Origin of the sequence: Nocardia albiluteola (genome assembly GCF_018860155.1) — a bacterium.
GTDB lineage: Bacteria > Actinomycetota > Actinomycetes > Mycobacteriales > Mycobacteriaceae > Nocardia > Nocardia albiluteola.
Window position 1 is genome coordinate 229823 of sequence record NZ_JAHKNI010000009.1, and the last position, 201066, is coordinate 430888.

A 201066-nucleotide genomic window follows, 5' to 3' on the forward strand; every position below is an offset into this window, starting at 1 on the left:
GTGGATCTGAATGTCGGGTGCGGCCAACCCGTCACGCGAGGAGAAGAAAGCGCCGCCCTCGCCGACGTTCGAGGTCAGCGGTCCGTGACCGGTCAGCTGCCACTGCATCAGCCGGCCCGGGGTGGAGAAGTCGGTGAGATCGGAGGTCCGCTGCGTGCGCCAGATGTACGGCGTCACCGGATGATCGTGCAGGTTCTCTCCCACCCCGGGCAGGTCCACCACCGGTTCGATCCCGTGCTCGCGCAGGTGCGCGGCCGGGCCGATGCCCGAGAGCATCAGCAGCTGCGGCGAATTGATCGCACCGCCGGACAAAACGACTTCGGAGTCCGCGAGAGCGAGGTGCGTCGCACCCCGGTGCCGGTAGGACACACCCACCGCCCGCATACCGTCCAGCAACACCTTGGTGACGAAGGCATGGGTACGGATCGTCAGATTCGGTCGCGATATCGCCGGACGCAGGTAGCCGTCGGCGGTCGACCAGCGCCGTCCCTTGTGACACGTCATCTGGTAGCGGCCCGCGCCCTCCTGGTCGCTCCCGTTGAAGTCGTCATTGCGCGCCAGTCCGTGCGCGATCGCCGCGTCGATCCAGCCGTCGGTAAGTTCGTGGGTGAACCGGCGGTCCTCGACATGCAGCGGGCCACTGCCGCCGTGGAAGCGGTCACGGATCCGGGAATTCGATTCGGCACGCCGGAAGTACTGCAGCACATCCTCGTAGCCCCAGCCCTGCGCGCCGAAATCATCACGCCAGGAGTCGAAGTCGGCCCGGTTGCCGCGAATGTAGATCATCGCGTTCATCGACGAGCAGCCGCCCAGTGCCTTCATACGCGGCCAGAACGCCCGGCGTCCGGCCATGTGCTTCTGCGCGGTGGTCTCGTAGTTCCAGTCCCACTTGGTCTTGAACAGCGAGGCGAAAGCCGCTGGAATGTGGATCTCATCGGCGTCGTCGGCACCCCCCGCCTCGAGTAGCAGCACCGACACCGCCGGATCCTCCGACAGCCGGGTGGCCACCACCGCACCCGCGCTGCCTGCCCCGACGATCACATAGTCGAAGCGGTCCTTCTCGCTCACCATTGTCCCTCGCATTCCTGCAGTGATACCGGTCACCTCCACTTGGCTCCACCAAGAAAACCAGGCACCCACCAGCTCGCTGACCCGGCTTGTGCCGCGTTGGTGAGGTAGTTGTTGCCACCGGGAAACGCCAGGGCCTGGGCACGGAATTGCGACCACATCAGGACCACGCCCATCAGCCCGGTCGCCAATTCAGTGAGCACCAGAATCGGCCAGAACCTTCCGGTCAGCGGGACGTCGTCATGCTGGGCGTTGGGTTGCTCCGTGGCGCCACGCCTCGAGGCCATCCTGGTGCGCACCAATGGTGCGGGCTGGCGTAGGCGCTCGCACCATTGGTGCAGGTTCACTTACGTTCACCAGCCTGGATTCCTTGGCCCGGTGTCCCTGGTGCTGGTGCCGTTTGCTGCGTTGCTGGGGACCGGGGCGCGCTGGCCGCGGGGTTGGCCGGATCCGCGCAGTAGGGTCCGGGCGTCGTGCACGGAGACATGATCGTCGAGAAGTACTGGAAGGCCGAAAACGCGAGCATCGGCCCACCGGCAATGGTCAGGCCACCGATCCCGCCCACCGGCCCGAGCACGCCGGCGCCCACGATGCAGCCGATGATCCCGCCCGGTACCAGGCCGAGCAAGAGTGTCGCGGCCGCGGCGCTGGTGGCGCCGACGGCCGCACCGAGCAGGCATCCGGCGCCGCCGCCGACGATCGCGCCCAGCACAGCGCTGGCAACGCTGACGGCGGTCAAGCGCTGAGTCAGGGTTGCCAGCGCCTGGGAGTCGCGCGGGGTCAACGACTCGGCGACCGACTGCAGCCTGGAGGTTGGCACCACATCCGACGAGCGCACCGGGTCGGTCGCCGGTCTGCCGTTTTCCTGCATTGGGGTGAGGGTGGCGGTTCCACCGTCGACGTGCGCGCTGATGGGGTAGGCGAGGTCGTCGATCCGATAGGTCAGCGGTAGCATCGCCGCGACGGCGCCTGCAGTGTTTTCCAGGAGAAGGTGGCCCGCCTCATTCACCCACTTTCCGTTGGTGGCGATCACCGCGGATTCGCCCGACCTGCTCACCGCATAATGGACGGCGGTGTCGTCCGCTGGAGGTGCCGCATTCGATACCCCGGCGCTTGCTCCGAGAGCGGCGATAACGGGAACTGCGACCATTGTGACAGTCCTCAACCTCATTGATTTTCCTTTCACTGCGAGTGACCCTTTTCGCGGGTCACGGTCAAACTTTTGCGGGATGACCGAAATGGGACGGACGGTGCCAGGTGTCGGGCATCTCGCTCCGGATCTGCGAACAGCAGTACGCACAGGCCGGAGACCGCAAGCAGGGCTGCACCGATCAGGAACACGGCGTTGTAGCCTTTCGCCGATCCGTGCGCTGCCTGCACCAGTTGTCCCGTGACGAACGGTGCGACGACCCCGCCTGCCCCGAGAAATCCGAAGAGGACACCGAGCACCGCGCCACGCTGGGCGGCAGGTGAGATCTGCGCGACGGCGGCGCTCGATGCGGCGTAACTCGCCGCGTACAGGCTGAACGCCGGGAGCATGAGCACGAGTTGCAGCGGGCCCTCGAGGAATGTGAAGCCGACGAGGCAGGCTCCGGAGACGGCCACGGCCACACCGGCCACACCGGCGCGGGACCATCGAGTAGACGCCCCCCGCGCTATCAGGCGGCGGGAGATCATTCCCTGTCCGAACATTGCCAGTGCACCGAAACCAGCGACTCCGGCGATGAGGTTGCCGGTCGTGATGGTGCTGAGCCCCCGGATCGATTCGAGGTATTCCGGTAGCCACGTCGTCGAAAGGCTGGTGACGAAGTAGCAGGCGAATCCTGCCAGCGCGAAACACAGCCAAGTCCGGGCGAAGAACACTCGCCGGTACGGCACGGGTGGTTCGGTGACCTCGTGGTCTTCGCTGGACGTCGTGCTGGTCTGCACAGGACCCTCCGGCGGGCCGATAGGCTCATCCACCTGACCTTCCCGTCCGATACACAGCCACAGCACTGTCCACAGCAGACCGGCGATGCCCATTGCCCCGAAGCACCATCGCCATCCCCAGGCGACCTGAATGAAGGAGATGACCGGTGCGGCCACGACCAGCCCGACCGCCGAGGCCCCGATGACGATGGAGCTGGGGATATCGCGCATCTCGTCCGGGAACCACTTCAATACCGCGTGTAGCGCGACGGGAAGCGCCGGCCCCTCGGCTAAGCCGAGGGCGACTCGCGAGGCTACGAGCACCGAGAACGACGCAGCCCCGAGCATGGGGAACTGCACCACCGCCCACAGCACGGCCATCGTGAGCAGCACCCACCGGGTCTGAATGTGGTTGACGAGAATGCCTCCCAATACGGTCCCGATCCCGAACAGGAAGAAGAAGGAGCTGGCCGCGAGGCCGTACTGTGCGGACGTGAGCCCCAGATCCTTCTCGAGCGCATGGGCGGTGAGCCCGAGGGCCGCCTTGTCACCCCAGTTCACGACCATGAACAGGGCGAGCGCTGCGGTGATCAGCCACGCCCTGCCCGATGAGTACCGAGCAGGCGGTTCGGGGTCGCACTCAGCGCTGCGCACCGCCGCCTTTGCGTTGACTGACATGACGATGCTCCTCGACAGTGCTGGGCAGATATGTGAGTGCACGGATCGGCGCGCGGCGCGCGGATTCGGGGATTGAGAGATTGAAAGAGCAGATCAGCCGTGGTCGAGTCGGAGGACTCGTGCCGCCCGAGGGGGCCGACTCACCGTCAGAACGGCTGATCGCCGACAACGGTGACGCGCTCCATGACGCGTCGCTGCGGGTAGTAGTCGTTTATGGCGTAGTGCTGGGTGGCGCGGTTGTCCCAGATGGCCACCGAGCCCGGCTCCCAGCGGAAACGGACCTGGTACTCGGGCACCCGCGCCTGAAACATCAGGTAGTCCAGCAACGCATCCCCCTCGTCGCGGGGCAGCCCGTCGATCTGGGTGGTGAACGGCTCGTTGACATAGAGCGTCTTGCGCCCGGTCTCCGGGTGCGTTCGGACTACGGGGTGCGCCACCGGCGGGTGCAGTTCGGCCATTGCCTGGACCTGCTCCGGGGCCATCGCCAGCCCCCACGACTTGGTGAAGGTATGGATCGCCGTCAGCCCGTCGATCTGCTCTTTCACGGACTCGGGCAGGTTGTCATAGGCAGCGGCCATATCCGCCCACATCGTCTCGCCGCCGGTGGCCGGCACCTCGATCGCTCGCAGGACCGACAGCATCGAGGGATCCCGGCGAAACGAGGTGTCGCTGTGCCAGTTGTTCTCGAAGCCGATCGATTGGGGCCCCTTGGCCAGCCGCGAGATCTCCTGTACGTCTCCGTTGGGGAAGAAGTCGTTGACCTCGATACCGCCCCACCGCTTGGCCAACGCGATGTGCTCGGGCCCATCGAGCAGCTGATCGCGGAAAAACAGGACCTTCCATTCCAATAGTGCTCGATGCAACTCCGCGTGCAGCGCATCGTCGACCTTCCGAAGGTCGACGCCCTCGACGACGGCCCCGATCAACGGCGTCATCGGACGCAGTGAGAGCGACGTATAAGGCTCGGATTCCGGCGCGAAGTCCGACTGTTTGCGCAGTTCACGGGCGCCGACGTGGAGGCGAGGATAGCCACCCTCACCAACATTGGCGATGGACAGGGACATGCGTTCCGTGGTGGTCGGTTTCATAATGTAAGCGTGATGGATGTCACGAGCGGTGCGCGTGTGAATTATTCAAGTGTCTGACACGTGCAGGTGTGCGATAGCACAATGCAGCGATGAAACACTACGGCTCACTCGGCTCACTGCTGGAGGGCGATGGTGAACGTCCCACGGGCGTTTTGCGCATCCTGAACGTGGTCGGCGGCCGCGTCGACCTCCTCGCCCAGCGAAACGCCTGCCTGAGGGTGACCACGCAGCAGCTACCAGCGGAAGTTCGCGACTTTGAGGTCCCATACATCGGACGGCGCTACTTTCTGCTCGCGATCCGCAGCTTGCTCGAGGAACGCGCGCCCGACGACGACGACCTATGCGAGCTGCGCGAACGGGCGGCCCAGCGCGCCCGTGAGGGAGTACCCCTTCCATTGCTGCTGCACCTGTGGCAGAGCGGCTGCCAGGAGTTCTTCGCCGAGTGTCGAAGCGTCGCCACCAGCGGCGAGTCGGCGGAGCTCGGTTGGATCGGATCCATGACGCTGCGGCTGGAGGAGGTTCTCGTAGCCGAACTCGTGGAGGCTTATCAGGATGAGCAGGCTGTGCTACTGGCCGAACAGACGGGTGCGGCCCAGCTCGTCGCGCGCCTTCTGCTGCTCGGCCAGGATGCGAGAGCCGACGCCGAACGGCTCGACGTCATACTCGCCGAGCACTACGACGTTCTGGCGCTGAACTTCGGATTCACCCCCGACGAGCTCGCGTCCGAGGACAACAGTCGCGTCGTCGCGGGGCGTCGCAAGCTGCACCGGATGCTACGGGTGCTCAGTCCCGGTGGCGGGCCGTCGGTGCTTCCGCTCCTGGACCGCGCGGGCGGACACGTCCTGCTCCCGTGCGGCGCCACCACGGCGGCGAAAAGTACGCGCGAGCGCACGGCGTGGCTGATCACCGCCATGCAGTCCGCGGCAGGTGCGCCGGTGACCGCGGCGATCGTCGAGCACGCGAGCGTTGGAATGCTCCAAGCCGCGGCTGATGAGGCCGATGAGGTCCTGCGCCTCGCCCGCGCGTTGAACTGCTCTCCTGGCGTCTACTGCCTGGCAGATGTGTCTGTGGCATACCAGCTCAGCCGCCCCGGCCCCGGGGTCGAGCGATTGCTCGAATCGCTCGCGCCGGTGCGAAGCCACCCTGAGCTGATGCAGACGCTACAAACCTATCTCGCCTGCGACCTGGATCGACAGCGCACCGCGCGGATGCTCGCCGTGCACCCGAACACGATCAACAACCGGCTCAACCGCCTCGCGGAGATATCGCCCCATAGCCCGTTCACCGTCGACGGGATCACGGCGCTGCAGGCCGCGCTCACCGCACAGCGACTCGCCGAGGGATAGGCATGGGCCGATAGACCGGTTCCACCGGCGGCTGCTGTGGCCGATTCGCAACCTGAGCGGGGAGGTCATCGGCTTCGGCGCGCGGCGGCTGTACGACGACGACCAGATGACCGCCAAGTACATCAATTCGCCGGAAACGGTGCTGTACAAGAAGTCTCAGGTGCTGTTCGGCCTGGACATGGCCAAGCGGGAGATCGTCAAGAGCCATCAGGCGGTGGTCGTCGAGGGCTACACCGACGTGATGGCTTGCTGCAGATCCTCGCCCTGCACGACCATCACGCGCGCCGCTGGAAACCGAAAACCCTTCGCCTGCAACTATTCTCGCTGCCAGCCCGGATCACCCGCCACGCCCGCCGAGTCCACCTCCGGCTATCCCGCACAGCCCCAGCGGTCGGCCTCGCGCTCACCGCACTCGACCGTCTACACGCCACCTAGGCGAAACCTGACCCGACAATCAGACGAAAGGGACCCCCGGGCCAGTCGAACCCGGCAGCCAACCCACTGCACGGGCCAACCTCTCACACCGTTCCACGGCCGAACCGACCCCAGACGGGCCACCCGAGCACATCAGGCCAGCACGCCACGGTCACGAAATATCGAGGCTAATGGGCGCCGTCGGCGAAGCCGTCCGAAACCGCGCATGGCCGGTGCGATGCGGAGGTACGCTTAGCGGTCCGCCGCGATCGCTCGAACCTCCGACCCGAGCTCGATCGTGCGGCTGACGGTGCACAGCTTGTCGTGCGACGTGCGCACGGCACGGGGCAGGATGGTGCGGGCACGGTCACCGGCCTCGTCCTCGGGGAAGGCGACCCGGAAGCGAACCTCGAGGTTGGTCAAATGGGACCCTTGCTCGTCGCTGATCTTGTCGCCGCTGACCGCGATGGTGAACTCGGTCGGTTCGGCGTGGCGGGAGGTCGCGATGTCGACGTCGATCCCGGTGCAGCCGCCCAGGGCCGCGAGCAGCAGCTCGACCGGGGTGAAGTCGGTGTCGTCGCCGGATCCGAATACCAGCTGGCCGCCGCGCGCATTGGTGGCGCGGTAGCGCCCGGCCGCCGTCCGCTCGATGCTTACCGATCGCAGGGTGTCGTCAGTCATCCATCCAGTGGATCACCTCCGGCGCTCAGAGGGTGAATTGGTCGCCATACGCGGTGGTCCGAACCATGCCGTGCGGGGTCGAGACGCCCGCCGGCTCCACGGGTGCGGGGCCGGCGCACGCCCACTGGGCCAGCATGGTGACGCCGAGCGCGGCGGGGGTGAACGAGCGTCGCATGGCTGGATGCTGTGCGCCAGCGTGGCGCGCGGGCTATAGCGGCGGGGTAGCGAGGACCGGTGGCCGGCCGGGCAGCCAGTCCAGTGCTGCCTGACTGGCTATGAAGTGGCCTGATCGGGCCGCCTAGAATCGTGTCGTTCGACAATGAACGACCGATTCATCCCATCACTCAGGAGTTAGCCGTGACGACGCCCGAAACCGCCCCGACGACCGGTACCGCCCGCGTGAAGCGCGGTATGGCCGAGATGCTCAAGGGCGGGGTGATCATGGACGTGGTCACGCCCGATCAGGCCAAGATCGCCGAAGACGCCGGCGCGGTGGCCGTGATGGCCCTCGAGCGTGTGCCCGCCGATATCCGCGCCCAGGGCGGCGTGTCGCGGATGAGCGACCCGGACATGATCGACGGCATCATCAGCGCGGTCTCCATCCCGGTGATGGCCAAGGCGCGGATCGGTCACTTCGTCGAGGCGCAGATCCTGCAGAGCCTGGGCGTGGACTACATCGACGAGTCCGAGGTGCTGACCCCGGCCGACTACGCCCACCACATCGACAAGTGGAACTTCACGGTCCCGTTCGTGTGCGGCGCCACCAACCTGGGTGAGGCGCTGCGCCGCATCACCGAGGGTGCGGCCATGATCCGCTCCAAGGGTGAGGCCGGGACGGGCGACGTGTCCAACGCCACCACCCACATGCGCAAGATCCGCGACGAGATCCGCCGCCTGGGCTCGCTGCCCGAGGACGAGCTGTACGTCGCGGCCAAGGAGCTGCAGGCCCCGTACGAGCTGGTGCGCGAGATCGCCGAGACCGGCAAGCTGCCTGTGGTGCTGTTCACCGCCGGCGGCATCGCCACCCCCGCCGACGCCGCGATGATGATGCAGCTCGGCGCCGAGGGCGTCTTCGTCGGGTCGGGCATCTTCAAGTCCGGCAACCCGGCCCAGCGCGCCGCGGCCATCGTGAAGGCCACCACCTTCCACGACGACCCGGACGTGCTGGCGAAGGTCTCTCGCGGCCTGGGTGAGGCCATGGTCGGCATCAACGTGGAGGAGATCCCCGAGCCCCACCGCCTCGCCGAGCGCGGCTGGTAAGTCCCGGCGCATCGTCGAGCCCGGCCCGGATGGGCCGGGCTCGATTTCGTTGTGCCGCAGTGAGAATCGCGATTATCGGCTTCTGCGGGCGGCGGATGCCTTGGCGTTGTCGAGCAGTCTGCGGGTGGTGGCGGTGTTGGCGTGGTCGGGCCCCAGGACCCGGATGCGATCGTCCAGGGTGTGCTGGAGCAGGGTGACCGACTGCGCGTATCGGCCGATCGTGTGATACCAGACGCCGAGGTTGTGGCGGCTGATCATGGTGTCGGGGTGGTCGGGCCCGAGGACGCGTTCACGGGTGGCGAGGGTGCGTTCGGCGAGGGAAACGGCCCGGTCGTGCCGGCCCGCGCTCATCATCGCCATCGCCAGGTTGTTCTGCGAGGTCAGGGTGCTCGGATGGTCGGGGCCCAGGCTGCTTTCGCGCACTCGAAGGGTATGGGTGTGCAGGCTGACCGCCTGGTCGACCCGGCCCGCTGTCGAGTACGCCGTCGCCAGGTTGGCTGCGGTGGTCAGCGTTTCCTTGTGCTCGGGCCCCTGGATGCGCCGGCGGGCCTCCAGCGTGACTTCGAGGAGGGCGACAGCGGATTCGGCGCGGCTCTGGTTGATGTAGGCCACGCCCAGATGTTCGCGGGTGTGCAAGGTATCGGGGTTCTCGGTGCCCAGCACCTGTTCGCGGCGCGCCAGCGTGCGCTCCCACAGGGCGATCGCCGCGGCCTCCCGTCCGGTCCGGGAATAGCTGCGGCCCAGCAGATGTGCGGCGGTCAGGGTATCGGGATGGTCGGCGCCCAGGGTCCGCTCGCGGTGACCGTAGACCTTTTCGCGATGAACGGCGGCCTCGGTGTCGCGCCGGTATCCGCTGTAGAGCTCGGCGAGCGTCTCGCGGGTCCCGAGGGTGTCGATGTGGGCCGGGCCGAGCCTCTCCTCCTGCGCGCTCACGTTCGCCTCGAACAGCTCGATCGCCCTCGGATACCGACCGGCGCGCCGGTACGCGCCGGCGAGTTCGTCACGGGTGGTGATGGTTTCGTGTGCGGCCCGGCCGCGGGTGCGGGTGAGGTCGGCCAGATCGAGGTCCAGCACGACGATCGCGTCGTCGTGCCGCTCGGCCCGCTGGTACAGGCGGGCCAGGAGGCGGCGTGCCTTGTGGGTCTGGAGCTCGCTCGAGCCGACGGTTCTTTCGTACCCGTCCACCACGCGGGCGAGCAGCGCGGTCGCGTCGTCGAATCGGCCGTCGTTCAAATAGACCGTGACGAGCTGACGTTGCTCGTTCAGTGTGGGAATTGCGAGGGGGCCGAGGATTCGCTCGTGATCGGCCGCCAGGCGCTCCATTGTCGCGACCACGTCGTCCATCCCATCGGGACGCCGGTGGTACGTGTCCATCAACCACTTTCGTATCGCGACGGTGGTCGGATGGACGGGGCCGCGGATGCGTTCGTGGCCCTGCGCGCTGCGTTCCATGAGCACCAGGGCCTCGGCGGCCTGGTCGGTTTCGAGCAGTGCACGGGCCAGCCAGAACTGCAGGTTCACGGTGTTGTGATGATGCCGGCCGTGCGCGATCCGACTGGCCGACAAGGCTTCTCGCAGGATAGGGACTGCCCGCGCGTATTGCTTCGTGTAGACCAGGCACACCCCGATCTGCGCTCGCAGGCCGCGGCGATACTTGTCGGCGTAGCCGGGATCCTCGGGTTCCAGATCGGTGCGGTCGGCGTGCTGTTCCACATCGGCCAGCAGGCGTTCGTTCAGGACCAGCGCATCGCCGTGGCGCTCGGCCGCGACATATTCGCGCGCGAGCTCCCTCGCGGCGAGGATGGCGTAGCGATCCGGAGTCCCCTTGCCGTACAGGGGCGCCGCGGCCGGCTCGAGCAGGGTGCATGCTTCGGTGTGCTGCCCGGCGTACTCGTGGACCGCGGCGAGGTGTTCGCGGGCGGCCGCGGCGCCGGGATGGTCCCTGCCGAGAACTCGTTCACGATCGGCGATGATCCTTCGCAGCAGCGTGATCGCTGCCGCGGTTTGCCCCGTGCTCAGCATCGCGCGGGCCAGATCCTGACGGCGCGCCAGGGTTTCGGGATGGTCCTCGCCGTGGCCCCGCTCGGCCGCGTGCAGCGCGGACTCGTAGACCGACACCGCCGAATCATGCTGTCCCGCATTATGATGCGCGGTGGCGAGCGTGTGAACGGCCGCCACCGTGCGCGGATCGAGATCGCCGTGCAGCCGGGTCCGCTCCGCCAGCAGCTCGCGCCACAGGTCGATCGCGCGATCATCCTGCCCGGCCGCCAGATACGCGGCGGCCAGCTGTTCGCGAGCCTCGTTCGAGGCGGCGTTCCCCTCGTCGTGGTTGTCCGATTCGGTCGCGGCCTGCTCGAGCAGCGCCAGCCGGGATCGGTCGAGCCAGGCCGACGCGGCACGCCCCGCGGGCGACCCGGCGGCGACCTCCGGCTCGATCAGGGCGCGTGCGGCCGTGACGGCATGGTCCAGTTCCCCCGCCTCGGTCAGCCGATTCCGCAGCACCGCGGCCACGGACCGGTGCATGAGCACGGTGCCGTGATCCAGCGAGTAGCCCACCAGGCCGGCGCGCAGGCAGTCGTCGACGGCCATGTCCACGAATTCGGGGCCGGACTCGCCGGCCTCGGCCAGCCGGCGCAGCGTGGGCAGCGTGACTCCGCTCGGCGGCAGCACCGCCAGGCTCGACAGCACCCGATGCAGCATGCCCTCGGCATCGTCGAGCAGTGCCGCGTCCGCCCCCAGCGCCACCGCCGCGTCGAGGCCGCCTCCGCGCATCTCGTCGACACATTCCCGGAAGCCCAGACGGCGTTCGGGATACCGACGGCGCGAGCGGATGGCGGCCGCTGCGGCGGTGAGCGCGAGCGGCAGGTCGCCCAGGGATTCGGCGAGCAGATCCGCACCCTCGGGGTCGTCGATCTGGGCTCGGCGGCACAGGTAGTCGACCGATTCGGGGCGTGAGAACGGTCCCACCACAACGGTTTCCCCGAATTCGGCGGCGCCGGTGACTAGGATCCGGGCCCCACCCCGGGTTGGCAGATACGGCGTAAGCACCGCGGGATCCCCGAGGTTGTCGAAGACCAGCAGATTGGGTCCCGCGGCGTGCTCGAGGTAGTTCCGCAGCGATTCCGCCGCCGACTCACCGGATGCGGCGATCCCGAGCCGCTCCGCGACGACCGCCAGCTCCGCCTGCATCTCCGCCGCGGATTCCGCATTCACCCATGCGATGAGCCCGCGATCCGCCGCGATCGCGGCCCGCGCACAGGCCGCGGCAATCTGCGTCTTTCCCGTCCCCGCAGCGTGATCCGGAGAACTCAGCACCACCACGGGGACACGCTCCACCATGGAGAGAACGTCCCGGGCAATATCCCGTCCGGCGTATCCGAGCGCCTCGTCGGGAACCTCTCCGACAACAATCGCCCGCGTCGCCGATTCCGTGAACGTCACTCGCCGCCCCACCATCCGATAAACCCCGAACAAGCCCGGACAGTCTAGCCACACCGCCCGCGGATTGTCCCGCCGTTTCCAGCGATTCAGCGCGACCCGTGGACCAGGGCGGCCTTGGCGGCGCCGTATCCGGCGAGATCCACCTGACGCCGGGCATTGGACAGGCTGTTGACCACGCTGGTTCCCAGCGGTCCGGTCCGGTCGTACATGGTGGCGGTTGCTACTGAGATACCCTGTGCTGCAACCTGATCCAGCGCTCGCAGGCCGACCTCGGAACCCTCGGGCAGGCGCGAGAGCGTCACGGTGACATCGCAGTTGATGTATCCGACGCCCTCGGTGCCCCAATTGCAGACCATACTGGTCGCGTCGCCGAGGAATGCGGCGCGCTCGAACGGGGACATGGGCTCGTCATCCACCAGGAACTCGAGGTTGTGCCAGACGCACTTGCGCTCGCTGTTCTGGCCGGATGCGAAATCCTGGCTCCAGTCGTGGTCTCCGGACTTGAACAGCGGGGGTGCGCCGATGGGCCCCACCTGATCGGAGGTTGGCACAGGCAGGTCGTCGTCCGTGTGCCACACCTGCCCCGGCGGCTGCTCGCCGGTGGTCAGATACATCACGCTCGCCCGTGCCCGAATCTGATCGTGTTGCACGATGGCGGCGTCGGCGACGCGGATCCGGTTGCCGTCGCGCACGACGTGGCTGTTCACCGTGATCGGCTCGTTCAGCACCGGCCGGAACAGGTCCATCGTGAAACGCGCGGGAACGAACCCCGAATCGGGACAATGCGTTTCCAGCTCACGGGCGAGCAGGGCGCCGACCGACGTGCCCGACAACTGTCCCTGCGACCAGGGGCTTATCGACATATCGGTCGCGACGTAGTGTCCGTCGGCCCAGGTGAAGAACGTGAGCGACATGCCCGCCTCTTTCTGTCACGATCATCTGCATTAGAACACGTTCCGACGATCACCGGTGGGCCGGAGCGATGGACTTCAGCGCACGGTGGCTCGCCCGCGGCGGCTCCACGTGAGGGCCCCCAGGCACACCATGAGGGGCGCGAACAGCACGTAGCACCAGGCCGCGGGTGCGGCGATCGCCTGGAAATCGGCGACAAGGTTCCCCGATACCGTGTGCTCCTGCCGGGTCAGCGTGACGAGTGGCACGAAGTTGACGTCCTCGGAGTCGGTGATGTCGGGCAGTGTCAGCGCGAATACCAGCAGGGACAGATCCATCGCGGCGAGCAGCCCGATCGCGATGGTGCGCGCCCGCTGTGCGGCCTTGCGCAGTAACAAGACACCAATGATGGTGGCGATGATCAACGGCAGCAGTCCGATCACCTCGCCGCCGAAGATCGTGAACAGGAGCAGCCATCCGGGGGCCGCGAACCGCACCGCCATCGCGAGGATCGCGACGAAGACCTGGACCGACACCGGGATCGTTGCCGGGACCGGCCTGTCATGTCGAGACTTTGCCGTGGCGGCGCCGGGATGAGGCTCCGCGGTCGCGCTATTTGTCCAGGTCATGATGTTGATTCTGAGGCCGGACGCGGTGCTGCGGATCTGTAGAACTACTCGAGTGGGCAGAAAACGTCCGCGTTCGGTGGATTCCCTTGCGGCCGTTCATATCCGCAGGGCCGGCCGGTCGCGGTGGTCCCAGGCGACGAGAATGTCCGGGCTCTCGGGGTGGTTGCGGCGGTGCCGAAGCAGGGCTTCGACGGTGAAATCCTCGGCGTCGGTGCGCCGCAGGGCGCCCTCGGACAGGCGCAGCTCGACCGTGAGATCGAAGGACAGGCCGCGGCCCAGCAACATCGGCCCGGCGATCAGTACGACGGTGTCGTCCGTCGCGGAAATCGGTGTGGCGCGGGCGGATCGGTCGGTGTCCTCGTTCCAGAGGGCGGGCAACCAGCGGCCGTGTTCGCGCAGCGCCTGCAGCACTTCGCGATTCAGGCCCGAGTAGTCGAACCACGCGGTGCGGTAGGACATTTCGTCGCGGCCGTATTCGAGGCGCAGCGAGGCCGGGCGAACGTAGTCGTGCAGCGACACCACCCCGCACTGCCGTCCCTGCGCGCGGATCCGGTCGGCCACCCCCGCGGCGAAGGGGAGCGGTTCGGCGGCATCGGCGCCCTCGATCGCCACGACCGATCGGCCCGGCAGTGCGGTCGCGCGGTCGACGACAGCCGCGACGAGAGCATTCGCGGCGATGGGCGTGAAGCTGGGCACCGGTCCATCATGCCCGTCGCCGGGATCGCGCCGCCCGATGATCTTGCTCGTGGCCGCCGACCGAGAGCCGGACGCCGCGCCGGGTTCGCCATCGCATAGCCTGAGCGGGTCTAATTCCGGAAGGACGGTTCATGGCGACGATCGAAGAGGCGCTGGAGCTCGAGCGCCTGGAGCGGGACATCTTCCGCGGCGCGTCCACGAAGACCCAGCTGCCCAGGACGTTCGGGGGACAGGTTGCCGGGCAGGCGCTGGTGTCGGCGGTGCGCACCGTGGACCCGCGCTATCAGGTGCATTCGCTGCACGGCTACTTCCTGCGCCCGGGCAATCCCGCCCAGCACACCGTCTACGAGGTCGAGCGCATCCGCGACGGTCGCTCGTTCTGCACCCGGCGGGTGACCGGAATCCAGGACGGGCAGGCCATCTTCACGATGTCGGCCTCGTTCCACGTCGGCGACGAGGGCCCAGAGCACCAGGACTCGATGCCGAATGTGCTTCCGCCGGACAATCTTTTGGATGCCCAGACGACGATGAGCCCGGAGCGCCTGTGGGCGATGCGCGAGTGGGAGCATTGGGACATCCGGCCGCTGCCGCAGGATCAGATCGCCCCTCGCGACGGGCTGGCCTCGCAGCAGCAGGTGTGGTTCCGCTACCGCCACCCGCTGCCCGACGAGCCGGTCTTTCACATCTGCACCCTCGCCTACATGAGCGATATGACCCTGCTCGGCTCGTCGAAGGTCAACCACCCCGACGAGCCCACCCAGAACGCCTCCCTCGACCACGCCATGTGGTTCCTGCGCCCCTTCCGCGCCGACGACTGGCTCCTCTACGACCAGAATTCCCCCTCGGCGGGTTACGGGCGCGCCCTCACCGGCGGCCGGATATTCAACCGCGAGAGGCAGCTGGTCGCCGCCGTCGTCCAGGAGGGCCTCATCCGCACCCTGCGCGAGTCCTGAGGGCTGCGCACCTCCGGACGGCGGAGACTCGTCGGTCGACGCCGCGCCCGTTGCGTTCGCGCGGTGCGAGGCACGGCGGGACGGCCCCGCGGACTATCTGCGGCGGGACTCTTCCGAGCGCTGACGGCCGACCGTATCGCCAGTCGTGCGGGCCGCGGCTGCCTCGTCCGGCAGGGACAGATCCGCTCGGCGCAGCGGCACACCGAGTTCGTCTACGGCTGCGGCGAATCGGCCACAGGCGAGCGGCTGGGCCGATCGGCTACCGGGCCCAGCTTCCGGCGTGAAGCCAGGACCCGGCCCGGATCACGAAGTCTGCACCCGTAAATGGCAGACGACCGTGTCGGGTAGGCGGCGGAGCTGGCGCTCGAGTTCGTCGCTGCGGTGGCTCGGGAGCACCCGGTCCCAGCCGGTGGACGGGTCGACCTCGGCGATCAGCACCACCTTGCGGCGGTCGGGGAAGTTGTCCCGGACGTAGCGCGCGACCGGGGCGCCAACGGTGCAGTCGCCCGCGTCGATGATCTCGAGGTGCACGTCCGGGTGCCAGGCCTCCCAGGCCTTGGTGAAGGCGGTGGTGTTCTCGCCGGGCAGGCAGACGTGCAGCGCGACGATGTCGTGGCCGAGCGAGAGGGCGGCCGAGAGCGCCTCGCGGCTCAGCTCGGACACCTCCGAGACCGGCACCACTATCACGGTGCCGGTGGCCCGGGGCGGCGCGGGCAGGCAGCCGGTGCCGCGGCGGCCGTCGATCCGGTTGTACTCCTTGCGGATTCGCTCCATGATCAGCACCAGCAGCGGCAGGACCAGCACGATCAGCCAGGCGCCGGAGGTGAACTTCATCGCGGTGGTCACGATCGCCGCGACGCAGGTCAGCACCGCGCCGAAACCGTTGAGCGCCAACCGCCACCGCCAGCCGCGGACGTGATCGCCGCGCCAGTGCCGCACCATGCCGACCTGCGCGATGGTGAATCCGACGAACACCCCGATCGCGAACAACGGCACCAGCGCATTCATATCGCCGTTCGCCGCGATCAGCAGCACCGCGGCCGAAATGCCCAGGGCCAGCACGCCGTAGCGGTACACCTGCCGGGGAGTGGCGACCGCGAACCGGTGCGGCAGGCAGTTGTCGTCGGCGAGGATCTTGGTCAGCGTCGGCAGGCCGCCGTAGGAGGTGTTGGCGGCCAGGGCAAGAAGCACGACCGTCGCGAATTGCACCACGTAGTAGGCGATTCCGTGCCCCAGCGCCGCCGCGGTGAGCTGCGAGAGCACCGTCGTCCCGTCGACCGGGTGGATGGAGAACTTGCCGATCAGCGTCGCGAGTCCGAGCAGCATCACCCCGAGGAGCACCCCGAGGGCGACCTCGGCCCGCTGCGCGCCGCGCACCCGCGGCCGCTCGAAGCTGGGCACCGCGTTCGCGATCGCCTCCACACCGGTCAGGGCGGAGCATCCGCTGGAGAACGCCTTGAGCAGCAACAGGATTCCGATGGTGCGGCTCGCGCCGAGCGTGCTCGCCGCGCTGGTCACGCTCGCGGGTTCCGACCGCAGCAAACCGGCGGCGATGACCACCAGAATGCCGGCGACGAAGACCACGGTCGGCGCCATGAACGCCCGGGCACTCTCGCGGATTCCGGCCAGGTTCAAAGCGGTGATCCCGACGAGAACGGCCAGGCAGATCCACACCGTGTACGGCAGCAGCGCGGGGATCGCCGAGGTCAGTGCCGCGACTCCGGCGGCGATCGAGACCGCCACGTTGAGGATGTAGTCCACGATCAGCGAGGCCGCGGCGACCAGGCTGGTCCGGTGGCCCAGGTGGCTGCGGGCCACCGCGTACGCGCCGCCGCCGTTCGGGAAGGCGGCGATCACCTGGCGATACGAGGCGATCAGGACGGTCAGCAGCACCACGATGGCGATCGTCACCGGCAGGGTCATGCCCAGTCCGGCGCTACCGGCCGCGGCCAGCACCAGCACGATGGATTCGGGGCCGTAGGCCACCGAGGCCATCGCATCCAGCGACAGGCCTGCCAGGCCGGTCAGCACGGTGAGCCCGCGCCCGGTGGGTGTGGTCTGCACCCGCGCTCGGTCGGCGGGCTCGGTATCCGGCAACACATCAGTCACTTGCGCGAGTGTTCCCCGATGGAAGGGACTTGTAACAGCGCGCCTACAAGATTTTGACGGTCGCGTGACCAGTACCACAACGGGTCCCGGCCGGAATCGCGCCGTCACGGGCGGCTCGTATGCTCGACTCGTGAAACCGACGATCGGAGTGCTGGCGTTGCAGGGCGACGTGCGCGAGCACTTCCATGCCCTGGCGGACTGCGGCGCCGAGCCGGTCAACGTGCGCCGCGAGTCCGAACTCGCCGCCGTGGACGGCCTGGTGCTGCCGGGCGGCGAATCCACCGCGATCAGCAAGCTGCTCGACGTGTTCGGGCTGCTGAAACCGCTGCGGCAGCGGTTGCGGGAGGGCATGCCCGCCTACGGATCCTGCGCGGGCATGATCCTGCTCGCCGACGAGGTGCTCGACACCCGGCCCGACGCGCAGTCGCTGTCCGGCATCGATATGACCGTGCGGCGCAACGCCTTCGGGCGGCAGGTCGATTCGTTCGAAACCGATCTGGACTTCGCCGGCCTCGACGACGGGCCGGTGCGTGCGGTGTTCATCCGGGCGCCGTGGGTCGAGCGCGCGGGCGAGGGGGTGCAGGTGCTGGCGCGGGTGCCGTCCGGACCGGCCGAGGGGCGGATCGTCGCGGTGCGTCAGGGAAACGTGATGGCGACGTCGTTCCATCCGGAGGTGACCGGCGATCTGCGAGTACACCGGATGTTCGTGGACATCGTGCGCGAGAACGCAGCGGCCCGGGTCTCCTGAACAGCCGGTTCGACCCCCTGTGAGGGCGATCTCAACCGCGAAGTAATACAAGTGGGACCGGGCAGTAAACTGGCATAGTTAACTGCCCGAGGCGCAGTTGACTGCCCGGATCTCGAGCACACCGACGTGAAGGAAGTAGGGGAATGAGCGGCCACTCCAAATGGGCCACCACCAAGCACAAGAAGGCCGTGATCGATGCCAAGCGTGGCAAGATGTTTGCCAAGCTGATCAAGAACATCGAGGTCGCGGCGCGGACGGGTGGTGGGGACCCTGGAGGAAACCCGACTCTCTACGACGCCATCGACAAGGCGAAGAAGAACTCCGTCCCCAACGACAACATCGAGCGCGCCCGCAAGCGCGGCAGCGGTGAAGAGGTCGGCGGCGCCGACTGGCAGACGATCATGTACGAGGGCTACGGCCCCAATGGCGTTGCCGTGCTGATCGAATGCCTCACCGACAACCGCAACCGCGCCGCCGGCGAGGTCCGCGTCGCCATGACCCGCAACGGCGGCAACATGGCCGATCCGGGTTCGGTGTCGTACCTGTTCCACCGCAAGGGCATCGTCACGCTGGACAAGAACGGCCAGACCGAGGACGACGTGCTGATCGCGGTGCTGGACGCGGGTGCCGAGGAGGTCAACGACCTCGGTGAGTCCTTCGAGATCATCAGCGAGCCCGGCGATCTCATCGCGGTGCGCACCGCGCTGCAGGAGGCCGGCATCGAATACGACTCGGCCGAGTCCGGCTTCCAGCCGTCGATGTCGGTCGCGGTCGACGCCGAGGCCGCCCGCAAGGTGTTCAAGCTCGTCGACGCCCTCGAGGACAGCGACGACGTGCAGAACGTGTACACCAACGTGGACATCAGCGACGAGGTGCTCGCCGAGCTCGACGCCTGACCTCCCCGGCAGCATTCGAAGGCCGCCCCCGCGATTTCGCGGGGGCGGCCTTCGACGTTGCGGGACCCGGATCCGGCGCACGCCGTGGCGGCGCGGGTCAGGAGGTGTTCACGCGGTCCGCGCCCGGAGGCGGCGCCTGGAGACCGCCTCGAACTGTCCCGCGGCGAACACCAGGACCAGGGACCAGAGTCCGACGGCCGGCAGGGTGAGCGAGACGATCACGGCGATGCCGGCCCCGACCACCATCGACCAGCGCAGTATCAGCTCCGGTCGGGTGATCCGGTCGCCGTCGGAAAGCAGCCGCGCGCGGTACAGGATGAGCTCCTCGACCCGGTCGACCGCCATCGTGAAGATCACCGCGAGCAGGTAGATTCCGGCCGCGAGCGGGTCCCGGTGGGAATACACGTCCAGGACCGTCGCCACCGGCAGGGCCACGATGCCCACCAGCCAGAACATGTTGACCCGCAGCAGCAGTGGCGTATAGCCGGTGGCGCGCTCGAACAGGCTGTGGTGCTCGCGCCAGAACGCGCTGATGACCGCGAAGCTGATCGCGGCGGCGAGTAGGGCGTAGCTGTTGTCGGACAGGAACTTCGAGGTGGATTCCTTCGCGACATCGCGGGCGCTGTCGACCAGGGGCAGCGCGATCAGGGTGATGGCGATGGCCACCACGGCATCGCTGAAGAACATCAGCCGTTCGAGCCCGCGCTGGGTACGCGGTCTGGCCGTGCCGGTTTCGGTGGTGCGCTCGCTCATCGTGCAAAGACTACCGAGAACTGCCCTTCGAGGTCGTCACATGGCGGGGGCGCGACCGGCTTGTCACCTACTGTGTGCAGCATCGTCCTCGGGCAGGGCGCGCGGGTCGCGGTCGAAGACCCGGTGGAAAATGTCGTCGGCGTGGCTGCCGGGCTCCGGTGGACCTGGGACGAGGCGAAATGTGCGGGTGCCGTCGGCGAGGCGTTCGGCGCGCAGGAACAGTTCGCCGGGATGGGCGGCTTCGTGACGTAGGCAGGCGAATTCGGTGAGGTGGGTGACGAAGACGAGGGCTACGCCGGTGGTCTGGAACGCATCGAGCAGTGGGGCGGCGATGCGGGCGGCGTCGCGGGCGCCGGTGGAGGCGAACGACTCGTTGCACAGCAGCAGGGATCCGGGGGCCATCCGGTCGATCAGCATACTCATGCGGACCAGTTCCTCGACGAGCTTGCCGTGCGAGAGGGTCCGGTCCTCGTCGGCGGCGAAATGGGTGAACACGCCCTCGTGTACGGGCGCCTCGAAACTGTCTGCGGCGACAAACATTCCGGCCTGCATCATCAGCTGCGCCAGGCCCAGGGCGCGCAGCAGGGTGGACTTGCCGCCGTTGTTGGCGCCGGTGATCATGATCAGCGAGCGGTCCCGCGCATCGACATCGTTTCCGACGCCGGGACTTTCGCTCGACAGGGCCAATCCGATGTCGCGCAGGCCGGAGCAGCGCGGACCCGCGGCACTCGCGGGGTGGATCACCGGCAGGCACACCGGCGCCCCGATCGCGGCCATGCGGCGGTGCAGCGTCACGCAGCCCAGGTAGAACGCCAGCTGGGTACGCAACTGCGCGAAGAACTCCTGGACGCGGTCGGTGGCGTCGCTGACCACGTCGGCGATGATTGTCAGCGCCGGATTCGTCAGCTGCACAAGGGGACTCGACTCGGCCTCGGGATCGTCGATCGCCTCGAACGCGCGCGCAGAGCGGCGGTCGAGTCCGAACCAACGGCGTTGCGGGCGGATCGGCGCGTGCAGCCGCACCTCGGCGATCTTGTTTCCGGTGGCCAGCCCCGCGCTGAAGTGCAGGCCGTGCTCGAAATCCATGGCGGCCAGCTGCCGGGAGACCGAATCCAGATAGTCGTCGTCGAGCTCGCGCCCGACGATGGTGCACAGGTCGGCGAAACCGTTGGATTCGAACTTCCCGGTATGCCGCACACACGCGGTCCGCAGCATGCGCAGGCAGCCGATCAGCTCGTTGAGCGGTTCGAGAGCAAGCAGTAACTTGCCGTTGGGCCGATGCCGGGGACCGACCTTCCATCGCCGCACTTGCGTTGCCCGCGTGGCGATCTCGTACAACTCCCGCACCGCGCCGGGATGAGCACAGCAGTCCGCGAGCACCGCGTGGCGATAGCGGATCACCGCCGGATCCAGCACACTCGCGGGCAACACCGCCCGCACCGCATCGGCAATCGCGGGATCTGCATCGCCATGTTCATCCAGAGCCATTGCGGCGCAGAGCATTTCAACACCCAGATCGTCCAGCGTGTGCTGCTCGGCACGGGCGATCCGGACCGTGACCCCGGGCGGCTGCAGCAGTGCGACTTTCATCGGGAGATCCTCGTGTCGCGGGGGTGGTCGGTCTGTCGGTGATGCGCCGTGTGCGTGAGGGAGTGCCCCGGCCGGCTGGTGCGCACCGGGTGCGGAGTGCCGGTGTGCTCGGGCTGGTGTCGCGGTTCGAGTCTCATCGGGGAGATCCTCGTGTCGCCGTGGCCGTCGGTCTGTCGGTGATGCGCCGTGAGCTCGGAGGTGTGCGCTGGTCCGGTGATACCTATCCGGTCGTTGTGGCCGGTGTGCTCGGGCCGGTGCCGCGGTTCGAGTCTCATCGGGAGATCCTGGTGGTGATGTCGTGGTAGGTGAGGCCGTGGCGCGTGGCAAGTTCGATGGCGTATGCCTGGCCGTCGGCGGGCCTGCGTTCGATTCGGAAGGTGCGGCGGGCGTCGCCGTCCGGCCCTTCCGAGGCGGTGGCTGCGACCATGCTGACCGCGGCGGGGGAGCCCTGGGCCAGTTCGTCGAAGAAGGTGACCCACAGTGCCAGCGCGCCGCGGTCCATGATCCGGTCCAGGATGTCCGCGCCGATCCGGATGGCATCGGATGTGCTTGTGGAGCTGAAACTTTCGTTCATGACGATGACGCTCTCGGCCGTCGCGCGGTCGAGGACCTCGCGTATCCGGGTGAGTTCGCCGAGCAGCCGGCCGTCGGGGTCTCCGGGGTCCTCGGCGCGCTCGAAGTGGGTGAAGATGGCGTCCGGGAGCGGGAGGCGGGCATCGCGCGCGGGGACCGGGCAGCCGAGGGCGCCGAAATAGAGGAGCTGACCGAACATTCGGGCGAAGGTCGTCTTGCCGCCCTGATTCGGGCCGGTGACGACGAGGACCCGCTCCGGCCCGGATAGCCGGAAGTCGTTGCGGACGAGCGCTTCTCCCGGCTTCAGCCGCGCGGCGAGCGCTAGGTCGAAGGCGTCGTGGGCGTGGATGTCCTGCTCCGGGCCGAGGGCCCGCGGAAGGTGCAGTGGGTGTGCGATGCGCCGGGCGAAGGCGAGATAGACCAGATAGAACTGGATTTCGCGATCGAACCGCGCCACCACGGGATCGATGACATGCGGGTGGTCGCGGGAGAATTCGTCGAGCCGGGCGAAGGCGGCGGGGTGCAGCGCGGCCACGCGGTCCAGGATCTGCTCCTCGGCCTGGTTCATATCGGCCCACTGCGGCCGCGGCCGGGGCGGCGGTGGGGGCTGGGACCCGAAGCGCGCGAATAGATTCGCGATGGTGGCGCTGTAGTCCGGCGCGCCGTCGTCCGGGCCCACCTCGACGGTTCGTCCGACAACGCGGATGCTGTAGCGGATCTCGTCCAGGCCTCGCCGGACGTCGCGGACCCGCTCGGTCAGATCGGCGAATTCGGGCCCGGACACGTAGGCGCGCAGCAGGTCTCGCCAGCGGCGCAGCCCCCGCGAGGCGATCGGCAGCTCGACCAGCCCGGCGTCCAGGCGGGCGAGTGCCTCGAGATGTCCGAGGGCGGCATCGAGGCGCCAGCGCCCTCGCTGATGCGGATGCACCAGCTTTTCGGCCTGTGCGAGCTCGCGCCGGGTCCGCCGCATGCCCGTGGCGAATTCGTCGAGGACCGCGCGCACGGCCGGGGCATCCAGATCGGCGAAGACCTCCTGCCGATAGGCCACGATGTCGCGCTCGCGCACCGGCGCGAAAAACAATCCGGCCAGGTCGTAGTCGTCGCCGAAGCGCAGCACCGCGGCGAGCACCCGGTCGATGCCCAGGTCGGAACGGGCGGTGTCATCTACCGGAATCGGTGTGATGACAGCTGACGAATCGGGCCACACGATGCTGAATGCCTGCATCTCTGTCCCCCCGCTGGCGAATCCGTAACCGGCCGAACCGTGCCCGTAAGGCAGGCTAAATCCATTACTTACCGGCCGTCAAGTAATGAATCTGCGCCGTGTCGCCGGACACGGTTGCCGTTGTGCCGGGATCGCCCACCCGGTCGTCTCGGCATCGACGTCCCGTCGCCGAACGCAGCTCCGGCACGAACGCTCGTCTCGTTCGTGCCGGAAGTGGTGGCGCCTGAAGGGCTATGAAGTTCTCGGACGACGGGCGGCGTCAGCTGTTCGCAGGCACCGGCAGCCCGACCCGCGCGGTCACCCAGGCCAGCGACGAGTCGAACGCCGCCTCCGCGAACTGCCAGGTGTGCCCACCCTGTGTCGTGTGGATGGTGCACTCGATGCCGACCTTCTTGTTCTCCGCACAGAGCTTCTCGGCCGCGCCGACCTCGCTGTTGCCGCCGCCGCCCATGTCGTCCTGGCCGCCCTTGCCGATCTGATCCTCGCTCACCTTGGGCATTGTGAAGCCCTTGGGCAGCTTGGACCGGTCGAAGTGCGTCGCGGTCAGGTCGTCGTAGAGGCCGGCGATGCCGGTGTACTGGCCGTGCTTCTGCATCACGGTCATCGGATCGAACTGCTCCCACAGCGCTTCGTTGCCGCCGTACAGGCGCTTGACGGTCTGATCCTTGGTGCCCGAATCGGGGCCCACGTCGCCGGCGATGTCGACGAAGGTGTGGAACAGCTCGGGATGCATCACCGTCAGATCGACCGCGCAGGTGCCGCCCATCGACCAGCCCACGACCGCCCAGTGCGCGGGATCGGCGGAGACGTTGAAGGTCTTCTCCACGTACGGCACAACATCTTTGGTGAGATGGTCGGCGGCATTGCCGCGCGGGCCGTTGACGCACTCGGTGTCGTTGTTGAAGGAGCCGCCGGAGTCCGCGAACACCAGGATCGGGGCCTGACCGTTGTTGGCCGCGGTGAATTTATCGATCGCCGGCATGATCTCGCCGCTGCGCATCCAGTCGCCGGGGGTGTTGAACTCGCCGCCGATCATCAGCACCGCGGGCATGCTGGGCGGGGTCTTCCCCGCGAACCACGCCGGGGGCAGGTAGACGTATTCGGTGCGGTGCTTGAAGCCGCTCGCGGTGTCCGGGATGTCCATCGGCACGATGACGCCGGTCTTGGGGTTCGTATCGCGCATCCCGGCCAGATCGGCCATGTCCGTCTGGTGTGGCAGCGGTCCGGCGGTGAGCGCGCTCCAGGCGGACTGCACCGTCGGGTAGTAGCCGACCCACTGATTGATCACCACCGCGGTGCTGGCCACCGCGAACGGGATGGCGAGAATCGCGGCGACCCGCTGCCACCAGCGCGCGCGGGGCCAGCCGATCACCGCGACGGCGATCGAGCCGACCATCAGGCCCACGCTGATCCACAGCAGTAGTGGCGCCGGATCCGAGGCCAGGCCCTGGTTGTTGGTGTACCACCAGCCCGCGAGCGCCCCGGCCACTCCGAGCACGACGGCGATCGGCAGCCGGATGTACCACCAGCGCCGGGTCAGCCGGACGATAGCGATGATCAGCAATACCACCGCGATGATCTCGATCGTCAGCGGTAACCAGCCGTGCAACAGCGAGACGCCCTTGTGGAAGCCCCCGAACTGGTTGATGTGGGCCGTGGGCATCTTCGGCGCGGGGGGAGGGGCCACCGCGCCGGGTGTTTGTGTGGGCGTTGTCGTCACGTCCGTCTGCACTGGTAACACGGCTGTCATTGTTGACGGCCTACCTCGAGGTTTTCTGTGAGGCCCCTATGAGGGACCGGAAGATCAACTCACCGCCGCCAGCCGGTCGCGAAAGACCTCACACCGGCGCAGCACGTCCTCACGGTCCGCCTCCTCCGAAATCGACACGGCCACTTGGCGTTCGATCATCGCGGCCTGTTCGACCACGACCCGGCGGCGCGCGGGGTCGTCGGTGCGATCGAGGATCTGTGCCAGCGCGTCCAGCTCGCGGATCATCACCGCCGGCTGGCCGACTCCGGACTGGCGGATCTTCTCGAACGCGCGCTGCACCAGGCGCTCGTAGCTGACCTGCGCGGCGATGACGCGGATATAGCCGTCCCGGTCGCGGCGCACCGGATTCGGATCCCATTCGACGGCGATCTTGGACAGGCAGCCACCAAGCCAGTCGATGCAGGTCAGTGCCGTGAACGTGTCATTGACCGCGGGGGAGAGGGCGCGCAGGCCGATCTCCACGATCTGGTCGATGCCGAAGGACACGTCCTGCACCAGCGTGCGCATCGATCCGGTGACGTGCCCCCGCGCGAAGTCTTCGGCGATCCGCGGGGCGGCCTCGGCCGGCCACACCGTGGCCACCACCTGCCCCTCGGTGAGGAAATGGCCGGGCCGGTTCGGCAGATGGATGACCGCGTTCTCGGCAACGGCCAGTCGCATCAGCCGGTCGTAGCGGATGTACTGCAGGTATCCGCTGCTCGTGGTGCGCACCTCGCCGCCGGATTCCGCGATCAGCGCCAGCAGTTCGACGGTCGAGGGCCCGCAGGCGGGGGCCGTTTCGGCGGTGTCGAGGTTGGCCTCGACGGCCGTGTTGACCTCCCGGGCGATGTCGGCGATCACGTTCGGCAGCTGGATCTGCCCGGCGATGTGGTTGATGAAATAGATCAGGACGCCCAGATCGAGCACCATCGACGCGATCGACACCGTGGTGCTGATGTGCGGCACGAAGTCCTTGCCGATCACCACCAGGGCCGCTGCCGCGTAGACGAACGTCGCGACGAAGGTGCCCAGGGTGACCTGGGTGCCGCGGTCGCGGATGAAATTGCGCAGCATCCGCGGCCCGAACTGGGTCGAGGCCAGGGTCAGCGCCACGATCGTGATCGAGAAAACGACACCGACGACGGTGATGATGGCCGCTGCGATCGCGGTGAGCACCTGCCTCGCGGCATCGGGGGTGCCGCCGATCACCCAACTGGGGATGCGGAACGCGCCGCTGTACGCGGCGCGATCGAGGGCACAGGTGATCGCGAACAGGACCACGGCGCCGAGCACTTCGAGGGTCGGGACGAACCACAGATTGGTCCGCAGCTTCTCCCGCCGCCTGTCCGCTTCGAGATAGATACCACCACGCACGGCGAGCTCCTTATACTCCCGCCGACCAGCCTTCCCGGCACACCTTGATGGAAAATTTACACCCGATCGTTGCGGGAGCGAAGGGACCTGGGTCAGTGATAGACCTTCAGCCCGACCACGCCCGCGATGATCAACACTAGGCACAGGATACGGGCGACGGTGGTGGACTCGCCGAGCCAGATCATCCCGACCCCCGCCGTGCCGACCGCTCCGATGCCGACCCAGACCACGTATCCGGTGCCGACGGGGATCGTGCGCAGCGCTACCCCCAGCCCGGCCATGCTGAGCGCAAGGGTGACTACGAAAACAATGCTTGGCACCGCGCGGCTGAACCCGTGCGACTTCTCCAACGAGATCGCCCACGCGGTCTCCATGAACCCGGAAAGAATCAGCAGCAACCACGACATCACTGCACCGTAGGCGACGCGAGGCCGCGCACGACGCAGCAGCGCGACTTGTCACGAGGTATCGCGCCCCCGCCTCCCGCGCTCGTTCCCCGCAGCACGGGTTGACCGAATGTGACATCCGCTCAAATCAATTGATGGTCCTCCGCTTCTACGGAGTCGGTCGCTGACGCCCCGGCTGCGGAGGTGGGCGTGCACCTGATCGCGATCGATCGCCCCGGAGCCTGTCGCGCGCAGCACCCCGCCGCGCGCGGCATCGAGATCGGGCCGGTCGTGCAGCGACAGCGTGCTACCCAGCTCGGGTTCGAACGCTGCGTAGGGCGGTTCCGGGGCCTGGACCTGGGGCGTGAGCCCGACCGCTACAACCAGCCACGATGTTCGGCGGTGCGGATGGCCTCGGCGCGGGTTTTTGTGCCGGTCTTGCCGATGGCCGCGGACAGATGGTTGCGGACGGTGCCCTCGGACAGGTGCAGGCGCGCGGCGATGACGCCCGCGGTGGAGCCGTCCGCCGCGGCGGCCAGCACCTCGCGTTCCCGGGCGGTCAGGGGTGAGGTTCCGGCCGTAAGCGTCTCGGTGGCCAGCGCCGGATCCACTACGCGCAGGCCCAGATGCACCCGGCGCACCGCATCGGCCAACTCCCGGGCAGGGGTGTCCTTGACGACGAACCCGCTCGCGCCGGCATCGATGGCGCGGCGCAGATAGCCGGGACGGCCGAAGGTGGTGACCATCAAGATCCGCACCTGCGGATAGTTCGCATGCAGCAGCCCCGCCACCGAAATCCCATCGGCCCCGGGCATTTCCACATCCAGCAGCACCACATCCGGCGCGCTGCGCTCGACCGCCGCGAGCACCTCGTCACCCCGCCCGACCTCGGCGACCACCTCCAGATCCGACTCCAGCCCCAGCAGCGCGGCCAGCGCGCCCCGAACCAGCGCCTGATCGTCGGCGAGCAGCAGCCGGATCACCGCAGCCACCGCCTCACCGCAGCCACCGCCCGGACACCCGCGTGCCGCCCATCGACTCCTCGCCCTCCCGATCGCTACGCCCGCATCGTCGTCGACGACGATAACGCCCGGTGCCGTACGCAGCACACTATCGGGCCGAGGCCACTCGGTTCCGATGTGGCTCGGCACGACGCAGGCCGGGACCGCCGGGGCTGCGGGCCCGGCCCGCCGCGCGATCATGCGGGTCGGGCGGCGAACTCACACCTCCGGGAAGGTTGCGGTCACCCGGACGCCGCCGCCCGGTACCGCCGCCAGCGTCAGCGTGCCGCCCTCGGCGCGCACGCGTTCCCGCAATCCCGCCAGACCCGAACCGAATTCGGCGCCGGCGCCCATGCCGGTCCCGTCGTCGCGCACCTCGATGCGAGACGGGCTCACCAGCACCGTGCAATGGCTGGCCGCACTGTGGCGCACGATATTGGTGACCGACTCGCGCAGCACCCAGCCGAAGACCGGGCCGTATTCGCCAAGGTATTCGGCATCCGGCAGATCCGCCTTGATTCCCGCCGCGTGCAGGGCCGTTCGCGCATTGGCGAGTTCGCCGGCCAGGGTCACCTCACGCAGCCCGCCGACCGTCTCGCGGACACCGGCCAGTGCCTCCCGCGCCAGCCGTTCCACATCGGACATCTCGGTCTTCGCCCGCTCCGGGTCGAGATCGATGAGCCGCAGTGCCAGTTCGGTTTTGACGGTGATCACGGTCAACGAGTGGCCTAGGATGTCGTGCACGTCGCGGGCCACCCGGTTGCGGTCCTCGACGATGGCCAGCTGGGAGAGCTGACGCCGGGCCAGTTCGACGCCACGTCGCCGGCGCAGCCCGATCTCCCGGCCGCTCCAGATGACGATCGGGAGGACGACGGCCACGTAGAACTGCGCGCCCCCGGCGCCCCACTGTGGTCGCAGCAGCGGCACGATCACCATGATGAGCGAGAACGTGACGACGAAACGCGCGGATTCGCGCGACGGCAGCACGAAGACCGACATCGTCGCGACGTAGGCGAGGGTCAGGATGCCGATGCCACCCAGCAACGCCATCGTCGCCGCACTCAATACACCCAGCACGGCCAGCAGCAGCCACGCCCGCCGGTCCGTCGTGCGCCGCCCGACCCCGTCCTGCCAGCCGGGCTGCGGGAACAGGACGAACGATGCGGTGATCGCCGTCCCGAAGGCGATCAGGCAGACTCCCGCGGCGACCGCCCGCACCTCCTGCCCGTCGGCCCAACGCCGGCCGATCGGCGTGAACAACCCGAACAGCCACGCGGTGGCCATGAACCCGCCGAACCAGCCGCGCCGCACCGGCGGCACGTCCGCGGTCGGCCCGGCACTCGCGATGTGATCCATGCCACCGGACACCAGCCGCCGCACGCCGCCCCACCAGGATTTCATCGGCATCGACCGTCCCATTCCCGCTGCCTGGACATGCACAGACGCTAACGCCCGGTGCGGGATTCCGCACCGGGCTCGGCGGACGGCACGCCACGGTCAGCGGGCGGTATCACGCCGGAACATCAGCGCCGCGCCCCCGGTGAACACGGCCGCCCAGAACACCACGTTCACGACGGCGAGCGCGACAACGACGCCGCTGCTGTGCTCGAACGGCAGCCGGGCCAGGGTTGCCAGGCCACCGGTGGGGAAGATCCTCGACACCTGCAGCGCCCAGCCGTGCAGCGGGATGAACGCCCCGCCCGCGAAGCTGAGTGCCGCCAGGACCAAGCTCAGGATCTGCACCACACTGGCCGGGGGGAGCAGATACCCCATGAACAGTCCGAAGGCGGCGAAGATCAGCGACCCGATCCAGGCCATCGCGAAGCAGCCCACCCACGCGGCGGCCGGCAGTCGCGCGCCGACTGCCGCACCGACGGCGAATACCGCTGCGACGGAAAGAAATCCGAGAACCATCGCCAGCATCAGTTTGGTCGCGATATACAGGACCGGGCGCAGCGGGGTGAGCCGCAACTGCCGGCTCCACCCCGCGGCCCGCTCCAGCGCCACCGCGGCGCCGCCGCTGGTGGTGGCGAGCATCGCCCCGTAGAGCGCCATCGACACCATCGCATAGGCGGTGAAATTCCCGGAACCGTATGCCTGGCTACGCAATCCGGACCGGGTGCCATAGGACAGGAAGATCGCCGGCGGCAGCACCAGGGCCACTATCAGGGTGCGCTTGTTGCGTATCGCCTGGCGCAGCTCCAGGGCGAAGAACCCCCAGCTGAACCCGCCGCGGCGGGTTCGGCGGGCGGGCAGGGCATTGTCGAGGGCAGAAGTGCTCATATCAGTTGTCTCCGGTGAGGGCGAGGAAGGCATCCTCGAGGTTGTGGCCGGTGATCTCGAGGTCGACGGCCGGGGTGGCGGTGATCAGATAGCGGGCCACGGCGTCGGAATCCCTGGCGTGCACCAGGACCCGGTCGCCGCGCTGTTCCACCTCATCGACACCTGGCAGGGCCAGCAGCCGGGCCTGATCGGCGCCGGGCAGGGTGGCGCTGACGACGCGGCCCGCGGCGAGATTCTTGATCGCGGCCGCGGTCCCATCGGCCACCACTGTTCCGTTGCGCATCAGAATGATTCGGTCGGCGTAGGCGTCGGCCTCTTCGAGGTAGTGGGTGGCGAAGACAACCGTGCGTCCCCGGCCCGCGTCGCGGCGGATGGCGTTCCAGAAGGCGCGCCGCCCCTCCACATCCATGCCCGCGGTCGGCTCGTCGAGCACCAGCAGGTCCGGATTCGGCAGCAGTGCCAAGGCGAATCGAAGACGCTGCTGCTGGCCACCGGAACATTTGCCGATCAATCGGTCCGCGATCCCGTCGATACCCGCGCGGGCCAGCACCTCCGCGACCGGGCGCGGATCGGCGTGCAGGCTCGCGACCAGCCGCACGGTGTCCGTGACGGTCAGGTCCGGCAGCAGCCCGCCCATCTGCAGCACCGCCGAGATCCGGCCGCCCGCAATCGCTTCCGCCGGTGTCCCGCCGAAGACGCTGATCTGCCCGGCGTCCGGGCGCAGCAGGCCCAGCAGCATATCGATGGTGGTCGACTTCCCGGCACCGTTGGGCCCGAGGAAGGCGACGACCTCCCCCGGCGCGACGACCAGGTCGAGCCCGTCGACCGCGCGGACCGCCCCGCTGGAGGTGTGGAAGGTCTTCTCGAGGCCGCGAATCTCGATCGCCGGCACGGCGGCGACCCGGTTCGCCGAGCCGGAGGTCAGTGCTGATGTCATGGTTCAACTCTCGCGGGCGGCGCGGGTTACCACCTCCCCTGACCGTCACGACTCATCCATGACACCTGTCATGCTCCCCATCAGGAACGGCGACGACAGCACGGTGCCGATCACCATCGGCCGAATCAGCTTGTAGGCGATGGCGACTCCGCCGAGGCACTCGGTTTGAGCGTCATCCGGGGAATCTGCTGGCGCGATCGGAAGGGGGCGGCCAGCCACGTTGGAGGTGGGTTGGCGATTGGGCTGTACACAAGCCGTCACCGCCGCACGCTGGAGCCAGCATGCGGCATAATTCGTGGCAGATTCGTAGAGACAAGCCCCGTGATCGGCGAACCCACTGGTCACGGGGCTTGTTCTATTCTGAGCGGACGAAAGCGCGCGAATGTGACATTCGGTGAACCCACCCTCCTCCGTCGAGTGCACCTCGAGAGCACTGGGCGAACCGACCGAATGCCACGTTCGCTTCATTGATTCGAGCGCATGTGACATTCGGTCGGCGGAGGGCTCAGTCCTCCAGGCGGTCTCCGCTTGCCGGATCGAACAGGTGCACCGCCGCGGGATCGGTGATGTGCAGCGAGACCGTCTCCGCGAGGCGGGCCGGGGCGCGCTCGGCCGACCGCGAGACAAAGATGACGGGCTCGCCGTCCAGCCCGAGCACCGGGCCGCCGGGAACGCGGGTGTAGACGTAGGATTCGCTGCCGAGCTCCTCGACCAGCTCCACGCTGACCGTGAATCCGCTTGCGTCGCGGCGCAATTCGAGATGTTCGGGCCGGATGCCGAGGATGACGGTGTCCAGCCCCGCCGCCGCGATGCGGGTCATGCGCTCCCGGGGCAGCTCGACGGTGACGCCCGCGATGTCGACGCCGCCGGTGACCACGGGCGCGGTGCACAGGTTCATCGACGGCGAACCGATGAACCCGGCCACGAACGCGTTGGCGGGGCGGTCGTACAGCGTTGCGGGCGTACTGAACTGCTGCAGCTTGCCATCGCGCAGCACCGCCACCCGGTCGCCCATCGTCATCGCCTCCACCTGGTCGTGGGTGACGTACACGGTGGTGGTGCCCAGGCGGCGCTGCAGCGCGGCGATCTGGGTGCGGGTCTGCACGCGCAGCTTGGCGTCGAGATTACTCAGCGGCTCGTCCATGCAGAACACCCGCGGCTCGCGCACGATGGCCCGGCCCATCGCCACCCGCTGGCGCTGTCCGCCGGAGAGCTTGGCCGGCTTGCGGTCCAGATACGGTGTGAGCCCGAGCAGTTCGGCCGCGTCGGCGACGCGGCGCTTGCGCTCGTCCAACGACACCTTCATCATCTTCAGCGCGAAGCCCATGTTCTCGCCGACGGTCTTGTTCGGATACAGCGCATAGTTCTGGAACACCATGGCGATGTCGCGGTCCTTGGAGGGGACCCCGACCATGTCCTGGCCGTCGATGCGGATGCTGCCGCCGTCGATCTCCTCGAGACCGGCGAGCATGCGCAGGGCGGTGGACTTGCCGGAGCCGGACGGCCCGACCAGGACGATGAATTCGCCGTCGGCGATGTCGAGGTCGAGCGAGTCGACCGCGAGGGTGTCGGCACCGGCGTAGACACACGAGGCGCTGTCGTAATGGATGGTGGCCATGGGGTTACCTCACTCGAGCTCTTATTTGATGGCGCCGAAGGACAGTCCGCGCACCAGCTTGTTCTGCGCGAACCACCCGGCCAGGACGACGGGCAATGCGGCCAGGGTCGCCGCGGCGGACAGCTTGGCCCAGTACAGGCCCTCGCCGGTGATGAAGCCGACCAGGAACACCGGCATCGTCTGGGCCTGCACCGCGGTCAGGTTGACGGCGAAGAAGAATTCGTTCCAGGAGAAGATGACGCAGATCAGCGCCGTCGCGGCGATCCCGGGGGAGACCAGCGGCAGGATGACCTCACGCACCGCGGTCCACAGGCTCGCCCCGTCCATGCTCGCGGCCTCCAGGAGTTCGCCGGGTACCTCCAGGAAGAACGAGCGCATCATCCACACCGCGATCGGCAGATTCATTGCCGTGTAGAGGATGACGAGGGTCCAGATGTTGTCCAGCATCCCGATGTCCCCGACGATCACGTACAGCGGGATGATCGCCGCGACGATCGGCAGCATCTTGGTGCCGATGAACCACATCAGCGCGTCGCGGGTGCGCTTGATCGGGCGCAGCGACAGCGCGAACGCTGCCGGAATGCCCAGCGCGAGAACCAGAATCGTGGACGCGATGGTCGCGAACGCCGAATTCAGCAGGGGTGTGCCGATGCCGCCGGAGAATACCGACGAAAACTGTTGCAGCGTAGGGACGAAGAACAGCTTGGGGGTATTGGTGTAGGCGTCGGCCTCCTGTTTGAAGGCCGTGAGCACCATCCACAGCACCGGGAAGAACATCGCGATGCCGACCACCCAGGCCAGCACGCCCCAGCCGATTCCGGCTCGGTTCCGCTTGCGGCGCACCGGAACTCGTTGTGCCGCGGGTGGTGTGGTTGCGGGAGCGGTGGTGGTTGTCATGCCGCTTCCTCCTTGCCGGTGAACGAGGTGAACAGCAGTCGCAGCGCGAGCGTCGCGACGACGGTGGTACCGATGACGGTGACCACGCCCATGGCCGCGGCTTGGCCGATGTCGAAGCCGAGGAAGGCGCGCTGATAGATGTAGAACGGCAGGTTCGAGCTGGCGATGCCGGGCCCGCCCTGGGTCATCATGTACACCGAGTCGAAGGTGTTGACCAGGTAGATCGCCCCCAGGACCGAGCCGAGTTCGATGAAGCGGCGCAGATGCGGCAGCGTCAGCTCACGGAACACCTGGACCGAGTTGGCCCCGTCGACGCGGGCGGCCTCGGTGATGTCGCGCGGCATGGACTGCAGGCCCGCCAGGATCAGCAGCATCATGAACGGCGTCCACTGCCAGACCATGTCGGCCATCACCGCGGGCAGCGGGAATTTGCTCACCCAGTCGAGCTGGCCGACCCCGAATGGTTTCAACAAGAAGTTGACCAGGCCGAACACCGGATCCAGCATCGTGGTCTTCCAGATCAGCGCCGCGGCAACGGGAGTCACCAGGAAGGGCGTGATCAGCAGCGTGCGGACGACCCCGCGGCCGAGGAAGGCGCGGTCGAGCAGCAGTGCGAGCAGCAGCCCGAGGACGACCGAGATGACGACGGTGCCGACGATGAGAACGATGGTATTGAGCGTGACCGACCAGAACTGGCTGTCCCGGAACACATCCGCGTAGTTGCTCAACCCGACGAAGTGCCGGGAGCCGGGCCGGACGAGGTTCCAGGACTGCGTCGAGTAGTACAGCGTGAATACGAACGGGACCTGGGTGACCACGATCATGAAGATCAGGGCGGGCAGCAGCGGACCGCGCCGGCGCCAGCCCTCGGCGCGCGAGATCCGTTGGGCGCGGCGGACTATTTCCGACGGTGGGGCGGCGGCGGGGGCCGCGGTGGTGACGGACATGCTACTGATTCCCTCGGTACGACTTGCCGACTGTCTCGGCATACTGCTGGGATTGCTCGAGCGCGGTCTGCACGCTTTCGCGGCCCGCGATCGCGGCGCTGAGCTGCTGGCTCACCCGGGTGCCGAGATCCTGGAACTCGGGGATGGCCAGGAATTGGATGCCGGTGTACGGAACCGGTTGCAGCGTGGGATGTTCCGGATCCACCGTGGACATGGCCTGCAGCGTGACCGGGCCATATGCCTTGGACGCGGCGGCGTATCCGGGGATCTGATACGTCGAATTGCGGCTGCCGGGCGGCACGTGTGACCAGCCGAGCTTCTCACCGACGTGCTTGATGTACTCCTTGCTGGTCATCCAGGAGATGAATTTCCATGCGGCATCGGGATTGTGGCTGGTCTTGGGGATGCCCAGCGACCAGGTGTAGAGCCAGCCGGAATTCGGCTTCTGCTCGATCGGGGCCAGCGCATAGCCGATCTTGCCGACCACCTTGCTGGACGCGGGATCCTCGAGCACGCCGACCGCTGAGGTGGCGTCGTACCACATCGCCGTGTCGCCCTGCGAGAGCTGCGTCGCGCATTCGCTGAAACCGCTTGTCGCCGCACCGGGTTCGCCGTAATTGTGGACGAGGTTCACGTAGAAGTTCCAGGCCTTCTTCACCTCTGGGCTGGTGAGCTGGGCATGCCAGTTCTGGTCGAACCAGCGCCCGCCGAAGGTGTTGACCACCGTATCCAGCGGGGCCAGCGACTCGCCCCAGCCCGGATTGCCGCGCAGGCAGATGCCCGAGTGCCCGTGCGCGGGATCGTTGAGCTTCTGGGCGAACTGGGCCACCTGATCCCAGGTCGGCTGGTCGGGCATGGTGAGCCCGGCCTGCTGGAACAGGTCCTTGCGGTACATCAGGAACGAGGACTCGCCGTAGAACGGCACCGAGTACATGTCGCCCTTGTACGACAGCGAACTGCGCAGGGAGGAGATGAAGTCCTGCGGGTCGTAGCCGGGGCTGCGGGCCTGGTAGGGGGACAGATCGGTGAGCCAGCCGTCCGCGGCCCACTGCGGGGTCTCGTAGTTGCTGATCATCACCACGTCGAATTCGCCGCCGCCGGTCGCGACCGAGGAGGTGATCTTCGCGCGGGCCTCGTTCTCGGACAGCGAGACGAACTTGAGCTTGATACCGGGATTGGCGCGCTCGAATTCGCCCGAGAGCGAGATCGCGTCCTGCATCTGCGAATTCGAGACCATCGCGATGGTGACCGTTCTTCCGCCGCCGGAGGTGAACGAACCCGCGCCCGCGCAGCCGGTGAGCGTGAGCACACCTGTAACCGCCAGTGCTGCAAGGCTCTTCACGCGCCCGCGACGACGCAGGGGGCCGTTCTTGTTTCGGGGCTTGATTCCGCTGGGCCGGATCTTCATGGGGCCTCAGCCCTCCTTCTTTTCCAACAGCCATCGCGCGCAGTCGATGTCGGTGACCAGGATTGTGGCCAGCCCGCCGCGCAGTGCGCCCAGGACGGCCTGGCGTTTGGCGGCGCCGCCGGAGATCAGCAGCGTGGTCGGGCAGGCGCGGATCGCCTCGAGCGATACCGACACCGTGCGCGCGGCGAGATTTCCCGGCACATCGGTGCCGTCGGCGCGGAAGAAGCGGCCGCCGATCTCGCCGACCGCGCCCAGCCCGCGCAGCTCGTCGAGCAGGGCGGTATCGAGAAAGCTCCCCTCGAAAAGGGTTCCGGCGGTGGACGCCGCGCCGACCCCGAACATCATCACCTCGGCGGCGCGGCCCAGGGCCATCGCGCGACCGAGCACCGAATCCTGTTCCAGCGCGGTCACCGTCGCGGCGTCGGCGTAGAGGGGAGCGTGCAGCCGGACGGGGGTGGCCCGCAGCTGGGTGGCGCAGCGGCCGAGGGTGAACTCGACGCCGGTCTGATAGTCCGAGGCGGTGAGCGAGCCGTCGAGCTGGACGACGGTGGCGCAGCGGGCCGAATGCGGGCCGAGCGCGGTGGCGATCGCGATCGTTTCGGGGCCCCAGGTGAATCCGAGCGCGGACTCGGGCCGCAGCCGCCGCGCCAGCACCGACACCGCGGCCTCGGCGAGGGGGGCCAGGCCCGCGTCGGGTGACTGGCCCAGCACGACCACCTCGGTGAGCCCGAAGGCGGCCTCGAGCTCGCGCTCGACCTCGGTGTGCACGGCGGCGCTCAACTCCTCGGGGACCACGATCTCGATGCGGACCAGGCCCTGGGCCCGGGCGCGGGCGATCAGCCGCCCGGCGGTCGGGCGCGAAACCCCCAGGACGGCGGCGATTTCGGCCTGCGTGGCGCCCTCGAGGTGGTAGAGGCGCGCGGCGCGCAGGGCCAGCCGGACATCCTCCGGATTGCTGGGCCGGGGTTCGGGGGCCACGACGCTCCTCACCGTTGAGCGATCACCGCATCGGTATGCCGCGTGAACATTTGCTCACGGGGTGATCTGTTGCTCACGTACGGTACCATCGCGAGTGTGACGCACACAACACTTATGCGAGCCGGCTACGACCGGAGCGGACTGACCACCGGCATCGTGCACTTCGGTGTCGGCGGATTTCACCGCGCTCACCAGGCGATGTATGTCGACACGTTGCTCGGGGGCGGTGGTGCGCGGGACTGGGCCATCTGCGGTGTCGGTGTGCTGCCCGGCGACCGCCGCATGCGCGACGTGCTGACCGCGCAGGACGGGCTGTACACCCTCTCGGTCGTCGAGCCCGACGGCTCCTGGGACACCCGGGTGATCGGTTCGATCGTCGAATACCTGTATGCCCCCGACGATCCCGAGGCGGTGCTGGCCAAGCTCGCCGATCCGGCCACGCGCATCGTCTCGCTCACCATCACCGAGGGCGGCTACGGGATCTCCGCGGTCTCCGGCGAATTCGACGCCTCCGCCCCGGCCGTCGCCGCGGATCTCGCGCCGGGGGCGGTGCCGGGCACGGTCTTCGGGCTCGTGGTCGAGGGGCTGGCGCGGCGGCGCGCGGCCGGGATCGCACCCTTCACCGTGATGTCGTGCGACAACATCGAGGGCAACGGGCACGTCGCGCGCCGGGTGTTCGGGGCATTCGCCCGGCTGCGCGATCCCGCGCTGGGCGACTGGGTCGAGCAGCAGGTGCGATTCCCGAATTCGATGGTGGACCGCATCACCCCGGCGACGCCGCCCGACGCCGCGGCCGAGGTATTGCGGCGTACCGGCATCGAGGACGGCTGGCCGGTGGTCACCGAGCCGTTCACGCAGTGGGTGCTCGAGGATTCGTTCACGCTCGGGCGCCCACCCTACGAGCGGGCCGGGGTGCAGGTGGTCGCCGACGTGACCCCGTACGAGCTGATGAAGCTGCGCCTGCTCAACGCGAGCCATCAGGGCATCGCCTACTTCGGGCACCTGTGCGGGTATCGCCTGGTGCACGAGGCCGCGCAGGACCCGCTGTTCGACCGATTCCTGATGCGGTACATGGACCTGGAGGCCACCCCGACGCTGCGCCCGGTTCCGGGCGTCGATCTGGACCTATACAAGCGCACCCTCATCGAACGCTTCGCCAACCCCGCCATCGGCGACACCATCGCCCGCCTGTGTGCCGAATCCTCCGACCGGATCCCGAAATGGGTGCTGCCGGTGATCCGCGAGCGCCTGGCCGTAGACGGGGAGATCGAATGCGCTGCCGCGATCGTGGCCGGCTGGGCCCGGTACGCCGAGGGGGTCGACGAGCAGGGCGAGCCGATCGAGGTCGTGGACCGGCTGCGCGACGAGCTGATGCCGCTGGCCCGCCGACAGCGGGCCGAGCCCACGGCATTCCTGAGCGCGCGTGAGGTTTTCGGTGATCTGATCGAGGAGCCGCGTTTCGTCCGGGCGTACGTGTCCGCGTTGGAATCGCTGCACGCAAAGGGAGCGCGAGCGACGCTGGCCGATCTTGTCGGGAACGAGTAATAGACGGCGGCGGTGGCGGCGCGCCCGTCGTGATGTCAGGCCCGTCGCCGCGGGCGCCCGGGTGACGCCACGCCGGACGTGACGGACGCCACGTTCGGCGTGGCGAGAGTGGGTGTGGCACAGGGCCGGTGGAGTGCGCTGGCGGTCTCGCGGTACCGTAGGGAGGCTATGAAGCAAGCCGCTACATCATCTTCCGGAGCCTGGCTCGCGAGCGACGGCGCCACGGTGCCGTTCCGCGAGGCCGCGGTGGCATGGGCACTGGCCGCCCACGAGGTTTTGGCCGAAACCGCCACCGACTATGGGCATTTCGTGACCATTGACGAACTCGCCGAGCGCGTGCAGGAGATCTCGGGCGTGCACACCGACGCCCCGACCCGCACCTGGATGGACGCCATCCTGCGCAAGGTCGCCCGCCGCTGCCACGGCGCGGGGGAGCCGCCGCTGACGTCCCTGTGCGTGCGGGCCGACCACACGGTCGACCTCACCTACAAGTACGTCCTCGAACTCGCCGGACTGCCCACCCCGGAGGACATGGAGCTGCACGCCGCCTACGCGCGCTGGCAGTGCTACCAGGCCTACGGTGCGGAGATCCCCGCCGACGGCGGCGTGCCTCCGCTCACCCCGAAGGTCGCGGCCAAGCGCAACAAGTCGGCCGCGCGCCCCACGACCGTGGCGGCCCCGGAACCGGAGCCGGCCCCCGCGGTGTGCCCGCAGTGCTTCATCCAGCTCCCGGCCACGGGAATCTGCCAGTACTGCTGAACATCCGGTTCAGTGACACATGAGTAGTGCCGCCTGTCGCGACCCGCGTTGTTGCATGGCAGACCCCGCGTTGTTGCATGGCAACGGCGGCGTCCGCGGACCTGGCGTCCGCCCCACGCGCAGCTGATATTGCCTTTGCGGCGTGGCGCGCCGGCGGCAGAATGGCCTCGTGGCGAAACTGGAACTGGTGCGAGGCGATATTACCGAGCAGCACGTCGACGCGGTGGTGAACGCCGCGAATTCCTCGCTGCTGGGCGGCGGAGGCGTCGACGGTGCGATCCACCGCAAGGGCGGTCCGGCGATCCTCTCCGAGTGTCGCGACTTGCGCGCGTCGCGTTATGGGAGAGGCCTGCCGACCGGGCAGGCCGTCGCCACGACCGCGGGCAACCTGCCCGCTCGCTGGGTGATCCACACCGTGGGCCCGGTCTGGTCGGACACCGAGGACCGCTCGGCCCTGCTGGAGTCGTGTTATCGCGAATCCCTGCGGGTGGCAGACGAATTGGGTGCCCGCAGCGTCGCGTTCCCGGCGATCTCGACCGGAATCTTCGGCTGGCCGCTGGACGACGGCGCCCGCATCGCGGTCGAGACGGCGCGTGCGGCCGACACGGCCGTCGAGGAGATCTGCTTCGTCCTGTTCACCTCGGCCGCCTACGACGCTTTCGCCGCGCGCCTGAGCAGCTGACTCCACGCGGTTAGACATCCCAGGTCTGTAAGTTGTCAAGCGGCTTGGGTGTTTTGGCGGTGTGCCCAGGCGGTGTGTTCGTTGTAGGGGGTGTGGTGGCGCAGACAGCCGTGGAGAATGCCGACCAGCCGGTTGCCGAGGGCGCGCAGGGCTTGGTGGTGTAGGTCGCCGGCGGCGCGGCGCTGGTCGTAGAAGGTGCGGGCTCCGGGGCTGCGGCTGATGGCGCAGAAGGCCCATTGGTCGATGGCGTCGTAGAGGCGGCGGTTGCGGACGTGGCGGGCCAGCACGGCGCGTTTTCGCCCTGACGCGATGGTCAGGGGTGAAGTTCCGGCGTAGTTCTTGCGAGACTTGGCGGTGGTGTAGCGGTCGGGGTCGTCCCCGAACTCACCGAGCACCCGGGCGCCGAGGATGACACCGAGTCCTGGCAGGGAGAGGTAGATGTCGGCGTCCGGGTGTTTCTCAAAATGGGCTGCCAGCTCGGTTTCGAGTCCGGCGATGGCGGTGTTGATCTCGGTGATGATGCCGACCGTGGCGCGGGTGGTGGCGGCGAGCGCGGTGGTGGCCGCGGCGGCGGCGGTGAGGTGCCGCTCGCGCAGCGCGGTCTGGATCTGCGCGGCGCGTGTATCGATATTGCGTTGTCGGCCAGCGCGTTTGAGCGTGGCCCGCAGTGCCGACGAGCTCAACGTGGCCCCTTCGGCCGGGGACGGAGCGCGACCCAGGACGGCCAGGGCGTCGCGGTCGGCCAGATCGTCGAAGGCGGTCAGCGCGGCCGGGTAGTACTCGCGCAGCGCCGAGCGCAGGGTGTTGGTGTGGCGGTTGCGGGTCCAGATGAGGTTCTGGTGGGCGCGGGCGAGGATCTTGATCGCTTCGGCGCCGGGGCTGTCCCCGGCGATCGGCTGGTGGTTGTGCCGGTCGGTGCGCACCAGATCGGCGAGCAGCTTCGCGTCCCCGGCATCGGATTTCGCGCCGGACACGTGGTGGCGGTCGCGGTAGCGGGCGGCGGCGAGCGGGTTGATCGCATACACCCGGTAACCGGCCGCGACCAGCGCGTCGACCCACAGGCCCCGGTCGGTTTCGATCCCGATCACGACCTCGCCGGGATCCTGGGCGTGGCCGGCAACCAGGTCGTGGAAGGCGCTGATACCGGCCAATCCTTCCGGCAGCCGCCGCGCGGCCAACCGCGTGCCGGTTTCGGTCATGACATGGATATCGTGATGATCTTCGGCCCAGTCATCGCCGAGGAAGATCAATGAGTCACCCCGATTCGTGTCGCTGTGCGCAATGGTGTTCGAGCCCAAGGCAACCCGGCGGCGACCTAATGGATCAGTGCTCGACCGGCACGACACCCCAGTAGCGCTACAGGCGACCTCGCCAACCGGCCGGGGCACGATCTAACCCTAGGAATCGGACATCACTCCAGGCGGACAGAGTGCTCACCGGCCGGCGGCTCGGCGACCAGCCTCCCCGACCCCGATCGCTACCGGGCGGGAATGAACTGATCGACTCCCATTAGGTGTCCGGTTGCCGTTGACGGCGCGGCTGGTTCCGGCTATCCGAGATCATCGGGCAGCAGCCGAAAGTGCGTGTGTTCGTGCGTGGATCGTGACTCGCTGTTCGTGCGCTACGTTCTCCACGCCGAGCGCTGTACGGCGATGCGGGGCGGTCGGGCCTCGATCAGCCTGTGTCGGTGTCGAGTTCGCACCCCCTCATCCTCTAGACTTCGAACAACTGTTCGCTGACTCGAGGGGTGCTGCTGGTGCGGGTGATGGGTGTCGACCCCGGGCTCACGCGGTGTGGTCTGAGCATCGTCGAGGGCGGGCTCGGGCGGCAGGTCACGGCGCTGGACGTCGATGTGGTGCGCACCCCGCCGGAGATGGATCTCGCTCATAGGCTGCTCGCGGTCTCCGACGCGGCCGAGCACTGGATGGACGCGCACAAGCCCGAGGCTGTCGCGATCGAGCGGGTGTTCTCCCAGCACAACGTGCGCACCGCGATGGGCACCGCGCAGGCGGGCGGGGTCATCGCGCTCGCGGCCGCGCGCCGGTCGATCCCGGTGGCATTTCATACCCCGAGCCAGGTCAAGGCGGCGGTCACCGGCAACGGGTCCGCGGACAAGGCGCAGGTGACGGCGATGGTGACGCGGATCCTGGGTCTGCAGGTCGCGCCGAAGCCCGCCGATGCCGCCGATGCGCTCGCCCTGGCGATCTGTCATTGTTGGCGGGCGCCGATGCTGGATCGGATGGCCAAGGCCGAGGCGATGGCCGCCGAACAGCAGCGCAAATATGCCGAACGACTGGCCCAGCAACGAAAGGCGGTAACCCGGTGATCGCGTCGGTGCGCGGAGAGGTACTCGAGATCGGCCTCGACCACGCGGTACTCGAGGCCGCCGGGGTCGGCTACCGGCTCAACGCCACCCCCGCGACGCTGGCCGCCCTCACCCGCGGCGAGGAATCGCGGCTGTATACCGCGATGATCGTGCGCGAGGATTCGATGACGCTGTACGGCTTCGCCGACACCGAGGCGCGGGAGCTGTTCGGGTTGCTGCAGACCGTGTCCGGGGTCGGGCCGCGCCTGGCCATGGCGGTGCTGGCGGTGCTCGAGCCCGAAGCGCTGCGCAAGGCCCTCGCGGAGAGCAATGTCGCGGCGCTGACCCGGGTGCCCGGCATCGGCAAGCGCGGCGCCGAGCGCATGGTCGTCGAGCTGCGCGACAAGGTGGATCTCGTTCCGGTGCAGTCGGGTCCACCCGGATCGGGCCCGGCGGCCGTGGTCACCCCGGTCCGCGATCAGGTGGTCGACGCGCTGATAGGCCTCGGATTTGCGGCGAAACAGGCCGAGCCCGCGGTGGATTCGGTGCTGGCGGACCAGCCGGATCTGGATACGTCCAAGGCCCTGCGCGCGGCGCTGGGCATGCTCGGTAAGAACCGGTGATGCGCAGCATGCGGGCCAGGTTCACGAAGAAGTTCGTGCTCAGCTACGGGTGTGCAGAATACGTACCGACCCAGCCGGGGGGTGGGCTTGCGTGCACAGCGGTGGCTCGGTGCGTTCCGCGGCGGCCGGTGCGCTCGGTCAGTGAGGCGCGCTCGTGACCGAGGAGTTCGACGAGTCCGAATCACAGGTCACCGCAAGCTATCTCAGCTCCGATGGCGAGATCGAGGCGAGCCTGCGCCCGAAGTCGCTGGACGACTTCATCGGTCAGCCGCGGGTGCGCGAGCAGCTGGCGCTGGTGCTGCGCGGCGCCAAGCAGCGCGGCGGCACCCCCGACCACGTGCTGTTGTCCGGCCCGCCCGGCCTCGGCAAAACGAGTATGGCGATGATCATCGCCGCGGAACTCGGTACGGCGCTGCGTATTACGTCCGGCCCGGCGCTCGAGCGCGCCGGGGATCTGGCCGCGATGCTGAGCAATCTGGTCGAGGGCGATGTGCTGTTCATCGACGAGATCCATCGTATGGCCCGCCCCGCCGAGGAGATGCTGTACCTGGCGATGGAGGACTTCCGAGTCGACGTCGTCGTCGGCAAGGGGCCCGGCGCGACCTCGATTCCGCTGGATATCGCGCCGTTCACGCTGGTCGGTGCGACCACCCGCTCGGGGGCGCTGACCGGCCCGCTGCGCGACCGGTTCGGGTTCACCGGGCACATGGATTTCTACGAACCCGATGAGCTGCAACGGATTCTGGAGCGCTCGGCCCGGATCCTGGGTGTGCGCATGGAATCCGATGCCGCCGGCGAGATCGCCGGGCGTTCCCGTGGCACCCCCCGCATCGCCAACCGCCTGCTGCGCCGCGTGCGCGACTACGCCGAGGTCCGCGCCGACGGCCTGGTGACCGTCGAGATCGCCCGGGCCGCGCTGGCGGTCTACGACGTCGACGCGCTGGGCCTGGACCGCCTCGACCGCGCGGTCCTGGGCGCCCTGGTCCGCAGCTTCGGCGGTGGGCCCGTAGGGGTTTCGACCCTCGCCGTGGCTGTGGGTGAGGAGGCCGCCACCGTCGAGGAGGTCTGCGAACCGTTCCTGGTCCGGGCCGGAATGATCGCCCGCACACCTCGCGGCCGCGTCGCCACCGCGGCGGCGTGGGAACACCTGGGCTTGGTCCCACCCCCCGACCTGGTCTTCGGCTCCATCGAGGTCCGCGGCCGCGAACCGCACCCCACTCTGGACCTATTCGAGTGACCGCCGCCGCGCCGGACTTGTGCAGGAGTGTGCATCCATTGCGGGACACACGGGCGGGACGCACTGTCCGGGCACGCTCGACTGAACGCGGTGCGGGAGTGCGCGCATAACTCGGGAGAGGAATTCACGGGGGGTGTCGAGATGGGCCGCGGAGACGCGGATCACGTTCCAGCCCAGCTCCTCAGCCTCGGCGGCCGTGTAGGTAGTCGGAGACGACCGCCGCGCCCAGGCCGTCTAGATCCGGCGCGATCACGCGCCCCCCGCTGCGCCGCGCTACCAGGTCGACGAAGGCGGCCAGGCGGGGTTCGTCGCCGAGCATGAAGACCGTGACCGAGGCGCCGAGTTTGGCCAGGGCGTCGACCTGGGCCATTGTTGCGGCCAGGGTGCGGGGTTGGGGTGGCCAGTTGAAGTAGGCCTCGCCGTCGGATTCGAGGTGGGCGGTGGGCTCGCCGTCGGTGACTACCAGGACGACCGGCACCGCGTCGGGATGGCGGCGGAGGTGACGGCCGGCCAGTAGTAGTGCATGGTGCAGGTTGGTGCCCTGCTCCCAGACCCCTTCCAGCGCAGTCAGTTCGGAGATGTCGACCGAGGTCGCGTGGCGGCCGAAGGTGATGACGTCCAGCGCGTCGGAGCGGAACCGCGTGGTGATGAGCTGGTGCAGGGCCAGCGCGGTGCGCTTCATCGGCACCCACCGGCCCTCCTGCACCATCGACCAGGAGGTGTCGACGCACAGCGCCACCGCGGCTCGGGAACGCTGCTCGGTCTCGGTGATCTCGACATCGGCGACATCCAGCCGCACCGTCCGGCTGCCCGCCGAGGCCGACCGCAGGACCGCGTTGCGCACGGTCCGCGAGACGTCCCAGGGCTCGGTGTCGCCGAATCGCCACGGCCGCGAGGCCCCGGTCGGTTCGCCCGCCGCACCGGCCAGCGCGGTATCGCGTTCGCCGCGCCGCGAGCGCAGCTGCCCGACGACCGCCCGCAGCGCGGTCTCGCCCAGGCGCCGTAATGCCTTGGGCGTCAATCGGAGTGAGCCGTCCGGTGCGCGTTCGAACAGGCCCTGACGACGCAGTTCCCGCTCGAGCTCCGCCAGCCGCGCGGCATCGATCGAGGCGTCTTGGCCGAGCTGACGGGTCAGCGCGTCGATATCGATATCCTCCAGCCGCGCACCGGGATACGACTGGCCGAGCTGCTCGGCCAGGGCATCGAGTTCCGCCAGATCCTGCATCGCCTGGGCACCCTCGCCCAGGCCGAGCGGGTCCTGCCCGCGGAAGCGCTGCCCCGATTCCCAGTCCTCGCCCGGTCGCAGCGCGCGCAGATTGGCGTCCAGCGCGGCGACCTGTGCGGCCACCTCCGGATCGCCGAACGCCTGCCCGATGAGCTCGCCCAGTTCGGCGCGCTGTTCGGTGGTCATCGAATTCATCATGCGCTGGGCGGCGGCGGCACGGGCGGCGAGCGCGTCGATCAGCTCGTCGGTATTGCGCGGATTCTCGGGGAAGAACTCCCCGTGCTGGTCCATGAATTCGGCGAACTGCTGGTCGGTGTCCTCGCCGCGGGCGTGGGCGGCCAGCAGATCGTTCAGATCCGACATCATCTCCTTGATCCGCTCGACGTCCTCGGGCGTGGTGCTCTGCAGCGCCTGTTTCATGCCCTGGAAACGGGATTCGAGCAGTTCCTGACCGAGCAGATCGCGGATCTTCCGGTAATTCTCCCGGCCCTGCTCCGAGCGCCACGGATACTCGGCGAGCTCGCCGACCGCCGCCGCGGTGCTCGGCGGCAGCGCGTCCAGCTGCGCCTCGGCGAACCGCGCGTCGTCGCTGGGATCCGGGAACAACGCCCGCCGCTCGGCATCCAGCGCCTCGTCCAGCAGCCGCCGCACCTCCTGCAGGGTCCCGTCGAGCCGGTTGCGCCGGGAGATGTCGGACCGCCGCTGCCACACCTGCCGCGTCAGATCGTCGAGCCCCCGCATGCCGTTCATGCCCCGCCGCAGCAGCTCCTCCAGCGCGCTGCGCGGCGAACTGCCCTCCATCACGTCGCGCCCGATCTGGTCCAGCGCATCGCGCAGATCCAGTGGTGGGGCGAGCGGATCCGGTCCGTCGTGATATGGGCCGTAGGAATAGTGATCAGGGGCGGTCATGCGCCGTAGACCGCCATGCCGTCGTCGGTGTCCTTCGCCACCTGCCGGGCCAGATACAGTGCTTCCAAGGCGAACTCGACCGCGGAGGCGATGCGAGTCGACGGCTCGGTCGGCTCGACGCCGAGGCGGGCGGCGACCTCGTGCAGCACCGGCAGCTCGGGCAGGGCCGAGAGCACGTCCTTGCCGGGGACGCGCTCGCCCGTGGTGACCAGGTTGCCATCGCCGACGGCGGCGGCCAAGGGGCGCAGGTTGATTCCGCCCAGGCGCGCCCGCGCGGTCTCGGAGAATGCGCGTCGCATGAGGTGCACCAGGTGCTCCTGTTCGCGGCCCTCCTCGCCGGACTCGAATTCGAGCTTGCCGCGCAGCACCGCCGGCACGGACTCGAGGTCGACGGGCCGGGCGACGGCGGGATGCTCGCCGGTGATGGCGGAGCGGCGCAGCGCGGCGGCGGCCACGGTCTCGGCGGCGGCGACCGCGAAACGGGCGGACACACCGGAGCGCTGGTCGATCGCGGCGGATTCCCGCAGCTGCCGGACGAACCGGGCCAGCACCTCGATCAGCGGATCGCCCACCTCGGCGACGAGCTCGGCCTCCTGGCGGACCAGATCCACCTCGGCCTCGACGCTGAGCGGGTAGTGGGTGCGGATCTCCGCGCCGAAGCGGTCCTTGAGCGGGGTGATGATGCGGCCGCGATTGGTGTAGTCCTCGGGGTTCGCCGTCGCGACCAGCAGCACGTCCAGGGGCAGGCGCAGCGTGTAGCCGCGGACCTGGATATCGCGCTCCTCCATCACGTTCAGCAGCGCGACCTGAATGCGCTCGGCCAGATCGGGTAGCTCGTTGACCGCGACGATGCCGCGATGCGCGCGCGGCACGAGCCCGAAGTGAATGGTCTCGGGATCGCCCAGGCTGCGGCCCTCGGCGACCTTCACCGGGTCGACGTCGCCGATCAGGTCGCCGACCGAGGTGTCCGGGGTGGCCAGCTTCTCGGCGTACCGCTCGGAGCGGTGTCGCCACGCCACGGGCAGATCGTCGCCCAGCTCCGCGGCGAGGCGGCGACCGGCCGGGCTGATCGGATCCAGGGGATGCTCGCCGAGCTCGGCGCCCGCGATGACGGGTGTCCACTCGTCGAGCAGGCCGATCAGGGTGCGCAGCAGGCGGGTCTTGCCCTGGCCGCGCTCGCCGAGCAACACGACATCATGCCCGGCCAGCAGCGCGCGTTCGAGCTGCGGCACCACGGTTCGATCGAATCCGACGATGCCGGGCCACGGGTCGCCACCGGAGCCGAGCAGGGCCAGCAGGTTTTCGCGGATCTCGGACTTGACGCTGCGTGGCAGATATCCGGCGGCGCGCAGCTCGCCCGCGGTGGTGGGCAGGTTCTCCGGTGCGGTCACCACAACGACGCTACGACGATCTTGCGAATCCGTCGACGGGAGCGGGCACCTCGCGATGACCCGGAAAATCGCTTGACAGGCATGCATCGCCGAACGTACCTTCACCGGTGCCCCGCCGTGTCGGTAGAAATGCCTGACCACGGCGTTTCCGATTCCGTCCGGCCACCACCAATTCGGCTCTGAGCGAACATGACCGGTCGGACATCGCATTTACTCCCTGGAACACCGCATGTCGGCGACGACCGGTGCGCGCGTACCGAGGAAATACGTCAGCAGGCGTAAGCGCGGGGATCGGGCACGACCTACCCTGGTGGCAGCGTGATATTCGTTCTCCGATTAGGGGTTGGCATGACCGATTCGAACCCCGCGGTATTCGACCCCGCGGCACTAGGGTCCACCGGCCTGCGGGTCGGAACGGCCGAACGCGAGAAGGCCGCCGCGGCGCTGGGCGAGCACTTCGCCGCCGGGCGGCTCGAGGTCGATGAGTACGACGAGCGAGTGGCCCGAGCCTTTTCCGCGAAGACAACCGGGGATCTGGTGGTCCTGTTCACCGATCTGCCGCGGCCGGCGCCGCCGACTGCCCCGAGAGTGCGCCGGGGAGACCGGGGCGTGCTGCAGGTGGCCGCGATCGTCGCGTTCGTCGCCGCGGTCGCACTCGTGGTGACCACGCACATTTTCCCGTTCTTCCTGTTCCCGGTGCTGTTCCTGGTGATCGTGCGCGCCCGGCGGGGCTGGGGGCCGGGATACCGGCGGCGGTACTACCGGATGTGATGCCGGGTCATTCGTTGAGCTTGCGCTGAATGTGCTCCAGGACACCGTGATTGCGGGCCGCGTCCAGCGCCATGGCCGCGGCCCACACATGCGCCACGACGACGCCCGCGGCCATGCGATCGATCCAGGCGGCGGACTGCGGCACCGTGTCGTCGTCCCAGATGATCGGTTCGAGATCGGGCAGGTGCAGGTATTGGATCCGGGTGTACTCCCGGCCGCGGCCGTCGAAAATCGTTGCCGCCCAGACTTCCTCGGCAGCGAGACCGGTGCGGGCCGCGAGCGGGCGCGATACCGAGACCCTGGGCCCACCCGAGGTGTCCGTCTCGTCGAGTTCGCGATGTACCGCCTCGACAACGGTTCGTGAGGCCAGGCCGAATCCCCACAGCCGCCCGCCCATGCCCTCCATCATCCGGGCGGCTATGTCCAGGATGGGTGAGCCCTCGGTCCGGGATTCGCAGGGGGAGAAGGGGGTGAAACCGGCGGCGTTCGTCTCGTCCGGGCGGCCGGTGCCGGTGAAACCCCAGACGTGCACCAGGGCGGTGTCGTCCGCCGGCGCGCCGCTGCGGCGGTCCGACATCGCCGGGAGCAGGGTGCCGATGAGGGAACGATCGGGGTAGCGGATCGCGGGCATGCGGCCAGCGTAACGAGGTTCGGCGCACATGCGGGGAAGCGGTGCCACGCAATGTAATCCAAAACCGACCGCCCAGACCGGAGGTTGCGCGAGAATGGGAGCGCACCGTACAGGGGCGTCGGGGGCTGTGTCGGCGCTTGCCGACGGAATGAGGGGAAAAGCAATGAGAGTCAATAAGATCGCTGCCACCGCATTACTCGCGGTCGGCGCCACGGGGCTGACCGCCGGGATCGCCGGGGCACAGCCGGTGGCCTACACCGGTTTCCACGGCGTCGACCACGGCGTCGGCTATACCGTGACGCCGGCCGCCGGCGACATGGGTGTGACCACCACGGTCGCCGCCGGGCGCTTCGCGCTCGCCCCGGATGCCCGCTCGGTCACCCTGACCGACGCGGCGGGCGCCGTGGTCGCCACCGTTCCGCTCGGCCTGCAATCCGCGGCCGGGATCGCCGGGCTGACCCCGCACATCGGGAACGACGGCCGAACCCTCACGCTCACACCGCAGTCCGCGACGCCGCGGACCGCGCAGGCCATCGACGATCAGGACACGCAGGCCCGCAAGCAGTACAACGCGGGTGTCGGCGCGCTGATCGGCGCGGGCATCGGCGCGGTGATCGGATTCTTCCTCGGCGGCGTCGGCGCGCTGGTCACCATCCCGATCGGCGCGGGCATCGGCGCCCTGATCGGCTACGCCACACCGTAATCCGGATCCCACGGCCGCCCGGCGGGCTGCGTATCCCAGGCTGGGGATTGCGCGGGCTCGTCGGGCGTCGTGTGTGTGGCGGATGCCTCGATGCGGTGAGGTGTCGCGGCACCGTCGGAGACCGGGAATGTGCGGGCGGGAGCGTGCTCCGGTGCGGATGGCGATACCGGGGGTGTCGCATCGTCGTCGCACGTCGCTTGCGTGGAGGGTGTCTCGGTGAGGAGAGGAGTCGCCGCGCCCTCGTAAGCCGTGAATGTGCCGAGTATCGAAGCGTGTTCGGGTTCGGCAGGTAATACGGGAGGTGTCGCATCCTCGGGTGCGGGTGCGGGTGCGGGTGCGGGTGCGGGTGCGGGTGCGGGTGCGGGTGCGAGTGCGAGTGCGAGTGCGGGTGCGGGTGCGAGTGCGAGGGGAAGGTTATCGCGTTCGGAGCGGAGCTGATCGATCTCGGCCGCGAGGTCGGCGCGGAGTTGTTCGCGTTCCAGCAGGCTGGTGCGCATGCCCTCGATGGTGTCGTCCATGGCGGCCAGGCGGCGGTCCGCGCCGACGAGCTGCCATTCGATGACCGTGCGGCGGTTCACATCCGCGCTCGCGGTGCTCACCCAGTCGATGACGTAATCGAGCCAGGTGGGTTGTTTGGGCATCGGCTCGGAGTCGGTCCAGCCCTGGCGCAGTGCCGGTTTGGTCGACAGTACCCGTTCGGCGCCGGAGGGGGAGTGCAGTTGCACGAGGCTGAGCTTGCCCGCGCTGGTCACGACGGTGGTGAGCCGGTATCGCCCCGCCAGGTGCATGCGCAGTTCGGCGGTTCCGCGTCCGTCGGCATCCATCGCGCCGAGCCACGGCCCATCCGCAACCTCGATGATCGATTCGAGAATTCCCAGTTGCCCCACCCCGCGCCGGAGACGTGTGGCCCGCTTGCGCAGGTCATCGGGTGTTGCCGACATCTGATCCCAGTGCATCGCACCCACTTTCTCGCTCTACCGGCTACGCAAGGGCAACCTGGAACGATACCTGCCGGCTCGGGTCCCGGGGTGCGCGGGACGAGTTGTGCGGCGGTGGGGCGAGCGTCGGTGCGGCGAGGCGAGCGCTCGACCGATGCGAGCGACGGGGGTCCTACTAGTCGCCCGGGGTTTCGTTCGGGCGGGACGAGTCGGGCTTGATGTGGCCCGCGGCGACGAGCTCGGTGAACGCGGCGCGCTTGCGGGTGCACTGGTGTTCGCGGTGCAGCTGCATGGCCAGGTGGGCCTCGGCGAGCGTGAGCGGATGGTCCGGCGCCGAACACGACAGCGCCGGTGGCCACAGGCCCAGATCCCGGCTCGAGCGGCGCAGGGAGCCGCGATCGGCCGACAGCACCGGCCGTGAGTGTCCCATCGACCACAGCAGGGCGAAGCCTGTGGAGAGCAAGGCCCCGCCGGCCATCGCCACGAGCACCACCTCCCCGACATCCCAGGTACCCATAACGCCTCAATCCTTCCGAACTTCGTACTACTAGAACCAGGTGCGTGGACGGACCTGATTGGCCAAGTCCACCAAGCGAATTCGGTGCTCGGGACACGTGGTGTTCCGGGCCAGCGTGCGCAATCCCGCCTCGAGGCCACACCGCAGTCCCGCTTCGGTGTTGGGGGTGCCCAGGATCGAGGTCTCCGGGCTCCGCAGGCTCCCGCCCGCCCGCAGCCAGACCAGGGTCGTCCACAGCAGCACGATCCGGGTGGGCAAATAGCGCGACGCTTTCGACAGTCCTGCCAGGCGCCCGGCGGCGATCCGCAGGTCCGTCTCGCTCAGCTCGGTCACCGGGGCGGACACCTGCAGAATGCATCCGGTCAGCCCTGCGGTGTCGCGGTGCTCGCAGGCCGCGGGCAGTTCGTCCAGGACAGCCACCGCACCGGCGAAGTCGCCGTGCGCGGCCAGGCGGCGGGCCAGGCCGAACGCGGCGCTCGCCGCAGCGCGATTCATGCCCCACGCGTGCCGGTAGTGGTCGATCGACGCGTGTCGCCAGTCGTCGATATCCTGCTGTGCGCCCTGGGAGTTCAGCAGCATTTCCGCGGTGACCGCCATGGCCAGGCTGGGGGCGTACTCGTGCGGCAGCATCACCCGGACGATGTCGAACTGCCGGTACGCGCGGCGGTATTCGGCGCAGAGCAGCGCCGCGACGGCCGTGTACCACGAGATCCGCCAATCGCCCAGGTAGGCGTTCCGCAGCGCCTCCAGCCGGGTCTGGGCGGTGCTCGTCTCGCCGAGCTCGAGCAGGACCCGGATCATCTGCAGGGCGGCCTCCAGCTCGAAGGATCCCGCCGGTCCGCGCGGCCTCTCGGTGCGAATGGGTATGCGCCGCAACAGATCCAGGGCCTGGCGGGGCTGGGTGTGCGGCAGGTTGGCCAGCAGTGCGGAGCTGGCGTCCCCGCCGTGCACCTCCGGTGCGGGCAGCGTCGCGACGACCTGGTGGATGTCCAGGCGGCAGTGGCGGGGCCGGCCGTCGAACATGCCATCCAGGCGCGCGATCATCTCCTCGACCCCGAAGTCGCCGCGCGCCGGTCCGAATTCGCTGGAGCGCATGCCGGGGATGCGGCCGTGATCGACGATGCGCTCGGCGGCGGGGTCGTCAGCTCCGTACGCGATGGCAGCTGCGGCGGCTGTCATGCTCTGACCTCCTGCGATATGAACCATACCACTATTTTGTGTAATATAACGTCAAGTGGCGGCACATAACAAGAGGTGTTAGCCAACTGGTCATTCAACCGAATCGGACTGTGACACAACGACTGTGGGCCGATCGGGCGGATCGGCGCGCGCGGATCAGCCGGTCAGCGGAACGGTGGCTCGTTGAACGTGCGGAGCTTGCGCGAGTGCAGGTTGTCGCCCTCGGCGCGGAGCAGTTCGACCGCTCGGATGCCGATCTGGAGGTGCTCGGAGATGGTGCCCTCGTAGAAGCGGTTCGCCTGGCCCGGGAGCTTGATCTCGCCGTGCAGGGGCTTGTCCGAAACGCACAGCAGGGTGCCGTACGGGACGCGGAACCGGTAGCCCTGGGCCGCGACGGTGGCACTCTCCATGTCGACCGCCACGGCCCGGCTCTGGTTGAAGCGCAGCGCCGAGGCGGAATAGCGCAGTTCCCAGTTGCGGTCGTCGGTGGTGACGACGGTGCCGGTGCGCAGGCGTTCCTTGACGTCGTCGCCGGGCATGCCGCTGACCAGCCGGGTGGCGTCGTACAGGGCCCGCTGTACCTCGGCGATGCTGGGGATCGGGATGTCCGGGGGTAGGACCGAATCCAGCACATGATCGTCGCGCAGGTAGGCGTGCGCGAGCACGTAGTCGCCGATCTCCTGGCTCTCCCGCAGCCCGCCGCAGTGCCCGATCATCATCCAGGCGGCCGGGCGCAGCACCGCGAGGTGATCGCAGATGGTCTTCGCGTTCGCCGGCCCCACCCCGATGTTCACCAGGGTGATGCCCGGACCGTCGGCGGCGCTCAGATGCCAAGCCGGCATCTGATGCTTCTTCCAGGCCAGATCCGACACCGTCGTGTCGCGGTCCCGGGTGTCGGCGGTGACGACCGCGCCGCCCGCGCAGGCCAGCCGCTGGTACGGGCTGTCCGGATCCGCAATTTCGTCACCGGCCCAGCGCACGAACTCGTCGACGTAGCGGGTGTAGTTGGTGAACAGTACGAACGGCTGGAAGTCCTCGACCGCCGTGCCGGTGTAGTGCCGCAGCCGTGCGAGCGAGAAGTCGGTCCGCAGCGCGTCGAAGTGGCTGAGTGGGAAGGGCTCGTCGAGGACGAGCGTCCCGTCGGCCGTCTCGTCGCCGATGTCGGCCAGGTTGGTGGTCGGGAAGTAGCGCGCGATATCCGCACTCATCGATCGGTCCAGCGCCAGGTCGGAGCCGTCGATCACGTACGGGAACGGGATCTCCTGCCGGGACGGTCCGACATCGATCCGCACGTCGTAGTCCCGCTCGATCACCTCCAGCTGCTCGGTGAGATACCGCCGCAGCAGCTCGGGCCGGGTCACGCTCGTCGAATAGAACCCGGGCCGGGTCAACCGCCCCCACGACCGCGGCCCCTTCTCCCGATGCACCTCACCCTCCCAGGACAGGCGCAGCTCGGGATAGACGAACGCCCCCTCGGCCCGCTGCCGCCAGTCCGGGGCCACGCCGTCGTGGATGAACTCGCGCACCGCCGTCCGCAACTTGTCGACCGCGCGGTCGTACCGGCTCTGCAACTCCTGCAGGGCCTGCGCCGCGGTCAGATCGGTAGCGGTATCCCTGTCCGGCATGTCTCTCCCGTGCGTTCGGCTCAACTGTGCCTGCCATCGTAAGGATGGGGCCGATTTGTGCGGTTGGCGGCCACGTCCAGCGGTCAGAAACCCATATGTGGTGTGTCGGAGGGGGTTAGCTGGCCCGCGTCGATGAGGCGCTGTTTGGCCTGTCCTTTTACTGGACATATCCGTGCTGGACATTCCAGATGGGTCTGCATGATGAGGTGGGCGTAGGCGATTGTCATGACCGGCAATCGGCGATGGTCGGTGATCGGAAGTCCGTACATGTGAGCACCCCTGAAAACTGGAATTACCGATTTGGAATCCCCGGTGGCCGAGGCCGAAACCGCCTGGTACAGATGACATCCGGGTGGTGGGTGCATCCCGGCCATCGGGGCGAATTCAGTAGTACAGTGGCGCGCGGCATTACGGAAGCCAAAAACGTACGATTCGCGGGAAATATTGGTGCTCTTCCAAACTGAGACCCGAATCGCATTCCAAACTGAGAGATAACAGAATGGGAGGATCAAATGACGGGTTCGGCCGTACCGCGGCGTATGCTGGGGCGGGAGTTGAAGAAACTACGCGAGCGATCCGGCGTGACAGTGCCGGTCGCCGCCCGGGCAATCGAGGTGTCGCCGCAGACGTTGTGGCGCATGGAGTCCGGGCAGGACGGGCCGAAACTGAAAGAGCTGTACGTCAAGATTCTGTGCGGGATGTACGGTGCGAGTGAGGAGGTGACCGAGGCGTTGGCGGCGCTGGTGGGGGAGACCAAGAAACCTGGTTGGTGGCACAGTTTTGCCGAAGTCGTTCCGGATCACTTCGATCTGTTCATCGGGCTGGAGGAGGCCGCGGCCCGGGTGGCGACGTTTCAGCTGGCCCTTCTTCCCGGCCTGCTGCAGACGCCCGAGTATCGGCAGGCGGTCATGTGGGTCGAATTTCCCGGCAAATCGCCGGAGGATCTGGAGCGGTACCTCGACATCCTCCAGCGACGGCAGATGCGGTTGCGGGGCAATGGTTTCGAGTTGCGCGCGTTGCTGTGCGAATCGATCTTGCGGCGACCGATGGGTGGACCGGCGGTGATGACGGATCAGGTGCTGCACCTGTACGCCATGTCGTCACTGCCGAACGTTGCGATCCAGATCGTTCCGGATCGTGTCGGCTGCCATCAGGGGCTGCTCACCGGTTCGTTCGTCATGATGGACTTCCCCGAGCATTCGACCGCGCGGTTGACCGAACCGCCCGTTGTTTACGTGCAGGGCTACACGGGGGCGCTGTATCTCGATCAGGCGGTCGAGGTCGAGCAGTTTCGGTATGCGACAAAGGAAATTCAGCGCGTAGCGTTGGATGTAGACGCGAGCAGGCAACTGCTCCTGACTATTTCGAGGGAGTACCAAGCATGAACATCGATCTGTCCAGCGCTGCGTGGTACAAGAGCAGTCGGTCGGCGAGTCAGGACACCTGTGTCGAGGTGGCGCATCTCGGCGAGGGCCTGGTTGGCGTGCGCGACTCGAAGGATCCGTCCGGCCCGGCATTGGTCTTCGAACCCGTTGCCTGGGATGCCTTCACAGCAGGCATCCAGGACCGGAAGTTCGATCTACCCTGAGAGGCACTGCGACTCGGCCGACCATGAAATCGGCTGAGTCGCAGCCTATTCCCGACGGCGATGTCGGCAGCGATGCCGAGCTCGCGACGCGGTAGCTCCTACGCGGTCCGGCGCGAGATCAGCTCGGCCGCCGGATCCCGTAGAGGTCGTTGCGATTCAGCGGAATCTCCTCGACGGTTTCCCCCGATTCCGGCGCCTGTACGATCGTCGGCGCGCCGTTCTGCGAACCCGCGTACACCGCAACGTGTTCCGGCGGGGTTTCGAAGTACAGCAGGTCTCCCGGCTGGGCGTTGCCGACGCCGAGATTGCCGGTCGGCGTCACGGTCGTCAGGTACTGCGAGGTGACCTGATTCGTTGTGCCCGGGCCGATGTCGTGTCCGGTGGCCTGATAGGTCGCGTAGCGGACCAGCCCCTCGCAGTCGAATCCGACCCTGTTGAAATCGCCGAACTGGTTTGCGCCCTGGCCGTTGTCGGCCTCGCCCTTCGTCGGACCGTAGACACCGCCGGCGCCCCAGGCGTAGGGTGCGCCCGCATAGCTGCGGGCCGCGGCGAGTACGACGTCGCCCACGCCGGGATTCGCCACCTGCTGCCCACCGACGGTGAGCGACAGCGCGCCGCCCGACGCTCGCGAGATGGCGGTCACCGATCCGTCCGCGGCCTTCACGATCGACCGGGACGAACCGTCGGCGGCGACAGTCGTTGCGGCGACGGCTTTGTCGGCGAGCTGGTAGACGACCGTGCCGTTCCCGGTGATGGTGTCTACGGTGGCCCGCCCGCCGCTCTCGAGCGACGCGCCGTCGCGAACGGTCACCCGGTCGCCGTGCGGGTAGGTGGTGGTAACGCTGCCATCCGGATTCGTCGCGGTCGTCGCGGCGATGTAGGCCGGATTCTGGCCCGGCGGAACGGTATCGGGCGCCGTGGTCGGGCCCGGCAGGCCGTCCGCATCGGATTGTGTCAGATCTACATCAGCCATGATCCCGCCCCTTTGTCACGACACCGAACGAACCGAACGCCCGGCCGACATCCGAATGTACTACGGCAGACGGGCTTCCGGCGCCGCCGAGTCCGATGTCCGTTCATCGCAGTGTCTTAGCGGTGGTCCCGTGGTCGTGCGAAGCGCACGGGGCTCATCGCGTGCGGTGGAATCCGATGCCCGACGGTCCAGACGGCGAGTGCATCGTCGGAGAGTCTGCTGAGGTGATGCGAATTCCGAAGTCGAGCCGGCGACGGGGGAAGGTGCTGCCGGCTCGCGGCCCGCGGGGACGGTCACGGCTCGGGTATGAGGCCTATCGCAAGAACCGTCAGATGTGACCTGCATCACATTCTGGGTCTGGCTGACGGATTTCCCCGGCGTCGATGGTCTCGATGTCGACCGAACAAAACACAAACATCCGGGAGCATCCGATGTCAGAACAGACTCAGACCGCCGTCGTCACCGGAGCCAGCCGAGGATTCGGCCGGGGTATCGCCGCGGCGCTGGCGGGCGCGGGCTACACGGTGGTGGGGATCGCGCGCGGTGAGGAGCAATTGCGCGCCGTCGGAAAGGAATTGGGGGAACGGTTCGTGCCGGTGGTGGGGGATGCGACCGATGAGGCCGTGGCGCAGCGGGCGATTCGCGAGTACCGGCCGGGGCTGCTGGTACTGAATGCGGGTGTCGTCCCGCACATGGCCCCCATCCACGAGCAGACGTGGGAAACGTTCGGCCGCAACTGGAATGCCGACACCAAGCATGCCTTCGCCTGGATCGCCACGGCGTTGCGTGAACCGCTGGCTCCGGGGAGCGCGGTAGTGGCGGTGTCGAGCGCGGCCGCCCTGGCCGGTTCGCCGCTGAGCGGGGGCTACGCCTCCGCCAAGGCCGCCATCCGGTACCTGCGCGGCTATGCGGCGGAGGAGTCCGAGCGCGGGGAGCTGGGCATCCGGTTCGTCGCGGTGCTGCCGAACCTGTCCCCGAGCACCGATCTCGGGGCCGTGGGGGTGGCCGGGTATGCGGCACGGCAGGGCGTCGACCCCGAAACCCTCACCGCGCGGATGCAGCCGGTCCTCACCCCGGAGCTGGCCGGCAAGGCGGTACTGGATCTCGCCGCCGATGCGGACACCGGGCCGGAGTACCGGCTCGACGGCGCCGGGCTGCACCCGATCGGCTGAGCGGCGGCCTACAGTGAGAACAGCGCCCAGCCCGGGAGACACCGCGATGCCCCGCGACACCGATCTCGACACCGATTTCGCCGCCGCCACCGAGCGGTTCCGGCCCGAGCTGCGCGCGCACTGCTACCGGCTCCTCGGCTCGATCCACGACGCCGAGGACCTGGTGCAGGAGACGTACCTGCGGGCCTGGCGCGGTTACGACCGATTCGAGGGACGCTCCTCGGTCCGGCGCTGGCTGTATGCGATCGCGACCAGGGCCTGCCTCAGCGCCCTGGAGGCCCGTACCCGCCGCCCGCTGCCGTCCGGATTGGGTGCGCCGCGGGACGATCACCGCGTGGCGCTGGCCGCGCCCGACCCGGAAGTGCTCTGGCTGCAGCCGATCCCGGACCGGCACATCGGCGATCCGGCGGCAATTGTGGCCGCCCACACCGGAATTCGGCTCGCTTTCATTGCCGCGCTGCAATACCTGCCCGCCCGCCAGCGCGCGGTACTGACACTGCGCGATGTGCTGGAATTCCGAACCGCCGAGGTCGCCGAGATGCTCGACATGACGGGCGCGGCCGTCGACAGCGCGCTGCGACGGGCCCGCGGCGCGATGGCCGCCGCGGGACCGGTCGAGGAGGATCTGGCCGAACCGGACGCGGACATCCAGCGAAACCTGCTCGACGGCTATGTCGACGCCTTCACCCGCGCCGACGCGGACGCGCTCGTGAATCTGCTGCGCGCCGATGTGGAACTCGAAATGCCGCCCGTCGCAACGTGGTTCACCGGCCGTCGGGCCGTGGTTGGCTTCCTCTCCAGTCGGGTGCTGCGCCACGGGTCGCAGTGGCTCATGCTGCCCGCTCGGGCGAACGGACAGCCCGCCTTCGTGGAGTACATGTATGCGGGGGACGGCCGCTACGAGGCGCACGGCGTGCAGGTCCTGACGCTGATCGGCGCGCGCATCGCCCGCATCACCGCCTTCAACGACCCGAGTCTGGTCGAGGCCTTCGGCTACGCCCCCGTGCTGGCGCACAAGCCTCGCATCGACCCCCGGCCGGGAACCGACGGCGGTTAGCGGCCGGGGGCCTCCTGCGCGGCCAGCGTCCGGGTCACCACGTCCAGGAACGCATCCACCTCATCGATGTAGTACGCCGCGCTTCCCGCGTGCGCCAGCCCGAAGTTGGCGGTGTGTACGTCCTGACTGGTCAGGCCGTTCGGCCCCACGTGCGCGAGCGTCGTCGCGACCCGGTCCAGGAACACGTCGACCTCGTCGGAGTCGTAGCCCGCGTGCCCGGTCGGCGGCGGTGAGAATCGCAGCCGCTGCACGTCGCGGGGGGTCAGGTCGGTCTGACCGGGATGCCGGGCGCTGCCGCGGCGCGCGAATTCCAGTTCGACGCAGGCGCGATCGAGAAAATCGTCCACCTGATCGCGGTCGTAGCCGCGGTGCCCGAAGGGGGCGTCGGGGAATTCGTGCTCGCGGATGTCGGCGGCGGTCAATAGCTCGTGGCCCCGGTATGCCCTGGCCACCCGCTCGCAGAAGGCATCGACATGGCCGGAGTCGTAGCCGCGGTGGCTCAGGGGAGCCCTGGGGAAGCGCGTCTGCCACACGTGCTCGAGAGTCACGCACACATTGTCGCAGCCCGGTGCGCGGGCTGTCAGCGGGACGGCGACTCCGCCGCCGGCGGATACGATCGGGGTGGGTGCGCACTCCCGGATACCCCGGACCTGGATAGTGTGTCATCCTGTATCTGATACTTCGCGTAACAGGAGGTTCGGCGTGGCGCCTCAATTCGATGCGATCGTGGTCGGAGCAGGGTTCGGCGGGATGGGTGCGGGCATCGAGCTCGACCGGCTCGGCCTGAGTAATTTCGTGATCCTCGAGCGGGAGGCCGACCTGGGCGGAACCTGGCATGTGAACAGGTACCCCGGCCTGGCGGTCGACATCGCCTCGGTTACCTACTCGTATTCCTTCGAGCCCAATCCGCATTGGTCGCGCCTGTTCGCGCCCGGGGCCGAGCTGAAGAAGTACGCCGAACATGTTGCGGCCAAATACGATCTGCGCCGCCGGATGCGCTTCGAGACGGTCGTCGACGGCGCCCGCTGGGATGCCGAGAACGAGCAGTGGGTGGTGTCCATCGCGGGCGGGGAGCAGCTGACGGGGCGCTACCTGGCCACCGCGACGGGCTTCCTGTCCCAGCCATACACCCCGCCGTTCCCCGGCATCGAGACCTTCGCCGGGAAGATCATCCACACCACCGCCTGGGACGACGACTACGACCTGACCGGCCGCCGCGCCGCGATCATCGGCACCGGCGCCACCGCCGTGCAGCTGGTGCCCGAGGTGGCCCGGAAGGTGGACGCGCTCACGGTATTCCAGCGCACGCCGATCTGGGTGGTGCCCAAGGTCGACATGCCGATCTCGCCCGCGGTGCAGCGCCTGTTCGCCTCGCTGCCCCTCACTCAGAAGGCCGCGCGACTGGCCAACACGACTGCCCTCGAGGCGCTCATGGTGATCGGTGTGCTGCACTTCCGGCAGGCCAAACTGCTCAACCGGGGAGCCGGCGTGCTGGCCAAGGCGCATCTGCGCGCCCAGGTGCGCGACGCGGAGACTCGTCGCAAACTGACCCCGCACTACGACTTCGGCTGCAAACGGCCGACGTTCTCCAACACCTACTTCAAGACGTTCAACCAGCCGAACGTGCACCTCGAGACCAACTCCATCGAGCGCATCGAGCCCGAGGGCATCGTCACCGCCGACGGCCACCAGACCGAGATCGACACCCTGATCCTGGCAACGGGTTTCAACCTGTGGGACGCGAACTTCCCGGCCATCGAGATCATCGGGCGCGACGGGGTGAATCTCGGAAAGTTCTGGCGGGACAACCGTTTCCAGGCCTACGAGGGCATCACGGTGCCCAAGTTCCCGAACTTCTTGAGCCTGAACAGCCCCTACTCGTACAGCGGCCTGTCGTACTTCACCACGATCGAGGCGCAGATGAAGCACATGGGCCGGCTGTTCGGGGAGATGTTCCGGCGTAACGAGCGGGTGTTCGAGGTGACCGAGCGGGCCAACACCGAATTCCTCGACCGCGTCACCGAGAGGCTGGGGTCCTCGGTGTTCTATGGCGGCCAGTGCTCGACCGCCCGCAGCTACTACTTCAACCAGCACGGCGAGGCCGCGCTGCTACGCCCGACCAGCACGCTGAACGCACACCGTGAGGCGGTCAGCTTCCCGCTGGAGGACTACACGTACGGCGCCGCCTGAGCCGGGCGTTCCGGCGCTCTCCGGGGCCGAAGGCTTTCGAGCCCTACTTGGCGATGCGGGCCAGAATCCATTCGGCCAGTGTGCGAGTCACCGTTCCGTGCTCGGAATTCGCCTCGTTGCAACAGAATTCGTCGAGCAGGCTGTGGGTAGGGTCCAGCGTGCGCAGATCCCGGTGCGGGTCCGTCTCCAGTCGACGGGATCGTAGTCGAGGGCGCGCCACACCGCTCTAGCTCGCCTTCGGCGGGCTGGAACCGGGCGGTCGCGCCCGCCGCGTCGTGCGGATAGTGCTTCTCGAAGGCGATCTCGCCGGGCACGATCCGATCCGAGCCCGCGCCGTCACCGCGCCCGTTGGCGACGCCGAGCTCGATCGGCCGGTACGGGAAGCCGCCCATCGCATGCATTCCTGGACCACGCCCGCGTTCACCTGGACGTAGTCGTGCCGTGTGTCGAATCCGATCAGGATCACGTCCACCCTGGATGACAGCAGCTGCTCGAGGAAGCGGTCGCTGCCCGCCGCATACGGGGCATCGAGCCGGTCGAACAGCCCGTCCAGATCGCTGGGCCCGTACGCGAAGCCGTCGGCGAACAGGAACGGGCGCACCGGCGCGTCGTGGCCGTCGGCCAGGTACACCCGGGCGGTACCGCGACCGTGGACGCTCAGGTAGGGGCGGCGCGACCGCAGCGGCCACTCCTGGTAGCGGGTGCGGGCCGGAGCGCCGATACGGGCGGCGGGCATGCCGAACCAGGGCCCGGAGGCGGACAGGCCGGTCGTCCGGGAGAGTTCGGGCGCGTTCGGATCCCCGGTGGCCTGGTGGAACAGGGACAGGGCCCCGGCCGCACCGCCGGGACATCGAGCGAGCACGTGATCCCTTCGAGAATTACCGTAGCGCAACGCAATTGGGCTTGCGACGGTTCGCCCGAAGCGTTATCGCGGAAATGGTTCGCCGGGACACGTGCGGGCGATCGGCCCCCCGTCGAGACCGCGGCCGCGGCCCCCGTGCCGGGTGGAGTGCTCCGGCGACGGCAGGTCCGCGTGGGCGCGAATGTGCGGCTGATGGCAGACTGGGGTACTACGCTGGCAGTTCGGCGTCCGCCGGACCGCCTTTCAATCCACTGACAATACCGAGGGACCGACTACAACGATGGCGCAACTGCTGTTTCCCCTGCTGCTGGTAGCCCTGCTGGTGCCGATGTTCCTCAGCGTGCGGCGTCAGAAGCGCGAGGCGGCCAACGTCTCGACCATGCAGGAGAGCCTGAAGGTCGGCGATCGCATCGTGACCACCTCGGGCCTGTACGGCACCGTGGTCGATTTGGACGAGACCACCGTCGACCTGGAGATCGCCGAGGAAGTCGTGACCACCTGGCTGCGGCAGGCGATCCGTGAGGTTCGTGCCGACGAGACCGAGACCGTCGTGGCCGCCGAGCATGAGGACGTCACCGCTGGGACCGAGCCTGTCGCCGAGGAGTCCGTCGAGGACACCAACGCCCGGCTCAGCAAGGACTGACCGGCCCGAGCCGTCGCACCACCGCCACGCGGCGTGCGGCGGCGATGCGCTGTGTCCGGCGTCCGCGCGCCCCTGTCCCTCGGGGGTGCCCGGCACCGTTCAGGTACCGCCCGGCCCAGCGCTAGTAGTCTGCCCACACTGACCGGATCGACACTGCCAGGAGATTAGAACTGTGCCACCTTCCAAGGGAACGGGGCATCCGCTGCGGTTCCTCGGCGTCTACGCGCTGTTGTTGATCGTTGTCTACGGTCTGGTGTTCTTCACCGGTCCGAAGTCCGCGGCGGCCAAACTCGGTATCGACCTGCAGGGCGGCACGCAGGTGACGCTGACCGCCCGCACTCCCGACGGCGGCAAGCCGAGCCAGGACAGCCTGAAGCAGGCTCAGCAGATCATCGAATCCCGGGTGAACGGCCTCGGCGTCTCGGGCTCCGAGGTCGTCATCGACGGCAGCAACCTGGTGATCACGGTCCCCGGGCAGAACGGCCAGCAGGCCAAGTCGCTCGCCACCACGGCCAAGCTCTACATCCGTCCGGTGATCCAGACCGGTCAGCAGCAGGGCGCGGGCAGCGGCCTGCCGAACGGTCTGCCGGGCGGGCCGGCGGGGAACATCACCCCAGGCCTGCCGAACGGTCTGCCGGGCGGGCCGGCGGGGAACATCACCCCCGGCCTGCCGGGTGGATTGACCCCGCCCCCCGGCGCCACGCAGCCGGGCACCCCCGCGCCGGGAGCCGCGACGCCACCGGTTACCAAGCAGACTCCCGCGGCCGCCCCCACCAAGAAGGCACCGGCCGCCTATCAGCCCGACGCCTCGGGCTCGGTGCGAGCGGTCCCGGCGGACTTCCAGGTCCCCGTGCAGACCCGATTCGAGCCCAAGCAGGCGCCCTCGACGCCCGCGCCGACGCCGTCGCACGCGGCGCCCGCCCCGGCGAGCCCGACGCACGCGCCCACCCCGGCGACACCCTCTCCCACCCCGGCCCCGGCCAGCAACCTGACCCCGGCGCAGCAGACCCAGCAGGCCATCGCCAACGCCAAGGAGTTGCGTCAGAGCACCAACCCGCAGATCCAGCAGCTGGCCCTGGCCACGCTGGACTGCAGCAAGCCGGACCCGCTGGCCGGTAACGACGATCCGAACCTGCCGCTGGTGACCTGCGCGACCGACGGCAGCGGCGTCACCTACCTGCTGGACAAGAGCGCGATCGACGGCCAGGACATCAAGGACGCCAGCGCCTCGCTGAACCAGCAGCAGGGGCAGTGGTCGGTCGATCTGACCTTCAAGCACAGCGATCCGTGGGCCAAGCTCACCGGCGACTACGTCAACCGGCAGATCGCGTTCACGCTGGACTCCAAGGTGGTCAGCGCCCCGGTCGTGCAGCAGGGCCCGCAGCAGGGTGGCAGCACCTCGATCACCGGGCACTTCAACGGCACCACCGCCAAGGAACTGGCCAACGAGCTCAAGTACGGTTCGCTGCCGCTGTCCTTCGCGACCTCCGAGGCACAGACGGTCTCCGCGACGCTGGGGCTGTCCTCGCTGCACGCGGGCCTGATCGCGGGTGCGGTCGGCCTGATCGCCGTGCTGCTGTACTGCCTGCTGTACTACCGGATGCTCGGATTCCTCGCCGGATTCTCGCTCGTCGCTTCGGGTTTCGCGGTCTTCGGCATCATCGTGCTGCTGGGCAGGTGGATCAACTTCACCCTCGACCTGGCCGGTATCGCCGGTCTGATCATCGGTATCGGTATGACCGCGGACTCGTTCGTGGTGTTCTTCGAACGCATCAAGGACGAGATGCGCGAGGGCCGCAGCTTCCGCTCGGCGGTGCCGCGCGGCTGGTCCCGCGCCCAGCGCACCAACCTCTCCGGTAAGACGGTCAGCCTGATCGCCTCGGCGGTGCTGTACATCCTGGCCGCGGGGCAGGTGAAGGGCTTCGCCTTCACCCTGGGCCTGACCACGATCATGGACGTGATCGTGCTGTACCTGGTCACCTCGCCGCTGATGATGCTGGCCTCGCGCTCGCCGTTCTGGGCCAAGCCCTCGGTGAACGGCCTCGGCGCGGTCGCGCAGTATGCCCGCGAACGCAAGGCCGCCGCGGGTATCCCGGTCGGCAGCAGGGAGGCGTGAGCATGAGTAACTCCCGAGTCATGGAGGACCGTCCAGTGGACGATCAGGTCGTGGACGTCGCGCCCCAGCACGGGTTCTTCGAGCGGCTCTACACCGGCACCGGCGGGTTCCGCATCGTCGGGCGCCGCCGGATGTACTACGGAATCGCCGCGGCGATGATCGTGATCGCGGCGCTGAGCATCGGGCTGCGCGGATTCACCCTGGGCATCGACTTCGCGGGCGGCACCCGCATCGATATCCCCGCGGGCGGCATCGCGAGCACCTCCCAGGTCTCCGACGTCTACAGCAAGACCATGGGGCACGCGCCGGTCACCGTGCAGAAGGTCGGTTCGGGGTCCTCGGCGTCCTACGAGATCCGTTCCGACACACTGGATGCCGCGCAGCAGGACAAGGTCCAGGCCGCGCTGTTCGATACCTTCCATCCGAAGGACTCCAGCGGCGCGGTGAACCGCAACGCGATCAGCATCGCCGAGATCAGCTCCACCTGGGGCGGGCAGGTGACCCGCAAGGCGCTCATCGCGCTGGCCGTGTTCATCGTGCTGACGATGGTGTACATCGGGATCCGGTTCGAGCGCGACATGTCCATCGCGGCCATCGCCTCGCTGTTCTTCAATCTCGTTGTGACCGCGGGCATCTACTCGATCGTCGGCTTCGAGGTCACCCCGGCCGCGGTCATCGGCCTGCTCACGATCCTGGGTTACGTGCTCTACGACAACGTCGTGGTGTTCGACAAGGTGGAGGAGAACACCCGCGGGGTGCTCCACCGCAACAACCGCACCTACGCCGAATTCGCCAACCTGGCGGCGAACCAGACGCTGATGCGCTCGATCAACACCACCGTCATCGGCATCCTGCCGATCATCGGCATGCTGGTGATCGCGGTGTGGTTGCTCGGCGTGGGCACGCTGAAGGACCTGGCGCTGGTGCAGCTGGTCGGCATGATCGTGGGCGCGTACTCCTCGATCTTCTTCGCGGTGCCGCTACTGGTGTCGATCAAGGAGCGCTGGGGTCCGACCGCCGCGCACACCAAGAAGGTGCTGGCCAAGCGGTCCGGTGCGGCGAGTGCCCGGGTGAGCGAGGCCGCGAGCAGGCGGGCCGCGGCCCTGGGCGGCTCGGGTAACGCCGCCTCGGAGCGTCCGCGTGAGACCGCAACGGGCGCACCGCGTCCCGGCGTCCGTCCGACGGGGAAGCGGCAGAAGAGACGGCACTGAGCGTGGCCGGTGCTCCGGCGCACTCTGGCAGGTCCGGTCTATTCAGCGGAGGAAGTGTGCGCAATCACCGACGTCCGTACGTCCGGCCGGCCGCCGCACTGGCGGTCGGCGCGCTCGTCGTCGGCGTGTTGGCAGGATGCTCGTCGAAGAACAAGGTCCCGTCCATCGGCTTTGCGGTCGACGCGGTGCCGGCCAGCTACAACGGCGGCACCGTCCTGGGCGCGAACGGCGGTGGGGCGGCGATCTTTTCGCGGGTGCTGACCGGATTCTTCTACACCGGACCGGACGGCCAGTCGATCGCCGACACCGATTACGGCACCGCCAAACAGGTGCCGGGCGCGTCGCAGACCATCCAGTACCGGCTCAACCCGGACGGCGTCTACTCCGACGGGATCCCCACCTCGTGTGACGATCTGGTGCTCGAATGGGCCGCACGCAGTGGCCGTTTCACCAAACCCGGCGGGCAGGCGCCCATGTTCGACGCCGCCACCAGCGCCGGGTACTCCGATATCGAGCGGGTGGAGTGCCAGGCCGGCTCCAAGGACGCGACGGTGATCTTCCGGCCCGAACATCACTTCGTGGACTGGCAGACGCTGTTCAATGCCGGGGATCTGATGCCCGCCCACATCGCGGCGCAGGCCGCGGGCGTGCCGAATGTGGTTGCGGCGGTGCAGACGGGCGATCCGGCGATGATGCAGAAGCTGGCCGATTTCTGGAACACCGGCTGGAATCTGAAGCCCGGCGGCATCGATCCCAAGGTGCTGCCCTCGTCGGGCCCCTACCGCATCGAGTCCTACACCGCCGACGACGGCCTGGTGCTGGTGAAGAACGACAAGTGGTGGGGTGTTCCGCCCCGGACGCCGCGAATCGTGGTGTGGCCCAAGGGCACCGATCTGAAGAAGAAGGTGTCCGACAAGGAGGTCGACGTCGTCGATATCGGCTCGGGTTCGGTGAAGGACCTGAGCCTGGACGGCTTTTCGGTGAAGCAGGTACCCAGCCGGGGCGCCGAGCAGCTGGTGCTCTCCACGGTCGGCGTGTTCACCTCCCCCGGGGCGCGCCGGGCGTTCGCGCTGTGCGTGCCGCGGCAGGCGCTGTTCGACAAGCTGGGCCATCCGGGTTTCGACGCCAAGTCGGGGCTCGGGGCGGGGCCGCTGAATTCGCGCACGGTGCAGGCGGATTCGGTGTACTACCCGGCGATCATCGGCCCGGCGGGCAAATACGCCAGCGGTGACGCGCCCGGTGCACAGCAGGCGCTGAGCGATGCCGGGGCGTCGAACCCCACCGTCCGCATCGGCTACCGCGCACCCGACGACCGGCGCGCGCAGACCGTGGCGATGATCGCCGGCGCCTGCCATGCGGCCGGAATCAACGTCGTCGACGCGGGTTCGCCGACCTTCGTGCCGACCCAGCTGGGCGGCGGCACCGTGGACGCGGTGCTGGGCGGCACCGCGGGCGCCCCCGGTCCGGCGGGCTCGCTGGCGAATGTGGGCGCGCGGGCGGCGCTGCGCGCCGGTGAGGGGCTCAATTTCGGTCACTACGGCAACGGCCGTTACGATGCGATCGCGGAACAGCTTGCCGCGGATGGCAATTCGACCGACGTACTCAGTTCGGAGACCGAGGCCGAGAATCTGTTGTGGAGCGAGATGCCGACGGTCCCGTTGTTCAACACGCCGCGCACCATCGCATTCGGTGACGGCATGCAGAGCGGGATCGCGAGCCCCACCAAGGCCGGTGCGGGTTGGAATATGGATCGCTGGGTGTTGCGGCGGTGAGCACCGCCGGTGGGTGGCGTGCGCCGTCCGGGCATCGGGCGCAGGATGAGGGAGTGGGTGTCGAGATGAGCAAGCACGGGATGGTGGAATCGGCCGATGCGCTGGGGGAGCGCACCGCGCGGGCGGCCGACGCGGTGCAGCGCCTGACCAGGTGGCACGATGATTTCCCGAACCCGGGCGTGCGGTTCGCCGATCTGACGCCGGTCTTCGCCGACGCCGAGGGTTTTCATTCGGTCATCGACTGCCTGGGTGCGTGCGCGCCGGACGCCGACCTGGTCGCCGGGGTGGACGCCCGCGGATTCCTGCTGGGTGCGGGCGTCGCGACGACGCTGGGTACGGGGGTCATCGCGGTGCGCAAGGCCGGCAAGCTGCCGCCGCCGGTGCACTCGCGTGACTACACCCTCGAATACGGTTCGGCCGCACTGGAGATCCCCGCCGACGGCATCGACCTGCGGGGCCGCAAGGTGCTGCTGCTGGATGACGTGCTGGCCACCGGCGGCACCCTCGCGGCGGCGGCCGGGCTGTTCGCCGCGGCCGGCGCGGAGGTGGTCGCCGCCGCGGTGGTGCTCGAGCTGAGCTTCCTGGACGGCCGCTCGCGTCAGGGCGATTATCCTCTGACTTCGATTGTGCGCCTGTGATTTCGGGCGAGCGGTTGTGACCGGGGCGCGCGGCCGATAGGCTCGAGCGGCCATGGTTCGATCACAGCACACCACCAGGATCACCGCGGCCGTTGTCGGTGCGACCGGAGTTGTTCTCGTCGTCGGCGCGGCCACCGCGTCGGCGACGCCGTCGGCCGACCTGCGCGGCGGCAACACCATCACCGCCCAGGTTTCGGGGGAGAAGCAGGGCCAGTCTTGCCGCATCGCGGCCGCCGGTATCGATATGCCGTGGCGCGCGGTCGGCCGCGACGGCACAGTGCAGCTCGACAGCGGGCCGGTGCGGCAGGGCCGTCACGACGCCCGCATCGAGTGCGAGAACCCCCGCGTCGGGGAGGCCTCGGTGCATGCCGTCGGGCACGAAGAGGATGTCTACACCGGCCATTGGGCCCCCGCCTTCGAATTCCTCACGCACCACCGGCTGCAGTTCCTCGCCCCGCGCGACTGAGTCGCGGTTCTCGGCGCAACATCGGGCGCACTTGACATTCGTACACGTTCGGCCGTAGCGCGCTGCCCGATGGCGTGTGCTGCTCGCTGCTCGAATCGACGTCACTCCCGCCCGAGCGCGGCCTGCTGCTCGGAGCGAGGCTTGCTGGACTCGTCACATTATGTCTTCCTCTTTTTGCCTCTACCTGCGGATATACCGCGTAGGTGCGAGCTTCGGAGTGCACTGCAAGAATTTGAGAGCAGTGCTCTTGACTTTGTGGGTGTCGTGGGTGCAGACTGTTCCTAACAGAGAGCGATGCTCACAGATTGAGGAGAAGTCATGAACGCCACCCGCAACATCACCGCTTCCGGCTCCGAGGCCGTGATGAACAAGATGATCAACGGCCTGACGAAGATGGGCATCAGTCTGGCCGGATCGCGGCTGCTCGCGGTGCGCGGCCGCACCTCCGGCGAATGGCGCACCACCACGGTGAATCCGCTGACCGCCGCCGACGGGGCGCGCTACCTGGTGGCGCCCCGCGGCCACACCCAGTGGGTGCGCAACATGCGCGTCGCCGGGGGCGGCGAGCTGCGCCTGGGCCGCAAGACCGAGGCGTTCACCGTGACCGAGATCGCCGACGTGGACAAGGTGCCGATGCTGCGGCTGTACCTCGAGAAGTGGGGCTGGGAGGTCGGCAAGTTCTTCGAGGGCGTGAGCAAGGACTCCACCGACGAGGAACTGGCCGCGATCGCCCCCGGCTTCCCGGTCTTCCGGATCAACTGAGCGGCAATGCTTTTCCCGGGTGTGATGCGCAAGGTTCCGAAAACCCCTTGCGCAATCGCACACTCGTGGTTAATTTTGTAGGCGTCTTGTTCCCGTTGATCGGAGTCGTGCCGTTGCTCTTCTGAGGTGAACGCCGAGTGGCCCGCCATCCTGCGCGCCGCATATCTCGCGACCTCATGGGAGTGTGCACATGTCAACGACCTCTGTTTCGTTATCCGATCTCACCTTCGCCTGGCCCGACGGCACCCCCGTCTTCGACGGCCTGGATGCCGTGCTCGGCCCCGGTCACCTGGGCCTGGTGGGCGCCAACGGCGCCGGGAAGTCCACACTCCTGCGGCTGATCGCGGGCGAGCTGCGGCCCGCACGCGGCTCGATCACCGTCGGCGGCGGCCTGGGCTATCTGCGCCAGGACCTCGGCCTGGCGGCCGGGCAGCGCGTCGACGAGGTGCTCGGCATTGCCGGGATCCGGCGGTCGCTGCACCGGATCGAATCCGGCGCGGGCGACGAGGCGGACTTCGAGATCGTCGGCAGCCGTTGGGATGTCGAGGAATCCGCGGTGTCCCTGCTTGGCCGCCTCGGGCTGCGGTATCTGGCGGGTGATGTGGCACAGCTGGATCGGCGCCTGGACAGCCTGTCCGGCGGAGAGACCGTCCTGCTCGGATTGGTCGCCGAACTGCTGCGCGAGCCCGACGTGCTGCTGCTCGACGAACCCACCAACAATCTGGATATTGCTGCGCGCCAACGACTGTACGAGGTCGTCGAGCAGTTCCCCGGCACTGTGCTGATCGTCAGTCACGACCGGGAGCTGCTGAACCGCATGGGCGCGATCGCCGAGCTGCGGCGCGGCGAGATCCGGTTGTTCGGAGGCAATTTCGCGACCTACGAGGAGATCATCGAGGCCGAGCAGGACGCCGCTCGTGCCGCAATCCGCGACGCGCGCAGCGACGTTCGCAAACAATCCCGTGAACTGGTGGAGGCCCGCATCAAGCTGGACCGGCGCCTTCGTTATGGGAAGAAGATGTGGGAGCAGAAGCGTGAACCGAAAATTGTTATGGGAGAACGCAAACGCCAGGCCCAGGTCGCGGCGGGCAAGCTGCGCAACAACCATGTCGCCAAGGTGGAGCAGGCCCAGGACACCCTGACCCGGGCGCAGGAGCTGCTGCGCGACGACCGGGAGATCCGGGTGGACCTGCCCGGCACCCGGTTGTATCCGGGCCAGGACGTCCTCGAGCTGGACGAGGTGCGGCTGGGATGCGGTCCGGTGGTCAGCCTGACGGTGACCGGTCCGGAACGGATCGCGCTCACCGGCCGCAACGGCGCGGGCAAGACCACGCTGCTGCGCCGGATCGCGGCCGAACCGCCCCGGGTGCCCTGGCGGATGCTGCCGCAGCGCCTGGACATCTTCGACGAGGCGCGCACGGTGTTCGAGAACGTCGCGGCCGCGACCCCGCACGCCTCGGCCGAACGGGTGCGCGCGCAGCTGGCGCGCTTCCTGTTCCGCGGTGCGGACGCCGACGTCGCGGCCGGCGCGCTGTCGGGGGGCGAGCGGTTGCGCGCCGCGCTCGCGATGTTGCTGCTGGCCGATCCGGCCCCGCGGTTGTTGCTGCTCGACGAGCCCACCAACAATCTCGATCTGCCGAGCCTGGCCCACCTCACCGAGGCACTGACGGGATTCGAGGGGGCGCTGATCGTGGTCAGCCACGACCGGCGCTTCCTCGACGATATCGCGGTGACCCGGCGGATCGAGCTCACCGGCGACGGGCTGATCGAGGAGTCGTGAGGCCGTCGCCGAGCGCGGGGTCCGGGTCCGCGCGACTGTGCATGCCCGGCGAATTTATGGGAACTCCGGGTGCACGTGCGACGTTGTTCAGGCAGGGCGGTACTCACCGTTCGTCCGATGCCGCCTGGGGAAACTGCCGGTGACCGTGGTGGAAACGGACGCCGATTCTCAGGATCGGGCGGCTGTCGGTGCCGCGGATTAAAGTTGGTGGTCTGAGCCGGAGGTTCGCATCGGCTAGGGTGTTCCGGTCGAGGCGGGAGAGGTGGTGGCATGACTCAGCATCTGGAGAAGGCGAATGCCGGGCAATCGGTCGAAGGCGATCGCGGCGCAGCCACCCCACCTGCCGCCGCGCCCGCCCCCACCCCGCGGAACATGCCGGTGCGCCAGCCCGGGAGCAGCCCAGCGGTCGTGTCCACCTCCGCCTCGCGGCGGGTGCGCGCCCGCCTCGCCCGCCGGATGACCGGGCAGCGCGGCATCGCGGCGGTCAAGCCGGTGCTCGAGCCGCTGGCCACCGTGCACCGCGAGCTGTATCCGAAGGCGAATCTGCAACTGCTGCAGCGCGCGTTCGACGTCGCCGACGAGAAGCACGCCCATCAGTTCCGCAAGTCCGGCGATCCGTACATCACGCACCCGCTGGCCGTCGCCAACATCCTGGCCGAGCTGGGCATGGACACCACCACACTGGTGGCCGCGCTGCTGCACGACACGGTCGAGGACACGGGCTATGCGCTGGCCGACCTCGAGGCCGAATTCGGCCAGGAGGTCGCCCACCTGGTCGACGGCGTCACCAAGCTGGACAAGGTCAATCTGGGTGCCGCCGCCGAGGCGGAGACCATCCGCAAGATGATCATCGCGATGGCCCGCGACCCGCGCGTGCTGGTCATCAAGGTCGCCGACCGCCTGCACAACATGCGCACCATGCGCTTCCTGCCGCCCGAGAAGCAGGCCAAGAAGGCGCGCGAGACGCTGGAAGTCATTGCGCCGCTGGCCCATCGGCTCGGTATGGCCACGGTCAAGTGGGAGCTGGAGGATCTGGCCTTCGCGATCCTGCACCCGAAGAAGTACGACGAGATCGTGCGCCTGGTCGCCGATCGCGCGCCCTCACGCGACACCTACCTGGCCAAGGTCCGCGCCGAGATCATCAATACCCTGACGGCGAGCCGCATCACCGCCAATGTCGAGGGTCGTCCCAAGCACTACTGGTCGATTTACCAGAAGATGATCGTCAAGGGTAAGGACTTCGACGACATCCACGACCTGGTCGGCATCCGCATCCTGTGCGACGAGGTGCGGGACTGTTACGCCGCGGTCGGCGTGGTGCATTCGCTGTGGCAGCCGATGGCCGGGCGGTTCAAGGATTACATCGCCCAGCCGCGGTACGGGGTCTACCAGTCGCTGCACACCACCGTCGTCGGCCCGGACGGCAAACCGCTCGAGGTGCAGATCCGCACGCACGACATGCACCGCACCGCGGAGTTCGGGATCGCCGCGCACTGGCGCTACAAGGAGACCAAGGGCAAGCACTCCGGCGATGTCGCCGAGGTCGACGACATGGCCTGGATGCGCCAGTTGCTGGACTGGCAGCGGGAGGCCGCGGACCCCGCGGAGTTCCTGGAGTCGCTGCGCTTCGACCTGAAGTCGCCGGAAATCTTCGTGTTCACCCCGAAGGGCGACGTCGTTACGCTGCCGCAGAAGTCCACGCCGGTCGATTTCGCGTATGCCGTGCATACCGAGGTCGGGCACAAGTGCATCGGCGCCCGCGTCAACGGCCGCTTGGTCGCGCTCGAGCGGCAGCTGGAGAACGGCGAGGTCGTCGAGATCTTCACCTCCAAGGCGCAGAACGCCGGGCCCAGCCGCGACTGGCAGAACTTCGTCGTGTCGCCGCGCGCGAAGGCCAAGATCCGCCAGTGGTTCGCGAAGGAGCGGCGGGAGGAGGCGCTCGAGACCGGTAAGGAGCAGATCTCCAAGGAGGTCCGCCGCTCCGGCCTGCCGCTGCAGCGCCTGATGAGCGTCGATGCGATGTCCGCGCTGGCCCACGAGCTGCACTACACCGACATCTCCGCGCTGTACGCGGCCGTCGGTGAGAACCAGGTGTCGGCGCATCACGTCGTGCAGCGCCTGATGGCCCAGCTCGGCGGCGTCGGCGACGTGGAAAACGAACTGGCCGAACGCAGTACGCCCTCCACGCTGCCGCTGCGCCAGCGCACCGGGGGCGATGCCGGGGTCGAGATCCCCGGCGCCCCGGGCACGGTGGCCAAGCTCGCCAAGTGCTGCACCCCGGTGCCGGGCGACGAGATCATGGGCTTCGTGACCCGCGGCGGCGCGGTCAGCGTCCACCGCACCGACTGCACCAACGCCGATTCGCTGCAGTCGCAGCAGGAGCGGATCATCGAGGTCACCTGGGCGCCCTCACCGTCGTCGGTCTTCCTGGTGGCCATCCAGATCGAGGCGCTCGATCGCACCCGCCTGCTCTCCGACGTCACCAAGGTGCTGGCCGACGAGAAGGTCAATATCCTCTCCGCCTCGGTCATGACCTCTGGCGACCGGGTGGCGATCAGCAAGTTCACCTTCGAGATGGGCGCCCCGAAACATCTCGGCCACCTGCTGAACGTCGTGCGCAACGTGGAGGGTGTCTATGACGTCTATCGGGTGACGTCGGCGACATAGGCTGCGGACGTCCGCATCGGCCGTGTTCACGGGCGCGGGCGCGCGGGGATTCCGCCGGGGGTGGCCGCGATAGTGCGCGGCTACCGACTGAACGTCGTGCGCAATGTAGAGGGTGCCTACCAGGTTGCCCCGCCGCGGCGGACGATGATGCGCGGCCGGGTGGCGTGCGGATCTTCGTCCCGGACTGGTGCTCGCGCACGGTGCTGAGAGCCGAATACCCTGCGGCACAGGTGGACACGCGCGGTCGGCTTGACCTGGAGTGCGCTCCAAGGCCTACCGTCGAATCATGGACGCACAGAAGGTACTGGCCGGGCGGGTGGCCCTCGTCACCGGTGGCTCACGGGGAATCGGCCGCGCGACCGCGGAGGCGCTGGCCGCGGCCGGGGCGGCGGTGGCCGTCAACTATCGCAGCCGCAAGGACGAGGCCGAGGTCGTCGTCGCCGAGATCGAGCGGGCCGGTGGCCGGGGCATGGTGGTCGGAGCGGATGTGTCGGTCGCGGCCGAGGTCGATGCGATGGTCGATCGGGTCCGTGCCGAGTTCGGGGAGATCGACATCCTGGTCAACAACGCCGGGACCGGCGTGTTCCGGACGGTGGAGCAGCTGACCGAGCACGAGTTCGACCGCACCCTCGCGGTCAATCTGAAGTCCGCGTTCCTGTGCACGCAGGCGGTGCTGCCCGGCATGCGCGCCCGCGGCTGGGGCCGGATCGTCAACGTCTCCTCGGTCGCGGCCCGGACCGGCGGCGCGGTGGGGGTGCACTACAACGCATCCAAGGCGGGCCTGGAGGGTTTGACCCGCGGCTACGCGGCGGCTGTGGGTCGCGAGGGCGTCACGGTGAACGCCGTCGCACCCGGACCGATCGATACGGAGATGGCCGCGCCGCTCAAGGCGGCCGGCATCGGTGACCAGCTGCCGGTGGGCCGTATGGGCGAGCCGGCGGAAATCGCCGATGTGGTCATGATGCTCGTCGGCAACGGCTTCGTGACCGGGCAGACCGTCGGGGTGAACGGCGGCCGGGACTTCATCTGAACCGGCGAGGCGGGTGTGCAGGTGGTGGTCGCGAGACAAATCCGGTTATTGCCCGCGGGTAGTCTCGGCCGCGGTGGGGGAGTCGGGGCCGGGGTCGGTATCGGCAGTGGACCCGGACGGTAATGGGCCGTCGGTGGGCGCCGAATCCTCCACTGTCCCGGCCGGTTTCTGGACAACCGGCTGTGGCGCCGTCTCGGCCGCCTGCGCGCGCGAGAGCCGAATCGCCTCGACGCACATCACCACCACCGCGAGCATGACGACGACGGTGCCGAGCGGGCCGCTGCGCAGGCGCTCGTCCAGGACGGTGATGCCGATGAAGGCCGCGCCGAGCGGTTCGGCGACGGTGAACGCCGGCAGGGAGGCCGACAGGGGGCCGGCCTGATATCCCCGCTGCTGCAGGTACAGCCCTGCCACGCCGGCGGCCACCAGGGTGTACGGCTGCCAGCTGGTCAGCACCGGCATTACACCCTGCCCGAACAGCTGGGTGACGTGCCCGGTGAGCGCGGCCGAGATGCCGAACAGCAGCCCGGCCGCGGTGCCGAGCAGCAGCGCCTGCAACGAGGGCACCTTCACGACGGTGGCGACCCCGACGCCCACGACGATCAGGGCGCACAGCAATCCCAGCGGTCCGGGCCAGTGACGCCACGGCGCGTCGACGTGCCCCTCGGTCGGGTTGCCGACCACCAGGAAGACCGCGAGCGCGATCGACAGCGCCGCCGCCTGTCCCCACATCAACAGCGTCACGCGACGGCCGCTGTAGTGCGCGGCCAGCGGCAGTGCGAACACCAGCGCGCTCACCAGAATCGGCTGCACGACCAGCACCGAGCCCATGGCCAGCGCGGCCACCTGGAATCCGAATCCACCCGCGTCGCCGATGATGCCCGCCCACCAGCGGGGATTGCGGATCAGCCGGGCCAGCAGCGCCTCGCCCTCGGGGACATCGGCGGCCGCGCGTTGCTGCGCCACCGCCGACACGGCGAACATCACTGCGCCGATGAATGCGCATCCCACAGCTGCCAGGGGTAAGTCGGCCATGCCGACAGTCTGCCCGGTTCGGTCCGGCAGGGCGTTCGAGACCCCCTTCGACGGCCACCGGCCCAACGGAAAGCAAATTGTCGGCTAAGTATGAAATAGGGCTATTTAGTTGGTGAACTGAGGGATTTTTCGTCGAAAGCTCACAGAATGGCAACTATTCGGCATCGCAATTGCCTGTTTCATTCATCGAGTGCCTGTTTCGGTGGTGGATCGCTCGATTGTTGCCAAGGGAGCCGCAGGGTATCGCCGGCGCTGGGAAATTCTTTCGGTCGGTCGCCGCTGTGACGTGGATCTTCCCGGTATGTGGCGGCGTTGTGGAGGTTGCCCTGCGGAGTTCGCCGGATTCTGTTACGGTCTATTGCGTTTCGGGGCTCACCCGGCAACGGCGGCAACTCGATCCGATAACCACTTGCTCTCACTCCGCCGTGTCCGACCGCCCACCGAAGGCCTTGCACACAGCTGGTTAAGGGGGTCGCAGGATGCCGACCGCGCGCACAACCTGGAGCATGCCGGCCACGATCGTGAGTGCCCCGGAGGGCTCCACGGGCGAGGCGTATCCGTGGCTCGCCGCCCGGCCCCGGCCGGACAGTCGGCTCCGTCCACGTCCAGCCCTGTCCGCCTTGGCAATTCGCGCCATCAGTGCAGTCGCCGGACAGGCGAGTGCGTCGATCCATGCGGGCCTAGCGGGTGGCGCGGTTCGATCGTGCCTGGCCACCAGGCGAATCCGCATGTTCGGGAGTGATTCCCGGCCCGGCCGTTCCGCATTCGCACCCGGAACCGGGCGTTCGGGACCGGTTGTCGATCCCGTCCCGGCGCGGTGTGCGCGGCCCGATCCACCGGGGGGTCGCGTTCCCGAATTGGACGTGTGTCCCGGTCTATTCCATGGGGCTGCGGGAATCTCGCGGCGCGTCGTCGGCGCGTCGAGTTCGCCGAATTCGTCACGTACGGGAGAATTTCCGTTCGGGACAGGCCGCGGCAATGCCGCCTCCGGCGGCGTGGCACCGGTCCGGACCGCCGCCGATTTCCAAGATGACCGCCCGTTCTCCACGAACTGATCGCCGAGAGGGTCCGACGATGCTGCACGACGCGCCAGGCTCCGCGGGGATGGGGGAATGTTGAACTCGTACAAAGACCTGCGTCGCTGGTTCCCCGCCGTCGAGCCCCGGGACGCCGCGGCGCCGAGCGGACGCACCGATCCCGACCTCGAACAGGCCATGTCGCAGGGCGGCGCGGGCGGATACCCGCACTACATCCGGGAGACCGAACCCGAACCGTTCGACATCCCGTTCTGGGGAGAATCGGGCGTCCGGCGCAGCGAGTTCGTGGGCGGCTGGTCGGACTGGGTATCAGGTGACCACGCACCTGGCCCCCGCGACGACTACCCGGCCCGCGACGCCGAGCTGGTCCAGTTCCCGTGGGACGAGGACGCCGCCTCCGCACCGCGCCGCCGTGCCGCGGAAGGCCGCTCAGCGGCCCGCCGCGCCGAGGCCGAGCCAGGTGACGACGACCCCGAGCCCGTATCGAACCGGAGTTCCGGACGGCCTCGTGGTGGCCGCCTCGCCGTCCCACGGGAGGACGAGGCGGAGAGTTCGGCCGAGTCGCACGATCGTGCGGTCGGGCGCGATGCGGGTCGTGCCCGTGACGGGCGTACCAAGGCCCGAAGCGCGGATACGGCATCGGACGACGAGTCCCATCGGGCCGCCGACGACATCGCGTCGGAGCCGAGGGAGATCGCCGGCTCGACATCCGCCGAGCGATCGGCACGCGAATCGGATGACCCTGAAGAACGCACCGGCCCCGCAGGTCGTTTCCTCGGGCGCGCCAAGCGATCGGCCCGGGATACCGCCGGACGGCCCGCCCGCACCGAATGGCTCGCCGAGAACGACGACCGGCCGGGCATGGATGACGACTGGCTCGCCGACGACCGCGAGTGGACCAGCGCGCCGCGGCCCGCGAAGGACCGCCGCGGTCGCCTCGGCCTCTCCCGCCTCCGCGGACTTCTCGGCGACTCGTCCGGCCGGCCCGCCGACGGTCCGGGTGCGGCTATGTCTCCGCAGCTCCGGCGCGAGGCCGCGCGTGCGAGCCGGGAATCCCGCCGCGGCAGTGAATCCGGTCTCACCCTGCGCGATCAGACCGGCCCCAGCAGCCTGCTCGTCACCCTCGTGCTGATTGTCGCGATCCTCGTGCTCGCCGCTGCGGGAGCGTTCGCTCTGTATTTGCTCCACCATCGGGACGAGGCCGGTCGCGACGCCCTGGCCACCCACCCGGAGGCGGTGCGGCTGACCGGCGCCACCACCGGCACCACGCTGGTGTGCCCCACCGAACGATCCGGCGCCGCGCTGCGCGGCGCCGAACCCGGCGGCACGAGTTCGGGTCCCGAGGCCGTGATGTGGTTCGAGCACGCCTATTACGTCGAGCGCTCCGCCGACCGGGCGCTCGAGGTCGCCGCACCCGGGGCCGCGCTGCCCCCGGCGGCGGAGATCCAGCGCGGCATCGATTCCGTCCCGCCGGGCACCGCCTACTGCGTCGTGGTTGCACCGTCCGGGGATGGCAGGTATTCGGTGGAGATCACCGAGCAACGACCCGGCGGCGCGCCCGCCACCTACGACAAGCAGACGGTGACCACCACGGTGGACGGCGGCCGCACCCTGATCACGGGCATCGCGGCCGGGTAAGAGGAGAGCAGAAGCGATGGGACAGGACTGGAGCCAGTGGCTCGACGAGGCGCCCGAGGCGGGCGACCCGGCGGGCTCCCGCGCGCGCGGGAAGGCTCCGGTGGTGCGCTTACGCAAGGGCCGCCGCGACGGAGACGGCGGCGACCCGGGCAGCTCCGCGCCGCGCCCGATCCTGGTCGTCGGCGGCTGCGGCGGTGCCGGAACCACCACGACCGCACTGGGTATCGCGGGCGAGATGGGCTCGGGCGGCGGTCCGACCGTGGCGGTCGACGCCACGAGTTCCGGGAGCGATCTGGCGCTGCGCGGCGCCGACGAGCACCTGAGCCCGATCAGCCTGCAGGCCTGGTTGTACGGCCGCGGCGACGACGAGCCCGCGCCGCTGAAGGAGTGTCTGTCCCAGGCAGGTTCGGGCATCGGGCTGCTGTGGCGCGATGCCGCGCCGCTGCGGCGCCGCGCCACCTATCTGACCGTCGCGCGCGCCATCGCGGACGCGGGATACACCGCCGTCTACGACGGCGGCAGCCCCATCGCCGCGCGGCACCTGCGCCCGCTGCTCGAGGACGCCGAGATCGCGCTGATCCTGGCCATTCCCGCGCGCGCGGACGCGGCCAACCGGCTGCGCGTCACCCTGGAGTGGCTCGACGACGAATTCGGCGGCCACACCGAGGGGCAGGGCGGCGGCATTGTCGGCGACACCACGATCGTGGTCTCGCATCAGCTGCCCGGCGACGAGTCTCCGGTAGCCGAACATTTGCGTGAACATCTCACGGGCTGGGTCCGGGATATTCGTGAGATTCCCTACGACCCGCACCTCGCGCGCGGAGAACTGGTGCGACACAACGCACTTGCCACCGACACACGCAGGGCTTATCGCACGCTGCTGGCGGGGGTGGCATCATGACCGCGGCTATGAGGGAACGTCGGAAAGCATCGGAAACGCCCGCGGGGCAGCAGCATCTACCCACGGGCGCGGCGGGCGTGATCGCGCCGCCGGAGAATCGGCGCGCGCCCATCTGGGAGCGGCCGGTGCCGGGTGCCGGGCGCGCCCCGCTGGTGTGGTTGCTCGGTGTGCACGGCGGTGCGGGCGCCAGTACCCTCGCGCATGTGCTTGCGCCCGCGGCGGATTCGCACCGCCGCTGGCCCGGAGTCTTCGAGCGCGAATCCCCCTTCGTCGTCCTGGTGGCCCGTGAGACCATCTCCGGGCTTACGCGTGCGCACGATCTGTTGCGTCAGCATCACGCCGGCCTGGCCGGGTCGTGCGAGGTGCTGGGCATGGTCACCGTCGCGGTGCGCCCGGGCCGCATACCCGCCGAGATCCGCCGGTACCGCGACGTGGTCGGCTCGCTGGCCGGCACGGTCTGGCAGCTGCCGTGGTACGAGGAATGGACCCTCGTCGAGCCCGATCAGCTGCCGGTGTGGTCGCCGGGCGATCCGCCGCCGCTGCAGCGCAAGCGGAAGGTCGATGTGCTCGAGTCCGTCCCGCACGAGGTGGACCAGCTGGGCTCGGGCATCATTGCCCTTATTCGTGAAAAGGTAAGTGCCGCTTCACAATACGAGGAAGAGGACACCCCGTGACAACGATGGCTCCCGCAGTTGTGCGCCCGTCGCGTTCTCACGCGCAGGGGTGGCATTCAGGTGTCGGTGTATGCGCGGTACACCGCTTTGTTTTCGGTTCACCTATTGGAGAAGGACGCTCGATGAGTACCATCCTGCTCGCTGTGCACGAGACGTACAGTGCTGTTCTCGCTCAGGTCGGGAATCCGACGCCCGAGGCGCCACCCGCCGCGGACAAATTGCTGAAATTGGTTCGCTATTTCACCTGGTTCGTGCTGCTGTCCGGAATCATGGGCATCACCTACGCGGGTGGCCGCTTCGCCTGGGAGAAGTGGACCGGCGGTGGCCTGGAATCACCGAAGATGGTGGCGGGCGCCATGATCGGCGGAATTGTCGCCACCAGCGCCGGGACCATCCTGAACGCCGCCATCGGGTCCTGAGGGCGGGCCGCGGAGTGCTTGCCTACAAACAGATCCCATCCGAAGTGCTCGCGCCGATCATGCAGCTGATCGATTGGCTGTTATGGGTGGTGCTGTTGTTCTGCCTGGCCTGGATGATCGTCTCGGCCGGGCGGTTGTGGTCGGCGATGCGCTCCAGTTTCGGCGTCAACGACGCATCACACGGCATCGTCATGAGCCTGATCGGAGCGATTGTGGCCACCTCTGCGAGCGCTATCGCGCTGACCCTGCTTCCGACATGAAAGAGAAGGACGCGGACGAGGGCCGCGGCATCTCCTTCGGCGCCATCGCCTCCGCGGCGGTCCTGGCGCTCATCGTGGTGGTCGGGGTCTTCATGTATGTCACACACGGTAATTCGCGCGCCGAGCAGTCGGCGAACGTCCCGGCGCCATCTCCCGCGGCGGGTTCGAACGCCACCGGGTTCGCCGCGCCGGGGGTCGACCTGTTCGGCCGCCGGGTGGATATTCCGAACAATCCTGCGGGACAACCGCTTCCGCAGGACGTGAGCAAGCAGCACAAGCCGTCCGATCCGGACTGGCTGACCGCTGCCCCGCAGGGCACCACCGAAGCGCGCGGCTGGCAACGGGTGTACGGCGCCTCGGTCCCGTTTTCCACCAGCGACGGCCCGGTCGACATCGACAAGGGTCTGGCCGTGGGGTTTTCGCACACCCCGCAGGGTGCGGTGCTGGCGGCGGCGCAGATCACCTACCGGCTCAACGCCCGGCCGGCCGATCGTGATCTGTACGTGCATCAGGTGCGGGCCTCGGCCACGCAGCTGGCGGCCTACGATTCCGCGCGTGCGGCCGGCAAGCTGCCCGCGCAGCAGCCCGAGCGCATTACCCGATATCTGGTGGCGCCGGACGCATTTCAGGTCGAGAACTATGCCGACGATATGGCGATCGTCCGCCTGGCCACCCGCGGCCCGGTGAACGACGGCAAGCAGTTGTGGGCGGCGGTGCGGCTGGTCATGGTGTGGGACAACGGGGATTGGCATCTGAAGCCGACCGATGCCACGACCGATCAGACCGAGTACGTGGATTCGCTGGACGGGTGGACCAAATGGTGAGCACAGCGGTGAGCAGGGGATGTGATGAAACGTTGACGATGGCGGTAGTTGGTACGGATCGATTCACTTCTACACAGGGAGGGGTGAACCTGATGCTCAGGCGCATCGTCACGATCCTCGCGGTGGTCTTCACCGTGACGATCGCGACTCCGACGGTGGCGTACGGCCAGACGTACGGATTCGACCAGACGTGCAATCAGATCTACGACGACCTCAACAACCTCGGATTACCCGGTGTGTCGCTCGGCGCGGCCGCCTCGGCCGCGTGCAAGGCGGGCAATGCCGCCACGCATCCCGGCGATGCGGCCGCAGCCGTGCGCGACAAGGCGTGGGACTCCACCTTCGGCAAGGTGGTCGACTCGCTGATGAATGGCCTGGGCGAGGCGTTGATCATGGCGCTGACCTTCTGGATGAAGGTGCCCAACGAGCGTCTGAGCAACGGCGGACAGCTGTTCGAGAAGATCAACGACTACACCTACGAGGTGCAGATACTGCTGCTGATCGTCTCGATCATCCTGTCCGGCGTGCGATTGGCCGAGGCCAGACGCGGGGCGGTGCTGGCAGAGGCCGCCGAATCGTTCCGGATGTTCGCGCGGGTGATATTCAGTTCCTGGATGCTCGGCGCGGTGATCGTGGCAGGCACGCAGGCCTCGGATCGGTTCTCCGCGTGGGTGATTCAGGACGCCACCAACGGCCAGGCCAAGAACATCGCCGAGCTGATGGTGAAAACCAGTAAGCTGCAGGCATTCTCGCCCGGTCTGGTGCTGATCATCGCGATCGTCGGCCTGCTCGGCGCGCTGGCACAGATCATCCTGGCCATCGTGCGCCAGGGTCTGCTGGTGGTCGCCGCCGGGGTCCTGCCGCTGGCCGCGGCCGCGTCGGGCACGAATCTGGGCAGGGGGTCGTATCAGAAGCTGTTGAGCTGGATCATCGCGTTCATGCTGTGGAAACCGGTGGCGGCCATCGTCTACATGATCGCCTTCCTGGCCGCCGGCAACACCGACGACACCACGGCCACGGCCGGGCTGCCGGACGCCGATCAGGCGCAGCGCATGCTCGTGGCGATCGTGCTGCTGGGCAGTGTCGCGTTCGTGCTGCCGACGCTGATGCGCCTGGTGGCGCCGACGGTCGGTATGGTCGGTCAGGGTGGTTCGGGCCTGGGCGCCACGGGCGGCGTCGTGCTCGGCGCGATGGCCCTGGGCGCGGTCGGCACCAAGGCCGTGGCGTTCCGCGGCGCGGCGGCCTCGGGCTCACCCGGATACGTCGGCGGGGGACGCCCGCGGCCGCCGGGCGGCGCCGGTGGGCGCGGCGGTGGAGCTCCACGTCCGGCCCCGCCGCGCGGTGGGGGCGGCGGTGGCGGCGGCGCCAACGCGGCCGCGCCGCCGGGGAATGCCCAGGGCACTGGCTCGGCGCCGTCCGGTCCGTCCCGCGTGATGAACCGGATCGCGACCGCCCGCGCCGCGACCGCACCGCTGCAGCGGGCCAACGAGGCCGCGGGTGACGTGGCCGGTGACACCTGGGCGAACCGCTCGCCCGACCTCGGCAGGAGCACCATTCCACGATGACGACGACCGAAACCTACGAGCGGCGCTCGTACGGGCTCTGGCAGAAGCCGCGCAGCGCGGGCCTTTTCGGCCTGCGGTGGGGCGAGACGGTGCTCGGCTTCGTCGTGGTCATCACCGCCCTGCTGACGGCGCTGGTGGCCGGACCCAAACCCGCGTTCTTCGTCGGCGGCGTCGGCGTGGTGGTGATGCTTCCCCTGGTGTGGCGGTCCAACGGCCGCTCGGGCTATGAGACGGGATTGATGATGTTCCATTGGCTACGCGGCCGCGGCAAGGGTGAGCACGTCTATCGCGGCGGCCGGTTCTCCCGCATCCCCGGCGGCGTCGCGCGGCTGCCCGGACTGATGGCGCCCTCGAAGCTGTACGAGGGCATCGACGCGGGCGGCTACAGCTTCGGCATGATCCACCTGCCGCAGTTCGGGCAGTACACGGTCGTGCTGCGGGCCTGGCCGCAGGGCCACGAGGCGGTCGATCAGCCGGTGATCGACCGCTGGGTCGCGGCCTGGGGCACCTTCCTGGCCTCGCTCGGGCAGACCTCGGACATCATCGCGGTCGTCCCGGTGATCGATACCGTCCCCGAGACCGGAAACCGTTTGCTGACAGAGGTTTCCACCATCACCCATCCCCAGGCACCGGACCTGGCGCAGCAGGTGATGTACGAGCTGGCCACCGAATTGCCGCAGGAGCGCGTGCAATTGCTGCCGCGGGTGGCGATCACGTTCAAGGCCACCACCGCCGAGCGTCGCAAGAATCCCGCGGAGGAGGCGGTGGAGATCGGCCGGCGGCTGCCGGGCATCTGCGCGGCGCTGGCCGAGGCCGGCGTGCGGGCGCAGCCGATGTCGGCCGACGAGGTGATCGGATTCATTCGCCGTTCGTATGATCCTGCGGCGCAGGCGGATCTGGAGGTTGCCGCGGGCGAGCCGGGCGGGCACGGCCTGGATTGGGCCGATGCCGGACCGGTCTCGCACGAGGAGCGCTGGGATCACTTCCTGCACGACGGCGGCCGGTCGGTCACCTGGGAGATGGACACCGCCCCCGAGGGAGCGGTCGACGAGCGGGTGCTGCAGCGGCTGCTGGCGCCCAATCCCGAGGTGCCGCGCAAGCGCATCGCGATCGTGTACCGGCCGCACTCGGCGGCCGATGCCGCGGAGATCGTCGACGACGACTACAAGAACGCGCTGGTGGCGCAGCAGAGCGAGCGGGGGGTCGTCTCGGCGGCCGCGACGCTGCGGGTGGGCGCCACCCAGCAGGCCCGGGAGGAGCAGGCCCGGGGCCACGGGGTGACCCGCTTCGGCGCGCTGGTGACCATCACCGAACCCCTGCGCGGGGATCTGCCGCGCATCGAGGCCATCACGCGCGATCTGTCCACGCAGGCGCGATTGAAGATCCGGCGGTGCTACCGCTACCAGGCGGCGGCCTTCGCGGCCTCGCTCGGGTGCGGCGTGATCCTGCCGGAGCACGCGACCATTCCGAAAGCTTTGGCGGGGTGAGCTCGCATGGCAGGTGACGACGGCGAGGCGCCGATCCGCTCGCGCGGCGAGCCGCCTCGCTACCGCGAGCGGGTGGTGGATACGGCCAATCCGATCCCCACCCGGCGCGGGTCGCGGCGTGAGGACGAGTGGGGAGTCGAGGCGTACACGCCCGGACAGCCGCGCACAAACATGCCTGCCGACTGGGACGACGCCCCGCTGCGTCCGCGCCGTGAGCGGGGCGAAAGCGCCTCGGGGCGAGGGCGTTCCCTGGACGCGCAGCGCGATGCCGGCGCGCGTGCGGGATCCTCGGAGACAGGCCCGCGCCGGGATGCCGAGAGACACGACCGCATTGCCGCCGAACGGGAATCGAACGGTCGCGGCCGCAGCGGTGCGACGGGATCCCGTGGCGGGCAACGCGACACCGCCGAGCGCGGAGCCGCCGAGACGCACCGGTACGGCGCGCGGCGCGAGGGGACCGGTCGCGACCGGTCCGATTCACCTGCGGCGCAGCCGGAGCGGTCCGCGAGCGCCCGGAGGCCGCGCCGCGAGGTCTCCGAGGCCGACGGGATCGCCTCGGGTACAACGCACCACGAGGAACGTGCCGGATCGGCCGATCGCCGGTCGCGCCGCGATATCGCCGATCGTCGCGAGCTCGCGTCGGCGGCAGCGGATCCGGGACGACCGCAGGGCTCGGAGCGTCGAGCAGGCGATCGCCGTACCCCCGGCTCCGACGCCCCGAGCCGCGGCGATCAGGGCCCGTCCGAACAACTCGCGCTCGAATCCGGTTCTGCCCGTGAGCAGTCCGCCGAATCGGTGAGTACGGCGGTCGTGGAGACTGCGCGTCCGGACGCGCGGCGCGATACGCAGGCGCGGAACGGATCCGAACCGGAGGATTCGGCGACGGCGTCCGGCGGTGTACCGCCCGCCGGTGCCGCTCGTGGCGGGGGGCGGGCCGAGGCATCATCCACCGGTGTGCGCGGTGGCCAGGAACGGCGCGGGAGAGGGCATGAGCAGATGCGAGACGGGCAACCGGGGCAGCGTCAGCGCGCGCCACGCGACCAGGCCGATCGATGGGCCCAAGAACCGGATGCGCTGTCCGGCAACGGTTCTCGGCGATCCTCGCGCGGCCGAGGCGAGCGGGCCGACGCCGAACATCTTACTCGCAACCGGGCGCCGGTCTCCGAGCGGAACGGGCGGCGGGTCACCGATCGCGACGGCGACCGGTCCCGCACGGATTCCCGCCGGTCCGGTACGAGCGGGCGCAACGGCTCGGGCGCGGCCGGAAGGAAGCAGGGTCGCACGGGAAAGAGCGCCAAGCAGCGCCAGCAGGGCCCGTCGCTGCTGGACGACATCACCCGCGCCCGGCTCGAGGCGACCGCGCGGGAGGGCAACGGCCTGCGCGCGGCCTGGGCGGCCTTCCGTATCCGCACCGACGACCTGCGACGGGTCAATGCGGCCGCCCGCATCGAGGCGGTGCAGGAGGACGGATTCGACCGCACGACAGCACAATTGACCGATCGCGGCTACCTGGGCGCGGGCGGTGGCCGGATGAACGTGGTCGGCCGCCCCGTCGAGTACCGCGCCACCACGGCGCAGGTCGCGGGCCTGTGGCCGTGGTCGGTCGGCGCGGGCGCCCCGCTGATCGGCACGCCGCTGGGCTCGCACCTGCACACCGGCGCGCCGGTCTGCTTCGACCCGATGAACTGGTTCATGCGTGGCAGCTTCATCACCGCGCCGAGCCTGTTCGTACTGGGCCTCAACGGTTTCGGTAAATCCTCGCTGGTGCGCCGGATCGTGCTGGGCGGCGTCGCGCAGGGGATCACCCCGCTGATCCTGGCCGACGTCAAGCCGGACTACCGCAGGCTGGTGGAGATGGTCGGGGGCCAGGTCATCGACCTGGGTTACGGCCACGGCAAGCTGAATCCGCTGGCGGGCGGGGTGCTCGGCATGATCGTGCCGATGCTGGAGGGGATGCCCGCGCTGCAGGTGCAGGTCACCCAGGAGCTGCGGGCGCGGCAGGTGACCTTGATCGCGGGGCTGGTGGAACTCGTTCGCGGCGCACGGGTCCGGGATTTCGAGGAGACGCTGATCTCCACCGCGCTGAGCATCCTGTACCGGCCTGGCAGCGGTTTCGCGCCGGAGAACCCGCCGATCATGGACAACCTGCTCGAGGTGATCGTCGAGGGCGGCGACCAGCTGATGCTCGACGCCGGCGCGGACACCCCGGCGGAATACCAGGAGTCGATCAAGGGGCTGCGCCGCTCGCTGCGCGCGCTCACCCAGGGCCCGTTCGGCGCGGTCTTCAACGGGCAGACGACCACGCCGATCGACACCACCGCCGTCGCGGTCTGCATCGACGTCTCGCACGTCCCCACCGGCGACAAGAAGCTCAAGGCCGCGGTCATGCTGGCCTGCTGGGCCGACGGTTTCGCCTCGGTGGAGGCCGCGCACGTGCTCGCCGACGCCGACCTGGGCGCGCAGCGCTACTTCCAGGTCGTGATGGACGAGCTGTGGCAGGTGCTGGGCCTGGGCGACTTCATGGTCGACCGCGTCGACGAGCTGACCCGCCTGCAGCGCGGCCTGGCCACCTCGCTCATCATGATCAGTCACACCATCAAGGACCTGCAGTCGCTGGGGTCGGAGGCGGCGATCGCCAAGGCGCTCGGCTTCCTCGAGCGAGCCCGCGCGAAGATCTTCGGTGCGTTGCCGCCGGAGGAGATCAAGCGCCTGGACTCGACGATCCCCTTCACCGCCGCGGAGGAGGAGATGGTGACCGGATGGTCCGCGCCGCAGGCCCTGACCGGCGAGGCGCTCAAGCCCGGCCAGACACGCCCGCCCGCGCCAGGCACCGGCAAATTCCTGCTGAAGATCGGCGAGGATCGCCGGCCCGGCATACCCTTCCACATGGAATTCACGATCTCGGAGAAGGAAAGCGGAATTCACGAAACCAACCAGCGTTTCAGCGAATTCAACGAATCCACCGCCCGGCGTGATGGCGACGCGGCGGGTCCGGACGATACCTACAGCGTGGACAGTGGCGACGATGACGCGAACGGCGGAGCCCGCGGTGACGGTCGCAAGGGCGGCGGCGACGATGACGCAAACGGCGGAGCCCGCGGTGACGGTCGCAAGGGCGGCGGCGACGATGACGAAGGGAGTGCCGCGTGAGAGTCGGATACGCGGTGGCACAGGAAAATTCGCGAATGCGGCCGTCGGGAAGGTTAGCCGGATGATGCCGCACAGGTCCTATCGCAGGGTGTCGCCGCAGGTGCGGCAGGCCGCGGTCGAGCAGGTGATCGCGCTGACGGGCAAGCTGCGCAGCGAATCCGAGGCGTGCCGGGTGGTGGCCGAGCAGATCGGCGTGCACACCAACTCGGTCCGCAACTGGGTGCGTGCCGCGGAGGGCCCGGGCCTGGACCGGATGGATACGAGCGCGCTGCGCCGCAAGGTGGCGCTGCTGCAACAGCAGCTGGCCGCCGCGGCGGAGATGAACCGCACCCTGGTCGAGACGCTCAACGACACCAAGCGCACCACATGATCGGTGCCCAGCGCCGCGCCGAACCGGCGGCCACATCCGGTCGGGGGAACCGCCCGGGGGTGCGGTGAATCCGAAATCGCTGCTGTGGGTGGGCTTCGGGAGCGTGATCGCCCTGATCACGCTGATCATGGTGATCGTGCTGCCGTCGTCGGAGGACGACTGCGCGGATCAGCCGACGGTGTCGAGTAGCGGCTCCGCGACCCCGAGCGGGTCGCCGTCGGGAGACGCGCAGGCGCCCGATACGGCCGCGCCCGGTAGCAGCGTGGCGAATGCGCCCGCGGCAGTGACGAATACGCCCGGCCAGCCGGCGCCGACCACGCCGCGGGCCGCGGGCCCGGTCGCGTCGCAGCTGCCGAATTCCCCCGCGGCGGCGGTGAATCCGCGAAACGATCAGCCCCAGGCGGCGGCAGGCGTCCCGGCCCCGATCCACCGGACCTGGCCGCTGCCGCAGGGCACGTTCTACGTGTCGGATCCGTTCGGCGCCCGCGGCGGCACGCATCTGGGCGTGGACCTGGCCGCCCCGGACGGCACGCCCATCTACTCCGTCGCCGACGGCACCGTCGTAGCGGCCGGTCCGGCTTCGGGATTCGGCAACTGGATCGTCATCGACTCGACCGATGTCAATGGTCGTCCGTTCTCGGCCGTGTACGGGCACGAATGGACCAGCGGGGTGCGGGTGCACGTCGGCCAGACCGTGCGCGCCGGGCAGCAGATCGGCGCGGTGGGCTCGGCCGGTGAATCCTCGGGCTCGCACCTGCATTTCGAGATCGTGCCGGGCGGGCGGCTGACCGGTGGCAAGCAGATCGACCCGCTGCCCTGGCTCGACGGCGCACCCACCCCGCAGGCCAGCGGCGGCGCGTGGCCGAATTCGGTGAATCCGTTGTGCAGCCGCGGTTTCGGCACCGCGGGCGGCGCTCTCGCCGATGGCACGGTGCCCGCGGACCTGGAAATCTGGTATCGCCGTGCGGGTTCGATCTGCCCGGAGATCACCCCGTCGCTGCTGGCCGCCCAGGGGCGGCAGGAATCGGGCTTCCAGCGCGGGCTGACCTCGCCCGCGGGCGCCGAGGGCCTGGCCCAATTCCTGCCCGGCACAGCGGCATCCATCGATCCCGACGACGGCAGGCCGTTCCTGCTCGACGTGGACGGCAGGGGCTCGCCCAGCCTGTGGGACGACGGCGATGCGATCATCGCCCAGGGCCGCTACATGTGCTCGCTGGCGCACCGAATCGAGGGCTGGATCGGACAGGGCAAGGTGCACGGCGACGTCGTGCCGCTCGCGCTCGCCGCCTACAACGCGGGCGAGGGCGCGGTGCTGGCCTCGGGCGGTATGCCCGACCAGGTGCCCGCGCACTTCACCGAGACCCAGCCGTACGTGACGAATATCCTCTCTATGGAGCCGCGGTACCGGGCGCCGGGATCGACCGGCCGGTTCGAACCCGGCACGCAGTCGGGCGGCGGTGCGGTCGTGCAGGCCGCGGAGCAGTGGGTCGGCACCCCGTACGTGTGGGGTGGCGGCGGCCCGGCCGGGCCCACCGACGGCGGGCTGGACGGTCCGGGCCTGACCTCGGCGGCCGTCTTCGCGGCCTCCTCGGGCGAGGTGAACCTGCCGCGCACGGCCGAACAGCAGTGGGAGATGGGCGCGGAGGTCCCGTTGCGCTCGGCACGGCCGGGTGATCTGGTGTTTTCCCAATTCGGCCGGCGCGGCCCGGCGCAGGTAGGCATTTACCTCGGCAGCGGCCGGATGCTGCGGGCCGCCGATCCGTCCGGGGTCGGTCAGGCGCAGATCCCCGGCGATGCCCGGATGCGGAGGATGATGTGAACGACGGACCCATCGGACACGCCGAGGTAACCGACCCGCCGATAGCTGCGAACTGTCGGTCCCTCCCGATAGCCTGGATACATGGTCTGGCACACCGTCTTCGGTGGCCGGGCGGCAGGGCCGTGGTGGCCGGTCGAGATGCGAGTCTGGTGGTGATGCTGGTGGTGAGCGTTGCGGTGTCGGCCGCCGCGTGCAGCAGCGGCGGCTCGGGGTCCGATTCCGTCCAGTCGCCGACCTCCACCGTGCGGCAGCTGGAGGCGGCTCCGCCGCCCGATCCGAGCACTGCCGACGGCGTGGCGGTGGCGGCATTGAAGGAGATCTACACCTGGTATCCGGCGACGGAGACGCAGGGCGCGGCATTGTCCCGGGCGCGCAAATGGCTGGGCCCCAACCTCATTCGCACCCTGGACACCCCGACCACCGCGGCCGATGTGCCGAAAACCTCGCTGCAGTGGGCGGAGTGGGCCAAGGCCGGGGTGAAGGTCGAGGCCTTCGCCTTCGCGTCGGGGGAGAAGGCGCCGGACACCGGCGATCCGGATCACCAGCAGTACAAGATTGGAATCGAGCAGAGCGCCGTCTACCCCGACGGTCATCGCGAGGCGCTGCCGCCCGCGACGGTCATCGCGACCGTCGTGCGGACGGCCGGCGGCTGGCGGCTCGACGGATTCCGTTGAGCGGCACCAACGTCAACGGTCACCTCAGGAGGCGAAGATGGCGAAACCGGTAAAGGACCCGGCGGTACCGGGTCCCGATGTTGCCCTGATTTTGGTCTACCTCGGCTTCGCGGTCTTCGGAACGCTGTGGGTGGCACTGCAAGTGGGCAACCTGTTGTCCTCGGCCAAGCAGACCCTCCCCATCAATCCGATCGCGCTCGGGATCGGCCTGGCGAAGGGCAAGCTGCAATGGCCCTTCCCCTCCACGGTGATCGTGCTTCTGGTGATCGTGCTGCTCATCGCGTATCTGGTCGTGCGCACGGAGCTGAAGAAGCGCGCCGGCCGCGGCAGGCTCCCTGTCGACGCCAAGGCCCAGTACATGGGCCAGGGCGGTGCCATCGCCGCGCTCACCGAGAAGGGTGTGCGGGACAAGGCCCAGCAGCTCGGCGTCGGATCCGGTTCCGGCGCGGAGCTGTTCGGCGAGATCGGCCGCAATCAGGGCCTGGGATACAACGATTCGCCCGGTGTTCCCATCGGACTCTCGGTGGCCGAGGGCATTCCGCTGTACGGCTCCTACGAAGATCTGCACATCGACATCTGGGGTCCGCGCCAGGGCAAGTCGAGCTCGCGGGTCATCCCGGCGATCCTGTCCGCGATCGGCCCGGTGATCGCCACCTCCAACAAGCGTGACGTGGTGGATGCGACGCGCGGTGTGCGCGAGCGCAAGGGCGACCCGCGCTACGTCTTCGTCTTCGACCCCCAGGGCGTCGCGCTGGACATCGACGACCCGGTCACCTGGTACTGGGATCCGTTGCGCTGGGTCGACGCGCGCAGCCGCGGTTGCGAGATGCGCGCGGCACAGCTGGCGGGTCATTTCGCCGACGCCGACAACGGGCTGGACGGCAAGGGCGACAAGTACTTCGACGCCGAAGCCGAAGACCTGCTCGCGAACCTGTTCCTGGCCGCGGCCGTCGCGCAGCGCGACATCATGCAGGTGTGGGAATGGGTCACCAACCCCGGTCTCGCGGAGCCGATCGAGATCCTGCGACAGGCCAGCGCGTTCTGGGCCGGAGTGGCGGACCTGGGGCGTTCCGCCTCGAGTTTGGCCTCCCAGTACAACGTCGATCCGCGCACCAAGAGCGGCATTTTCGGCACGGCCAAGAAGATGATCGGCTGCCTGAAGATGTCCAACGTGCACGATTGGATCACTCCGGGCGGCGATCGCAGGGAACTGGACGAACTGGAATTCCTCGAGCGCAACGGCACCCTGTACAGCCTCTCCCTGGAGGGCCGCGGGTCGGCCGCACCGCTGGTCAGTGCGTTGACCGCGGCGGTGATCGATGTGGCGATGCGCTCGGCCACCGGCATGGCGCACGGCCGCCTGCGTGTTCCGCTCCTCGCGGTCCTGGACGAGGCCGCGAACGTGGTGCGGTGGAAGGATCTGCCGAAGCAGTACAGCCACTTCGGCTCCCGCGGCATCGTGGTGATGACGGTGCTGCAGTCCTGGGCCCAGGGCGCGCGCTGCTGGGGCGAGGACGGGATGGAGGCGCTGTGGTCGGCCGCCAATATCAAGGTCATCGGCAGCGGTATCGACGACATCAAATTCCTGACCGAACGGTCCGAGGCGATCGGCGACTACGACTCCATCTCGGGGTCGGTCTCCGAATCCAAGGGCGGCAAGAGCTATTCGCGGTCATTGGGCTCGTCCCGCACCTTGAACGTGAACGCTCTGATCACGATGCCCCGCGGGCGCGTGGTCGTCTTCACCTCGGGCGCCCCGGCCGTGCTGGTGCGGACCGTGCCGTGGTGGGAGGGCGAGTACGCTGACGCGGTGCGTGAGTCGATCAAGCGCTACGAGCCCGGCGGTCGCGGGCGGACCCAGATGAGCGACCTGGTGGAGGAGCGCGCGCTCACCGCCGTCGATCAGACGCGGCAGTACGGCCAGCCGGAGGAGGTCCAGCCCCTGTGAGTGCGCCGAAGGAGTCGCCACCCACTCATTACAAAAACGTCGCGGCGTTCGTCGACAACTACTTGCGCTACGTGTACCAGCGCCAGGTCACCGACACCACCGACGCCGTGTGGTGCCCGGAATGGTGGGAGCACACCGAGGCGGTGATCCGCCTCGACGCGCTGTGGCGGGCGTGGGAGCACTTCCGTCGCAATCCGCGTACGGGCCTGAGCATCTGGTTCGTGGATCATGCTGATCCACACATGGCCAAACTCCTGGACCCGGCCGGACCGTTCAAATATTGCAGCGCGCGGCACGGGCATCGAAAGCTGCTGGCGCCGTTACCGCTTCGCACGCCGCCGTCGGGCATGTTCGCCGAGACGAGCGATACGGTCTACCACTCGGTGGTCGAGTTCGTCGAGAACTACCTGAGCATGACCTATCAGCGGCAGGTTACCGACACCACCGAGACGGTGTGGTGCCCGGAGTGGTGGCAGCATCCCGAGGCGGTCGCGCGCCTGGATGCGCTGTGGCGGTCCTGGGAGCACTTTCGGCTGGAGGGCGCGACGGGCCTGAGCGAGTGGTTCCTCGACGACGCCGACCCGCAGATGAAGCAGCTGTTCGCGCCGACGGGGCCGTTCCGCTATTGCAGTGCGCGGCACGGCCACAAGGATCTGCTCAGCCCGCTCCCGATCGCCCAGTCCGAGCCGGGGATGTTCAGCAATCCGGAGGCTGCCGACGACGAATACAAGATCTGAACCGATTGCGTTGCGGGGGAAGGGTTTCGATTAGCGGTGCAGTCCCGCGCGGTCCGCTGGGGTATCCCGGCGCCGGCAATGGGCGGGAGAGCACGCGAATGTCGGTGTGCCGCGCGGGGAATGACCGGATGTAACTGAGCCGTTGGAAATCGCTGCGGCGTGGGCTCTTCGGCCGGTGCGTCACGGCGTTCGAGCCTGGAATCTGCCGACGGCGGCATGACGTTGATGTACGGCTGCGGGCGATCCGATCGAGCGTTACGCCGCGTCGTCGCGGACGGCCGCGCGTAACGGGTGGTTGGCCATGGAAACAGCCTGGAGCACAGGGCGATTCGCGCCGCGGTGAGATCGTGCAGGCGACCCCACCAGGGGCCACGACGAATAGAGCGTGTGTCTGTACATGGCCTCGGTCGTGCGAGCCGGGACCTAGGTGCGCGTGCGCGCGAGCCCTCGGCCCTCGATCTCGCGAGCCTGATTGAGCCGCTTGTTGTCCTCGGGAACGGTGCGTACCGCCTCGGACGCGGGCTGTGCCTGACCGACCTCCATGAGCATCCGCACCGCGGCGAGTTCGGGTGCGACGCCGATGCGTTCGAGATGCTGTGCCAGGGCGCTGCGTCGTTCGCTGGAGTCGTACCGCAGGGGCGAGCGGGACGCGGCCTGTGCCTGTGCGGCGCTGCGTGCCTCGCTGGCGTGCTCGGCGAAGCGGTCCTTCTCCAGGGAGATGCCCTTTTCCAGGGGCGGCTTCTCCAGCATGCGCGACAGCTCGAGGTTGCGCGGGTCTTTGGCCTTGGCCTCGCGGGCCTCACGAAGCTGAAGTTCGCGGCCCTCCTTGACGCGTGCCTCGGTGACCTTGACGCGAGCCTCGGCCTCCTTCTGCCCTCGTTCCCGGGTGCGCAGCGCGACGAGAGTCGCAAGCTGCAACATTTGCCTCATAATCGCCGCTGTTTCGCGACCGATGTCGTCGAGTTCCTCGGCCATGGCCTGCTCCCCGATGCTGCAGTGAGATCACTATGGATGATTGTGGTGCATCGTCACGGACATCGCCACTGGAACGGTAGTTCGAGCGGCGGCGCCCCGCCTGCATTCTGGACACCGGGAGCACTGCGTGAACAGTACCGCCGGGTAGGGCGGGGACAGCGCCACGTCGTGCTCCGTATTACGAGGTTACCAGTGAAAATACAGGGTTGCCTTACCCCCTGGGTACATGAAGAGCATATAACGCACATTTCCGGCGCATACACCGAACCTTCGGACGTCTTTCACAAGGAGGATGCCCGAAACCGGATCTTTATGCTCGAGCGACACGTGTGAAAGGCCTTGGGGCCGGAGCGAAACCCGCGATCTCCGCTCCGGCTCGGACCTCAGCTCACCGTGGCGGACTTGAAGGTGACCGACAGGTTCGGCTTTCCGCCGCCCGCGGAGTTGTCCATCGAGTGGTCGTCACCGCCCGCGGCGATCTTGTCCAGGGTCTTCAAGCCTGCGGCGTCGACCGTGCCGAAGATGGTGTACTGCGGCGGCAGCGGGGAGTCGCCGTCGATGAGGAAGAACTGGCTGCCGTTGGTGCCGGCGCCGGACGGGTCGGTGCCCGCATTGGCCATCGCGACCACGCCACGCTTGTACAGGACCGGGTTCTGGGCGGCAGGATCGTCCTTGCCGTACTGGTCCGTCGGGTACTCGTTGTCGAACTCGTACCCCGGACCGCCCTTGCCCGTGCCGGTCGGGTCGCCGCACTGCAGCATCTTCAGGCCCTCGGTGCTGAGGCGGTGGCACGGGGCGTTGTCGAAGTAGTGCTGCTTCACCAGGCTGACGAAGCTGTTCACCGTGCAGGGCGCCGCGGCCGGGTTCAGGGTGATCCCGATCGGGCCCTGCGTGGAGTCGATGCTGACCGTGGGGCTGCCGGCCGTGGAGACGCCCGCGGTCTGCGGCTTGTCCACCTTCTTGGACACCTCGCCGCCGTCGCGATAGTTGCAGCTCACCGTCGCCGCGCGGGGATTCGGCTTCGGCGGGGGCGCGGCCTGGGGAGTGTTCGACAGCGAGGCGTCGGTGGTCGTGCTGCTGGCCGAGGCCGAATTCTTGCTGTTGTCGTCGCTGTGGGTCAGGTAGTAGATCCCGAAACCGGCCGCTACCACGACGACCACGCCGAGCACGGACCCCGCGATGGTGAGCTGCTTGCGCCGCCGGGCCCGCTCGGCCCGCCGTGCGATCTGTCGCTCCAGCTTGCGTTTCGCCGCTGCCCTTCGCTGTTCGTTGCTCGGCACTACCGGTTCCTCCCGTATAAGGTCTGCGGTTTCAGGGCAAGAGTCTGCCATTAAAAGCTGTGTCCATTGGCCCCCGCTCCGCTCCGGTCTGTTTTTCGGCGCCCTGAGAATGAAAACCTGCAGGTCTATCGGCTGAGCCCAGCGCTTCGCGGGCGAGTCCCGGCCGGACGCAGACGCTTCGCCGCCGGGCACGGCGGTGGTTGCGGCCCGAGGCATCGCACGCGGTCGAGCTCGGATGCGACACGTGACCAAGATCGGTTGGACCGGTCGCGGTATCTGGTTGGACTTGCCGCGGCGTGGTAGGGGAGACTGAACGATCGTGACCAAGACCAGCACCTTCAATGCCCCGAAGGGGATCCCGGACTACGTCCCGCCCGGTTCCGCCGAATTCGTCGCCGTGCGCGACGCGCTCCTGCGGTCGGCGCGATTGGCCGGGTACGGGCATATCGAGCTGCCGGTCTTCGAGGACACCGCGCTGTTCGCGCGCGGCGTCGGCGAGTCGACCGACGTGGTCAGCAAGGAGATGTACACCTTCACCGATCGCGGCGATCGCAGCGTCACGCTGCGGCCCGAGGGCACCGCGGGCGTGATGCGCGCGGTGATCGAGAACGGCCTCGATCGCGGCCAGCTGCCGGTCAAACTGTGCTACGCGGGTCCGTTCTTCCGCTACGAGCGTCCGCAGGCCGGGCGCTACCGCCAGCTGCAGCAGGTCGGCGTCGAGGCGATCGGTGTGGACGATCCGGCCCTGGACGCGGAGGTGATCGCGGTCGCGGACGCCGGGTTCCGGTCGCTGGGCCTGGACGGATTCCGGCTCGAGATCACCTCGCTGGGCGATGACACCTGCCGCCCGCAGTATCGGGAACTGTTGCAGGAGTTCCTGTTCGGGCTCCCCTTGGACGAGGAGACCCGTCGCCGCGCCGAGCTGAACCCGCTGCGGGTGCTCGACGACAAGCGCCCGGAGGTGCGCGAGCTGACCGCGGCCGCCCCGCTGATGCTCGACCACCTGTCCGATTCGGCCAAGGTGCACTTCGATCAGGTCCTCGGGTACCTGGATGCGCTCGGCGTGCCGTACACGATCAACCCGCGGATGGTGCGTGGCCTGGACTACTACACCAAGACGACGTTCGAATTCGTGCACGACGGTCTGGGCGCGCAGTCCGGCATCGGCGGCGGCGGACGCTACGACGGGCTGATGGCGGAGCTCGGCGGGCAGCCGCTCTCGGGCATCGGCTTCGGTCTCGGTGTGGACCGGACGGTCCTGGCCCTGCAGGCCGAGGGCAAGACCGCCGCGGAGCCGGCGCGCGTGGACGTGTTCGGGGTACCGCTGGGCGACGCCGCCACCCAGCGCCTGGTCGTCCTGGCCGCCAAGCTGCGGGCCGCGGGCATTCGCGTCGACATCGCCTACGGCGGGCGCGGGGTCAAGGGTGCGATGAAGGCCGCCGATCGCTCCGGCGCGAAATACGCACTGGTGCTGGGGGATCGGGACCTGTCGGCCGGGGAGATCGGGCTCAAGGATCTGGCCTCGGGCGAGCAGCGGCAGATCCCGATCGACGCGGTGGCCGCCGAGGTCGCCGCGGCCCTCACCCAGGGCCGATAGCGGCCGCGCCGTGCAGTACAGGGAGGGCCGCCCCGAATATCGTGTCGCGCCGTACGATTCGGTTCGGGGCGGACGTGCCCGATCATCCGGACGAATGTGGACGCGTGACTGAGCAACCGAATTCCGAACGGCCGCAACCGATCGGCCTGGACCTGATCGCCCCCGAGGTGTACGCGCCGATGCTGCGCCGGCTCACCCTGATCGCGTGCGGCGTCGGCGTCGTCGTCGCGGTGCTGCTGGCGCTGGTGGTCCGCTGGCCGATCGCGGTTCTGGCCGGGGCGGTGCTGGTGACGCCGCCCGCGCTGTACGCGGTCTCGACGCGCCGGCGGCGAATCTGGATGGTGGGCACCGTCATCGAGGCCCGCACCCTGTTCGGGCGGCGGCGGGTGGACGCCGCCGGCGCGACCGGCGTGGAGATTCTCGTCTTCCCGGGGCGCCTGAGCCGCATCGTGCTGCGCGTGACGGCCGGAGGCGGCCGCCAGGTGGTCCCGCTGGCGATGTACACCGATGCGGGCAGCGGCCGCGAGCTCCACATCCTGGGCCTGCGCAAGCTCGCCGACGCCCTGGCCGCCTGCCCGCTCGCCGCCGCGCTCGCGGTCTCGAGCATGCTGGTCGGCCAGTTGCGCGCCGAGGCCCGCGACGCGGGCCTCGAGGAGCGACCGCTCTACCGCGCTGTAAAACTGGTGCGCGCCAAGGACTTTGTGCAGCCTGTCGCCCTGTCCGACGCGGACATCGCGGCCCTGGGCTGAGCTGTCGCGAAATCGTGGCGCGGGTGAGCCGCCCGGAGTGCCCTCCGTGCCGGGCTGATCCGGCGGCTCGCCGAGCGGTGCGCAGCGCGCCCCGCCGCGAGCCATCGTGCCGACCCCGGAGATGGCTTCGCGCCGATGCCAGGCGGCGGAGGTTGAGCTCGGCCTGCCCGAGTGGGTGTGGTCGGGGTGACCCGATACAGGTGCGCGGGCCGAGGGGGCGAGGTCCGGCCGGGCTCGCTATCCGACCTTCGAGATCACCGAGTCTGCGTAGCGCTCGATGGCGGTGAGCTTGTTCTTCAGGGGTTCGGTGTCGGGGCCCGGCGCGTAGTGGTAGCGGAAGCCGACGATGACGTCGGTGACGCCGCGATCCTCGAGCCGCTTGATGCCGTCGGGGGTGTAGGCGTCCAGAGAGGCGACGTGGACCTCGAAGGGGCGGGAATCGTCGCGCTCGGCGCGCAATTCGTCCAGGCGGGTCAGCATGCGCTCGAGGTCCTCGGGCGCGCCGCCGGCGTGCATCCAGCCGTCGCATCGGACCGCTCGGCGCAGCGCGGCATCGCTGTGGCCGCCGACCAGGATCGGGATCGGCTCGGTCGGGGCGGGGGTCAGCTTGATGCTCGGGATGTCGTAGAACTCGCCGTGGTACTCGAAGTAGTCGCCGGAGCACAGGCCGCGCACGATGTCGATGCACTCGTCCATCCGCCGCCCGCGCCGCTCGAACGGCACGTCCATGATCTGGAAGTCCTCCGGCCACGGGCTCACGCCGACACCGAGCGCGAAGCGGTTGCCGCTGAACGCGGCGATCGAGGTGGCCTGCTTGGCGACCAGCACCGGCGGGCGGATGGGCAGCTTGATCACGAACGGGGTGAACCGCAGCGTCGTCGTGACCGCCGCCAGCGCCGCGGACAGCACGAACGCCTCGATGAACGGTTTACCGTCCAGGAATTCGCGCGAACCGTCGGGCGTGTAGGGGTACTTCGAATCGGACTCCTCCGGATAGGCGATGCTGTCGGCGATCGACATGCTGTGGAATCCGGCGGCCTCCGCGGCCTGTGCCAGCGGAACGTAGTACGACGGATCCGTCATCGCCTCCGCGTAGGTGAAGCGCATCGGGGGGCATCCTCTCGTGTCGGCGGGCCTCGAGCCCTTGCCCGGAGCCGGACGTCGCGGGCACGGGTCCCGCCGCTCGACCGGCTGAAATTAGAACAGATTCTATTTTTGTCGCGATCGTAGCCCGGCCGGTCCGCCCATGTCAGGCGATTCGATCATCCGGGCATCAGGTCGGATCGGCATCGGAATACGAACCGATCGTGCCCGCCGTCGAGGGGATCGGCTGTCCGGGGACCGGTGAATGGGACGCAGCGGATCTCGCCGCACGGTCGCGATCGGATGCGGGGCCACGCCCGGCGGAGGCGCTCGATTCCGGCGGATGCGGGGCGATGCGCCGGAATGCGTTGTGCGGTAGTGGAAGTGTCCGGTCCGGACGATCGACGTCGCGGAACGCCTTGCGCGCGACTGTGTCCGACCCGGACGGCGCGACGGCCCGGACCGATTCGGTCCGGGCCGTCGCGGAAAGGATTGTGCCGCTACAGGTTCATGTCCGAGGAGTAGCCGTTGATCTCCTCGTCGGAGTGGACCTGGCCGATGACGTCGGGGGCGATCTCACCCAGCACGCCGGCGAGTTCGGTGTCGCCGGTGATGCTCTGGTACGGCTGGACCGTGCGCTCGTGCTCCTCGTCGGAGGTGTTGCGCGCGTTGGCCGCACCGGCGCCGCCCATGAAGCCGGGGCTGCTCACGCCCGCCGTCCTGGTGGCCGAGCCGAGGCTCGCGGCCGCCGCCGCGGCGGCGTTGGTGCCCGTGGTCCCCGGCACCGAGGTGCCGGTGCCGCCGCCCGAGTTGGTGCCGCCACCGAGCGAATCGGAGCTCAGGCTGCCGCCGGTACCGCCGCTGCCGCCGAGACTGGTGGAGCCGCCGTTCATGCCGTTGTATCCGGCCGAGGTGGTGCTCGTGGCGAGGTCCGAGCTGGACTTGTCGCTGGAGTTGCTGTCGCTGTTGCCGGACAGCAGATTCTGGGCCTGCTCCATGACCGGCTGCGCGATGTTCTGCGCCGCCGACTGTGCCACCTGGGCGGCCTGCTGGCCGATTCCGCTCTGGCCGAGCAGCTGATTCACCACGCCGGTGAGCTGGCCGGTGTATCCGGACAGTTCACCGCGGGTGGCGTTGACGATGCCGACCGCGGTGCCGAGATGCTCGGTGGCAGTGGCCAGCAGCGCGGCCTGGCCGGGCGGCGTCGGCCACGTCGGCGCGAGCGCGGATGCCTGCGCGGCGAAGGACTGCGCGACGGTGGTGAGCTGCACATTGCCCTTCTGTACGACGGCCGCGGCCTCGGTGGTGAGCTTGGAGATGTCGAGGCCGCGCTGGCTGGTGTCCTGCCCCTTGGACTGCGCCTTGTCCGACGCCGTCTGGGCGCTGTCGGACGACTTGCCCTGCCAGACCTGGCTCACCGTCTTCATCGCACCCTCGCCCACCTGCATGGCGGCCTGGATGACCTGGGACGACTCGCTGAGGATCTGGGTCGGATTGAGGGCGCCCATGACGCCCGTGCCGAAGCTCTGCAGCAGGCTGGTGATGGGCTGGAACAGCTGCTCGATCCCCGGGATCGCCGGCAGCGAGATGCCGTGCTGCATGAGCGTGGCGATCGGATCGCTGGAGTGGAGCGCCGAGCTGATCGGCGCGGCCGCCTGCTGGATCGAGGAGGCGGCGCCGATCAGTGTGGGGGAGGCGCTGTTCAGCGCGGTGTGGGCGGTGTCGAAGACGTTCTGCGCGCCCGGGATGGCGCCGAAGGTGCTCTGTGCGTGGTCGAGCGCGTCGTTGGCCTGGCCCAACACCGAGGCGCCGTCGAACGACGCGGCATGGGTCGAGGTGTCCGAGCCGCCCAGGCCCGGCAGGTGTGCGCTGCCGAGGGCGGAGCCGTGATCGTCGTCGAATTCCTTGCGGGACAGCGTGAATTCGGGCGCGTGGACCTCCGGCATGTCGGCCGGGAGCTGCGGCAGTGAGACGTGTGCGAACGGGCCGTTCTGCACGGTCTGCGCGATGTTCTGCGCCGCCTGGGAGACCGCCGAGGCCGCGGCGGCGACCGGGTCGGTGTGCGCGCCGATGACCCCGCCGGCGCCGGTGTCGAGTGCCTGCACCGATCAGCCTCCGATCGCGTTGGTCACGGTCTTCAGGGCGGTGGAGAACTCCGAATCGCCGCTGTCGAAGGTTGCCGCGGTGTTGAAGGCCGCGCCGCTGATGTCGTTGACCTTCTGTGAGAGGTCGTTGATGTCCTTGCAGTGCAGCACCTGTGCGGCGGCGAACATGGCCAGGTAGTCGGCGCCGATGACGCCGAACACGGGCGTCATGGCCGCAACGTGGCTGGCGGTATCCATATTCCCCGCCCCCGCGATCTGAGTCGCGATACCTTCGTGCGTCGCCGCGAACACCCGGAGTGGGTCGGTTTCGACCGAGAACGGATTAGTCATCGTGCTGCCCCCCAATCATCATCGCCGTAGTCTTCGTAGACCGGTCGGAACCGGGGATTCGGCAATCGGTACCCGCGCCCGCCCGACCAGCGGATCGTACTCGAGCCTCAATATAGCCGAACCGCACGACAGGTTTCGAGTCGATGAGCCGGCCCGTGCCCCTGCGGGTTTCGGCCGCGCGCCCGGAATGAAAACAAACTAGAACTTGTTGCAATTTGAAACGCGTTCTATATTCTCGTTCTCATGAAGGTCGCAGTCACCGGCGCAGCCGGCTTCCTTGGCACGAATCTGCTCCACCAGTTGGTGGAGCAAGGTCACGAGGTGACCGCCATCGACCGCGTTCAGCCCGACGGTGCTCCGCATCCGCAGGTGACCTGGGTCAACGGCGACGTGCTGGACCCGGCGTCGATGCGCTCTGCGCTCGAGGGCGCCGAGGTGGTCTACCACCTGGTGGCCATGATCACGCTGGCGCACCACCACGACCTGGCGTGGCGGATCAACACCGAGGGGGTGCGGATCGTCGCGGAGGCCGCCCTCGAGGTCGGCGTGCGGCGCATGGTGCACACCAGTTCCATTCACGCGTTCAACCAGTACAGCTGCGGCGGCCGGATCGATGAGAAGGCGCCCCGCTCGACCGAGCCTCACCTGCCCGTCTACGACCGGTCCAAATTCCAGGGCGAGGTCGAGCTGCGCAAGGTCATCGACAAGGGGCTGGACGCGGTGATCTGCAACCCGACCGGGGTGTACGGACCGGTCGACCACTCCAACTCGCGGATCAACACCACCCTGTGGGACTGCGCGCGCGGGCGGGTGCCGGTCATGATCTCCGGCGGATTCGATCTCGTGGACGTGCGCGACGTGGCCGCGGGCCTGATCCTGGCGGGTGAGAAGGGCCGCACCGGGGAGAACTACCTGCTCGCGGGCGGCATGTGCTCGCTGTTCGAGGTGTCCCAGCTCGCCGCGGCGGTCAACGGCAAGCGCGGCCCGCGGTTCGCGATTCCCGTCAAGGTGATCACCGCGGCCCTGCCGGTACTCGAGCCGATCGGCAAGCTGTTCGGCAGCGACCGCATCTCCAAGGCGGCGATGGGTGCGCTCATCTCGGCCCCGGTCGTCGACTCGGCCAAGGCCACGAGCGAGCTCGGCTACCAGCCGCGCCCGACCGCCGATACGGTCCGCGATCTGGTCGCCTTCTACAACGGCGAGCCGCTGGCGCCGAAGGCGGGCAGCGGCGTCGCCTGACGGGTGCGGCGTTGCTTGACAGATATTAGAACAGATGTTCGACTGGAAGGGTGCGGTGGCAGAGCCAGACCCTGGATGCCGATGACGGCGCCCTTCCGGGGCTGGAGCGTGCCGGTCTGGTCCGGAGCGTGCAGACCCCCGAGTTCGACGGTGTGACCTTTCACGAGGTGCTCTGCAAGAGTGCCCTCAATCGCATGCCCGAGGGTTCGGGGTTGCCCTTCTCCTGGACGATCAACCCCATGCGCGGCTGCTCGCATGCCTGCCGGTACTGCTTCGCCCGCGGCACGCACGAGTATCTGGATCTGGACGCGGGCCGCGATTTCGACACCCAGATCGTGGTCAAGACGAATGTCGCCGCGGTGCTGCGCCGCGAGGTGCACCGGCGGTCGTGGCGGCGCGAGCCGGTCGCGCTGGGCACCAATACCGATCCGTATCAGCGCGCGGAGGGGCGGTACCGGCTGATGCCGGGGATCATTCGCGCGCTCACCGATTCGGGCACCCCGTTCTCCATCCTCACCAAGGGCACCCTGCTGCGCCGGGATCTGCCACTGCTGACCCTCGCGGCCCGGGAGGTGCCCGTCAGCCTGGCCGTCTCGATCGCCATCGGTGATCCCGAGCTGCACCACTCGCTCGAGCCGGGCACGCCGTCCCCCCGGGCCCGCCTCGAGCTCGTGCGCGCGCTGGCCGATGCCGGATTTGCGGTCCACGTCATGGTGGCCCCGGTGATTCCGTACCTCACCGACGGCGCCGACCATCTCGATGCGCTGTTCGGTGCGATTGCCGGGGCGGGCGCTGTGAGCGCCGTCGCGTTCGCGATGCATCTGCGCGGCAGCACCCGCGGCTGGTACCTGCAGTGGCTGGCCGAGCGCCACCCGGCACTGCTGCGCCGTTATAGGCAGTTGTACGGTCGTGGGGCGTACGTCACACCGGAGTACTCCGCGTGGCTGCGCGAACGGGTCGAGCCGTTGCTGTCCAAGCACGGCCTGACCCGGGACATGCCGTCACAGGTGCGGGTACCGCCCGCGCCGCCGCGGCAGTCCGCCTCGCAGTTGACGTTGTTCTCCTAGCGCGGCCCGCCACCCGGGTCCGGGAATCGGCGCGGCGCGAATCATGTTGGACCGCTTATCACTCGGGTGTGCCCCGATGCGGCGGAGTAACTTGGCGTGTGGTAACCCATACCGACGAGGAAGTGATGCAGGCGCATGGTTTCCGATGAAGCGCTCTCCCCGGACGATGCCGGCGCTCGCCGAGACGGCGGCCCCGCAAAAAAGGCCGGGGCGCTGGGGCGGGGGTCCGTATCCAAGCTCGAGAAGGTCGTCATCCGGTTCGCGGGCGACTCGGGCGACGGCATGCAGCTGACGGGTGACCGATTCACCCACGAGGCCGCCGCATTCGGGAACGATCTAGCGACACAGCCGAACTTCCCCGCCGAGATCCGTGCCCCCCAGGGCACCCTGCCTGGCGTCTCCTCGTTCCAGATCCAGATCGCCGACTACGACATCCTCACCGCGGGCGACCAGCCCGATGTGCTGGTGGCGATGAATCCCGCGGCACTGAAGGCGAATCTGGAGGAGCTGCCGCGCGGGGCGACCGTCATCGTCAACACCGACGAATTCACCAGGCGTAACTTCACCAAGGTCGGCTACGCCGACGATCCGCTCGCCGACGACACGCTGTCCGATTTCGTCGTGCATCGGGTGCCGATGACCTCGCTGACGCTCGCGGCCACCGAGCCGACCGGGGTGGGCAAGAAGGACGGCCAGCGCGCCAAGAACATGTTCGCCCTGGGCCTGCTGTCCTGGATGTACGGCCGTCCGATCGGCGGCACCGAGCAGTTCATGCGGGAGAAGTTCGCCGCGAAACCCGACATTGCCGAGGCCAACATCCTGGCGCTCCGCGCGGGCTGGAACTTCGGCGAGACCACCGAGGCATTCGCGTCCACCTACGAGGTCGACCCGGCCACGCTGCCCGCGGGTACCTACCGCCAGATCACCGGCAACACCGCGCTGGCCTACGGCATCGTCACGGCCGGACAGCTGGCGGGCCTGCAGGTCTTCCTGGGCACCTACCCGATTACCCCGGCCTCGGACATCCTGCACGAGCTGAGCAAGCACAAGAACTTCGGCGTCACCACCTTCCAGGCCGAGGACGAGATCGCGGGAATCGGTGCGGCACTGGGCGCCTCGATCGGCGGCGCGCTCGGGGTCACCAGCACCTCGGGGCCGGGGCTGGCGCTCAAGAGCGAGACCATCGGCCTGGCCGTGATGACCGAGCTGCCCCTGCTCGTCGTGGATGTGCAGCGCGGCGGCCCGTCGACCGGCCTGCCCACCAAGACCGAGCAGGCCGATCTGCTGCAGGCGCTCTACGGCCGCAACGGGGAATCGCCGGTCCCGGTGATCGCCCCGCGCTCTCCGGCCGATTGCTTCGCCGCCGCGGTGGAGGCCGCGCGGATCGCACTCACCTACCGCACACCGGTGCTGCTGCTTTCGGACGGCTCGATCGCCAACGGGTCGGAGCCGTGGGCGATTCCGCAGGTCGCCGACCTCGAGCCGATCGATCCCGGATTCGAACCCGATGCGCCGCACGATGATTCGGCCGAGCCCTTCCAGCCGTACGCGCGCGACCTCGAGACGCTGGCCCGCCCCCTCGCGCGGCCCGGCACGCGCGGGCGCACGCACCGCATCGGCGGCCTCGAAAAGGCCGACGGCACCGGCAACATCTCCTACGATCCGGCCAATCACGAGCTCATGGTCCGGCTGCGGCAGGCCAAGATCGACGGCATCGCGGTGCCCGATCTCGAGGTCGACGACGGGGGCGACCCCCGGGCCGAGCTGCTGATCATCGGCTGGGGCAGCTCCTACGGGCCGATCGGCGAGGCGTGCCGGCGCGCCCGGCGTCGCGGGGTGCCCGTCGCACAGGCGCATCTGCGGAACCTGAATCCGTTGCCCGCCAACACCGGTGAGGTGCTGCGCCGGTACCGCACCGTCGTCGCGCCCGAGATGAACGGCGGCCAGTTGGCGACGCTGCTGCGCGCCCGCTACCTGGTGGACGTGCGGCCGTGGACGAAGATCGCCGGCACCGCGTTCTCGGCCCAGGAACTCGTCGGAGTGATCGACGCGGCGCTGGACGGCTCCCTGACGGAACTGGAAAACGCCAAGGCCTTCGCCGCCCGCGCGCGGGCCACCTACCGCACCGCAGGGGGTAACTGATGACGATCGTCGAGACCTCGCTCGTCGGCACGGATCTCGGCCTGACCGGGCTGTCCGGAGTGCCGGGCGCGGACGGGCCGCAGAAGGCGAAGGACTACACCTCCGATCAGGAGGTGCGCTGGTGCCCCGGCTGCGGTGACTACGTCATCCTGGCGACCATGCGCGGCTTCCTGGCCGAGCTGGGGCTGCGCCGGGAGAATCTGATGTTCGTCTCGGGCATCGGCTGCTCGAGCCGGTTCCCGTACTACCTGGACGCCTACGGGATCCACTCCATCCACGGCCGCGCGCCCGCGATCGCGACGGGCCTGGCCGTCACGCGGCCCGATCTGTCGGTGTGGGTGGTGACCGGCGACGGCGATGCGCTGTCCATCGGCGGCAACCATCTCATCCACGCCCTGCGCCGCAACGTGAACATGACGATCCTGCTGTTCAACAACCGGATCTACGGCCTGACCAAGGGGCAGTACTCGCCGACGTCGGAGTCCGGCAAGGTCACCAAGTCGACGCCGATGGGTTCGGTGGACCACCCGTTCAACACTCTGTCGGTCGCCCTGGGCGCGGAGGCCTCCTTCGCGGCGCGGGCGCTGGATTCGGACCGGGCCGGGCTGAGCGAGGTGCTGCGCGCGGCGGCCGAGCATCGCGGCACGTCGTTCGTGGAGATCCTGCAGGACTGCCCGATCTTCAACGACGGCTCGTTCGATGTGCTGCGCCGCGACAACGCCGAATCGCACCTGATCCGGCTGCGCCACGGCGAGCCGATCCGCTTCGGGGCCGAGGGCGAATGGGCCGTCGTGCGAAGCGGTTTCGGCCTCGAGGTGGCGGCGGCGAGCTCGGTCGCGGAATCGGAGATCGTCGTGCACGACGCCTACTCCGACAATCTCGAGTACGCCTATGCGCTCTCGCGGCTCTCGGCCCAGGACCTGTCACACGTGCCGGTCGGCATCTTCCGCAGCGTCACGCGGCCCACCTACGACGACGGGGTTCGTGCTCAGGCGCAGATCGCGCGCGAACGCACAGCGCCGCAACCGGATTCGCTGCAGCGGCTGCTCTCGGGCAAGGAGACCTGGACGGTCGGCTGAGCTCGGCCAAATACCGATGATCCGGATCTCAATGATCCGGGACGAAGGCGGCCGTGAGCTTCGTGCACAGGTAGGCGAAGCGGGCGCGGTTGGCCTGCTGCTCCCGCGTGAGGTCCCTGCTGGTGTCCGGTCCGTACACGACCAGGTGGATGTCCTGATCCGGGGTGGGCCCGAGGAAGTCGAGCAGGGTACTGCCGGCCGAGCCCTCCGCGGGCTCGCCCATATCCGCCGACGCGAGGCTCTTGGCTTCGGCGTAGCTCGCGGTGAGAACGTCGGTCGGGACGTGACCGGCCGCGGGATGCGGCGCCGCGTGCGCGTCGGTGGTGATACCGACGGCCCGGCCGTCCGCCCGCACCGACAGCGTCGGCGTCGGATCGATGGAACCGGATCCGCCGTGAATCGTCGTGAGCACCACCGAGAGTGGCGCCTCGACCGGCGCGGCGACCACCGCCGCGGCGGGTGAGGTCGGCGCGGACGGACTCGGCGCCTGCCGGCTCGTCGTCGGCGCCGCGGGTACCGGCGGTGTGGCGGCGGGGATGTGGGTCGTCGAATCGTTCGGCGGCTCCGGCGTGGCGGAGACCGGCGATTGCGCGGGCGATGCGGCCGGGCTCGAGGTCGCGGGCGTGGTGGCCGGGGCGTCCGCGGCGGCGGTGCCCGTGCGGCCCGCGCCGAGGAGCAGCACGGCGAGCGCTGTCCCCGCTATCAGCGGCCGGACCAGCCCGAATCGTCGTGTCGCCCCGAACCTTCGCATGTTCCGCACTCTCCTGTCATCCCTTGCGTCGCCGTCCGGTGATTGTGAACCGAGTCTGTGGCTAACTCCGGGCGACGCGCCCGAAAGGGACGTCAGCGAAGGGCGGCGGGGTTGTTCAGATCGGTGGCGGAGAAGGTATCGCACGCCCGCACCTGGCCGGTGCGGTATCCGGCCATGAGCCACTTCTGGCGTTCCGCGGAGGAGCCGTGCGTCCAGGACTCGGGATTGACCCGTCCGGTTGCCGCCTGCTGGATGCGGTCGTCGCCGACGGCTGCCGCGGCCGAGAGCGCGTCCTGAATATCCTTGTCCGACAGGGGCTTCAGGAAGGGCTGGCTGCCGCCCGGGGCGGGGAGCTTGTCGGCGTAGTGCGCCCACAGGCCCGCGTAGCAGTCGGCCTGCAGCTCCAGGCGCACCGAACCGGACGCGGGCCCCTTCGGATCGCGCTGCGCGCGGCCCGAATCGCCGAGCAGATTCTGGATGTGGTGGCCGACCTCGTGCGCCACCACGTATTCCTGAGCCAGCGGGCCGCCGCTGGAACCGAACTTGTCGACCAGCTCCTGGAAGAAGGCGGTATCGAAGTAGGCCGTGCGGTCCGCGGGGCAGTAGAACGGGCCGACCGCGCTGGTGGCCCGCCCGCACCCGGTGCTCACCGCGCCGGTGAACAGCGTCACCTGCGGCGGCGTGTAGGCGGTGCGGGTCTGCCGGGGCAGTTCCGTGCCCCACACTGCATCCAGGCTTTGCGTGGTCAGCACGACCCGGCAGTCGACGTACCTGTTGGCGTCCGCGCCGGTCCGGCAGTGGGCGGGAGTGCCGGGGGCGGTCTTCGGTGCGGCGGTGGACTGCGCCCCGGTGATGTCGTGCAGCAGCGAACTCGGATCGCCGCCCAGCAGCAGGGCCAGCACCAGCACGATCAGACCGCCCGCGCCGCCCAGGGCGATCTTGCCGCCCCTGCCGGGCCCGCCCCCGGACGACACCCGATTCGGATCGATCTGCATGCCCTCGTTGAAGGTCACCCGTGGCCCTCTCGCCCGCGTTCGATGGGATGGCGCACGCGGGCAAGCCGCGCGCAAACTACAGCTTGGCACGGTTGGCGGGGATATCGGTTTCCGGTCGGCGAACGTGTCTCTTTAGGATGGGAGCGCATCCGTCCACACCAGCCGATGCACCGAGCCGTCGAAAGGAACCCCGTGCTGCGCACCCACTTGGCAGGTTCGCTGCGAAGCGAACACGCCGGTCTGACCGTGACCCTCACCGGTTGGGTGGCTCGCCGTCGAGACCACGGTGGCGTGATCTTCATCGATCTGCGCGATGCGTCGGGTGTGTCACAGGTGGTGTTCCGTGAGGGCGTCCCGGCCGAGCAGGCGCACCGGTTGCGCGCGGAATACTGCGTGCAGGTGACCGGCGTCGTCGAGCCGCGGCCCGCCGGCAGCGAGAACCCGAACCTGCCGACCGGCGCGATCGAGGTCAACGTCACCCAGCTCGTGGTGCTCAACGAGGCCGCGCCGCTGCCGTTCCAGCTCGACGAGCAGCCCGGCGAGGAGGCCCGGCTCAAGTACCGCTACCTGGATCTGCGTCGCGAGGGCCCGGCGCATGCCATCCGGCTGCGCTCGCGGGCCAACGCCGCCGCCCGCGCGGTGCTGGCCGAGCATGCGTTCGTCGAGGTTGAGACGCCGACGATGACGCGCTCCACCCCCGAGGGCGCGCGCGACTTCCTGGTCCCCGCGCGCCTGCAGCCCGGCAAGTTCTACGCGCTGCCGCAGAGCCCCCAGCTGTTCAAGCAGCTGCTGATGGTCTCGGGTGTCGAGCGCTACTACCAGATCGCGCGCTGCTACCGCGACGAGGACTTCCGCGCCGACCGGCAGCCCGAGTTCACCCAGCTCGATATCGAGATGAGCTTCGTGACGCAGGAGGATGTGATCCTGCTGGCCGAGGACATCCTGAGCGCGCTGTGGAAGCTGGTCGGCTACAAGATCGCCGCGCCGATCCCGCACATGACCTACGCCGAGGCCATGCGCCGCTTCGGCACAGACAAGCCGGACCTGCGCTTCGGTGTCGAAATCACCGAGTGCACAGAGTATTTCAAGGACACCCCGTTCCGGGTGTTCCAGGCGCCCTATGTCGGCGCGGTCGTGATGCCCGGCGGCGCGAGCCAGCCCCGGCGCCAGCTCGACGCCTGGCAGGATTGGGCCAAGCAGCGCGGCGCGAAGGGCCTGGCCTACATCCTGGTGCAGGAGGACGGCACGCTGGGCGGTCCGGTCGCCAAGAACCTCAGCGACGCCGAGCGCGAGGGCCTGGCCAAGCACGTCGGCGCCGACCCGGGCGACTGCGTGTTCTTCGCGGCCGGGGAGACCAAGGCGCAGCGGGCACTGCTGGGCGCCGCGCGCGGCGAGATCGCGCGCAAGTGCGGCCTGATCGACGAGAACGCGTGGGCGTTCGTGTGGATCGTGGACGCGCCCATGTTCGAGCCCGCGGCCGAGGCGACCGCCAGCGGCGATGTGGCGCTGGGACATTCGGCGTGGACCGCGGTGCATCACGCCTTCACCTCGCCCCGGCCCGAATTCCTGGAAACCTTCGACACCGATCCCGGTGCGGCGCTGGCCTACGCGTACGACATCGTCTGCAATGGCAACGAGATCGGCGGCGGCAGCATCCGCATCCACCGCCGCGACGTGCAGGAGCGGGTGTTCAAGGTCATGGGCATCGGCCACGACGAGGCGCAGGAGAAGTTCGGCTTCCTGCTCGACGCGTTCTCCTACGGCGCCCCGCCGCACGGCGGCATCGCCTTCGGCTGGGACCGCATCGTCGCGCTGCTGGCCGGCGTCGAATCGATCCGCGAGGTCATCGCCTTCCCGAAGTCCGGCGGCGGTGTCGACCCGCTGACCGACGCGCCCGCGCCCATCACCCGGCAGCAGCGCAAGGAGGCGGGGCTCGAGGTGGTGCTCGACGAGCACGGAAACCCGGTGGGCGAGAAGAAGACCGCCGCGCCCAAGTAGGCGCTGCTGCGCGATCCCGCCGGCTCTGCATGCTGGACGGCCCCTCCCGGTCTGTAATCGGCTGGGAGGGTTCGTCGTACCGGTGGATTCCGGATGCACATCGATCGACCTCCCGGGCTGAACGCCGGTGCACCGGAGTCGATCGGCCTGCGCGAGTAGCGGATACACGGGCCGGTAGGCGCCGCGTTTCCCGGCTGGGCCGGGGCAGGGGCGTTGCTTCCAGTCCGCTCAGTACTCTGCAGACCGGATGCCTATCGCTGCCGAGTTGCCGAGAGTCAGGGGCTGCAGGGTGCTGCATGTGACGACGATCCCGGCCGCCGGCTTCGCGGTGGTGGCGGCCACGCTCGGCGAGTGGGACAAGGCGCTGCTGTCGATCGTTCAGCTGGCGGTGAACATGGCCGGGATCGTCGTTGCCGGGGTGATCGTGCTGTGGCTGCGCCCTCGCCACGGCAGCGAGGGCGGGCCGGTGGATCGGGTGAAACGCTGGTGGGTCTCCGTCGAGTGACTACAGCGTGAGGCCGTCGGTCAGGGTGCGATACGAGTAGGTCAGCGCCATCACGGTGACCGGACCGGCGACCAGCAGACCGATCCCGCACAGCGCGGTCGCCACCGCGGTCAGTACCAGCACCGCGAGCGCGAGCAGGATCAGCTGGCCCACATTGGCCAGGACCAGCCGGACACTGGATCGGATCGCGGCGACCGGACTCTGATCCACATCGATCACGAAGTGCAGCGCGAACATACACAGGAATCCGACCGCCATGGCCGCGATTACGCCCAGCACGGTTCCCAGCCCCGTGGACACCAGCCCGATTACGGTCGCCAACACGATCATCGACACCACGCTGGCCGCGAACACCCCGAGGGCGACCAGCAAGACGTTGCCGGCGTTGACGAATCCGAAGAACGCCTGGAAATCCGGTGGCGTGCCGTCGGTTTCGTACAGCGCTCCGCGGATCATGGCCGCCTGCAACAGCCACACCACCACCGCGACCACCAGGAACATCAGCAGCAGCGGCACCACGGAATTCACCCCGCCGGCCCGGATCACCAGCGTCACCGCCAGATACGCGACGAAGCCGATCAGCGTGATGGAGATCCACGGAATCGGATTGGCGCGAAAGCGTTCCCACCCGTAGCCCAGGGCGCGGCCGACGCTCAGCTCGCCAGGAGGGGGTGGCGGAAACCCGCGGGGCGAGGGTGCGGGCTGTGCCTCGGCGCCGGGTGGAACGGACGGCGGCGCGCCGGGAGGACCGGCGGGCTGCGTGCCGGGGTACGCCGCGCCGGAGGGCCAGGCCGCGGTGGCATCGGGCGGCACGGTTCCGGGGGCGCCGGGGTAACCCGGGAGCGGTGTGTAGCCCACGGGCTGGCCGTAGCCCGGCTGAGCGGGCTGACCGTACGCGGGCTGTGGCGGTGGGCCGTAGCCCGGCGGCGGCGCGGAAACCGGCCCGCCCGCCCCGTGGACAGGTGGTATCGGCGCGCCGAACACCGGAGGTGGTGGCGGCGGGGCGGTGACCGCGGGAGCGCCCTGGACGGGTTCGTTGCCGTACTGCGCCGCGCCGGGTCCCTCGAACTGCGGGTACCCGGCCGGGCCCGCCATCTCGTGCCGTCCGTGACCCGCGTCCTGATACTCGGTGGCCGGGCGCGGGAGATCCCCCTGCTGTTCGGAGGGGGTGAACTGCTCCTGGGCGCGGTCCCCGGGGCTGCCACCGGGCGCGGACTGTGGGCTGTCGCTCATCGTGGGGACCTTTCGATTCGCCTGATTTTCGGTGTGGCGCACAGCAGTTGGCGATGAGACAACCGGACCCGCCCCACGGTGTCAAACAACCATCGAGTGTACCTGCCCGATATGTCGCGATACCGGGATGGCGTGGTGCCGGCGCCGGCCGGGGACCTGCCGTGATGCCGGGACCAGGGTCTCGCGCCGGCGGCCGACCCTTCACACAGACACGCCGGGCGACGCGCGAAAGGTTGCCGAACCGCTCGCTGAAAGTGACCTCATGCGAGTAACTTGGATCGCGATGACCGCACTATTGGCCGAACGCGCCGCCGAAGTCGTGTCCGCGGCACAGCATTTGCTCACAAGGCGAATGGGTGCTCCCGTGAAGCTGAGCGATCCGATCGAACTCAGCGGCAGTGGTAGGACAACTGTGCTACGTGTGCGTGTTGCGGAGAACGCCTTTTCACTACCCCGTACGCTGATCATCAAGCAGCTGCGTGGCGGCGCGCACGATCGACGCGTCGGGGGCCTGGCGCCCGGCGTCGCCAGCATCGATTCGGCCTTCCTGCGCGAGGCGGTGTCGTATCAGTTCACCACCGCCCTGAGCAGCGAGCATCGTCCCGGCGCCTATCTGCTGGCGCACAATCTGGCCGAACGGCTGCTGATCCTGAGCGATCTGGGCGAGAACGCCTCGCTCACCGCCGTGCTGCAGTCCGGAGTCGAGCCGTCCAGCCGCAATGCGCTGATGGCCTTCGCGCAGGCGATGGGCCGCATGCACGCCGCCACCGTCGGGCGCGAGGCCGATTTCGTCGCGCTGCTGCGCCGGGTGGATGTGGTGCATCGCATCGACGGCATCGCCCAGCAGGCCGAGGCGGCCATCGGCGAGGTGCCCGGGCTGCTGATGCGGGAGCTGGGCATCGAGGTGCCCGGCGAGATCGCGCAGCGGATCGTCGCGGGTAACCGGCTGTTCTCCGCGGGCCGCTATCGCGCGTTCAGCCCCTCGGATCTGTGCCCCGACAACGTCATCCTGAACGAGCAGGGCGCCCGGTTCCTGGACTACGAATGGGGCGGATTCCGCGATGCCACTTTGGATATCGCGTATGCGCTGGTCTCGTTCCCGGGCTGTCTGTGCGATGTCGAGCTGTCCCGCGAGCGCGCCCGCCAGCTGGTCGAGGCGTGGCGGTCGGAGGTCGTGGGCGTGTGGCCGAGCCTGGCCGACGACGACGTCCTGGCCGAGCGGATCCTCGAGGCCCGCCTGATCTGGGTGTGGCTGACCACGTACTGGTTCCTGCCCGCCGATCACGCCCGCATCGCCGCGGCGCGCGAGCACGGCCTGTCGATCCCGCGGTCGGCGGCCCTGATCAACCGCTGGGCCGCGCTGGCCGAGGACGCCCGCTGCACCGGCGACGACGTGCTGGGCGATTTCGCCGAACACGTGTCGGCGACGCTCGAGGAGCACTGGGAGGAGTGATTCGCGCGGCGCGGACGAGTGCGCGCCGGTCCGTGAATCGGGGGCAGTGAGCCGGGCGCCGTCACCATGCGCTGCACCGCGGGCCCTCCTTCGGTGACTCGTGTGCAGTCGGACGACTACAGTGGGTTGTGCGCTAATGTAGTCACATGACTACGGATCGCGCAAGGAGTCTCGAGCCCGTCGGTGAGGCCCCGGTGGGGCGGGAGGCCGTCGTCGCCGCGGTGCTCGACAGTGCCGCGGATCTGTTCGTCGAACGCGGGCCCGCCGCGACCTCGATCCGGGACATCGCCGAACGGGCGGGCGTCAACCATGGCCTGGTCTTCCGGCATTTCGGGAGCAAGGAGAAACTGGTCGCCCGGGTGCTGGACCATCTGGCCTCGGAGTCGCTCGCCGCGTTCGGCCAGTCCGAGGTCGGCGACCGGTCGCTGCTCGACGCCCGCCCGCGCCGGCACCTGACCGTGCTGGCCCGCAGCATTCTGGACGGATACCCGGTCGCCACGATGCAGCAGGACTTCCCGGTCATCGCGCGGCTGATCGAGCGGGCCCGCCCCTTCCACGGCACCGATCACGACGCATCCCTGGCGGTCGCGCACGTCGCGGCGCTCGAACTGGGCTGGCAGCTCTTCGGCCCGTTCCTGCGCGGCGCGGCAAACCTCGGGGACATGTCCGACGCGGCGCTGCAGGACGATATCGACGCCGAGGCGGCCCGGATCTTCCTGTCCGACCACGCCGAGCGCAGCGATCTCCGCGCGAGCAGCCGCTCGGAGCGGTGACGCTCCTGGCCGCGCGTGAACCGCCGGCGGTTGGAGGGCAGGTCGAGGCGCGCACAGAAGGGCGTGCGAAATGTGTCGGTGTGCGCCGGTACGGTTGGATTCGTGAGTAAGTCCTCCACCAGCCTCTTTCATCCGCCGTGCCTCCAGGTGTCGGTGGGGTGGAGTCGTGAGCGGAGCGAGCCATCGACACAGTGCGCGTCGCGCACGCCGGAGCCGAGCGCCAGCGAGGTGCGGGTGTGAGCGGAGCGCAGCGGAGCGAGCCATCGACACAGCGCGCGTCGCGCACGCCGGAGCCGAGCGCCAGCGAGGTGCAGGCGTGAGCGAGGGGTTGTTCGACACGCCCGGGGTGGAGGTGGCGCCGAATGGGGCGGGGGAGTTCACGATGGGTGAGGCGGCCGGCAGGCTTGCGCCGCTGGCGGTGCGGATGCGCCCGGCGAGCCTGGACGAGGTGGTGGGGCAGGGGCATCTGCTCGGGTCTGGGTCGCCGCTGCGGCGGCTGATCGAGGGGTCGGGGGCGGCGTCGGTGCTGCTGTACGGGCCGCCGGGCACCGGCAAGACCACGCTGGCCTCGCTGCTCTCGCAGGCCACCGGCCGCCGGTTCGAGGCGCTGTCGGCGCTCTCGGCGGGGGTGAAGGAGGTGCGCGCGGTCATCGACCTGGCGCGGCGGCGGCTGCTGGCCGGGGAGCAGACGGTGCTGTTCATCGACGAGGTGCACCGCTTCTCCAAGACTCAGCAGGACGCGCTGCTGGCCGCGGTGGAGAACCGGGTGGTGCTGCTGGTCGGCGCCACGACGGAGAATCCGTCATTCTCGGTGGTGTCGCCGCTGCTGTCGCGCTCGCTGGTGCTGCAGCTGAAATCGCTGTCCGACAACGATATTCGCGAGGTGTTGCGCCGCGCGATCGCCGACCCCCGTGGGCTGAACGGCGCGTACACGGTTACCGATGCCGCACTGGATCACATCGTGCGCATCGCCGGGGGCGACGCCCGCCGCTCGCTCACGGCGCTCGAGGCGTCGGCCGAATCCTCCCTGGACGGCGCGGTCGATGTCGATCTGGTGGAGGCCAGCGTCGACAAGGCCGCGGTGCGTTACGACCGGGCCGGGGATCAGCACTACGACGTGATCAGCGCCTTCATCAAGTCCCTGCGCGGCTCGGACGTCGATGCCGCGCTGCACTACCTGGCCCGAATGATCAGCGCCGGCGAGGACGCGCGCTTCATCGCTCGCCGCCTGATGATCCAGGCCAGCGAGGAGGTCGGCATGGCCGATCCGACCGCCCTGCAGACCGCGGTGGCCGCGGCCCAGGTCGTCCAGCTGGTCGGCATGCCGGAGGCCAAACTGGCCCTGACCCACGCCACCATCCACATCGCCACCGCCCCCAAGTCCGGCGCGGTCCCCGCGGCCATCGGCGCGGCCCTGGCGGATATCAACGCGGGCAAGGCCGGTGCCGTCCCGCCGCATCTGCGGGACGGCCACTATGCGGGCGCGGCAGCCCTGGGCAACGCCCAGGGCTACAGATACCCCCACGATCATCCCGACGGCGTGCTGTCCCAGCAGTATCCGCCCGACGAGCTGGTGGGCGTCGACTACTACCGGCCCACCGATCACGGCTACGAGCGCGAAATCGGCTCCCGGGTGACCAAACTGCGCCGGATCGTCCGGGGGAAATGAACCGTGGTCCGCTGACCAGCGCTCGACCCGCTACCCCCGAAAACTCCCTGGACCCCTCCCGGTAGGCTGGATATTTGTGCAGACCCACGAGATTCGACGGCGCTTCTTGGACCATTTCGTCCGTGCCGGACACACCGAGGTATCCAGTGCCTCGCTGATCCTGGCCGACCCCAACCTGCTGTTCGTGAACGCAGGCATGGTTCAGTTCGTGCCGTTTTTCCTCGGGCAGCAGACGCCGCCGTACGCGACCGCGACGAGCGTGCAGAAGTGCGTGCGCACCCTGGACATCGAGAACGTCGGCATCACCACCCGGCACAACACGTTCTTCCAGATGGCGGGCAACTTCAGCTTCGGCGACTACTTCAAGCGCAGGGCCACCGAGCTGGCCTGGTCGCTGCTGACCAATGCCGTCGAGGACGGCGGCTACGGCTTCGATGCCGAAAGGCTGTGGGTCACCGTCTATCTCGACGATGACGAGGCCGAGCAGATCTGGCGCTCGATCGGCGTGCCGTCCGAGCGGATCCAGCGCCGCGGCATGGCCGACAACTACTGGTCGATGGGCATTCCCGGCCCGTGCGGCCCGTGCTCGGAGATCTATTTCGACCGCGGTCCCGAGTACGGACTGGAGGGCGGCCCCGAGGCCGACGAGGATCGGTACATCGAGATCTGGAACCTCGTGTTCATGCAGAACGAGCGGGGCGAGGGCCGCGGCAAGGACAACTTCGAGATCCTGGGCCCGCTGCCGAAAAAGAACATCGACACCGGCATGGGTGTCGAGCGTGTCGCGTTCCTGCTGCAGGGCGTGGACAACGTCTACGAGACCGATCTGCTGCGCCCGATCATCACCAAGGCCGAGGAGCTGACCGGCAAGTCGTACGCGGTGGAGCACGCCGACGACGTGCGCTTCCGCGTCATCGCCGACCACGCCCGCACCGCCGCGATGCTGATCGCCGACGGCGTCAACCCCGGCAATGACGGCCGGGGCTACGTGCTGCGCCGCCTGCTGCGCCGGATCGTGCGCTCCGCGCGCCTGCTGGGCGCGGAGAAGCCGGTGATGTCCGAATTCATGAAGGTCGTCAGCGAGCTCATGTCGCCGTCGTACCCGGAGCTGGCCACGGACCTGCGGCGCATCGAGAACGTCGCCGTCGGCGAGGAGACCGCGTTCCTCAAGACGCTCTCCACCGGCACCAAGCTGTTCGACGAGACCGTCGACGAGGTGAAAACCGGTGGCGGCAAGCGTATTTCGGGCACCGATGCGTTCACGCTGCACGACACCTACGGCTTCCCGATCGATCTGACCCTGGAGATGGCCGCCGAGGCCGGGCTCGAGGTCGACGAGACCGGTTTCCGGGAGCTGATGGCCGAGCAGCGCCAGCGCGCCAAGGAGGATGCGCAGTCCCGCAAGCACGCCCACGCCGACCTGACGATCTACAAGGAGTTCGTCGACCGCGGCGCCACCGAGTTCACCGGTTTCGGCGAACTCAGCTCGGAGGCGAAGGTGCTGGCGCTGATCTCCGGCGGCGTGCGGGTGCCGACCGCGACAGTGGGCCAGGACGTCGAGGTGATCCTGGATCGCAGCCCGTTCTACGCCGAGTCGGGTGGCCAGATCGCCGACCGAGGCAGCATGACCGCCACGGGCGCCAAGCTGCGGGTGTCCGACGTGCAGAAGATCGCTAAGACGCTGTGGGTGCACAAGACCACGGTCGAACAGGGCCAGCTCACCGAGGGCGATACGGTCCTGGCTCAGGTCGACCCGGCGTGGCGCCGGGGCGCGACGCAGGGCCATTCGGGCACGCACATGGTGCACGCCGCGCTGCGGCAGGTGCTCGGACCCAACGCGGTGCAGGCGGGTTCGCTGAACAAGCCCGGCTACCTGCGGTTCGACTTCAACTGGCAGGGCCAGCTGTCCGAGGCGCAGAAGGCCGACATCGAGGCCGTGTCCAACGACGCCGTCGGCGCGGACTTTCCGGTGAACACCTTCGTCACCGATCTGCCCAAGGCCAAGGCGATGGGAGCGATGGCGCTGTTCGGCGAGAACTACGGCGACGAGGTGCGCGTCGTGGAGATCGGCGGGCCGTTCTCGATGGAGCTGTGCGGCGGCACGCACGTCGAGCACTCCTCGCAGATCGGGCCGATCACCGTGCTCGGCGAGTCGTCGGTCGGCTCGGGCGTGCGGCGCGTGGAGGCCTTCGTCGGCCTGGACTCGTACCGGTATTTGGCCAAGGAGCGCGCGCTGCTCGCCGGCGTCGCCTCCGCGCTGAAGGTGCCCTCGGAGGAGGTGCCCGGCCGTGTCGAGCAGCTGGTCGAGCGGCTCAAGGTCGCCGAGAAGGAGCTCGAGCGCACCAAGGTACAGGCGGTGCTCTCGCAGGCCGGGAAGTTCGTCGAGGAGGCCGAGCGGGTGGGCCGCGTGCTGCTGGTCGCCGCCGCCGCCCCGGAGGGCGTGGGTGCGGGCGATCTGCGCACCCTGGTGAGCGATATCCGCGGTCGTTTCGGCAGTGAGCCGGCCGTGGTGGTGCTGCTGGGCAACGTCGAGGGCAAGGTGCCGTTCGTCGTCGCGGTGAGCAAGGCCGCGCAGGACCTCGGATTCAAGGCCGGAGATCTGGTCGCGAGCTTCGGCCCGAGCATTGCCGGCCGTGGTGGCGGCAAGCCGGAGATGGCGCAGGGTGCAGGCTCGGACCCGTCGGGGATCGCGGCCGGGCTGGCCGCGGTGCGGGCGCGGGTGGCCGAGCTCGCCGGGTGATGGCAGGGCCGAGTTCCGACCGGCCGGACCCCGCGACCGACCCGGGCCGCGGCAGACGCATCGGCATCGACGTCGGCACGGTCCGCATCGGCGTCGCCTCGTCCGATCCGGACGGAATTCTGGCCACCCCGGTGGAGACCGTCCAACGGGCCAAGAGCGGGCGGTCCGGGGGGAACCGCGCTCCGGCAACGGATCTGGCCAGGATTGCCGAAATTGTGCGGGAGTACGAGGCCGTCGAGGTGATCGTCGGCCTTCCCCGCACGCTCCGCGGCGAGAACGGCACGTCCGCCGCCATGGCCGTGAGATTTGCTAAAGATTTGCACGCACTGTGCCCAGCCGTGCCGATACGACTTTCCGACGAACGTTTGACTACGGTGACAGCTGCACGTGCATTGCGAGACAGTGGAGTTCGCGCACGTGGCCAGCGGCAGATGATCGACCAGGCGGCGGCCGTATCGATCCTGCAAGGATGGTTGGACGAACGGAGTGCGGTGTTAAGGTCGGCCGGTGACGCAGGCGACGGGGTAGGCGGATGAATGACCGCTGGCTCCGAGCGGAGGAACGCCTTCGGCAGAGTACCGAGGAACGCCGTTACCGCCGTTCCGATCAGGATTGGGGCGATACCGAGTCCCCGGCGGCCCGCAGCAGTGAAATCCCGGCCGCTCGCAGCGGTGAGATGCGCGCGGCGGGCGGGGACGAGCCCCGGGCGCGCCGCGGCGATCGTGCGCGTTCCGGCCGCGGCGGCGACCTCGGATCAGGGCGTGGGGCCAAGGCCGCGGAGGCCGCTCGGGGCGGCGGAGGGGGTCGGCCCGCCCGCGGTCGTCGCGCCCGGCACGCGGCCCCGGACGAGGACGATTGGGACGAATACCAGGACACCGGCGTCATCCCGCGGTACAGCGACGCTTACGACGGCGGTTACCAGGGCGAGCACGGGTACGAGCCGCAGCATGGCGCGCACGGTTACGCCGATCAGGGCTACGACCAGCAGGGTTACGCCGATCAGGGCTACGACCAGCACGGTTACGACCAGGGGCACCCGCAGGCCGGCTACCACGACTATGCCGACCAGGGCTACGGCGACCGAGGCTATGGCCAGAACTATCCCGACCACGGGTATGTCGACCAGGGTTACGGCGAGCCTGAGCAGGGCGAATACGACGGCCGAGGTTATGGCACCGGCGAATATCCGGAGGAAGCCTACGACCAGGAACTGATGGCCGAATCGCCCGCCCGGCGTGCACCGCGCCGCGGCAGGCGCCAGGCCGAGGAGCCCGCCCCCGCCCGCAAGCAGACTGCTCGCGGTCCGCGCACGGCCACCAAGGGCGGCGCGCAGAAGGGGCGGCGGGAGCCGTCGGAGCGCGGCCGGGGATCGCGCGGCCGCAAGTCCCGTGTCGCCTCGCGCAAGGCCGCCGAGCGAAAGCGGCGGCGGCGCAACCTGATGTATGTCGGCACCGTCTTCGTGGTGCTGTTCGCGGTGGCCGCGGTGTATGCGGGCTACAAGATCATGGGCCGGGTCGGGGGCCCGGAGGACTACGCGGGCCCGCCGGGTCCGCTGGCGGTGGTGCAGGTGCATCCGGGCGATACCGCCGAGCAGATCGCCAAGGCCATGCTCGACAAAGGAGTCGTGAAGAGCACCGGTGCCTTCTATCAGGCGGCGGTGCGCGATTCGGGCATGAATTCATTGCAGCCCGGCTATTACGCGATACCCACCCACATCAAGGGTGAGGATGCGGCAACCGCGCTGATGAGCAAGGATTCGCGCGTCGGCAACGTGGTGATCTCCGAGGGTCGTCGGCTGCACGACTCGACCGACGTGAACACCGGCTCGCGCAACGACGGCATCTATCGAAAGATCGCCGACGCCAGTTGCATCGGCACCGGTGCGGCAAAGAAGTGCGTGACCTACGAACAGCTCGACCAGGCGGGCGCCGGCACGGACCTGAACGCCTTGGGGGTGCCGCAGTGGGCCATGGCCCAGGTCCGTCAGGTGCCGGATCGCACCCGCCAGCTCGAGGGCCTGATCGCTGCGGGCACATGGGATTTCGATCCCAGCGGCACGCCGGCCCAGATTCTGGCCCAGCTGGTCTCGGCCAGCGCCCACAGCTACGAATCGACGGGCCTGCTGACACCCAACCCGGCCGCGGGCATCAGCCTGAGTCCGTATCAGACGCTGATCGCGTCGTCGCTCGTGGAGCGCGAGGCGCTGCCCGCGGACATGCCGAGGGTGGCGCGGGTGATCGTGAACCGGCTCAACGCCAATATGCCGCTCGAGTTCGATTCCACCGTGAACTACACCTTGTCGAGCACGGAGGTCGCCACCACCGACGCCGACCGGGACCGCAAGACTCCGTGGAACACCTATGCGATGGCGGGTCTGCCGGCGACCCCGATCTCCTCGCCGTCGCTGGGCGCCATGCGCGCGATGGAGAATCCGACGGCGGGGCCGTGGCTGTACTTCGTCACGGTGGACAAACAGGGCACGACGCTGTTCACCGACAGCTACAGCGAGCACCAGCGCAATATCGAAAAGGCCAGGCAGAGCGGAATTCTCGACAGTGGACGATAATCGCGACCACCGCCGCGCGGCGGTGCTGGGCAGCCCGATCGCGCATTCGCGGTCGCCGCAGCTGCACCTGGCCGCCTATCGCGAGCTGGGGCTGGACTGGACCTACGAGCGCATCGAATGCACCGCCGAAGGGCTGCCCGGATTCGTCGCCGGGCTGGGCCCGGAGTGGGTGGGCCTGTCGGTGACGATGCCGGGCAAGGAGACCGCGCTGGCGGTCGCCGACGAACGCACCGAGCGCGCGGTACTGGTCGGCTCGGCGAACACCCTGGTGCGCACCGCCACCGGATGGCGCGCGGACTGCACCGACGTCGACGGGGTGCGCGGTGCGCTGCAGGGCGGCGGGATCGAGAAGATCGCGGCCGCGGTCGTCTTGGGCGCGGGCGGTACCGCGCGTCCGGCGCTGCTGGGCCTGGCGGAGCTGGGCGCGCAGGCGGTGACGGTGGTGGCGCGCGATCGCGGCCGGGCCGCTGGGGCGGCGGAATTGGCTCAGCGCCTGGGCATGTCGGTCACGGTCATCGATTTCGACCCGGCGGGGGTGCGGGCGGCATGCGGTCACGCCGACGCGGTCGTGAGCACCGTCCCCGCGGTGGCCGCCGCGCCGATCGCCGACGCGGTGGCCGTCGCGCCGGTGCTGCTGGACGCCATTTACAACCCCTGGCCGACGCCGCTGGCCGCGGCAGCCGGGCGGGCGGGCCGGACGGTCGTCAGCGGTCTGGATATGCTCCTGAATCAGGCATACGGCCAGGTCGAGCAGTTCACCGGCAGGCCCGCGCCCCGCGCGGCCATGGCCGCGGCCCTGAGGGAATAGGGCCGCGCCGCGACGCAATGATATTTCTGTAACCGGTTATTGTTTTTTCGAATCCTCCGGCACGTTAGGGTGGTCGACATGAATGCGTGGGTGTTACGCGCCGTAGTCCTCGGGGCGCTGACCGTCGTCCTGCGGACCGTGCTGGGCTTCGGGATGATCTACTGGCCGACCCAGGGTTCCTGGATGCGGTTGCTGTGCCTGATCGTGCTGGTCGCGACGGGTGTGGTGTGGGGTCTGGCCGACGGCCGGGGTGATCGGCGGGCCAATCCCGATCCCGAGCGCGGCGGCGTGGATCTGACCATGCGCTGGCTGAAGGCGGCCATCGCCGGCGGCCTCGGCTCTGCGGTGGCGGCCTGGCTGCTCGATTTCGTCCCGAAGTTCGATCTCGGCGACAACGGGCTGGGCTTCGAGATCACCGCGGGCGCGGCGTTCATTCTGCTGATGATCTTCGTGCCGGCCATGATCGGCGTCGCGGCCGGCCGCTTCCTGGTCACCAGGGAGAACACCAAGGCCGCGGCCCGCACCCAGCCGCCGGCACCCGCCGCCGCCACTCCTGCCTGAGCTCTTCCACGCTCGAATGATTCACCGGCGCTGGGCAATCCCGGCGCCGGGTTGACCGGACGATGAAATGCCGCCCCGGACATAGTGTCCGGGGCGGCATTGTCGGCCTCGATGAGTGTGCGATACCGGTCGGACGACCGTTCCGAGGCGTTTGCCTGGGTGCCGCGGGAGTCGAGCCGGCGCCCAGCTCGAAGATGGCGGCGTTTTACAGCAGTACCGCGCCGCTGCTGGGTGCGTCTTCCCGGGCGATGGTGGCGTAGGCGGCGGCCAGTAGCGCGGGGTCGGGGCCCTCGAGGCGGCCGGGCTTGGCCAGGCCGTCCAGCACGACGAAGCGCACGATGCCCGCGCGGGTCTTTTTGTCGGTCTGCATGGTGTCCAGCAGTTGCGGGAGCGCGTCGGCGTCGTAGGTGGTCGGCAGGCCGACGCTCGCGAGCACCGCGCGGTGCCGGTCGGCGGTGGCGTCGTCGAGGCGGCCCGCGAGGCGGCCCAGTTCGGCGGCGAAGACCAGGCCCACCGATACGGCCGCGCCGTGCCGCCAGCGGTACCGCTCGCGGCGCTCGATGGCGTGCCCGAGGGTGTGGCCGTAGTTCAGGATCTCGCGCAGGCTGGATTCCTTGAGGTCGGCGGCCACCACATCGGCCTTGACCTGGATGGCGCGGCGCACCAGCTCGGGCAGCACATCGCCGGTCGGGTCCAGCGCGGCGGCCGGATCGCGCTCGATGAGCTCGAGGATCACCGGGTCGGCGATGAATCCGGCCTTGATGATCTCGGCCATGCCGGCGACGATCTCGTTGCGCGGCACCGTTTCCAGGGTCGCCAGGTCCACTATGACCGCCGCCGGCTCGTGGAAGGAGCCGACGAGATTCTTTCCGGCCTCGGTGTTGATGCCCGTCTTGCCGCCGACCGCCGCGTCGACCATCGCCAGCAGCGTCGTGGGCACGTGAATGACCTGCACGCCGCGCATCCAGGTGGCGGCCACGAAGCCGGACAGGTCGGTGGCCGCGCCGCCGCCCAGGCTGATCACCATGTCCTGGCGAGTGAGCCCGATGCGGCCCAGCACCTCCCAGCAGAATCCGGCCACGGGCAGATCCTTGCCCGCCTCGGCATCGGGGATCTCGATGCGATGTGCGTCGATCCCCTTGTCGGCCAGGGCCGCCCGGACCACCTCGGCCGTCTCGGCCAGCGGCGGCTGATGGAAGATCGCGACGGTGCGCACGCCGGGGCGGCCGGTGACCTGTTCGACGAGATCGCCCAGCAGCCCGCGCCCGATGATGACCGGGTACGGATCGGCGGTGCGAACGTCGATGCGGGTCGGCTCGGCTGGGTCGATGGTGCGCTCACTCATGCGCTCTGCTCCGATTCTCGTTGTGCTCGTATGATGCGTGCGCGCCGCGCGCGGGGCCGCCGGGAGCGGCCGGACCGTGCCGATGCGCCGGAATTCTGTTGTGCGGCGGGGGAATCAGCGTCTGATTGGGCCGGTTCCGAGGCACTCGCCGCAGTTCGTCGCGCCGGATCCGATGTGGCCGCCGTCGTCCGTGCCGCCGGATCTGATGCGGCGGCAGCGGTCCGTCCTGCCGGATCCGGCACGGCCGCAGTGGTCCGTCGTGTCGGGTCCGATGCGGCGGCAGTGGTGCGTCCCGCCGGACCCGGTAGGGCTGCCGCGGGATCCGAGCTCGGGGCGGGCGGACCGGCGGGGCGCCTCGCGGCCCGGTGGCCGCGCGAGCGTGCCGAACGCTGCTGTGCCGCACCGGTTGCGGACTCGCCAGTTTTCGCGGTGGGGGCCGGTGTGCCTGCGGGAGGTGGGCTCTGGGAACCGCTATCGCGTCGCGTCGCCCTGGCGCCCGATCCTTGTGCTGGGCTCCGGCCGGACTGCGTGTCCGCGGTGGATGGTTCGGTTCCCGGACCGGTCGCGGACGACTGCTGCTGTGATGCCGCGGCGGTTGAGCCTTTCGAGCGATGGCGGCCCCCGCGGCGTGAGCGGCGAGACCGACGGGGTGCACCGGACTCGCCCGCGGGCGAGTCTTGCGGTGCCGCACCAGAATCGGTGTTGGTATCGGTGACCTTGCTCCCGGAGTTCTCGGCGTCCTGGCCGCGCGTGGCCGGCGCGGCAATAGCGGCAGCCTTGTTCGCCCCGGAGCGCCCGCCGCGGCGGCGTCGCCGCGACCGCCGATTCGCGGCGCCCGAGCCCTCGGCCGGTCGTGCCTGTGTCACAACGGGTTTCGGCTCCGCCGGTTCCATGCCCAGCCGCGCGAGGATGTTGCGAACGACCCGGCCGGGACTGCGCCCCTCGGTGCGTACCCGCACCGAGGCGACCTCTCGGTAGAGCGGACGGCGAGTGCGCATGAGTTCACGGTATTTCGCCGCGGGGTCGGCGCCCGCCAGCAGCGGCCGATGCGTCGTCGCGCCGGTGCGCCGAAGTCCCTCCGCGACACTGATTTCCAGATACACGACGGTACGGTCGCGCAACAGCTCGCGGGTCCCTGCCGACAGGATCGCGCCGCCGCCGAGCGAGACGATGCCGCGCTCGGCCAGGACCGCCCGGCGCACGACGTCCTCCTCGATGCGCCGGAACTCGGGTTCGCCGTCGGTGGTGAAGATCTCCGGGATGGTGCGACCGGTCTCGGCCTCGATCACGGCGTCCGTGTCGACCAGCTCGGCGCCGAGTTCGCGCGCGAGTTTGCGGCCGATCGTGGATTTTCCGGCTCCCGGCGGGCCGACCAGCACCACGCTCGCCGGGTGCGGGCCGGGCTCGGGGGTCATGAGCTGACCGAGGTGGTGGGATCCGGGGCAGACGGCATGTGCGGACGCGCACTGAGCCGTTTCAGGTAGCTGGTGAGGTTGCCGACGGTTTCGGGCAGCGAGTCGCCGCCGAACTTCTCGAGCACGGCCTGCGCCACGACAAGCGCGACCATGGCCTCGGCGACGACGCCCGCCGCCGGGACCGCGCACACGTCCGAGCGCTGATGGATGGCCACGGCCTGCTCGCCGGTGGTCATGTCGACCGTGGACAGCGCGCGGGGCACCGTGGAGATCGGTTTCATCGCCGCACGCACCCGCAGCGGCTCGCCGTTGGTCATGCCGCCCTCGAGGCCGCCGGCGCGGTTGGTGGACCGCAGCACGCCGTCGGGGCCGGGACGCATCTCGTCGTGGGCGGCGCTGCCGCGGCGTCGGGCGGTCTCGAAGCCGTCGCCGACCTCGACGCCCTTCATGGCCTGGATGCCCATGAGCGCGGCGGCCAGGCGAGAGTCCAGGCGGCTGTCGCCGCTGGAGAACGAGCCCAGCCCGACGGGCAGGCCCTCCACCACGACCTCCACGACACCGCCGAGGGTGTCGCCGTCCTTCTTGGCGGCCTCGATCTCGGCGATCATCGCCGCCTCGGCTTGCTTGTCGAACGCGCGCACCGGGCTCTCATCGATCGTAGGCAGATCCGCGGCCGTGGGCACGACACCGGCGGGGGCCGCCGCGGTGCCGATGGAGACCACGTGGGAGATGACCTCCACGCCCAGGGCCTGGCGCAGGAACGCCTTGGCGACCGCGCCGGCGGCCACCCGCGCCGCGGTCTCGCGGGCGCTGGCGCGCTCGAGGACCGGGCGCGCGTCGTCGAAGCCGTACTTGAGCATCCCGGAGTAATCGGCGTGGCCCGGCCGGGGGCGGGTCAGCGGCGCATTGCGGGCCATATCGGCCAGTTCGGCCTCGTCGACCGGGTCCGCGGACATGACCTCGGTCCACTTGGGCCACTCGGAATTGGCGATCTCGATGGCGATCGGGCCGACCTGGGTGCGACCGTGCCGGACACCGCCGATCACGGTGACCTTGTCCGCCTCGAACTTCATCCGCGCGCCGCGCCCGTAGCCCAGGCGGCGGCGGCCCAGCTGCTCGGCGATATCGGCAGAGGTCACCTCGACCCCGGCGACCATCCCCTCCAGGATCGTGACCAGGGCGGGACCGTGGGATTCTCCGGCAGTTATCCAGCGCAGCACGCTTCACATCTTTCCACGTCAGCGCGGCCACCCGGACATCTGGCCCGCCCACGCGCAGGATCAGCCGCCTGTGTCGGCCACCTGGATCCGCAGCTGGGCGGCGAAATCGCAGCTACACGGCCGTCGCCGTGGACCCGCGGGCGGATTCGTGCCCGTGCCCTGTGTACGGCGTTCCCAGTGACGTCGGCGAGCGCGCTGTCGTCAACGCACGACGGGCGCGGCCGAGTTGCGGCACTGTCCGAGGCCAGGCTGGATTCGGCGCCGAATGCCGCAGGGCTGGGTTGCATGTGGACGAGGCCGTCGGCGCTCAGGGTGTCCGGACTATGGCGTGGGGCGGCGTGCCCGCGACCGGCATGCGGGTGTCAGCGAGTCATCAGCAGCGCGGCTACGGTCGACAGGCACATGGACGGTCCGTGCGGCACAGCCGAATCCGGGGGCGAGGCCCGGGGGCCGAGCCCGGCCCCACGATCGCGTCCGGCTGCCATCGCGCGTCCCTTGCACCCACTCACATGGTCCCGCTGCAGGCCGCGGCGTCGGTGCGTTCGGATGTCGAGCCGATGGGTAACGCGTTGCCAAGGAACGAGTAATGCCGCACCAGCGACGGCCGTCAGAACCGGGGCGATGATCGCGGCCCACACCCATGCCTGGGCGCCACCGCAGGCAGCAGCGCCGCCGAGGCCGAGCGCCAGCTTCACGTCTCCCGCGCCGATCGCGGCGGGCGAGATCAGATGACACGCCAGATAGGGGAGCGCAAGCAGCAGCGCGCCCGTGATCGCGGTGCCGGCACGACCGGTCGCGATTGCGAAGGCGAGTACGCCCACCGCGCCGGTAACGGTCAACGAATTCGGAAGGCGCCGCTCGCGCAGGTCGACGGCGCTCAGCAGCCCACACCACACCACCAGGGCGGCCGTGGCGGGGAGAAGCGTCATGCCGCAATCGTGCCTGCGGGAGGGGTGCCGCGGGGCCCTCGATCGCGAAATGTGGATAACTCCGCGCATGTGGATAGGCATCGATTACGAATCAGGATGTCGAACGCATTCTTGCAGGTGCTCATCCGGACCTGCCGTGGTGGAGCCGGACGGCGCCCTGGGGATGCGTTGGGGATATGGCATGACGATGCCACGGCCCGGCAGCGGTAGCGTTGAACACATGTCTGCTGATCCCCACGCCCGGATTCCGGACCATGCCGCCCGCCGGGCAGCGCTGCGTGACCTGCTCGTGGAGAACGGGGCCGATGCCCTGCTGGTGACGGATCTGATCAACATCAGATACCTGACCGGCTTCACCGGATCCAATGCGGCCCTGCTGGTGTATGCCTGGGACACGGCCGAGGACCGCACCGTGATCTGCACCGACGGCCGGTATATCACCCAGGTCGGCGAGCAGGTGCCCGATCTGCGCGCGGAGATCGCGCGGGCGAGCGCGCGCCGGATTGTGGAGCTGGCGGGTGAGTGGCAGACCGGCCGGGTGGGGTACGAGAGCCACATCGTCACCGTCGACGAGCATCGCGGATTCGTCGCGCAGGCCACGGGCCTGGAACTGGTCGCGGCGCCGGGGCTGGTCGAGCAGCTGCGCATGGTGAAGGACGCGTACGAGGTCGAACAGTTGCGCGCGGCGTGCGCGGCCGGTGACGCCGCACTGGCCGCGCTGATCGAGCGGGGCGCGCTGCGGCCCGGCCGCACCGAGCGACAGGTCGCGCGCGATCTGGAATGGCTGATGTTCGAGCACGGCGCGGACGCCGTGGCCTTCGAGACCATCGTCGCCACCGGGGTGAATTCCGCAGTGCCGCATCACCGTCCGACCGATGCGGTCCTGGCGACCGGGGATTTCGTCAAGCTCGACTTCGGTGCGGTCGTCAACGGCTACCACTCGGACATGACGCGCACGCTGGCACTCGGCGCGCCCGACGATTGGCAGCGCGAGGTGTACGCCCTGGTCCGCGAGTCGCAGCGGGCCGGTCGCAAGGCGCTCAAGCCCGGGGCGGACTGCGCCGGGGTGGACGCGGCCGCGCGCGGGGTGATCGAGGCGGCGGGGCACGGCGAGCTGTTCGTGCACGGCCTCGGCCATGGCGTGGGCCTGCGGATTCACGAAGCGCCCGGACTCGCCAAAACGGGCACGGGTACACTGCTCGATGGCGTGGCGGTGACCGTCGAACCGGGTGTGTACTTCCCAGGCCGCGGCGGTGTCCGGATCGAGGATACGCTCGTGGTACACGAGGGGGGTTCCGAGCTGCTCACGCTCACCAGCAAAGACCTGATCGTCGTCGAGTGACGCCGGTCGCGGTAAGGACCAGGACAGGAGATCCGAGGACAGTGGCGGACACCAGCGACTTCAAGAACGGCCTCGTGCTGAAGATCGACAATCAGCTGCAGCAGATCGTCGAGTTCCAGCACGTCAAGCCGGGCAAGGGGCCCGCCTTCGTGCGCACCAAGCTGAAGAACGTGATGTCGGGCAAGGTCGTCGACAAGACGTTCAACGCCGGAGTCAAGGTGGAGACCGCCACCGTCGACCGCCGCGACATGACCTACCTGTACCACGACGGGCAGGACTTCATCTTCATGGACGGCGAGACCTACGACCAGATCCACCTGGGCGAGGGCGTGCTGGGCAGGTCGGCCGGCTTCCTGCTGGAGAACATGCAGGTGCAGATCGCGATGCACGAGGGCGAGGCGCTGTTCGTGGAGCTTCCCGTCGCGATCGACGTTGTGGTGACCCACACCGAGCCGGGCCTGCAGGGCGACCGGTCGAGCGCCGGCACCAAGCCCGCCACCGTCGAGACCGGCGCCGAGGTGCAGGTGCCGCTGTTCATCAACCAGGGTGACAAGCTGCGCATCGATACCCGCGACGGCTCGTACATCAGCCGCGTCAACTCCTGACCCGGCTGATAATGGTAAATGTGGCCGATCAGTCGGGGGACAAGAAGTCCCAGTACAAGAAGCTCGGTGCGCGGCACAAGGCCCGCCGCCGGGCGGTGGACCTGCTGTTCGAGGCCGAGGCGCGCGATGTGGACCCGGCCGATCTGATCGACGAGCGGGTGCAGCTGTCCACCGGTGACGAGTCGGTCGCGCCGGTGAATCCGTACACCCGGACCCTGGTCGAGGGCGTCGCGGACGATCTGGATCGGGTCGACGGCACCATCGAGTCGTACCTGCAGGAGTGGACGCTGTCCCGGCTGCCCGCGGTGGACCGCGCGATCCTGCGCGTGGCGGTGTGGGAGCTGTTCCACGCCAACGACGTTCCGCCGGTGGTCGCGGTGGACGAGGCGGTGGAGCTGGCCAAGGAGCTGTCCACCGACGACTCGCCGAGCTTCATCAACGGTGTGCTCGGCCAGGTCGTCCAGGTGGCGCCCCAGGTTCGCGCCGCCGCGGCGGCGACCCGCTCCACCGGACCCACCGAGCGTTCCTGAGCTAGCCCGAACCGCCCGCGCCGCTTCGAGATTCGGCCGGGCGGTTCGTCGCGTCACGGGCCGGATCCGGTATCGCGCTGTCGCCGAGCCGAATCCGTGCCACGTCGATCGCGCACGCGACCGGACACCGGCCGCTGTGCCGGTGTCTGTCCGCGCGATGCGGGCAATCGCGCTATCCGACAGCTCGATTCGGCCGCAGGATGATGGTTCCCGTCGTGGCCCGCTCCTGGACGAGGCGGTGCGCACGCGCCGCCTCGTCCAGGGGGAGCACCCGGTCGATCAGCGGGGTGATGCGTCCGGCGGCCGCGTGATCCAGCACGTCCGCGCGGGTGGCCGCGACCCGGCCGAGCCAGGCGGGCCCGGTGCAGGAGGTGTAGGTCAGGCCGCGGGGGTACAGGTCGGTCGGCGTGATCGCGGCGGGCGCTCCCGACAGCTGGCCGTAGCCGAGCATGCGGCCGGTGGCCGGGGTCATGACCTCGAGCAGTTCCCGCGCGGTATCGCCGCCGAAGGCGTCGAAGACGACGTCCACCGTTGCGTCCCCGAGGATTTCGCGCAGGCGCTGCGGCCAGTCGGGGGCGCGATGGTCGACGACCTCGTCCGCGCCGAGCGCCCGCGCGCGGTCGGCCTTGTCGCCGCTCGCGGTGGCGATGACCCGCGCGGCCCCGAATGTGCGGGCCAGCTGCGTGAGATAGCCGCCCACACCGGACGTCGCGACCTGCACCAGGATGGTCTCGCCGCCGCTCAGCGCGGCCCGGTCGAGCAGGGCATGCGCGACCGAACCACCCATCAGCACGGCCGCGGCGTCGTCGTCGGAAACGCCGTCGGGGATCGGAGTGGCGAATTCGGCTGGGACGCGGGCCGATTCCGCGTATGCGCCGGTGCCCGCGGTCGTCGCGACCACCCGCGCGCCCAGCAGCTGCGGGTCCACGCCGGCGCCGATCTCCGCGACCGATCCCGTCATCTGGAAACCGAAGATCTCCGGCAGTGCGGCGGGCATCGGGAAGGCCCCCGAGCGCAGCAGGGTCTCGGCGTAGAGGACGGGAATCGCCGTGGTCCGCACGACGACTTCCCCGTGTTCGGGGTGCGGCTCGGGAGCCTCTCGGGGCTGGAGCACCTCGGGCTCGCCGGCTGCTGTCATTACGATTGCCTGCATCACAACTCCATAAGTGGACTGACGGTCAAGTTGATAGCATCGACGATATGGACCGCCGGTCAAGTTGTCAACGAGGGAAGAGGTGGAATGGTCGACGAGCCCCGCAAGGAACGTGCCGATGCCGCGCGCAACCGGCGCGCGATACTCGCGGCGACCGCGGTGCTGCTGGACGAGCACGGCGCCGAGGGCATCACGATGGAGCGCGTCGCGGCCGCTGCGGGGGTGGGTAAGGGCACGGTCTTCCATCGGTTCGGCAGCCGCGCGGGCCTGCTGTACGAGTTGATGCGCGAGCGCGCGGTCGCGCTGCGGGAGGCGGTCCAGCACGGCCCGCCGCCGCTGGGACCCGGTGCGCCCGCGCGGGAACGGTTGCTGGCCTACTTCGACGCGATGACCCTGCTGATCGCGGACAATGTCGAACTGGTGTTGGCCTACGAGGCGATGCCGGCGCACCCGGAACGCAACGAGATGCACGCTTTTTGGGATGCGCACATCTCGGCGCTGCTGCGTGAGGTGCGGCCCGATCTGGACGAACACACGGTGGGCGCACTCCTGATGGCCTCGCTCGGCAGCGAGGCATCCCGGCGGATCGTGCAGGAAGGCGGCCGGGAACGGCTGCGTGCGGGCATGCGCGAACTGGTTATCGGAGTACTGGACAACCGGCCGTGATGGATAGACGCGCGGGCTGTGCCACGGTCACCGCCCGGGCCGGTCGCCGAAAAGATCGAGCCGGGGGTGACCGCCGTGGTCCTCAGCCCGCGGAACCGGTCGGGGCCGGGGCCGGGGCGGGCGCATGTGGACCGTGACCGTTGAGCAGCTGGTGGCAGTAACCGTCCGAATGGACCGAGTCCTTGCAGTTCTCCCACTGGACCTGGCCGTCGGTCCACGCGTCCGCTGAGGCGATCGGCGCGGAGATGCCGATCAGGCACGCGAAAACCGCGGCCGCGGCAATACCGAATTTCTTCACAATGAACCCCCTGGTGATGCAATACGTAATTGCCGTCGAGCATGCCATGCGATCGCGCCGCCGGACAAGCCGCTTCGGGCCCGAGTGCCAGGTGTGCCCGAGTGCCGGGCGGGCCCGGTGTGGGGTGGGCCCGGCTCCGGTTACGTGACCAGCAGTAGTCCGCCAACTGCCGCTGTTGTGGCGACCACGGCCAGCAGCAGCCCGGTGAGAACGAACCGAAGCGGCGGTACCCGCACTCCGTGGGTGCGGCAGAACTCCAGGCACAACAGGGTCGCGAGCGAGGCCCACGGCGTCACGACGGATCCGACGTTGGTCCCGAGCAGCAGCGCGAGCAGCTGGTTGTGGTTGGCCGCCGGAACGACGGCCTCGCCCGCGGTGTACGCGGGCAGATTGTTCGCGACATTGGACAGCCCGGCCCCGGCGCCCGCGGCCCGGAATGCGCCTGCCGCACCGGGATTCGTCCCGATCAGCCCGCGCATCAGATCCGAGAGCCCGAACCGGCTGAGCGTCGGCACCACCAGGAACAACCCGACCACGAAGACCAGCAGTTGCCAGGGGATCAGCGAGGGCCGCAGGGCGGACCGATCCAGGACCGCGAAGGCGAGCACCGCCAGGGCCGACGCCGCGAGCGCGGCCAGGCCGATCCGGTCGCCCACGAACGGGATCGCGACGATGAACAGGGTGCACGCCCCCGACGTCGCATACAGCAGAATGCGCCCGCGCCGGTCGGCGGGCCGGACGGGTTCGGGCGGCAGATACCGGTCCGCGTCGCGCCGCCCGCGCCGCCAGTAGAACACCCACAGGCACGCCATCGTCGCGGCGATCGACAGCAGCTGCGGCAGCCACATTCTGGCCGCGAAGCCGGTCGCATCGAGCGCCACCCGATCGGCCGCCAGCAGGTTGGTGAGATTCGAGACCGGTAGCAGCAGGCTCGCGGTGTTGGCCAGCCACAGGGTGGTCATGGCCAGCGGCAGCGGGGTGATGCGGGCCGGTCCGGCCAGCGCCAACATCACCGGGGTCAGCAGCACGGCGGTGGTATCCAGGTTCAGCAGCATCGTCGTCGCGGAGGCGAACAGCACGCACAGACCGAACAGGGCCGGATAGTAGCCGCGCCCGATGATGGCGAGGCGGTGGGCGATCACATCGAAGACCTGCGCCCGCCGGGCCAGCTGTGCCAGCACGATCACGCTGCCCAGGAACAACAGCAGCGGCCCGACGCGGCGCATGTTCGCCGCTGCCTGAGCCCGCGGCAGCCAACCCGTGGCCACACACAGCAATCCGGCCAGCAGCAGCGCCAACCGGACACGGTCGAGGACGCTCAGCCCGCGCAGCCTTCGCCACGCCCGTGCGCGTGCGCGTGCGACAGTCTCCGGTGGGGTACGGACATCGGAGTCGAGCTTCTCGGGCACCCGGCCATCTTCGCATCGAGCCCCGTCGACCATCACGTCACGGCTGGCGGCGAAACCTCGGCGATCCGTGCGCCCGGCACCTGTGCGGCCGGCGCGGACGCCTGGTCGCGGATCAACGCCGCAACCCCGCCGAACTGCCCGATCGCGGTCTCGACGTGGACGCGCGGGCACTCGCCCAGCCAGGCCGATGCCGCAGCGACAAACTTGATCGCCTGGCGCGGTGCTCGTCCGCTCGATGCCGATGCCGTCCGCGGCCTGGGTGAGCAGCATGTCGGGGGCCGGCTCCCGAAGCGGCCGGCGGCCCGCACGCCGATGTACTCAGGCGACCGGCTCGGCGACCCAGCCCGCGACGACGACCAGACCGGTGGGCCGGTGCACGGCCAGAAAACCGAAAGGGCGGTCGAAGGTGACCGCGAGCTCCACGGTGTCGTGCGGGCGCCGCACGGCGGCGGCGAGGACCATGCCGACCGCCGTGACCGCGGCGGCCTCGAAACCCTCCCTGGTGAATCGGGCCCGGGCATGCTGAGCGGCCTGGTCGACGCGCAGGGGAGTGGCGGACATCGCCGGGAAGTGGCCGCTGCGCGGGTCGGTGGCGGTCCGCAGTCCGAACAGGTCCGGGTCGTCGAGCAGACTGTGCGACGAGCGAATCTCGAAGGGCGGCAGCCGGATGTGCAGGTCGTCGGAAATGGCCCGAGAGTGCCGCAGCGACACTCCGGGGGCCGCTGCGGGGTCGGAATCCGCAGTGCGAACCGCGAGTGCGGGGCGCGCCTCGATCGAGCCGTCCAGGGCGCCGAGGCCGGCCGCGAGCGTCTGCGCGGGCGAGCCGTCGCCGAGCAGCAGATGCACATCGAGATCGCCGATGCCGCGCACCGCAACGCGGGTCACCGGATCCGGCGCGAGCAGCACCGAGGCGTCGGCGAGATCTTCCGAGTATCGCGCCAAACCCGGCCCGCGATGTCCCGCCCACGGGCCCGACACGGGTTCGAGCACGTCGTCGTCGAACGGCGTGTGCCACGCGGTCTTGGCGACGATGGCCGTTGCCAGCACCAGCAGGGTGTCCTCGTCGATGGTGATCGGGAATCGCTCGATCAGGCCGCCGGTGTGCCGGTCGGCCCAGGCATCCAGCGCGGCCTGTCCCGTCAGCCGCCCGACGGTGCCCTCGGGTAGCGAGCGGACCCAGTCCTCGCGCAGGTCGATCTCGTCGGAGACCCACGCACCGAGGGCGGCCGAGATCGACTGCGCCCCGGCGAGTTCGGCGAGCAGCGCCAGCGCGGCCGGACGGGAGTGCGCGGCGTCGGTCCCGGCCGCGGCGGCGAGCTCGGAGCGCGCGGGCTCGTTCGCCGCGTCAGCCAGGATGCCCAGCAGCGGCCACACGCCGCAGCCGGACAGCACGAAATCGCCGGAGGCGGCGAGCCGGCGACACCAGCGGCCCGTCAGGTCGTTGGCCGCGGCGACATGCGAGAGAAGGCTCGGCTGCACAGCGTTCAGCCTAATGATCGGCCGCGGCCGGGGCCGGGGTCGTGGGAGATGGTGGCCCCGGAACCCCCGCCGACGGGTGTACTGGGACGGCGGGGGCGTGCCGCGGCCGCATCGGGCGGGTCCGCGGTACCGGGGTCGCGGACCATCCTGATACCTCGAGCGCACTCGAGGTCAAATCGGGCATTCGCCGAGGACGCGGCCGGGGCCGGTGCGCATCGTCGCGATATCGTGAGCGGCGCACTCTTCGCTCGATTTCCAGGAGGCTTGCAGATATCGGTACACCCGCGACGCGGTTGCACGAACTGCAGGACCGGGCCTGCAACCCCGCAGCAGGCGTGGACTGTTCGATGAGTCAGCGGGTGGTGAGCACCATTCGGAAGCGGGCCGCGCCGGACAGCATCTTGTCGAACGCCTGGGTGACCTCGGCCAGCGGCATGACCTCGGTCATGGGGCGGATGTTGTGCAGGGCACTGAACGCCATCGTGTCTTGAACGTCCTGCGCCGTGCCGGAGGGGTGTCCACGGACGACCTTGCCGGCCATGAGCAGTCCGGTGGGGTCGATCCGCAGCGGTTCGGTGTCCAGGCCGATCACGGTGAGTTCGCCGCGGGGTGAGAGCCCGTCCACGGTTGCGGCGACGGCGGCGGAGTTCGCGGCGGTCGCAATGACGACCTTGGCGCCGCCGAGGGACTGCAGGGCGTCGGCAACGGAGGTATCCGCGGTACTGTCCACATAGTGGTGCGCGCCGAGCTGCTTGGCGAAGTCGGCTTTGCCGGCCCCGCGGGCAATCGCCACGGTCTCGAAGCCCATAGCGACCGCGTACTGAACTCCCAGATGGCCGAGCCCGCCGATTCCGAGCACGGCGACCAGGTCACCGGGGCGCGCGGAGCTGCGGCGCAGCCCGTTGAACATGGTGACACCCGCGCAGCCCAGAGGTGCCGCGTCGGTGGCCGACAGTGCATCGGGGATCCGGGCCAGAGCGTCTGCCGGTGCGATTACGGTCTCGGCGTAGCCCCCGTCGTACGCCCATCCGGGGACCTGGAGATTTACGCAAACGATGAAGTCACCCTGCCGACAGGGCGTGCAGTGGCCACAGCTACCGCCGAACCATCCCACGGCAACCCGGTCGCCCACCTGCCAGGCAGTGTCCGTTCCCTCGCCGAGCTCCTCGACGCGGCCCGCGATCTCGTGTCCGGGGACCACGGGGAACCGGAGTCCCGGCAGACCGCCGCTGGTGAAGTAGGCGTCGCTGTGGCAGATCCCGCAGGCCTCCACGGCGATGCGGACATGGCCGGGACCCGGCCTGGACATCTCGCGCTGGACAAGCTGAAAGGGGCTGTTGGCGGCGGGCACCTGCGCGACCTGGTATGTGCTCATTCGAATGCCTCCTGTTTCTGATCCAACGGCTTTCCCGAGATTCAGTAGAGGTTTCGCAAGCTTCTGGGAATCGATCTCCGATTCGACAATGACGATACCGAACTGAGCCCCCTGTTTCCCTTCGGGTGACGCCTCGCAGGCGTGAAAATGGGGTCGGGTCGCCTGCCGACGCCGACGTTTCCGTTGGTATGTCAGCCTGGCACCGAGCCTGGTGCCGGGGTCCGACCTGGAAGGGGCACGCATTGTTGCTTCGAGCACGCCGGTCGGAATTTCGATGCCGCGATGGTGTACGACCATCTACCGATCATCGATATTTTTCGCCTGGTCGACGAGGACCCTGCTCGGGGTGATGGATATGCGCGGCGCCGCGATCACGACCGACCGGGCCCTTGTTCGTGTCGCGCTAGTTCTCGATCGAACGGTCGGGGCGTTCCTCGGTGGCTGCGGCGGTCCCGTTCGATCCAGGCACGGCGGCGGTATTGCCGTTCGATCCGGCCGCGGCGTTGCCGCCCGGTAGTACTCGGAAACCGTTGTGCCAGTTGGAGACCGCCGCCTGCGCGGGGTTCCGGAGGGGCGGGCGAGCCGGGATCTCCTGGGTTTCGGGGGATTCGGCGTCCAGATCGCCGAGGATGCGGCTGATCGTGCGGGTGCTGGTACCCAGTTCGGCGGCGATATCGGTGATGGAGATGTTCGCCGCGCGCATGTCCCGGACCCGGTCCCGGACGGCCGGGTCCCGTCGGTATTGCCGTGGAGGGCCGGATTGCGTTGCGGTGGAATCGCCGGAGGGGGTTTCGGTGGCATCCTGCTCCGAGAGGCGCGCCGGGGTCGGTTCCGGTGATGTGGGGTGGTCCGGGGGCGTCGTTGGTGCCGAGTCGGGCGTTGCCGAGGTCTCGTGCGTCGCCATCGACGGCCCCGGGGTCGCCGAAGAGGCGGCTGATGCGGCGGTCGTGGCCGGGGCGGGGGACGCCGCTTCGGGCACCGAGGACGTTGCCTCGTGCGCTGCCGAGGCTTGGGCGGTGAGTATCGGGAGCGGCATCGTCGCCGGTAGCGACGCGGGTGCCATCGGCGCCATCGCCTGCAATTCCGGTGACTCCCAGGACTGTTCGGACCGGTCCGCTGTGATCGCCGCACTGTTGAGCGTCGCCTGCGCAGCATGCGCACCGCTGGGCGTCGCGTACGCCGGATGCGCGTCCGGTGCGGACGCCGTCGCCCGAGTCGCCGCGGGCGCCTGGGACGGCGGCCCCTGCAGCTCCTCGTCCGAGGTCCACGGGTTGGGCAGCTCCAGCTCGAGCAGGGCCCCGGTGCTCGACAGGACGCGCAGGTTGTCCATCAGGACCGCGCGGGGCGTGCGGCTGTTGTCGACCAGCCCGCCGTCTTCGACCGCGCGGCGCATCGTCTTCTGCAGGCGGCGCCGGGCCCGATTGACCCGCCGCACGCCGGCGCCGGTGTCCCGCAGGGTGCGGGCGCGGTCGGCGGCGAGGGCGACGTCGATGAGGCGGCGCTGCTGCGCGGCCTCCCCTGCGGTGCGGTCCGTGGGATCGGCGAACCCGAGCCGAATGAGCATGCGTTCCGGGGTGATTCGCCAGTTGATGCCGCCCATGCCGCTGCGGCGGCGCTCGAGGGCCATGCTGCGTTCCCAGCCCCACGCCGCGACCAGCGGCGCTGACAGACGGATGAGCACCGTGCCCAAATTGTCGGCATCGGTCGCGGCCAACACGGCCGAGAGGCACGTCAGGACCCACATCGCGACGCCGTCGATGCCCGCGCTGCCGCTGACCTGCTGGGCGCTGCGGGCCCGCAGCGCCGAAGTGAGCACCATGATCTCGAGGAACGCGAAGAACATGATGCGCAGCGACAACGTCAGATGCAGCGACTTGTCGAAGAACACCCACATGCCCTGGGCGCTGACCCCGGTGGCGATCGCGGCGGCCACCAGCGTGCCCGCCTGCTCCCCGGTGACCCCGCGGCGCCGCGCGGACCGCACCACCCAGACCACGCCGCACACCACCACCAGCGCCCCCAGGGCGGCCAGGACCGTCGTCGCGAGATGTGCCTGCAGGGTCGCCGCGAACCGATCGATGCCGTTGCCCACCTCGCGAGATCCTTCCTGCCGCAATCGCCGGACCGGGTGATGGTCTCGCGTTCTCGCGCACCTCGCATCCCGAACCGACGCAAGGGCAGTGAGTTTACCGGGCTTCGGCGATGCCGCTGAGGGGGATTCGAGGCGCGGGGTTTGTTTGCCTATGTCCAGCAGGGTGAATCGGGCGAGGGAGGTGCGGTGGGCGCCCACGAGGAGCGGTCGGCGTCGCGATGCCAGTCGGGTACCGTGCCGCCGAAATAGATGACCAGCGCCCAGAAGTATCCGTCCTCGTGCAGGATGATCTCGGTCTCGGAGGACAGGTCGTGCCCCCGCCATTTCCGGTTGATCCGGGCGACCGCCTCAGCCTCGGAAATACCGAAGAGCGCGACCATCTCGTCGCGAATGTCGTTCAGCAGTCGGACGACATCCGAGGAGGTCAGCATGATGTACGTGCTCACGGTTCCGGTACCTCGAATGCTGTCCGGCTACGGGCACGAATGCTCGGGATGGGGTGCGCGACTCAATTGTGCCACTACGCGCAATTGCGCCAGGTTGGACGAATTCGCGAGTGGGAGTGGATAACTCGCGCGCGATCGGGGGAGCTTCAATTCTCTCGCAGGATCGCTGCGAAGCGCTCGTCGGCGAGATCGAGTTGCTCGAGGATGTGCTGCTTGACGTGGGGTGCGAGGGGGGTGTCGGCGCGGGTGACGAGGTCGCGGTAGACGGCGGTGAGCGGGCGGTATTTGATGGCGAGGCGCTGCATGGCGGGGGCGGTGGCGTACAGGATGCCGACGCCGTTGTCGGTGAAGTCGGATAACTTCACCACCCGCGCCCAGGGATCGCGGTCCAGGCTCGAGGCGATGTGGGTGCGATACTGCGCGTTCCAGTCGACACCCGGTTCGCGAGGTGGGTTGGTGACGGTGGCGACGATATCGGCGACCCGCTCGCCGAAACGCTCGCGCAGCGTGGCGAGGGCCGCCTCGGACTGGGTACCGGCGCCGTTCACGGCGGTGGCGAGTTCGGCCGTGTGATCCTCCACTGCGTCGTGCAGCAGACCGGCGACCACCAGGTCGGTCTCGTGGACCTCGTAGTGGCTCACAATGCGGATCGCCACGCGCAGCAGGTGATTCAGGTACGGCTCGCGGCCGTACCGGTCGTCGCGGTGCAGGTCGGCGGCGAGGGCGAGCGCCTCGTTCACCCGCTCGGGCGCGGCCAGCTTCGCCGACTCCAGTTCGAGCCGCCGGCGCAACCCCTCCTCGCCGTGCACATCGCTGATCGTGTGCAGCGGCATCACCGCCAGAATTCCCGCCCCTGTCGTATTCATGACCTCAATCTAGTGGGACGGTCCGACAGGATGCCTAAACGGATTCTTAAATCTCGGCTGCACGCGTCGGTCTTGCGCCTGCCCGCGTGGTAGGCAGTCGCAGTCGTCGGTTGGTTTCAAGCGCTTGTGCCGTCCGGGGGCGGGTTTGCCGTTATCGCACCCCGCGCGGGCGGAACTGGATGCTGATCCGGGGCCCGACCGGGCGGCGCGTCTTGGGTATCGCATGCTCCCACGTTCGCTGGCACGAGCCGCCCATGACGATCAGGTCGCCGTGGCCCAGCTGATACCGCAGGCTCTCCCCGCCGCCGCGGGGGCGCAGCAGCAGTGCGCGCGGCGCGCCGACCGAGATGATCGCGACCATGGTGTCGTCGGTGGCGCCGCGGCCGATGGTGTCGCCGTGCCAGGCGACGCTGTCGGCCCCGTCGCGGTAGAAGCACAGGCCCGCGGTGCGAAACGGCTCGTTCAGCTCGCGGAAGTAGTACTCGCTCAATGCGTTTCGCGCCTGGTCGAGCACCGGATCGGGCATCCGCTCGCCCTCCTCATAGAACCGCAGCAGCCGCGGCACGTCGACCATCCGGTCGTACATCTGGCGCCGGTCCGCCCGCCACGGCACGCCGTCGACGAGCCGATCGAACAGCTGATCGGCGCCCCGCAGCCAGCCCGGCAGCACATCCACCCACGCGCCCGCGGTGAGCTTCGTCCGGCGCACCCCATTGAGCGGGCCGACCGCGATGTCCTCGAACCCGTCCAGCAACGAACCCTGCAGCGGTGTCGGCATGCGCTCGAATCTACGTGCGATCGAACATATGTTCAAGCTCTTCGAATTCTAGCGAGAAGATGCGGTGGTCGAGCGGTATCAACTCAAGTTGACAAGCACTATCTCGGTTCTCCAGAACGTCACCCAAAACGTCACAGCAGCGCAGGGCAGGGTGCAAGACACCGAGCGCCCATAGCCCGTCAACGGTGGCCGGGCCATCGCGCACTACATACAACGCAGGACAGGTCGCTACCGTCGACGGGCCAGCCGAACACGCGCAATTCGGCATGTGTGTGCGTTCGCTGGTGAGTCGACCTGAGCGCAGGCCTTAGCCGGGCATCGGCGCGCGCCAGCGGCGTGAGCGGATGCCGCGGGTTCTGTGAGTCTCGCGTGGTATCCAGGCATCGCTCAGCTGGTTTCGGGCCCGGCGAGGCTGGCGTAGGGCAGGGTCCGGTCCCGAGGCCGGGACAGATGCAATGCGGCATGGTAGGAGCCCTCGGTCTCCTTTCCCGTGGGGTCGGTGCCGGTCGCGGCGACGGCCGCGACGGCGTAGCGCTGTTCGTCGGGATCGGTGAATCGACGTTGAACGACCGTGCGCTCCGAATCGACCTCGGTGACCAACCCATGCTCGGCCAGAGCGTCGGCGATGGGCTGGTAGGAGCCGGTGCGCAGCACGAACGCGGCGACCCACACCGGTTCCTTTGCGGCGTACAGCAACTGATGGATGGTGCGGGCGGTCAGGAAGCTCGCGCCACCGGTCACGGTGATCAAACCGGCGGCTCCGGCCGCGCGCAGCAGGGCCGCGGAAGCGGTGTCGGTCTCCAGATTCTCGGAGAAGCCGGCGTCGAGCAGACCCACGGCCAGCGCGTAGTCGATCGCCGGGGCTGCGATATCCAGCCCAACCACCGGCACGGCATCATCACGGCGACGAGCGGCGTAGAAGTCTCTGTCGGACTCGATCAGTTCGGCCGTGTCCAGCGCGGCCACCCCCAGGGAGGTATAGCGGACGTACAGGTCGGCGAGGGTCAGGTGGTGGTTGAGCAACGCCGCATTGATGCCGTACGAGCAGCACAGGTCGAGCACCGTTACCGGTCCCGATCGTGCGCGTGCCGCGGCCAGACGGCGGAATACTGGTTGGGCATGCTGCGGGGTCTGGTAGTCGAACCGGCCGAGACCGCTGAAGAACCCCCGGGGGTCCGGCTGGTCATAGATGTCGTCGAAAGGTGTTCTGCCTCCAGGGATTTGCGTCATACCTCGATGTTGGCACGGCAGGCGCCAGCAGGTGATCGCAAATGGATTCGCCACACTCGAGCAGCAGACCGGCATCACCTCCTGAATCCACACTCGCCGACCGGTCCCATTCTCGGCCTCGGCCCTGCCGGGGTGGCGGCCCAGCGTGCTCGCCGATCCGCACAATCAGCTCGCGGAGATTGACCAATCTGTCGTCACGGGTGAACCCGCGAGCCGCACGGGCTTCGTCCATCGACGGCTCTGGCTGCTCAGACGTCACCAGCCGTGGCGTCAACCATCTGACCAGCGAAATCCTGCCAAGATGTTGACTCGAGACTCGACTTCAGCGCGTCAAGCTTTCCGGCAGGGTTGCTCGGTTTACGCTCGGAGCACATCGGGCCAGGAAGGGAGCCGGTCTGTGGCGTGGTCACGGCGGTTGGCGACTCGCACGGGTCGCCTTGTCCTCGATCCGCTTGTCGGCGACTTCGAGGCCGAAAACGGTCGGCTACGAGCTGCTGGTCCGCTCGTCGCGGTGGAACTGCCCGGCGGAATTCCCGCATGGGCGGTCACCCGAGACGCCGAGGCAAGACGCTTGCTCACCGATTCGCGCCTGGTGAAGGACGTCAATGTGTGGGCTCTGTGGCAGCGCGGGCAGATTTCGTCCGAGTGGCCGCTGATCGGCGTGGTGAATCACGGCCGTTCCATGTTCACCGTGGATGGTGCGGACCATCGACGGCTGCGCCGGCCGGCCGCGGAGGCGTTCACCGCTGGGGAAGTGGAGGGCATGCGCGAACGCATCGGCGAAGTGGCGCGGGAACTGCTGGATGCGCTGCCGGACGACGGGCAACCCGTCGACCTCAAAGCCGCCTTCGCGCAGCGGCTGCCGATACGGGTCATCAGCGAGGTGATGGGTGTCGATCCGGTGGACCAGCCCCGGCTTTCGGTCCTGTTCGACGCGTTTCTCTCGACCCAGACGCCGCCCGGGGAGGTGGCATCGAATCAGGCCGAGTTGACGGCGATGATGCGGTCCCTGGCCGCCGCGCGCCGGGCATCCCCTACCGATGACCTGACCAGCCTGCTGGTCGGCGACAGGTTCACCGACGAGGAGATCGTCAGCACCCTGCAACTGTTGATCGGTTCGGGCTACCTGACCACGGTCTCCCTGATCGTCAACGCGGTGGTCAACCTCAGTACCCATCCCGGCCAACTGGCGCTGGTCCGCCGCGGCGTCGTGGGCTGGGACGCCGTGGTCGAGGAGACCCTGCGTTACTCCGCGCCGAACTCGAACTTCCTCATTCGGTTCGCCATCCAGGACATACCCGTCGGCGACGAAGTGATCAAGCGCGGCGAGGCCCTTATCGTCTGCTACGGTGCGATCGGCCGCGACGAGTGTCGACACGGCGGTAGTGCTGGGGAGTTCGACGTCACCCGGTCCCCGAATCGCCACATCTCCTTCGGCCACGGCCCGCATTTCTGCGTGGGTGCGAGCCTGGCCCGGCTGGAGGGACACGTGGCCCTTTCCGCGTTGTATGAGAGGTTCCCGGACTTGATACTCGCGGTGCCTGCCGAGGAGTTGCGCCACAACCCGACGGTGACACAAAACGAACTGAGTGAACTGCCGGTTCTCCTACGGCCCTGAACCGGTGATCTTCGGCTCCCGCCACATCGGCCACATCGGCGGACCGTCCGGTAGGCGAAAAGGGGCGCCGAGGCACCGGTAACCGTGCCGCTCGTAGAGGGTGCGAGACACCGGACCGCTGGCATCCAGGAATGCGGGCAGGCGATGGCTGTCGAGGTAGCTGTGGTGGTATCGGAGCAGTGCGGTGCCCAGCCCGCGTCCCTGTCGGTCGGGCCGGGTCGCGAGGTATACGAGGTAGTGGTGCGGGACGGCGTGCGGGTGGCTGTCGGCGAACCGCTGGTCCAGCACTTGGAATCGCCTCGTGTAAGGACCGCAGGCCGCGGCGAGCCGACTGTCGTACTCACCCGGCGGTGACGTTGGTCCGGCCGGTTGGGGCAACCACACGGCGGTCGCCACGAGTTCGCCGGACTCGTCCTCGAGGAGGTGGATCTCGCCGTCTGCGAGCGCTTGGTCAACGCCGATGCTGAAGTTGGCCGGGAGGACGCCTGTGCGTTCGCCGGGGTCTGGCACCAGCCAGGCGGCGACCTCCAAGGAGTGGAAAGCCGCGGCGATCAATTCGGCGATCCTGCCGGCATCGGTCGCGATCGCGCGGCGAATCTCCGAGCGTGTGATCATTGCTCCTCCGTCCAATCGAGGTCGGGCTTGGCGGGCACAGTGGTGGGAAACAGGCGGGGCTGCACTGGATCAGCTCGCGTCATTACCCGTCACAAGGTGGATGGCGCGTTAGTGTCTTGACCGTCATCCTCGGCGCAGTCGCAAACGACGATTCTCGGTATGCCGACGCGTACGTGGAATGTTTTACGTATACACCGGCATAGATCGGCGCCCAAGCAGTGCATCACGTCGAACGCATTCCCAATGGAAGGACATGCTTTGTCTACAAGTCACCGCTTGGCCGGTACCGTCGCTGTTTTCGGCGCGCTGCTCGTCACGCCGCCGCTGATTACGCACAGTGTGGCACTGCCAACTCCGAAGGCGATAATGACCTGCCGGGAGTCGGGCACCGTGTCCTGGGCGGCTCCCGGAATCGGCAATGGGCCGGCGACCGTCAAATGGAACGCCGAGATCGACTTCACCGGCTGCACCGGACCAGCCGTCGATGAAAAACGTCCGACCCCGGTTCACGTGAGTGAAAGTGGAACCGAATTCGTGTCCTGCGATGGCGATGTTTCCGTGCACACTGGCGCGGGTAAAGTCACCTGGTCGGATCGTTCAACCAGCGAGGTTTCCGCTGGCGTGAACGTGCAGAGCAAATCCGCCGGCCAGGGGCACGGCGCCTTTCCGATCACCATTCGCACGGGGAACTATGCCAACCATACGGCCACGGACGACGACACGGTGGCCGCCGCATCCGGTCAATCCTGCCCGGGTCTGACCGAAGCCGCGCTCACCGGCACGCTGTCCATATTCTGATCGGCCTGCCCGCAGACAGCACGCACTCGCCGTGAGCAACAATTCGGGGAGACCGATCCGTGAGCCGATGCTGCTGGCTCACCCCGCGACGTTGCCGGAGGCCATGGCGGCAATGTGGTTCCCCGGCGGCGCATCGCTCGCGGGCGTCGATATCCAGGCCACGACCGTGGGCGAGGCCGAGCACGACAGGTTCTTCGGCATACAACGGGTCGCACGGGATCCCGCCTCCCTGTGGCGAACGGCCTTGGCCAGGAGCCTGCGGGAGTTCACCGGCCGGCTGGCTGCGCAGATCCCGCCGCGGCAGGAACCGGACCTGCTCGCCGGGCTGTCTGTCGCGCTGCCCCCGGAGGTCTTCCGATCACTGTCGCAGGTTCCGGCCGCACAGGACGACACCGCCTGGGCGCCACTCGACTGGTGGGTGGAGGGGCACCGCCTCTTCCTGGTGTTGACCCAAGCGGCGACGGTGGCCCTGCGCGACGCCCGCCGGCACATGCGGCTGGGCATCCCCGGGGCGACCACCGCGGGCCTGGATGCCGCGGCGGCTCTGTTCCTTTCCAGCGCCGCGGCCCTGCGCATCACCGCGAGCTTCAGCGCCGGGGAATACCAGGAACAGGTACGACCGCTGATGGCGCCACCGTATGTCTCGGCGGGGTTCAGCGGGCTGCTCTCGGTGGATCATCGGATGTTGGTCACCGCGCTCCGCCAATGCCGGCACGGTATGGACAGTCCGGCGGTGCGCCCTGGGATCGAAAGCCTGCATGCCGCGCTCACTACTGTGTACATGGCACACGAGGGCGTCTGCGAACGCTTCGTCGGTGACGCCGCGCCCAGCCTCCGCACGGCGGCGAGCCCGCGCCGATCCTCCGCCGTGATCGTGTTGCATGAACTCGGAGAGCGGCGGACCGGGTTGATCAATCCGGGTGCGCGCTCATCCCTCGGCGGCGATCCGGCTGATGTGATCCCAGGCGGCGGAGACGTGCTCGTACCTGGTGGCCGTACCGCCGATCGCCAGGCGAAGCGTGAACGCGCCGCGAACCACGGTGTGGGACAGGTAGATCCGGCCGGATGCATTGAGCGCCTCGAGCAACCGCTGATTGGGTTCATCGGGTCCTCGAAGCCGGAAGCAGACCAGTGACAGCGGATGCGGGGCCATCAGTTCGAAGCGCTCGTCCGCAGCCACCCATGCGGCGAATTGCTGTGCCAGCGCGACACTGTGCCGTACATGCGTCCGCAAACCCTCGACCCCGTAGCAGCGGATGACCGCCCAGAGCTTGAGTGCCCGGAAGCGACGCCCCAAGGGCACCTGCCAATCCCGATAGTCGACCACCGCGCCCGAGTCCGTCGCGGTATTACGCAGATATTCCGGCAGCACCGACAGCGCGCCGACCAGCGCCTTGCGGTCGGCGACATAGCAAGCGTCGCAGTCGAATGCGGTGAGCATCCACTTGTGCGGGTTGGTCGCGTAGGAGTCGGCATACGCGGCCACCCCCTGATGAATCCACCGCAACTCCGGGCACACCGCGGCGACCCCGGCGTAGGCCGCGTCCACATGCAGCCAGACGCCGTATTCCCGGCAGATCCGGCCGATCGGCTCGACCGGATCGAGGGCGCCGGTCGAGGTGGTACCCACCGTGGCCATCACCATAACCGGGATAATGCCTTGCACCGCATCGGTTTTCATCGCTTCCCGTAGTGCGTCCGGATCCATCGACAGGTCCGGGCGCGTTTCGATCAACCGTATCGATGACGTGCCGAGACCGCTGATGCGTACGCCTTTCTCCAGCGCGGAGTGGGCCTGTGTCGAGGTGTACACGGCATAGCGACCGCGCGCGACACCGTCGCGGGCTACCTGTCCGCCGGAGACTCGATGCAACGCGGCGACCAGCGCCACGAGTATCGCGCTGGATGCCGTGTCCTGGATGACACCACCTCCGGTGCCCGCGAAGGTGAACTTCTCGGGCAGCGCCAGCATCTCGGCCAGCCAGTCGAGGACATGCTGCTCCAGTTCGGTGCACGCCGGACTGGTCTGCCACAGCATCCCCTGCACGCCCAGCCCGGAGGTGAGCAGCTCCGCGAGTACCGCCGGACCCGAGGTGCTGGTCGGGAAATAGGCGAAGAATCCGGGATGCTGCCAATGCGTCAGTCCCGGAACCACAATCGTGTCGAGATCCGCCAGCACCGCGTCGAAAGACTCGCCCACCTGCGGCGGTGTCGACGGCAGCTGCCCGCGTACCTCTCCCGGCTGCACCCGGGACCGCACCGGCAGCGATTCCACCCGTTCCCAGTAGTCCGCGATCCAATCCACCACGGCCCTCCCGTGGCGGCGAAACTCCTCGGCGGTCATGTGCTGGGGTACAGGTATTTCGACCATCGGCGGTCGGGTTCGCGGCGCGCGGGACAGCCGTTCCCCCATACTCCTTCTTTTGTCGGTGCGCTGACGCGGTGAGTGCTTACCGGAGGTGCGAACGAACACGAGATATGGGGCGGTCGAGCGGCAGACGTGATCTTAACCTTACGGTCATCCAGATCCTGCCAAATTCTTGACGGCATCCGGTAGATCGTCGAATAGTTCCTGCGCCTCGTGGGTCCGCTGGTCGTCGCGGGCGGATGGGGAAGCCGGGTCTCGAGGGTGTCAGGTGGGATCGGTAACGGCCTCGGCCCCTGTGGGTTTCGCTCGCGCGGCCTTGGACAGTAGGCGGTTGAGTTGGCGCTGCTCTGTTGTGCTGAGGTGGGTGACCGGTGAGCGGGTGAGCATTGCGATGCCGAGTCGCCGCCGGATTTCGAGGCCGCGTTCGGTCAGGGAGACGATCTTGGCCCGCCGGTTCGCCGGATCGATCTCTCGGGTGATCAGGCCCTTCTCCTGGAGGCGGTCCGCCAGGAAGGTCACCGTGGACGGATCGCAGCTCAGATCGGCGGCGAGCTGCCGCATCGACGGGGTCGCCGACGGCTCGATCGCCCACAGGGTCTTGGCCATGACGGCGGTCAGCCCCAACTCCCCGACGGTGTCGGCCAGCAGCGCGTCGATCTGCTCGGCAACGGTGTACACCAGGTCCAATACGCCGTAGACCAGCGCCTCCTCCGCGCCGCCGCACTCCGTCATATCCACACGATACTTGGACTATCAAAACCTTGACAACTCCAAGTATTGGTATGTCAGACTGGCAACGCTTGGACGCTCCAAGTATTTGGCCGAGGAGATCTCGAATGACCACCCGTACGGGCACGCGGCAGTCCGGCAGTGCCGATTCCGACACCGGCGCATCCCCGGATGAACCCTCGAGGACCGGGCGACCGGCCGATCGACTGCGTTATCTGTGGCTGGGGCTCGGGACGGGCCTGTCGCTGTTCGCGATCAACGGTCGATGGGACATCCCGCTGGCTGCATGGCTTTTCTCGATCCTGTTGCTGCGCTTTTCCCGAACCAGCCGGGTGGCCGCCGGGGTCGGGCTGGTCTGGCTGGCCGGTGTGGGGGCCTCGATGTTCTTTCTGTGGCACGTGGCCGTTCCGCTGACGGGCATGACCGCGCTGGGTGGTGTGGCCTTCGGCACCGTGCTCACGTTGCCCTACCTGGCCGACCGCCTGCTCGCGCCGCGGCTGGGCGCGGCCGGCAGTCTGCTGCTGTTCCCGATGGTGCTGGCGGCATGCGAGTTTCTGCTGGGAGTGTTCGGCCCGTTCGGGACCGCCTACGGCCTGCTCGCCGATACCCAGCATGCGAATACCGCTCTGCTGCAGGCGATCTCACTGACCGGGCCGTACGCCATCGGATTCCTCATCGGCGCGCTCGCCACTGTGGTGAATCATGTGTGGGAGCGTCCGCTGTCCTGGCGCGCGGTGCGTGTGTTCGCCGCCTACGCGATCGTGCTCGGTGCCGTAATCGTCGGTGGCAGCGCACGATTGGCGTTCTTCCCCGTGCCCACCGCCCAGACGGTCCGCATCGCAGGCATCAACCCGAGCCGGGCTGCCTTGGACGCGCAGATGAGAGCACTGGGTCGCCCCGGGTTCGACCCCATGGCCGTACCGCGGTTCGACCCGGCCACGGTGCCGGTCGAATCGGCCGCGGTCATCGACGGCCTGTTCGACGACACCCGCCGCGCCGCACAAGCCGGCGCGAAAATCGTCGTGTGGTCGGAGAATGCAGCCAGAATCTCGGCCTCGCAGGAACCGGCGTTCCTGGCCGACGCGCAGGCAATCGCCCGGCAGGAGCAGGTCTATCTGGACGTCGCCGCCAACGTGTACCTGCCGAACCCGCCGTATGGCCGCGACGAGACACACCTCATCGCCCCGGACGGAACCGTGATGTGGACCTATCAGAAGTCCCATCCGATTCCGGGCCTGGAAACCTACACCCCCGGCAACGGCAAGGTGCCCGTGGTGAATACGCCCTACGGCCGGATCGCGAACGTGATCTGTTACGACGCCGACTTCCCGGCCATGATGCACACCGACGCCGACATCATGCTGGTACCGGGAGGCGACTGGCCCCAGTTCGGCCGCCTGCACACCCAGATGTCGAGCCTGCGCGCGATCGAGAACGGATACTCGCTGGTCCGGCAGGACTTCAACGGCTGGTCTGCCGCCTACGACTATCACGGACAACCCATCTCGACCCAGAACACCACCGTCGATCACGGCCCGTGGATCGTGGACGTGCCGACCCGCGGCACCACGACGATCTACCGACTTACCGGCGACGTCTTCGCCTGGCTGTGCCTCGCGGGCTCACTCGTGCTGATCTGTATCGCCACTATCCGCCGATTCTCGACGACGCTATCGCCGGCATCCGTCCAGCAATAGCCGCACGGTGAGGCGCGCGTCGTAGTCCGGATCCGTCCGGCGCGCGCCCGCGCAGATGTCGCCGATCGCGCGCATCAGCTGATATGCGCCCACGTCCGGGGTCACCGCGCCCGCGGCCCGGGCGGCGGCGAGTAGGTCCTCGAACACCGGGCCTAGTCGTTCGATGAAGAGTGCGTGCAGCGAGGTGAAGCCGTCGGGGTCGCCGCGCATCGCGGCGCCGAGCCCGTGCTTGGTGACCAGGAAGTCGACGAACAGATCCACCCACCGGCGCAGCGCGTCGAACGGGGAGGGTTCGGTCGCAAGGAGAGTCGGCCCGGCCTCGGCGCAGGCGTCGATCTGATGGCGGTAGACGGCCACCACCAGGTCCGCCCGGGTGGGGAAGTGTCGATAGATCGTGCCCATGCCGACGCCCGCGGCGGCGGCGATGCGACGCACGGGTGCATCCACCCCGTCCGTGACGAATACCGCAGCCGCGGCATCGAGCAGCGTCTTCTCGTTCCGGCGGGCGTCGGCGCGCTTCGCGGGGGTCGCGACGGTCGAGGTCGACTCGTCGGACGTCGTCATGCGGCGCTCCCTTCGTTCGGCGGCGCCCACCCACGTGTTCGTGGGTGCCTGGCCGGACGTCGCCGTCGGCGCCGCTCGGATATCGTCGGCGGCACCTTGGTCGGACGTCCCGGGCCGCACCCGCCCGGAATGACCTTCACCGCGCAGATTCGGAGCGGCGCTCCGATATCAAAGTCTAACCGGACCGGCGTCCGAACCACGGGATCGCCATCCCGAGCAAGCGGTTCTGTGTCAGGGCCGATCCGCCTGCCGATGCGGTCGGATCGATCAACAGGCGAGGAGGACTTCGCCGCACGCACCGGGCTGCGAGCCTCAGTGCTCCGGCGAGTCCAGGTGGGCGCGCACGAAATCGACCACGGCGTCGGAGAATTCGTCGTTCACGTCGCTCGCGGCGGTATGCGCGGCGCCGCGGATCTCGACGTATTCCAGCTGCGGCACCAGCGCGCGGAAGTCCTCGACGCCCTGCTCGCTGACGACGTCGGACAGGCGGCCGCGCACCAGTAGCACCGGCATGGTGAGCTTGCGGGCGGCCGCTTCCAGCGCGGTGGTGTGCAGTTCGATGACCTCGGCGTTGCCCGAGATCATGGCCGGGTCCCAATGCCAGTACCAGCGCCCGTCCTCGCGCAGGCGCAGGTTGCGGCGCAGCCCGTCGGTGCTGCGCGGGCGGGTGCGATGCGGCAGATACTCCGCGATGGCGTCGGCCGCCTCATCGAGGGAGGCGAAACCGTCCAGGTGTCCACCCAGGAAGCTCGTCACCCGCTCCACGCCGCGATGCTCGGGGCGCGGCACCACATCGACCATGACGAGTCCGGCGATGCGCTCGCTGCCCGGGCGATCGGTGGCCAGCAGGCCGGTCAGCCCGCCCATGCTCGCCCCGACCACGATCGCGGGCCGGTCCAGCTCGGCGAGGATGCCCAGCAGGTCGGCGGTCATCGCCTCGCGGCTGTAGTCGCCGTCGGGGGCCCAGTCGCTCTCGCCGTGCCCGCGCGCGTCCAGCAGCAGCGCGTGCAACCCGACCTTGGCCAGCGCCGCTCCCGAATCCTTCCAGGAGTGCCTGGTCTGGCCGCCTCCGTGCAGGAAGACCGCGAGAGGGCCGTCCTGCGGCCCCCAGCTCTCCCCGGCGAGGGTGATGCCACCATGGCCGCGGAAACTCACGCGGCGGGGATCGGAGAAGTCGGCGTCGTTGCTCACCGTCCGAGCATGACATACGTTCCAGCTCGGATATACACCGTACGAATGATGGATTCCTCACATCTGCGCGCGGCGATAACTGCACACTTGCCCAATGGCGAGGTGTGGTGGGATGCGGTGCGGTCGCGAAATCACCACCCTGTTAGGCTTCTGCTCCGAAAGACATCCTTTAACGGACCGTCCCGTGAGGCGGGGAAGGAGGTCGGCATGGCTGCGCCCCAAGACGGGTCGGCCAGGTCGAGCGCTGCCGAATATTCGCAGCGGCACGACCCCCAGTGGGTTCAGGCCGGGCGTGAATTGCTGTCCGCCCAGGATGTAGGCCGGACCGTCGCGCGCATGGCGCACCAGATCATCGAGAAGACCACCCTGGATTCGGCCGATCCGGCCGTGCCGCGCGTGGTACTGATCGGCATCCCCACCCGCGGCACCACCCTTGCCGAACGCCTCGCGACCAAGATCGAGGAGTTCGCCGGGACGCGTCCGCCGGTCGGCTCCCTGGACATCACCCTCTACCGGGACGACCTCCGCAACCGCCCGCACCGCCCGCTCGAGCGCACCTCGGTGCCCGAGGGCGGGATCGAGGATGCGCTGGTGGTGCTCGTGGACGACGTGCTGTTCTCCGGCCGCAGCGTCCGCTCGGCCCTGGACGGCCTGCGCGATCTGGGCCGCCCCCGCGCGGTGCAGCTGGCCGTGCTCATCGACCGCGGCCATCGCGAGCTGCCGATCCGTGCCGACTACGTCGGCAAGAACGTGCCGACCTCGCGCAGCGAGGACATCTCCGTCCTGCTGACCGAGCACGACGGGCGCGACGGGGTGTATCTGCACCAGGGGGACGACCAACCGTGAGGGAGCGAAGCGACCGAGCCATGAACACAGCCATCCGATGGTTCGCGACGGAGCCGAGCGCCAGCGAGGTGGAGTCGTGAAGCATCTGCTTTCGGTGACGGATCTGGATCGCACCACGGCCACCGAACTCCTGGACGAGGCCCAGCGCTTCGAGCAGGCCCTGCTCGGGCGCGAGGTGCGCAAGCTGCCGACGCTGCGCGGCCGCACGGTGATGACGGTGTTCTTCGAGAACTCCACCCGCACCAGGGTGTCCTTCGAGGTGGCCGGGAAGTGGATGAGCGCCGACGTGATCAACGTCAGCGCGTCGAGTTCCTCGGTGTCCAAAGGAGAATCGCTGCGTGATACCGCGCTGACCCTGCACGCCGCGGGCGCGGACGCACTGATCGTGCGCCATCCGGCCTCCGGAGCGGCACATCAGATCGCGCGCTGGTTCGCCGAAATGAGCAACGGCGCCTCGGGATTCGCGGGCCCGGGCCCGGCGGTGATCAACGCGGGCGACGGCATGCACGAACATCCCACCCAGGCCCTGCTGGACGCGCTGACGCTGCGTCAGCGCCTCGGCTCGCTGGTGGGCAAGCGCGTGGTGATCGTCGGCGACATCCTGCACAGCCGCGTGGCGCGCTCGAATGCGCTGCTGCTGAACATTCTCGGCGCCGAGGTCGTCCTCGTCGCGCCGCGCACCCTGCTGCCGGTGGGCGTGGAGCAGTGGCCGGTGCACGTGTCGCACAACCTGGACGCCGAACTGCCCGGCGCGGACGCTGTGATGATGCTGCGGGTCCAAGCCGAGCGCATGAACGGCGGCTTCTTCCCCTCCGCGCGTGAATATTCCATCCACTACGGGCTGAACGAGCGGCGCATGAAACTGCTGCCCGAGGACGCGGTGGTGCTGCACCCGGGCCCGATGCTGCGCGGCATGGAAATCGCGCCGCAGGTGGCGGATTCGCCGAAGGCGGCCGTGCTGCAACAGGTCACCAACGGAGTGCATATGCGAATGGCGGTGCTGTTCCGCCTCTTGATCGGAACTGGGGAGGCAATTTCGTGAGTTCCCTCATCAGGAATGTGCGGCTGTACGGCGAGGGCGAGCCCGTCGACGTGCGGCTCGACGAGGGCGAAATCCGCGAGATCGGAACGACTCTCGATGCCGGTGACGCCGAGATCGTCGAGGGCGCGGGCCAGATCCTGCTGCCCGGCTTCGTGGATCTGCACACCCACCTGCGCGAACCCGGCCGCGAGGACACCGAGACCATCGAATCCGGTTCCGCCGCAGCGGCTCTGGGCGGGTACACCGCGGTCTTCGCGATGGCCAATACCAGCCCGGTCGCCGATACGGCGGTGATCACCGACCACGTGTGGCGGCGCGGTCAGGAGGTCGGGCTGGTCGACGTGCATCCCGTCGGCGCGGTCACGGTGGGTCTCGAGGGCAAGCAGCTCGCCGAGATGGGCACCATGGCAACGAGTGTGGCGGGCGTGCGGATGTTCTCCGACGACGGCCACTGCGTGCACGATCCGCTGATCATGCGCCGCGCGCTGGAGTACGCCCACTCGCTGGGCGTGCTCGTCGCGCAGCACGCCGAGGAACCGCGGCTGACGAAGGGCGCGGTGGCGCACGAGGGTCCGAACGCGGCGCGCCTGGGGCTGGCCGGCTGGCCGCGCGCCGCGGAGGAGTCGATCGTGGCCCGCGACGCGCTGCTGGCCCGCGATGCCGGTGCGCGCGTGCACATCTGCCACGCCTCCACCGCGGGCACCGTCGAACTGCTGAAATGGGCCAAGGGGCAGGGGATTTCGATCACCGCCGAGGTCACCCCGCATCATCTGCTGCTGGACGACTCGCGGCTGGAGACCTACGACGCGGTGAACAAGGTGAATCCGCCGCTGCGCGAGGCCTCCGACGTCGCCGCGCTGCGCACGGCCCTGGCCGAGGGCGTGATCGACTGCGTGGCAACCGATCACGCGCCGCACGCCGAGCAGGACAAGTGCTGCGAGTTCGCCGCCGCCCGCCCCGGCATGCTGGGGCTGGAGACCGCGCTGTCGGTCATCGCCGAGACCATGGTCGCGGCCGGGCTGCTCGACTGGCGCGGTGTGGCCCGCGTGATGAGCGAGAATCCGGCGCGGATCGCGGGCCTGGACGATCAGGGCCGCCCGCTGGCCGTCGGCGAGCCCGCGAATCTGGTGCTGATCGACCCAGACGCGACGTGGACGGTGCGCTCGGCCGAACTGGCGAGCATCTCGACGAACACGCCGTTCGAGGCGATGACCCTGCCCGCGCGGGTGACGGCGACGTTCCTGCGCGGCCGGATCACCGCCCGCGACGGCAAACCCTCCGGAGCGTTCTGATGGAAAGAACACTGCAGGTCCTGCTGCTACTGGCGCTGTTCTGCCTGTGCCTGTGGCTGATGTACCGGGCGTGGCAGAAAAAGGCCCGCAAGCAGGCGGACGCGATCGGTGAACTGCCCGTCGTGCCCGCCGAACTGGGCGCGCAACTGCTCGAACCCGCCACCGGCCTGTACACGGGCACCACGATGGCGCCCAGCTGGCAGAACCGGGTTGCCGTGGGCGACTTGGGATTCCGCGCCACCGCGGAGCTGACCCGCTTCGAGCACGGCATCCTGCTCGAGCGCAGCGGCGCGGCGGTGATTTGGATTCCGCAGGAGTCGATCACCGCGGTGCGCACCGAGCGCGGGCATGCGGGCAAGGTCATGACACAAGACGGCGTGCTGGTGATTCGCTGGAAGTTGCCGACCGGAACCGAGGTGGACACCGGTTTCCGCGGCGACGACAAGACGGTGTATCCGGCCTGGACCGCCGCGCCCACCGGCGCGACGACAACCGAACCGGTCGGCGCGGACACACACGAGCCGACCGGTACCGAGACGGGAGATGAGACGGCGTGAACTTCGCGATGATGGTGCTCGAGGACGGCCGGGTGTTCCGCGGCTCGCCCTTCGGCGCCGAGGGACAGACGCTGGGCGAGGCGGTGTTCTGCACCGCGATGACGGGCTATCAGGAGACCCTGACCGACCCGAGCTACCACCGCCAGATCGTGGTGGCCACCGCGCCGCAGATCGGCAACACCGGCTGGAACGACGAGGACGACGAGTCGAAGCGGATCTGGGTGGCCGGGTACGCGGTGCGCGATCCCGCGCGGCGGGCCTCGAACTGGCGCGCGACGACCACCCTGCAGGACGAGCTGGTCCGGCAGGACGTGGTGGGCATCGCGGGCATCGACACCCGGGCCCTGGTGCGCCACCTGCGCACTCGCGGTTCGATGAAGGCCGGAATCTTCTCCGGCGAGGCCGCGCAGGCCCCGGCCGAGGAGCTGCTGGCGCGCGTGAGCGGCCAGCCCTCGATGCTGGGCGCGGACCTGGCCGACGAGGTCAGCACCGACCAGCTCTACACGATCGAGCCGACCGGCGAGCGCCGATTCACCGTCGTCGCGGTGGATCTGGGCATCAAGACCAACACCCCGCGCATGTTCGCCGAGCGCGGCATGCGGGTGCACGTGGTGCCCTCGGGCGTCACGCTCGACGAGATCAAGGCGCTGAACCCGGACGGTGTCTTCCTGTCCAACGGTCCCGGCGACCCGGCCACCCAGGACGACGCCGTCGCGCTCACCGAGGGCGTTCTCGGAGAAGGGATTCCGCTCTTCGGCATCTGCTTCGGCAACCAGATCCTGGGCCGCGCACTGGGATTGCAGACCTACAAGATGAAGTTCGGCCACCGCGGCATCAACGTGCCGATCATCGACCACGCGACGGGCCGGATCTCGATCACCGCGCAGAACCACGGCTTCGCGCTCGAGGGCGAGGCCGGGCAGCGCTTCGACACCCCGTTCGGCGCCGCCGAGGTCAGCCACACCTGCGCCAACGACGGCACGGTGGAGGGCGTGCGCCTGGTCGACGGGCGCGCCTTCTCGGTGCAGTACCACCCCGAGGCCGCCGCTGGGCCGCACGACGCCGCATATCTCTTCGACCGTTTCGCCGGTCTGATGGAAGGAGCCTGATGCCTCGCCGCGAGGATCTACGCCACATCCTGGTGATCGGCTCCGGCCCGATCGTGATCGGCCAGGCCTGCGAGTTCGATTACTCCGGCACCCAGGCGTGCCGCGTGCTGCGCGCCGAGGGACTCCGTGTGTCCCTGGTCAATTCGAACCCGGCCACGATCATGACCGACCCGGAGTTCGCCGATTCCACCTACGTGGAACCGATCACCCCCGAATTCGTCGAGAAGGTCATCGAGAAGGAGCGCCCCGACGCGATTCTCGCGACCCTGGGCGGGCAGACCGCGCTCAATACCGCCGTGGCCCTGCACGAGCGGGGTGTGCTGGAGAAGTACAAGGTCGAGATGATCGGCGCCGACTTCGACGCCATCCAGCGCGGTGAGGACCGGCAGAAGTTCAAGGACATCGTCGCCAAGGTCGGCGGCGAGAGCGCGCGGTCCAAGGTCTGCTACACCATGGACGAGGTCCGCGAAACCGTTGCCGAACTTGGCTTCCCGGTCGTGGTACGCCCGTCGTTCACCATGGGCGGCCTGGGTTCGGGCATGGCCTACAACCATGACGATCTCGACCGCATCGCGGGCGGCGGCCTGGCGGCCTCGCCGACCGCGAACGTGCTCATCGAGGAATCCATCCTGGGCTGGAAGGAATTCGAGCTCGAGCTGATGCGCGACCGCCGCGACAACGTGGTGATCGTCTGCTCGATCGAGAACGTGGACCCGATGGGCGTGCACACGGGCGACTCGATGACCGTCGCCCCGGCCATGACCCTGACCGACCGCGAATATCAGAAGATGCGCGATCTTGGCATCGCGATCCTGCGCGAGGTCGGCGTCGACACCGGCGGCTGCAACATCCAGTTCGCGGTGGATCCGCGTGACGGCCGCCTGATCGTCATCGAGATGAACCCGCGCGTCTCGCGTTCGTCCGCATTGGCTTCCAAGGCAACGGGTTTCCCGATCGCGAAGATCGCCGCGAAGCTGGCCATCGGCTACACCCTCGACGAGATTGTCAACGACATCACCAAGGAGACCCCGGCCTGCTTCGAGCCCACGCTCGACTACGTCGTGGTCAAGGCGCCCCGCTTCGCGTTCGAGAAGTTCCCGGGCGCCGACCCGACGCTGACCACCACCATGAAGTCGGTCGGCGAGGCGATGTCGCTGGGCCGCAACTTCTCCGAGGCCCTCGGCAAGGTGCTGCGCTCGCTCGAGACCAAGGCCGCGGGCTTCTGGACCCAGCCCGACGGCGAATGGACCGATGTCGCCGCGATTCTGGACGATCTGCGCGTTCCCATCGAGGGTCGCATCTACCAGGTGGAGCGCGCGCTGCGCCTCGGTGCGAGCATCGAGGACGTCGCCGCCGCGTCCGGCATCGACCCGTGGTTCGTGGCCGAGGTGGCCGGGCTGGTCGAGCTGCGGCAGGAGGTCATCGACGCGCCCGTGCTGGACGAGCCGCTGCTGCGCACCGCCAAGCACTATGGCCTGTCCGATCGCCAGATCGCCGCGCTGCGACCGGAACTCGCGGGCGAGGGCGGCGTGCGCGAGCTGCGGCACCGCTTGCGGATCCGCCCGGTGTTCAAGACCGTCGACACCTGTGCCGCCGAATTCGAGGCCAAGACGCCGTACCACTACTCGGCCTACGAGCTGGATCCCGCCGCGGAATCCGAGGTGGCGCCGCAGCGTGAGCGCGAGAAGGTCATCATTTTGGGCTCGGGCCCGAACCGCATCGGTCAGGGCATCGAATTCGACTACTCGTGTGTGCATGCCGCGCAGACGCTGTCCGCCGCCGGATACGAGACCATCATGGTCAACTGCAATCCGGAGACCGTCTCGACCGACTACGACACCGCCGATCGCCTCTACTTCGAGCCGCTCACCTTCGAGGACGTGCTCGAGGTGTATCACGCCGAGACCGAGTCCGGCACCGTCGCGGGCGTCATCTGCCAGCTGGGCGGTCAGACGCCGCTGAGCCTGGCACAGCGGCTGACCGACGCGGGCGTGCCCGTGGTCGGCACCTCGGCCGCGGCCATCGACCTGGCCGAGGATCGTGGCGAATTCGGCGACGTGCTGACCGCGGCGGGCCTGCCGGCGCCCAAGTACGGTACCGCCACCACCTTCCCGCAGGCCAAGAAGATCGCCGCCGACATCGGCTATCCGGTGCTGGTGCGCCCGTCGTACGTGCTGGGCGGCCGGGGCATGGAGATCGTCTACGACGAGAAGTCGCTCGAGAACTACATCTCCCGTGCCACCGAGATCACCCCGGATCACCCGGTCCTGGTCGACCGGTTCCTGGAGGACGCCATTGAGATCGACGTCGACGCCCTGTGCGACGGCGAGGAGGTCTACCTGGGCGGCGTGATGGAGCACATCGAGGAGGCGGGCATCCACTCCGGCGACTCCGCCTGTGCGCTGCCGCCGATCACCCTGGGCCGCAGCGATATCGAGGCCGTGCGCCGCTCGACCACCGCGCTGGCCAAGGGCATCGGCGTGCGCGGCCTGCTGAACGTGCAGTACGCGCTCAAGGACGATGTGCTCTATGTCCTCGAGGCCAATCCGCGTGCCAGCCGCACGGTCCCGTTCGTCTCCAAGGCCACCGCGGTACCGCTGGCCAAGGCCGCGGCGCGTATCGCCCTGGGCGCCACCATCGCCGGGCTCCGCAAGGAGGGCCTGCTGCCCGCCGAGGGTGACGGCGGCCACGCGCCGATCGACGCCCCGGTCGCGGTGAAGGAGGCGGTGCTGCCGTTCCACCGGTTCCGCCGCCCCGACGGCAGCGGCATCGACTCGCTGCTCTCGCCGGAGATGAAGTCCACCGGCGAGGTCATGGGCATCGACGCCGATTTCGGCACCGCCTTCGCCAAGTCCCAGAGCGCGGCGTACGGCTCGCTGCCCACCGAGGGCACCGCGTTCGTGTCGATCGCGAACCGTGACAAGCGCGCTATGGTGTTCCCGGTCAAGCGCCTGCACGACCTGGGTTTCCGCATCCTGGCCACCGACGGCACCGCGGAAATGCTGCGGCGCAACGGAATTCCGTGCGAGCGGGTGCGCAAGCACACCCCGCCGGAGCTCGCCGACGGCATCGCGGAGACCCCCGCGGATCCCGTCGAACCCTCGATCGTGGATCAGATCAAGGATGGCGAGATCGATATCGTGTTCAACACCCCGTACGGTAATTCGGGACCACGTGTCGACGGTTATGAGATCCGCACCGCTGCGGTGGGCGCGAATATCCCATGCATCACGACGGTACAGGGCGCGGCCGCGGCCGTGCAGGGCATCGAAGCCACAATCAACGGCGGTATCGGTGTGCGGTCGCTCCAGGAACTGCACGCGGTACTGCGGGCATAAGGAAGGAACGAAGACGGTGGGAGCCTTGGGTTTTGGTGCGGGGGCGCGGCCGGGAACGCCGCGCCGACGGCGGACCGGCCTCGGCGAGGTGGCGGTGCCGGGTGGTGATATCCGGGTGATGCGCAACGTCGGCGGCTACAGCACGGTCGGCTTCCGCACCAACCCGCCGATCGATCGCACCCGGGCCGGCGAACCGGCCGAACAGTCCGATTTCGAGCGGGAACTGGCGGCGATCGACCGCGAGCTGGCCGCCGCCGAGCGCGAGCTGGCCGGGGAGCGGGCGGTCGTGGCCCGCGAGCCCGCGGCGGCCGGTTCGGCCACCGAGGCGCGATGAAGCCGTTCGGCGTCCTGCTGCGCGATGCGATGGGCCGATACGGCCCGCTGTGCGTCGGCATCGATCCGCATCCGCAGCTGCTGCGCGCATGGGGCCTGTCCGAGGATGTCGAGGGCCTCAAGCGGTTCTCCGACGCCTGCGTGGACGCGTTCTCCGGCCGCGTCGCGCTGGTCAAGCCGCAGGTCGCGTTCTTCGAGACCTACGGTTCGGGTGGCATGGTGGTGCTCGAGGACACCATCGGCGCGCTGCGCGAGGCGGGCACGCTGGTGCTCGCCGATGCCAAGCGCGGCGATATCGGGACCACCATGGCGGCCTACGCGCGCGCCTGGCTCGCCGACGGCCCGCTGGGCAGCGATGCGCTCACGGTCTCGCCGTATCTCGGATTCGGTTCCCTGGCACCGGCCCTGGAGCTCGCGGCGGCGAATCGGCGCGGCGTGTTCGTGCTCGCGGCCACCTCGAATCCCGAGGCGGCGGCGCTGCAGCGGACCGCGACCACCGACGGGCGCAGCATCGCCCAGACCATGGTCGACGCGGCGGCGGAACACAACGACGGTGCGGAGTTCGGGTCGGTCGGGGTCGTGGTCGGGTCCACGCTCGACGAGGCCCCGGACCTGAGCCGTCTCAACGGGCCCATCCTGATGCCGGGCGTCGGCGCGCAGGGCGGGGGACCGGAGTCCATCCGTGCCGTGGTGCCCGCGCCGAGCCTGCGTGCGGTGCTGCCGAGCGTCTCGCGCGAGCTGCTGGGCCAGGGCCCGTCCGTGGCGGCCCTGCGCACCCGCATGACCCAGCTGGCCGACGAGTTCGCCTTCCTGCAGGCCCGATAGTCCCGGCGCCGGACCGGTCGCCCCATGTCGATTCCCGCCCCGGGAACCGACACAGGGCGACCGGTCCGTTTTCTGTTTCGGCCCCGCTGCGCCCTCGGAGATCGTGGCCGGTCCGGGAAACTACACGGATGTGTTTTCCGTCGTCAGCGATGCTTCCAGGGGGTTTCCCGGGGCATCCGGGCGAAGCCGGCCGCTGCGCCGCGCGCCCGGCGGCCACTGGCCGAAGTACGACACGCGGTGCGAAAATAAGCGACACGCCGAAAAATTCCAGAAAATTCCTGGTCGCGCGATAACGGGTGGGTTACGAGTTGTTCGACCGCCTCGCCCGGTTCGCGGGCACCCCCTTCGAAACCGGAAAACCCCTGGTCGGGAGCGTTTTCGCGGTTTTGCCGAGGGGGTGCGCCGAAGCGGGGCGGAGTCGGTGCGGACCCCGTCCCGGGCGGCCTGACCGTGCCCGAATCACCCGCTGACCTGGGGGGTGGGTTCGCAATCGGCAGGCCGCGTGGGTACGGTCGCTGAGACCGCCGGGTTACCGGGGGTAGATCAAGCAATGAACGATGAGACGGAGGAACCGTGGCCCTTCCCCAGCTGACTGACGAGCAGCGCGCCGCTGCTTTGGAGAAGGCGGCTGCCGCTCGCCGCGCTCGGGCAGAGCTCAAGGAGCGCCTGAAGCGTGGCGGCACCGACCTGAAGACGGTCCTGAAGGATGCCGAGACCAATGAGGTCCTGGGCAAGATGAAGGTGTCCGCACTGCTCGAGGCCCTGCCGAAGGTTGGCAAGGTCAAGGCGGCGGAGATCATGACCGAACTCGAGATCGCCCCGACTCGCCGCCTGCGCGGCCTGGGCGACCGTCAGCGCAAGGCGCTGTTGGCGAAGTTCGACTTCGAAGCCTGATCCGAGGGTGGTCGAACACACGAAGACGGGTCGGCTGGTCGTACTGGTCGGCCCCTCGGCCGTTGGCAAATCCACAGTGGTCCGCTGTGTTCGCGAGCGGCTACCGAAATTGGTGTTCAGTGTGTCGGCCACCACCCGGGCCCCGCGGCCCGGGGAGGTCGACGGACGGGATTACCGCTTCGTCACCAGGGCCGAGTTCGACGCCATGATCGAACAGGGGGAACTACTCGAGTGGGCCGATATCCACGGCGGCCTGCAGCGGTCCGGTACGCCGGCCGCACCGGTACGCGCGGCGCTGGCCGCGGGACGACCGGTTCTCGTGGAGGTGGATCTCGAGGGGGCGCGATCGATCCGCAAGACCATGCCCGAGGCGCTGCTGGTATTCCTGGCGCCGCCCAGCTGGGACGAACTGGTCGCCCGGCTGACCGCGCGCGGCACCGAATCGCCCGAGGTGATCGAGCGCCGGCTGCTCACGGCGAGGACCGAGCTGGCCGCGTGTGACGAGTTCGACACAGTGATCGTGAACGACGAGGTGAATGCCGCCTGTGAGCAGTTGGTATCGTTGTTCGTTAGCACGAAATCGATGTAGCGCACGCGCTACACCTCATTGCCATCCCATAGACCCGCAGGAGCCTCACTAGTGAGCGACACTAAGACCGTGCCCGCGTACGACACCCCGGTCGGCCTCACCAACCCGCCGATCGACGAGCTGCTCGAGCGCACCTCGTCCAAGTACGCGCTGGTCATCTACGCGGCCAAGCGGGCGCGCCAGATCAACGACTACTACAACCAGCTCGGCGACGGCATCCTCGAGTACGTAGGCCCGCTGGTCGAGCCGGGTCTGCAGGAGAAGCCGCTGTCGGTGGCGATGCGTGAGATCCACTCCGACCTGCTCGAACACACCGAGGGCGAGTAACACCGCCGGTATCGAAGAGGGCGTGGCCAGATGCGGATCGTTGTCGGTGTGGGCGGTGGAATTGCCGCCTACAAGGCATGCTCGCTCGTTCGAAAGTTCACCGAGACCGGTCACGACGTCCGGGTGATACCCACCGAGTCGGCGTTGCAGTTCGTCGGCCGGGCCACCTTCGAGGCGCTGTCGGGTAATCCGGTGCACACCGGCGTGTTCGCCGACGTGCCCGAGGTCCCGCACGTGCGCCTGGGGCAGGAGGCCGACTTGGTGGTCGTCGCCCCGGCGACCGCCGACCTGATGGCGCGCGCGGCGATGGGCCGTGCCGACGACCTGCTCACCGCGACGCTGCTCACGGCCCGATGTCCGGTGCTGTTCGCCCCCGCGATGCACACCGAGATGTGGCTGCATCCGGCCACCGTCGCCAATGTGCGCACGCTGCGCTCGCACGGCGCGATCGTCGCCGAGCCCGCGTCCGGGCGGCTCACCGGCGCCGACACCGGTCCCGGCCGGTTGCCAGAGGCGGAGGAAATCTTCGCGCTGGCCTCGCTGCTGCTCGAGCGCTCGGACGCCATTCCGCGCGACCTGGAGGGCCGCCGCGTCGTCGTCTCGGCGGGCGGTACCCGCGAGCCGCTGGATCCGGTGCGCTTCCTGGGCAACCGCAGCTCGGGCAAACAGGGTTTCGCGGTCGCCCGGCTGGCGGCCCAGCGCGGTGCCCGGGTGACCCTGATCGCGGGCAATACGATCGGCCTGGACGCGCCGGCCGCCGTGGAGTTGGTGCACGTCACCACCGCCGAGCAGATGCGCGTCGCGGTCGACAAGTATGCCGCGGGTGCGGATGCGGTGGTCATGGCCGCCGCGGTGGCCGATTTCCGACCGTCGCAGGTCGCGACCGCGAAGATCAAAAAGGGCGCCGGGGAACCGAATTCGATCGAGCTGACCAAAACCGAGGACATCCTCGCGGGTCTGGTGCAGTCTCGTCGCGACGGTCGCCTCACCGGCACCGCCATCGTCGGATTCGCCGCCGAGACGGGCGACGAACACGGTGACGTGCTCACCTATGCGCGCGCGAAGCTCGAGCGCAAGGGGTGCGACCTGTTGGTGGTGAACGCGGTCGGCGAGGGCAAGGCCTTCGAGGTCGACCACAACGACGGCTGGCTGCTCGGGGCCGACGGCACCGAGCAAGCCCTCGATCACGGATCGAAGGCGCTGCTGGCCAGTAGGGTGCTGGATGCACTCGGTCCGCTGCTGCGCTGAGCAGTTCACGGATCGGGCATATCCTGCAATAGGGCACGCGATGCCTTGTGGCATTGCGTGCAGAGTTTCACCGAACGCCGAAACGGGGCCCTGTGGAGGCGTTGTGGCTGGTGGAGACGCCCTCGAGGCGTCTTCGAGACCCCACTGCGTCGGTGTTGGAATAGTCTTCAGGCGAAGGGTCTAGGACTATGGATTGCAATAGGGCTGTCTTTCGCGGCGCTGTCGCAATCCGGACGAGAAACCCGTTGAGGGAGAGGGAAAACTGTGCCGACAGGTAGCCGCCTATTCACCAGTGAGTCCGTGACCGAGGGCCATCCGGACAAGATCTGCGACGCCATCAGCGATTCCGTTCTCGATGCCCTGCTCGCGCAGGATCCGCGCAGCCGCGTGGCGGTCGAGACCCTGGTGACCACGGGCCAGGTGCATGTTGCCGGTGAGGTGACCACCGAGGCCTACGCCGACATCCCGACCATCGTGCGCGAGAAGGTGCTCGAGATCGGATACGACTCGTCGGCAAAGGGTTTCGACGGCGCGTCCTGCGGTGTGAACGTCGCGATCGGCGCGCAGTCGCCGGATATCGCGCAGGGCGTGGACCACTCGCACGAGGCCCGGGTCGGCGGCTCCGATGACGAGATCGAGCGGCAGGGCGCCGGCGATCAGGGTCTGATGTTCGGGTTCGCCACCAAGGAGACCCCCGAGCTGATGCCGCTGCCGATCGCGCTGGCGCACCGGCTCTCCCGCCGCCTGACCGAGGTGCGCAAGTCCGGCGTGCTGCCGTACCTGCGTCCGGACGGCAAGACCCAGGTCACCATCCAATACGACGGTGCGACCCCGGTCCGGCTGGACACGGTGGTCATCTCCACCCAGCACGCCGCCGACATCGACCTGGACAATCTGCTGGCCCCCGACATTCGCGAGAAGGTCGTCGACGCGGTGCTGAGCGAGCTGGAACTGCCCAACCCGCTGGATACCTCTGCGGTGCGGCTGCTGGTGAACCCGACCGGCAAGTTCGTACTGGGCGGCCCGATGGGCGATGCGGGCCTGACCGGCCGCAAGATCATCGTCGACACCTACGGCGGCATGGCCCGCCACGGCGGCGGTGCGTTCTCCGGCAAGGATCCGTCGAAGGTGGACCGCTCGGCCGCGTACGCCATGCGCTGGGTCGCGAAGAACGTCGTCGCCGCGGATCTGGCCGATCGGGTCGAGGTGCAGGTCGCCTACGCGATCGGCAAGGCCGCCCCGGTCGGTCTGTTCGTGGAGACCTTCGGTTCGGAGAAGGTCGACCCGGCGGTGATCTCCAAGGCCATCGGCGAGGTCTTCGACCTGCGCCCGGGCGCGATCATCCGCGATCTGGACCTGCTGCGCCCGATCTACGCGCCGACCGCCGCCTACGGTCACTTCGGCCGCACGGATGTGGATCTGCCCTGGGAGCACACCGACAGGGCCGACAAGCTGCGCGCCGCGGCGGGACTCTGATCGCCATGGGATGCGCATCGGTCGCCATGGGAGGCTGCATCGGATTCAGGGCCGACAAGCTGCGCGCAGCTGCCGGGCTGTAATTGGCCGAGGCTTCGTCACCAGCGGCAGCCGCCGGAACCCCCGAGGTCCCGGCGGCTGCCGCGTCTGCGCCCGTCGTGCCGGTTGCGGCCCAGCTCGATTCGGGTTCGTCCGGTGGAGGCCCGGCTGGTTCGGTGGGTGGCACGGTTGAGATGTTGAGCGATTCCGCTGGCTTGGTGGGTGATTCGGCTGGGACGGTGGGTGATTCGGCTGGGACGGTGAGCAGCTCAGGTGGCTCGATGGGCGATTTGGCTGGCTTGGTGAGCGATACGGCTGAGGCGGTGAGTGGTCCGGCTGGTTCGGTGGGCGACTCGGTTGATGCGTTGGGCGATTCGGCTGGCTCGGTGAGCGACTCGCTTCGGACGGCGAGCGACTCGGGGGAGCCGGCGAGAATTTCGGGTGGCAGTCCATCGAGGCCCGCGGTAAAGGTGCCGAACTCGACTAGGGGCGGCCCGAAACCGTCCGTACGTGTGACCGATTCGGCGCCGGCTCTGCCGATTGCACGGGTCCTGCCCATGCTGGAACCGGCGCACCTGGACCGCGACTTCGACTATCTGGTGCCGCCGGAGATGGACGAACTCGCCCAGCCGGGCGTCCGTGTGCGCGTGCGGTTCTCGGGTCGCCTGATCGACGGCTTCCTGCTCGAGCGCCTCGAAACGTCCGACCACACCGGCAAACTCATGCGCCTCGAGCGCGTCGTCTCCGGCGAACGGGTCCTGACCCCCGAAATCCTGCGCCTGGTTGCCGCCGTCGCGGCCCGCTACGCCGGAACCCGCGCGGACGTGCTGCGGTTGGCCATCCCACCGCGTCACGCGCGAACCGAAGCCGCACAGCCGAAATCGGCGGCGAAGTCCGGGGATGAGATGGTCGACCTTGATGCGCCCGTCATCACGCCGCCCGCGATCGACGCCCCGGTGGCCGCTACTGTCGAGACGGTGATCGGTGCGATCGCCGACGAGTCGGGATTGGATGCCGCGCAAGGTAATCCGCGCGCCGAGGCAGAGGCGGACCAGGACCGGCGGGTGGCCGTCGGCGAGGCCGAGTCCGGAAGTATCGCCGAACTCTCGACAGGTGGTGCGGCCGAGGGGGGATCGGAGGATTCCGGGGATGAGGAGTCGACGCCCGGGCTGCCCCAGAAGATCAACGCCTCCGTGCGTGGCGCGAACTCGGCCAAAACCGGTGTGAACTCTGTCGAAGGCGAGAGCGGTTCGTCGGGGGGACCATTGACGAGGGCGGGGGTCACGGAGGGCGGCCCGGATTCTGCCGACTTCACTGCGAGTGCTGCCGGGGGCGAGAATGAGGGCCCGACGGGTGCGGTAGAGGGGGGTTCTGCCGGAGGTTCGGAAGCTGAGGGGCTCGAGCCGGGATGTGGCGGAATGGCCGGAGCTGGGGAGGAGGGAGCGAATCGTTCAGAGGCTGAGTCGGTTTCCTTGTCGGGGCGGCAGGAGTATGCGGACGCTGCGGAGGAGGCCGTGGCAGGGGCCGAGGTCGGTGTGACCGCGCCGGGTGCGGGCGGTGATCCCGACAACGATGTCGCCAGGTCCCTTGAAGGCCCGGCACCGGGTGCGGTAGGGAAGAATTCTGCCGGGGGTTCAGAAGCTGAGGGGCTCGAGCCCGGTCGTGGGCGAGCGGCAGGAGCCGGCGAGGCAGGAGCGAACCGTTCCGAGGGGGAGCAGGTTTCGGCATTGGACGAGACGAACGGGTCTGGTGCCGCCGACTCCGGCGGTGTGCGGACGGCGGCGGTGCTCGAGCGGTTTCCGGGGTGGGAACGGTATCGGCATGGGGGGTCGTTTCTGGGGGCGCTGGCGGAGGGGAAGGGGCCGCGGGCGGCGTGGCAGGCGTTGCCGGGGGAGGACTGGGCGACGCGGTTGGCGGAATTGGCCGCGGTGGTGGTCGATTCGGGACGGGGGGCCGTGATCATGGTGCCCGATCAGCGGGATCTGGATCGGGTGCTGGCGGCGTGTGCCGAGCTGGTGGGGGATGCCGCGGTCGGGCTGGCAGCGGGGTTGGGACCGGCGGCACGGTATCGGCGGTGGCTGGCGGCGCTGCGGGGGTCCGCGCGGATTGTCGTCGGCACGCGCAGCGCCGTGTTCGCGCCGGTGCGGGACCTCGGGCTGATCGCGATCTGGGACGACGGGGACGACACCTTCGCCGAACCACGCGCGCCGTACCCGCACGCGCGGGAGATCGCGATGCTGCGGGCGCACGAGTCCGGGGCCGCGTTCGTCGCGGGCGGGTTCGCGCGCACCGCGGAGGTACAGGCCATCATCGCCTCGGGCTGGGCCCACGACCTGGTCGCCGACCGCGCGACAGTGCGGCAGTGCGCGCCGCGCATCAGCGCCCCGGGCGACAGCGACGTTGCGCTGGAACGGGATCCGGTCGCGCGGGCGGTGCGCATTCCCGCGGTGGCATTCACCGCGGCCCGCAAGGCGCTGGCCGCGGGGGAGCCGGTGTTGGTCCAAGTACCCAGGCGCGGTTACGTTCCGGCGTTGTCGTGCGCGAAATGCCGCACGCCCGCACGCTGCCGGCACTGCAACGGTCCGCTGGCCCTGCCGGACGAACACGGTGATCGCGCGGCTGCGCGCCGGCCGACCGGGTCGCGACCGGACAGCGCCGCCGCCCGCCGGGAACGGGCCGGACGCACGGCTGCGCGCGAGGAGGCAGAGGCCGCGGCGCGCCGGGGACGGGCAGGACGCTCGGATGTGCAGGGCGAACCACAGGCCGCGACGGGCGGTGATCGCGCCGCCGGAGCGAGGCTCGAGGGCGGCGGGACGGCGCAGCGGTATCCCGGGTCCACGGATCGGAATGAAGGTGCGGCGCAGTGGGATCCGCGATCGGACAGCCCCGCGGCACGCCGAGACTGGGCAGGGTATTCCGGGGCCGCGGATCGGAATGAATCCGCGGCGCAGTGGGGTCCGCGATCGGGAGCGGCGCGTGGGGGCGGAATGGATGCGACCGGGGGTTCGGACGTCGTCGGTACGGGGGCGCGCGGCGGGGGTGACCGCTTCGGTGGGCCGCAGCGCAACTCCGCCCGCGATCTGGGGGTTGCGTTGTCGCGCAGCGGATCCGGTGAGATCGCGCACAGCCCGAGCTGCCGGTGGTGCGGTAAGACCGATGCCGCGTTCCGCTGCTCGACCTGCGGGGCGCGGGCGTTGCGGGCGGTGGTGATCGGCGCGGCGCGCACGGCCGAGGAGTTGGGGCGGGCGTTTCCGGGTGTGCCCATCCGCGGTTCCGGCGGTGCGGCGGTGCTGGATTCGGTGGCGCCGGGCCCGCAGGTGGTGGTGTCGACTATCGGCGCGGAACCGGTTGTCGAGGGTGGCTACGCCGTCGCGCTGCTGCTGGACGGCTGGGCCCTGCTGGGGCGCGCGGACCTGCGGGCGGCCGAGGACACCCTGCGCCGCTGGATGTCCGCGGCCACGCTGGTCCGCTCCTCCGGCCAGGTGATCGTCATGGCCGACCCGGCGGTGCCCACCGTGCAGGCCCTGGTCCGCTGGGATCCGGTGACCCATGCGGACTTCGAGCTCGCCGCGCGCACCGAGGTCCGCTTCCCACCCGCGGTCCGCCTGGCCGCCCTGGACGGCACCACCGACTCGATCGCCGAATTGCTCGGCGAGGCACAACTTCCCGCCGGTGTGGAGATCCTGGGCCCGGTCCCGCTCCCGCCCGGCGCGCGCAAGCCGTTCTCCGCCGGCGACACCCCCGCCGAGGTCGAGCGCATGATCCTGCGCACGGACCGCGGGCAGGGCGCGGCGTTGTCCCGCGCCCTGTCCGCCGCCCTCGCCGTCCGCAGCACCCACCGCTCCGACGCACCTCTCCGAGTCCAGATCGACCCCATCGACATCGGCTGAGCCACACCGAGACTCGATACCGGAATCGCCGCCTGGGCAGCCGACGCATGATTTCGCGTGCGGACTGCGCCCAGGATGCGGCGGGGTCCTCGGCACTATCTGTCGCGCTGGCCGTCCCGCAGCGCCCACCGCTGCGACGCCCGCTTCGCGTGTAGATCGGACCCGATCGATATCGGTTGAGCCGCGTTGAGACTCGCTGGTGGGCCGTCGCAGACGAACTGGCTGCGGGGGCCCGGCCGGACCGCCCTGGTACTCGCCGGGGACGCACCGCGACCGTCGAGAACGCCCGGTCCCGATCTCTGTGAGGTGCGATGCACCGTAGTGGGCCGATGCCTCGTCCCGGCCCGGCACGCGGTCAGCGACGGCGGCGGTGGGGGCGTGGATATGCGGTCCGCAGACAGTACCCGCGTCCGGGATCACCGAAAGGCGGTGACGTTCCTTGCGGCCCACTCGGTGAACGGTGTTGCACTGCGGCCCAATACTTTCTCCGTGTCCGCGCTGACCGCGAGTTCGGCCGGCAGGGGCTCGCCGAGGATCGAGAGCGTCTCGTCGGCGATGGGTTCGGGCATGAACCGGGTCATGGCGGCCAGGGCCTGGGCGCGGGTGAGGTCGTGGAAGGCGACGGGCTCTCCCAGGGCGTCGGCGATGATCGCGGCCTGTTCGCGGGGCGTGATCGGTGCGGGGCCGGTCAGGGTGTAGGTCTGCCCGGCGTGTTCGGACGAGATCAGCGCCGCCGCTGCGACTTCGGCGATATCGGACGGGTCCAGATGGGGCAGGGCGACGTCGCCGAAGGGCGCGTACACCGTGCGCTCGGTTCGCACCGACTCGGCCCACGCGAAACTGTTCGTGAAGAAGCCGCCGGCGCGCAGGATCGTCCACTCGAGATCGGATTCCCGCAGCAGCGCCTCGAATTGGAGGAGGCGGGCGGCGGTCGGCCGTGGTCGGCTGGCGACCGACAGCGACGACACCAGCACCACCCGGCCGATCCCCGCGGCGCGGGCCGCGTCCAGGACCTCGGCGGGCGGGGGGCCCGCGATGCCCTGCTCACCGGACAGCAGCAGGAACAGCGCCTGCGCACCTGTCACCGCGGCGGCCAGGGCGGCGGGGTCGCCGATATCCGCGCGCCGATGCTCCACGCCCGCCGGGAGCCGGATCTCCTGCTCGCCCCGGGAGATGGCCACCACCTTCTCGTCCGCCTCGCTCAGGGTCCGCACGAGCGCGCTGCCGATGTTTCCGGTGGCTCCGGTCACTGCAATCATGATGTTCTCTCCAAAGTTAGTTGACTGACTAAATCGACTGTAGATCATGGTCGCCGATCTTGTCTATAGTTAGTTGTATGACTAACTCAGTGCGGGAGAAGCCGCCGGGCAAGCGGGAGCGACTGGCCGCGGCGGCGGCCAGGGTGTTCCACGAGCGCGGCGTGGAAAAGACGACCCTCGCCGATATCGCCGAGGTGGCCGAGGTACCGGTCGGGAATGTCTACTACTACTTCAAGACCAAGGACCAGCTGATCCAGGCCGCGATCGGGTCGCACGAGCGCACCCTGCGAGACATGATCGCCGAGCTGGAACGGCACGAGGACCCGGCCGATCGGCTCAAGGCGCTGGTGCGCGGCTGGGTGGACCAGCGCGAGGTTGCGGCCCAATTCGGCTGTCCCTCAGGCACATTGGCCACCGAACTGGACAAGCGCGCCGATGGGCTGGACCGGGAACTCGCGCAGGTGATGCGCGGCCTGATCGATTGGGCGCAGACGCAGTTCACCGCCATGGGCCGCGCCGATGCCGCCGAGCTCGCCGTCGCGCTGGTTGCGGCGTACCAGGGAATCTCCTTGCTTACCAACACTTTCCGGGATCCGGAGCTGATGGCCGCCGAGGGCCGCCGGTTGGAGCGCTGGATCGACTCACTGGCGGCAGAGACGAATTCGGGCCGATCCTGATCTCATCGCGCTAGCCCGATTCGGTCACCGCGCCGGATCCGGTTGCCGCCGAGTCCGATTCGATCGCAAGGTCGGCCTGCACCCGCGCCACGGCCGCGTCGAGCTGTTCGCGGGTGGCCCCCATCCCGGCCAGTAGGTCCACGATGGCGGGCCCGAGCACCGTATTCACGGCCTCGCCCTGCGTACCCAGATTGCCGGTGAGCTCGAGCAGGATGACGCCGTGGATGAGCCCCCAGATGCGCGCGGCCACCGCGCGTGCTGGATCCGCGCGGATGCACCCGGCATCGATCATGCGCTGTACGACGGCGACGAGCTGTGCGAATGCCCCTGGTCCGGGTCCGCCGTCGAGCGATTCGGCGGTGATGTCATGGGCGGCCTCGGCGTACAGCGCGGTGAGCCCGAACATCAGCCGGTAGCGCTGCGGGCTGGCCAGGGCATAGCTCCGGTAGGCCGCGCCCATGGCGAGGAAGTCGGCGACGGGATCCTCGGTCGGCGCGACACCGGCCAGGGCCGCGCCGAAGCGCACGAAGGCCTCGTTGACGATCGCCGCGAGTAGTCCGGGCATGCCCTCGAAATGGGTGTAGACGGTCATGCTCGAGGCGCCGACCTCCGCGGCGACCCGCCGGGCCTGCAGCGCCTCGGGGCCGACCTCCTCGAGTAGCCGGATGCCCGCCTCGATCAGCTGGGTGCGCATCTCGGCGCCGGTCCGCCGATTCGATTGGCGGGAACGAGAACTCACGCTTGCCTCACCTCCATAACGAGGTTATGCTACATCCATAACCACGTTATTTCACAACGGGAGCCTCCAATGGGCAATCGCTATCTCGAGGGCGGCTTCGCACCGCTCCGGCAGGAATACACACTCACCGATCTGGCGGTGACCGGCACGATCCCGGACCATCTCGACGGCCGGTATCTGCGCAACGGCCCGAATCCGGTCGGCGCGCTGGATCCGGAGCTCTACCACTGGTTCCTGGGCGACGGCATGGTGCACGGCGTGCGCATCCGCGACGGGAAGGCCGAGTGGTACCGCAATCGCTGGGTCCGCGGCCCGCAGACGGCCCGCGCGCTCGGCGAGGAGCCTCCCGCCCGGGCGGCCGCGGGCATGGGCGCCGGCGCCAACACGAATGTCATCGGCCACGCCGGGCGCACGCTGGCGATCGTCGAGGGCGGTGGGCCGGCCTACGAACTCACCGACGAGCTCGACACCGTCGACGTCTGCGATTTCGACGGGACCCTCACCGGGGGGTACACCGCACATCCCAAGCGCGATCCCGGCACCGGCGAGCTGCACGCGGTGTCCTATTCGTTCGGTCGCGCCCGCAGCGTGCAGTACTCGGTCATCGGCGTCGACGGGCGTGCCCGGCACACCGTGGATATCGCGGTCACCGGCTCGCCGATGATGCACGACTTCTCGCTGACCGAGAACTATGTGGTGCTCTACGACCTGCCGGTCACGCTGGACGGTGGCATGATCGCCGAGAGGGCAGTGCCGCGGTCGGTGCCGAGCGCCCTGCGGCTGCCCGCGCGGCTGATGCTTTCGGCGTTGATCGGCCGCGTCAAGATTCCCAGCCCGCCGGTGCGCCCGAACGCCACGCCGAGCCGAGACCGCCGGATGCCCTACACCTGGAATCCGAAGTACCCCGCGCGGATCGGGGTCATGCCCCGCGCGGGCGGCGACGCGGACGTGCGCTGGTTCGACATCGAACCCTGCTACGTCTTCCATCCGATGAACGCCTACGAGGACAACGGCGTCATCGTGCTCGATGTGGTGCGATACCCCACGATGTTCGAGCCCGGCCATCGCGGCCCCTCGGGCCCGGCCACGCTGGATCGCTGGGAGGTCGACCTCGCCGCGGACAAGGTTCGCGAGTCCCGCATCGACGATCGCGCCCAGGAGTTCCCGCGGGTGGACGAACGGCTGATCGGCAGACGGCACCGCTACGGCTACGCGCCCGCGGTGGCGGACAATCTGGCGGGCAGGGCGCAGCTGTTCAAGCACGATCTGCATGCGGGAACCACTGCCGTGCGCTCGTTCGGGGCGGGAAAAGAGTTGGGGGAGTTCGTCTTCGAGCCCAGCTCGCCGGATGCTGCCGAGGACGAGGGCGTGCTGATGGGCTTCGTCTACGACGCACCCACCGATCGCAGCGAGCTGGCGATTCTCGACGCCGGAACCCTCGAGACGGTCGCGAGCATCGCGCTACCGCATCGTGTGCCCGCCGGATTCCACGGCAACTGGGTGCCCTCCTTCTAAGCGAACGGTCGGTTTGTGGCCCGCCTCATACTTGTCTGCGATGGATTGGCGATATATCGTCGATAGCGTAATCGTAAGACAAGCCTGAGGAGGCCGACCATGGAAAGCATGGACAATATGGATATGCGGGGCCGCCGGCGCGGCCCGCGACACGGCGATCAGTGGCGGGCGTTCGGCCCGGGTGGTCGCGAACAGCTCCGTCGTCACCCGCACGGGCACGGATTCGGTCCCGAATTCGGGCCGTTCGGCGGGGAATTCGGTCCCGGCTTCGGTCGCGGTTTCGCCCGCGGTCGCGGCCGGGGCGGTCGCGGTCGCCGCGGCGATGTGCGCGCGGCGATCCTGCTGCTGCTGCAGGAGCGGCCGATGCACGGCTACGAGCTGATTCAGCAGATCCGCGAGCGCAGCGGCGACGTCTGGCGGCCCAGCCCGGGCTCGATCTATCCGGCCCTGTCGCAGCTCGAGGACGAGGAGCTGGTGCTCATCGAGAAGGTGTCCGGGCGCAAGACCGCCAAGCTCACCGAGGCGGGCGTCGAATACGTGCAGGCGCACCGCGAGGAGCTCGGCGATCCCTGGCAGGAGGTTCGTGACGGCGTCGGGGATCAGGCCCTGGACCTGCGTGAACTGGTCGGTCAGCTGATGGGTGCGGTCGCACAGGTGGCCCGTGCGGGCACCGCCGAGCAGGCCGCGAAGGCTGCCGAGGTGCTCACCGAGGCACGCCGGTCGCTGTACCGCATCCTGGCCGATGACGAGTCCGGCGAGAAGTGAACAACGGATTCCTCATCATGAAATGCGGTGCCGTGGCGCGGTTTTCCCGAGCGGGTACGTAATGATCATGAAATGGGACAACGCGGGGCCCGTGCGGTTCGGGGTCGTTCACAGCAGGGAAGCCGAGCGCGGGGCCCGGCCCGGCCCGGTCCGCGGGGATCGGTCGACCCTCGCGCGGGGTGGCAGCGGTTCGCGCGGCCGTGGGTCGCGGCCGCGGTGCTGGCCGGGACGCTGACGCTGGGCGTCGGCGCCCCGGCCTCCGCCCAGCCGTCCGGGTATCCCAGCGCGGTCATCCCCACGCAACCGGGTCCGCCGCAGCCCGAACATCTCGGGGCGAGTCGATATCAGAAGCTTCATCCCAACGCGGCCCCCGCCGGCGCCAACGACTTCGGGTGCCGCCCGCGCGCCGAGCATCCGCGTCCGGTGATTCTGGCGCACGGAACCGACGCCACGGCCTATTCGGACTGGTCGGCCATCGGCCCCCAGCTGGCGCGGGCCGGATTTTGCGTCTTCGCGCTGAATTACGGCGGAAAGCCGGGTGCGACCTCGTTCGGCACCGAGGAGCTGCGGACCTCCTCGCGGCAGATCGGCGACTTCGTCCACCGGGTGCTGGCCGCCACCGGGGCCCGCCGGGTGGATCTCGTCGGATTCTCCCAGGGAGCCAACGTGACCAGGTACTACATCAACAAGCTCGGCGGTGCGCGGAAGGTGCGCAACTGGGTGGGCCTGGCCTCACCGACCTACGGCGGGGTGATGTTCGGGCTGGTGCCGCTGGCCGACACACTGCCAGGGCTGTGGCCGTTCTACCGGGACTTCACCTCGCTGGCCGCGGTCGAGCAGGCGCAGGGCGCGCCGTTCATGCGCGAACTCAACGCCGGCGGCGACACCGTGCCCGGGGTGCACTACACCACCATCGGCAGCCGCGTCGACGAGGTGATCCAGCCTTTTTCCAATATCGCCCTGCGCGGTCCCGGGGCGCGCAATCTGGTCCTGCAGGACTTGTGCCCGGCCGACCTGACGGGGCATTTCCACATGGTCTACGACCCGTATGTGCAGCAGTTGCTGCGCAATGTGCTCGACCCCCGGGGCGCGCGCCCGGCCGAGTGCCGAGAGGTGCCGCTGGGCGAGGGGATCCCCGACGTCGTGCTGGGGGCGCACTCCTGAACGACACCCGCCGGTAGGGGCCTCGGGGATTGCGCGCGGTCCGATTCGGAGGGATCCGTAAAATAGGGCGACCGTATCCGAAATCCCCGGGGAGTTTGCCGTGACCGTCCAGCCCGTTCGCCTGTTCGGCGACCCCGTACTCCGTGCGCGCGCGGATGAGGCCAGAAGCTTCGACCGTGAGCTACGTCAGCTGGTGACCGATCTGACCGACACGATGAAGGCCAGCGGGGGCGTGGGCATGGCGGGCCCGCAGATCGGGGTCGGCCTGCGGGTTTTCGTTTACGACACGGTGGAGGCGTCGCGCGCGGGCACGGCGCGGGCCGGACATCTGATCAACCCGTCCTACGAGGTAGTCGGCGAGGAGGAGCAGACGGGGGTCGAGGGCTGCCTGTCCATTCCCGGCCTGCGCTACGACGTCACGCGGGCGCAGCGCGTGGTGGCGCGGGGCGTCGACCTGGACGGCAAGCCGGTGGAATTCGAGGCCGAGGGGCTGCTGGCGCGGTGCGTGCAGCACGAGACCGACCATCTCGACGGCGTGCTCTACCTGCAGCGGCTGGATTCCGCCACCCGCAAGCAGGCCATGCGCGAGGTGCGGGAATCGGATTGGTTCCGCTCCGGCCGGACCGTCATGTCCGCCGCGGACGTGGTGAACGCGCGCGGCGCGGCGCCGGTCCGCGAGGGCGCAGCGGTGGGATGGGAGGACTGATGCGCCTCGTCTTCGCCGGGACCCCCGAGCCCGCCGTGCCGTCGCTGCGGCGGCTGCTCGAATCGTCCCGCCACGAGGTGGTCGCGGTGGTGACCCGTCCGGACGCCGTCGCCGGGCGCGGCCGCAAGGTGACCAGGTCGCCGATCGGCCTGCTGGCCGACGAGCACGGCATCCCGGTGCTCACGCCGCGCAAGCCGTCGGAGCCCGAATTCATTGCCGCTCTTACCGAGCTGGCGCCGGACTGCTGCCCGGTGGTCGCCTACGGTGCGCTGCTGCCGCAGGCGGTGCTCGACATTCCCCGGCACGGCTGGGTGAACCTGCACTTCTCGCTGCTCCCGGCCTGGCGCGGGGCCGCACCCGTGCAGGCCGCGGTGCTGTCCGGGGACGAGATCACCGGGGCGGCCACCTTCCGGATCGAGAAGGGCTTGGACACCGGGCCGGTGTTCGGCGTGGTGACCGAGCGGATCGCCGTCACCGACACCGCCGGCGAGCTGCTCGGGCGACTCGCGGAATCCGGTGCGCGCCTGCTGGAATCGACCATGGACGGCATCGAGGACGGCGTGCTGGAGGCCGTGCCACAGTCGGCCGAGGGTGCCTCGTACGCGCCGAAGGTGGACGTGGAGGCCGGTCACGTGCGCTGGGATCAGCCGGCGCTGGCGGTGAGCCGCCGCATTCGCGCGGTCACCCCCGCCCCCGGTGCCTGGACCGAGCTCGACGGCAAACGCCTCAAGCTCGGCCCGGTGGAGCTGGTCGAGGAAGCGCTGCCCCCGCGCGTCGTCGAGGTCCGCAAGTCCGGCGTCTACGTCGGCACCACCACCACCGCGGTCCGCTTGGACCAGGTGCAGCCCCCGGGTAAGCGCATGATGCCGGCCCTGGACTGGGCCCGCGGCGCCCGCCTGGAACCGGGCATGGTGCTCGGATGACCCGCTCGCGGCGGGATTCGGACGACGCCCCGGACGACCGGGGCCGGACACACAAGGGCGGATCCGGCGCGTCCGCGGGCGCGCATCGCGCCCCGGACCGTCCGTCGGGCGGTGGGCGTCGTGATAAGGACGTCGACGGCGGTTGGGCACGGGAACAAGCCAGCAGCGAGGACCGCAGGCAGCGTCGCGAACGACCGGCGGGCTCCGGCAACGACCGTTCGGATGACCGTGGCACCGGTCGCGGCTCGCGCGTGAGCCGAGGTAATAGCGGTGCGCGCCAGGATGATTCGGCGCGATCTCCCGGATCGCGCGGACGTGGCGGCAGGCCTGGGTCCGGGAAGAGTGATGCGGCCGGCGGGGATCGCGATCGGACTTCGTCCGCCGGGCGTGGTGGGGCCCGAGCCGCCGGTCGTCGTGCCGATTCGGACCGGACGCCGAGCGGAAACCGGCCCTCGGGTGACCGCGGCGGCGCCGGACGGCAGCGGGACGCCCGAAGCGGTGTGCGCGAGGGCGATTCGGGTCGGTCGCAGACTGGCCGGGGCGGCCGGGCGCGGGGTGGGCGGAACGCGAGTGTGGATGCGCCGCGGGAGGTGGCGCGGGATGTGTTGCGGGCGGTGCGGGAGCGCGACGCGTATGCGAATCTGGTTCTGCCCGCACTGCTTCGGGAGCGGAAGGTGTCGGGGCGGGATGCGGCGTTCGCGACCGAACTGGCCTATGGGGCGTGCCGGTCGCTGGGGCTGCTGGACGCGGTGATCGCGGCGTGCGCGGGGCGCTCGATCGACGAGATCGACGGGCCGCTGCTCGATGTGCTGCGGCTCGGGGTGTACCAGTTGCTGCGCACCCGGGTCGGGGCGCACGCCGCGGTGAACACCTCGGTGGATCTGGCGCGCTCGGAAATCGGTTCCGGCAGGGCCGGTTTCGTGAATGCGGTGCTGCGCCGGGCGGCCGAGCGCGAACCGGACGAGTGGGTGCGGCAGCTGGCGCCGCGGGATCCCTTGGGGCACATGGCCTTCGAATTCGCGCACCCGGTCTGGATCGCGCAGGCCTTCGCCGATGCGCTGGGCGCCGAGGCCGGGGAGCTGCGTGAGCTGCTGGCAGCCGACGACGAGCGGCCCGCGGTGCACCTGGTGGCCCGGCCGGGCGCGATCACCGCCGAGGAACTGGCGCTGGTCACCGGCGGCGAGGAGGGCCGCTGGTCGCCCTACGCGGTGTACCTGGACGGCGGCGATCCGGGCGCCCTGGAACCGGTGCGCGAGGGGCTGGCGGGGGTGCAGGACGAGGGCAGTCAGCTCGTCGCGCTGGCGCTGACCCGCGCGGAGTTGCTCGGTCCCGATGCCGGTCGCTGGCTCGATCTGTGCGCGGGCCCCGGCGGTAAGGCCGCGCTGCTCGGCGCGCTGGCCGACATCGACGGATACCGGGTGGACGCGGTCGAACCCGCCGAGCACCGGGCGGAGCTGGTTCGTACCGCGACCCGCGACCTGCCGGTGACCGTGCATGTCGCCGACGGCCGCGACAGTGGTCTCGCGCCCGGCTACGACCGCATCCTGGTGGACGCGCCCTGCACCGGCCTGGGCGCGCTGCGCCGCCGCCCGGAGGCGCGCTGGCGGCGCACCCCGGCCGATGTGCGTGAGCTGACCACGCTGCAGCGGGAATTGCTCACCGCCGCATGGGATCTGCTGCGACCGGGCGGCGTCGTCCTGTACTCGACCTGTTCGCCGCATCTCCCGGAAACCGTTGCGGTGGTATCGGATGCGGTCCGCCGCACCGGGGCCGAGCAGCTCGACACCCGCGAACTGCTGCCGGGCGTCACCGACATCGGCGCGGGTCCCGGCGCGCAGCTGTGGCCGCACCGGCACGGTACGGACGCCATGTTCATGGCCGCACTACGCAAACCGCTGTAGCGGCGTCGCATCTTCGTACCGACGTGATGGGTCGGCGCGAGTCTCGGTAGATCGTGGCGGTGCGTGCCGGCTGGCCGAGGCCCACCGCTACGGCGTCGGTGCGACGTCCAGGCGGCACTACGCAGACCGCTGTAGTGGCGTCGCATCTTCGTACCGACGTGATGGGTCGGCGCGAGTCTCGGTAGATCGTGGCGGTGCGTGCTGCCTGGGCGGGGCTCACCACCACCGCGTCGATGTGACGTCCAGGCCGCACTTCGCAAGCCGTTGTGGTGGAGCCGTGGTGGCATCCCGGCGGGCCCGTGTGCCTCTGTCTTGCGGGTGATCGCGGAGCTACTGCTACGTCCGGTTCCCGGGGGTGCGCGGCGCGCCCCGCGGCGAGTGGTCCCGCTCACCCCGACGCCCCTGTGCCACTGTCGTTGCAGGGAACTGGGAGAATGGCGTCGGCGGATCGCCCGGTTCGCCTCCGCGGAGCGGCGGAGATCCGGCGGCGGGCGAGACAAACGGCAGTGTCGCGTTTGCCCGCCGGTAACCCCGACGTGAGACAACGGATGGCGCCATGCGGGGGACGATTCGGAAAGGTGGACGGTTGGTGACGCTTCAGTCGGCGGCCTCGGGGCCGGAGTTCTCGCGTGCGCGTGACCCGCAGGCCTCCCCGCTGCTGCGATCGGCCGATGCCGCCCCGGCGCGCACGCTGGTCGATATCCTGACCGAGACCGCGCGGTCTCATCCCGATGCGCCCGCCCTCGACGACGGCTCCGACGTCCTGACCTATGCCGAGCTGCTCGCCGAGATCGACGACACGGTGGACCGCCTGCGCGAGGCCGGCGTGCGCCCCGGCGACCGGGTCGGCGTGCGAATCCCGTCCGGCACCGCCGAGCTGTACGTGACGATCCTGGCCGTGCTGTTCGCCGGTGGCGCCTACGTCCCGGTGGACGCCGACGACCCCGACGAGCGCGCACAGCTGGTATTCGGCGAGGCACACGTCAGCGCCATCGCGACCGCCGCCGGAATCGTCGCAACCACTCGTGGCCCGGCCAAGGCCGCGAACCCGGCCGGATCATCCGGCTCGACTGCCGCCACGGTGACATCCGCGTCCGCCGTTGCCCGGTTGGAGTCCATTACCGGGAAGTCCGAGTCGGCCACTACGGGCTCCGACTCGGCGGTCGCGCGGCTCGAATCCGCTGTTGCGCGGCTGGAGTCCGCCGCCGCGCGGCTCGAGTCCGCCGCTGCGGGGCCGGAGTCCCCTGTTGCGCGGCCCGAATCTGCCTCTGCGGGACCTGAGTCCGCTGCTGCGAGCCTCGAATCCGTTGCCGGAATACGCGGTCTCGCCGCGACTACTCCCACTCGTGGCTCTGCGGCAACCGAGCTCGCGGCAACCGTCCCCGACGGTGCTGCCTCGGGAACAGGTATCGGAGCAGACCCGGTGGCCGCGCACCCCGTCACGGAACCGGCCGCGAGTGCCGCCCGCCCGGACGACGGAACGTCCCCCACCCCCGCCGACGATGCGTGGATCATCTTCACCTCCGGCTCGACCGGCACGCCGAAGGGGGTTGCCGTCACCCATCGCAACGCGGCCGCCTTCGTCGACGCCGAGGCGCGGATGTTCCTGCGGAACAATCCGATCGGCCCCGGCGACCGGGTGCTGGCCGGGCTGTCGGTGGCCTTCGATGCTTCGTGCGAGGAGATGTGGCTGGCGTGGCGGCACGGCGCCTGCCTGGTTCCCGCGCCGCGGGCGCTGGTGCGCAGCGGCATGGACCTGGGACCGTGGCTGGTGCGCCGCGAGATCAGCATCGTCTCGACCGTGCCGACCCTGGCCGCGATGTGGCCCGCCGAGGCGCTGGATGCGGTGCGGCTGTTGATATTCGGGGGCGAGGCCGTCCCGCCGGACCTGGCCGAGCGGCTCGCGGGTGCGGGGGGCAGGGAGGTGTGGAACACCTACGGGCCCACCGAGGCCACCGTCGTGGCCTGTGCCGCGCTGCTGACCGGCCGGGGGCCGGTGCGGATCGGCCTGCCCCTGGACGGCTGGGATCTGGCCGTCGTCGACCCGGCCGGAAAGCCGGTGGGGGAGGGCGAATCCGGAGAGCTCGTCATCGGCGGCGTCGGCCTCGCCCGCTACCTGGATGCGGCGAAGGATGCCGAAAAGTACGCGCCCATGCCGACTCTCGGCTGGGCGCGGGCCTACCGCAGCGGCGACCTGGTCCGCAACGAGGCCGCCGGGCTGATCTTCCTGGGCCGCGCCGACGATCAGGTCAAGATCGGCGGCCGGCGCATCGAACTCGGCGAGATCGATACCGCGCTGCAGAATCTGCCCGGCGTCAGCGGGGCCGCGGTCGCGGTGCGAACCACGCAGGCGGGCAACAAGATTCTGGTCGGTTACGTCGCCAGCGCGGACCCCGACTTCGATCCGGTCAAGGCGCGCGCCCTGCTGGCCGATCAGCTTCCCGCCGCGCTGGTACCGCGCCTGGCGGTGCTGGACGAGCTACCCACGCGGACCTCGGGCAAGGTGGACCGTAACGCGCTGCCCTGGCCGCTGCCGGGCAGCTCCCCGGACACGGATGCCGCCGCCGATCTCGACGGCACCGCGTACTGGCTCGCCGGACTGTGGAATTCGATCCTCGGCGCGGAGGTCTCCGGACTCGACGCGGACTTCTTCGATCTGGGCGGCGGCTCACTGTCCGCGGCGCAGCTGGTGACCGCACTGCGCGAACGCTTCCCCGAGGTGACGGTCGCGGACCTCTACGACCATCCGCGTCTGGGCGCGCTGGCCGAGTGGCTCGACGCGGCGGCGCCGGCGGCCGTCGTGGAGACCCGCACCGTGAAACCCACACCGCGCCTGGCCCAGTGGGCGCAGATACTGGCCGGGGTCCCGCTGACCACCCTGACCGGCCTGCAGTGGCTCACCTGGCTGGGCATCGTGTCGAACATCGCGGCCCGATCCCACGCGCTGCGGTGGCTGCCGGAGCTGTCCTGGTGGTGGCTGCTGGCCGGATTCGTCCTGTTCATCACGCCGATCGGCCGGATGGCGATCTGTGTCGCGGGTGCGCGGGTGCTGTTGCGGGGTGTGCGGCCCGGCAGCTATCCCCGCGGCGGCGCGGTGCATCTGCGGCTGTGGGCGGCGGTGCGCCTGGCCGAGGCCAGCGGCGCGGAGAATCTGTCCGGCGCGCCGTGGATGGTGCCGTTCGCGCGCGCCCTGGGTGCCCGGGTCGGCCGGGGCGTGGATCTGCACACGCTGCCGCCGGTGACCGGCATGCTGGAGCTGGGCGACGGCTGCAGCATCGAGCCGGAGGTGGATCTGGCCGGGCACTGGATCGACGGCGACCTGGTGCACATCGGTGCCATCCGCGTGGGTGCGGGAGCGGTCATCGGCGCGCGCTCGACGCTGCTGCCCGGCGCGGTGGTCGGCAAGAACGCCGTCGTCGCGGCCGGTTCCGCGGTGTTCGGCAGGGTGAAGGCCGGGCAGGAGTGGGCCGGTTCGCCCGCGGCCAAGGTCGGCAAGGCCGAGTACCCGTGGCCCCCGCGCACCCCGGCCCGGGCCGCGCACTGGGTGGTGGCGTTCGGCCTGACGTCGATGGCGCTGGCCGCCCTGCCGATCCTGGGCCTGGCATCCGGCGGCGCCCTGCTGGTCTGGTGGATTCGCGATGATCGCACCACCGCGGGCGCCCTGGGCCACGCGTTCGCGCTGCTGCCGGTCGCCACGCTGGTCAGCCTCGGAGTGTTCGCGGCGGTGACGGTCGTGGCCGTCCGGCTGCTGAGCATCGGCCTGTCCGAGGGGTATCACCCGGTCCGCAGCCGGGTCGGCTGGCAGGTGTGGGCCACCGAACGGCTGATGGACTCCGCGCGAACCTTCCTGTTCCCGCTGTATGCCAGCCTGCTGACCCCGGTCTGGCTGCGGCTGCTGGGCGCCGATATCGGGCGCGGCGTGGAGGCGTCGACGGTCCTGCTGATCCCGAAATTCACCACCGTCGCCGATGGCGCGTTCCTGGCCGACGACACCATGATCGCCAGTTACGAGCTCGGTGGTGGCTGGATGCGCATCGGCGGGGCGAAGGTCGGCAAGCGCGCCTTCCTGGGCAACTCCGGCATGACCGCGCCTGGCCGCCGCGTGCCGAAGAACGGCCTGGTGGCGGTGCTGTCGGCCGCCCCGGAGAAGGCGAAGGCGGGTTCGTCGTGGCTGGGCAGCCCGCCGGTGCGGTTGCGGCGCACGGCCGGTGGCTCGGACACCACGCGGACCTTCGATCCGCCGCTGCGGCTGAAGGTGGCCCGCGCCGTCGTCGAGACATGCCGGCTGATTCCGGTGATGGTGACCTTCGGGATCGGCCTCGGGGTGCTGTTCGCGCTGGCCTGGACCGCGTCCCGGATCGGCTACTGGTGTGCCGCACTGATTTCGGGTCTGGTGCTGCTGGCCGCCGGCGCCTTGGCGGGCGCGCTCGCGGTGGCGGCGAAGTGGGTGATCGTCGGCCGGATCGAGACGGTCGAACGCCCGCTGTGGAGCTCGTTCGTCTGGCGCAACGAGGTCTCGGACGCCTTCGTGGAAACCGTTGCGGCGCCGTGGTTCGCGCGCGCGGCCACCGGCACCGCGGTGATGAACATCTGGCTGCGCGGGCTGGGCGCCTCGATCGGGCGCGGGGTGTGGTGCGAATCGTATTGGCTGCCCGAGGCCGATCTGGTGACGCTCGGCGACGGTGCGACCGTGGAACGTGGATGCGTCGTGCAAACACATCTGTTTCATGATCGGATCATGTCCATGGACACGGTGACACTCGAGGCGGGCGCGACGCTGGGCCCGCATTGCGTCGCGCTGCCCGCCGCACGGATCGGTGCGGGCGCGACGGTCGGCCCGGCCTCGCTGGTGATGCGCGGCGATACGGTGCCGGATTCGACACGCTGGCAGGGCAATCCGATCGCGCCGTGGCCGAGTCGGGAGCGCAAGACGGGCAGGGGCAGTGCTGATGGAGCGCCGTGGCCGAGCCGGGAGCGCAGGACCGGCAGGGGCAGTGCTGATGGAGCGCCGTGGCCGAGTGGGGAGGGCAGGACAGGCATGGGCCGTGCTGATGGCGCGCCCTGGCAGGATCGTCGAGGGCGGTGATGATGGCGGACAAGTTCTACCTTCCACCCATCGATGAGTATCTGCCGCAGAACGGAAATCGTGGGTACCGGATTTCCCGGTACGAGCTGGAACTGGTCTACAAGCTGGCCAGTAACCGGCTCAGCGGCCGCGCCTCGATCACCGCGGTGACGACCGCCGTGCAGCCCCGCTACGCGCTGGACCTGTCCCAGGCCCTGGGCGTGTCGAAGGTATTCGTGAACGGGGCCAAGGCCGCGAAGTACACCCATCAGGGCGGCAAGCTCACCGTCACACCGGCGCAGAAGATTCCGGTCGGGGGCGTCCTGTCGATCGTCGTGCAGTATGCGGGCACCCCGCTGCCGGTGCGCGGCCCGTGGGGCGAGGTCGGCTGGGAGGAGCTGACCGAGGGCGCGCTGGTGGCCAGTCAGCCCAACGGCGCGGCCTCCTGGTTCCCGTGCGACGATCACCCCAGTTCCAAGGCCAGCTACCGGATTTCGATCACCACCGACTCGCCGTACTATGCCGTGGCCAACGGCACGCTGGTGCGCAGGCAGACCAAGGCCAGTCAGACGACCTGGGTGTACGACCAGACCGAGCCGATGTCCAGCTATCTGGCGACGATCCAGATCGGTCCGTACCACAAGTACCGGGTCGGCTCGGTGCACGAGGACGTGCCCATGCACGCGATCCTGCCGTCGCGGCTGCGCGCGAATTTCGACCACGATTTCGCCCGCCAGCCGGAGATGATGACGGAGTTCCGGAATCGCTTCGGGCCCTATCCGTTCGGGGCGTACACGGTGGTTGTCACCGACGACGATCTCGAGATACCGATCGAGGCGCAGGGCATCTCGATCTTCGGCGCGAATCACTGCGACGGGCGGCGGGGCGCCGAACGCCTGGTCGCGCACGAGCTGGCCCACCAGTGGTTCGGCAACAGCCTGACCGTGCAGCAGTGGCGCGACATCTGGCTGCACGAGGGTTTCGCCTGCTACGCCGAATGGATCTGGTCCCAGGCGGGTGGCGGGCCCAGCGCGGATCAGCTCGCGCGTGCCGCGCGGCAGAACCTGTCGCGGGCGCCCCAGGACATCGTCGTGGGCGATCCCGGGCCGGCGCTCATGTTCGACGACCGGGTCTACAAGCGCGGCGCGCTGACCCTGCACAGCCTGCGCCTGACCCTGGGGGACACGGGTTTCTTTGCGCTGCTGCGGGATTGGACCTCGCGGTACCGGCACTCGACGGTGACCGCCGAGGAGTTCGCCGACCTGGCAGGACATTACAGCGCCGTCTCGCTGCGGCCGCTGTGGGACCGCTGGCTCTACGAGCGCCCGCTGCCCGAGCTGCCCGCCGTCGGGGCGGCGGGATAGCTCGTCACGCTCAGGGCACGTTCCGTTCGAGTTCGTCGAGCCAGGCCGTGGCGACGGTGTCGCTGGGCGCGCGCCAGTCGCCGCGCGGCGAGAGCGAACCGCCCGAACCGACCTTCGGCGCGTTGGGCAGGGTCGAGCGCTTGAACTGGCTCGTCTGGACGAACCGGCGCAGGAATTCCGCGAGCCAGTGCTTGATCGCGGGCAGGTCGTATTCGTGGCGGTCGGCGGCCGGGATCAGATCCGGCCACGGCCCGCGGGTGCGGTCGGACCAGGCGTGCCGGGCCAGGTAGGCGATGCGGCTGGGGAGATAGCCGAAGCGCAGCAGGTAGTACAGGTGGAAGTCCTGCAGCTCGTACGGACCCACGACCGCCTCCGAGCTCTGCCCTGGTTGAGTCGAATCGTCCTGTGCGTCAACGGAATCGGAGGGAACCAACTCCGGTGAGATCTCGGTCTCGAGGATCGAGCGCAGCACCTCGTCCGCCTCGGGGCCGAGACCGCCCGTGTCTACGGTCCAGGCGATGAGGTACTTGATGAGCGTCTTGGGCACCGATGCGTTGACGCTGTAGTGCGACATGTGATCGCCCACGCCGAAGGTGCACCAGCCCAGCGCGAGCTCGCTCAGATCGCCGGTGCCCAGCACGATCGCCCGGTGCCGGTTGGCCAGCCGGAACAGGTGCGAGGTACGCTCGCCGGCCTGCACATTCTCGTAGGTGACGTCGTACTGCGGAATCCCCTGCGCGGCAGGGTGTTCGAGGTCGTGCAGCATCTGGGTGGCCGACGGGCGAATGTCGATCTCGTGCGCCGAGACGCCCAGGGCCCGCATCAGCCGATGCGCATCGGTCGATGTTCGTGTGCCGGTGGCGAATCCGGGCATCGTGTAGGCGAGCACATTCGCCCGGGGCAGCCCCAGCCGGTCCATCGTCTTGACCGCGACGATCAGCGCCAGCGTCGAGTCGAGCCCGCCCGAGACCCCGATCACCACCCGCTCGGACCCGATCGCCGCCAGCCGGGTACTCAGGCCGGCAACCTGAATGTGGTGCACCTCGGCGCAGCGCTCGTTGCGCACCGCGGGATTCGCGGGCACGTAGGGGAATCGGGGGATGTGCCTGCGCAATTCGACCGGGCGGGTGGGCACCGGCAGCTCGGCCTCGATCCGCCGCATGCCCGCCAGCCGCTCGCGGTGATCGTGCACGGTGTCGCCGAAGCTGGTCATCCGCAGCCGATCCGCGGCCAACCGGCGCAGGTCGATGTCCGCGGTTACCAGCTGCGGGTGATCGGCGAAACGCTCACCCTCGGCGAGCAGTTCGCCGTTCTCGCTGACCAGCGCCTGCCCGTCCCAGGCCATATCGGTGGTCGACTCGCCGTATCCCGCAGCCGAATACAGGTACGCCGCGACGTAGCGCGCCGCATGCGAGGCGCACAGCTGCCGCCGGTAATCCGCCTTGCCGACGACGATATTGCTCGCCGACAGATTCACCAGCACCGTCGCCCCAGCCAGGGCCGCGAAACCGCTGGGCGGCAGGGGAACCCACCCGTCCTCGCAGATCTCCAGATGGAAGACGAAATCCTCGACATTCGTCGCGGTGAACAGCAGATCGGCCCCGAACGGAACCCGCTGCCCGGCAATGGTGATGTGGTCGTCCAGGGCCTCGCGCGCCGCGGCGAACTGCCGCTTCTCGTAGAACTCGCGATAGTTGGGCAGATAGCTCTTGGGCGCCGCGCCCAGGATCCGGCCGCGCGCGATGACGATGCCGCAGTTGAACAGCCGCCCCTGCGCACGCACCGGCGCGCCCACCACCAGCATGGTGTCGATCCGGATGCTCTCGTCGACCACCCGCCGCAGCGCCCGATCGACCGCGTGATCCAGCGCGTCCTGATGGAACAGGTCGTCCGCGGTGTAGGCCGACAGCCCGAGCTCGGGAAAGACGGTGAGCACCACCCCGTCGGCCGCCGCGCGCCGAGCCAGCTCGAGCGTCTGCTCGGCGTTGTACGCCGGATCGGCGACTCGCACCGGCGGCACTGCCACCGCGACCCGGGCGAACCCGTGCCGGTAGAGCGAATCGAAGGGCAGCTGCACACCATCCCCTTACTCGAGGCCCGGTGATCATGATCGCCCTGAATCTACGGCACCCCGCCCGAATCGCGCAGCTTACCGATACCCGTACCGGGTCCAGCCCTCCAGCACCCGCTGCTGGATTTCCGCGGGCCAGCCGTTCTCGAAGCTGCCCTTGGCGGGGCGGCGCTCGGCCGGGTAGAGGTCGGCGAGCAGGCAGTTGTAGATGACCTTGCCCGCGCTGAATCCGTGCTGCTCGTCCTCGGACAGGTAGATGGCGAGCGGGTCGGTGAGCTTGCGGGGGTAGTGGAATTCACCGCGGTCGATGTCGGGGTGCGAGCGGGTGGCGAAGGCCCACACGACCTCGGCGAGGTTGGTGATGTCGACGTCGTCCTCGACCACCAGGGTCTTGGGTGCGTGCACGGCCGCGGGACCGCCGAGCACCACGTCGGCGATCTTGGCCACCAGCTCGTGCGAGGCCAGTCCGGTGGTCTCGTGCCAGTCCCGGCGCACCGCGAGGGTGAGCCAGTGCAGCGCGGCCTCGGGGTTGTACCAGGCCGAGGAGATGGGCAGTCCGGCCTCGCGCAGCAGGTGCAGGATTTCGGCGGCCGAGGCGGTGCCGGTGACGGTGTCGTCCTCCTCGACCGGTGGCCCGGCGGCCACGACGGGCAGAATCGCATTGTCGCGGTGAGTGATCGCGGTGACGTGCAGGACGGCCTTCGGCGAGGCCTCCGTCGCGTTGTAGCCGGGGTACTCGTTGAACGGCCCCTCCGGGACGGTCTCCTCGATGGCAACGTAACCCTCGATGACGATCTCCGCCGTGGCCGGGACGAGCAGGTCGACGGTTTCCGCGGGCACCACCTCGATGCCCTCGCCGAATACCGCTCCCAGGTAATGGCTTTCGTCGACCCCCTGGGGCAGCGGCATGCCGCTGACGATCGGCAGGCCGGGCTCGACGCCGAGGGCCACCGCGATCGGCATGGGCTCACCGGCCTCGCTCCACTGTGAGCGGATGATGCCGATCTGCTGGGTGCGCGGCAGCAGGCAGGCGAGGCTGGACCTGTCGTGGATCATCATGCGATTGATCGACCAGTTGGTCCAGGAACCGTCCGGCGTCTTCACGATGTTGGCGCCGAAGGTCTGGATGTAGCGCCCGCCGTCGTTGCCGTGAATCCAGGGTGTGGGAAATTTCAGCAGGTCGATGTCGTCGCCGAGCATGATGTTCTGCTTGCAGGGCGCCTCGGCCCGCTCGACCACCACCGGTTCGATGCCGGGTTTGGTGCGCGCGTCGGCCAGGGCGTCGACGATCTGCTGGCCGGTGGCCTCGGCGGGCAGCCCGATCGACAGTGCCAGCCGGGCCAGCGAGTGCCGGGCGTCGCTGAGCGCGGCGGGGGCGCCGAACAGGCGGAAGCCGCTGTCGCCGTAACCGGTCAGGTTGGTGAACAGCGGCGCGGGCGCGCGCAGGTCGTAGCTGCGCCGGATGATCGCCCCGGCCTCGAGATTCCAATCGACCTCGGCCTCGACGGTCCGCAGCTCGCCGATCGCGTCGAGTGCGGCGAGGTAGTCACGCAGGCTTGTGATGTGGGACAACGGGTTTCCTTAGCTCTAGGCCGATTGCTGCGGCGGTGGTTATTCGCCCCAGCGGGGCAGGTCGGGCTGCTCGATACCGAGCAGATCCAGGGCACGGCCCACACTGTGGTCAACGACGTCGTCGACGGTGGCGGGCCGCAGGTAGAACGCGGGCACCGGCGGCATGACGATGCCGCCCATCTCGGTGACCGCCGTCATGGCGCGCAGATGCGCCAGCGTGAGCGGGGTCTCGCGCACCATCAGCACCAGCCGGCGGCGCTCCTTGAGCGTCACGTCCGCGGCGCGGGTGAGCAGGTTGTCGTTGTTGGCGTACGCGATCGCCGACAGCGTGCGAATCGAGCACGGCGCCACCAGCATGCCTATGGTGCGGAACGAGCCCGATGCGATCGCGGCGCCGATATCGGCCGGACGATGGACGACATCGGCCATCTCCGCCAGGTCCCGGGCGGACAGGTCCGTTTCGTAGGCGCGGGTCTGCTGGCCCGCGGGCGTCACCACGAGGTGGGTTTCGACGCCCGCCTTGCGGGCGGCCTCCAATGCCCGGATCCCGTAGGCGATTCCGGTGGCGCCGCTGATCCCGACGACGAGCCGTCGTTCGCTCATGCCGGGGCGGCGACCAGATTGACCGCGGCCACCTTCGCGGGATCGAGCTCGACGTACTCGAATACGGTGCCATCCGGGTTGCGCACCATGATGTTTCGGCCGGTCGGGATGTCGGCCGGTTCCTGTATCACGGTCGCCGCGGCCGGGAGCGCGGCCCGCCAGTCGTCGAGCGAATCGACCATGACTATCAGGGCCTGCCGTGGTGCGGTGGCCAGATCCTGTGCCGCGCCGCCGATCAGCACCAAACGCCCGACGGTCGCGATGTCCAGCCCGCCCGCCTCGTACCTGAAATGCAGTGCGCACGGCTCACCGAAGACGGCCTCGTAGTAGGCCAAGACCTGCGGGAAGTCCTCGATGTCGACCCTGAGCGGAGTGTAGATGGCATGAATTCCCATGTGGGACAACCCTTTCGCGAGAGCGAGGTGGCCGTGCTTCACGCCGCGCGGCACCCTCTCGGTGATCTTCCCGGACGCCCGGCGACCTTCCCAAGGGCGAATCGCGCCGGATGGGAACAGAACGCGACAGCACCGATCGCGGTACCCGATGGCGCGCCGGTGGCCTGGGGCGATTTCGGTGCGGTGTCACACCGCGGCCGGCCGCCTCGTCAACCTCGTGAAGCCCGATCGACACGAGAGAATCGAGAAGACAATGACCCGTTTCGCGCTGTACGAGAACGAAGTTGCGGCCAAGTACAACAAGCGCCTGGTGACCGCCGCGCGCGTTATCGACGAGTCCGCGCTGCCCAAGGCCACGCAGGAGCTGGTGAAGATTCGTGCCGCGCAGATCAACAACTGCGGGATGTGCCTGGACATGCACACCAAGGACGCCGCGCACGCCGGTGAGACCGCGGTGCGGCTGGCCATGGTCGCTGCCTGGCGCGAATCGAAGGTGTTCACCCCGGCCGAGCGGGCCGCCCTGGCATTGACCGAGGAGGGCACTCGCCTGGCGGACAACGGCCGCGCGATCTCCGAGGACACCTGGGCCGAGGTTCGCGACAGCTACGACGACGACCAGATCGGCGCGCTGATCTCGCTGATCGCGACGATCAACGCCTGGAACCGGCTGAACGTCATCTCGGGCCAGATCGGCGGGGAGTACGTGCCCGGCCAGTGGTGACCCCGGTACGCCATCCCGGGAATGCCGGGCGTCTCTTCTTGCCTTGACCTCAACGTCAACCTTTAGCGTCGAATCCGGATCCGCAGCGCACCCGCGGGCGGGCCGAGGAGAGGACCGGAATGCGGATCGGAGAGCTTGCCGAACTGGCGTCGACGACCCCGCGCGCCCTGCGCTACTACGAGTCGCGGGGTCTGCTGACCGCGCGCCGGGACAGTAGCGGGTACCGCAGCTACGACGAGGCCGACCTGGCGATTCTGCGTCAGATCCGCACCCTGCAGGACTGCGGATTCGACCTGGAGGAGATCCGTCCGTTCGTGGACTGTCTGCGGGCCGGACATCCGAGCGGGGACTCGTGCCCCTCCTCGGCGGAGGTCTACCGGCACAAGCTCGGCGAGCTCGACGAGCTGATCGGACAGTTGCAGGGTGTCCGGAACTGGATTCTCGGCCGGCTCGAGGATGCCGCGGACCGGGCGGCGCCGTCCGCGCCGGACCGGTCGCCGCGGTGCGAGTTCACCACCCCCGCTACGCGGATCCAGGTCCACGGCCGCAATCCCGCGGCCGCGTCGAACAAGGGAGATCCCCAGTGACACACACTGTTTCGCCGACCACCGTCACCACGGTCACCGACGCGACCTTCGCCGCCGCGGTGCTCGAATCGCCGCTGCCGGTGCTGGTCGATTTCACCGCCCACTGGTGCCCGCCCTGCCGCATGATCGCCCCGGTGCTCGCCGAGATCGCCGCGGAGCACGCCGATCACCTGGCCGTAGTCCAGCTCGACGTCGACGAGAACCCGACCACCAGCGCGGCCTACGGCGTGCTCTCCATGCCCACACTGGTGCTTTTCCGCGACGGTAAACCGGTCCGCACCCTCGTCGGTGCAAGGCCCAAGCGTCGTTTGCTCAGCGAGCTCGCCGATATCCTGCCCTGAGCGGCTACGTCGACGGCGACACCGGGCGACAGCTGATTTCGTCAGCACGGTCGTAACTCGCCGGGAACGGGCCCACTCTGAGTGAGCTGTCAACCGGCGGCCCGACGAGCAGGTCGAGTGGCAAGTAACGGCACGCTGAAGTTCCGGCGAGGTGGGACAGTTACTCGCGGCTGGACTGCTCACGCAGGCGGGCAAGGGTTTTCGCGAGGATGCGCGACACATGCATCTGCGAGATGCCCATGCGCTGGGCGATTTGCGTCTGGGTCATGGATTCGAAGAAGCGCATGGTCAGGATGCGGCGCTCGCGCTCGGGCAGCCCGGCCAGCAGGGGACGGATCGCCACGTACTCCTCGACCCGGTCGAACTGGGACTCCTCTTCGCCGAGGGTGTCCAGCAGCGAGGCCTCGGTATCGCGGCCCACGGAGACCGCATCGATCGAACTGGGCTGGTATGCGTTGCCCGCGATGACCGCCTGGGTCACCTCGTCGGGATCGATCTCGAGTTCGGCGGCGATCTCCTTGGCGGTGGGGGAGCGGCCCAGCGACTGCGACAGCGCGTCGATCGCGGAGCCGATCCGCAGGTGAGTTTCCTTGACGCGCCGGGGAACTCGCATCGCCCACGTGTTGTCGCGGAAGTAGCGCCGCACCTCGCCCATGATCGTGGGCACCGCGAAGGACAGGAAATTCGAGCCGCGGGAGATGTCGAACCGGTCGACCGCGTGGACCAGTCCGACGCGCGCGACCTGGGTGAGATCGTCGAAGGGCTCGCCTCGCCCGCTGAATTTGCGGGCGATGTGATCGGCCAGGGGAATGCAGCGGCTGATCAGCTGGGTGCGTAGCTCGCCGTGCCGGGCGCTGCCCGCCTCGGTCGCGGCCAGCCGCTCGAAAAGGATTGCGACATCGTCGTATCCGGAGACGGACTCGGTCACCTCCGCGACCTCGTCGGCGGCCACCTCGTCCTCTGGCGTCTCCTCGGTCTCGTCGACCTCGTCGCGGCGGGTCTCGCCGTCGGCCTCGGCCTTCCGGTCGGCGGGACCCGTCGCGCCGTCCTCGCCACCCGGATTTATCCCGGGTGCCGGGTGCGGGGTCTGCGCGTCGTTTGCGGGGAGAGCGTCATCGGATTCGAACACGGTGTCCTCGTCGGCCACTTATGCCTTCCCCCGGGCCCGGCGGAACTCCACGATCGTCGGGTAACCGGAGGCGGCCTCGTCGTGGTCCTCCTGGGTGGCATCGACCTCATCGGTGAGGGTGCGCAGCACATGCCAGCCGAAACTGCGCTGATCGGGCAGACCGGGCGCGGCGGCGACACCGCTCACGCGCACCAGGAGATCCTTGTCGCCCACGGTGAACCGGCACCGCAGCGTGCTGCCGGGGGCCGCCACAGCGATGAGCGTCGAGCACGCCTCGTCGACCGCAAGCCGGATGTCCGCCACCTCGTCGAGGGTGAAATCGCTGAGGAGAACGAGGGTTTCGGCGAGCCCGCGCACGATCGGGAGCTGCGACACGGTGGCCGCCACACCGATCTCCACCGGGGTGCCGCGCAGTCCCTGTTCCGCCGAAATGTTGATCACGCTGTGAAGGCTACCCAAATAATCGCGCCGCAATCGAATCCGTGCCCAAATTGCGGCGCGGACCTGCCGGTGCGGTCTGGGGGCCCGCCCGCGGAACGCGCACGTCGGCCGCGGTGTCCCGACGCAATCCGTTGCGGTTCAGCCGGATCGATCCGGCCCCGCATCGGGCCCGGACGGCGTGCCCGGACCGTGATGCGGTGCCGCTACACTTCGCGCTGTGTCCGCGTCCTCTGATTCCAGCGCCGAGCCGTACTTCCGCCGTCCGGCACCGATGATCGCGCCGTCGATCCTGTCCGCCGATTTCGCCAATCTCGCCGCGGAGGTGCGGGCGATCGAGGGCGCGGACTGGGTCCACGTCGATGTGATGGACAACCATTTCGTCCCGAATCTCACCCTCGGCATGCCGGTGGTCGAGAGCCTGCTGAAGGCGACGGACATCCCGCTCGACTGCCACCTCATGATCACCGATCCGGGCCGCTGGGCCCCGCCCTACGCGGAGGCCGGCGCCTACAACGTCACCTTCCACGCCGAGGCCACCGACGATCCGGTCGCGGTCGCCCGCGACATCCGCGCTGCGGGTGGCCGCGCGGGCCTGGCGATCAAGCCGAACACGCCCATCGAGCCGTATCTGCAGATGCTGGCCCATTTCGACACGCTGCTCGTGATGAGCGTGGAGCCGGGATTCGGCGGGCAGTCGTTCATCGCGCACGTGCTGGAGAAGGCGCGCGCGGTCCGCCGGCTCGTGGACGCCGGCGAGCTGAACCTCGTCGTGGAGATCGACGGCGGCATCAACATGGACACCATCGAGCAGGCCGCCGAGGCGGGCGTGGACTGCTTCGTCGCCGGATCCGCTGTCTACGGGACCGCGGACCCGGCCGCGACGATCGAGATCCTGCGCAAGCGCGCTAGCTCCGTTGTCGTGCCCCGCTGACGCGGGTGGCCTCGATCACCGCCTCCAGCGGCGGGACGGCATCGGCGGTTTCCGGCGCCTGAACCCAGGTGCGGTATCCGGTGCGCTCGTCGTCCGCCGAGGGCAGCACCACCTGGCTGCCGGCGCAGGCGACGGTCGCGTACAGCCGGAACAGCTCCGCCGAGATCGCCGTACTAAGGAAACCCGGCCGGGCCGGGCCGGTGATGAAGGTCCATCGCCGCGCGCGGGGATGGTGGACGACAGGCCCGGCGAGCCCGGCCTGCCGCAGCCGCTGGTGGACGCGTTCGCCGAGGTCGGCGGGCATAATGATCGCGCCGTAGCGCTGGCCGATATCGAGCAGGATGTGACGTGACGCCGGATCTATCGTTGCTGGCAGATGAAATTCGTGGCGATATTGAACGCAGCGAACTTCGAGTGTCGAATCGAGAAGCGTGGTCACGCCGCACCCCCTATCCGTATTGTTGTTCAACCTGGATCCGACCCGTGCGGGCCTCAACCTTCCGTCGGTTTGACTGTCCTGCGATTGCCGCGCCGCCGGGTGCGGCGACGTGTTGGAACGGTTCCGCTCTGAACTGCCTTGCGAGAGGTTGAATCCGGGGAGAAGTTGACCTCCGAGGATCAAACTGCATAACAATATTGCTTCCGATCGGTCCGCGACGCAAGCGTAATGTGTGAGCGCGTCGTAGGTGGGTAATACGTCATGTTGGGCCGTTTGCGCCTCGGTGAAATTCTTTTCCTGGGCTCGCGAAATTCGGACATAAATCGGTGCTTCTGGGTCTATCGGCGTTATAACCGCGATGCATCGCCGTTCTGTCTCGGAATTACGGAGGCGTATTCAACGGCCGGGGGCCGGTTCGAGTCGTGACGTCCGCGTCTGTCCGAATTCGCCGGAGCCGCGGTATCGAAACGGGCGCGGAAACTCCGGCCCACTGCTGAGCAAGACTGCCCGCCATCGCGTTCCGGCCGCCTCGTTAGGCTGAGGGCACCGGTCCGGCGGGAATATCACCCGCGGTCCGGGCCGTTGGCGCAGACGAGCACCGGATGAGAAGGAGAAGCGGGCATGTTCACAGGCATCGTGGAGGAACTGGGCGAGATCGTTGCGGCCGAACCGCTGGCCGACGCGGCCCGGCTCACCATCCGCGGCAAGCTCGTGACCTCCGATGCCCGCCACGGTGATTCGATCGCCGTGAACGGCGTCTGCCTGACCGTCGTCGACGTCGTGGACGGCGACTGCTTCACCACAGACGTGATGGGCGAGACGCTCAACCGGTCCAGCATCGGCAAGCTCGATCTTGGCGCGCGGGTGAATCTGGAACGCGCCGCCGCGGTCGACAGCCGGCTGGGCGGGCACATCGTGCAGGGCCACGTCGACGGCACCGGCACCATCGTCTCGCGCGATCCGCAGGAGAACTGGGAGGTCGTGCGTGTCTCGGTGCCCGAGGGGCTGGCCCGGTACGTCGTGGAGAAGGGGTCGATCACCATCGACGGCATCTCACTGACCGTCTCGGGCGTCGGGGTGGACGACGCGGGCGAGCCGGGCCATCGCGACTGGCTCGAGGTATCGCTGATCCCCACCACCCGCCAGCTCACCACCCTGGGCGCCGCCCCGGTCGGCACCACGGTGAATCTCGAGGTCGACATCATCGCCAAGTACGTCGAGCGGTTGATGCAGCGCGGATAGATCGGGCGGCGCAGGGCAGGCGGGGCTCACACCGTATGTTTAGTGGGCAGCTATTTCGAGACGGAGCACAGCAGACGTGACCAGGTTCGACACCATCGAGCGCGCAGTCGCCGACATCGCCGACGGTAAGGCGGTTGTCGTCGTCGACGACGAAGGCCGAGAGAACGAGGGCGACCTCATCTTCGCCGCAGAGAAGGCCACCCCCGAGCTGGTGGCCTTCATGATTCGCTATACCTCGGGCTACATCTGCGTGCCGCTGACCGGCCCCGACTGCGATCGCCTCGGCCTGCCGCCGATGTACGCGATCAACCAGGACAAGCACGGAACGGCCTACACGGTCTCGGTCGATGCGCGCGAGGGCGTCACTACCGGCATTTCCGCCGCCGACCGCGCCACCACCATGCGCCTGCTCGCGGATCCCGCCGCGACCACCGACAAGTTCAACCGCCCCGGGCATGTGGTTCCGCTGCGCGCCAAGGACGGCGGCGTGCTGCGCCGTCCCGGCCACACCGAGGCCGCGGTGGATCTGGCGCGCATGGCGGGGCTGAGCCCGGCCGGCGTGATCTGCGAGATCGTCAGCCAGAAGAACGAGGGCGACATGGCCCGCACCGAGGAGCTGCGGGTCTTCGCCGACGAGCACAAGCTGGCGCTGATCTCCATCGCCGACATGATCTCCTGGCGGCGCAAGCACGAGAAGCAGGTGGAGCGGATCGCGGAGGCCCGGATCCCCACGCCGTACGGCGAGTTCAAGGCCGTCGGCTACAAGAGCATCTATGACGATGTCGAGCACGTCGCGCTGGTGTACGGCGATCTGGGTGTCGACGACGGCGAAGACGTCCTGGTCCGAGTGCATTCCGAATGCCTGACCGGCGACGTGTTCGGCTCGCTGCGCTGCGACTGCGGCCCGCAGCTGCACGCGGCCATGGAGATGGTGGCCGCCGAGGGCCGCGGCGTGGTGTTGTACATGCGCGGGCACGAGGGCCGCGGCATCGGCCTGCTGCACAAGCTGCAGGCCTATCAGCTGCAGGACAGCGGCCACGACACCGTCGATGCCAATATCGAGCTCGGCCTGCCCGCCGATGCCCGCGACTACGGCACCGGCGCGCAGATCCTGGTCGATCTCGGCATCTCCTCGATGCGGCTGCTGACCAACAATCCGGCCAAGCGGGTGGGCCTGGACGGGTACGGCCTGAGCATCACCGAGCGGGTGCCGATGCCGGTGCGCGCCAATGCCGAGAACCTGCGCTACCTGCGTACCAAGCGCGACCGCATGGGACACGATCTGGTCGGCCTGGACGACCTGGACCTGGGCGAGACGGCGCACTAGCGGCAAACGGCCGTGCCGCGGGGCGCGGCGGGAAACTACACGGAGAGGCGGATTCAGCGCATGAGCGAGCTTGCGAGCGAATCATCGACACAGCGTGCACCGCGCACGACGGAGCCGAGCGTCAGCGAGGCGCAGTCGTGAGTGGCACCGGGGTACCGGACTTCGAACTCGATGATGCGAAGGACCTGCGCATCGGCATCGTCGCCTCGCGGTGGCACACCACGATCTGCGACACCCTGCTGGCCAATGCCGAGCGGACCGCGCGCGACGCGGGCGTGCGGGAGGTCACCCTCGTGCGCTGCGCCGGGGCGATGGAGCTGCCGGTGGTCGCGCAGGCGCTGGCTCGCACGCACGACGCGGTGGTCGCGCTCGGCGTCGTGATCCGCGGTGAGACACCGCATTTCGAGTACGTCTGCGATGCGGTGACCGCCGGGCTGACCCGGGTCTCGCTCGACGAGGGCACGCCGGTCACCAACGGCGTGCTGACCGTGAACACCGAGGCGCAGGCCCTGGACCGGGCCGGGCTGCCCGATTCGGCGGAGAACAAGGGCGAGCAGGCGGCCGCGGCGGCCCTGGATGCGGCGCTGACCCTGCGGGCGCTGCGGCAGGCTGTCTGAACCGGTGGTGACTGTTCGAATGTCGAAACGCGAATCGCAGGACACCGCATGGGATCTGGAGGTGCGCCCGCATCGAGCGGTGCGCAACTCCCGCATTATCGCCGCGGTGATCGCGATCCTGTTCATTGCGGCGGGGGTGCTGTCGGGGGACAACTCCACCGGGGTCAATTTCCGTGGCGCCGATCAGGCGGCGGTCATCGTGTTCGGGCTGTTGCTGGCCGGTGCGGTGCTGTTGCTGACCCGTCCGCGGGTCCGGGTGGGGGAGCAGGGCGTGGTCGTGCGAAATATCCTGGGCGACACCGAGTTCCAATGGAAAGATATTCGCGGCATCGCGATCCCGGACAAGAAGGCCTGGGCCAGGCTGGAATTGGTCGGTGACGAGTACGTGCCGATGCTGGCCATCCGGATGAACGACGGCGATCGCGCCGCGAAGGCGATGGATCGCTTCCGTGAGCTCGGCGCGAAATATACCGCCGCGCAGGATAACTGATACTCCGGACATCGGTATCCGTCCGGTGAACTCCGGGTTGGCCGATCCGCTGGACCGTCTGTGTCAACGCGGGCTTGCGGCTGTGGCGTGTGTATGTCCTAGTGCCGCAGGGTATTTCGGGTGCCGGGGCGGTGGCCTCCGGCGCGGCGAGTCGGGCGCCGGGGTGTCGTCCCGGAGCCCCCTTGGTAAACACAAGGTTTCATCCTCCCCCTATTGGCGGCAGTGATCGCGCGCGGGTGGCGCTCGATCGGGTAGCTTCGGCCTTCGACAAAACCACAGCGAAGGATTGAACCGCCACATGACCGAAGTACGGGACAAGGAATTCCTCGGCGCGGAAGACAGTGGCTACCACAAGAGCCTCAAACCGCGTCAGCTACAGATGATCGCCATCGGCGGCGCGATCGGCACGGGACTGTTTCTCGGCGCCGGCGGGCGGTTGGCCAATGCCGGACCGGGCCTGTTCCTGGTCTACGGCGTCTGTGGTGTATTCGTCTTCTTCATTCTCCGATCCCTCGGGGAGCTGGTGCTGCACCGGCCGTCCTCGGGGTCGTTCGTGTCCTACTCGCGCGAGTTCTTCGGTGAGAAGGCGGCTTTCGTCGCGGGGTGGATGTACTTCCTGAACTGGTCGATGACCGGGATCGTGGATACCACCGCGATCGCCACGTATCTGCACTACTGGGGCGTGTTCCAACCGGTCGCGCAATGGTTGCTGGCGCTGATCGCGCTGGTGCTGGTGTTGGGCGTCAACCTGGTCTCGGTGAAGTGGTTCGGTGAGCTGGAGTTCTGGGCCGCGCTGATCAAAGTCGTCGCGCTGGTGAGCTTCCTGATCGTGGGTGTGGTCTTCCTGGGTGGCCGCTTCAAGATCCAGGGACAGAGCACCGGTTTCAGCGTCATCAGTCATTCCCACGGCCTGTTCCCGACCGGGCTGCTGCCGCTGGTCACCGTCACCTCCGGCGTCATCTTCGCCTACGCGGCCGTCGAATTGGTGGGTACCGCCGCGGGTGAGACGGAGAATCCCGAGAAGATCATGCCGCGCGCGATCAATTCGGTGATCCTGCGAATCGGGCTGTTCTACATCGGTTCGCTGGTGCTGCTGGCGCTGCTGCTGCCCTACACCGCATACCACGCCGGCGTCAGCCCGTTCGTGACCTTCTTCGGCAAACTCGGTGTGCCGCATGCGGGTTCGGTGATGAACTTCGTCGTGCTGACCGCCGCGTTCTCGAGTTTGAACGCGGGACTGTATTCGACCGGGCGCATCCTGCGCTCGATGTCGATGAACGGCAGCGCGCCCACCTTCACCAGCCGGATGAGCACCCGCGGCGTGCCCTACGGCGGCATCCTGCTGACGAGCGCGATCGCGCTGCTCGGCATCTGGCTCAACTACCTCGTTCCGTCGCAGGCCTTCGAGATCGTGCTGAACATCGCCTCGCTGGGCATCCTGGCGTCGTGGGCCTCGATCGTGCTGTGCCAGCTGAAGCTGTGGAAGCTGTCCAAGGACGGGCTCGTGCAGCGCCCCGCCTACCGGATGTTCGGCGCGCCGTACACCGGCATCGCGGCGCTGGTGTTCCTGTTCGCCGTGGTGGTGATCACCGCGTTCGACTATCCGGACGGCACCTGGACGGTGGCCAGCCTGGTCGTGATCGTTCCGCTGCTGATCATCGGCTGGTTCGCCGCGCGGAAGAAGGTGATGGCCATCGCGCAGGAGCGCGAGGGGTACACCGGGGCGTACCCCGTCGTGGCGAACATTCCGGTCGACGGCGACTAGGTTCTTGCCGGACAACGGCGGGGTGGGTCCACGGACCCACCCCGCCGTAGTGTTCTGCATGAAATGTGGCGCCGGACAAGGCGACCCCCTTGCCATCAAGACAAGTGACCTGAGTCACATTGTGGGACCGTGCGGTGGAACTGTCCGTTATGCCGTGATAGCTCTGTGTGATTCGGCCGCGAGCCCACTGGCGGCCATGCTGTCTCGAAGGGATTCCGCGTATGCGTCGTCTGCTGCTTCTGCTGCCGATTCTGGTTGTCCTCGGCTGCTCGTCCTCGGGGCATTCGCAGGTCACCGACAAGGACGCCCAGGCGGCGATCGCGCGGCTGTTCACCAAGGATGCCGCGGAGACTCCGGCGAACCCGTCCTGTGCCGGCACGCCCGCCACCGCGGTCGGCGCGAGCGTCAAATGTACGGCGAGCGACGGGTCGGGCGCGGCGTGGCCGATCACGGTGCGGGTCGCCAAGATCGAGGGCGGCATTCCGGACGTGGAGGCGGCGTTCGACGCCCCGGTGGTGACCATCGACGATGCCAAGGCCAAGATCACCCAGACGTATCGGACCTATTCCCAGAACGATGTGGCCTCGATCGACTGCAAGGGCCTGCAGAAGCTTGCGGTCGACAGCACCCGCAAGTGCACGGTGAACGAGGTCGGCGGCAAGAGTGTGCCGGTGACCTTCCAGGTGTCCGCCGTGGCGGGCGAGAAGTACTCGTACACAGTCAACATCGGCCAATAGGGTCAGCTACTTCCGTCCAAGCGAGTTCTGACGCCACTACCAGTATGATCATGCGGTAAGTGCCGGATCCGAGGTCGATGTGCGCCCCACCGCTATCGGCCAGGTAACCTCTGCCTTCGACAAAACCACAGCGAAGGATTGAACCGTCACATGACCCGAGTACGGGACAAGGAATTCCTCGGCGCGGAAGACAGTGGCTACCACAAGAGCCTCAAACCGCGTCAGCTACAGATGATCGCCATCGGCGGCGCGATCGGCACGGGACTGTTTCTCGGCGCCGGCGGGCGG

General features: G+C 69.0%; 171 protein-coding genes and 6 pseudogenes (1 of these 177 running past the window's edge). 101 read left to right on the forward strand and 76 right to left on the reverse strand.

Annotated elements, in window-relative coordinates; genetic code table 11:
- From KO481_RS26250 to KO481_RS26270, 5 genes are all read right to left on the reverse strand, one after another.
- Positions 1-1071 carry the 5' portion of a GMC family oxidoreductase gene (locus tag KO481_RS26250; protein WP_215920749.1) on the reverse strand. Its footprint begins 525 nt before the window's first position, so the window shows 1071 of its 1596 coding nt (coding positions 1-1071); it begins with the start codon at positions 1069-1071; its stop codon lies off the left edge, out of view.
- Between the two features lie 29 nt (positions 1072-1100).
- The gene (locus KO481_RS26255) at positions 1101-1355 is read right to left on the reverse strand and encodes a hypothetical protein (protein WP_215920750.1); all 255 of its coding nucleotides are present in this window, start codon (positions 1353-1355) and stop codon (positions 1101-1103) included.
- 56 nt (positions 1356-1411) lie between these two features.
- Positions 1412-2239 (reverse strand): DUF8020 domain-containing protein, encoded by an 828-nt coding sequence (locus KO481_RS26260; RefSeq protein ID WP_504740217.1) that lies wholly within the window; start codon positions 2237-2239, stop codon positions 1412-1414.
- Between the two features lie 11 nt (positions 2240-2250).
- A complete protein-coding gene (locus KO481_RS26265; RefSeq protein WP_215920761.1) occupies positions 2251-3654 on the reverse strand; it encodes an MFS transporter in 1404 nt (467 codons plus the stop codon).
- Between the two features lie 146 nt (positions 3655-3800).
- Complete coding sequence (locus tag KO481_RS26270; protein WP_245401536.1) at positions 3801-4742, reverse strand: TauD/TfdA dioxygenase family protein; 942 nt, start codon at positions 4740-4742, stop codon at positions 3801-3803.
- An 89-nt stretch (positions 4743-4831) separates the two neighbouring features.
- Between KO481_RS26270 and KO481_RS45060 the strand changes: the two genes are divergently transcribed.
- The 3 genes and pseudogenes from KO481_RS45060 to KO481_RS45065 all read left to right on the forward strand — a co-directional run bounded on the left by KO481_RS45060 (position 4832) and on the right by KO481_RS45065 (position 6523).
- On the forward strand, positions 4832-6088 hold the full coding sequence (locus KO481_RS45060) for a PucR family transcriptional regulator (RefSeq protein ID WP_215920763.1): 1257 nt from the start codon (positions 4832-4834) through the stop codon (positions 6086-6088).
- Positions 6075-6335, forward strand: a pseudogene (locus tag KO481_RS26280) (DNA primase); the annotation flags it as partial. The gene KO481_RS45060 and the pseudogene KO481_RS26280, both read left to right, overlap by 14 nt.
- Positions 6335-6523, forward strand: a complete 189-nt coding sequence (locus KO481_RS45065) for a transposase (RefSeq protein WP_215920765.1) — start codon at positions 6335-6337, stop codon at positions 6521-6523. The pseudogene KO481_RS26280 and the gene KO481_RS45065, both read left to right, overlap by 1 nt.
- Before the next feature lie 231 nt (positions 6524-6754).
- Here the strand turns inward: KO481_RS45065 and KO481_RS26290 are convergent, their stop codons facing one another.
- On the reverse strand, positions 6755-7183 hold the full coding sequence (locus KO481_RS26290; protein WP_215920767.1) for an OsmC family protein: 429 nt from the start codon (positions 7181-7183) through the stop codon (positions 6755-6757).
- 25 nt (positions 7184-7208) lie between these two features.
- Positions 7209-7358 (reverse strand): hypothetical protein, encoded by a 150-nt coding sequence (locus KO481_RS26295; RefSeq protein WP_215920769.1) that lies wholly within the window; start codon positions 7356-7358, stop codon positions 7209-7211.
- 182 nt (positions 7359-7540) lie between these two features.
- Here KO481_RS26295 and pdxS point away from each other — a divergent pair, with 182 nt between their 5' ends.
- Entirely contained in the window at positions 7541-8443 is a 903-nt protein-coding gene (gene pdxS, locus KO481_RS26300) for a pyridoxal 5'-phosphate synthase lyase subunit PdxS (protein WP_215920775.1), read from the forward strand.
- A 72-nt stretch (positions 8444-8515) separates the two neighbouring features.
- Here pdxS and KO481_RS26305 read toward each other — a convergent pair whose 3' ends face one another.
- The 4 genes from KO481_RS26305 to KO481_RS26320 all read right to left on the reverse strand — a co-directional run bounded on the left by KO481_RS26305 (position 8516) and on the right by KO481_RS26320 (position 14100).
- Positions 8516-11884 carry a tetratricopeptide repeat protein gene (locus KO481_RS26305; protein WP_215920776.1) on the reverse strand — a complete coding sequence of 1123 codons (3369 nt, stop codon included), beginning with the start codon at positions 11882-11884 and terminating at the stop codon, positions 8516-8518.
- A gap of 86 nt (positions 11885-11970) precedes the next feature.
- Positions 11971-12798, reverse strand: coding sequence for an acyl-CoA thioesterase domain-containing protein (locus KO481_RS26310; RefSeq protein ID WP_215920777.1), 828 nt, complete (start codon positions 12796-12798; stop codon positions 11971-11973).
- Between the two features lie 75 nt (positions 12799-12873).
- Positions 12874-13404: a hypothetical protein gene (locus KO481_RS26315; protein WP_215920779.1), complete on the reverse strand. Its 531-nt coding sequence runs from the start codon at positions 13402-13404 to the stop codon at positions 12874-12876.
- A 96-nt stretch (positions 13405-13500) separates the two neighbouring features.
- Positions 13501-14100 carry a nucleoside/nucleotide kinase family protein gene (locus KO481_RS26320; RefSeq protein WP_215920781.1) on the reverse strand — a complete coding sequence of 200 codons (600 nt, stop codon included), beginning with the start codon at positions 14098-14100 and terminating at the stop codon, positions 13501-13503.
- A gap of 131 nt (positions 14101-14231) precedes the next feature.
- Between KO481_RS26320 and KO481_RS26325 the strand changes: the two genes are divergently transcribed.
- The gene (locus tag KO481_RS26325; protein ID WP_215920783.1) at positions 14232-15053 is read left to right on the forward strand and encodes an acyl-CoA thioesterase; all 822 of its coding nucleotides are present in this window, start codon (positions 14232-14234) and stop codon (positions 15051-15053) included.
- Positions 15054-15356: 303 nt separating this feature from the next.
- Here KO481_RS26325 and KO481_RS26330 read toward each other — a convergent pair whose 3' ends face one another.
- Positions 15357-17162: an APC family permease gene (locus KO481_RS26330; RefSeq protein WP_443678002.1), complete on the reverse strand. Its 1806-nt coding sequence runs from the start codon at positions 17160-17162 to the stop codon at positions 15357-15359.
- Positions 17163-17292: 130 nt separating this feature from the next.
- Between KO481_RS26330 and pdxT the strand changes: the two genes are divergently transcribed.
- Both pdxT and KO481_RS26340 read left to right on the forward strand, forming a co-directional pair.
- A complete protein-coding gene (pdxT, locus tag KO481_RS26335) occupies positions 17293-17910 on the forward strand; it encodes a pyridoxal 5'-phosphate synthase glutaminase subunit PdxT (protein WP_215920785.1) in 618 nt (205 codons plus the stop codon).
- Between the two features lie 143 nt (positions 17911-18053).
- Complete coding sequence (locus KO481_RS26340) at positions 18054-18806, forward strand: YebC/PmpR family DNA-binding transcriptional regulator (RefSeq protein WP_215920786.1); 753 nt, start codon at positions 18054-18056, stop codon at positions 18804-18806.
- 108 nt (positions 18807-18914) lie between these two features.
- Here the strand turns inward: KO481_RS26340 and KO481_RS26345 are convergent, their stop codons facing one another.
- The 16 genes from KO481_RS26345 to KO481_RS26420 all read right to left on the reverse strand — a co-directional run bounded on the left by KO481_RS26345 (position 18915) and on the right by KO481_RS26420 (position 36526).
- Positions 18915-19559, reverse strand: a complete 645-nt coding sequence (locus tag KO481_RS26345; protein WP_215920787.1) for a TMEM175 family protein — start codon at positions 19557-19559, stop codon at positions 18915-18917.
- A gap of 63 nt (positions 19560-19622) precedes the next feature.
- A complete protein-coding gene (locus KO481_RS26350) occupies positions 19623-21149 on the reverse strand; it encodes a MutS-related protein (RefSeq protein ID WP_215920788.1) in 1527 nt (508 codons plus the stop codon).
- A gap of 271 nt (positions 21150-21420) precedes the next feature.
- A complete protein-coding gene (locus KO481_RS26355; RefSeq protein ID WP_215920789.1) occupies positions 21421-22947 on the reverse strand; it encodes a MutS-related protein in 1527 nt (508 codons plus the stop codon).
- Positions 22948-23206: 259 nt separating this feature from the next.
- Positions 23207-24610, reverse strand: a complete 1404-nt coding sequence (locus KO481_RS26360) for an alpha/beta hydrolase-fold protein (protein WP_245401577.1) — start codon at positions 24608-24610, stop codon at positions 23207-23209.
- A 141-nt stretch (positions 24611-24751) separates the two neighbouring features.
- The gene (locus KO481_RS26365) at positions 24752-26071 is read right to left on the reverse strand and encodes a DUF2254 domain-containing protein (RefSeq protein WP_215920791.1); all 1320 of its coding nucleotides are present in this window, start codon (positions 26069-26071) and stop codon (positions 24752-24754) included.
- A 92-nt stretch (positions 26072-26163) separates the two neighbouring features.
- Complete coding sequence (locus tag KO481_RS26370) at positions 26164-26478, reverse strand: DMT family transporter (RefSeq protein WP_215920792.1); 315 nt, start codon at positions 26476-26478, stop codon at positions 26164-26166.
- Positions 26479-26834: 356 nt separating this feature from the next.
- Positions 26835-27449, reverse strand: coding sequence for a response regulator transcription factor (locus tag KO481_RS26375; RefSeq protein ID WP_215920793.1), 615 nt, complete (start codon positions 27447-27449; stop codon positions 26835-26837).
- Between the two features lie 228 nt (positions 27450-27677).
- Entirely contained in the window at positions 27678-28865 is a 1188-nt protein-coding gene (locus KO481_RS26380; protein ID WP_245401537.1) for a sensor histidine kinase, read from the reverse strand.
- A 90-nt stretch (positions 28866-28955) separates the two neighbouring features.
- A complete protein-coding gene (locus tag KO481_RS26385; protein ID WP_215920797.1) occupies positions 28956-29741 on the reverse strand; it encodes an ABC transporter permease in 786 nt (261 codons plus the stop codon).
- A gap of 1 nt (position 29742) precedes the next feature.
- The gene (locus tag KO481_RS26390) at positions 29743-30678 is read right to left on the reverse strand and encodes an ABC transporter ATP-binding protein (protein WP_215920799.1); all 936 of its coding nucleotides are present in this window, start codon (positions 30676-30678) and stop codon (positions 29743-29745) included.
- A 45-nt stretch (positions 30679-30723) separates the two neighbouring features.
- Positions 30724-31023, reverse strand: coding sequence for a hypothetical protein (locus KO481_RS26395; RefSeq protein ID WP_215920801.1), 300 nt, complete (start codon positions 31021-31023; stop codon positions 30724-30726).
- Between the two features lie 160 nt (positions 31024-31183).
- Positions 31184-32296 carry an ABC transporter ATP-binding protein gene (locus KO481_RS26400; RefSeq protein WP_215920803.1) on the reverse strand — a complete coding sequence of 371 codons (1113 nt, stop codon included), beginning with the start codon at positions 32294-32296 and terminating at the stop codon, positions 31184-31186.
- 21 nt (positions 32297-32317) lie between these two features.
- Complete coding sequence (locus KO481_RS26405) at positions 32318-33193, reverse strand: carbohydrate ABC transporter permease (RefSeq protein WP_215920805.1); 876 nt, start codon at positions 33191-33193, stop codon at positions 32318-32320.
- A complete protein-coding gene (locus KO481_RS26410) occupies positions 33190-34140 on the reverse strand; it encodes a carbohydrate ABC transporter permease (RefSeq protein ID WP_215920807.1) in 951 nt (316 codons plus the stop codon). Before KO481_RS26410 ends, KO481_RS26405 begins: the two co-directional genes overlap by 4 nt.
- 1 nt (position 34141) lies before the next feature.
- Positions 34142-35548, reverse strand: a complete 1407-nt coding sequence (locus KO481_RS26415; protein WP_215920809.1) for an ABC transporter substrate-binding protein — start codon at positions 35546-35548, stop codon at positions 34142-34144.
- A gap of 6 nt (positions 35549-35554) precedes the next feature.
- Positions 35555-36526, reverse strand: a complete 972-nt coding sequence (locus KO481_RS26420) for a sugar-binding transcriptional regulator (RefSeq protein ID WP_215920811.1) — start codon at positions 36524-36526, stop codon at positions 35555-35557.
- A gap of 114 nt (positions 36527-36640) precedes the next feature.
- On the opposite strand from KO481_RS26420, the gene KO481_RS26425 reads away from it, so the two are divergent.
- The 3 genes from KO481_RS26425 to KO481_RS26435 all read left to right on the forward strand — a co-directional run bounded on the left by KO481_RS26425 (position 36641) and on the right by KO481_RS26435 (position 39512).
- The gene (locus KO481_RS26425) at positions 36641-38071 is read left to right on the forward strand and encodes a mannitol dehydrogenase family protein (protein WP_215921077.1); all 1431 of its coding nucleotides are present in this window, start codon (positions 36641-36643) and stop codon (positions 38069-38071) included.
- 168 nt (positions 38072-38239) lie between these two features.
- Positions 38240-38830 carry a hypothetical protein gene (locus KO481_RS26430; RefSeq protein WP_245401538.1) on the forward strand — a complete coding sequence of 197 codons (591 nt, stop codon included), beginning with the start codon at positions 38240-38242 and terminating at the stop codon, positions 38828-38830.
- A gap of 169 nt (positions 38831-38999) precedes the next feature.
- The gene (locus KO481_RS26435) at positions 39000-39512 is read left to right on the forward strand and encodes an O-acetyl-ADP-ribose deacetylase (protein ID WP_215920813.1); all 513 of its coding nucleotides are present in this window, start codon (positions 39000-39002) and stop codon (positions 39510-39512) included.
- 35 nt (positions 39513-39547) lie between these two features.
- On the opposite strand, the gene KO481_RS26440 is transcribed toward KO481_RS26435, so the two are convergent.
- Complete coding sequence (locus KO481_RS26440) at positions 39548-40762, reverse strand: IS110 family RNA-guided transposase (protein ID WP_215920815.1); 1215 nt, start codon at positions 40760-40762, stop codon at positions 39548-39550.
- A gap of 506 nt (positions 40763-41268) precedes the next feature.
- On the opposite strand from KO481_RS26440, the gene ruvC reads away from it, so the two are divergent.
- The 3 genes from ruvC (at position 41269) to ruvB (ending at position 43677) form a co-directional block, all read left to right on the forward strand.
- Positions 41269-41838, forward strand: a complete 570-nt coding sequence (gene ruvC / locus KO481_RS26445) for a crossover junction endodeoxyribonuclease RuvC (protein WP_215920817.1) — start codon at positions 41269-41271, stop codon at positions 41836-41838.
- Positions 41835-42440, forward strand: a complete 606-nt coding sequence (gene ruvA / locus KO481_RS26450) for a Holliday junction branch migration protein RuvA (RefSeq protein ID WP_215920819.1) — start codon at positions 41835-41837, stop codon at positions 42438-42440. The genes ruvC and ruvA overlap by 4 nt, the downstream gene beginning before the upstream one ends.
- Before the next feature lie 154 nt (positions 42441-42594).
- Positions 42595-43677: a Holliday junction branch migration DNA helicase RuvB gene (ruvB, locus tag KO481_RS26455; RefSeq protein ID WP_215920821.1), complete on the forward strand. Its 1083-nt coding sequence runs from the start codon at positions 42595-42597 to the stop codon at positions 43675-43677.
- A 181-nt stretch (positions 43678-43858) separates the two neighbouring features.
- On the opposite strand, the gene KO481_RS26460 is transcribed toward ruvB, so the two are convergent.
- Together KO481_RS26460 and KO481_RS26465 are read right to left on the reverse strand one after the other, a co-directional pair.
- Positions 43859-45811, reverse strand: coding sequence for a vWA domain-containing protein (locus tag KO481_RS26460; RefSeq protein ID WP_215920823.1), 1953 nt, complete (start codon positions 45809-45811; stop codon positions 43859-43861).
- Positions 45808-47202, reverse strand: a complete 1395-nt coding sequence (locus tag KO481_RS26465) for an ATP-binding protein (RefSeq protein ID WP_215920828.1) — start codon at positions 47200-47202, stop codon at positions 45808-45810. The genes KO481_RS26460 and KO481_RS26465 overlap by 4 nt, the downstream gene beginning before the upstream one ends.
- Positions 47203-47550: 348 nt before the next feature.
- On the opposite strand from KO481_RS26465, the gene KO481_RS26470 reads away from it, so the two are divergent.
- Complete coding sequence (locus KO481_RS26470) at positions 47551-47973, forward strand: DUF1707 SHOCT-like domain-containing protein (protein ID WP_215920829.1); 423 nt, start codon at positions 47551-47553, stop codon at positions 47971-47973.
- Positions 47974-47980: 7 nt separating this feature from the next.
- Here KO481_RS26470 and KO481_RS26475 read toward each other — a convergent pair whose 3' ends face one another.
- Positions 47981-48604 carry a hypothetical protein gene (locus KO481_RS26475; protein WP_215920830.1) on the reverse strand — a complete coding sequence of 208 codons (624 nt, stop codon included), beginning with the start codon at positions 48602-48604 and terminating at the stop codon, positions 47981-47983.
- Positions 48605-48767: 163 nt separating this feature from the next.
- Between KO481_RS26475 and KO481_RS26480 the strand changes: the two genes are divergently transcribed.
- The gene (locus KO481_RS26480) at positions 48768-49307 is read left to right on the forward strand and encodes a DUF8020 domain-containing protein (RefSeq protein WP_215920831.1); all 540 of its coding nucleotides are present in this window, start codon (positions 48768-48770) and stop codon (positions 49305-49307) included.
- On the opposite strand, the gene KO481_RS43325 is transcribed toward KO481_RS26480, so the two are convergent.
- The 4 genes from KO481_RS43325 to KO481_RS26500 form a co-directional block, all read right to left on the reverse strand.
- Entirely contained in the window at positions 49292-50263 is a 972-nt protein-coding gene (locus tag KO481_RS43325) for a hypothetical protein (protein WP_245401540.1), read from the reverse strand. The two genes, KO481_RS26480 and KO481_RS43325, sit on opposite strands and share 16 nt — an antisense overlap.
- A gap of 157 nt (positions 50264-50420) precedes the next feature.
- Positions 50421-50762, reverse strand: a complete 342-nt coding sequence (locus KO481_RS26490; protein ID WP_215920833.1) for a hypothetical protein — start codon at positions 50760-50762, stop codon at positions 50421-50423.
- A gap of 30 nt (positions 50763-50792) precedes the next feature.
- Positions 50793-51941, reverse strand: coding sequence for a tetratricopeptide repeat protein (locus tag KO481_RS26495; RefSeq protein ID WP_215920835.1), 1149 nt, complete (start codon positions 51939-51941; stop codon positions 50793-50795).
- 164 nt (positions 51942-52105) lie between these two features.
- Complete coding sequence (locus tag KO481_RS26500; protein ID WP_215920836.1) at positions 52106-53566, reverse strand: AMP nucleosidase; 1461 nt, start codon at positions 53564-53566, stop codon at positions 52106-52108.
- Between the two features lie 512 nt (positions 53567-54078).
- Here KO481_RS26500 and KO481_RS26505 point away from each other — a divergent pair.
- Positions 54079-54951, forward strand: coding sequence for a helix-turn-helix domain-containing protein (locus KO481_RS26505; RefSeq protein ID WP_215920838.1), 873 nt, complete (start codon positions 54079-54081; stop codon positions 54949-54951).
- The gene (locus tag KO481_RS26510) at positions 54948-55154 is read left to right on the forward strand and encodes a DUF397 domain-containing protein (protein WP_215920840.1); all 207 of its coding nucleotides are present in this window, start codon (positions 54948-54950) and stop codon (positions 55152-55154) included. Before KO481_RS26505 ends, KO481_RS26510 begins: the two co-directional genes overlap by 4 nt.
- A 118-nt stretch (positions 55155-55272) precedes the next feature.
- Here KO481_RS26510 and KO481_RS26515 read toward each other — a convergent pair whose 3' ends face one another.
- A complete protein-coding gene (locus KO481_RS26515; RefSeq protein ID WP_215920843.1) occupies positions 55273-56127 on the reverse strand; it encodes a C40 family peptidase in 855 nt (284 codons plus the stop codon).
- 431 nt (positions 56128-56558) lie between these two features.
- On the opposite strand from KO481_RS26515, the gene KO481_RS26520 reads away from it, so the two are divergent.
- Positions 56559-57299: an SDR family NAD(P)-dependent oxidoreductase gene (locus KO481_RS26520; protein ID WP_215920844.1), complete on the forward strand. Its 741-nt coding sequence runs from the start codon at positions 56559-56561 to the stop codon at positions 57297-57299.
- Positions 57300-57345: 46 nt separating this feature from the next.
- Entirely contained in the window at positions 57346-58356 is a 1011-nt protein-coding gene (locus tag KO481_RS26525) for an RNA polymerase subunit sigma-70 (protein ID WP_215920845.1), read from the forward strand.
- Here the strand turns inward: KO481_RS26525 and KO481_RS44035 are convergent.
- Complete coding sequence (locus KO481_RS44035; RefSeq protein WP_308166792.1) at positions 58353-58904, reverse strand: DivIVA domain-containing protein; 552 nt, start codon at positions 58902-58904, stop codon at positions 58353-58355. The genes KO481_RS26525 and KO481_RS44035 overlap by 4 nt on opposite strands.
- A gap of 154 nt (positions 58905-59058) precedes the next feature.
- Between KO481_RS44035 and KO481_RS26535 the strand changes: the two genes are divergently transcribed.
- Positions 59059-60546 (forward strand): flavin-containing monooxygenase, encoded by a 1488-nt coding sequence (locus KO481_RS26535; protein ID WP_215920846.1) that lies wholly within the window; start codon positions 59059-59061, stop codon positions 60544-60546.
- A 226-nt stretch (positions 60547-60772) separates the two neighbouring features.
- Here the strand turns inward: KO481_RS26535 and KO481_RS26540 are convergent, their stop codons facing one another.
- On the reverse strand, positions 60773-61408 hold the full coding sequence (locus tag KO481_RS26540) for a hypothetical protein (protein ID WP_215920848.1): 636 nt from the start codon (positions 61406-61408) through the stop codon (positions 60773-60775).
- 280 nt (positions 61409-61688) lie between these two features.
- Here KO481_RS26540 and yajC point away from each other — a divergent pair, with 280 nt between their 5' ends.
- The 10 genes from yajC (at position 61689) to KO481_RS26590 (ending at position 74493) form a co-directional block, all read left to right on the forward strand.
- Positions 61689-62051 (forward strand): preprotein translocase subunit YajC, encoded by a 363-nt coding sequence (yajC, locus tag KO481_RS26545; RefSeq protein WP_215920850.1) that lies wholly within the window; start codon positions 61689-61691, stop codon positions 62049-62051.
- 172 nt (positions 62052-62223) lie between these two features.
- Positions 62224-64167 carry a protein translocase subunit SecD gene (gene secD / locus KO481_RS26550; protein ID WP_215920852.1) on the forward strand — a complete coding sequence of 648 codons (1944 nt, stop codon included), beginning with the start codon at positions 62224-62226 and terminating at the stop codon, positions 64165-64167.
- 2 nt (positions 64168-64169) lie between these two features.
- A complete protein-coding gene (gene secF, locus KO481_RS26555) occupies positions 64170-65378 on the forward strand; it encodes a protein translocase subunit SecF (protein WP_215920854.1) in 1209 nt (402 codons plus the stop codon).
- Between the two features lie 56 nt (positions 65379-65434).
- A complete protein-coding gene (locus KO481_RS26560; protein WP_215920856.1) occupies positions 65435-67150 on the forward strand; it encodes an ABC transporter substrate-binding protein in 1716 nt (571 codons plus the stop codon).
- A 65-nt stretch (positions 67151-67215) separates the two neighbouring features.
- Positions 67216-67788, forward strand: a complete 573-nt coding sequence (locus tag KO481_RS26565; protein ID WP_215920858.1) for an adenine phosphoribosyltransferase — start codon at positions 67216-67218, stop codon at positions 67786-67788.
- Between the two features lie 52 nt (positions 67789-67840).
- Positions 67841-68254 carry a hypothetical protein gene (locus KO481_RS26570; protein ID WP_215920860.1) on the forward strand — a complete coding sequence of 138 codons (414 nt, stop codon included), beginning with the start codon at positions 67841-67843 and terminating at the stop codon, positions 68252-68254.
- A 318-nt stretch (positions 68255-68572) separates the two neighbouring features.
- Positions 68573-69016 (forward strand): nitroreductase/quinone reductase family protein, encoded by a 444-nt coding sequence (locus tag KO481_RS26575; protein ID WP_215920862.1) that lies wholly within the window; start codon positions 68573-68575, stop codon positions 69014-69016.
- A gap of 190 nt (positions 69017-69206) precedes the next feature.
- Entirely contained in the window at positions 69207-70796 is a 1590-nt protein-coding gene (locus KO481_RS26580; RefSeq protein ID WP_215920864.1) for an ABC-F family ATP-binding cassette domain-containing protein, read from the forward strand.
- 270 nt (positions 70797-71066) lie between these two features.
- Positions 71067-73463, forward strand: a complete 2397-nt coding sequence (locus tag KO481_RS26585) for a RelA/SpoT family protein (protein WP_215920866.1) — start codon at positions 71067-71069, stop codon at positions 73461-73463.
- A gap of 286 nt (positions 73464-73749) precedes the next feature.
- A complete protein-coding gene (locus KO481_RS26590; RefSeq protein WP_215920868.1) occupies positions 73750-74493 on the forward strand; it encodes an SDR family NAD(P)-dependent oxidoreductase in 744 nt (247 codons plus the stop codon).
- 45 nt (positions 74494-74538) lie between these two features.
- Here the strand turns inward: KO481_RS26590 and KO481_RS26595 are convergent, their stop codons facing one another.
- Positions 74539-75528 (reverse strand): DMT family transporter, encoded by a 990-nt coding sequence (locus tag KO481_RS26595; protein WP_215920870.1) that lies wholly within the window; start codon positions 75526-75528, stop codon positions 74539-74541.
- A 1112-nt stretch (positions 75529-76640) separates the two neighbouring features.
- Here KO481_RS26595 and KO481_RS26600 point away from each other — a divergent pair.
- From KO481_RS26600 to KO481_RS44435, 14 genes are all read left to right on the forward strand, one after another.
- Positions 76641-78203 carry a DUF8176 domain-containing protein gene (locus tag KO481_RS26600; RefSeq protein ID WP_215920872.1) on the forward strand — a complete coding sequence of 521 codons (1563 nt, stop codon included), beginning with the start codon at positions 76641-76643 and terminating at the stop codon, positions 78201-78203.
- 16 nt (positions 78204-78219) lie between these two features.
- Positions 78220-79104 carry a MinD/ParA family ATP-binding protein gene (locus KO481_RS26605; RefSeq protein ID WP_215920882.1) on the forward strand — a complete coding sequence of 295 codons (885 nt, stop codon included), beginning with the start codon at positions 78220-78222 and terminating at the stop codon, positions 79102-79104.
- Between the two features lie 8 nt (positions 79105-79112).
- Complete coding sequence (locus tag KO481_RS26610; protein WP_245401541.1) at positions 79113-79778, forward strand: hypothetical protein; 666 nt, start codon at positions 79113-79115, stop codon at positions 79776-79778.
- Between the two features lie 122 nt (positions 79779-79900).
- Positions 79901-80197, forward strand: a complete 297-nt coding sequence (locus tag KO481_RS26615; RefSeq protein WP_215920884.1) for a hypothetical protein — start codon at positions 79901-79903, stop codon at positions 80195-80197.
- A gap of 14 nt (positions 80198-80211) precedes the next feature.
- Positions 80212-80457: a hypothetical protein gene (locus KO481_RS26620; RefSeq protein ID WP_308166793.1), complete on the forward strand. Its 246-nt coding sequence runs from the start codon at positions 80212-80214 to the stop codon at positions 80455-80457.
- On the forward strand, positions 80454-81281 hold the full coding sequence (locus KO481_RS26625) for a DUF8175 domain-containg protein (protein ID WP_215920886.1): 828 nt from the start codon (positions 80454-80456) through the stop codon (positions 81279-81281). Before KO481_RS26620 ends, KO481_RS26625 begins: the two co-directional genes overlap by 4 nt.
- Before the next feature lie 92 nt (positions 81282-81373).
- Entirely contained in the window at positions 81374-82846 is a 1473-nt protein-coding gene (locus KO481_RS26630) for a hypothetical protein (protein ID WP_215920888.1), read from the forward strand.
- The gene (locus KO481_RS26635) at positions 82843-84333 is read left to right on the forward strand and encodes an SCO6880 family protein (RefSeq protein ID WP_215920890.1); all 1491 of its coding nucleotides are present in this window, start codon (positions 82843-82845) and stop codon (positions 84331-84333) included. Before KO481_RS26630 ends, KO481_RS26635 begins: the two co-directional genes overlap by 4 nt.
- 6 nt (positions 84334-84339) lie before the next feature.
- Positions 84340-87483, forward strand: coding sequence for a hypothetical protein (locus tag KO481_RS43340; protein WP_245401542.1), 3144 nt, complete (start codon positions 84340-84342; stop codon positions 87481-87483).
- Between the two features lie 61 nt (positions 87484-87544).
- The gene (locus tag KO481_RS26645) at positions 87545-87853 is read left to right on the forward strand and encodes a transposase (protein ID WP_215920892.1); all 309 of its coding nucleotides are present in this window, start codon (positions 87545-87547) and stop codon (positions 87851-87853) included.
- A gap of 64 nt (positions 87854-87917) precedes the next feature.
- Positions 87918-89672: a peptidoglycan DD-metalloendopeptidase family protein gene (locus tag KO481_RS26650; protein WP_215920894.1), complete on the forward strand. Its 1755-nt coding sequence runs from the start codon at positions 87918-87920 to the stop codon at positions 89670-89672.
- A 125-nt stretch (positions 89673-89797) separates the two neighbouring features.
- Positions 89798-90346, forward strand: coding sequence for a hypothetical protein (locus tag KO481_RS26655; RefSeq protein WP_308166795.1), 549 nt, complete (start codon positions 89798-89800; stop codon positions 90344-90346).
- Positions 90347-90383: 37 nt separating this feature from the next.
- Positions 90384-92294 (forward strand): type IV secretory system conjugative DNA transfer family protein, encoded by a 1911-nt coding sequence (locus KO481_RS26660; protein WP_215920896.1) that lies wholly within the window; start codon positions 90384-90386, stop codon positions 92292-92294.
- Positions 92291-93031 carry a DUF4913 domain-containing protein gene (locus tag KO481_RS44435; protein ID WP_308166796.1) on the forward strand — a complete coding sequence of 247 codons (741 nt, stop codon included), beginning with the start codon at positions 92291-92293 and terminating at the stop codon, positions 93029-93031. Before KO481_RS26660 ends, KO481_RS44435 begins: the two co-directional genes overlap by 4 nt.
- A gap of 423 nt (positions 93032-93454) precedes the next feature.
- Here the strand turns inward: KO481_RS44435 and KO481_RS26675 are convergent, their stop codons facing one another.
- Positions 93455-93952 carry a hypothetical protein gene (locus KO481_RS26675; RefSeq protein ID WP_245401543.1) on the reverse strand — a complete coding sequence of 166 codons (498 nt, stop codon included), beginning with the start codon at positions 93950-93952 and terminating at the stop codon, positions 93455-93457.
- Between the two features lie 437 nt (positions 93953-94389).
- Positions 94390-95286 (reverse strand): peptidylprolyl isomerase, encoded by an 897-nt coding sequence (locus tag KO481_RS26680; RefSeq protein ID WP_215920898.1) that lies wholly within the window; start codon positions 95284-95286, stop codon positions 94390-94392.
- Between the two features lie 319 nt (positions 95287-95605).
- Here KO481_RS26680 and hisS point away from each other — a divergent pair, with 319 nt between their 5' ends.
- Both hisS and KO481_RS26690 read left to right on the forward strand, forming a co-directional pair.
- A complete protein-coding gene (hisS, locus tag KO481_RS26685) occupies positions 95606-96883 on the forward strand; it encodes a histidine--tRNA ligase (protein ID WP_215920899.1) in 1278 nt (425 codons plus the stop codon).
- A gap of 104 nt (positions 96884-96987) precedes the next feature.
- On the forward strand, positions 96988-97632 hold the full coding sequence (locus tag KO481_RS26690) for a hypothetical protein (protein WP_215920900.1): 645 nt from the start codon (positions 96988-96990) through the stop codon (positions 97630-97632).
- A 237-nt stretch (positions 97633-97869) separates the two neighbouring features.
- Here the strand turns inward: KO481_RS26690 and KO481_RS26695 are convergent, their stop codons facing one another.
- The 3 genes from KO481_RS26695 to KO481_RS26705 form a co-directional block, all read right to left on the reverse strand.
- Positions 97870-98739, reverse strand: a complete 870-nt coding sequence (locus KO481_RS26695) for a TIGR03619 family F420-dependent LLM class oxidoreductase (protein ID WP_215920901.1) — start codon at positions 98737-98739, stop codon at positions 97870-97872.
- A gap of 476 nt (positions 98740-99215) precedes the next feature.
- Complete coding sequence (locus KO481_RS26700; RefSeq protein WP_215920902.1) at positions 99216-100820, reverse strand: hypothetical protein; 1605 nt, start codon at positions 100818-100820, stop codon at positions 99216-99218.
- 3 nt (positions 100821-100823) lie between these two features.
- On the reverse strand, positions 100824-101150 hold the full coding sequence (locus KO481_RS26705) for a type VII secretion target (protein WP_215920903.1): 327 nt from the start codon (positions 101148-101150) through the stop codon (positions 100824-100826).
- Between the two features lie 243 nt (positions 101151-101393).
- Here KO481_RS26705 and KO481_RS26710 point away from each other — a divergent pair, with 243 nt between their 5' ends.
- The 4 genes from KO481_RS26710 to KO481_RS26725 all read left to right on the forward strand — a co-directional run bounded on the left by KO481_RS26710 (position 101394) and on the right by KO481_RS26725 (position 106677).
- Entirely contained in the window at positions 101394-102389 is a 996-nt protein-coding gene (locus KO481_RS26710; protein WP_215920905.1) for an NAD-dependent epimerase/dehydratase family protein, read from the forward strand.
- A gap of 50 nt (positions 102390-102439) precedes the next feature.
- Complete coding sequence (locus tag KO481_RS26715) at positions 102440-103456, forward strand: Rv2578c family radical SAM protein (RefSeq protein WP_215920906.1); 1017 nt, start codon at positions 102440-102442, stop codon at positions 103454-103456.
- A gap of 135 nt (positions 103457-103591) precedes the next feature.
- The gene (locus tag KO481_RS26720) at positions 103592-105598 is read left to right on the forward strand and encodes a 2-oxoacid:acceptor oxidoreductase subunit alpha (RefSeq protein ID WP_372452141.1); all 2007 of its coding nucleotides are present in this window, start codon (positions 103592-103594) and stop codon (positions 105596-105598) included.
- Positions 105598-106677: a 2-oxoacid:ferredoxin oxidoreductase subunit beta gene (locus KO481_RS26725; protein WP_215920908.1), complete on the forward strand. Its 1080-nt coding sequence runs from the start codon at positions 105598-105600 to the stop codon at positions 106675-106677. Before KO481_RS26720 ends, KO481_RS26725 begins: the two co-directional genes overlap by 1 nt.
- Positions 106678-106705: 28 nt before the next feature.
- On the opposite strand, the gene KO481_RS26730 is transcribed toward KO481_RS26725, so the two are convergent.
- Both KO481_RS26730 and ypfJ read right to left on the reverse strand, forming a co-directional pair.
- A complete protein-coding gene (locus tag KO481_RS26730) occupies positions 106706-107428 on the reverse strand; it encodes a hypothetical protein (RefSeq protein WP_215920910.1) in 723 nt (240 codons plus the stop codon).
- 92 nt (positions 107429-107520) lie between these two features.
- On the reverse strand, positions 107521-108441 hold the full coding sequence (ypfJ, locus tag KO481_RS26735) for a KPN_02809 family neutral zinc metallopeptidase (RefSeq protein WP_215920912.1): 921 nt from the start codon (positions 108439-108441) through the stop codon (positions 107521-107523).
- A 174-nt stretch (positions 108442-108615) separates the two neighbouring features.
- On the opposite strand from ypfJ, the gene aspS reads away from it, so the two are divergent.
- Positions 108616-110421 (forward strand): aspartate--tRNA ligase, encoded by a 1806-nt coding sequence (gene aspS / locus KO481_RS26740; protein ID WP_215920914.1) that lies wholly within the window; start codon positions 108616-108618, stop codon positions 110419-110421.
- 292 nt (positions 110422-110713) lie between these two features.
- A pseudogene (locus KO481_RS26745) lies at positions 110714-110926 on the forward strand (DUF389 domain-containing protein); the annotation flags it as partial.
- On the opposite strand, the gene KO481_RS26750 reads toward KO481_RS26745, so the two are convergent.
- On the reverse strand, positions 110927-112159 hold the full coding sequence (locus tag KO481_RS26750) for a DUF2189 domain-containing protein (RefSeq protein ID WP_215920916.1): 1233 nt from the start codon (positions 112157-112159) through the stop codon (positions 110927-110929).
- Between the two features lie 283 nt (positions 112160-112442).
- Between KO481_RS26750 and KO481_RS26755 the strand changes: the two genes are divergently transcribed.
- The 8 genes from KO481_RS26755 to KO481_RS26790 all read left to right on the forward strand — a co-directional run bounded on the left by KO481_RS26755 (position 112443) and on the right by KO481_RS26790 (position 122729).
- Positions 112443-113612 (forward strand): phosphotransferase family protein, encoded by a 1170-nt coding sequence (locus tag KO481_RS26755; RefSeq protein WP_215920918.1) that lies wholly within the window; start codon positions 112443-112445, stop codon positions 113610-113612.
- Positions 113613-113758: 146 nt separating this feature from the next.
- Positions 113759-114385: a TetR/AcrR family transcriptional regulator gene (locus KO481_RS26760; protein WP_215920920.1), complete on the forward strand. Its 627-nt coding sequence runs from the start codon at positions 113759-113761 to the stop codon at positions 114383-114385.
- Positions 114386-114701: 316 nt separating this feature from the next.
- Complete coding sequence (locus tag KO481_RS26765) at positions 114702-116054, forward strand: replication-associated recombination protein A (RefSeq protein WP_215920922.1); 1353 nt, start codon at positions 114702-114704, stop codon at positions 116052-116054.
- A gap of 76 nt (positions 116055-116130) precedes the next feature.
- Complete coding sequence (gene alaS, locus KO481_RS26770) at positions 116131-118794, forward strand: alanine--tRNA ligase (RefSeq protein ID WP_215920924.1); 2664 nt, start codon at positions 116131-116133, stop codon at positions 118792-118794.
- Positions 118794-119330, forward strand: coding sequence for a Holliday junction resolvase RuvX (ruvX, locus tag KO481_RS26775; protein WP_215921086.1), 537 nt, complete (start codon positions 118794-118796; stop codon positions 119328-119330). The genes alaS and ruvX overlap by 1 nt, the downstream gene beginning before the upstream one ends.
- Before the next feature lie 347 nt (positions 119331-119677).
- Positions 119678-121360, forward strand: a complete 1683-nt coding sequence (gene mltG / locus KO481_RS26780) for an endolytic transglycosylase MltG (protein WP_443678003.1) — start codon at positions 119678-119680, stop codon at positions 121358-121360.
- On the forward strand, positions 121350-122168 hold the full coding sequence (locus KO481_RS26785) for a shikimate dehydrogenase (protein WP_215920926.1): 819 nt from the start codon (positions 121350-121352) through the stop codon (positions 122166-122168). The genes mltG and KO481_RS26785 overlap by 11 nt, the downstream gene beginning before the upstream one ends.
- Before the next feature lie 78 nt (positions 122169-122246).
- Positions 122247-122729, forward strand: coding sequence for a B-4DMT family transporter (locus tag KO481_RS26790; protein ID WP_245401546.1), 483 nt, complete (start codon positions 122247-122249; stop codon positions 122727-122729).
- Positions 122730-122934: 205 nt separating this feature from the next.
- Here the strand turns inward: KO481_RS26790 and aroB are convergent, their stop codons facing one another.
- From aroB to KO481_RS26810, 4 genes and pseudogenes are all read right to left on the reverse strand, one after another.
- Positions 122935-124074, reverse strand: coding sequence for a 3-dehydroquinate synthase (gene aroB / locus KO481_RS26795; protein ID WP_215920930.1), 1140 nt, complete (start codon positions 124072-124074; stop codon positions 122935-122937).
- 896 nt (positions 124075-124970) lie between these two features.
- Positions 124971-125489, reverse strand: a pseudogene (locus KO481_RS43350) (shikimate kinase); the annotation flags it as partial.
- On the reverse strand, positions 125486-126709 hold the full coding sequence (gene aroC / locus KO481_RS26805) for a chorismate synthase (protein WP_215920934.1): 1224 nt from the start codon (positions 126707-126709) through the stop codon (positions 125486-125488). The pseudogene KO481_RS43350 and the gene aroC, both read right to left, overlap by 4 nt.
- Positions 126710-127071: 362 nt before the next feature.
- Positions 127072-127638, reverse strand: coding sequence for an A24 family peptidase (locus tag KO481_RS26810; RefSeq protein ID WP_215920936.1), 567 nt, complete (start codon positions 127636-127638; stop codon positions 127072-127074).
- A 220-nt stretch (positions 127639-127858) separates the two neighbouring features.
- Between KO481_RS26810 and KO481_RS26815 the strand changes: the two genes are divergently transcribed.
- Genes KO481_RS26815 through nusB form a run of 3 tightly spaced genes read left to right on the forward strand, consistent with a single transcriptional unit; the run spans position 127859 to position 130115 of the window.
- Positions 127859-128980: a M24 family metallopeptidase gene (locus KO481_RS26815; protein WP_215920938.1), complete on the forward strand. Its 1122-nt coding sequence runs from the start codon at positions 127859-127861 to the stop codon at positions 128978-128980.
- A 41-nt stretch (positions 128981-129021) separates the two neighbouring features.
- Positions 129022-129585 carry an elongation factor P gene (efp, locus tag KO481_RS26820; RefSeq protein WP_215920940.1) on the forward strand — a complete coding sequence of 188 codons (564 nt, stop codon included), beginning with the start codon at positions 129022-129024 and terminating at the stop codon, positions 129583-129585.
- A gap of 20 nt (positions 129586-129605) precedes the next feature.
- Positions 129606-130115 (forward strand): transcription antitermination factor NusB, encoded by a 510-nt coding sequence (gene nusB, locus KO481_RS26825; RefSeq protein ID WP_215920942.1) that lies wholly within the window; start codon positions 129606-129608, stop codon positions 130113-130115.
- Positions 130116-130287: 172 nt separating this feature from the next.
- On the opposite strand, the gene KO481_RS26830 is transcribed toward nusB, so the two are convergent.
- Complete coding sequence (locus tag KO481_RS26830) at positions 130288-131268, reverse strand: quinone oxidoreductase family protein (protein WP_215920944.1); 981 nt, start codon at positions 131266-131268, stop codon at positions 130288-130290.
- An 87-nt stretch (positions 131269-131355) separates the two neighbouring features.
- Here KO481_RS26830 and KO481_RS26835 point away from each other — a divergent pair, with 87 nt between their 5' ends.
- Positions 131356-131934 carry a TetR/AcrR family transcriptional regulator gene (locus tag KO481_RS26835; protein WP_215920946.1) on the forward strand — a complete coding sequence of 193 codons (579 nt, stop codon included), beginning with the start codon at positions 131356-131358 and terminating at the stop codon, positions 131932-131934.
- Between the two features lie 82 nt (positions 131935-132016).
- On the opposite strand, the gene KO481_RS26840 is transcribed toward KO481_RS26835, so the two are convergent.
- The 9 genes from KO481_RS26840 to KO481_RS26880 form a co-directional block, all read right to left on the reverse strand.
- On the reverse strand, positions 132017-132232 hold the full coding sequence (locus tag KO481_RS26840; protein ID WP_215920948.1) for a hypothetical protein: 216 nt from the start codon (positions 132230-132232) through the stop codon (positions 132017-132019).
- A gap of 140 nt (positions 132233-132372) precedes the next feature.
- Positions 132373-133641: an SLC13 family permease gene (locus tag KO481_RS26845; RefSeq protein WP_308166797.1), complete on the reverse strand. Its 1269-nt coding sequence runs from the start codon at positions 133639-133641 to the stop codon at positions 132373-132375.
- Between the two features lie 318 nt (positions 133642-133959).
- A complete protein-coding gene (locus tag KO481_RS26850) occupies positions 133960-135120 on the reverse strand; it encodes a serpin family protein (RefSeq protein WP_215920952.1) in 1161 nt (386 codons plus the stop codon).
- A 352-nt stretch (positions 135121-135472) separates the two neighbouring features.
- Entirely contained in the window at positions 135473-136495 is a 1023-nt protein-coding gene (locus KO481_RS26855; RefSeq protein ID WP_215920954.1) for an alcohol dehydrogenase catalytic domain-containing protein, read from the reverse strand.
- Positions 136496-136898: 403 nt separating this feature from the next.
- Positions 136899-138587, reverse strand: a complete 1689-nt coding sequence (locus KO481_RS43355; RefSeq protein WP_245401547.1) for a hypothetical protein — start codon at positions 138585-138587, stop codon at positions 136899-136901.
- Positions 138588-138736: 149 nt separating this feature from the next.
- Positions 138737-139033, reverse strand: a complete 297-nt coding sequence (locus tag KO481_RS26865; RefSeq protein ID WP_215920956.1) for a hypothetical protein — start codon at positions 139031-139033, stop codon at positions 138737-138739.
- A 146-nt stretch (positions 139034-139179) separates the two neighbouring features.
- Entirely contained in the window at positions 139180-139899 is a 720-nt protein-coding gene (locus KO481_RS26870) for an HD domain-containing protein (protein WP_215920958.1), read from the reverse strand.
- A 151-nt stretch (positions 139900-140050) separates the two neighbouring features.
- A complete protein-coding gene (locus KO481_RS26875) occupies positions 140051-140677 on the reverse strand; it encodes an alpha-ketoglutarate-dependent dioxygenase AlkB (protein WP_215920966.1) in 627 nt (208 codons plus the stop codon).
- A gap of 387 nt (positions 140678-141064) precedes the next feature.
- Positions 141065-141907 carry a hypothetical protein gene (locus KO481_RS26880; protein ID WP_215920968.1) on the reverse strand — a complete coding sequence of 281 codons (843 nt, stop codon included), beginning with the start codon at positions 141905-141907 and terminating at the stop codon, positions 141065-141067.
- A gap of 145 nt (positions 141908-142052) precedes the next feature.
- On the opposite strand from KO481_RS26880, the gene KO481_RS26885 reads away from it, so the two are divergent.
- Entirely contained in the window at positions 142053-143525 is a 1473-nt protein-coding gene (locus KO481_RS26885) for a cytochrome P450 family protein (RefSeq protein WP_308166798.1), read from the forward strand.
- Here KO481_RS26885 and KO481_RS26890 read toward each other — a convergent pair.
- Positions 143514-144140, reverse strand: coding sequence for a GNAT family N-acetyltransferase (locus KO481_RS26890; protein WP_215920970.1), 627 nt, complete (start codon positions 144138-144140; stop codon positions 143514-143516). The two genes, KO481_RS26885 and KO481_RS26890, sit on opposite strands and share 12 nt — an antisense overlap.
- 276 nt (positions 144141-144416) lie before the next feature.
- Between KO481_RS26890 and KO481_RS26895 the strand changes: the two genes are divergently transcribed.
- Both KO481_RS26895 and KO481_RS45070 read left to right on the forward strand, forming a co-directional pair.
- Positions 144417-144938: a hypothetical protein gene (locus KO481_RS26895; protein WP_215920972.1), complete on the forward strand. Its 522-nt coding sequence runs from the start codon at positions 144417-144419 to the stop codon at positions 144936-144938.
- A 67-nt stretch (positions 144939-145005) separates the two neighbouring features.
- Positions 145006-145647: pseudogene (locus KO481_RS45070) on the forward strand (3-methyl-L-tyrosine peroxygenase-related protein); the annotation flags it as partial.
- Positions 145648-145866: 219 nt separating this feature from the next.
- Here the strand turns inward: KO481_RS45070 and KO481_RS26900 are convergent.
- Positions 145867-147309, reverse strand: a complete 1443-nt coding sequence (locus KO481_RS26900; RefSeq protein WP_215920974.1) for an aminotransferase class V-fold PLP-dependent enzyme — start codon at positions 147307-147309, stop codon at positions 145867-145869.
- A 261-nt stretch (positions 147310-147570) separates the two neighbouring features.
- The gene (locus KO481_RS26905) at positions 147571-148038 is read right to left on the reverse strand and encodes a MarR family winged helix-turn-helix transcriptional regulator (RefSeq protein WP_215920976.1); all 468 of its coding nucleotides are present in this window, start codon (positions 148036-148038) and stop codon (positions 147571-147573) included.
- Positions 148039-148142: 104 nt separating this feature from the next.
- Between KO481_RS26905 and KO481_RS26910 the strand changes: the two genes are divergently transcribed.
- Positions 148143-149732, forward strand: coding sequence for a nitrilase-related carbon-nitrogen hydrolase (locus KO481_RS26910; protein WP_215920978.1), 1590 nt, complete (start codon positions 148143-148145; stop codon positions 149730-149732).
- On the opposite strand, the gene KO481_RS26915 is transcribed toward KO481_RS26910, so the two are convergent.
- Both KO481_RS26915 and KO481_RS26920 read right to left on the reverse strand, forming a co-directional pair.
- On the reverse strand, positions 149706-150296 hold the full coding sequence (locus KO481_RS26915) for a TetR/AcrR family transcriptional regulator (RefSeq protein WP_215920980.1): 591 nt from the start codon (positions 150294-150296) through the stop codon (positions 149706-149708). The genes KO481_RS26910 and KO481_RS26915 overlap by 27 nt on opposite strands.
- Positions 150297-150608: 312 nt before the next feature.
- Positions 150609-151487, reverse strand: a complete 879-nt coding sequence (locus KO481_RS26920; protein WP_215920982.1) for an alpha/beta fold hydrolase — start codon at positions 151485-151487, stop codon at positions 150609-150611.
- A 207-nt stretch (positions 151488-151694) separates the two neighbouring features.
- On the opposite strand from KO481_RS26920, the gene pyrR reads away from it, so the two are divergent.
- From pyrR to KO481_RS43360, 14 genes and pseudogenes are all read left to right on the forward strand, one after another.
- Positions 151695-152333 carry a bifunctional pyr operon transcriptional regulator/uracil phosphoribosyltransferase PyrR gene (gene pyrR / locus KO481_RS26925; protein ID WP_215920984.1) on the forward strand — a complete coding sequence of 213 codons (639 nt, stop codon included), beginning with the start codon at positions 151695-151697 and terminating at the stop codon, positions 152331-152333.
- 76 nt (positions 152334-152409) lie between these two features.
- On the forward strand, positions 152410-153375 hold the full coding sequence (locus tag KO481_RS26930) for an aspartate carbamoyltransferase catalytic subunit (protein ID WP_215920985.1): 966 nt from the start codon (positions 152410-152412) through the stop codon (positions 153373-153375).
- Positions 153372-154667 carry a dihydroorotase gene (locus KO481_RS26935; RefSeq protein WP_215920987.1) on the forward strand — a complete coding sequence of 432 codons (1296 nt, stop codon included), beginning with the start codon at positions 153372-153374 and terminating at the stop codon, positions 154665-154667. Before KO481_RS26930 ends, KO481_RS26935 begins: the two co-directional genes overlap by 4 nt.
- Complete coding sequence (locus KO481_RS26940) at positions 154667-155224, forward strand: PH-like domain-containing protein (RefSeq protein ID WP_215920989.1); 558 nt, start codon at positions 154667-154669, stop codon at positions 155222-155224. Before KO481_RS26935 ends, KO481_RS26940 begins: the two co-directional genes overlap by 1 nt.
- An 8-nt stretch (positions 155225-155232) precedes the next feature.
- Positions 155233-156333, forward strand: a complete 1101-nt coding sequence (gene carA / locus KO481_RS26945; RefSeq protein ID WP_215921095.1) for a glutamine-hydrolyzing carbamoyl-phosphate synthase small subunit — start codon at positions 155233-155235, stop codon at positions 156331-156333.
- Positions 156333-159671 carry a carbamoyl-phosphate synthase large subunit gene (gene carB, locus KO481_RS26950; protein ID WP_215920998.1) on the forward strand — a complete coding sequence of 1113 codons (3339 nt, stop codon included), beginning with the start codon at positions 156333-156335 and terminating at the stop codon, positions 159669-159671. The genes carA and carB overlap by 1 nt, the downstream gene beginning before the upstream one ends.
- A 16-nt stretch (positions 159672-159687) precedes the next feature.
- Positions 159688-160005: a hypothetical protein gene (locus KO481_RS26955; RefSeq protein WP_215921000.1), complete on the forward strand. Its 318-nt coding sequence runs from the start codon at positions 159688-159690 to the stop codon at positions 160003-160005.
- Positions 160002-160829, forward strand: a complete 828-nt coding sequence (gene pyrF / locus KO481_RS26960) for an orotidine-5'-phosphate decarboxylase (protein ID WP_215921001.1) — start codon at positions 160002-160004, stop codon at positions 160827-160829. Before KO481_RS26955 ends, pyrF begins: the two co-directional genes overlap by 4 nt.
- A 573-nt stretch (positions 160830-161402) precedes the next feature.
- On the forward strand, positions 161403-161723 hold the full coding sequence (gene mihF, locus KO481_RS26965) for an integration host factor, actinobacterial type (RefSeq protein WP_215921002.1): 321 nt from the start codon (positions 161403-161405) through the stop codon (positions 161721-161723).
- 7 nt (positions 161724-161730) lie between these two features.
- A complete protein-coding gene (gene gmk / locus KO481_RS26970; protein ID WP_215921003.1) occupies positions 161731-162312 on the forward strand; it encodes a guanylate kinase in 582 nt (193 codons plus the stop codon).
- A gap of 51 nt (positions 162313-162363) precedes the next feature.
- Positions 162364-162639 carry a DNA-directed RNA polymerase subunit omega gene (gene rpoZ, locus KO481_RS26975; RefSeq protein WP_025350704.1) on the forward strand — a complete coding sequence of 92 codons (276 nt, stop codon included), beginning with the start codon at positions 162364-162366 and terminating at the stop codon, positions 162637-162639.
- Positions 162640-162657: 18 nt separating this feature from the next.
- Positions 162658-163887, forward strand: a pseudogene (gene coaBC / locus KO481_RS26980) (bifunctional phosphopantothenoylcysteine decarboxylase/phosphopantothenate--cysteine ligase CoaBC); the annotation flags it as partial.
- A gap of 264 nt (positions 163888-164151) precedes the next feature.
- A complete protein-coding gene (metK, locus tag KO481_RS26985) occupies positions 164152-165363 on the forward strand; it encodes a methionine adenosyltransferase (RefSeq protein ID WP_215921005.1) in 1212 nt (403 codons plus the stop codon).
- 596 nt (positions 165364-165959) lie between these two features.
- Positions 165960-169292, forward strand: a complete 3333-nt coding sequence (locus KO481_RS43360) for a primosomal protein N' (protein ID WP_245401605.1) — start codon at positions 165960-165962, stop codon at positions 169290-169292.
- A 416-nt stretch (positions 169293-169708) separates the two neighbouring features.
- Here KO481_RS43360 and KO481_RS27000 read toward each other — a convergent pair whose 3' ends face one another.
- Positions 169709-170551, reverse strand: coding sequence for an NAD(P)H-binding protein (locus KO481_RS27000; RefSeq protein WP_215921006.1), 843 nt, complete (start codon positions 170549-170551; stop codon positions 169709-169711).
- A 77-nt stretch (positions 170552-170628) separates the two neighbouring features.
- Between KO481_RS27000 and KO481_RS27005 the strand changes: the two genes are divergently transcribed.
- Positions 170629-171228 carry a TetR/AcrR family transcriptional regulator gene (locus tag KO481_RS27005; RefSeq protein ID WP_215921008.1) on the forward strand — a complete coding sequence of 200 codons (600 nt, stop codon included), beginning with the start codon at positions 170629-170631 and terminating at the stop codon, positions 171226-171228.
- Between the two features lie 10 nt (positions 171229-171238).
- On the opposite strand, the gene KO481_RS27010 is transcribed toward KO481_RS27005, so the two are convergent.
- A complete protein-coding gene (locus tag KO481_RS27010; protein ID WP_308166799.1) occupies positions 171239-171967 on the reverse strand; it encodes a TetR/AcrR family transcriptional regulator in 729 nt (242 codons plus the stop codon).
- 69 nt (positions 171968-172036) lie between these two features.
- On the opposite strand from KO481_RS27010, the gene KO481_RS27015 reads away from it, so the two are divergent.
- The 8 genes and pseudogenes from KO481_RS27015 (at position 172037) to KO481_RS27050 (ending at position 185370) form a co-directional block, all read left to right on the forward strand.
- Entirely contained in the window at positions 172037-173482 is a 1446-nt protein-coding gene (locus KO481_RS27015) for a carotenoid oxygenase family protein (protein WP_215921010.1), read from the forward strand.
- 108 nt (positions 173483-173590) lie between these two features.
- A complete protein-coding gene (locus KO481_RS27020) occupies positions 173591-174247 on the forward strand; it encodes a PadR family transcriptional regulator (RefSeq protein WP_215921106.1) in 657 nt (218 codons plus the stop codon).
- Between the two features lie 72 nt (positions 174248-174319).
- A complete protein-coding gene (locus tag KO481_RS27025; protein WP_215921017.1) occupies positions 174320-175411 on the forward strand; it encodes an esterase/lipase family protein in 1092 nt (363 codons plus the stop codon).
- Positions 175412-175511: 100 nt separating this feature from the next.
- Entirely contained in the window at positions 175512-176117 is a 606-nt protein-coding gene (def, locus tag KO481_RS27030) for a peptide deformylase (protein ID WP_215921018.1), read from the forward strand.
- Positions 176117-177040, forward strand: a complete 924-nt coding sequence (fmt, locus tag KO481_RS27035; protein WP_215921019.1) for a methionyl-tRNA formyltransferase — start codon at positions 176117-176119, stop codon at positions 177038-177040. Before def ends, fmt begins: the two co-directional genes overlap by 1 nt.
- Positions 177041-177540: 500 nt before the next feature.
- The gene (locus KO481_RS27040) at positions 177541-178941 is read left to right on the forward strand and encodes an RsmB/NOP family class I SAM-dependent RNA methyltransferase (RefSeq protein ID WP_215921020.1); all 1401 of its coding nucleotides are present in this window, start codon (positions 177541-177543) and stop codon (positions 178939-178941) included.
- 658 nt (positions 178942-179599) lie between these two features.
- Positions 179600-184027 (forward strand): annotated as a pseudogene (locus KO481_RS27045) (Pls/PosA family non-ribosomal peptide synthetase); the annotation flags it as partial.
- Positions 184027-185370 carry a M1 family metallopeptidase gene (locus tag KO481_RS27050; protein WP_372452144.1) on the forward strand — a complete coding sequence of 448 codons (1344 nt, stop codon included), beginning with the start codon at positions 184027-184029 and terminating at the stop codon, positions 185368-185370. The pseudogene KO481_RS27045 and the gene KO481_RS27050, both read left to right, overlap by 1 nt.
- 10 nt (positions 185371-185380) lie before the next feature.
- Here the strand turns inward: KO481_RS27050 and KO481_RS27055 are convergent, their stop codons facing one another.
- The 4 genes from KO481_RS27055 to KO481_RS27070 all read right to left on the reverse strand — a co-directional run bounded on the left by KO481_RS27055 (position 185381) and on the right by KO481_RS27070 (position 190011).
- Positions 185381-187447, reverse strand: coding sequence for an NAD(+) synthase (locus tag KO481_RS27055; RefSeq protein ID WP_215921023.1), 2067 nt, complete (start codon positions 187445-187447; stop codon positions 185381-185383).
- Between the two features lie 72 nt (positions 187448-187519).
- Positions 187520-189013, reverse strand: coding sequence for a UbiD family decarboxylase (locus KO481_RS27060; protein ID WP_215921025.1), 1494 nt, complete (start codon positions 189011-189013; stop codon positions 187520-187522).
- A 39-nt stretch (positions 189014-189052) separates the two neighbouring features.
- Positions 189053-189616 (reverse strand): UbiX family flavin prenyltransferase, encoded by a 564-nt coding sequence (locus KO481_RS27065; protein WP_215921027.1) that lies wholly within the window; start codon positions 189614-189616, stop codon positions 189053-189055.
- On the reverse strand, positions 189613-190011 hold the full coding sequence (locus KO481_RS27070; protein ID WP_215921028.1) for a VOC family protein: 399 nt from the start codon (positions 190009-190011) through the stop codon (positions 189613-189615). The genes KO481_RS27065 and KO481_RS27070 overlap by 4 nt, the downstream gene beginning before the upstream one ends.
- Before the next feature lie 253 nt (positions 190012-190264).
- Between KO481_RS27070 and KO481_RS27075 the strand changes: the two genes are divergently transcribed.
- From KO481_RS27075 to trxA, 3 genes are all read left to right on the forward strand, one after another.
- Entirely contained in the window at positions 190265-190732 is a 468-nt protein-coding gene (locus KO481_RS27075) for a carboxymuconolactone decarboxylase family protein (RefSeq protein WP_215921029.1), read from the forward strand.
- Positions 190733-190851: 119 nt separating this feature from the next.
- Positions 190852-191319: a MerR family transcriptional regulator gene (locus KO481_RS27080; RefSeq protein ID WP_215921030.1), complete on the forward strand. Its 468-nt coding sequence runs from the start codon at positions 190852-190854 to the stop codon at positions 191317-191319.
- On the forward strand, positions 191316-191660 hold the full coding sequence (gene trxA, locus KO481_RS27085; protein ID WP_215921031.1) for a thioredoxin: 345 nt from the start codon (positions 191316-191318) through the stop codon (positions 191658-191660). The genes KO481_RS27080 and trxA overlap by 4 nt, the downstream gene beginning before the upstream one ends.
- A gap of 160 nt (positions 191661-191820) precedes the next feature.
- Here trxA and KO481_RS27090 read toward each other — a convergent pair whose 3' ends face one another.
- The gene (locus KO481_RS27090) at positions 191821-192807 is read right to left on the reverse strand and encodes an RNA polymerase sigma factor SigF (RefSeq protein WP_372452142.1); all 987 of its coding nucleotides are present in this window, start codon (positions 192805-192807) and stop codon (positions 191821-191823) included.
- Positions 192808-193230, reverse strand: a complete 423-nt coding sequence (locus tag KO481_RS27095; RefSeq protein ID WP_215921032.1) for an ATP-binding protein — start codon at positions 193228-193230, stop codon at positions 192808-192810.
- Positions 193231-193501: 271 nt separating this feature from the next.
- Between KO481_RS27095 and rpe the strand changes: the two genes are divergently transcribed.
- Entirely contained in the window at positions 193502-194161 is a 660-nt protein-coding gene (rpe, locus tag KO481_RS27100; RefSeq protein WP_215921119.1) for a ribulose-phosphate 3-epimerase, read from the forward strand.
- Here the strand turns inward: rpe and KO481_RS27105 are convergent.
- The gene (locus tag KO481_RS27105; protein ID WP_215921034.1) at positions 194136-194600 is read right to left on the reverse strand and encodes a hypothetical protein; all 465 of its coding nucleotides are present in this window, start codon (positions 194598-194600) and stop codon (positions 194136-194138) included. The two genes, rpe and KO481_RS27105, sit on opposite strands and share 26 nt — an antisense overlap.
- Before the next feature lie 621 nt (positions 194601-195221).
- Between KO481_RS27105 and KO481_RS27110 the strand changes: the two genes are divergently transcribed.
- The 6 genes from KO481_RS27110 (at position 195222) to KO481_RS27135 (ending at position 200778) form a co-directional block, all read left to right on the forward strand.
- The gene (locus tag KO481_RS27110) at positions 195222-195842 is read left to right on the forward strand and encodes a riboflavin synthase (RefSeq protein WP_215921036.1); all 621 of its coding nucleotides are present in this window, start codon (positions 195222-195224) and stop codon (positions 195840-195842) included.
- 76 nt (positions 195843-195918) lie between these two features.
- Complete coding sequence (locus KO481_RS27115) at positions 195919-197169, forward strand: bifunctional 3,4-dihydroxy-2-butanone-4-phosphate synthase/GTP cyclohydrolase II (protein WP_215921038.1); 1251 nt, start codon at positions 195919-195921, stop codon at positions 197167-197169.
- 137 nt (positions 197170-197306) lie between these two features.
- Positions 197307-197786, forward strand: coding sequence for a 6,7-dimethyl-8-ribityllumazine synthase (ribH, locus tag KO481_RS27120; protein ID WP_215921047.1), 480 nt, complete (start codon positions 197307-197309; stop codon positions 197784-197786).
- A 19-nt stretch (positions 197787-197805) separates the two neighbouring features.
- The gene (locus KO481_RS27125; RefSeq protein ID WP_215921049.1) at positions 197806-198276 is read left to right on the forward strand and encodes a PH domain-containing protein; all 471 of its coding nucleotides are present in this window, start codon (positions 197806-197808) and stop codon (positions 198274-198276) included.
- A 298-nt stretch (positions 198277-198574) separates the two neighbouring features.
- On the forward strand, positions 198575-200041 hold the full coding sequence (locus tag KO481_RS27130) for an amino acid permease (RefSeq protein ID WP_215921051.1): 1467 nt from the start codon (positions 198575-198577) through the stop codon (positions 200039-200041).
- A 221-nt stretch (positions 200042-200262) separates the two neighbouring features.
- Positions 200263-200778: a DUF4333 domain-containing protein gene (locus KO481_RS27135; RefSeq protein WP_215921053.1), complete on the forward strand. Its 516-nt coding sequence runs from the start codon at positions 200263-200265 to the stop codon at positions 200776-200778.
- The last annotated feature ends 288 nt before the right edge of the window (positions 200779-201066 follow it).

What these genes read in the sequence shown, in the direction of transcription:
- KO481_RS26255 (WP_215920750.1), bottom strand. Translation starts at nt 1,355, where the DNA reads ATGGCCTCGAGGCGTGGCGCCACGGAGCAACCCAACGCCCAGCATGAC.
- KO481_RS26260 (WP_504740217.1), bottom strand. Translation starts at nt 2,239, where the DNA reads ATGAGGTTGAGGACTGTCACAATGGTCGCAGTTCCCGTTATCGCCGCT.
- KO481_RS26265 (WP_215920761.1), bottom strand. Translation starts at nt 3,654, where the DNA reads ATGTCAGTCAACGCAAAGGCGGCGGTGCGCAGCGCTGAGTGCGACCCC.
- KO481_RS26270 (WP_245401536.1), bottom strand. Translation starts at nt 4,742, where the DNA reads ATGAAACCGACCACCACGGAACGCATGTCCCTGTCCATCGCCAATGTT.
- KO481_RS45060 (WP_215920763.1), top strand. Translation starts at nt 4,832, where the DNA reads ATGAAACACTACGGCTCACTCGGCTCACTGCTGGAGGGCGATGGTGAA.
- KO481_RS26290 (WP_215920767.1), bottom strand. Translation starts at nt 7,183, where the DNA reads ATGACTGACGACACCCTGCGATCGGTAAGCATCGAGCGGACGGCGGCC.
- KO481_RS26295 (WP_215920769.1), bottom strand. Translation starts at nt 7,358, where the DNA reads ATGCGACGCTCGTTCACCCCCGCCGCGCTCGGCGTCACCATGCTGGCC.
- KO481_RS26310 (WP_215920777.1), bottom strand. Translation starts at nt 12,798, where the DNA reads ATGTCGCTCACGTTCTTCACCTGGGCCGACGGACACTACGTCGCGACC.
- KO481_RS26315 (WP_215920779.1), bottom strand. Translation starts at nt 13,404, where the DNA reads ATGACCTGGACAAATAGCGCGACCGCGGAGCCTCATCCCGGCGCCGCC.
- KO481_RS26325 (WP_215920783.1), top strand. Translation starts at nt 14,232, where the DNA reads ATGGCGACGATCGAAGAGGCGCTGGAGCTCGAGCGCCTGGAGCGGGAC.
- KO481_RS26340 (WP_215920786.1), top strand. Translation starts at nt 18,054, where the DNA reads ATGAGCGGCCACTCCAAATGGGCCACCACCAAGCACAAGAAGGCCGTG.
- KO481_RS26345 (WP_215920787.1), bottom strand. Translation starts at nt 19,559, where the DNA reads ATGAGCGAGCGCACCACCGAAACCGGCACGGCCAGACCGCGTACCCAG.
- KO481_RS26350 (WP_215920788.1), bottom strand. Translation starts at nt 21,149, where the DNA reads ATGAAAGTCGCACTGCTGCAGCCGCCCGGGGTCACGGTCCGGATCGCC.
- KO481_RS26355 (WP_215920789.1), bottom strand. Translation starts at nt 22,947, where the DNA reads ATGCAGGCATTCAGCATCGTGTGGCCCGATTCGTCAGCTGTCATCACA.
- KO481_RS26360 (WP_245401577.1), bottom strand. Translation starts at nt 24,610, where the DNA reads ATGCCCACGGCCCACATCAACCAGTTCGGGGGCTTCCACAAGGGCGTC.
- KO481_RS26370 (WP_215920792.1), bottom strand. Translation starts at nt 26,478, where the DNA reads ATGTCGTGGTTGCTGCTGATTCTTTCCGGGTTCATGGAGACCGCGTGG.
- KO481_RS26380 (WP_245401537.1), bottom strand. Translation starts at nt 28,865, where the DNA reads ATGCCGATGAAATCCTGGTGGGGCGGCGTGCGGCGGCTGGTGTCCGGT.
- KO481_RS26385 (WP_215920797.1), bottom strand. Translation starts at nt 29,741, where the DNA reads ATGAGCACTTCTGCCCTCGACAATGCCCTGCCCGCCCGCCGAACCCGC.
- KO481_RS26390 (WP_215920799.1), bottom strand. Translation starts at nt 30,678, where the DNA reads ATGACATCAGCACTGACCTCCGGCTCGGCGAACCGGGTCGCCGCCGTG.
- KO481_RS26400 (WP_215920803.1), bottom strand. Translation starts at nt 32,296, where the DNA reads ATGGCCACCATCCATTACGACAGCGCCTCGTGTGTCTACGCCGGTGCC.
- KO481_RS26405 (WP_215920805.1), bottom strand. Translation starts at nt 33,193, where the DNA reads ATGACAACCACCACCGCTCCCGCAACCACACCACCCGCGGCACAACGA.
- KO481_RS26410 (WP_215920807.1), bottom strand. Translation starts at nt 34,140, where the DNA reads ATGTCCGTCACCACCGCGGCCCCCGCCGCCGCCCCACCGTCGGAAATA.
- KO481_RS26415 (WP_215920809.1), bottom strand. Translation starts at nt 35,548, where the DNA reads ATGAAGATCCGGCCCAGCGGAATCAAGCCCCGAAACAAGAACGGCCCC.
- KO481_RS26425 (WP_215921077.1), top strand. Translation starts at nt 36,641, where the DNA reads ATGCGAGCCGGCTACGACCGGAGCGGACTGACCACCGGCATCGTGCAC.
- KO481_RS26430 (WP_245401538.1), top strand. Translation starts at nt 38,240, where the DNA reads ATGAAGCAAGCCGCTACATCATCTTCCGGAGCCTGGCTCGCGAGCGAC.
- KO481_RS26460 (WP_215920823.1), bottom strand. Translation starts at nt 45,811, where the DNA reads ATGACCGCCCCTGATCACTATTCCTACGGCCCATATCACGACGGACCG.
- KO481_RS26470 (WP_215920829.1), top strand. Translation starts at nt 47,551, where the DNA reads ATGACCGATTCGAACCCCGCGGTATTCGACCCCGCGGCACTAGGGTCC.
- KO481_RS26475 (WP_215920830.1), bottom strand. Translation starts at nt 48,604, where the DNA reads ATGCCCGCGATCCGCTACCCCGATCGTTCCCTCATCGGCACCCTGCTC.
- KO481_RS26480 (WP_215920831.1), top strand. Translation starts at nt 48,768, where the DNA reads ATGAGAGTCAATAAGATCGCTGCCACCGCATTACTCGCGGTCGGCGCC.
- KO481_RS43325 (WP_245401540.1), bottom strand. Translation starts at nt 50,263, where the DNA reads ATGCACTGGGATCAGATGTCGGCAACACCCGATGACCTGCGCAAGCGG.
- KO481_RS26490 (WP_215920833.1), bottom strand. Translation starts at nt 50,762, where the DNA reads ATGGGTACCTGGGATGTCGGGGAGGTGGTGCTCGTGGCGATGGCCGGC.
- KO481_RS26495 (WP_215920835.1), bottom strand. Translation starts at nt 51,941, where the DNA reads ATGACAGCCGCCGCAGCTGCCATCGCGTACGGAGCTGACGACCCCGCC.
- KO481_RS26500 (WP_215920836.1), bottom strand. Translation starts at nt 53,566, where the DNA reads ATGCCGGACAGGGATACCGCTACCGATCTGACCGCGGCGCAGGCCCTG.
- KO481_RS26505 (WP_215920838.1), top strand. Translation starts at nt 54,079, where the DNA reads ATGACGGGTTCGGCCGTACCGCGGCGTATGCTGGGGCGGGAGTTGAAG.
- KO481_RS26510 (WP_215920840.1), top strand. Translation starts at nt 54,948, where the DNA reads ATGAACATCGATCTGTCCAGCGCTGCGTGGTACAAGAGCAGTCGGTCG.
- KO481_RS26515 (WP_215920843.1), bottom strand. Translation starts at nt 56,127, where the DNA reads ATGGCTGATGTAGATCTGACACAATCCGATGCGGACGGCCTGCCGGGC.
- KO481_RS26520 (WP_215920844.1), top strand. Translation starts at nt 56,559, where the DNA reads ATGTCAGAACAGACTCAGACCGCCGTCGTCACCGGAGCCAGCCGAGGA.
- KO481_RS26525 (WP_215920845.1), top strand. Translation starts at nt 57,346, where the DNA reads ATGCCCCGCGACACCGATCTCGACACCGATTTCGCCGCCGCCACCGAG.
- yajC (WP_215920850.1), top strand. Translation starts at nt 61,689, where the DNA reads ATGGCGCAACTGCTGTTTCCCCTGCTGCTGGTAGCCCTGCTGGTGCCG.
- secF (WP_215920854.1), top strand. Translation starts at nt 64,170, where the DNA reads ATGAGTAACTCCCGAGTCATGGAGGACCGTCCAGTGGACGATCAGGTC.
- KO481_RS26565 (WP_215920858.1), top strand. Translation starts at nt 67,216, where the DNA reads ATGAGCAAGCACGGGATGGTGGAATCGGCCGATGCGCTGGGGGAGCGC.
- KO481_RS26570 (WP_215920860.1), top strand. Translation starts at nt 67,841, where the DNA reads ATGGTTCGATCACAGCACACCACCAGGATCACCGCGGCCGTTGTCGGT.
- KO481_RS26575 (WP_215920862.1), top strand. Translation starts at nt 68,573, where the DNA reads ATGAACGCCACCCGCAACATCACCGCTTCCGGCTCCGAGGCCGTGATG.
- KO481_RS26580 (WP_215920864.1), top strand. Translation starts at nt 69,207, where the DNA reads ATGTCAACGACCTCTGTTTCGTTATCCGATCTCACCTTCGCCTGGCCC.
- KO481_RS26585 (WP_215920866.1), top strand. Translation starts at nt 71,067, where the DNA reads ATGACTCAGCATCTGGAGAAGGCGAATGCCGGGCAATCGGTCGAAGGC.
- KO481_RS26590 (WP_215920868.1), top strand. Translation starts at nt 73,750, where the DNA reads ATGGACGCACAGAAGGTACTGGCCGGGCGGGTGGCCCTCGTCACCGGT.
- KO481_RS26595 (WP_215920870.1), bottom strand. Translation starts at nt 75,528, where the DNA reads ATGGCCGACTTACCCCTGGCAGCTGTGGGATGCGCATTCATCGGCGCA.
- KO481_RS26600 (WP_215920872.1), top strand. Translation starts at nt 76,641, where the DNA reads ATGTTGAACTCGTACAAAGACCTGCGTCGCTGGTTCCCCGCCGTCGAG.
- KO481_RS26605 (WP_215920882.1), top strand. Translation starts at nt 78,220, where the DNA reads ATGGGACAGGACTGGAGCCAGTGGCTCGACGAGGCGCCCGAGGCGGGC.
- KO481_RS26610 (WP_245401541.1), top strand. Translation starts at nt 79,113, where the DNA reads ATGAGGGAACGTCGGAAAGCATCGGAAACGCCCGCGGGGCAGCAGCAT.
- KO481_RS26615 (WP_215920884.1), top strand. Translation starts at nt 79,901, where the DNA reads ATGAGTACCATCCTGCTCGCTGTGCACGAGACGTACAGTGCTGTTCTC.
- KO481_RS26625 (WP_215920886.1), top strand. Translation starts at nt 80,454, where the DNA reads ATGAAAGAGAAGGACGCGGACGAGGGCCGCGGCATCTCCTTCGGCGCC.
- KO481_RS26630 (WP_215920888.1), top strand. Translation starts at nt 81,374, where the DNA reads ATGCTCAGGCGCATCGTCACGATCCTCGCGGTGGTCTTCACCGTGACG.
- KO481_RS26635 (WP_215920890.1), top strand. Translation starts at nt 82,843, where the DNA reads ATGACGACGACCGAAACCTACGAGCGGCGCTCGTACGGGCTCTGGCAG.
- KO481_RS43340 (WP_245401542.1), top strand. Translation starts at nt 84,340, where the DNA reads ATGGCAGGTGACGACGGCGAGGCGCCGATCCGCTCGCGCGGCGAGCCG.
- KO481_RS26645 (WP_215920892.1), top strand. Translation starts at nt 87,545, where the DNA reads ATGATGCCGCACAGGTCCTATCGCAGGGTGTCGCCGCAGGTGCGGCAG.
- KO481_RS26660 (WP_215920896.1), top strand. Translation starts at nt 90,384, where the DNA reads ATGGCGAAACCGGTAAAGGACCCGGCGGTACCGGGTCCCGATGTTGCC.
- KO481_RS26675 (WP_245401543.1), bottom strand. Translation starts at nt 93,952, where the DNA reads ATGTTGCAGCTTGCGACTCTCGTCGCGCTGCGCACCCGGGAACGAGGG.
- KO481_RS26695 (WP_215920901.1), bottom strand. Translation starts at nt 98,739, where the DNA reads ATGCGCTTCACCTACGCGGAGGCGATGACGGATCCGTCGTACTACGTT.
- KO481_RS26705 (WP_215920903.1), bottom strand. Translation starts at nt 101,150, where the DNA reads ATGACTAATCCGTTCTCGGTCGAAACCGACCCACTCCGGGTGTTCGCG.
- KO481_RS26710 (WP_215920905.1), top strand. Translation starts at nt 101,394, where the DNA reads ATGAAGGTCGCAGTCACCGGCGCAGCCGGCTTCCTTGGCACGAATCTG.
- KO481_RS26720 (WP_372452141.1), top strand. Translation starts at nt 103,592, where the DNA reads ATGGTTTCCGATGAAGCGCTCTCCCCGGACGATGCCGGCGCTCGCCGA.
- KO481_RS26725 (WP_215920908.1), top strand. Translation starts at nt 105,598, where the DNA reads ATGACGATCGTCGAGACCTCGCTCGTCGGCACGGATCTCGGCCTGACC.
- KO481_RS26730 (WP_215920910.1), bottom strand. Translation starts at nt 107,428, where the DNA reads ATGCGAAGGTTCGGGGCGACACGACGATTCGGGCTGGTCCGGCCGCTG.
- KO481_RS26750 (WP_215920916.1), bottom strand. Translation starts at nt 112,159, where the DNA reads ATGAGCGACAGCCCACAGTCCGCGCCCGGTGGCAGCCCCGGGGACCGC.
- KO481_RS26755 (WP_215920918.1), top strand. Translation starts at nt 112,443, where the DNA reads ATGACCGCACTATTGGCCGAACGCGCCGCCGAAGTCGTGTCCGCGGCA.
- KO481_RS26760 (WP_215920920.1), top strand. Translation starts at nt 113,759, where the DNA reads ATGACTACGGATCGCGCAAGGAGTCTCGAGCCCGTCGGTGAGGCCCCG.
- ruvX (WP_215921086.1), top strand. Translation starts at nt 118,794, where the DNA reads ATGGCAGGGCCGAGTTCCGACCGGCCGGACCCCGCGACCGACCCGGGC.
- KO481_RS26790 (WP_245401546.1), top strand. Translation starts at nt 122,247, where the DNA reads ATGAATGCGTGGGTGTTACGCGCCGTAGTCCTCGGGGCGCTGACCGTC.
- aroB (WP_215920930.1), bottom strand. Translation starts at nt 124,074, where the DNA reads ATGAGTGAGCGCACCATCGACCCAGCCGAGCCGACCCGCATCGACGTT.
- KO481_RS26810 (WP_215920936.1), bottom strand. Translation starts at nt 127,638, where the DNA reads ATGACGCTTCTCCCCGCCACGGCCGCCCTGGTGGTGTGGTGTGGGCTG.
- KO481_RS26815 (WP_215920938.1), top strand. Translation starts at nt 127,859, where the DNA reads ATGTCTGCTGATCCCCACGCCCGGATTCCGGACCATGCCGCCCGCCGG.
- KO481_RS26830 (WP_215920944.1), bottom strand. Translation starts at nt 131,268, where the DNA reads ATGCAGGCAATCGTAATGACAGCAGCCGGCGAGCCCGAGGTGCTCCAG.
- KO481_RS26835 (WP_215920946.1), top strand. Translation starts at nt 131,356, where the DNA reads ATGGTCGACGAGCCCCGCAAGGAACGTGCCGATGCCGCGCGCAACCGG.
- KO481_RS26855 (WP_215920954.1), bottom strand. Translation starts at nt 136,495, where the DNA reads ATGAGCACATACCAGGTCGCGCAGGTGCCCGCCGCCAACAGCCCCTTT.
- KO481_RS26870 (WP_215920958.1), bottom strand. Translation starts at nt 139,899, where the DNA reads ATGAATACGACAGGGGCGGGAATTCTGGCGGTGATGCCGCTGCACACG.
- KO481_RS26875 (WP_215920966.1), bottom strand. Translation starts at nt 140,677, where the DNA reads ATGCCGACACCGCTGCAGGGTTCGTTGCTGGACGGGTTCGAGGACATC.
- KO481_RS26880 (WP_215920968.1), bottom strand. Translation starts at nt 141,907, where the DNA reads ATGACGCAAATCCCTGGAGGCAGAACACCTTTCGACGACATCTATGAC.
- KO481_RS26890 (WP_215920970.1), bottom strand. Translation starts at nt 144,140, where the DNA reads ATGATCACACGCTCGGAGATTCGCCGCGCGATCGCGACCGATGCCGGC.
- KO481_RS26900 (WP_215920974.1), bottom strand. Translation starts at nt 147,309, where the DNA reads ATGGTCGAAATACCTGTACCCCAGCACATGACCGCCGAGGAGTTTCGC.
- KO481_RS26905 (WP_215920976.1), bottom strand. Translation starts at nt 148,038, where the DNA reads ATGACGGAGTGCGGCGGCGCGGAGGAGGCGCTGGTCTACGGCGTATTG.
- KO481_RS26910 (WP_215920978.1), top strand. Translation starts at nt 148,143, where the DNA reads ATGACCACCCGTACGGGCACGCGGCAGTCCGGCAGTGCCGATTCCGAC.
- KO481_RS26915 (WP_215920980.1), bottom strand. Translation starts at nt 150,296, where the DNA reads ATGACGACGTCCGACGAGTCGACCTCGACCGTCGCGACCCCCGCGAAG.
- pyrR (WP_215920984.1), top strand. Translation starts at nt 151,695, where the DNA reads ATGGCTGCGCCCCAAGACGGGTCGGCCAGGTCGAGCGCTGCCGAATAT.
- KO481_RS26940 (WP_215920989.1), top strand. Translation starts at nt 154,667, where the DNA reads ATGGAAAGAACACTGCAGGTCCTGCTGCTACTGGCGCTGTTCTGCCTG.
- carA (WP_215921095.1), top strand. Translation starts at nt 155,233, where the DNA reads ATGATGGTGCTCGAGGACGGCCGGGTGTTCCGCGGCTCGCCCTTCGGC.
- carB (WP_215920998.1), top strand. Translation starts at nt 156,333, where the DNA reads ATGCCTCGCCGCGAGGATCTACGCCACATCCTGGTGATCGGCTCCGGC.
- pyrF (WP_215921001.1), top strand. Translation starts at nt 160,002, where the DNA reads ATGAAGCCGTTCGGCGTCCTGCTGCGCGATGCGATGGGCCGATACGGC.
- KO481_RS43360 (WP_245401605.1), top strand. Translation starts at nt 165,960, where the DNA reads ATGCTGGAACCGGCGCACCTGGACCGCGACTTCGACTATCTGGTGCCG.
- KO481_RS27000 (WP_215921006.1), bottom strand. Translation starts at nt 170,551, where the DNA reads ATGATTGCAGTGACCGGAGCCACCGGAAACATCGGCAGCGCGCTCGTG.
- KO481_RS27005 (WP_215921008.1), top strand. Translation starts at nt 170,629, where the DNA reads ATGACTAACTCAGTGCGGGAGAAGCCGCCGGGCAAGCGGGAGCGACTG.
- KO481_RS27015 (WP_215921010.1), top strand. Translation starts at nt 172,037, where the DNA reads ATGGGCAATCGCTATCTCGAGGGCGGCTTCGCACCGCTCCGGCAGGAA.
- KO481_RS27020 (WP_215921106.1), top strand. Translation starts at nt 173,591, where the DNA reads ATGGACAATATGGATATGCGGGGCCGCCGGCGCGGCCCGCGACACGGC.
- KO481_RS27025 (WP_215921017.1), top strand. Translation starts at nt 174,320, where the DNA reads ATGGGACAACGCGGGGCCCGTGCGGTTCGGGGTCGTTCACAGCAGGGA.
- fmt (WP_215921019.1), top strand. Translation starts at nt 176,117, where the DNA reads ATGCGCCTCGTCTTCGCCGGGACCCCCGAGCCCGCCGTGCCGTCGCTG.
- KO481_RS27050 (WP_372452144.1), top strand. Translation starts at nt 184,027, where the DNA reads ATGATGGCGGACAAGTTCTACCTTCCACCCATCGATGAGTATCTGCCG.
- KO481_RS27065 (WP_215921027.1), bottom strand. Translation starts at nt 189,616, where the DNA reads ATGAGCGAACGACGGCTCGTCGTCGGGATCAGCGGCGCCACCGGAATC.
- KO481_RS27070 (WP_215921028.1), bottom strand. Translation starts at nt 190,011, where the DNA reads ATGGGAATTCATGCCATCTACACTCCGCTCAGGGTCGACATCGAGGAC.
- KO481_RS27075 (WP_215921029.1), top strand. Translation starts at nt 190,265, where the DNA reads ATGACCCGTTTCGCGCTGTACGAGAACGAAGTTGCGGCCAAGTACAAC.
- KO481_RS27080 (WP_215921030.1), top strand. Translation starts at nt 190,852, where the DNA reads ATGCGGATCGGAGAGCTTGCCGAACTGGCGTCGACGACCCCGCGCGCC.
- rpe (WP_215921119.1), top strand. Translation starts at nt 193,502, where the DNA reads ATGATCGCGCCGTCGATCCTGTCCGCCGATTTCGCCAATCTCGCCGCG.
- KO481_RS27110 (WP_215921036.1), top strand. Translation starts at nt 195,222, where the DNA reads ATGTTCACAGGCATCGTGGAGGAACTGGGCGAGATCGTTGCGGCCGAA.
- KO481_RS27125 (WP_215921049.1), top strand. Translation starts at nt 197,806, where the DNA reads ATGTCGAAACGCGAATCGCAGGACACCGCATGGGATCTGGAGGTGCGC.
- KO481_RS27130 (WP_215921051.1), top strand. Translation starts at nt 198,575, where the DNA reads ATGACCGAAGTACGGGACAAGGAATTCCTCGGCGCGGAAGACAGTGGC.
- KO481_RS27135 (WP_215921053.1), top strand. Translation starts at nt 200,263, where the DNA reads ATGCGTCGTCTGCTGCTTCTGCTGCCGATTCTGGTTGTCCTCGGCTGC.